We start from the raw sequence: 226655 nt of genomic DNA, 5'->3' as shown, positions 1-226655 counted from the left end.
TTTAATTTCAAATTGGTGTTGCAGAATGGTAAATGCATGAAGCCAATCACAAAGGATGGAGGGAGCATATCCCCATGAAAACCAGGTTAAATTTACAGGCCGGTAATAATGATGTTGTTTTCAGTAGGTTAATGTAAATCAAAGAATACAACGCAGATCACATTTTTACGCCATAATATCCTGGAATAGAATTTATATTTCATTACTGTGATCAGGGTAAAACGAGGATGGCGGCCTTCTGGCAACGGTCTGGAGGGGAAGAAAGCCCGTGGGGGAGGTTATAGGATGAATGTGTGGCCGGCGGGAACGCTGGGTAAAAATGCAGAGAAGGGGGATCCTCTGCATTTTACCCATCACGAAAAAGATCAGTGCAGTGCGGGCCAGTAGCCTTCGTTGGCGACGATCAGTTCATCGAGGATGGCTTTCGCCACCGCGGCGCTGGGCACCGTTTTCGATAGCGTAATGGCCTGCCACAGTTTCTGGTAACTACCCTCAACCCAGGCGTCAACCACCAGCTTTTCGACCGCCACCTGCTGCTCCATCAACCCTTTCTGGAACGACGGGATTTTCCCCATCGCCAGCGGCTCCGGGCCATTGACGCCCACCAGGCAGGGGACTTCCACCATCGCCGTCTCATCAAAGTTGGCGATCGCCCCGTTGTTCTCAATGATCAACAGCATCCGCTCCTGGGTGTTAAAAGCGATGGCGCAGGCGAGGTCGACGATAAAGGTGGCATGTGCCCCGGCATGAAAATGCGCGCCTTCCGCCGTGCCCCGACGGGTAATCTCCCGGGCCATATCGAAGACCTCTTTTTCACGTCCGGCCATCACCTCGTTCGCCCGCGTAAAGTCTGGATCGGCGTGCGCCACCTCATAGTCAGGATAGAGGTAGTATTTCAGATAGGTGTTAGGCAGTGTCGACGGATCGAGGGCAAACACATCCTTCACCTTTTTAAAGGTTTCGATCCAGCTTGGCGCTTTATGCTGAAAATCTTCTTTTGGACTGCTGTATCCCTGTTCCGCCACATGACGCTTCAGCGCCGGCATCAGATCGTTACCGGCTTTATCGGTGATACGGGTCCACCAGCCGAAATGGTTCAGGCCATAGTAGCGGACGTTCAGCGCCTTGCGCGACGGCAGGCCGAGGATGTCGGCAAATAGCCCCTCGATAGCCACCGGCATATCGCAGATGTTGATGATGCGCGCGTCGGGTCGCAGGCGACGGGTGGCTTCCGCGACGATGGCCGCCGGATTGGAATAGTTGAGCATCCAGGCGTTCGGAGCGTATTGCTGCATATAATCGACCAGCTCCAGCACCCCGGCAATGGAGCGCATGCCGTAGGCAATCCCACCCGGACCGCAGGTCTCCTGTCCCGGCACGCCATATTTTAACGGGATCTTTTCATCCTTTTCCCGCATTTCATACAGACCGACGCGAATATGCGCCATCACAAAATCGACGTCAGTGAAGGCCGCCTGCGGATCGGTGGTATAGCTGAACTTCACCTGCGGGAAGCGTTCTGCCACCAGAATAGCGCAGGCGTCGCCGATCGTTTTCTGACGCTGGTGATGGTTGTCGTACAGACGGATCTCCCGCAGGGGAAAGCGCGACATATTTTCCAGCAACATCATCACAATCCCAGGGGTATAAGTACTGCCGCCGCCGGCAATCGTGACCACAAAATTATCTTTCATTTACCACCTCGTTATTCAGTAACACCCAGACTGGCGTTGACCGCCGTTCGAATTTTGTTAACCCCCAGGCCATAGATCACCTGGACATGGTTGCCTTTAATCAGCACGCTGCTCCCGCCGCTCTCTTTCAACAGCGACTGCTGGATGAGGGCGGGGTCGCGCACATCGACCCGCAGACGGGTAAAACAGTTTTCCACTACGCAGACATTCTCTTTTCCGCCCAGTCCCGCAATCACCAGCGTACCTTTATCGGCAATCTCGCTTGCCTGGCCCGTCTGCTCGGAAAGCTCCGCATCGGCAGCCGCTTCACGGCCCGGGGTGAGCATCCGCAGACGGGTAATACAGAAGGTGCCGACCAGGTACATGGTGGCGGTCTCCAGCAGGCCGAGGGCGACAAATACCGGCCAGCGCGTCACGCTGGCGCCGGCAGGGAGGTTATAGACGACAAAATCGATAAGACCGTTGGTGGCGCAGACCCGCACGTGAAGCAGCCAGGCCAGCATCTGGAAAAAACCGTCCAGCAGGGAGTAGATAAGCCACAGCAGCGGGGCGGTGAAGATAAAGAGAAACTCAAAAGGTTCGGTGATCCCCACCAGAACGGAGGTCACAATTAAGGGGATCAGCGTGACTTTAAGCCGCTGCTTATTCTCCGGTTTCGCCGTACGGTAGAAGGCGAGCGCCATGCCGGCGGTGCCGAAGATCTTCACCATCCCGTAGGTTAAAAACCGGGCGGAATCACTCAGCGCCCCGATGGGATGACGGGCGATTTCGGCAAGGAAAATAGGCTTGGCGCCAATAACCGTTTGACCATCAATCAGCAGCTGTCCGCCGATGGAGGTAAAGACAAACGGCGACCAGATCAGATGATGCAACCCGGTCGGGATCAGGAACCGGTTGAGAAAACCGTACAGGAATACCCCGATGGCGCCAAAGGATTTCATAAAGCCGGTCAGCGCCGAAATGCCCAGCTCAACCACCGGCCAGAGATAGACGGTGGCGATAGCAAACAGGCCAACCAGCGGTAGCATCACGATCAGCACCAGCTTACTGTTGCCGTAGATCGACAGCGCGCCGCGAAACTCAATGCCGACCACGCGGTTGTGGACAAAGGCGACGGCGCAGCCAAGGATAATCCCAAGGAACACGCCCATATCAATGACCTGAAAGCCAAAGATAAAGGTTTGTCCACTGCCGTACAGTTGCGCGTTGGTGGCACCGGACGCCAGGCGATGGGTCAGGGTCAGCCAGCTATTGTTCGCCGCCAGATACACCAGCCAGGTCATCGCCGCCACGAAGGCCGCTTCGGCTTTGCGGGTTTTCGCCAGGCCGCTGGCCAGCCCAAGGCAGAACAGAAACCCGAGATGGTTCATCAGCGCCCAGAGCATGCTGGAGACGAATTTCCCCAACAGGTAGAGCGCGCTGCTTTCATCCACCCACAGCCGGTTGGTGGTCATGCTGAACAGGGCGATCAACAGGCCGATAGCCGGCAGATATAGCACCGGCCCGATCATTGCTTTGGAAAAGTCCTGAAGCTTTTTCACGCCAATCATGGTTGTCCTCTCGTCTTCGCAGACCTGATGAATAGGCTTATCAGACTAGGAGCAGACCACCGGGATCCCGAGCAGGAAAAGGGCCATCTGTGATGAAAGTCATACATATTGTTGCTGGACAGATATATAAATATGGCGAGATTTATAGATGAGTTAGTGTTGAAGTTTTCGCTGCAATGTAAAAATAATCTTTTATTTACATTAAGTTATCCGCCTATCTGTTTGACGAGCGCCACCTTAGCGAGACATCTAAAAGTGATTTATAAAAAGATTGCCACTGAACTGAAGACCCGCATCAACAGCGACGACTATGCCGTGGGCGATATGCTGCCCAGCGAAAAAGCGCTCGCTGCGGAGCTGCAGGTCTCGGTGATGACGCTGCGCAAAGCGCTGGCGCTACTGGAGGAGGAAAAGCTGATCGCGCGGCGGCACGGCAGCGGAACCTGCATTGTGCGTAAAAGTAACTATCACGGCGGAGAACTGGAGGGCTTTAACTACCAGATGCAGGTGGTAGGCGTCACCAACTACCGTAACAAAGTCATTGAATTCACGCTGCTTGATGCTCCTCCGGCCATCGCCCAGCAGTTAAAGATCCAGCCGGGGGAAAAAGTTTACTACGTCAGGCGGCTGCGGCTAATTGATGAGGTCCCGATCCTCGTGGAAAACAGCTATATTCCATTCGCCACCTTTCCCTGGCTCAGCGTGGGTAACCTCGAGCAGTCTAAATTCAACTATTTCAAAAAAGAGTGTCATATCACCATCATCGAGAGCCACCGCAGCTATACGCCGGTGCTGGCGACCCGCGAGCAGGCCGAGCTGCTGCAGGTAGCGCCAAACAGCCTCCTGCTGCGGGTGCAATCGGTGAGTTATGCGCAAAACCGGGCGATCGTCGATTTCTCAGAGATCTACCAGAACACCAGTAAGTACAACGTGAAGCACATTACTCGCCGCTAGCGGATTCAGGTCAGCCATCCCCTGGCGATCAGCTCCATTCCCAGCGCCAGCAGGAACAGCAGAAAGCCCTGACGAAAGCGTCGCGGGCTGAGACGCGAGCGGATCCACTGTCCCAGCCACATGCCGAGTATCGCGGGCAACAGCGCCAGCCCCGACAGCAGCAGCGAATCAGCATGCCAGCCATCGTGCAGGGAGAGGCCGGCCGCCATCGCCAGGGTGGAGAGGGTGAACGACAACCCCAGAGCCTGCACCAGTTCGTCTCGACGAAAGCCCAGCGTCTGCAGCCAGGGAACGGCCGGAATAACAAATACCCCGGTCGCCCCGGTGATAACGCCGGTCAGACCGCCCATGAGCGGCGACAGCCACTTCTCCACGCGGGCGGAAACCTGCAACGCCGGGCCACAGAGCGCATACCCGGCATAGGCTATCAACACGGTGCCAAGCGCCAGCGCTGAGCACCGAGGATTGAGGCTGATCAGCAGTGACGACCCCGCCAGCGTTCCCATAATAATCCCGGTCATCATAAGCCAGAGGCGGCGCACAATCTGCGCCAGCGCGGGGCCAGCCAGCAACTGCCAGAGATTGGTTAACAGCGAGGGAAGTACCAGCAGCGCCGCTGCGGCCTGCGGCGGCATCAGCAGACCAAGCAGGCCCATCGCCACGGTGGGTAATCCCATGCCGGTCACCCCTTTGACCAGTCCGGCGGCGATAAAGATCAGCAGTAAATAAAAGATGTGGAGATCGAACATCACGGCTCACTTTTCAGGATAGAAAGGGACATTGAAACCACTGGTCGCTAAAGCCACAATGCGGTATGTTGCCCTAAGACTACGGGAAAACCGAAGGGTGGGGAGGGTGTGATGCGGATGGATCTGGCCGATCTGCGACTGTTTATCGCCATCGTGGATAGCGGCAGTATTACCGGTGGGGCCGCCATGGCCCATCTCGCCCTGGCCTCCGCCAGCGAAAGAGTGCGCAAGCTGGAGGCAGAGGTCGGTGTTCCCCTGTTGCAGCGTCATGCTCGCGGCGTGACGCTGACTGAGGCCGGGGAGGTACTGGCGCGCCATGCACGCCCGCTTCTTGCGCAGCAGCAGCGTCTGCGCCAGGCGATGAGCGCCTTCGCCCGCGGTCAGCAGGGGACGCTGCGGCTGTTCGCCAACACCTCGGCGATGTCGGCTTTTCTGCCGGGCAAGCTCGCCGCCTGGATGGCAGCGCATCCGGCGGTGCAGATCGACACCGAAGAGCGCACCAGCGCGGATATCGTCAGCAGCATTCTGGCGGGTGTGGCGCAGGCTGGAGCGGTGTCCGATGCGGTCGACCCCGGGCCGCTGCATCTGGATCCTGTCGCCGATGATCCCCTGGTGCTGATTGTGCCGCCGACTCACCCTCTGGCCGGCGCGAATGAAGTGGCGTTTGCGGCGGTCATCAACGAGCCGCTGGTCGCCCTCTACCAGACCAGCGCACTGCAGCAGCATATTGAACAACATGCCGCCGGGCTCGGCCAGGGGCTAAACGTCCGGGTCCGGATGAGCCATTTTGAAGGGCTTTGCGAGATGGTGGCTCACGGCGCCGGCGGGGCGATCCTGCCCCGCGTCATTGCCGAACGCTACCAGCAGCGCTACCGGTTTGCCGTCATCGCGCTGCAGGATCGCTGGGCACAGCGCCGCCTGTGTCTGTGTTATCAGGATGATGCCCGGCTGACGCCAGCGATGCGCCGTTTGCTGGCGTGGCTCCGACAGCCGTGAGACCATGAGTGACGGTGTCACTTTTTATGGCGGTTATTGCTACTGACATCCGTGTCAGAGATGCGATAGTAGACGTCCGACATTTATTAACACGCGAATCAGGACAGACAAGATGAGTACATTACCAAAGGTCGCGGTGCTGGGACTCGGCGCCATGGGACATGCTTTTGCCAGCAATCTGCTGAAGAAAGGCTTTACCGTCGCAGGCTGGAACCGTTCGCCAGCACGCGGCGAAGATTTACAGGCGCAGGGATTATCCCTGCATACCACGCCGCAGCAGGCGGTCGCTGATGCCGAGGTGATCATCAGTATGCTCGCCGACGGTCAGGCTACCCTCGAGGTACTGGCGCAAATAGCGCCTGCCTGTCAGCCGCAGGCGATCTATTGTCAGATGGGCACCATTGGCCTGCCGGAGACGCAGGAGGCTATCGCCTTGCTGCGGGCGCTTCAGCCGGCGATGACCTTCGTCGATGCCCCGGTTTCAGGGACCAAAGCCCCGGCGGAGAAGGCGCAGATCCTGGTGCTCGCCAGCGGAGATCGTGAAAAGTGTGCCGCTGCCGAACAGGTGTTTGCGGCTATCTCCCGCGGGACGCAGTGGTTTGGCGAGGCCGGCAACAGCCAGAAAATGAAGCTGGTCCTCAATGCCTGGCTGATTTCGATGATGCAGGGCATCGCGGAAAGCGCCCAGCTGGCGAAGACGCTGGGCTTTACCCCCGACCAGCTCTGGAGCGCTCTGGAAGGCGGCCCGCTGGCCGCACCGTATGTCAAAGTGAAACTGGATGCCATCGCCAGCGAGCAATTCGCGCCGCAGATGCAACTGGCGCATGCGCTGAAAGATGCCCGGCTGGCGCTATCCCTGGCCGAGCCGCACACCATGCCGGGGCTGGATAACATTGCCGAACTGTGGCAGCAGGCGGCGGACGCGGGATATGCCGGCCAGGATTTGTCAGCGGTATATCAGTGGCTGTCGACGTCGGCGAAAGCGTAGTACCGCATCCTCAGGAAAAAGTGGCCGTGGTGGCCACTTATCCAGAGAAGAGTTATTTCCCGGAGAGAGCCGGGCGAGTGTCGATCCCTTCGTCAATGCGCTTGATCATATAGGGAAAGAACGGATTGGATGACTGACGCATCAGCGAGTCCAGACCCACAACCAGCACCGAACGCTCGCCGCGAGCAGCAAACGTGCCGAGGCTGATCCCATATTGATTCAGCGGATGGGGATAGCGCCCGTACAGCGAATCGCTTAACGGGAAGGGGAGCGCGACATGAGAAAGGGAGTATACGTCCGGCAGATAGCGCATTCCCTGCAGCTTTTCCACTGTGGTGTCTGTTTTCCCGGCAGGTGTTGTGCGGATTTCCATATCGGTACTGGCTGAATTCGCGTTAGTGATGATCGTGGTCTGATAAGCGCGTGGCGGCGCGGGCAGCAACCGTGCCAGCGCGGTGTAAGACGTCCGGCGTAATAATGAATTAAACCTGACGGCATGATTCAAATCGAAGAGGACAATTTCACTGCCATTTTCCGGCAAACGGTTATACAGCGCCGTCACGATCGCCCGCGTACTGACCGTTGAATCCACAACGGACTGAAAGGTCAATACCGGCGGTAAGCTGTTAAGTCTGTGATTTCTCGAGTCAGTCACTATCTGCTTTTGCAGCGCTTTGGTCAGCAGGAAGGACTGCCGGGCAGCGTTCGTCGGGAAGGAGTTATATTTGAACGGATTAAACTCGGGCATGATGTTTAACCATGCGGCTTTCGAGAAGGCGGGAAGAAACGCGGGCCAGCCAGCGAGGCCGGAAAAACGCGCGAAGCTGGTAATACCGATCATCGGAGAAATCAGGATCACCCGCTGGGGTTTTGCCAGTTCGGCATTATCCAGCGCGTCCAGCGAATATTTCATTGCCAGCGCGCCGCCGTTGGAAAATCCGACGATATGCAGGGGCACATCATTACCCGTCAGTCGTTTCGCTTCTCTCACCGCAAGGCGCGTGGCGGCAAGCCAGTCCTGCCAGTCCACATCGGTCAGCCCGGCGGGAACCGTCCCATGGCCCGGTAATCTGATACCGATGGCGACATACCCCTGTTGCCGGTAATTTTCAGCGATATGCCGCAGGCTGTAGGGGGTATCTGTCAGACCATGCAGCAACACCACGGCGCCTTTCGGTTTGCCATCCGGCATCATGATATATGACCGATTCCAGTTGGTTGGAAACGAGTCCGGATAGATGGGGCTGTGACTATAGTAACGATTCAGTTCGGTTTGCTGCTCAGCGTCCAGCTTATCGGTAACCTGGCGTTTTACCTCACTGAAGAGCGCATTCTCTTTGTTGATGTAATCGTTCCAGTCAGCATTGTCGATTTCATCCGCGTCCATCTCATGCGGAACCCAGGTATGCCAGAGCTGCAGCTCGGGTCCGCGCTGAATGTCATAAAGGCGTAGTCCCAGAGCGCCAACGATCAACAGCAGCAGGGACAACACGATACGTTTTAACCAGGTTACCCATTTCAACGCGTAGCTTCCTTTCTTAATGACATGTTTTCTGAGTATAAATAAACATGGTCAGGGAGATTTACTTTTTTACGCAGGACGGGGCGTGAAGCGCGCTGAGCGGTTCTATGGCATTGGGTTTAGCGATGCAAGACCAGTGGACGGATCCATCAATGGCCAAGCGCTTACTGGCTGACGGCTTCAGCGGGACAGCGTCGAACATTCGCCCTTTATGTCATCTCTTAATAAACAAAAATTCCAGCGCCGTCCGTCACTGCGCAACTCGGTGATGCTGAGCGGGTGGACGTCGATACGTGCAAATGAGTGAAGTGGGGCGCCGAGAACGTTGAGGATCATGGCACGGATAGTGGAGGCCGACGCAATTACACCGTGTCGGCCTGGAATATCGACGTGTTTTGCCAGCCAACGGCCGCAGCGCGCCAGCAACTGAGCACGTGACTCTCCGCCCGGCGGCGGATCGCCCTCCAGCCAGGCCAGGAAAGCGTCGGCGTCTTGCGTCATCACCTCACGTACTGGCCGACCGGCCCAGATGCCGTAGTCGGGTTCCGCCAGCTCCATCACCGGGGTACCCTGTAAAGAGAGCGCTGCGGCAGTTTGTCGGGCGGCGGTCTCCGGGGAGATCCAGACGCGGTGACAACGGGCGACACGGCTTTGTAACTGACGCGCCCGCTGCCATTCCCGCGCCTCCAGAGGGTCATCACAGGGGAAATGTGAACCTCGGGACGCTGCCGTTTCTCCCTGACAAATCAACGTTAGCGACGCTCTCATGATGTGTTAACCGCGGCGGAAGGCTGGGCGCTGCACACCTGTCGCCGGCGTGCGTTCGGCTAAGGCACCGAACGCCACACCGATGACGCTCCAGAGCACCAGGTGCGTGCCGAAGGAGCTGATACGGAAACGCCATAGCAGGTCCGCCGGGAAGTGTTCGGGCACTTCGTTCACTGTCGGCATCAGGGCACAAACCACGAGCATCAGCGCCACCGCGAACAGCGTTGCCCACATCATCGCATTCCCTCTACCGAGGCGCGGTATTAGCTGATGTGATAACCACGCGGCCGCGATGACGATGCCGATGGAAAGCAACATCATGACGAAGTACAGTTCGGTACGATAGCCGATGGTCTCCGGGTTACCGACCGCGGGCGGATTAGGTGGGTATTTCAGACCAGGCATCAGGCTCATGACCAGAAAGCCGACCAGCGCCAGGCCTAACGCTAACAGACGCGGGTTCGATGGTCCGAAGCGCTGATAGCTAAAGGCCCAACTCAGCGCCAGACCGCCGCCCAGCGCTGCGCCGAACAGCACCATGCCGGCCATTAGCCCGATCCCGGACTGGGTTTGACGGCTAAACACCTCTTCTTCACCGCCGTCAGCCGACGCGCTGTGTTGGTGTGAATGAGCGGCCAGACTTTCTTCAATCCCGATAGCGCGATCGACCTGCGGCTCGCCGAAATGGTGTGCAAAGGCAAATGCCACCAGTCCAGCCAGAATGCCCGCTATCATCCCTTTGAATAATAGTTTCCCAATCATGTCCGCCTCCTCAGTGGCAGGGAAAACCCAGCAGATGGCGTGCGTCGTGGAAGAATTCATGCACCTGGGTGCCGGAAAACATCGACGTCGCACCTTGTTCCGCACCGACGAAATAGATCGCTAACAGTGCCAGCAGGGTGGTAAACAGTGCCCAGGGCAACAGCGCCGCGACCGGTATCGGAGTGGCCGGGGTGTTGGTGGTAAGGGTAATATCGCTCATGATGTGACTCCGTTGTTAATTTGGCTGATGGAAGATTGTGCCGGGCTCACCGTGACCGGAACGCCGAGTGGAAGCGAGTGGTGGTTATGCGCCGGCGGACAGCTGGCATTGGCCAGGACGATCGGCTGACCATGCGGCGTGTTGATATACGCCAGTCGCCATTCCTGGGTCCGTCGGCCAATGTCATCCGGTGCGGTCAGGTGGAGGGCGGTGATCATGTTCTCCATTGCTGTCGCCCACTGGCGATAGTAGGCATCGTTCACACTTTCGCCGGGTTGCGCCGGAGCCGCCTTGATCGCTTCGCTGAACGTCCGTACCCATTCTGCCCACGGGAACAGCCCCGCCCGGTGCAGATGGACGATCAGGGAGAATGCTTTCGCCTGCCAGGGCTTATCAAAAACCGGCCCCTCCTCGTCGCGGGGTAACCCGACGGCGGCGTAATCATGCTGTGTCGCAATGCTCATGCTTCCTCCAGATAGTCGTCCCACAGATCGATGTACACGTTGTCCGGGCGCGGCGTGCCCCACAGTTCCAGCGCGGTGAAGCTGACGCTGTAGACGTGCTGAGGATGTTCGCCCAGACCGTGCGCCGCGGTGTCCGGCGTGATGAACACGCCATGATCGGTCTCAATACGGCCGATTTTCCCGCGCACGTAACGCGGCAGGCGGGTGTGGGTGGTTGGGTTGATGTTTTTTGCCCGAACCCGGTCTCCGGCCTTAAAGCGGGGAGCAATATCGTGACTGACGCGCGCGGAGGCGCCGGTACTGACAACCATCGCCACGATGTCCTGCGTCAGCACCGGCGTGCCCGGAGCGCAGGGGGCAGGGGTCGAGCCACCCCAGAGTTCATCGGCGGTGATCACCCCTTTTTCCAGCAGCAGCGTTTCAAATGCGTGCAACCAGTGCTCGTAGTAGCTCGCCTCCAGGTAGTGGGCTGGATCCATGCGTTCAATGGCGTGGCGGAATTCATCCACATTGAAATGTCCGCCGACGAACAGCGAGGCGAACAGCGGAAATACCCGGCGCTCCCATTCATGATGGAAATACGGCTCATTTTCCTCGTTGAGGATCGGCCCGAGGCCGTGCATACCGCCCAGATCATGTATCCCGTTCATGGTTTTCTCCTCTTATTATGGCGCGGCGACCAGGCCGGTGCCGATCATGGAATCGCGGGTGACCAGTTCGATCAGCTGCGCTTCGCTCCAGCCGTCGGTACCCGCCGGACGTTCTGGCAGGACCAGATAGCGCAGTTCCGCGCTGCTGTCCCAGACGCGCACCTCTTTACTTTCTGGAATGTTTACCCCGAATTCGGCCAGAACGCCGCGCGGGTCGATAACGATACGCGAACGATAGGGGGCCGATTTGTACCACACCGGTGGCAGACCCAGCACCGGCCAGGGGTAGCAGGAACATAATGTACAGACGGTCACGTTGTGCACGTCCGGCGTGTTCTCCACTACCTGCATGTCTTCACCCTGCACGCCGGAGAAACCCAACTCGGCGATGGCGGCTGTGGCGTCCGCCAGCAGCCGACGTTTATACTCCGGATCACTCCACGCTTTAGCGACCACCTGCGCGCCGTTACGGGGGCCGACCTTGTGCTCATAAGTGTCAATCAGTTCATCCAGTGCCGCCGGGTCAATCAGTCCTTTCTCCTGTAGCAGGGATTCCAGCGCCCGGACGCGTAGCTCGATGTCCGCCGGCGGTTCAGTATGGTCGTGGTCGTGTTGATGGCTCATTTTATGGTTCCCGATGGTTAAGGGTTAAAACATCCGCCAGTCGCCGGAAGCTTCAAATGCGGCGGCGGCCTGATAAAGGGTGCTTTCGGCGAAGTGGCGTCCTACCAACATCATTCCTACCGGTAAGCCGTCGACCAGCCCACAAGGGAGAGTCATTGCCGGATGGCCGGTAATATCCTGCGGCGCGGTATTGCCGATCATTTCAAATGCGCGGGAGATGTATTCGGTAATGGAGCAGTCAGGTTCCGGTAATGGCTGAGCGACAAGCGGTACAGTGGGCATCACCAGCAGGTCGAAGTCCGCCAGCGCCCGGTCATAGCCCGCACGCGCGCGACGCGCGATATTCTGCGCCTTGGCATAGTAGCGGCCATGGTAGCGTTCCAGCCCGTACTGGCCGACGAACATGCATATCTTCAGCGATGGGGAAAGCGCATCGGCGTTGTCACGCCACTGGGCGTGCTTGTCCAGCAGCGCTACGTCATATTGTCCTTTCCAGTTAAAGCCCATGCCGTTGCCATGCATCATCTGCGCGGTCAGCCCCTCGCAGCCGATAGGGGACCAGAGCGCCCCCGCCAGGCTATGCTCCGGTACCGAAATCTCGCCGACCGTCGCGCCCAATTCCTGCAGACGGGCGACGGCAGCGCGAACTTTCTCCGCGACTCGCGCATCCAGGTTCGGCAACTGAAAACCTTCGGCCATAATGCCGATCTTTAAGCCACGGACTCCCTTACCGAGCGCCTCGGTATAGGCTTCCACTTTGGGAGCATACTGACGTGGGTCCAATCCGTCCGCGCCGGCAATGACCTCAAGGACTAAGGCATTGTCTTTTACGCTGCGGGTCATCGGCCCGGTATGGTCGAAAGTGGCTTCGATCGGCATGATGCCGGTATAAGGCACCAGACCGTGGGTCGGTTTCAGGCCATAGAGGCCACACCATGCGGCGGGAATACGCGCCGAGCCCCCTTGATCACCCCCCATGGCCAAATCGACTTCCCCGGAAGCGACCAAAGCGGCGCTGCCAGAAGATGAGCCACCGGCCGAGTAGCCGCGGCGCAACGGGTTATGTACGGGCGCCGGATCGGAGGTATGGCTGCCTCCCGACAAGCAGAAGTGCTCGCAGGTGGCTTTGCCGAGAATAGTCGCGCCGGCATCCAGCAGTCGGGTGGCAACGGTGGCGTCGTAGAGGGGGACGAAGCCTTCCAGCGTCGAGGCGCCGTTCATCATTGGTACGCCAGCCAGCGCGATGTTGTCCTTGAGCACCACGGTGCGGCCGGCCAGTTTACCGGTTGCTGCACCTGTCACCTCGGTCTTGTAATACCAGGCATTAAGCGGATTTTCGTCGCCTTCAGGACGATAGCCGGCGGCGCGTGGGTAGTGCACCGCGGGGATCTCGTCGGGCAGGGCGTCGATGAGATCATAGGCGTCGAAATTGGCCTGCATCAGCGCCAGATATTCTTCGGCTTGTGCAGGCGTCAATCGTATGTTTAGCCGACTGGCGAGCGCTTGCAGCTGTTCAATGGTAGGACGTTCAATAGCCATGGAGTTCCCTTTATATGGTGTTTGCCAATGCAACCTGCCTTCAACATAAGCCCGAAATGTCATCACTACATGGTTGTGCAGGTCAGTCATTTGGCTGAGACGGACACCCGCCTGTTGCGCGGATGTCCTTCCTCGGTTAAGACGGTTTATCTGTTTTCGGCCAGTGAATGCCGACGCTTTTCATCCCTTTGGTGACGTCCATGTCAGGGTGCGCGAGTACCACATCCCGGTATGAAGGGCTGCCGATGACGGCGGGTTTGAACTGGGTCAGGAATGCGGTAACCTCTTCACGGATATCCTGCGGAACGTTGAAGTTCTCGTAGCATTCATCAATAGCCTCGAATACGGCTTTCCAGTGCACTTCGGTCAGCCCCATTCCGCGGTGCGCGGTCACCATATCTCGTCCCCGGTAGACCGTGTTGCCGCCCCAGTGCTTGCACAGAAAATCGACAAAGTTGATATGCTCTTTCTGGAACGACGATTCGGATACGTGCGCCCAGATATGGCCGATATCGGGATGTTTCATACAGGTCTTCAACACTTCTCCTGCGAAAGCGTAAACGGCGTCATAACCACCGAGACGTTCATAAAGTGTGGGTTTTTGCTGCTGATCGGTCATGATGGATTTCTCCGTTGCGGGTGAGTAGTGAGTCTGGGGATGTCTCTGTGCCGATTCGCATCAGAACAGTTTCATCACGCGCAGGGTGGTATGTAGATCTTCCTTAAAACCGCCATCGACGTTGAGGTCGCGCTGGAGCAGACCCTGTACCTGCACCGTGGGGGTGACGAATTTCGATAATTCCAGCCTGACCTGATCGACGCGCGTCGCCTGTCCGTTCTCGATACCGTCAAGCTGCTGTTTGCCGCCCCAGTATTGGGAATAACCGGCGGCCAGGGTCCAGCTCTTATCGGCGGGCGGCGTCCAGGTCACCCAGCCCTGAAACTGATAGGTGTTGTCCTGCTTGAGTCGACCGGTGCCGATGCCCGAGGCGTCGTCGTTGACGCCATACCACATCACGTCCGTGGAAAGTTGGGTGGCGAAACCGTTACCCAGCTGCTGCACGCCGCCGAGCTGAAGGTCGAACTTCCAGCGATTTTCACCGACGTTTAGCGTGCGTCCGGCGTCGTAGGAGCCCGCGGGGAGGTACAGGTAAGGCACAATGGCAAAGGTTGTGCTGGGGTTGTTGACCAGCCAGACCGGCGCGGCAAGGATGGGATCGCCCAGGCCGCTGGCTGAATCAAGTCGAACGCCGTTTAGTGAGCCATTGTAAAGGCGTCCGTAAGGCAGCAGCACTTGCGGCGCAACCGTAAAGCCACCGACGTCCATGTAGTGAACGTAACGAAAGATGCTGACGAAGGAGTCGAGCCCGGTCTCTTGCTTAAGTTCACCGCCCCCGGTGGAGGTGAAGCTATCTCTCGTCGCGTAGGTGAAATATCCCAGAACGGCATCGGTGCCGGCGGGGGCGGGAATGAGGTCCTGCGAATTGAGATCGACCGCATGGGCCGGGCCGGTTGCCAGCCACAGTGTGCAGGCGGCCAGGCTGGTGCGAAACGTAGCGTTACTGAAAGTCATGACGTTCCCCCTCTTGTCTGATGTCGTGTTATGTCCGGAGCACGGTGTGGCCGGAAGACCTTACGCTTACTGATACTAGGGAGAAATTTGCGGCGTACTTGCTTCAGCAGGACAGTCGTTTGGCTGGAAGGGACATTCGGTTGCGGGCCTGCCCCTCGTCGTGTGATGGTCCGCCATAGTGCAGACGCCGCACGTTTAGGGTGCGGTTCCACGTTTTGTCGTTCCGCTATTCGACGCCCTATATGCCAGCAGAAAAGGGGGGGCGCGGATTTTCAGTGATAGTTCCCGGTAACTTAGCGCCGATCGGCGTAACTGAAAGAGGGTGTATTAGCTCGTTGGCATGATAGTTGCTGTCTGCGGAAACGTTTCTGTCGTTTTGGCGGAATACCCGGCGCGAGGTGAATGATGATGAATAGCATGCAGTCTGCGGGCAGTCTCCACTATTCAACCGTTGGCGTTACCGAGTCGCGCCGCTTCGAGTACTGGAACGACGTAGTGTTACGCCACTGTATTCCAGCCGCCAGCGCCCCTCTGGCTGGGGTCGACTTTGATGCGCGGCTGACGGTACGTGGAGTGGGTCTGGTGGATATGTGTTCACTGTCCGCGCCGCTACACCGCTGGGATCGCACGGCACGTTATTTGCGCCAGGGCCCCGACGACGATCTGTGGTTGGGGTATATGCAGGATGGATACGGTCAGCTTGAACAGGGGGGACGCAAGGCGACGCTGGCAGCGGACAGTCTGGTGCTCTACGATGCCGCCCAGACATTCCGCTTCAGTCTTGGCGGGCGCGATAATCATCTGGTGCGGATCCCCCGCCATTTGCTGAGCTGTCATTTACCTGGGGTCGAACACCTCACCGCGATGGTGCTCGACGACCGCCGCCCGGGCGTGATCCCATTGCGCGAAATGCTGCGTCAGGCGGCAGCGATGCCCGCCTGTCTGGACACAGCGGATATCTCCGGCCGCTTCTCCCAGACGTTGCTGGATCTACTGGTACTGAGCCTGGAGTTACAGGACCTGAACAACGTTGGTGTTGAGCGCGATCTGTATTCCCGGATGATGAACTACATCCGGCGGCAACTTGTCGATCCCGATTTGAACATCGAAAGCCTGGCACGGGCGCACCACGTATCCGTTCGCACCGTCACGCGTGCTTTCGCCCGCCATAAAAAAACGCCGATGGCAGTGATTTGGCAGGAGAGGCTGCAGGCGAGCCGAGAGGCTATCGAACGCGGACGAGTCAGTAGCGTGTCCCAGGCGGCGCTGGATTTCGGCTTCTCTGATTTCTCTCATTTCAGCCATGCCTTCCGCAAAGCCTTCGGCATTTCTCCTCGCTCTCTGCTGCCGAAGAAGCAGTAAACTCGCCTGAGGACGTCATTCTCAGGTGTAACAACAGGCTAAACGATGCCGGTAAAACGGTCAGTGTAACCAGCGTGGCAACCAGTAGTCCCCCGATAATCGCATAGGCCATCGGTCCCCAGAATACCTGATGAGAGATGGGGATCATTCCCAGAATGGCGGCACAGGCAGTCAGGCAGATGGGGCGCGCACGATGCTCTGCGGCCGCAATAATAGCGGCATCGCTTGCCATTCCCTGAGCAAGATTGCTGTCAACCTCGCTAATCAGTATGACGGCGTTACGAATGATCATGCCAGCGAGCGCAATCACGCCAAGAAGAGCGACAAATCCCATTGGTGTTCCGCCAGGCAACATAGCCAGCACGATACCCGGTAAACCAAACGGGGCCATCAGTATAGCCAACGCCATACGGGAATAGTTGCGCAACTGGAGCATCAACAGCAAGAGCATGATGACCAGTGTCACCGGCAGAATCGCATAGACCGAACTATTACCTTTTTCAGACTCAGCAACCGCGCCCCCTTCTTCAATGCTGTAGCCTTCAGGCAGTTCCGCGCGCAACCTGTCTACCGCAGGTCGCAACGCTGCGGATACTGCTTCGGCGCGAAGTCCCGGGGCGAGGTCAGTTTGCACGGTGATGAAAGGCAAACGCTGTCGACGCCAGATAACCGGATCATCCACGCCCCAGACTGGCGTGGCAAAGGCGCTGAGGGGGATTTGTTTACCGTCATTCCCCTGAATAGTCAGCGAAGAGAAGGTGGCAAGGTTAAGACGCTCATTGTCCCTGGCCCGGAGCACCACATCGACAAGGCGGTCATTATCGCGAACCGACGTGACTATACTGCCGGACCAGACGGTATTGAGCATCCGGGCCAGACTTTCTGACGACACGCCCGCAGCCCGGGCTGCGGTCTGATTGACCTTGAGGGTAATGACTCTCTCCGGTTCGCCTGCCGTCTGATTAACCTCGCGAGAGGAGGGGGACCGGCCAATGACATCGCTCAGGCGGTTCGCGATCGACCTGACCTTCAGATAATCTGGCCCACTCACCCGGTATTTGACTGGCCAGCCGACGGGAGGCCCAAGTTCCAGGGGCGATACGCGCGTGATGATGTCGCTAAAGCGCGTAGCCAGTATCCTGTTTAACTGCCGATGAAGACGATCCCGCGCTTTAAGATCTTTAGCCACCACCACTATCTGGGCGATATTTTCATTTGCCAGAAGCACATCCATAGGCAGGTAAAAACGGATCGCTCCCGACCCAACGTATGTCGAAAAGCGCTCAACGTTGCGGTTGCTTGCCAGGGCCTTCTCCAGCTTTTCAGCCGTATTTTGCGTTTCCGACTGCGAGGCATTTGCCGGTAGCGTCAGGCTTACCAGCAATTCTGGCCTGTCGGAGGCGGGGAAAAACTCCCCCTGCATAAAGGTTGTTCCGTAAACGGACAGACCAAGCGCAATGAGAGCAAGACACACGGTGGCGAAGCGGTGACGCAACGCCTTTCGCAGTAGCCACTGGTATCCGCGGGCCATCCGTCCAGGACCTTTCGCCTTCTGTCTGATGTTGTCAGATAACAGCCACGTCCCGGTTAACGGTGAAAACAGGATCGCGACAACCCATGAGCACAGCAGGGCGATGAGCACCACGGCAAACAGGGAAAAGCAATATTCACCGGCGCTGGACGCAGCAAATCCCACGGGAATAAACCCGGCAATCATCACAAGGGTGCCCGTCAGCATCGGAAATGCGGTCGTTTTAAAAGCCCGGGTCGCCGCCTGCCGGCGGGAATCCCCGGCTTCCAGACCAGAGACCATGGTTTCCACGGTGATCATGGCGTCATCGACCAGCAGACCCAGCGCGATAATCAATGCGCCGAGAGAAATACGCTGCAGACCTATTCCTGCCAGCATCATTCCCGTAAAGGTCATGGCCAGAACCAGTGGGATGGCCGCAGCCACTACCAGTCCGGCTCGTAAACCCAGAGAGACAAACGAAACGGCCAGGACGATCGCCACGGCTTCGATAAGCACCCGGATAAACCCGCTTACGGCGTCGCTGACCACCGCTGATTGATCGGCAACCTTGACCATCTCAATACCGTGCGGCAGCGTGACGCTGATGGCCTGCATTTTTGCATTCAGCGCGGCGCCGAAACGCAGCATATTACCGGTCGGCGCCATCGAGATAGCCAGCCCGATGGCGGGTTTGCCGTTGACCCGGTAAACCGGCTGGGGAGGCTCGGCGTTTTCCCGACTAACGGTGGCAATATCCGTCAGAGGAAGGTAACGATCGTTAATATGCAGCGTGACGGCACGTAAGCTCGCTTCAGAAGTCAGTTCCCCGCTGACCTTTATCGCCATATTTTCCTGTCCGGTGCGGATCATACCTGCCGGGACAACCGCATTTTGTGCTCTGAGGGCATCCGCTACCTGCTGGATGTTCAACCCCATACCTGCCAGACGCGCTGGAGAAAAAGAGAGAACTATCTGTTCCTGCTGCTCACCCAGCAGGCTGGTTTTTCCGATATCCGGTAACGACATGAGTTCCCGGCGGATTGTCTCAACACGGTCCCGGACCTCCCGCAGGGTATAGCCCTCAGGTATAAAGCCATAGATCGTACCGTACGTGTCATCAAACTCGTCGTCGACGGCGGGGCCCTGAACGCCTTCTGGCAAAGAGGGGGCAATATCCTGCATTTTCTTACGTACCTGATACCAGATATCCGGCACCTTTTGCGGCGGGGTATCGTCACGAAGATTGACATGAATAACGGAGCTCCCGGCGCGGGTCTCACTTTCGAGATAATCAAGCCAGGGGGTTTCCTGCAGCTTTTTTTCCAGCGTATCGGTCAGCAGTCGGGTGGTATCCGTTACGGATGCCCCGGGCCATTGCGCAGAAACAACGGCCGTTTTAATCGTAAACGCCGGATCTTCGTTACGTGGCAGGTTCTCATAACAGAACGCGCCCATAGCAATGATCAGCAGCATGAAGAAACTGACCATCTGCTGATGATTTAGCGCCCAGGAGGACAGGTTAAATTTCTCATTCAATACGGGTTTCATGATTCGCACTCCCCGGCAATCACCGGCTCGCCGGAGCGTAATTTACTCACGCCGGCGGTAATCACCCGGTCGCCTGGTTCAAGGCCGCCGGAGATAATGACCGAGGTGGCGGTATAGTATGCTGGTACCACCACGCGAAGCTGCGCCTGCGACTGTGGGTTAATCACATAAACCGCCGGTTTGTCGTCGACGCGGCTCAGCGCTGAAGCGGGAAGGGCGTATCCATGCGGACCCGTTGCGGGTAACGTGACGGTGACGCTGGCGCCCAGCGCCATTGCCAGCGCTGGGTTTTGCAGGGTCGCCCTGACGCGCCATGTGCGGGTCTGAGGATCGGCCTGCGGGCTAATATCTCTTACCGCGGCGGACGCTTGCACCGACGGGTCGCTGAGGAGGGAAACTCGCAAGCCAGCCTGTTCCTGTGGCGGGATCGCCTCGGGTTTAGCGATATCAAACACCACATCGCGGGCTTCACCGGTCGCCAGCGTCAATACCGACTGACCACCATTGACCACCTGACCCGCAGAGGCGCTTACTTCGGTGATCACGCCGCTTTGCGGCGCAATCAGACGCGTCCAGCCAAGGCTTTCCCGGGCATTACGCAACGCGGACTCGCTGTTTTTTAAACGCGCGCGGGCGACAAGCCAGTCTGCGCGGGCGGTATCGAGCTGCGTGCGGGCAATCGCGCCTGTTGGCATAAGCTTTTGCATTCGGTTGACGTTAAGTGCAGCAACCTGAGCAGAGGCTTTGGCTCCTTCATAATCAGCCTGTGCGCCATCGAGCTGATTCTGACTGGTTGTATTTTCAAGCGTGGCCAGCAGTTGCCCTGCATTGACCCGATCGCCAATATCGACGCTACGCTTCACTATCCGGCCGCCGGTACGAAAGCTCAGAATCGTTTCATCGTGCGCATGGATCTCTCCGGTTCTTTCCAGCGCGGGAAGGGTTTGCGCTGAGCCAACAACAACGTAGCGCACCGTTCGCACAGGATCAGTCGTATTACCCTGGTTGTCCCCGCATCCGGGCAGCAGAAAGATCATTACCGAAAGAATGGTCAGGGGGAGAAAGTGCAGCCAGGAAAGGGTGCGCGCCACGTCGTACAAATGGTGCAGACTGTGGCGGAGGGAGAGTAAAAATTCATCTGACATAACGCCGCTCCATAAAGGTGATGGCGTTATTAAATGCGCGCTTAGTCGAGAAAGATTCGACGTTTCGTCAAGGTATTATCAAGAGCGGCTATTTTCCATCTCAGACGACGTCCAGGGTAACAAAAGGGTGACTGCGAGTCCGCCGGTTTCAGGTAACGACGCGCTGATACTGCCACCATGGGCCTGACAAATCGCGCGAGCAATCGACAAACCGAGACCGCTGCCGCCGGAGTGGCGGGCACGCGACTGCTCCTCCCGGCTAAAACGGTTGAACATTTCCGGCAGGAACTGGGAGGATACCCCCGGGCCGTCATCGCGAAATTCGAGGCAATATTGCCCGCTGGCGTAGTGCAGCGTGACATCAAGATAGCCGCCATCACGCCCGTAACGGAGGGCATTTTCCATAAGAATGGTGAAAACCTGGCCCATACGGAACGTATCGCCTTTGAAGGGACACGCCTGAGAATGATGAAGACTGATTGTAAAACGATGTGCATCAGCCTGGGGCATGATCCATGTCGCCCGTTCTTTAAGCAGCTCATCCAGACGAAAGGGTTCGTTTTCCAGCACCAAATTCCCGGCATCAGACAGCGAGAGCAGATGAAGTTCATCGGTCAGGCGATTCAGGTGCTGAAGCTGTTTCATTACCATGGCCAGTTGTTCCGGGCTGGCATCAAACACGCCATCCAGCATGCCTTGCAAACGTCCGATAGCGGCAGTCAGGGGGGAGCGAAGTTCATGCGCCATGGCCACATGAGAGGTACGTAACTCTTTTTCATAGCGGGCCAGTTTTCCCGTCATGGTGTTAAAGTCACTGGCAAAGCTGACCATTTCAGCCGGCGCATTCCTGATGAGCTCAGCCTGGCGGCCAAATTGCCCTTCGGCGACGTCCTTTGCCGCATCACGCAGTCGGCTGAATTGCAGCGCCAGTGGCCTGGCATATCGCAATCCCATCACCACAATAAAAGGGATCATGACCAGGACCAGTAACGCCACGGTGACCCAGTCCGCCGAGGCGATGGATGGGGTTGAATAACTCAACCCCCACCAGGTATCGACGATTTGATGGAAGCGCGCCGGGTTCGCCTGCGGGTTCTGGCTGAGCGCGAGAAACTCTTGTCGGACCGATGCCGGCATTCTGCCTATGTTCCAGTAATTCTGCACCGCATAACGTAGCCACATACAGGTCGCAATGACAATTACGCTTCCGATGGCCAGCGCTAATATACGTGCGCAAATCCAGCGCCACAGGGAGGAGTAGCGGGTTTTTGTCATGGTTGTCTGAACCTGTAGCCTACGCCGCGAACGTTAACCAGCACGCCGGAAATACCCGCCGCCTCGAGTTTTTTACGCAGGTTATAAATATGGGTATCCACCACGCGCTCCAGGGCTTCACTTTCCGGCAAACAGTGCTCAAGTAAATGCTGGCGGGAAAAAGGACGTGAAGGAGAGCGCATAAGCGTGGTCAGTAGTGAAAATTCGGTTGGGGTCAGATCCAACGTACGCGGTGTGGTGTCCCCGTCGACAATGCTCGCCACGATGGCCGTAACATTCACTTCAAGCGATTGCCAGCGAAGGATCTCTTCCTTTGTTTCTGTTTGATTGCTGCGGCGCAGTACCGCCTGCACCCGAGCCACAACTTCTCCCGGATGGTAAGGCTTAACAACATAATCATCAGCGCCATAGCGCAAGGCGCCAATACGATCGGGAGTATCTCCCATGGCGGTCACCATGATCACCGGAACATCATTTTTACGGCGCAGGCCAGCCAGGACTTCGGTGCCGTTAAGCCCCGGAAGCATCACATCCAGCAGGATCAGATCGGGTTTCCACCGGTGCGCCATATCCAGCCCGGAAAGACCGTCTCCGGTAATGACGACAACGTAATTTTCACGGCGTAAATAGGCTTCGAGCACGCCAGCCGCATCGGCGTCATCTTCAATAATCAGCACTCTTCTGGACAACATCCATTCACCTTGACCGTTTCTTAACACTATCCCGACGATTCATTGATTTTGCCAAATCATACTGCGCCAACATTTTGTGGCGGCTCCTGCCTCAGGAGAAGCCGGCGTCTGTGAGGAGAACAGTATGATAGCGATAAAAAAAGCCCTGTATATGACCGTACCGCTTTTGACGGCCATGACATCCTGCGTACAAGCAAATGATGACACTTCCTCCGGCACCTTCACCATTGGGCTGGGAGGCCACTACACTCCGCGATATTCAGGTTCAGACAAGCAGGTATGGCAGGTGGTTCCTGTACTTCAGGGGCGTAACGGCGCATTTTTTATTGATACGCAGAAAGGGGTGGGATATGACCTGCAGAACGCCAGCGGCTGGTACTTCGAACATACGCTGGGATACGATCTGGGAAGGGCGGATAAAAACGCCAGCTGGCGGGCAGGGGCAAATAATCTGAAAGGGATGGGAGACATTGACGCCTCCCTGAACACGGCCCTTGCCGTCGGCTGGCAGGCGCTTTCGTGGCTCAGTGTTGAAGGTAAAGCGACGCTGCCTTTAACGGACAGCCAGGGGGTAAGCTACCAGGCATCCTTGACGTTGCTCCCTGTACAAACTGACCATGACACGGTCGCCTTTCAGACGGCGGCCCTGTTTGGCGACAACCGTTACCTGAATACCTGGTATGGGGTGGATCCGCAGCAGAGCCAGCGCTCAGGTTATAGCCGCTATTCAGCACCGGGGGGATTTTATGGCATAGACAACAGTCTGACCTGGAGTCACCAGTTTGATGCCCACTGGGGTACGCTCCTGAGCGCTGACTATACCTGGCTTGGGGAGCATGCAAATGAGAGCCCGATCGTGTTACGACGTAACGAGGCGGCACTGACAGCAGCTGTCATCTGGACATTTTAGGGCGGAGAAAGCGCGGCGTGCGGTTTGCCGGGTTAGCATTGAGTGAGTCGGCATTGTTTGGCAGATACGGAACCAGAAACGAGACATGATGTTAACGGCGCCGGAAGACCTGGTGCGGTCCTCGTGTCACCGGCGTGCGTTCGGCTAAAGAACCCAACGACGGTCGAGAGCGCCACATGCGTGCTGGAGGAGTTTATGCCAAAACGCCATAGCTGGTCCGCCGGGAGGTTTTCGTATACGTCGTTCACGGTCGGCATCAGAGTCCCCTGAGTGAGAGCGGCACGTGATGGAAGGGGCCATATCCAAACGTGTCAGCAGCCGCTGAATGACAAGATGGTGTTTATGGATTTCATGGGGAAGAGTTGGCGCTATGGGGGGATTACGCGCCCTGATATCATATTTAACATAATATACATTATGCGCACTCATATTATGGTGGCTAAGTTGTAAGGTCTGCTCCTGGATAAGTTACTCGTAGATTCAGCATCGATAGATTCTGATGACGGCTCATGCGGCGGAGTTTTTTGCTTTGGATAAAGTTAACCGACTCAAAGTTATTAGGACGTTATCGTTCGGCGTCTGACTACACTTGATGGCCACACAGCGCCTGAGCATATCTGACAGCCTGTGCCGATGCCTTCTGTCGCGTTACCGTGAATCTGGCCCGCTGGGTATGGCTAGCCGTCGTCGTTGAAAACCCAGCAATAACCAACGACCTGATGGTCTTGCCCGGTACGTACTCAATATTATCCGCTTGAGATATCTGACAGACACTGCCGACGGTTGTTGGAGCGCTATCGTGAACATGGGCCGCTTTCACTTGTTAACCGTCGTCGTGGCCAGCCTGGCAACCGGCAACTCATGCCGGGCCTCGCTGAACGAGCACTGCGTACTATCCGCGAACATTACGCTGATTTTGGTCCGACAGTACGCCAGCTGATGACACCGACTGGTTTAGGGAACCCTGGCAAATTACGGCCGCGCGTACATCAATCTCGCCTGCGTCGGGCCTGTACCACAGAGCGCATCCAAATTGATGTCTGCGGGCATCACGGGTTCGAGTGATCGTAATACGCTTATCGCCCTCCTCCATTTGTCAATATGTGTGCTTTCTGTTGACCTAATTTGACAATTGGTGACCAGGCAGTAATTATCATGTTAATTACTGACCAGGCAGCTATCATGAATACCCCAATCGACTCTTCCCATAAAAACCTGCATCTGGGTTTGCTGTTCCATCTGGCAAACCAGTTTAAGGACCTGCTTATCGGCCATTACTTTGCCGACAGCGGCATTACCGCACCGCAATTTAAGGTATTGATTAATATATTTAAAGGTAACACCAGCCCGGCAGAAATCTGCAAGAGCCTGCAGATGGATACCGGGGCAATGAGCCGTATGGTTGCACGTATGGTGAAGAACGACCTGGTCGAGCGCCGCCCGAATCCGCACGACAAGCGCCAGGTGATCCTGGCCCTGACGGCAAAAGGTCAGACGCTGTGCAATACGTTTCAGAATGAAGCACTGAATACCATCCTCGCGGACTTAACGGCGCGTCTGACGCCCGAAGAATCCCGGCAGCTCGCAGATATTCTTATCAAAATGCTGCCCGATGAATTCACGGCCCCCCATCGCTAATTAAGGTCACCGGTTATGTCTATGGAAAATAACGCGCCTCCCTCTGACAAGCGCCCAGGCAAGCGTACAAGAAACTTCGCCATTTTATTACTGATCCTGATCCTCGCGGCAGGAGGCTGTCTGGCCTGGTATCTGCTTTACGCCCGCTATTACGAGAGCACCGACGATGCTTACGTCAACGGAAATCAGGTCACCCTGACACCGCAAATCACCGGTACCGTGACTCAGGTGACCGTGGATGAAGGCGATTATGTCGAAAAAGGCCAGCCCCTGGTTCTGCTGGACCCAAGCGATACCGCCATCGCCCTGCAGCAGGCTGAAGCCAATCTCGCCAGCACAGTGCGTCAGGTGCGTGGTCTCTATAGCACTGCCGACAACTACCGTGCACAAGTTGCTGCCAAAAAAGTAGCCCTGCAAACAGCGAAAAGTGACTACTTGCGCCGGGAAAAAATTGTCAGTTCCGGCGCCATTGCGGTGGAAGATCTGGCGCACTACCGTGATGCCGTGACCAGCGCGCAAAGCGATTTACTGGCTGCAGAGCAAGCGCTCAAAACCAATCAGGCGATGGTTGATGACACCGTGGTGGATAACCATCCTGAAGTCAAAACCGCCGTTGCGACGCTGCGCCAACGCTATCTCGATAACTCCCGCAGCACCATTGTTGCGCCCGTCAGTGGTTACGTCGCTAAACGTGCTGTGCAGCTCGGGATGCGTGTCACCTCCGGCACCACGCTGCTTGCCATCGTGCCGCTGAATGAAGTGTGGGTGGATGCCAACTTTAAAGAGAGCCAAATGCAGGACATGCGCATTGGGCAAAAAGTAGAGCTGAATGCGGATCTCTATGGCGATAACGTGAAATATCACGGCACCATCGAAAGTCTCGGCATTGGTACCGGTAGCGCATTCTCACTGTTGCCAGCCCAGAACGCCAGCGGCAACTGGATCAAAATCGTCCAACGCCTGCCGGTACGCATCACGCTTGATCCACATGACATGCAGAAGCATCCGCTGCGTGTGGGTCTGTCGATGAACGCTGAGGTGGATATCCGCAATCAGGGTGGTCACCTTCTGCCACAAAAAACCGTCGAACAGCCGCGATTCCGTACCGATGTGTATGAAACGCCAATGGAAGCAGCCGATAAACTGGTGGCGAAAATCCTTCATGACAACACCAGCGCTGTAGCCCAGCGCTAAGAGAGAAGCTATGTCAGAGCCGAAGGCAGCCTTTACGCCCCCCAGCCTGTTTCTGGCGACGCTTGCCCTGTCGCTGGCGACCTTTATGCAGGTGCTGGACTCCACCATCGCCAACGTGGCGCTGCCGACTATCTCCGGCAACCTGGGCGTTAGCGCCGATCAGGGGACATGGGTTATCACCTCTTTTGCGGTGTGTAACGCTATTGCTCTACCGTTGACAGGCTGGTTTACCCGCCGATTCGGGCAGTTGCGGTTGTTTATCGCCTCGGTGATGTTCTTTACCCTGACGTCATTTCTGTGCGGCTTCGCCCACAGCATGACGGAGCTCATCATCTTCCGTGCGCTGCAGGGCTTTTTCGCCGGGCCGATGTTCCCGATGTGTCAGACGCTGTTGCTGGTTATCTTCCCGCCGATGAAACGCAGCATGGCGCTGGCGCTGCTGTCGATGGTGACCGTGGTGGCGCCTATCGTGGGGCCTATCACCGGCGGCTGGCTTACCGATAACTACTCCTGGCCGTGGATCTTCTACATCAACGTGCCGATTGGGATTTTCGCCTCCATCGTGGTCTGGTCGCAGCTGCGCATGCGTGAAGAAACAACGCAGTCATCGCCTGTCGACTATATTGGCATCGCGCTGTTGGTGCTTGGCGTGGGCCTGCTGCAGGTGGTGCTGGATAAGGGCAACGACGAAGACTGGTTCTCTTCTACGCCCATTATCGTGATGTCTATTGTCTCGGCGATCAGCCTGATTTGCTTTGTGATATGGGAGCTGGACGAACGTCACCCGATTGTGAACCTGCGGCTGTTCAAAGACCGCAACTTCGCCATCGGCACGTTGGCGCTGATGCTGGGCTATGCCGCGTTCTTTGCCATCAACATTATTCTGCCGCAGTGGTTGCAGACCCAGATGGGCTACACGGCTATCTGGGCCGGTCTCGCCGCTGCGCCGATGGGCTTCTTACCACTGGTGCTGACGCCAGTCATCGGACGTTACGCCACCAAAGTGGATTTACGAATTTTATGCTCAGTGTCATTCCTGACAATGGGGGCATCCTGTCTGATGCGCGCGCAGTTCAATACTGACGTGGATTTCCGCACCATCGCCAGCGTGCAGATGTTTATGGGGATTGGCGTGGCCTTCTTCTTCATGCCGCTGACCACCATTGTGCTGTCGAATCTGCACGGTAACGAAGTGGCGGAAGGCTCAGGACTGGCCACGTTCTTTCGCGTACTCGGCGGCTCCTTTGCCTCATCGTTAACCACATGGATCTGGCAGCGACGTGAAGTTTTCCACCACGCGAATCTGACCGAGAGCGTGACACAGTACAACCCAGCGGCTATGGATTACGTAAATAAGATGGGTGGCCCGACGCAGCAGCATCTTGCGATGATTGACCAGGTGGTTACCCAGCAGGCCTACATGATGTCGACAATCGACTATTTCTGGGTGCTCGGCTGGGGTTTTATGGCGCTGATTATCATCATCTGGTTCACCCGCCCGCCGTTCGTGAAATCGGGTATGCCAGGCGCCCACGCAGCAGGTCACTAAACTGAAATTCACATAGGCAAACTTAGCTGAACGAGCACTGCGTACGGATGGCACTATCGAGCGCCGGGCCAGTGCCTCTTCCCTGCCCTCTATCACGTAAGACCGCCTGGAACGGGCTCTGGAGATGATAAGAGTGTTGAATAACATGACCCCATTTCTGATAACGGTGTTTGACGTTTACTGCTCAGTTATATCGCAACGGCGTCTGCCCAACAGCTGATAACAATTGTCGAGTCCACGGGTGGCGTGGCGCCCGAAAAATTTGATCCACACTGCCGCTTTCGACTACCTCGCCGTCTTTCATCACCGCAATACGATGACTCATATGCTGCACCACGCCCAGATCATGAGAGATAAACAGCATTGACAGATGCAAACGGCGTTGCAGCGCTACCAGCAAATCCAACACTTGCGCCTGGGTGGTGACATCCAGCGCCGACACCGGCTCGTCGCAAATCAGAATATCCGGCTCGCAGGCCAGGGCCTGGGCGATGGCGATACGTTGCCGCTGCCCACCGGAAAGCGTGGCCGGACGTCGCGTCAGCAGATCAGGACTTAAACCAACCAGCGCCAGCAACGCCTGCGCACGTGACAACCGGTCCGCGGCTGTGAGCGTCGTATGCAGGCGCAGAGGCTGTTGCAGCAATTGCGCCACGTTATATTGCGGATTAAATGAACCCAGCGGATCCTGCACAATCGTCTGGATACGCGACCGCAACGGCTGCCGCTGACGTTCTGTCAGCCTGCTCCATGGTTGCCCAGCGAGAAGGATCTCGCCCTGTTGCGGTGCCTGCAGCGCCAGCGCCAGTTTGCCTAGCGTGGTCTTCCCGCTACCGGATTCGCCCACAATGCCCAGCGTTTCGCCCTGCGCGACCTCTAACGTCACCTGATTGACGGCCTGCAAGCGACGACCATCCGGCAGAACATACGCCAGTGATACGTTATCGGCAGCCAGCACGGGTGTGGTGCTGTCAGTACTGATGTTCTCCCGCACTACCGTTTGACCCAGCGGATCGTTTCCTGTTAACCACTTCCCACGCGTACCGGCAGAGGGAATGGCCGCCAGCAGACGGCGGGTATAAGGGTGTTGCGGCGCATGCAGCACCTGTCGCACCTTGCCGCTCTCCACTGCTTTGCCCTGCCGCATCACCACCACACGGTCGGCAATATCCGCCACCACCGATAAATCATGGGTGATCAGCAGCACGCCATGCCCGGCATCCGCCAGGGCCCTGAATACATTCAAAACTTGTTTTTGTACGGTGGCGTCCAGCGCGGTAGTAGGTTCATCGGCAATGAGTAATCGCGGCCCCGCCGCCAGCGCCGATGCGATGAGCGCTCGTTGGCGCAAGCCACCGGAGAGTTCATGTGCATACTGCGCCATCCGGTTATGCGGATCGGGGATGCCGGTTTGCGTTAACAGCTCCGCCACGCGTTCGCGAACTGCCGTCCCCCGTTCCAGGCGGTGCGTCAACAACGGCTCCGCGACTTCCTGACCAATCCGGCGCAGCGGGTCAAGCGAGGTCAGTGCATCCTGCAAAACAAAACCAATTTCGCGCCCGCGTAGTTGCTGCCAACGGCGGGCATCGCACGCCAGTAAATTCTGCGACAGGCCATCGTGCCCCTGCAATATCAGGGACTCGGCGCGAACAGCCGCTCCGGCCCCCGCCAGCCCGACTAATGTCCGGGCCGTGACGGATTTACCCGAACCGGACTCGCCCACCAAAGCCAGGACTTCACCGGCATGCACGTCAAACGATAAGGCGTTAACCGCCTCAATCAGCCCCTGCGGCGAGGGGAAGCTGACGCTCAGTTGCGCCACCTGTAACAGCGGTTGCTGGAAGGTCTCTGAAGTCATGCGATCCCGCCTTTGGCAATAAGGGTTTGAACACGTCGGCCCAGCAGCGTAATGGCAATCACCGACAGCGCGACAACGCTGGCGGGCAGCAGGCTGACCCATGGGGCGCTATCGAGAAAATTACGTCCCTCAGAGAGCAATGCGCCCCACTCCGCCGTCGGCGGAGTCACCCCAAGTCCAAGGAAACTGAGGGCCGAGGCGGATAATATGGAATACCCTATCCCCACCGTTGCCAGTACCAGCAGCGGGCGCAGCGTATTGGGCACAATATGGCGCAAAATAATCAACATTGGCGGCTCTCCCAACGCCACCGCATGCTGCACATACCCCGATAACCTGACCTGCAACACTTGCGCGCGCACCAGCCTGGCATAGCCAGCAATGCCGGCCAGTCCGACCGCCAGCAGGGTATTCTCTGGCCCACGCCCCAACACCGTGATAGCCAGCAGCGCCAACAGCAAATCGGGGAACGCCAGCATAATGTCCAGTAGCCGTACGAGTAACTGCCGTACCGCCCTGGGCGCAAGACCTGCCAGTGTCCCCAGCACAATACCGCCCGCGCTGGCAATCAGGGTCGCGCCGACCCCAATGCTCAGCGACAGCGAGGTGCCATACACCACGCGGGTAAACACATCACGCCCCAACTGGTCAGTACCGAACCAGTGTCTGAGGTCCGGCGGCTGCAAAATCGCGCTGAAATCCATCTGTTCGGGGGTGTACGGCGTGAATAGCGATGGAAAAAACACCGCCACCACGAGCAGTAGCACCAGTAACAACGGAATGCTGGTACCCGGCGCCAGCCACGGGTTACGATAGCGCCCCCCGTCGCGGCGGGCCACCCGCAGTAAAAGATCACTCATCAGCATGCCCTCGCAGACGTAGACGGGGATCGATCAGTAAATAAAGGGTATCAATCAGCAGGTTAATCACCACAAACAACAGCGCGGAGAACATCACCACCCCCAGCACCAGGGGCATGTCTCGGTTCTCAATCGCACCGAGAGTGATTTGCCCCAGCCCCGCCCGACCAAATACTGTTTCGGTCAGAATTGAGCCGCCTAATACGCTGGCCAGCAGCGTCCCCGTCAGCGTCGACACCGCCAGCGAGGCATGGCGCAACGCATGCCGTAAGCGCAGCGCAGTTTCACTCACCCCTCGCGTACGCACGGTCATGGCGAACGGCTGCGAAAGCGCCTCCTCCAGCCCATCACGCAGCACCTGGCTGAGTGTCGCAGCCAGCGGCAGGCTGAGCGTCACCACCGGCAGCACAAGGGCGATCCAGCCATCGTTACCGGTCACCGGAAACCATTGCAGTTTGAAACTGAAGAGGCTCAACAACACGATACCGATCCAGTACACCGGTGTGCTAAGCAGCATCAGCTCCAACCCGGCAAGCAGAGACCGCAGACGCGGATGACGTCCGGCTGTCAGTAATGCGTTAAATACCGCCAGTACCAGTGCCAGCGCCAGGGCGCTGACGGCCAGCGGCACCGTCTCTTTCAACGCTGCGCTAATCACCTGCACAACAGGCTGGCGATACTGATAACTCACGCCAAGGTTGCCCGTCAGCGCCTCGCCACAGTAGCGCAAATATTGCCACCACAGTGGCTTATCCAGGCCGAACTGGCGGGTCAGTGTCTCGCGAAAACTATCATCCACAACGCTGTTGGCGCTGCCTATCAGAATTGCCACAGGATCGCCGGGGATCAGTTTTACCGCAACAAAGGTCAGCGTTGCCGCACCCCACAGCACGGCGAAAATGGTCAGCAGGCGCTTGCCTGCTGCCAGCAGCTTAGCGTTGGATCCAGACATCATAGAAATTCGGCTTCGCGTTCGTGGCCCAGCTAATGCCCTGCACCTGTTTGGCTTTCCCTAACTGATATGCCGGGATGTAAATTGGCACCGCCCAGGCCTGATCGATAATCTGGTGCTGGATGGCATAGTAGATGCGTTTACGCTCGGCTTCGCTGGCACCGACAGCGGTTTCCAGTTGGCTATCCAGCGCTTTAACGCGGCTGAAGTTGTTCCCCTTCGGCGGAATATAATTGGAATGGAAAACGGTACGCAGGATGTCCGGCTCCGGGCGAACAAAATAGTTCGAGATAATGTCGTACTGGTTAGCCGCCGTGCGGCTGCTGAGAATGCCTGAATCCACCGGATCGAGTTTCAGTTCAAAACCGGCTTGTTTTACCTGGTATTGAATTGCCTGGAACAGCGTCACGTCAGCGGCTTCGACATCGTTTGAAGAGTAGGTAAATTGCACAGTAAGGCGTTTACCCTCCTTGACCCGGTAGCCTTCGCTATCGGTTTGCTGCCAGCCGGCTTCATCCAGAAGACGGCGGGCTTTTTGCAGATCAAACCCCCACTGGCTGGCAATGGCCGGATCGTAATCCAGCGTAGCGGGTCCAAGAATATTGTCGGCAGGTTTCAGGATGCCAAAGAACGCGGCTTTAACGGCAGTAGTGCGATCGATGGCGCTCTGGAAGGCCTGCCGCACTTTCAGGTCGCTGAAGATCCCTGTGTCGCTATTCAAATAAAGGACGCGCGGAACGCCGGGGTTTTCCCTGGTGATCACATCCAGCTTCGGGTTATTTTTTACCTGCGCATAATTCACCGGCGGAATGGCATCGATCACCTGTACCTGCCCGCTATTCAGCGCGCCAAGACGTACCGCTGACTCCGGCAGGTACTTAAATTCGATCTTATCCAGCCATGCCGGGCCTTTATGGGTGGCATAGCCCGGGCCCCAGTTGTAATCGGCGCGCTTGCTGAGTTTACTCCCGCTGCCTTTGACAAACGATTCGAGGATAAAGGGACCGGAACCGACCACGGTATTGCTGGTATTCGCCGTTTTCTGCAGATAAGCCGGTGACTGAATACCGAGATACGGCAAGCTCAGCCCCTGCAGCAGCGGTGCGAAAGGCGTTTTATAGCGGATCACCACGGTGTACTCATCTGGCGTAGTGATCGCGTCAATCGGCCCCAACAACGATTTGGAGTAACTGGAGGTGGTTTTCGGATCGAGTATGCGTTCAAAGTTATATTTTACCGCCGCAGCATCCAGTTTCGTGCCATCACTAAAAGTCACATCCTTGCGAAGATGGAAGGTGTATTCGCGGTTATTGTTTTTAATTTCCCAGCGTTCCGCCAGCCATGGTGTAAAGCTGTTATCTTCCGCCTGGCCGACCAAAGAATCCACCACGTTACGCGTAACCAGAGCGGTGACGGAATAAGCGGTAATAGAGGGGTCAATAATCGGGGTATCGCTGCCCAGAGCGACCGTCAGCACACCCCCCGCGACAGGTTTATCCTGTGCGTGAGTGGTGAAGCTGGCAGTAAGCGTTAGCGCGGAAAGCAGACTGATGCGCAATAAACTGTTCTGTGAATAAATGCTTCGTTTCATCCCTTTTCCTTGGCCTGGTTTTTGTTAAATATCTGGCAATTAAAGTCCATTGTAGGGGGAGAGCCGCCGTCGAGTAACGATGGATAATTTATATCTATTTCTGAAAATAGCTTTTACTTCAGGGGGAAGAAAAGAAAAAAGAGAACCCCGAGCTACAGGCTCCAAATAAAATAATATAAACTCTCTACCGCCATTATTTCTCTCAAAAGAGTCAGAAGGCAGCCAAATTACCCCTCCGACTTTATTAAGATAAAAATGTGAAATAAGAATCGGCATTAACGGTAATGGTAAGTTTCGCCAACAAGACGCAGAACGTCGAGATATAACCCGTATTCAGGAGACGCCGCGTCCGGCGCCCCCTGTGATCCACCTCGCGGCTACTCCTCGTACGCCGCGTGATGGAAATCAATTTCCCACTGCAGCACCTCGCCGTAAAGCGCCGATAACGCCTGCTTTTCGTCTTCACTCAGCGCCATGGCGCAGCGGTCGAGTTCGTTTTTTAGCCAGAGAGCCTGCTGATAAAATTCGTCCTCCGCGTGCATTTCCACCCAGCGTCGTAAATCAGCATCGCTCTGATAATGTTCGCTCGCCCGTCGGCACCAGAAATAGTACATCCATTCCGCACCGAACATCAGGGTCACAATCTGCTCATAGCTGCCCTCGTGGGCGGTCCGCAGCATACCGTCGCGAAAGCGCCGTACCCCGGGCAAATCATCCGGGTACTCAGCGGGATCGATCTGCCGCGCTGACAACACCTGTTCAAACCACGCGATCTGTATATCAACCAGGGCATTCAGCACGCCAATCAGCCAGCGCTGTTGTTGAATACCCGGCGCTTTGCTGACCCCGAGGGCAACAATCGCGATTGCCGTCGCGACAAAGTTGCCCTCAAACACCAGATAGCGGTTGAAGACGACTGTCGGCAGACGATCCTGTTCGATATCAGTCACAAACGGGTGCTGCTGCATCGCCTGCCACGCCGGTTGATGTTCGCGCAGCAGGCGTTCGCTAAACGCTTCCATTAAGCTTCCTCCAGCGCGGCCTGCGCGACCGACATAAAATGCTTCACCCGGGCCAGCTCAACATCGTTCCACCAGACGCCATCGACCTTCATTGTACTGGCCACAATGACCCCCTGAGTCCGCCCGAGGATCTGCTTCACGTTAGCCGGTGTCACCCCGGAGCCCACCAGGAGCGGTAGTTCCGTCGCCGCGCGGATCTCGTCAATTTCCGCCATCGTGGCGCTATCGCCCGTACGCTGGCCGGTGGCGATCACCGCGTCAGCCTCGAAGAAATCGACATCGCGCGTCAGTTCCTGAATCGAACGATCGGCGACAATGGCATGGCTACCGTGCTTAACGTGGCTATCGGCAAAAACGCGAATATGTTCAGCGCGCAGCATACTGCGGTAGCGCAGCGCCTTAGCGGCCGCCCCTTCTATAAATCCTTCGTTGGCGATATAGGCGTTGGCCCACTGGTTGACGCGGACGAAATCGGCGCCTCCCGCCAGGGCGATCGCCATTGCCGGGATCGCCGCGTTAGCCAGAACGTTAATGCCCAGCGGCACAGCAAAACGTTCACGAACTTTCTCGGTAATGACCGCCATCAGCGCTGAGGTTTCATGGCCGATATCCTCAGGTTTAGAGAAAGGAATATCGCCATGGTTTTCAATAATCAGACCATGAACACCGCCTGAAATATAATTTTCAGCATCACGAAGCGCACGTTCAACAATATCCGAGACTGATTTTCCTCGATATTTTGGCGAGCCAGGAAATGGGTCGCAATGAATAACACCAATAACAGCCTTGCTTCGTAAAAAAATAGCTTGTATTGCATTCGTTTTTTCTGCTGAGATAGCAATCATCTTATCCATCCTGTTAAGGGAACACTATGCGTGTTTACGTTACTGGTAATATTACCGTAGATGAAACCTGGTCCATTCCGGATATACCGAAAAAAGGGGCTTCCATTCACGGCGTTAAAGTGTCGCAGGATATCGGCGGTAAAGGCGCGAACCAGGCGATTATATTATCCCGCTGCGGAATAGAAACGCGTTTAATTGCCGCCACGGGAAACGACAGCAACGGCGCGTGGATCCGCCAACAGATAAAAAATGAACCACTGACGCTACTACCCGACGGCCATTTCAATCAACATAGCGATACCTCGATTATTTTAAATAGCGCTGATGGCGACAACGCCATCATTACCACTACGGCGGCGGCCGATACATTCAGCCTGGATGAAATGATTCCGCATATGGCGGATGCCGTCGCTGGCGATATTCTGCTACAGCAGGGCAATTTCTCCCTCGATAAAACGCGGGCGCTGTTCCAGTACGCCAGAAGCCGCGGCATGACGACGGTATTCAACCCCTCACCTGTCAATCCTGACTTTTGCCATCTCTGGCCGCTCATCGACATCGCGGTGGTCAATGAATCCGAGGCCGAGCTGCTCCAGCCATACGGGGTGAAAACCTTAGTGATTACCCAGGGCGCCGCAGGCGCCTGGCTGGTCCAGGAGGGCCAGCGTCAGTTTTGTCCCGCCGTGCCCGCCGAGGCGCTTGATACTACCGGCGCGGGCGACACGTTCCTCGCCGTCATGTTGGCCTCCGCCCTGCTGCGCGGCGTCGCGCCGGATGCGCTGGCGCTGGCGCACGCCAGTCGCGCTGCCGCCATTACCGTTAGCCGCCGGGGGACGCTCAGCGCGTTTCCCGGCAGCCGTGAGCTCGCCGCCCTGTTAACCACGGACGGCGCGCGCTGACCTACTTAAACAGCGGACGGTATGAATCGACGTTCGCTTTGGTCACCACCGTCGCCGGAACCAGAATGGTTTTCGGCACGGTTTTACCCGACGTGATGCTGTTCAGCGCATTCAGGGCTTCGGCGCCCATCTTTTCCGGGTCCTGCTGCAGTACGGCGGTGACGTAGCCGCCGTCCATACCGGAAATCGCCTTCGCCGTCAGATCCCAGCCAAAGACTTTAATATCTTTCTGCCGCCCCTGGTTTTCTACGGCGGCGATAGCGCCGAGCAGCGCGGGTTCGCCGGTGGCATAAATCGCTGTCAGATCCGGGTTACCGGTGATCAGGTTTTCCGCCGCGGTCATCGCTTTATCCTGCACGTTCTGCCCGTCGACCACGTTAGCGATAGTAATCTTCGGATTGCTTTTCAGCGTCTCTTCGAACCCTTTCTGCCGCTGGTTCTGAATGGCCGAATTCAGCGCACCGACAATACCCAGTCGCGCCTGGCCGCCCATCTCTTTCTGCACGTAGTCCACGAAGTATTGACCGATAATTCTGCCGCCTTCAATATTATCAACGCCGACCTGAGCTGCCTGTGGCCCGGCCGGTAATACGGCATCAATCGCAATCACCGGAATGTTTGCGGCGGCGGCTTCTTTAACCGCTGGCATGATCCCGTTAACGTCGATAGCAGCAACCAGAATGCCTTTAACGCCTTGCTGAATATAGTTTTCTATCGCGTCGTTTTGCGCCACGGGATTATCGTTAGAGTTAAAAATAACTAAATCCTTGCCACTGGCTTTGGCCGCATCCTGTGCGCCTTTATTCATCAGATTAAAGAACAGCGCCTGTTGGTTGATTTGTACCAGCGCATAAGTCGGACCGGCAGCGCTGGCGGCAGAAATAAAACTCATTGATGCCAGCATGGTCGTGGCGACAGCAAGTAAACGCAGTTTTCCGGTGTGAAATAACATCATCAGTATCCTCGTCGGGAATAGTTGATAGCCAGCAGAGTTCCGCGCCGCATGCGAACGCAGAAGGATTATTTTTTTGGCGGGCAAATATCGTCTATATCGCCAGAACAATCATTGAACGTTCGGCGGATACCTGCTTAATGTCATCCCGGCAACCGGTCCGTGTCGGTGCGCGACTGGAATAACTTAAACGGGGTTGGGAATGACTTCCCGGATGATGCGGTAAACTGCCTATACAATTCTCTGCTGATTAAAATTTGTCAAGCATTTATTTTTGGTGATTGTTCGCAGAGAAATTGCTGTATCCACCGCGCTTAACTATGTTACAGATAGCCGATTCTGGCAGAAATGGCGCAGGAAATGAGTATAAAACGCGTATTGTTATCCGATGTGGCAAAGCTGGCGGGGCTGTCGAAGGCGACCCTGTCGCGCTATATGAACAACAGTATTGTGCTGCCGCAGGACACCATCGACCGCATCGAAACCGCCATTCGCGAACTGGACTATCGCGGCAATAGCCTGGCACGTCGTCTTAGCAAAGGCGGCAGCGAAACGCTTGGCCTGGTGCTTCCCGATATTACCAACCCCTTCTTTGCCGAACTTGCCGACGCTGCCGAAGAGGCTGCTTCTGCCAGCGGCTACAGCCTGGTGCTGTGTATCACCCGCAACAACCCGGAAAAAGAGTGCCAGTTCATTCGCTGGCTGGATACCTGCCAGGTCGACGGTCTGCTGTTCACCACTAACCGCCCCGATAATGGCCTGCTGCGCAAGGAAGTCCAGCGTCACGAACGCATTGTCCTGCTGGATGAAGATATTCCCGGCAGTAAGGTACCGAAAGTGTTTGCCGATAACGTCCAGGGCGGGCGGATCGCCACCGAAAAACTGATCGCCGCCGGGCATCGCCATATCGCTTTCGTCGGTGGCCCGGACAAGCTGATGAGCGTCCGTGAGCGCTATCAGGGCTTTTGCACCGCGATGGAGCAAGCGGGCCTGAGCTGGCCGCCCGAATGGGTGATGTATGGCGACTACCAGCGCGAGTTTGGCCAGCAGGCGCTGCGGTACCTGTTCAGCCAACCGGTTCGCCCCACCGCCGTCTTCGCGGCCAGCGACTATCTGGTGCTCGGCCTGCTCGATGGCTTGCGCGCCAGCGGGCTCCAGGCGCCGGAGGCGCTTTCGTTAGTCGGCTTCGATGACGCCAACTACGCCGATTTTACCCAGCCGCGGATCTCCACTATCCGTCAGCCTGCCCGCGAACTGGGCCGCACCGCGGTGAACATCATGATGCGCCTGTTAAACGACGATCAGGATATCCCTGCGGAAACCCGCCTGCCGGTTGAATGGATTGGCCGCGACTCGATCAAGATCTGTTAAGCCCGTCCCAAAATGGCGCAAAAGCGCCCGCTTTTGGCGCAAAAAACGATCAATTAACAATTTATTCACTATAATCAGTAAACCGGTTTACCGGATTGTATTCAATTAAGTGTATTGAATACATAAGGTTAAGTTACAGGGCTGCTGTGTGGTTCCTGCCCTGGCACGGATGCTGCAATGTTCTTACTGGCGAACAAATATCTTACATAGCGTTTGTCCTGACTGCCCTGGCGAGTGCTCTATTCCGCAGGTAAACCGGTTTACTAGATTGTAAACCGTGTCGGATAGAGTCCCTCCCGCAGGATGGCGAACATTTTCCCGGCCACAGCGATGGGAGTTATCAGATGCAGCAGCCACAAACTACCCCGCCAAGGGTAGAGATGATCAATATCACCAAGACCTACGGGTCGATACGCTCATTGCGCGGAGTCAACCTTGAGCTGGCCCCGGGCGAAGTGCTGGGCTTAGTGGGCGATAACGGTGCGGGGAAATCCACCCTGACCAAAGTGCTCTCTGGCGCGGTGATCCCCTCCAGCGGCACGATTCGTATCGACGGTGAACAGCAGCAGTTTACGAATCCGGCCGATTCACGCCGTTGCCATATCGAGATGGTCTACCAGGATCTGTCGCTCTGTGACACGGTCGATGTCGCGGGCAATCTGTTTATGGGCCGTGAGCCGATGAAATCGGTCCTCGGCATCCCCTTTCTCGACGAGGCCAAAATGCATGCCGATGCCAGAGAGATGCTTAAAGGGCTCGGGATCTCCATTCCGGATACTCGCCTGCTGGTGCGAAATCTCTCCGGCGGCCAGCGCCAGGCTATAGCCATCGCCCGCGCCGCGGCCTTTGACCCGAAAGTGCTGATTATGGATGAACCCACCGCCGCGCTGGCCGTCGCGGAAGTTGAAGCGGTTCTGGAGCTCATTCGCCGCGTTTCCGCTCGCGGGGTGAGCGTGATTCTGATTACCCACCGCCTGCAGGACCTGTTCCTGGTCTGCGACCGGATCATGGTGATGTATGAGGGTACGAACGTCGCCGACAGACGGGTGTCCGACACCAGCCTGAGCGATATCGTTAACCTGATTGTGGGCGAAAAATTCACCGCCCGCTCTGCGGCAGCACATTGAGGTAACAGGATGAGTATCATGAACTTAAGCAGCTCACGCATGATCCAGCATTCGCTGCCGCGCCGCCTGCTGCATAACCACTCAGGCGTGGTCAGCATCGCGCTCTTTTTCGTCTTCTGCTGCGTGGTGTTTTCGCTGATCACCAGCAACTTTCTCACCGGCACCAACTGGCTCAACATTATCCGTCAGAGCGCCCCGCTGCTGATCGTCGCGACGGCAATGACTCTGGTCATTACCACCGGCGGTATCGATCTGTCGGTAGGCTCCACCCTGGCGCTGGTCGGCGCACTCTCCGCTATCGCCCTGAATAGCTGGGGTCTGCCGTGGCCGGTGGTACTCCTCGGCGGCCTGCTGCTCGGCGGATTCGTTGGCGCCATCAACGGCTTCTTTATTGCCTATGAAGGCATTCCGGCGTTCATCGTCACGCTCGCCACCCTGGCCGTAGTTCGCGGTATCGCGCTGCTGGTCACCCAGGGCTACTCGATTCCGGTGCCGGCTGACAGCCTGTTTACCTTTATCGGACGCGCGTGGGTAGTTGGTATCCCCATGCCCGCGCTGATCGGCATGATGATACTGGTGATCGGGCATATCGTTCTCAACCATATGCGCTTTGGCCGCTACGTGACCGCTATCGGCGCCAACGCCGAAGGCGCGCGGCGCAGCGGCATTAACACCAAAGCGGTCACCATGAAGGTCTATATCATCAGCGGAATGGCCGCCGCGCTGGCGGGGATGATCATTACCGCACGCCTCGGCAGCGGCTCTTCCAACCAGGGCGAAGGCTTTGAACTGCAGGTCATTGCTGCCGTTGTGCTAGGCAGCACCAGTCTGTTTGGCGGCTTCGGGACTATTATTGGCACGCTGCTGGGCGCGCTGTCGATTGCGGTCATTCAGAACGGGCTGATCCTGTCGAATATTTCGCCGTTTTACACCCAGATAGCCACCGGCACCATTATCCTGCTGGCTATCTGGCTGAACACCCGCATTCTCAACCCGACGCGCTCCGCGGCAAAAGGATAGCTGATGAAAGGATCAATTTTTCGCCATCCCTCCCCGCTGCCGGTTGGCGTCAGCAGCGGTTACGTAATGACTGTGCTTGGCCCACTACCGATTAACGAAATGGGCGTTACTCTGATGCATGAGCATATTCTGCTGGATGCCTCCGGCAAATGGGTACCGCCCTGCTGCTGCAGCGATCGCCATCTTGCCGAAATGCCGGTGAAAATGGAAAACCTCGGCGAACTGTCGCTCAACCCGCTGATGAGCCGCGATAACTGTCAGCTGTTTGATGTCGACGTTGCGATCGACGAGCTGACTAAATATCGCGCCCTTGGCGGAGAAACGGTGGTCGACCCGACCAATATCGGCATTGGCCGCGATCCGAAAGCGCTGGCGCGCATTGCGCGTCTGACCGGTCTGAACATCATTATGGGGACCGGGCTCTATCTGGAGCCTTCGCACCCCGAGTGGGTAAAAATCAGCAGCGTCGAACAACTGACCGAACGGCTGATTTACGATCTTGGCGGCGCGGAGGAGAAACCGGAGGTGCTCGCCGGACTTATCGGCGAAATCGGTATCTCCAGCCGCTTTACGCCGGATGAGGAGAAATCCCTGCGCGCTGCGGGTCGGGCCAGCGCCGCGACCGGCGTGCCGATCGAGGTCCATCTGCCTGGCTGGGAGCGGCTGGGCCATCGGGTGCTGGATATTCTCGAGCAGGAAGGCGCCGATTTACGCCATACCGTGCTGTGCCATATGAATCCCAGCTTTGCCGATAAGCGCTACCAGCGCGAACTGGCGCAGCGCGGGGCGTTTCTCGAATACGACATGATTGGCATGAGCTATTACTACGCCGACGAGTCGGCGCAGTCGCCCTCCGACGAGGAGAACGCCCGCGCGATCCGCGAGCTGATTGACGACGGCTACATCCAGCAAATTCTGCTGTCGCAGGACGTCTTCCTGAAAACCATGCTCACCCGCTACGGCGGCCACGGTTATGGCTACATACTCAAGCATTTTGTTCCCCGTCTGCGGCGCCACGGCGTCAGCGGCGAACAACTTGAAACCTTAATGATTGGAAACCCCCAGCGGGTCTTTGGCGGATAAAAGGAAACGTCATCATGCAGAAAAAAATCTTACTGGTCGGTGAGTCCTGGACCAGCACGTCAACGCACGTTAAAGGCTTCGACCAGTTTGCCACCGCCACCTGGCACACCGGCGCAACGGACTTTCTGGCCGCGCTCACCGACAGTCCCTATGCCATTACCTATATGCCCGCCCACGCGGCGGCGACCGACTTTCCGCTGACGCTGGAAGCGCTGCAGGAGTGGGATGCGATTATTCTCTCGGACATTGGCGCCAATACGCTGCTGCTGCATCCGGACACCTGGCTGAAGAGCCGCCGAACCGCCAACCGTTTAACGCTCCTGCATGATTACGTGGCCGGCGGGGGGGCGCTGATGATGATCGGCGGCTATTACAGCTTCCAGGGAATCAACGGCGGCGCGCGCTACCGCCATACCGCGGTGGAGAAAGTGCTGCCGGTACGCTGCCTGGCCTGGGACGATCGCATTGAAACCCCGGAAGGCTGCTATGCCGAAGTGACGGAATCTCACCCCCTGTTTAACGATATTCCGGGCGAATGGCCGTGGCTGCTGGGCTATAACGAAGTTGAAATGCACCCGGAAGGCAAACTGCTGGCGAGCGTGGCCGGTACCGGTCATCCGCTGTTGGCTGTTCGCGAATATCAGCAGGGTCGTTCGCTGGTGTGGACCAGCGACATGTCGGCGCACTGGCTGCCGGAAGAGTTTGCCAAATGGCCCGGCTATCGCCAGCTATGGATTAACTGCCTCGACTGGCTGACGGAACGCCGCTGATGACCACGACCCTTGAGCTCGCCCGGCAGCTGCTGGGCTTTAACACCATTAACCCGCCGGGCAGCGAAGCTGACTGCATGCGGTTCTTCGCCGACTGGCTTGACGATAGCGGTTTTGAGGTTTCGCTGTCGTCGTTCGGCGAGGGACGCTGCAATCTTATCGCCAGCCTTCCCGGGGCGAAGAGCGATAAACCGCTGGCCTTTACCGGACATCTGGATACCGTCCCGCTGGGAAATGCCCGCTGGCAGTACGATCCTTTTGGCTCGCAGATGGAAGACGGGCGTCTTTATGGCCGCGGATCCAGCGATATGAAAGCGGCGATAGCGGCGTTTGCCGTCGCCTGCGTTCATCAGCGGGAAGCGATCCTCGCCGGACGCGGCGCGGTATTGCTGATAACCGGCGGAGAAGAGACCGGCTGCGACGGCGCGCGGGCGCTGATCGCCTCCGCAACGTTGCCGGAGGTGGGCGCGCTGATCGTCGGTGAACCCACCGCCAACTATCCGGTTATCGGCCATAAAGGCGCGCTCTGGCTGCGCTGCGAAACGCGGGGGAAAACCGCCCACGGCGCGATGCCGGAGCTGGGGATCAATGCTATCTATCTTGCGGCGGATGCGTTGGGTAAGATTCAGCATTTTTCGCCAGGCGCGCCGCATCCGCTAATGAAGCAACCCACCCTCAACGTCGGACGCATAGAAGGCGGACTCAATATTAATTCCGTACCGGACCGCACGCGTTTTGATGTCGATATCCGCAGCGCGCCCAATTTACAGCACGCCACTATCCGGGAGCGCTTGACGACGCTGCTTGGCGAAAGCGTCACCGTCTCCACGCTGGTCGACCTGCCCGCCGTCCTCAGCCGGGAGGATCACGCGTGGATTAAGCAGGTTTACCAACGCTGTCAGCCGCTGCACGCTGAGCCGATTGCGCCGCGCGTGGTGCCCTACTTTACCGACGCCTCGCTGCTGCTGCCTGCATTGGGCGATCCGCCCTGTATTATTCTCGGCCCCGGCGAGCCGTCGATGGCGCATCAAACCGACGAGTACTGCCTGCTCAGCCGACTGGCGGAGGCAGAACAGCTATACGGTGACATTATTCGCGACTGGATGGCATCACCGCCCGCGACGAAAGTAAAAAATGAGTGACACTGTCACTGAAAGCGCGTGCCATGCATTCAGCGTTTGAATAATTTCGCGGAATAACAGAGGATAACCGCCTCGTACACGACGGTATCCCCACCAGCAAGGAGGCTTAGCATGTCCGTGAAAACCAACGCTGTGCTCGTTTGCACCCTCTCTTTACTTCTTTCCGCCTGCTCGGGTGGTGCTTCTGCGCCGGACAGCGCCGAAGACGCTAAAATATCGGCTGAAGTGGATAAGATACTTCGCGATTATCAAACGGGTTCCGATACTTCACCCCAGGCCAATGCCTCACGCTATCTGGCGCGGATCCAGGCGGCTATCTTCGCTAACATAGACCAGCCGGCCTCCTGGCAAGGGCAAAAATGCTCGGTGCGCTTTACGCTACAGCGTGACGGGACAGTGCAGGATCCGACGGTCGAGAGCGGCGATCGGCCATTCTGCGCGCAGGTGATGTCCGCGCTGAAAAAAGCCAACATTCCGCCCGCGCCAGACGAAAAAACCTATCAAACATTCAGTCATGTCGTGCTGGACGTGAAGCCCTGAGCTTGCCCGCAGAAATGGCCCCGGCCATCACCAGGGCCATTTCGAACAAGATAAGCTGACAGCCCTGCTTAACAGACGCTTTTTGGCGATCAGCGAGGAATGATTCAATAGTAACAGGCTGGCGCAAGCCTGTTTTTTTTCCATTCTTCAGGATCGTGGCCGGGTATGAATACCGCATGATATCGCTCGGTAAGCTGACGCAGCTTTCGCACTGACTGAGCGACATCAGTAGCAGACGTCATTAGCCCCGGGAGCGCCTTCTCATGGTAATGATCTAAGGTATAAGCCGCATCAATCGCTAGCGTAAAATTTGTACCACCGGGTAAGCGGATAAGAAAAGATTGATGGCCTGGTGAATGCCCTGGGGTGAAAATACACTGCAGCGTGCCATCACCGTAAAGGTCATAGTGATCATCGGACAACCCGTTCAGAAATAGCCAGTTAAGTTGGGGACGATCGAAATCGCGTCGGCAATAGGCTCCCGAAGTAAACCAGTCAGGGGCAAAGGCATATTCATACTCTTGCCTCTGGACAACATGCGTAGCATGGGGGAAGCGACCAATTGCTCCCGTATGATCAGAGTGCAAATGGGACAGGACCACATAGCGGATATCCTCAGGAGCAATGCCAATCCTCTTAAGTTGTTCCACGCAACCCTGTTCTTCTGACATCACCGGTTTAAACTGCTCTACAGTACTTCCCCAATAACCGCTGGGATCTTTCAATCCTTCGACAGCCAGACCGCCGTCAATCAGCGTAAACCCATCCGGATGGGTCAGCAGAAACCAGGGAACAGGGATCTCATAATGCTCTCCCACGCCCTGATTCATCCGGATATGCTGATATCGACAATGCTGTGTTCCTGACTGGAACATGAAAAGCTTTATCTCTGGCATCATTATTTTCCACTAATAAATCAATTAAATAGATTGAAATTTAGCCTGACTCAGGCCTTGAGTCTGGATTTTTCATCATTTCGCAGGAAAGCAGTAGATGCCTGTCCCCACTTACATTTATCGGTAAAGCCAATATAATTGGTGAATGGATCTCTTCTCAGCAATGCGCATATTTATCAGGGTGGTTGAACGGGGCAGCATGTCGGCTGCAGCCCGCGATCTCGGCATTGGCCAGCCCGCCGTGAGTGAAAGAATAGAAAAACTGGAAGCACATCTTGGGACACGTTTGCTTAGGCGCAACACGCGTAACATGTCTCTAACGCACAGCGGTAACGTGTTTTATGAGCGAAGCAAAACGGCCGTTCAGGCGGCAGAGCATGCTCTTTCTGTGAATGAGGAAAATCAGGGGCTGCAAGGCAAAATCCGTATTGCCGCGCCCTATTCCGCCGGAGAAAGCCTGCTGATGCCTGCATTGTTGCAGCTTCAGAACGAGCATCCGGAGCTGCAGGTCGATGTCATTTTTAACGACCGCGTCATCGATCCCGTCACCGAGGGGGTCGATTTATCACTGAGGTTAGGTGATGTCTCCGAAGGCTTTTTTGTCGCACGTCCGCTTGGCGCCGTGCGCAGAGTGCTAGTGGCCTCTCCGGCTCTGCTGGCGAAAATGGGTCATCCTGACACGCCGGAAGCGCTGACAGATTATCCATTTGCTGCTGTTTCCGGTGTATTCGCCAGTAATCGCATTCAATTGATCGCTTCCGAAGATCAACTCATTAATGTTCCCGTCAATATTCAATTTCAGTCCACGCACTGGCGGAGTGTCCTCTCCTGGTTATTAGCGGGACATGCCATTGGTGTTTTGCAAAGTCCGGTTTGCAGAAAAGAAATGGAACACGGCGCGCTCATCCCCCTCTTAAGCCACTATCCGATCCCGCCATTTAGTGCCTGGTTGCTCCATCCACCGGCTGGGATGATGTCGTATGAAACGCGAATTTGTGCCTCCCTGCTGGAGGGCTATCTCAGAGATTTGTTGCTTGAGCCGGCCGGCTGAATAAAACAGCGCCGCTCTGGCGCGCTGAAGATGGCCTCTTGTTAATGACTCAATCTCTGATGCATGAAATCAATAAGCGCTCTTGTTTTTGCCGGCAAGTAACGCCGATCTGAATACAGAGCGAACAATTGCAAGGGGGCTGCCGATTGTTCAAATTCAATCTCGATTAACCGCCCATCATCAATATAGGGTTGGCAGGCTTGTTTCGACAGGATGGCAAAACCGACACCTGAGATGGCCGCTCGCCCTGCCATCTCTCCGCTGTTGACCCGATAACGACCGTTAACCTTAATCGTCTCGAATCCGCCCTTTTTATTCACAAACTGCCAGGGAGCGCCTTTAAGCGCATTCACCGTTGTAATACAGGGTAACTCTTCAAATTGCTGTATTCGAGAAGGCGTGCCATAACGCTGGATGACGGAGGGGGCCGCAACGATGGTGCAAGGGATCGTCACCAGATGACGGGCGATGTAGTCACTGTCATCCATCTGACCACGGCTAACAATGACAGCTAAATCCAGATCATCTCGCAGGGATTCATAACCCGACAAATTTGTGACGCAACTTATCTCCAGATCCGGATGCTGACAGGCGAAATCAGCAACAACAGAGCCCAGCAATACAGGACCGATTTCATTGGGAATACAGATACGTAATGGCCCCTTGAATTGCATTTGTCGCAACGTTAATTCGGTTTCAGTTTGCTCAAGTGCTTCCAGTAATGGCTTCGCCCGGGTATAGAGTAGATGCCCCGCCTGTGTGAGTTTCATATGTCGGGTACTGCGCTCAATGAGCTGAAGGTTCAGTTTGTCTTCTAACTGAGAAATGCAACGGCTCACATTTGATGTCGGCATTTCCAGGGCTTTCGATGCCCCGACAAAACTGTCTCGTTCCACCACAGCAATGAAGATTTTCAGCGCATTAAAGTCAAGAACTGGCCGCATCAACTATCCCACATATGATAATAATGAGTGCCATTTTTACCACCTAATCGACAAGTTTGATAGCAGTTAAGCTAGGATATCTTTCATCCACAGGTCGCTTGCTATGCCACTGGTCACCACAACATTTAATCAAAAGACGCTCATTCGGATTGCTTTGGTAATCGCTTTTGTCCAGTTTACTAATGCGCTGGAATATATGATGTTCAGTCCTGTTTTTACATTTATGGCTGCAGATTTCGCTGTTCCCGTCACCTTCTCAGGCTATGTATCCGGTATGTACACATCTGGAGCCGTCCTGTCGGGAATTATCGCCTTTTACTGGGTTGACCGTTGCAATAAGAAACGTTTTTTAATTGCCAATATGGTACTGCTAGCCATGGCGACACTGTTGACGACATTGACCACCAGTTTTCCTCTTCTTCTTACATTGCGCTTTTTCGCAGGACTGGTTGGCGGTACGACAATGGGTGTGGGGATCACTATTTTGATAAACCACACGCCGGCTGATTTGCGCGGAAAAATGTTGGCGACGGTGATTGCGTCATTTTCGATGGTCAGCATCGTGGGGATGCCCGCTGTACTATTTTTGTGTACTCATTACGGTTGGCATGTCGCGTTGTGGTTAATCTGTACACTGTGTTGGTTGGCATTGCCGCTGATCGTCTTCATCATACCTCAGGATCCCGTCACTTTCGACACGTCCCACGCGCTGCCCCTCGATGTAGATACTTTACTGTTTGCTTCCGGTAATGCGCTGGTACAGTTTAGTCCAATGCTGATCATTCCTGTCCTGGCGCCATTAATGACGCAGCTGTTGGGGGCTTCCCAAGGTCTGCTGCCCTGGTTGTTCTTCGGCGGGGGCCTGGCGGGGTATCTGTCTACCAGAATGACAGGCGCATTAGCCTCTCGTGTTTCTGCTTTGAGTTTGGCGACCGGGTCGACCCTCGTTTTTATCCTGAGCTTACTGATACCCCTGATGGGCTATCCGCATCCAGCGCTATTTATTACGTTATTTCTCGGCGCAGCTTACAGTCGTCTGGTGTCATCGTCGGCGGTGACGATTCAGTTTCCTGATAACAAGCAACGAGCGGGATTCTCTTCATTACAGACATCCATGATGTATCTGATGACAACTGCCGCATTTTTCCTGTCTGCTTTTTTGTTACCCGACCATCGCATGGCGCTACAAAATATGGACATGCTGTTGGCGGTATGTGCAATTACCGCATCAGGAACCCCAATTATTGTCATCGTTTTGCAAAAGAAACTGGCTAAACGTACGTTCGAGCCCGATCGTTACAGCACTGAGTAGTACTCCACGGGTTGCTCATTTTTTAAGACAAAAACAGGGGCATACGCCCCTGCGTGACTACCGCCGACTCATGGCCAGCTTCGCGGCAAACAACAGAAACAGGCAGCCGGTTGTCCGATCCATCCATTTCACCACGGCTGGTTTTTTCAGGATGCCGGCGGCATAGCGAGTGGCGGTAATCAGCGTTAACGACCACAGCGTCCCTATCAATACATGGATGGTGACCAGGAGAAAGGTCCAGTTGATCGGTGAATGCCCGGCAGGGATAAACTGGGGCAAAAACGAAACGTAGAAGACGCCCATTTTGGGGTTAAGCACATTCCCCAACATCCCACGCAGAAACCAGTTACTCGTGGAATCTGATTCGGCCGGGTGGGTGTTAAATTGCTGGCGTGGTCGCAGGAGCAACTGGATGCCCAGCCAGCAAAGGTATCCTGCTCCGCACCATTTCAATAAGGTATAAGCCAACTCAGAAACCGCCAGTAGCGCACCTAAACCAAAGGCCACCAGCGCGCCCCAGATAAAGCACCCGAGATCGATGCCTAACGCGGCATGCAAGGCTTTGCGTCCCCCTTCAGCAGTCGCCGTGCGGAGAATAAGAGCGGTATCAAGACCTGGCGTCAGGGTAAGCAGTGTAGCAGCGAGGGTGTAAGCAAGAAGTGAATCAGTGACGAGCATTTCCTGTCTCCGAAAGAGACAAGGCTACTGAAGCATTCACATTTTTGCAACAACAATGTTCACCCTGCTCCACTTTTACCCAGCCGTCTACCTGACGCAACTCAGCCCATAACTAAGGGCCCCTCGGTTATGGGCTGAGTTGCAGGACTAGCTCAACGCCATTGATAAAATAATACAGGGGTAAGTTAGCTCACTTTAATATCATTAAGGTCGATATCCTCTTCTTCGTGATCATGAGTAACCAGCACATCACGCGGAATATCTTTTTTGATGACAGCATAAACCGTGGCGGTAACAACAATATTCACCAGCAGGGCCATAATGCCAGCCATCGGGTGTGACATGGTGGGGATCATCAGTACCCCACCAAAAGGCACCGTGGCATCCGCACCATACACCATGGAGACTGCGCCACCGCACGCGCCACCGATGGCCGCGGCGGCGATACCGCGGACGATATCGTTCATGACGATCGGGATAGAGCCTTCAACGATATTAACAATCCCCATTGGAACCGCCGATTTTAAGGTTTCCACTTCTTCACTGTTATAGATGTTCTTACGCAGAAGCTTAGCAATGAAGAAAGCCAGGCCGAAACCAATAGGCGTTGCGGTGTTAACTAACTGAAGCGCGGTAATCGGCTCATTTATTCCCTGCGCCTGCAGCGTGAGAACGAAGGCAAAGCATGTCTTATTAAGCGGGCCGCCAAAGTCAACAATACACAGAGCGCCTATCACTGCGCCCAACACAAGATTCGATGACGTGCCCATACTTCTCAGGAAAGATGTCAGCGCTTCCGTAAAGATACCGATAGGCGTACCAATGATATAGACCATAATCAGGCAGCTGATAATGGAGGCAAAAAAGGGCACGATCAACGTTGGCATCAAACCGCGAGCCCAGTCAGGCACCTTGACGTTTTTAATGATCGCCAGCGCGATATAGCCGGCAATGTAGCCACCGATCATCCCGCCGATAAAGCCTGCGCTGATGGTGTTCGCCGCCAGCCCGACGACAAATCCTGGTGCGATGCCCGGCTTGCCAGCAATCGAGCCGGAAATCCCCACCGCAATGACCACCGGCAACAGCCCAAGCGCCTTAGCGCCCAGAGTGGCCATCGCCTGCCATAAATCAAATTGCCCCGGCGTTAACGTGTCCTGCACCGTTCCACCAAGCCCCATGCCGATGGCAATAATAAACCCAGCACCACAGACAATGGGGATCAGAAATGAGATAGCGGTCAGCAGATGCCCTTTAGGATTTGCTGCTTGCCATATTTGTTTTAGAGACATAAATTACGCCCTTAAGTATAGAGTCAGCAGGCCGAAATAAAATTATGAATTGACTATTTCACTGAGTTTTTCAATCAGTTTATTGGGGGATTTCACTGCCGTTTCCGTGGCGACTTTGACCACTTTCTTACCCGCAAACCGTTCTTCTCCCGTCACTTTAACATCCGCGGCAAGCAGAACAATATCTGCCATGGCAATCTCATCAGCGGTTAACTGATTCTCAATGCCGATGGTCCCTTGGGTCTCGATTTTAACGTTATGACCGGCTTTTTTGGCGGCTGTTTCAATTTTCTTTTGAGCAATATAGGTGTGTGCAATCCCCACCGTACAGGCGGTAACTCCGACAATATTCATCACGATTCTCCGTTAATTCATTTAATAATGATATAAAAGAATGTTAACAACTACATATTACGCTTCGGTGCTTTCAGTTTCTGAATTGAAAAGCGCAATGATTTTATATGGATCAGATTCAACCAGTAATTTAGCGATAATGTCTTCGTCGGCCAGTGACCCGGACACTTGCGCTAACAGGCGAATATGAGTGGCATTTTGATCCACCAGGCAAACCGCAAATAAAATAATACAGCGAACATCGCTGCCATCCATGGTCTCCCAGGGAATGGTATGTTGCGTGCGTCCGATGGCTAATGCGGTACGGGAAACACCGGAAGATTTGCCATGCGGGATCGCAATATGATTTTCAAAACCGGTAGAGCCTTGCTCCTCACGTAACCAGACATCACGAATAAAGTCCTCCTTATTAGTCACCGCACCATCCTGTACTAGTAAATCGGTGAGTTCTTCTATCACCTCTTCTTTCGTTCTGGCGGTCATATTTAACTTGATGTTTTTAACATTAAGCACTGTCGAAATATCCATAATTCACCCGCATTCATATAGAGTGGTCGTTGAATAACAGAGCAGGCATCGCTGGCGTGATGCAGGTCTTTTAATTTTTTATAAATATATGCTGTGGTTCGTAAAAAAAATTAATTAGGCAGCGACGGTTTCACGCTGGAAAATCTCGATCATTCTGTCCCATGCCTGGCTGACATCCTCATGTAGAGAAAACAGACCCGATGTCCCTACGATAAAGACATCCACACCGGATTCGGCAATCTGGCCAAACGTTTTTGCATTGCAGGAGCCATCAATTTCTGTCAGATAGTGATAGCCATTATTTTTGCGCATACTGATGAGCTTTCTTATCTTGTTCAGCGATTCAGGAATAAACTTTTGTCCGGCATAGCCCGGATCAACTGACATGACCGTCACTTTATCCAACAGGTGCGCATATTCAGCAATACTTTCAGCCGGTGTCGCCGGGTTCAACACCACCCCGCATTGCTTGCCTGCATCCTTGATCTGATTCAGCAGGCGGAAAATTTTGTTATTCGCCGTCTCGGGATGAAAGCTAATGATATCGGCGCCGGCCTCGAGACACATGGGAATAATATCTTCCGGATGGTTCACCATCAGATGGACATCGATGGGAACGGTAGTGATTTTTTTCAGGTTCTCAATAAAAAAGGGAGACAGTGTGATATTGCGGACGTAATTACCATCCATTATATCAACGTGATAAAAATCCGCTTTTTTATTCATTGCCGTGATCTGTTCTTTGAACTGCGTTAAATCCATGCACATCAGTGAGGGTGAAAATTTCGCGCTCATAAACCATCTCCGATAATAAATAGTTAGTTAAACATTGCGATAATATGCCCCAGAACGATGCCGACAACGCCAAAGTCTGCATCGCCAAAGGTTGTAGAACCCAGGCCCATATCTCCCATCATTGGCAAAAGGATGGCCGGCAGGAACGAAATGAGCAGGCCGTGGGCAAATGCCCCCACCACTGCCCCGCGACGTCCGCCAGTGATATTGCCGTAAACGCCAGCCGTTGCCCCGCAGAAGAAATGAGGAACCAGCCCTGGAACGATGACGCTCAAACCGAACAGCGGGCAGAGAAACATGCTGACCAGGCCTGCAACAAAGCTTGCGAGAAACCCGACGATGACGGCATTTGGAGCAAAGGGAAACACCGTCGGGCAGTCGAGCGCCGGCTTCGCATCTTTCACTAATTTGTCTGCAATACCTTTAAACGCTGGCACAATTTCGGCAATCACCATCCGCACACCGGCGAGGATGATATAAACCCCCGCAGCAAAAGTGAGGGACTGAATAATGGCGAAGATAATAAAATTCTGACCGGCACTCAGTGTCTCCTCGACAAAGGTTTTGCCCGCGACGACCACCAGCACCAGGAACAGAATCATCATGGTGAGAGAGATGGCCACCGACGAGTCGCGAAGAAAATTGAGTGACTTAGGCACTTTAATTTCTTCAATCGAGGGGCTACCTTTCCCGACGACTTTGCCCACCAGCGCGGAAAGCAGATAACCAATAGAGCCAAAATGGCCGAGAGCCAGATCGTCGGTATTGGTAATTTTACGGGTAAACGGCTGCAAGATCGCCGGAGAGATCACCATCATCGCGCCGAGAATCACCGCCCCGATGGCCACCACCCACCCCCCCGACAATCCCCCGACTGACAAGATCACCGCCAGCATAGCTGCCATATAGAGCGTATGGTGGCCTGTTAAAAAGATGTACTTTAATGGCGTCAGACGCGCTAGGGCGATATTGATCAACATGCCCAACACCATGATTGTGGCGGTTTCCGTGCCATAATTCTTCTGCGCCAGCGCGGCCATCGCGTCGGTGTTAGGGACCACCCCCTGAATATGAAATGAATGTTCAAACAGCTGGCTAAAAATGGTTAATGTATAGGCAATGATACCGGCGCCTGCCGTTAAAATAACAAAGCCCATGATGGTTTTCAGTGTTCCTGAAATAACATCTGAAATTCCTTTTTTTTGCAACAGCAGACCGATCAGAGAAAACAATCCAACCAGAATTGCCGGTGTCCCTAACACATCATAAATAAGGAAATGAAGCATATTAAACTCCACGATTCAGAAAGCCGTTGCTTAAATGTGTTCTGCTAAAATCTCTTTGATTTTATTGTTGTCGAGTAAATTACTTAATCCAACAACCTTTGCGGAATGACCAACTAAATGTTCGGCAATATCGTTGGCGCTCAGAATAAGGTCCGCCGTTTCGCTTTTCGCTGACGTCAGGTCGGTATGCGCGACTTCAGCCTCTTTATTCATTTCGGCAAGAATTTTTTTGACATTCATTTCAACGATAAAGCTGCTGCCTAAACCATTGCCGCAGACGATGAGTACTTTTTTCATTCTCTTTTCCTTCAGTCAATAACAGCCTGAATTGCCTTAATATCATCGGCTTTTAACAATCGTTCTAGCTTTTGCTGATCGCTAAAGAGTTCTGCCAGTTCACCGATCATCGTGATATGTTCATTCCCGGAACGAGCGCATAGCATAATAACCACGTATACCGGGTCGTTCTCCGTTGAGCCAAATGATATGCCCTCTTTAATATGAAGGAGCGATAATCCATTCCTCAATGCACCTTGTTCAGGGCGGGCATGGGGCATTGCTAATCCCGGGGCTAATAGATAATAAGGCCCAAGTTCTTCATGGCTTTTCAAAATCGCCTCAATATAGTGCTCTGCCATATACCCCTGCGCCAGCAAAGGTTCTGCTGAGAGTCGAACGGCATTTTTCCAGTTATCTATTGAGTTAATGACATTAATTTTATCCGGGGTTAACCAGTCTCTAATCATATGCACTCCCGAGGGGTCCCATGTGCTGAACTATAAACAGCTAAATAAAATGCAACTGTGATACACCTCCCAAAGTTAGCGCTAACAAGTAAAAATGTTAAAAAATGAGTTACCGCTAACACTGGTTATAATGTGCTTTCCCCCTCGCTGTGGTAAGTTATAATGTGTATCAACGATTTACTTTTGTTACTTTTTATTTTTCAAACGGTTGGTGATCCTGGTGAAGAGTCTAGACGCAGACAATAGCCCGAAAGAAAAACGTCGTAAGGGAACTGGGAAGATAACCCTGACCGAAGTGGCTGAGTTTGTCGGCGTGAGCGCCATGACCGTCTCGCGTGCGCTGAGAATGCCTGAAAAAGTCAACCCTGACCTTCGCGACCGTATTGATGCGGCAGTAAGCCAACTCGGCTATGTCCCCAATCTCCAGGCGCGTAATCTGGCGTCGGTCCATTCCGATCTCATTCTGGCCGTCGTCCCCACCTTCTCTTCGCCAGGTTTTTTGCCGGTGTCGGAGGCGTTACAAAAGATCCTGACTGAACGCGGCTATACCATGATGTTTATGGAATCCGGTCATGACGGCCAAAGCGAACAAAAAACGTTTGAAAAAATGCTCGCCTATAACCCGGCAGCGATTATTCAGTTTAATATCGACACCATTGAGAGCTGTGCCCAGCTGCTGGCCAACGTAGATGTGCCTATCCTGGAAATTGGCGCGTTAAATACGCAGTCTGTTGGCATGTGCATCGGTGTGGATTACGGTAAGGCTGTGAAACAGATCGTGACCCACCTGGCGGACGCCTCATTAAAAAATATCGCGTTACTGTGTACCCCGGCCAACAATACAATGTTTCGCCAGCTCCTGAGCGGCTGGAATACGGCGATGCTGGCCCTTAACCGTTCTCCGCATCGGGTAGTGACCACTCATTTGCCTTCCACCATTGCCACAGGGGTGAATATTTTCAAGGATATGATGATCACCTGGGGCGATCTGGATGCGCTAATTTGCACATCGGATGAAATGGCGTGTGGATGCATGATGGCCTGCCACAGCGCCGGGATCAAAGTGCCCAATACCGTAGCCATTGCGAGTTTAGGCGGCGGGGTATTATCGACAGTCTGTTCCCCTGCCCTGACAACCGTTGAATTTCACTGGCATGACATTGGGGTGAAGGCCGGGAAAGCGCTTCTCGACCTGCTCAACGATAAACCTTGTGAAAAGTTTATTGAAATTCCGTCAGTACTCAAAGTCCGGGCCAGTACCGCGGTATAACCGCCATCCGTGGCTTGCTCTATCGGCACCCCCCGTTTATCGCTTCAACTCGTCCTGCCACAGCGGGGATGACGCCAGCTGCTGGCATACCGCGTCGATAAATACCCGGGTCTTGGCGGGAACCAGCGTGCCGGGCGGCATCAGGGCATAAACGCTAACCCGCGCCGCGCTGCGCCAGTCGGGCAGCACGCGGACCAGTTCCCCGCACTGCACCGCCTGATTAACCATCCATCCCGGCAGCAGTGCGATCCCGGTTGCGCGAATGACCGCCGTCAGCAGCGCTTCACTGATATTGGTGGTGAGGGGGCCAGATGGCGTCACCTGGATATGCTCCCGACCATTCTCGAGGATCCAGTAGGGCCAGTCCGGATGGTGGGTAAAGCCGAGACACCGATGGGCAGCCAGTTGCTCAGGATGAGTCGGTTCACCGTAGCGTTGCAGATAGGCCGGCGAAGCAATCAGCTGGCTGCGAAACGCCCCCAGCTCGCGCCCGGTTAAGGTACTGTCCCGCACGTTTCCCAGGCGGATCACCGCATCAAACCCCTCCGCGACAATATCGACTCGTCGATCGAGAAAATGGGCATCAAGGCGAATATCCGGATACGCCTGCAGGAAATCAGGAAACATCGGGGCAATCAGCTCCCGGCCAAAGGTCACCGGCAGTGAGACCCGCAACGTTCCCTGCGGGGTGGCAGCAAAGTCTCCTACTTCCCGGCTGGCGGCGCTGAGCTCATCCAGCGCCGTGCGGGCGCGCTGCAAAAACCAGGTCCCGGCTTCAGTCAGCGTTATGCTACGGGTGGTACGCACCAGCAACCGGACACCCAGTTTTTTTTCAAGGTGGCTGACCCGGCGGGAAATCACCGATGCATCCCGCTCCAGCCTGAGGCTGGCCCCGATAAAACTCCCTGCCTCAGCCACACAGACAAACGCCATCAGCTCATCAAAATCATCGAACATGATTCCTGCACCCTGCACATTAATTATTTGCAAATAAGGCTAATTATCAGCGATCTGTTGGGCTATTAACATAGCGGCTCTTCAACCTACAGTGAGAGCAGACTATGAAAACGTTTTTGAGTATTGGGTCCGGTCCTGGGATGGGAATGGCGACGGCCTCACGATTTGCCGATGAGGGATTCCGGGTAATACTGTCCTCTCGCAATAAAAGCAATGTGGCGGCGCAGGCCGACCAGTTGAGAGCGGCTGGATTTGCCGCGGAAGGCCGCGTGGCGGACGCCAGCGATATCACCAGTATCGTGGAACTCATTCGTGAGGTAGAGGTGGAAACCGGCGGCGTGGATGTGCTGCATTTCAACGCCGCAGCCATGCATGACGGTAACCTGGAGACCCAGTCGGTGGCAGGCTTCATCGAGGATCTCACCACTAATATTGGCGCGGTATATGCCGCCATCAAAGCGGTCACTCCGCGGATGGCCGCGCGTGGAGAAGGCGCGATCCTGCTGACTGGCGGAATGTTTGCCACTCAGCCCCACCCGGAGTATCTGACGCTGAGCGTCGGCAAAGCCGGGCTGCTTAACCTGACGCATGGCCTTTTCCCGGTATTGTAAGCGCAAAATATTCATCTTTCCATCGTGACGGTGGGGGCCTACGTCACGCCGGGCTCCGCCGAAGCCCGGGAGATTGCCGATCTGTTCTGGCAGCAATACCGCCAGCCATCCGCGCAATGGACAGCGGAAGCGTTTTATCCCGCCCCACACCATCAGTAACCCTCCCCGGCCGTCGCCTGGCGTCCGGGAGCCATCGCCCGGACGTGCGGAAGAAACGTCATCCATCGCTTGCTTTCCCTGTCACCTCGGATCAGGATACGACGAAATTCATGGAGGCTATGTGATGAAATATTTTATCGGTATGGCGGTGACGTTATTGTTAAGCACGCCGGTGCTGGCGGCGGGCGAGCTTGAGATTAACCAGTCTCCCCTGACGCTGGTGTTGAGCGATCAGAATCAGGCACGGGTCTCTTCCTGTGCCGATTTCATTGCGCTGCGCAAAGCGGGAGAGACCGTCGATGCGCTGCCCGGACTTTCCGACCCGGATGGCCGTGCGGCGGAAGCGGCGTTATTCTCCTGCTGGCTACAGGCCTACACCATCGATCATACGTTATTCCCCTCTGCCGCGCCGAAACCAACCCTGGCTGAGGTGGTTCAGCACTTTCCTGCCAGCGCGGCGTTTATCGTCAGCGATGACGAAAAGCAGGACGTCGCCAAAAACTATGTGGGGAAAACCATCGCCGACTATACCCCGGACCTGAAAGCCAGGGACGATCGTCTGGAATCAGCGGCCAGCGCCAGCGGTTATGTGCTGGATGAGTATTATGCGTTTACCGATAAGCAAGGGCATCAGCTCAACATCGTCGCTCTGGTGGGCTACGCCATCGGCGGTACGGCGAGCGTGAAAAGCTACTATCGCATCGATGACACGCACGCCCGCGTCTGGAGCATCACCCTGCTCGATGAGAACAGCCCGTTATAAGCGAGGGTTCCCTCTGCGGCGCTACCGCAGAGGATGTTCCGTTTACCTGGCCAGCCACTGACGCCAGCCGCCCCAGGCGGTGATCTCCGTGGCATCCCCCAGCCCGGCGGCTTCGCAAATAAAGCCCGTCACCCATCGGCCGTTGGCCAGCTCAACCTGTCCCAGCCCCAGCGGCGCGGGAATAGCGGCCAGCAGCGACCCCACCTCGGCGCTGGGTATCTCCCAGACTTCCACCGCTATCGCCGCGCCGTCGCGCTCGTCACGCACCATCGCCGGGCGCTTGCCATCGGCGAGAGCGTACAAACGATAGCGTGGCGCGCTGTGGGTCGCCTGCAGCAACCGACCGCCCCGCGCCAGCAATTGACCGTTTAAGGGCAGACCGGCCAGATGCGCACCGCATACCGCCAGTGCCATCCGGTCATGGCCTGCGGAATGCGCAGGCGGCGGGCTCTCCAGCCGCGCGCCGCCTGCCAGCGGCAGCCGCTCCGCGCGCTGGAAGGCGTCGGCCAGGCTCAGCAAATACTGATCGGTAAACGCCCGACCAAACAGCGTGACGCCGGAGGGCAATCCGTCAGGCATAAACCCGCACGGCACACTCACCGCCGCATAGTCCAGCAGGTTCATAAAGTTGGTGTAGTAGCCCAGATCGGCGTTGCGGGCGATCGGCTCCGCCGCCAGCTCGTCGAGCGTTACCGGGCGCGGAAAGGTTGGCGTCAGCACGCAGTCCAGCGTATCAAGGATGGCATCGCACTGCGCTTTATACCCCTGCAACTGATACATCGCCTTAAAGGTCGCCGTCGCGTCGATATCAGGCGCTTTCGCCAGCACGTCGCGAATCACCGACAGCACGGCATCCGGCTGCTGCTCAATCAGCGGTCCGGCCACCGCATAGCGTTCAGCAACCCACGGTCCGTCATACAGCAGGCGGGCGGCGGCCAGAAATGGCGCGAAATCGATCGCTACCGGCACGCCGCCGAGCGCCGTCAGCCGCTGCACGGCCTGGGCGAACAGCGCTTCGCTGGCGCGGCAACCGAGGAAGTTCAGCGTCTGCGGAACGCCAAAGCGAAACCCGGCGGACGGCCTGCCAAAGGCCTGCCGGCTGTTCCACTGGGGATTGCGGCGGCTGTAGCTATCCTGCGGATCGGTCCGGGCAACCAGCGCCAGCAGTTGGCTGGCCTCGTCGGCGGTAGCGCTGAAAAAGGTCACACAGTCCAGCGTGCGACAGGCAGGGACGACCCCGGCGGTGGAGATCACCCCTTTCGTCGCTTTCAGCCCCACCAGGTTATTCAGCCCAGCCGGAACGCGACCGCTGCCGGCGGTGTCGGTCCCCAGCGCGAAGCTGGCGACACCCAGGGCTACCGCCAGCGCGGAGCCGGCGCTGGAGCCACCGGAGGGGTAAGCCGGGTGGTACGCGTTGCGGCAACGTCCGTACGGCGAACGGGTTCCGTTCAGGCCGGTGGCAAACTGGTCGAGATTGGTTTTGCCCACCGGCACGGCTCCCAGCGCAATCAGCTGCGCGACAATGGTCGCGCTTTGCGTCGGCCGGTATGCAAACGCCGGGCAGGCAGCGGTCGTGACGATCTCCGCAAGGTCAATATTGTCTTTGATCGCGAACGGCACGCCGTACAGCGGAAGCGTCTCTGGCGAATGGCCTTCCAGCGCCGCGAGAAACGGCGCCTGCTCCGCTTCGCTCAGGAGATGGATAAACAGATTAAATTCGGGATTCAGCGTTTCCGCCCGCTGGCGGATCGCCGCCAACAGCGCCCGCGGCGTGGTGTTTCCGTTACGATAGTTCGCCGCCAGGGTCGCCAGGCGTAAATCAAACGTCTGCTGCATCATGCCTTCTCCTCAATAATCACTGCCACCCGTTGCCCGGCACGCACCGCGCTGCCTGGCTGCACATTGACCTGCTGAACCCTGCCATCGCACGGCGCCAGCAGCGGGATCTCCATTTTCATCGACTCAAGCACCACCAGCACATCACCGGCGCGCACCAGACGACCGGCCTCGGTCTGTACCTGCCACAAATTACCGGATACCGGGCTTTCCACCCCCTGCTCGCCCGGTTGCAGCGGCGCATCGCCCGCTTCTTCTGCGGCGCTCTCCTGACTGTCGAAATGGGCCTGGCCGCTGGCGATCCAGCGATCGCGTTCGGCGTTAAACGCCCGCTGCTGATGGGCGCGAAACGCGTCAATGCTCTGCGCCTCGCGAGCGAGAAATTGCTGGTATTCCGCCAGCCGCAGCGTGCTGTGTTCGATGCGCAGCGGATAGCGACCGAGCGGGAAATCGCGGCGAATCTCCAGCAGTTCATCGGCCGAAACCGGATAGAAACGCAGCTGATCGAAAAAGCGCAGCAGCCACGGCTTGCCGGCAAAATCGGCCACCTCGTGATAGCGATTCCACATCTGCAGAGTGCGGCCGACAAACTGATAGCCGCCCGGGCCTTCCATGCCGTAGACGCACAGATACGCCCCGCCGATGCCCACCGAGTTTTCCGCCGTCCAGGTTCGCGCCGGGTTGTACTTGGTGGTGACCAGCCGATGGCGCGGATCAAGGGGCGTGGCCACCGGCGCGCCGAGATAGACATCGCCGAGGCCCATCACCAGATAGCTGGCGTCAAACACCGTGTTCCATACGGCCTGCTCATCCGGCAGATCGTTTATCCGGCGAATAAACTCGAGGTTGCTTGGGCACCACGGGGCGTCCGGGCGGACGGTGGTCATATATTTGTCGATCGCCTTGCGGCAGGCCGGATCGTCCCAGGAGAGCGGGAGATGCACGACCCGCGTTGGAACCTGCAGATCATCGCTCATGCAGACCGTGGCCCACTCCCCGCTGACCCACGCCAGCAGGGTCTCCAGCGCCAGCGTTTCCGGCTGGAAATGCAGCTGCAGCGAGCGGATCCCCGGCGTGATATCGATGATCCCTTCCCGGGCTTGCCCTTCAAGGGCCTGCATCAGGGCATGGATGCGAAAGCGCAGCACCAGATCCAGCTCCGCCTCACCGGCCTCCAGCAGCAGATGGGTATCACCGGAGAGGCGCGCCACCAGGCGTTTGTCGGCGTCACCGCAGGTCATCACCACCGGCGAGGTGAGCGGCACAGGCTGCCAGGCAACGTCCTGCGCCTGCAGGGTCGCCAGCTCCGCGCGACGACCTGCCGCCAGCCGCCGGGCGGTGGGGACGTCCACCGCCACAAAGCGCACTTTATCCCCCGCCTTAAGCTGGCCCAGTTGCCAGAGATCGGCTTCGATAACCGTGACCGGGCAGACGAAGCCTCCGAGGCTTGGGCCGTCCGGCCCGAGGATCACCGGCATATCGCCGGTAAAATCCACGGCCCCCACGGCATAGGGGTTGTCATGAATATTCGACGGATGCAGCCCGGCTTCGCCGCCGCTGTCACGGGTCCAGACCGGCTTAGGCCCGATCAGGCGCACGCCGGTGCGGCTGGAGTTAAAATGCACTTCCCAGTCGGTGGCAAAAAAGGTCGCCATATACGCCGGGGCAAAGAACTCCGGCGCGCCGTGGGGACCATAAATCACCCGCAGCGTACGGACGTCCGTCAGCGCGGTGCGCAGCCCTGCGGGAAGCGCCGCGCCTTCCCCTGTCTCAACCAAAGGCGCAAGATGCAGCACGTCGCCAGCGCGTAGAGCCCGTCCGCCGTGGCCGCCAAACTGGCCGAGGGTAAAGGTGCTTTTACTGCCCAAATAATCCGGTACCTGAATACCGCCGCGCAGGCAGAGATAGCTTCTGACGCCTGGTCCGTTTATTGCCCCCAGCCTGAGGGTCGCCCCCGCCGGAATAGTGAATACGCAGTTCATGTCCTGCCCGGCGCCATCGAGCGTGACGGTGAGCGGCGCGCCGCAGATCACCGCCTGTACGGCGGTATTAAATTTCAGGGTGGGTCCGCTAAGGGTGATCTCCAGCGCGGCGTCGCCCTCGGCATTGCCCAGCAGACGGTTGCCCAGGCGCAGCGCCCGGTCATCCATCGGGCCCGAAGGCGGGACGCCCACCGCCCAGTACCCCAGACGTCCCGGATAGTCCTGGACGCTGGTCTGGGTGCCAGCGCTCAGAACCTCCACGGTATCGGCCCGGTAGCGCAACTGCTCCAGGCAGCGGGTCCAGGGTTCTCCGGCGGTAAACGGTGCAAAGCCGAGGATCTGCTGCAGGTATAAGCAGTTGGTTTCGACGCCATACAGGCGGGTCTCCGCCAGGGCCTGCGCCAGGCCGGCGATTGCCTCATCGCGGCTGGGGCGCCAGACGATAGCTTTCGCCAGCAAGGGGTCGAAAAACGGCGGCACTTCACATCCGGCTTCCACCCAGCGGTCGATGCGCAGCGTGGCGCCGTCCGCCGGCGGAAACCAGACGTCGGTTAACAGTCCAGGCGAAGGCTGAAACTGGCGGCCAGGATCTTCGGCGTAAATTCGCGCCTGAATGGCATGGCCCCGGGGCTGTAGCCCGGCGGCCAGCTCGCTCAGCGGCGGTAAATCCCCTGCGGCCAGGGCGATCATCCAGCGTACCAGATCCACGCCCCACACCTGCTCCGTCACGCCGTGCTCCACCTGCAGGCGGGTATTGACCTCAAGGAAATAGAAGCGCTGCGCCGCGCTGTCGTAGACAAACTCCACCGTCCCGGCGCTTCGGTAGTTCACCGCTTTCCCGAGAGCAATGGCCGCGCTACACAGCGCCTGCGCCATCCCTTCCGGCAGATTCGGCGCCGGGGTCTCTTCAATCACTTTCTGGTTACGCCGCTGCAGCGAGCAGTCGCGCACGCCGAGGGCGATAACCTCCCCCTCACCGTCGCCGAAGATCTGCACCTCCAGGTGACGGGCGCGTTCGATATATTTTTCGAGAAACACCCCGGCGTCGCTGAAGTTGTTTTGCCCCAGCCGCTGCACCGTGGCAAAGGCCTCGCTCAGTTCGCGGGCGTCGCGGCAGACGCGCATGCCAATCCCCCCGCCGCCCGCCGTGCTCTTGAGCATCACCGGGTAGCCCACCGCCTCAGCCGCCTGGCAGGCTTCCTCGCTGTCGGCCAGCAGTTCACTGCCCTCCAGCAGCGGCACGCCCTCCGCCTTCGCCAGCGCGCGAGCGGTATGTTTCAGGCCGAAGGTACGCAGCTGTTGCGGGGTCGGGCCAACAAACGCCAGTCCCGCCGCCTCACAGGCTTCGGCGAAGGCGGCGTTTTCCGACAGAAAGCCGTAGCCGGGATGGATGGCGCGGGCGCCGCTCTGCAGCGCGGCGGCAATGATCTTCTCTACCACCAGATAAGTTTGCGCTGCCGGGCCCTCGCCAAGGCTGAGCGCTTCATCCGCTTCGCGGACGTGCAGACTGCTCAGGTCGGCTTCGGCGTAAACGGCAACCCCCTTCACCTGCATGGCGCGCAGGGTACGTAAAATGCGGCAGGCTATCGCCCCGCGGTTGGCAATCAGTAAGGTATCAAACATAAGCGGAACTCACAGCGTAGCGGGTCGTCCCGCAACAATTCGTCTTTCCCTGAGGTCGTCCCCGGGGGAACCGGCGCTTAAACGTGGCGCGTCGGCGTGTGATTCAGGCGGTCGGCGCGAACGGCGAACAGCCGAAAGGCCAGCAAACGCCAGCGCTGCCAGCGGGTCAGTTCCATACCAGCACCTCGGCGGGGGTCGGGTTCCAGCCATTGCAGGGATTGTTGAGCTGCGGACAGTTGGAGATCAGCACCATGGCGTTACACTCCGCGCGCAGTTCAACGTATTTTCCTGCCGCCGAGATGCCGTCCGCAAAGGTCAGACCGCCCTCCGGCGTCACCGGCACGTTCATAAAGAAGTTAATGTTGGCGCCGATATCGCGCTTATGCAGGCGGCCATCGTGCAGACAGGCGCAGAGAAAATTGTCCCGGCAGCTGTGCATATAGCGCTTGTCGAGAGCGTAGCGCACGGTGTTGCTCTCCTGGGCGCAAGCGCCGCCGAGGGTATCGTGCCGTCCGCAGGTATCAGCCACGATGGTCATCAGCGGATGGCCGAGGTTGGAATAGAGCACGCTGCCGGCGGTCAGGTAGGCGTTCCCCTGGCGACGCAGCGTGCGCTGCGCATCGTAGCGCTCGCGCGGGTTGTCGGCGTTGTAAAACAGGGTATCAATCGCCTGATTGCCTTCGAGATCAAGCAGGCGCAGGGTTTGCCCTTTTTTAACCTCAAACAGCCAGGGTTCCCCGGCCGGGATCACATGGCGATAGACGGCCTCTTCCGGGCGTCGGTTACTGGTGATAACGGTCATGAACGCCTCCTTACAGGGCAAAAAGTTGGGTATTACGGAACGCGCGCTGATTCTCATCGCGGGTCAGGAGCGCCTGGATGGCCGCGTCCTCATCGTCGGCCTGATACCAGCTCAGCTGCACCGGACGGGGGGCATATTCTGTGGCCGGATCCTGGGGATGCGGCAGCGCGGTGAGCACCAGCAGGACGTCCATCGGGGCAAACAGCTCAACGTAATCCCCGGCGCGACTGTTGCCGGCAACAAACTGGAAACGGCCCTCGTCATCGACGGTGACTTTGCTGAAGAAGTTGACCACCATCAGCAGATCTTCCAGGCCGAGATCCCATTTACCCATCTCCACCAGCAGGTTATCGACGCCGTTGCGGTAGAAGCCATTACGTAATTCCTGGTAGCGTCCGGCGCCATATTTGTCGTGTGTCTCTTCGGCGTTAAGGACCCCGCCGAACGGATCGTGCCAGCCGCAGCTGTCGGCGACGATCCCGGCCAGCACCCGGCCCATATCGGAGTAGAAACAGTGTCCGGCGGTCAGGCGCGCGGTATGCTGGCCCTTGAGGGTATCCGGCAGGTTCAGGCGCTCACTTTTCTCATGGGGGTTGAGCATCATCATGCTGACGTTCGCCCCGCCGTCGATATCAGTCAGGCGCAGGATCTGCCCTTTGCGCAAAATCAGCGAGGTATGCGCCCCGCCGGGAAGCCGCTCTTCGCGCAGGCTGGGAGTGGCGTGAAAAAGTACGGTCATCAATTTATCTCCTTAATGCGTAAACGTTGGTGTCGCTACCGGTGGCCAGCTGCGCCATCCGCGCCTCATTGAGCGGGATATCGTAGGTAATGCGCGCTCCCCAGGCGTTAGGCGCCTGCGGATCGATGCGCACTTTGTCGAACACCAGCAGCCGGGTGCCCAGGTTGAAGCCTTCGGCCAGATCGTGGGTGACCATAAACACCGTCATGCGCGTTTCGCTCCACAGCTGGAGCAGCAGCGCATGCATATCTTTGCGAATGCCGGGATCCAGCGCGCCGAAGGGCTCATCGAGCAGCAGCACCCGCGGCTGCATCACGAACGCCTGGGCGATGGCCAGCCGCTGTTGCATCCCCCCGGACAACTGCGCCGGATATTTATCCAGAGCGTGCCCCAGCCCCACTTTCTCCAGCATGTGCTGGGCCTGTTGCCGGGCCTCGCGTTTTCTGCCGCCAAACAGGCGCCCCAGCAACGGGGACGCCGGCAGCTCCAGGCCGATGGCGACGTTATCCAGCACGTTGAGATGCGGAAACACCGAATAGCGCTGGAAGACCACGCCGCGGCTGCGATCCGGCTCCGCCGCCAGCGGCTGGCCATCAAGCAGGATCTCGCCACGGGTCGGTTTTTCCTGACCGAGCAGCAGGCGTAAAAAGGTCGATTTACCACAACCGGACGCGCCCACCATCGAGCAAAACTCGCCCTCTTTCACCTGCAGATTGATGCGCTCCAGCACCACATGGTCGCCGTACTCCTGCCAGATGTTTTTGATGTCGATAAAACTCATCCCCGGCCTCCTTCCGCCCATGGGAAACAGGCTTTGTGCAGCTGACGCAGCGCCAGATCCATCAGCCATGCCAGCAAGGTGATCCAGATGACATAGGGAATAATCACGTCCATCGCCATATAGCGCCGCACCAGGAAAATGCGGTACCCCAGCCCGGCGGTAGCGGAGATGGCCTCGGCGGAGATCAAGAACAGCCATGCCGAGCCCAGCAGCAGGCGCAGAGAGGTGATCAGCCGCGACAGCAGCTGGGGAAGTACCACCCGCAGCACCAGGGTCCAGCTATTGGCGCCGAGGGTCTGCGCCTTAATAAACAGCTCCGCCGGGATCTCCTTCGCCCGCTGCTCCAGGTCGCGCGCCAGCATTGGCGTAATGCCGATGACGATCAGCATCACTTTCGACAGCTCATCGAGGCCGAAGACGATAAACAGCACCGGCAGGATCGCCAGCGGCGGGATCATTGACACCACCGTCATCAGCGGCGACAGCGCCGCGCGGTACATCGGGAAGACGCCGGCGGCGATGCCGATACCGAGGCCGATCAGCGACGAGACGGCCAGGCCCGTCAACAGACGGCTCAGGCTGATCAGCGTATCGGCCCACAGCAGATACTCACCGCTGCGTTTGTCCGGGGTGAACGCCATCCGGTCAATGGCTGCCACCATCTGCGACAGGCCTGGCAGCAACTTGTCCTGCGGATTGGCTTCCAGCCGCACCGCCGATCCAATAAACCAGGCGGCGATCAGCACGACAAAAGGCAGCAGCATCAGCGTCAGGCGCATCCCCTTTTGGGGATAACGGTTAATGTGGCGCATGGCGTGGTCTCCCGGCGATAATCATTACAGCTGGCCCGCGGCGGCCAGCTTCAGGTAGCTGTCGTCAAAGCGCAGTTTGCGGTTGGCGGCATCGCCGAGGGTGACATTTCCCGGGAAGGTCATACCGATAAAGTCCGCGCTCTGCGCCCCTTCACCCAGCAGGCCTTTATCGAACGAGAACTGCGCCACTCGCTGCATCGTTTTCGCCAGATCCGGCGAGGAGATAAACGCCAGGGTGTCGCCAGGTGTCCAGAACAGATGGGTTGTTTTCAGCTGTGCCTGGTAGCCGGCAAGATCGGTACCGGAGTCGGCGGCCATGGCGCTCAACGCCTGGCTATCCCCGGCCTGCATTTTGGCCATCATTTCAAACCAGGCGCCGGTCAGGGCTTTGCCCAGCGCGGGGTTATCTTTCAGGGTCTGGGTATTCACCACCATCATGTCGATAAGCTCGCCCGGCACCTGTGAGGAGCTAAACACTTCGCTGGTTTGTGGGGTCTTTTTGATAACCGACAGCTGTGGATTCCAGGCCACCGCCGCCCGCACGCCGCTGGTGCCGAAGGCCGAGACGATATCGGCATCGGAGGTATTCACCACCTTGACGTCTTTTTCCTGCAGCCCGGCTTTTTCCAGGCCGCGCACCAGCAGATAGTGGGATACCGACAGCTCCGGGAGATACACCGACATCCCTTTCAGGTCGCTGAGCTTTTTATCCGCCCCTTTCAGGACCACCCCGTCGTTACCGTCGGAGTAGCTGCCGGTGATCAGCGCTGTGCTGTCGACACCGCCCGCCGCCGGGATCGTCAACGCGTCCATGTTGGTCATCGTGCAGCCGTCAAACTGCCCGGCGGTGTACTGGTTGATGGATTCGATGTAATCGTTGAGCTGGACGATATTGATCTTGATGCCGTATTTGCTGGCCCATTTATCAATGATCTTTTCGTTACTGATGGTTCCCCAGGGCATCCAGCCGGCGTAGATGGTCCAGCAGACGTTGAACTCTTTTTTGACGGCGGCAAACGACGGGACGCTGGTCAGCAGCGTCAGCGACAGGACAAGTGAGCGGAGGAGCGGCGATGTTTTCATGGTGGACCTCTGGTTAGCACGAGAAACGGAGCAGCGCGACACCCAACGGTGCTGCTGTCTCCCGGGCTTTTATCCCGCCGTGTAACCTCGCCGAGGTCGCCAGCTCTCGGACCAGACGTTCACCGCGGTGAACCGGAACCCTAGCCAGCTATTGTGTGATCTGAATTGTCTGTTGCGCTGCTTTCTGCCAATGTTCTTGCAAGCACCATGCCAGGAGCCAGAGGCCGCTCACCGCCGCGTTTCGCCGCCAGCGGACGCATCGATTCCCAAAAATGGGGAGTGATGTTGGGGCATTGCATGGCTTTGGTGCAGGAAAACGCAGAGCGCATGCGCCGACATTCTGTGAATTTGCCACGAACATTTCCCACGCACCGCGATGACCCATTTGCACCGCCTCAGTGCCGCCCATTCACCATGTCGCATCCCGTCAGTTACCACCTCATTACATTAACCTGCTGAATATAAATGATTATTTTATATGGCACGTTTAATGCTGTGCGCTTGTATACCGCGATGTGGACAAGATCGTATGCCGTATGGCCACAACACGTCGTCACTCTGCGGTCGCCACCTTCCCCTTTCCGTGAGGCATCCAGGGTGGATGCGTTTCACGGAAGCCTGCTTACTGAAAACGGAGAACAACATGACGACACTCAGTGAACCGTTGGTTACCCCGAAATATGGCAAATGGCGCCAGCTGGTGCTGGGTTTGATCTGTATGGCCGCCATTTCCAGTCCGCAATATGTCTGGACGCTGCTGACAAAACCCCTGGCTGCCAAACTGGGCGTGGGTTTGCCAGAATTGCAGGTCACCTTCTCGCTGCTGATCATCCTGCAGACCTTCTTTTCCCCTTTTCAGGGGCGATTAGTGGAAAAATTTGGCCCACGGCGGCTGATCGCTATTGGCACGGTGATGGCGGGAATGAGCTGGGTGCTTTCCGCGCAGGTGAATGGCCTGGCAACGCTCTGGCTGGTTTATGGCTGCATGGGCGGCCTCGGGACCGGGATCGTCTACATCGGCGTTGTCGGCCTGATGGTCAAATGGTTCCCACAGCAGCGGGGATTTGCCGCCGGCTCGGTGGCGGCGGGCTACGGGATGGGGGCCATCATAACCACCTTCCCCATCTCCCTGTCGCTGACCACTAACGGCCTTGAACACACGATGACGACTTTCGGGATCCTTTTCGCCCTCGTCGGCTTCCTCGCCAGTCAGGGGCTGAAGCTGCCGCCGCCCGCTGTCTCCCAGCCCGTCAGTCAGACGGTGGCGCAGAGCAGCAGATCGTTTACTTCCCGGGAAATGCTGCGCCAGCCGCTGTTCTGGCTGATGTTCGCCATGATGGCGATGATGTCGACTTCCGGGCTGATGGTCACGTCGCAGATGGCGGTGTTCGCCGAGGATTTCGGCATTAGCCAGGCGGTGGTGTTTGGCATGGCGGCGCTGCCGCTGGCGTTAACGATAGACCGCTTCACCAACGGCTTAACCCGGCCGCTGTTTGGCTTTATTTCCGACCGCTTCGGCCGCGAGCAAACCATGTTTATCGCCTTTGCGCTGGAAGGCGTGGCGATGATGCTCTGGCTGGCGTGCCGGGAAGATCCGCTGCTGTTTGTCCTGCTCTCCGGGGTGGTGTTCTTTGGCTGGGGGGAGATCTTCTCTCTCTTCCCGTCGACACTCACCGATACGTTCGGCAGCGAGCATGCCGCCACCAACTATGGCTGGCTGTATATTTCTCAGGGCATCGGGTCAATCTTCGGCGGCCCGCTGGCGGCACTGCTCTATCAGTACACCCACGGCTGGCATGTAGTCTTCAGCTGCGCGATTGGCCTTGATTTTGTCACCGCCGCCCTCGCGCTGTGGGTGCTAAAACCGTGGCGCGCGCGCTTTATCCGCCAGCACAGCTAACTGCAGCGCTGACAGAAGTGACGGCTCGCCCGTCACTTCACGGATATTCGCTGCGCAGCAGCGCGTACAGGTACTCATCGCCCCACTCGCCTTTAAAAAAGATATTCTGCCGGTAATGCGCCTCGCGACGAAAGCCCAGCCCTTCAAGGAGTTTGATCGCGCCGGAATTGCGGGTATCAACCACCGCCATCAGCCGATGATGGGCTAACTGTTCAAAGAGTAAGGCCATCACCGCCCGCATGGCTTCCCGGGCATACCCCTGATGCTGATACACCGGGGAAAAGGTCATCCCCAGCTCGGCCTGTCTGCCCTGATCGAAAAAGTGGATCCCCACATCCCCCGCCAGCGCACCGTTGGCCTGGATCTCTACGGCAAGCTGGAACCAGCTCTCATCCTCAGCAAAGGCCAGCGAACGCTGTTGTTCATAGAAGGCTCTCGCCTCTGTCATACCATATTGGGTCCAGCTCTGAAAACGGGCCACCTCCGGCAGGTTGCGATAATGGCTGAAAGACGGCAGATCTTCCGTTCTGAACCGGCGCAGCAGCAGCCGGGGCGTGGTCAGGGGTAACATCATCTCTTCTCTTCTTCTTAATGAGACAGGCAATCGCGGGGCCATCTTAACCTGCTAGCCTCAACCCAGCCATCGCACTTCCTTGTCAATTTAATATAAAGTTAAATTTCGATATTAAAATTTCACAAACCGATAAAACATTACAATAACAAATACGAAAAACAGGGGAACAAGCCAGAGAGGCGTCTTTGGAAAAAAGAGCCCTTGCGCCACGGCGAAGAGGATGGTCAATACAGCTGGGCCATAATATGAAATTAACGACCTGAATATTCTTCGCAGCAATCTTTTAATAAAATTCATCATAGTTATCGGATCATCCTGGTAATGATGTCTGTAATACCCTCATTCGATGCCTGTCCTGCTGTAACCGTCTCAGACTTCAGAAATAATGGCTATCAGAAAGTACATCATTCACAGCTTATGTGTATAAAGGTCCGAATAATACGCCGGTTCGGAAACATTAGGACATGACTTGTGCATGTCTACGCAATCTTGTTTTATTGAGGGAACCGACGCCGCATAAACCGCGGCTGATTTACTTTTTGCCCGTCTGGCGGCAAGATCCGGCATAATGCACCGCTGTCGCAGGACGGCCGTGTCACCGGCAGTCGTGACAGCGAACCATTCGACAGGAAAACGCATGAAGCCAAAACAAGCGGACATTCTCCGCCACGCCAGCGCGCTGTTTAATCGCGAAGGATATCAGTCGCCCAGCATCGAGCGGATTGCTGAACATGCCGGCATCTCCAAAATGACCTTCTACCGCTATTACGCCGATAAAGAGGCGCTCATTCTGGCTATCCTCAAGCAGAAAGAGAGCGAATTTATGCAGGATTTGGCGCAGATCACGGCGGATAAAGCCAGCGCGCGGGAGAAGCTGTTTGCCGTGTTCGACTACTACCATCGCTGGTTTACCTGCGACACGTTCCACGGCTGCATGTTTACCCGCGCGCTGTTTGAATATGGCGCGTCATCGCCGGCGATCCGGGAGCAGTGCTCCCGATTCAAGTCGCTCCTCTGGCAGTTCTTCCGCGATATCCTCCTGCAGGTGTTAAAACCGGAACCTGCCGAGCGGGTCGCCATGATGATGGTGATGCTCATCGATGGCGCTATCGCCGCTCAGCAGGCCGAGTCCGTCGAATGCCGGGAGATCCCACCGGGGATCACCGCCTGGAGCGCAGCCAAAGCGCTTATTTACTCAGAAGGCGGAACGCTGTGAGATAATGCGCTGCCGTCCAGCGACTGCAGGGCCGCCAGCAGGCAATCATAGTAATCGTTGCAGGTTTGCAGGCGCAGCGCGGCGCCAAAGTAGACCTCCTCCATCGCCGCCGGATGTTTTTTGCCAATCGGCACAATTACATTGTTCAGCCAGCCATCCGCATGACCGATATCGACGGTGATATGTTCGGCATAGTAATGCACGTCGCGATCGGAAAGCCCAATCCGCCGACAGCCCGCCACCAGTTTTTCATACTGCGGTGGGTCGAGCAGCTCGGTCATCGCCATGACCCCCAGCGATTTGTAATAATGCTGACGGTTTACGCCGCCCAGCATAAAGGCGTTATACCCGGCCAGCCCCTGCCAGTCGTACAGGTGGGCAAAATGATTGTCCGGCAACGCGATATTCCGCCGCTTCAGTAAATCCTTATACAGATTGACGTGGGTGATCTCAGTGCTGCCCTGACCTATCTCATCCCACAGATTTTGCGCAATCTCAGCGCGGGTTTCCGGCAGCGAACCGACCAGCCCCATCGCCACAAGATCGAAGAACAGCAGATTCAGCGCGCTGTCGCTTTTGAAGAAATAGTCGATCTGCGCCGCGGAGGCCTCGCAGGCAAGGAAATCGAACAGCGGATGATGAGACGCCGGGTGCTGCTGGCATAAGGCGCGCAGTTCGTCGACGATATTGCCGGCGTTAAGCACCGGTCTCTGGCGGTGGAAACGTTTGCTTTCCGCCCGCAGCCACTCAGACTCAATGTAGTTTCTGATCCCGGAGAGCAGCGGATGAAACTGATTAGCTGCCGCTGGCGAGAGCGGGTCGGCAAGCCAGGACTGATAGAGGATGAACAACGCATGGTGAGCGCGCTTTTTGGCCTGTGGATCGTCAGCGGAGAAGGCGCGGATGCAGGTATTCTCAGTCAGATGCCAGGCTCTGTCGGCCACCAGCGGGTTGGCCGTCAGCTTCAGCGACAGCGCGTTGCTGTGCAGAAGCTGGTCAATTAACTCATCCAGTGCCAGCCTGGCCATCACCGCGGTCTGGTCACTACCAATGACCCCATTTTCTGTGTTACGCATGGATTTGTCCCTGTTAAATGCATGGCAAATATACGGTATAGTACCGTTCGCAACGCGGCAACGAAAATTTAGGAATAACAAATATCATATTGTAAAATAACTACTTTTAATAAATAAAACAAAAGACCACTATAAAAATATTGATATTATAAAATTATTAAAGTTACCATCTAGTACAGTGATAAGCGACGCAAGGAATCAGCATGCCCTATCTGTTACTGACGCTGGCCGCCCTGTTCTGGGGGGGAAATTACGTGGTCGGTCACGTGCTGGTTCAGGGCGTGGATCCGATCCTGATGACCGAAGCGCGATGGGCGTTGACGGCGCTGCTGCTGGGCCTGCTCTACCGCCGGCAGATCGCCGCCAGCCGCCACCTGCTGCGGGAAAACGCGCCGGCGGTGCTGGTGCTAACGCTCTGTGGCCAGGTCAGCTTCCCGCTCACGCTCTATATTGGCCTGCAAACCACCTCCGCCCTCAACGCCGCCATCTATATGTCCGCCACGCCAAGCATGGTGCTGCTGATTAACCGGCTGATTTTTCGTGACCCGGTATCGGCCCGCAACTGGCTGGGGGTCATCTTCAGCACCCTTGGCGTGATGATCCTGTTATTCCAGGGGAACCCACTGCATGCCACCTCGCTGCATACCTTTTCCGTCGGCGATCTGTGGGCCATGGGGTCGGCGCTGAGCTGGGCGCTCTACTGCTCGCTATTACGTCTGAAGGACCGCCGGATCCCGGCGAATGGCTTTGTTGCCGTCAGCTCGCTGCTCGGCGCCCTGATCCTGCTGCCCATCGTCATCTTCTGGCTGATGCGCCACCCGGCGCAGGACTGGGCCGCCTGGCGCGAGCCGTTTTTCCTCAGCGGCCTGGCGTATCTGGTGATTTTCCCGTCGTGGCTGGCCTATCTGTTCTGGAACAAAGGTATCGCCGCGATTGGCGCCACCCGGGGAGAAATTTACACCCATATCATCCCGCTCTCCGGCGGGGTGTTGAGCATCCTCTTCCTGCATACCCAGCCGCATGCCTGGCATCTGTTCAGCGCCCTGTTTATCATGGTGGGGATTGGGATCTGCTCGCTGGAGAAACGCCAGGCGGCAATTCGTCTGCGCGGCTAACGTACGCTGCCGGGCGCCTGACGACGCCCGGCAGCAGAAGTTAACGGCTGGTGGAGAGCGGCTGGCGATGTCCCGCTCCTGCGGGCTGGATCACCCGTCCCTCGCGACCAAAGAAGGTCAGGACGGTAATGACAATCGCCACCGTACCGGCCACCAGGGCCATCGCCAGACCGTAGTTATGCCCATGATGCTGGGCGATTGACGCCTGGAGAGTGGCATTCACCGAAGCCAGCAGATTACCCAGCTGATAGACGAAGCCAGGCAGCACCGCCCGGGTGTTGGCCGGGACCAGTTCATTGAGCCAGGTGGGGATCACTCCCCAGGCCCCCTGCACCATAAACTGCATCAGAAACGCCCCCGCCCCCAGCGCCAGCGAGCCGCTGGCGAAAGCCCACAGTGGAATGACCGGCAGCGCCAGCAGGGCGGCGATCATAATCGCTTTGCGTCGGCCAATCTTCTCCGACAGCGAACCGAAGAACACTCCACCAATAATCGAGGCGATGTTGTAGCAGACCGCGATGATGCTGACCGTTTTAGGCTCGAAGCCGTGCTGGACTTTCAAAAAGACCGGGTAGAGATCCTGCGTCCCGTGGGAGAAAAAGTTGAAGGCCGCCATCAGCACCACCAGGTACAGGCACAGCTTCCAGTGACTACGCAGTACCGGCAGCAGCGCCGTGCTCGCTTTACTTTGCCGGGCCGCCAGCCAAACCGGGGACTCCTCGACGCAGAAATAGATAAACGGCAGCAGCAGCACCGGCGCGGCGCCAATCACAAACATCCCGCGCCAGCCGAGTTGTTCAAACAGCAGGCCGTAGGCGACGGCCGCCAGCAAATAGCCGAAGGGATATCCCGCCTGGAACAGACCGGACATCAGACCGCGCGAGCGGTCGGGGATCGTCTCCATCGCCAGCGACGAGGCCACGCCCCAGATCCCGCCCATCGCCACGCCATACAGCACCCGCAGCAGAAAAAACAGCAGCAACGACGGCGCGGCGGCGGAGAGCAGCTCAAAGGCGGAGAAGAAGACGATATTCAGCATCAGAATGGGTTTGCGACCATACTTTTCCGCTGCCCTGCCGAAAATCAGCGCGCCTATCGGCCGCACGGCCAGGGTAAGCAGAATCGCCAGGGTGACCTCTTCAAGGTCGACGTGAAACGAGTGGGCGATATCGCTCAGTAAAAAGACCAACAGAAAGAAATCGAAAGCATCGAGCGTCCAGCTTAAAAAACTGGCAATCGCCGCGTTTCGCTGTCGTGAAGTCCAGCCATGCATCTTGTCATCCCTATCCCGACGGGGTTGCCGGGAGCTTGCGCGGCGTCCGGCAGAGCAAGCTGGTGTCACCGCTTATGTAAATTGTTTGTATAGAAAGTTGCTCTTTTGTTAATTACACCCTTTTTCCGGCCGTCGGCAAGTTTATTAGCCTGCTAATTTGTTTCAAATTGCGTGTAACGGCCCACCGGATCGGCAATTTTCGACCAGAATTAAGGACAGGCTGGCGACAGTGAACCGCTGTCCATGCCGCATCCGCCCACAGGAAGGGAGAGAATCATGAAGAGAGTTGCCATCGTCGGCGTGGGGCCGACGGGGATTTACACGTTCTATGAACTGGTGAAGCGTGGCGAGCCGCTGGCGATCACCCTGTTTGAAAAAGAGGCGCAGGCCGGGGTGGGTATGCCCTACAGTGACGATAATACGGCGGCGCAAATGCTGGCCAACATCGCCAGCATTGAGATCCCCCCTATCGACCTGACCTATCTGCAATGGCTGCAGCAGCACAGCGACGCCTGGCTGGCGGCGCGCGGCCTCGAGCGGCACACGCTGCATGAGCGCCAGTTCCTGCCGCGAGTGATCCTCGGCGAGTACTATCGCGACCGTTTTCTGTATCTCACAGAGCGGGCCCGGGACGCCGGCTTCATCGTTAGCGTTTGTGAATCCTGTGAAGTGACGGATATTGCCGTCCAGCCCGCCGGGATCGCTATCCACACTGATAGCGCGGCAGCGCCGGTTATCGTCGACCTGGTGGCGATTGCCACCGGCCATCTGTGGCCTGAGGAAGAGCGCGCCAGTCGACAGTATTTCCCCAGTCCGTGGACCGGACTGATGGACGCCCGGATCGCGCCCTGTCGGGTCGGGATCCTCGGGACCTCTTTAAGCGCCATTGATGCCGCCATCGCCGTGGTGGCCCAGCATGGTGTTTTCCATACTGAGAACGACAAAACGACCCATTTTACCCTCCATCCTGGCAGCGAGGCGCTGGAGATCACCCTGCTGTCGCGCAATGGGGTGCTCCCGGAAGCCGATTTTTACTGTCCGATCCCATGGGAGCCGCTGGAGATCGCCACCCCTGCCGCCCTTGAGGCTGCCGTCGCGCAGGGCAGTGACGGGCTACTGGATCGGGTATTCGAGCTGGTTGTGCAGGAGCTGGAATATGCCGCCCCAGCCTGGTGCGAGGCGACGGGGCTGCGCCAGCTAACGCCTGACAGCATCGCCGAGGCCTGGTTTGCCGACCGTCTCACCCATGACCCGTTCCAGTGGGCGCAACGCAATCTGCAGGAGGTGGAGCGCAATAAGCGCGAACACCACACGGTGCCCTGGCGCTATGCCATTCTCCGCCTGCACGAGGCGATTGAAAGCGTGGTGCCGGAACTCAACGACGAGGACAGCCGCCGCTTCCGGCGCGGGCTCGCCCGGGTGTTTATCGATAACTATGCCGCCATCCCGCCGGAATCCATTCGCCGGCTGCTGGCCCTGCACCAGGCCGGTATTCTGCGTATTGTGGCGCTCGGCGAGGATTATGACCTGCAGCGCGAGTCTCACCGAACGCTGATTGTCCATCATCAGCAGCGCTGTGAATTCGATGTGTTTATCGATGCCCGCGGGCAACAAGCATTGAAAACCCGGGACCTGCCCTTCCCATCGCTGCGCCAGCAGCTGCTGGCCTGCGGCGACGACATTCCGGACGTCGGCGATGACTACACGCTGCAGGCGCCCGAGACGCTGCGCGGCCGGGTCGCTTTCGGCGCCCTTCCCTGGCTGATGCACGATCGTCCCTTTGTGCAGGGGCTGACGGCCAGCGCCGAAATTGGCAGCGCGATGGCCCGTGCCGTGTCGCAGCAGGCAACGGGCCGCCGGCGCCGCCTGTGGTTTATCGAATAGCGGGCTGCTTAAACGCAATATCCGAATAAAGAAGGGCAAACAGGCGTGCTATAAACAGTGACTGTTCGCCCCCATGCAAGACCCTGTCTAACTTTTACGAGGTACTCATGAGCCATCTTTTTAGCGCGACGCGTATTGGTCAGCTGGCGCTGGATAACCGCATCGTTATTGCCCCCATGTGTCAGTACTCCGCCGACGAGGGTAAAGCCACCTCCTGGCACCGGATCCATCTTGGTCAGCTGGCTTTCTCCGGCGCTGGCCTGTTAATTCTGGAAGCCACGGCGGTAGAACCAGCGGGACGTATCTCGCCGGGGGATCTGGGTTTGTGGGATGATGAAACCGAAAACGCGCTGCGCGCGGTGGTAGAGGATATTCGGGCCTGGTCGCCGATCCGCCTGGGGATCCAGCTGGGGCACGCCGGACGCAAAGCCTCCTGCGCGGCCCCGTGGCAGGGTGGTCATCAGCTGGCCCTTAATGAGGGTGGCTGGCAAACCGTTGCCCCCTCCGCCGTGGCGTTTCACGATGGCGACCGCGCCCCCGCTGAGCTGAGCCATGCCGATATGGCGCGCATCAAAGCGGCGTTTGTCGCCAGCGCGTTGCGCGCCCAGCGTCTGGGCTTTGAGCTGATTGAACTGCACGCCGCCCACGGCTATCTGCTGCACCAGTTTCTCTCGCCGCTCAGCAATCAGCGCCGTGATGAGTACGGCGGTTCTCTGGAAAACCGTCTGCGCTATCCGCTGGAAGTGTTTAACGCGATCCGCGAGGCGGTGGGCAACACCATGGCGGTGGGCGTCAGGCTGTCGGCTACCGACTGGGTCGAAGGCGGCTGGGACTGCGAGCAGTCCATTCAGTTTAGCCAGCAACTGGAAGCGCTGGGCAGCGACTATATTCACGTCTCCAGCGGCGGATTGTCGCCGCAGCAGTCGATCACCGTCGGACCGGGTTATCAGTTGCCATTCGCCCACGACATTCGCCAGCAGGTTGCCATCCCGGTGATTGGCGTGGGGCTGATCACCGATCCGCAGCAGGCGGAAGCGGCGCTGGAGGATGGCGATGCCGACCTGATCGCCCTCGCCCGCGCGGTACTCTACGATCCGCACTGGCCGTGGCACGCTGCGGCCAGCCTCGGCGCCCAGGTTCGCGTCCCTTCGCAGTACCTGCGCTCCGAGCCACACGGCCTGAAAGGCACCCTGCTGCCAAACCGTTGAACCCGCAGCGCGCATAAAAAAGGGGGTATCGTAAGATACCCCTGAGCAGGATGTTATTGCTGTCCACGTGCCGGGCGGCGGCGGCGCCTTGCCCGGCCTACAAAAGGATGATACCCGGTCATTGCGCAGCCAACCCGCTCCCTGCGTAGGCCCGCGCAAGCGCAGCGCCGCCGGGCAATCTATCAGGCTCCGCTCCCTATATTTCCTGGCGCGGGTCAGGCAAACAGCGCAGGTTACTGCTGGGCGGGCGGTGGCGTGGTGTTCTGTTTGTCCGCCGCGATACTGTCCTGGATGGCCTTGGTTTTGCTCGCCGCCTCCGCCGAGAGCTGATTGGCGTCGCCGATGGCATTGTCTTTGATTTGACCCGCCTCTTTGACTATGCGGTCACTTTCCTGCTTTGCGTTCTGCTTCACGGCATCGGCCTGGGCTTTCGCCTGCTGGGCGATGGCATCCGCTTGCTTGTCCGCCTCCGCCTTGATGGCGCTGGCCTGATCCTTCAGGCGGTCGGCCTCGGCGTCAGCCTGGCTTTTCAGCGTATCGATTTGCTTATCCGCATCCTGTTTAATCGCCTGCGCTTTGTCCGCCGCGGCATCCTTCATCTGCTCCGCATTATCTTTGGCCTTATCCAGTTTGTTATCCACTTTCGACGCATCGTCGCAGCCAAACAGGGTCAGACACAGAGCGGAAGCAAGTAGTGTTTTATTCCAGAGTTTCATCAGCATTCCCTTACAGGTTAAGTCGTTATCCAGCTTTGTGATTCATTGCTTAATAGCATTCACATTTTATATATAATCGCTCAGTCGGCAGAGTCAAGCCGACACCGATCGATCCAGGGTCGCTACCAGCCCCTGCAGCCAGTCGGCAAAGACCCGCACCTTATGCGACAGATGCCGGTGCGGATAGAGTAGCGACAACGGTCGACGCGGCGCCGGAAAGTCCGGCAAAATTTCCACCAGTTGCCCGCTGTCGATATAAGGTTGCAAAAAGAAACGCATCCCCTGCAGCATCCCCAGCCCCGCCAGCCCGGCGGCAGTAAAGACTTCAGAGTTGTCCAGCACCAGTTTACCGGGAATGGCGATCTGCCTGATGCCCTCCGGGGTCTGGAATCGCCAGGGCATAATCTGCCGGCTGCTGCTGTTCACCCAGTTCACCGCCAGATGCGACTGCAGGTCCTCCAGCGTCGCGGGCGCCCCATAGCGCGCCAGATAGCCCGGACTGGCGCAGGTGGTTAACGCCACCTCCCCCAGCGAACGCGCCACATAGTCGCCATCCTCAAGATCCCCCACCCGCAGCAGGCAATCCAGACCATCGCGCAGCATATCCCGGCGTACGTCGGAGCTGCTGAGGACAATCTCCACCTCCGGATGAGCCTGATAAAAATCCGGCAGATGCGGGATCACCAGCAGCCGGGCAAAGGCGATCGGCATATCAACGCGCAGCTGACCGCGGATCGGTCGGTCCGGCGCGAACGACTCCAGCAGATCGTCGGCCTGGGAGAGCAACGGTTTGCTGCGGCGATAAAACTCTTCCCCCTCCGGCGTAAGATACAGACGCCGGGTGGTGCGCTGCAGCAGCCGGACCCCGCTCTCCTGCTCCAGCTGCTGCAGCGCTTTGGTCACCGCCGGTCGGTGGATCTGCAAATTTTCAGCCGCCTGGGCAAAGCTGCCGGCATCGACGATTTCAATAAAAATTTTAATATTTTCAAACAGATTCATTTGCATGATGGCCCGCCTCCCACCTCTTCATCAGTTCACATTATTACTAATTTAATAATAGTGATGAAAGTTTTTGCTCATTTTTTAAAACAATAAAGACGCCTACACTGCCCTCATTGCCGCATCGCTGGGGCGAAGAAATTTATAACTTATTAACATAAAAGGAAAAATATCATGCAACCTAACCGCGTCGCCCGTATTCTGGGTATTGAAAAACCGGTGGTCCAGGGGCCGCTCTCCTGGCTAACCGATGCTCGTCTGGTGGCGGCCGTCGGCAACGCCGGTGGGCTTGGCGTGCTGGGCCCGAACGCCGGACTGACGGCGGCAACCGCCGTCTCCACCCCGGAGGCCACCGCCGAGAAAATGCGCGAAGAGATCCGCAAAACCAAACAGCTGACGGAGAAACCCTTTGGCGTCAACCTGATCCCGACGGCGGAAAATGACATCTGGACGCCGGCGATCCTGCCGGTGATCAAAGAGGAAGGGGTTAAGGTGGTGGTCTACACCGGCTACGGCGATGGTTCGTTAAAACCGGCGCTGTTCGACGAACTGAAAGCCGCCGGGATCACCATTATCTATCGTGACATCAACCCGACGCCGGAGAACAGCCGCCGCGCGGAGCAGGCCGGAGCGGATATTATTGTCGCCACCGGCTTTGACGAAGGCGGCACGCTGCCGGGTACCGCCCTCGGGACCTTCACCATCGTCCCGCTGATCGTTGACGCGGTACAGCGGGTTCCGGTGATGGCCGCCGGAGGGATCACCGACGCCCGGGGCGCGCGCGCCGTCCACGCCCTCGGTGCGGAAGGGGTTTTCGCCGGCTCGGTATTTATCAGCACCATCGAAAGCCGGGTTCCCGACTCGGTGAAAGCGAAAATTGTGGCCGCCAACGGTCTGGATCTGCGCCTGTTCCGTACCCTGCCGGACTACTACCGCGCGCTGCCCGGCAAACTGAGCGACACACTGGTGGCCATGGATCGTGCCGGCGCCTCAAAAGCCGAGCTGGCCCAGGCGATGGGCGGTCTGCGCGGGATGCGGCTGGGCATGCTGGAGGGGAATACTGATGAGGGGTATATCTCGGTGGGCGCGGGGATCGGCAACATCCATGCCATCACCTCTGTCGCCGAGGTGGTCAACCAGCTGGCGGTGTGAAGCCGCCAGCCGGGGCTCGGCAACCGGCGCGATCAGGCGTCGGCCACCTTCTCTACCGCCCGGGAGAAAGCGTCGATAGCCAGTCCGACGTCGGCGGCGGTGACCGACTCCGCCGGGTGATGGCTGACGCCCCCCAGGCAACGCACAAACAGCATGGCCGATGGCCAGCGCTCGGCGATGGCGATGGCGTCATGCCCTGCGCCGCTCGGCAGCGTCAGCGAACGCCCCTGCACCGCCGCTACCGCCTCGCCCAGCACCGCCTGCAGGTGACTGTCGCAGGCGGTGGCGGCGATGCGATAATACTCCTCGGCGGCGAAACGCAGCTGGCGACGCCCGGCAATGGCCTGCGCCTCGCCCAGCAGCTCATCCAGCAGCGCCGTCAGCGGCGCATCCTGCGGGCCGCGAATATCCAGCGTCAACTGCACCTCGCCCGGTATCACGTTCACCGCGCCCGGCGCACAGCGCAGGGTGCCGACCGTCGCCACCAGGTTACCGCCGCGCTGCCGGGTCAGGTTTTCCACCTGCACCATCCATTCCGCCGCCGCGGCGAGGGCGTCCTTGCGGTGGAGCATCGGCACCGTGCCGGCATGGCCAGCTTCGCCGGTAAAGCGGCAGTTCAGCCGTCGGGCGCCGTTAATCGCCTCCACCACGCCGAGCGCCAGCCCCGCCTCCTCCAGGCACGGCCCCTGCTCGATATGCAGCTCCAGATAGGCGGCGATATCCCGCGGGAGACGGGCCGCATCGCCGATCCGCGCCGGATCGAGTCCGGCATTCACCAGCGCCTGGGCGACGCTCACGCCGTCGGTATCGCACTGTGACAGCCAGCTTTCAGGCCAGGTGCCGGTGACGCCGCGGCTGCCGAGCAGGGTGATGCCAAAGCGGGTGCCCTCTTCATCGCCAAAGCCGACGATCTCGATTGCCTTTGCCAGCCGTCGCCCCTGCTGGTGCAGACGCTGGACCACCTCAATCGCCGCCAGCACGCCGAGCATGCCGTCGTAGCGTCCGGCGTTGCGCACGGTGTCAAGATGAGAACCCAGCAGCACCGCCGGCGCCCCCTCCTGTTGTCCTTCATAGCGTCCGCAGATGTTGCCGACGCTGTCCTGCCACACCATCATGCCGGCAGCCTGCATCCACTGGCCCACCAACTGGTTGGCCTGCAGATGCTCGGGCGACAGATAGACCCGGGTCAGGGCATCGGCGGTTTCGCTGAGGGTGGCCAGCCGATCGGCACGCGCCATCACCCGGCTGGCAGCCGCTTCTCTCTCCGCCTGCTGGCGGGCGGTATCACTCATAGGGTGGCCTCGGTGCGGTAGTGATCCCAGGCCGCCTGCATCGCCGCGCCCTGAGTGGTGGTGAACTTGAGGTAGTTCAGGACCGCTTCCAGCGCGCTGAGCGTCTGCATCACGCAGTCTTTACGCGCGTTATAGCCCATGGTGCCAATGCGCCAGACTTTACCGTGCAGCGGACCAAACGAGGTGCCAATTTCAATGCCGAAATCTTCCAGCATCAGTTTGCGTACCTGATCGCCGTTGACCCCGTTGGGGATCACCACCCCCAGCACGTTATTCATTTTGTGCCGCAGGTCGCCAAAGGTCTCGAGCCCCATCGCCTGGATGCCCTTCAGCAGCGCATCGCCGTGCAGTTTGTGGCGGGCGATGCCGTTGTCGAGTCCCTCCTGGAGGATCAGGCGCGCGCACTCCCGGGCGGCAAACAGCGCCGAGGTCGCTTCGGTATGGTGGTTAAGGCGCTCCGGCCCCCAGTAATCCATCACCATGCCGAGATCGAAATAGTTGGAATAGATCATCTCGTCGACGCCGTCGTGATGCGCATCGGTGCGGATCCCCTGCTCAATGCAGCGGCGGCGGCGGATGACCTCTTCCATCCGCGGGCTGAGGGTGATGGGCGACGTGCCGGAAGGACCGCCCAGGCACTTCTGCATCCCGGCGGACACGGCGTCCAGCTGCCAGGCGTCGGTTTCCAGCGGGTTACCGCCGAGCGACGCGGTGGCGTCGGTATAGAACAGCACTTCGTGACGACGGCAAATCTCCCCCAGCTCCGCCAGCGGCTGCAGCATGGTGGTGGATGTATCGCCCTGCACGGTGAGCAGCAGGCGCGGGCGCACGCGCTTGATCGCGTCCTCAACCTGATCCGGCGTAAAGACCTCGCCCCACGGCACCTCGATGGTGTGCACCTCTGCCCGGCAACGACGCGCGATCTCGCACAGCAGATGTCCAAACCGGCCGAACACCGGCACCAACACTTTGTCACCCGGACGGATCGCCGACACCAGAATCGCTTCGATCCCGGCGCGCGAGGTGCCGTCGACCAGCATCGTCCAGCGATTTTCGGTGCGAAACACACCGCGGTAGAGCGCCATGACTTCATTCATGTAGTGGGTCATCGCCGGATCGTACTGGCCAAGCAGCTGGCTCGACATGGCGCGCAGCACGCGCGGGTCGGCATTGATCGGCCCCGGCCCCATCAGCAGGCGCTGCGGCGGGTTAATTTGCGAAAACTGAGTGATATCCATCTGCCATTCCTTACGTTAGTTAAGACCGCGCACCGAGGAGATAAACTGTTTCAGTTCGCTGGTCTGCGGGCTGGCGAACAGCGTTTTGCTGTCGCCCTGCTCCCAGACGCGTCCCTGATGCATAAACACCACGCGGTCGCCCACTTCGCGGGCAAAGTTCATTTCATGGGTGACGAGGATCAGCGTCATACCTTCCGCCGCCAGTTGCTCCAGCACCTTCAGCACTTCACCCACCAGTTCCGGGTCGAGTGCCGAGGTGATTTCGTCACAGAGTAAAACTTTCGGCGACATGGCCAGCGCCCGGGCAATGGCCACGCGCTGCTGTTGGCCGCCGGAGAGATTGGCCGGATAGTAATCCAGACGGTCGCCAAGACCGACCTTCTCCAGCATCCGCTGCGCCAGCTCCCGGCATTCGGCCTGGGACTTCTTCAGCACCCGCCGCGGGGCCAGCATGACGTTCTCCAGCGCCGTCATGTGCGGGAACAGGTTAAAATTCTGGAACACCATGCCGATAGAGCGGCTGATCTCCCGGGCCTGTGAATCGCGGTCGGTGATGGTCATGCCCCCGAGCTTGATACTGCCCTCCTGGTAGCCCTCCAGACCATTGATACAGCGCAGCAGGGTGCTTTTACCCGAGCCACTGCGGCCGATGATCGAGATCACTTCCCCCATGTCGATATCCAGATCGACGCCCTTCAACACATGGTTGTCGCCGTAGTACTTCTGCATCTGATTAATGGTGATGAGAGGCATTGAATTTGTTCTCCAGATAGCGGCTGTAGCGGGACAGCGGATAGCACAGAATGAAATAGCCCAGCGCCACCAGGGCAAACACTTTAAACGGCTGATAAGTGACGTTGGTCAGCATCGTCCCGGCCTTGGTCAGCTCCACAAAGCCGATAATCGATGCCAGCGCCGTGCCTTTGATCACCTGTACGGCAAAGCCCACCGTCGGCGCGATGGCAATGCGCAGCGCCTGCGGCGCCACCACGCGGTACAAGGTCTGGCCGAAGCTCAGCCCGAGACACCGCGAGGCCTCCCACTGGCCTTTGGGCAGCGCGCGAATGCTGCCGAACCAGATATCCAGCAAAAAGGCGCTGGTGTAGAGCGTCAGAGCGACCGAGGCGGCGGTCCACGCCGAGACGTCGATGCCGAACAGCGCCACGCCAAAGAATGCCAGAAACAGCTGCATCAGCAGCGGCGTGCCCTGAAACAGCTCGATGTAGCCGCGGATCAACCGTTTCACCTGGCGTCCGCCGGTGAGGCGCAGCAGCAGTAACGGTAAGGTCACCAGCGCCCCGCCGGTGAACGCGACCAGCGACAGCAGCACCGTCCAGCGGCCGGCCAGCAGCAGGTTGCGGATAATGTCCCAGTCAGTAAAAGTGGTCATCAGGCCTGTACCCCCAGCCATTTACGCCCCGCCGCCATCAGCAGCTGGCGCATCGCTATCGATAACGCTAAGTAGATCCCGGTGGTCACCAGATAGACCTCAAAGCTCAAAAATGTCCGCGACTGGATCAGGTTGGCGGCGAAGGTCAGCTCCTCATAGGAGACCTGCGACACCACTGACGAGCCGAGCATCACGATGATGCACTGGCTGACCAGCGCCGGGTAAATCCGCTGCAGCGCCGGGGGCAATACGACGCGAACGAAGGTTTGCGTCCGGCTAAGCCCGAGCACGCGACCGGCTTCCCACTGGCCCTTCGGCGTCACCTGAATACCGGCGCGGACGATCTCGGTGCTATAGGCGCCGAGGTTAACCACCATCGCCAGCAGCGCCGCTTCACCGGCGGTCATCTTCAGTCCAAGGTTCGGTAAACCAAAGACGATAAAAAAGAGCTGCACCACAAACGGCGTGTTGCGGATGATTTCCACATATCCGCCCCATACCCGGCTGAGCATTCCCGGGCGCCCGCTGCGGATCGCCGCCCCGAGGATGCCGATCGCCAGTCCGCCGATCGTCGCCAGCACCGTCAACTGCACCGTCACCCACAGGCCGGCCAGCAGCTCCGGCCAGTGCGGCCAGAGCTCAGAGAAATGAAGTTGCTCCGTCATCCCCAGACCTTACGCGCCGAGGCTGGCAGGCAGTGGCGCTTTCAGCCACTTCTCAGACAGACCGTTGAGGGTGCCGTCCTTAATGCCCTGCTCGATGAGGGTATCCACTTTCGCCTTCAGCGCCGGTTCGTTCTTTTTCAGACCGATAAAGCACGGCGAGTCCTTCAGCATAAAGCTCGGCACCGGCGCTTTGTCGGCGTTCTGCCGGGAGATGGCCGCCACCACCAGATTGCCGGTCGCGACATACTGCACCTGACCGGACAGGTAAGCCGACAGCGTAGTGTTATTATCCTCGTAGCGCTTAATCTGCGCTGCCTGCGGCGCCACGCTGGTCAGTACCATATCTTCCACTGCCCCACGGGTCACACCGATGCTTTTGCCGCTCAGCGCGGCCGCGTCCTTCAGTTCCGCCCCTTTCGGGCCAAACACGCCGAGGAAGAACGGCGCGTAGGCGCGGCTGAAGTCGATCACCTTCTCGCGCTCGGCGTTCTTGCCGAGGCTGGAGATCACCAGGTCCACCTTATCGGTCTGCAGATACGGCACGCGGTTGGCGCTGGTCACCGGGACCAGCTGCAGCTTGAGCTTCATCGATTTCGCCAGATAGCGCGCCATATCGATGTCATACCCCTGCGGCTGCAGGTCGGTGCCCACCGAGCCGAACGGCGGAAAATCCTGAGGCACGGCAATACGAATGACGCCGCGTTTTTCAATATCCTGGAGCTGGTCAGCCTGCGCGGCAGAAACAGACGAAAGGAGACAAGCGGCCCCGGCCAGTGCGATCAACAGTTTCTTCATGATGTTTACCCGTTACGTTAGCATGAAACAAAAGATTCTTTGAATCTGTTTTTGCAACTAATGTGCCAGATACAGACGAGGCGAGAGTTGGCGAGGAATTAAAACAAAAAGTGAGAAAGGACAAGCGTTAACGGGAAAGTGTTCAGCGAGCGGCGGCGCCATCACGTGGTTTTTCTTGCACCATAATAATGCAAAGCACCACGCTGGCGCCCCATTAGCGTTGTTCCAGCTCGTCCAGTTGCTGATAAAGCGTGGCGATATCGTGGATGCGCGGACGACCGCTGTCGAGCGTTTCATGGAGAAAGGCATTGGCCAGCAGATTAATCAGGCTGTTGACCGAGGCATAGCTGTCGTAGGCGGAGACGCTGTCCAGCGGCGCGCAGAGCTGCCAGCGGGAGAGCGGAAACAGGCTGTGGGCCTGCGGCTCGCACATTAACAGGACCGGCACCCCGTCGCGCTGCAGCTGCTGCAGCAGCGGGCGTACTATTCGCGGCCGGCGGCGAAACGCCATCATTACCACCAGATCATCGGCGGTCAGATCGACCAGCTCTTCGCTGAGACTCTGACCCGGCTGGGGCAGCACCAGCACCTGGCCGCGGGCCTGCAGCAGCTGCTGGCGCAAGTGCAGCGCCGCCGGATAGGCGTTACGCATCCCCACCACCACAATGCGGCGCGCGGCCACCATCGCCGTCAGCGCCTCGGCGAACTGGCGGGCGTCGAGGGCGTTGACCCACTGGGTGAGATTCGCCATCTCCTGCTTATAATGGCGCGCCAGCAGCGTGTTACCCTGCACCGCGTCGCGCTGGTCGGTGAGCGGCATCCCGCTCTGGCGCAGGGTGCGCAGTTCATCGCGCATATCCTTATATTTGTCGTAACCGAGGCGCTTGAACAGCCGGCTGACGGTGGCTTTCGACACGCCGCTCAGCTGCGCCAGCTCGGCGCTGTTGTAGCTTATCAGGTCATCAAAGTGGTCAAAGATGAAATCCGCCACCCGCTGCTCCTGCGGCGACAGCGAGGCGTATTGCCCTTTCAGTCGTTCATCGAGTTGTTGCATAGCGCCCCTGTAACTTTCGTTTCATCATCCATCCCTCATCATACTGTATCTGCTATGCCTTACACATAGCGTGCCAGTGGGAAAATTCTGGTCATTGTTTTTATCAATGAAACGAAACGTTCAGAGATGGAACAGCTTTTGCAGTGTTCTGCGGGTGATTCGTTCAGAAAGGGTAATTTATGCACAGTAGCAACGTTTCGACCCACGGCATGGCGGTGGCCCCCCATCACCTCGCCAGTCAGAGCGCGCTGGCGATCCTGCGCGAGGGCGGCAGCGCCATTGAAGCGATGGTGGCTGCCGCGGCGGCCATCGCCGTCGTCTATCCCCATATGAATGGCCTCGGCGGCGATGGCTTCTGGCTGATCGTACCGCCTGAGGGAGACCCCATCGCCATTGACGCCAGCGGGGCGGCCGGATCGCTGGCGACCCTCGAGGCCTACGCCGGACAGCAGCATATTCCCCACCGGGGACCGCAGGCCGCGCTGACCGTCGCCGGCACCGTCAGCGGCTGGGACGAGGCGCTGCGTATTTCACGGGACTTAACCGGCCGCGCGCTGCCGGTGGCCCGCCTGCTGGCCGATGCGATCGGCTATGCCGAAGACGGTATTCCGGTCACCGCCTCGCAAGCCCACGCCACCGCCAGCAAACTGGAAGAGTTGCGCCATCAGCCGGGCTTCAGCGAAACCTGGCTGGTATCGGGCGAGGCCCCGCGGCCCGGCAGCCGCTTTCGCCAGCCCGCCCTCGCCGGTACCCTGCGCATGCTGGCCAGCGACGGTCTCGACAGTTTCTATCGCGGGCCGCTGGCCGAGCGTCTCGCGCAGGGTATGGCCGCGCTGGGGATGCCGATCACCCTCGGCGACCTGCAGGCCCACCGCGCCCGGCGTCCGGCGCCGCTGACGCTCCAGCACCAGCAGGGCACGCTGTGGAATCTTGCGCCGCCGACGCAGGGACTGGTGTCGCTGGCGATCCTTGGCATCACCGACCGCCTGAACATGGCCGATGCCGACGACGCGCAAACGGTGCACCGTATTGTCGAAGCCACCAAGCGGGCATTTGCCCTGCGCGATGCGCATATCACCGATCCACGCCATCTGGATGTGGATGTACAGCAGTTGCTCACCCCGGAAGCCCTGCAGCCGCTGGCCGACAGCATCGACGACGCCAGCGCTTCCCCCTGGGGCCGCGGCAAAGGCCCGGGCGATACCGTCTGGATGGGCGTCGTGGATAACAGCGGACTGGCAGTGTCATTTATTCAGAGTATCTATCACGAGTTCGGCAGCGGCGTGGTGCTCCCGGACACCGGGATCGTCTGGCAAAACCGCGGGGCGGCCTTCAGCCTCGATCCGCAGCATCTCCTGGCGCTGGCCCCTGGCAAACAGCCATTCCATACCCTCAACCCTGCCGCCGCCCGCCTGAACGATGGTCGGGTAATGGTCTATGGCTCGATGGGCGGCGACGGTCAGCCGCAAACTCAGGCGGCGCTGTTTACTCGCTATATCCTGCAGGGGGTGCCGTTGCAGGAGAGCATCTCCCGTCCGCGCTGGCTGCTGGGCCGCACCTGGGGCCAGTCCTCCGATTCACTGAAGCTGGAGGGACGCTTTGCCCCCGCCTGTATCGCGCGACTGCGCGAGCTGGGGCACGAAGTGGAAGTGCTGGCTGATTTCAGCGAAGCGATGGGCCACGCCGGCGCCATTGTCCGCCATCCCAACGGCCTGCTTGAAGGGGCGACCGATCCACGCAGCAACGGCGCCGCCGCCGGATACTAAGGAGCAGACCATGACCACACAGCCAGACTGGAGCGAGTATCTGACGCAGATGACTCACCTGTTGCACCTGGAGCTGGATGCACCCCGTCGTGAAGAGCTGGAGCGCCAGTTTGCCCGCATCGCCGCCATGGCGCAGCCGCTGATGGACTATCCCCTCGGGCCGCGCGAGGAGATTGCGGGGGTGTATAAAGCATGACTCTTCATCACTTCACCATCGCCGAGATCCAGCGTGCGCTGCACGAGGGCGAACTCAGCGCCCGGGAGATCGCCCGCCAGACGCTGGACGATATCGCCCGCGTGAATCCGCAGATCAACGCCTGGACCGAGGTCACCGCCCAGCGCATGCTGGCGGAGGCCGACAGCATTGACGCCCTGCGCCGGGAAAAGCGCCCCCTGCCGCCGCTGGCAGGGATTCCTTACGCAGTGAAAAATCTGTTTGATGTCGCCGGGCATACCACCCTCGCCGGGGCGGAACTGCTGAGCGACCGGCCGCCGGCGACCAGCGACAGCTGGGCGGTGCGCCAGCTGCACAGCGCCGGCGCCCTGCTCAGCGGGATGCTCAATATGGACGCCTACGCCTACGGCTTTACCACTGAAAACAGCCACTATGGCGCGACGCGCAATCCGCACGATCTGTCGCGGATCGCCGGCGGATCGTCCGGCGGTTCGGCCGCGGCGGTGGCGGCCGGGCTGGTCCATTTCAGCCTCGGCAGCGACACCAACGGCTCGATCCGCGTCCCCGCGTCGCTGTGCGGGATCTTTGGCCTGAAACCCACTTTCGGTCGCCTTTCGCGCTCTGGCAGCCATCCGTTTGTCGCCAGTCTGGATCATATTGGTCCTTTTGCCCGCCGGGTGGCCGACCTCGCCGCGGTGTATGACGCCCTGCAGGGGCGCGACCCGGCCGATGACTTTCAGGCTGATAAAGCCAGCGAGCGCACCGGTAATCTGCTGGAGCGCGGACTGGAGGGGCTGCGCTGCGCGCGGCTGGGCGGCTATTTCACCACCTGGTGCGATGACGACGCCCAGGCGGCCGTGGATCGGGTCGCCCACGCGCTGGGCGCCGACAGCGAGCTGCAGTTCGCGGATGCCGCGCTGGCCCGCTCGGCGGCCTTTATCATCAGCGCCAGCGAAGGCGGCAATCAGTACCTGACGGATCTTCGCCACTCGCCAGAGCGTTTTGAACCTCACTCCCGCGAGCGGCTGCTTGCCGGAGCGATGATCCCCTCCGCATGGTATCTGCAGGCTCAGCGTTTTCGCCGTCATGCTCGCCAGGCAATGAAATCCCTGTTCAGCCAGGCCGACGTGCTGATCGCCCCCGCCACCCCATGCAGCGCCACGCCGATAGGCGCGGAGGAGATGGTAATTAACGGCCAGCCGCTGCCGGTGCGCGCCAGCATGGGAATGCTAACGCAGCCGATCTCCTTCCTCGGTCTGCCGGTGGTGACCGTGCCCCTGCGTACCGCCAGCGGTAAGCCGATTGGCCTGCAGCTGATTGCCGCGCCGTTTAACGAACAAGCCTGTCTTCGCGCCGCGCGGGCGCTGGAAGCGATGGGCATTACCGATGCCCGAGTGGCGGAGAGTGCAGCATGATCAATCTGGATAATGTAGACCGCCCGGCGATCCTCGCCGAGGTGACGGCGGCGTTTTATCAGTATGAAGAGGCGCTGGTCAGCAATAACATCGAGGCGCTGGATGCGCTGTTCTGGCACGACCCGCGCACCGTACGGCTGGGAGCCGGCGAAAATCTGTATGGCATCGAGGCGATCCGCGCCTTTCGCGCCGCCCGCCCCGCCGCCGGTCTGGCCCGCGATCTGCGCCATACCACCATTACCACCTTTGGCGCGGATATGGCGGTGTGCAGCACCGAGTTCACCCGCGAAGGCAGCGCCCGCCTGGGCCGCCAGCAGCAGACCTGGGTACGCTTCCCCTACGGCTGGCGCATTGTCGCCGCCCAGGTCAGTCTGATGGACTGAGTGGCGTATACGGGAGCGGACCGGAGAATAAGGTATCCACCGGCCCGCTTCCGGTCCGGTAACACGCTATTTGGAGTCGAAGACCATGGTGTTCATCAGAGCGGCTGAATCAAAAGATATCCCCTCGCTGAAAACGCTATTTCTGCAGCTGGGCTATCAGACGGAGACGGCGATCTTAGAACAACGCATCACTGCCCCGCAGAGTATGATGAGTGCGCTGGTGGCGGAAACAGAAAACGCCGTGTGTGGCGTAATCGTTATCAATTTTATTTTACCGATACATGAGAACCGTTTATGGGCATTAATTTCCGCGCTGGTCATCGAGGAATCATCACGTGGATCAGGGATAGGCCAGCAACTTCTCCATGCCGCAGAGCGCCTCGCCCGCGATAAACAATGCGCTCAGATCGAACTTTCAAGCAGTGAAAAAAGAATCAGAGCGCATCAATTTTATGAAAATAACGGCTACAAGGAGGTCCGCAAACGCTTCGTTAAACATTTGTCTTAACCGCCTGCGCGCGAGGGCTTTCCCCGGATGACCGTAACTATATTTTGCCCAGCAGGATATTTAACATGCGGCGCAGGGGTTCCGCAGCGCCCCACAATAGCTGATCGCCAACCGTTAACACCGAGTAGACGGGTTCATTATTTAACGACATTTTCTTGTAGCGGCCAATTCCTACCTGCAGCGAACCACTAATAGCAGCCGGGGTCAATTGACTGACACTCTCTTGCTTATTATTGCGGACATAGTTTACCCATGGATGGGAATGGGTGACTAACTCAGCGAATTCCGCTTCGCTGACCTCACGTTTAAGTTTAAGGGTAATGGCAGCGCTGTGGCAGCGGATCACGCCGACCCGAATGCATAAGCCATTGACCGGAATGGTGCCGGGCGCAAGGCCAAGAATTTTATTGGTTTCCGCCTCGCCCTTCCATTCTTCGCGGCTGTTTCCATCGCCTAAATCGCTGTCGATCCAGGGAATGATGCTGCCCATCAACGGGACGCCAAAATTCTCCACCGGCATACCCGCGCTGTTAATCAGCTCACTCACTTTATTTACCAATGGCAGTACTGAACCTGATGCCGTCAGTTCATCCGCAGATAAATGCTGACTGATATAAGCGCTTTGCGCGATTAATTCCCGCACCTGTTTGGCGCCCGCTCCGGAGGCAGACTGATAGGTCATCACGCTCATCCATTCGATCAGGTCAGCCTTGATCAGCCCGGCCAGCCCCATCAGGCTCAGCGTAATGGAGCAGTTGCCGCCAACAAACAGTTTCACTCCCGCTTTCACTGCGCGATCGATATTATCGCGGTTGACCGGGTCGAGAATAATGCAGGCTTTTTCATCCATCCGCAGCGCCGAAGCGGCGTCAATCCAGTAACCTTGCCAGCCATGGTTAATTAACGCTGGATAGATGGCTTTGGTATAATCCCCGCCCTGACAGGTGATGATGATATCCATTTCGGCGAGGGCGCTAAGGGAATTCGCATCTTTAAGGATGTCGCTTTTACCATTAATAACCGGGCCCACACCGCCCGCACTGGAGGTACTAAAAAAATGCGCTGAAATATCTTCGAAATCATTTTCTTCGATCATTCTTTGCAGTAATACAGAGCCTACCATTCCCCGCCAGCCAACAATACCCACCTGCTTCATTTATTTAACCTTTATAAGTTATGAGAATGTTAATTTGCATTTCGCCATACTTTATATCGCATCCCCCCATAAAGGTCATTACCCACCACATCGATTTCTATCATTATTAAAATGTTTCATCCGCCATCAGTGATATTTATCTCTTATTACGATAAAGCAGGAATAAAGCGGCGGCGGCGACTGTCCAGTTTTCGGCATTCAGAGGAAGAAACGGCGTAGTGAAACGGGAGCGGCTTCCTCTCTGGGTACCATGAAGAGTAACTTGCATTTTGATAGTTACTATGTCAATTTGCTGGCAAAAGCCACCTGGTTACTGGACAGCCCATGAAAAATGAACCGCTTTGCCACGCTCCCTGTCCCATCGCCCGCAGCCTTGGCCGCATCGGTGACAGCTGGAGCATCATGATCCTGCGCGATGCCTTCGCGGGCTTTACCCGCTTTGACGAGTTCCAGAGAAGCAGCAACGTCGCGCCCAATATTCTGTCGCGCCGCCTGAAGGCGCTGGTCGACGACGGGCTGCTGGAGAAGGTGTGCTACAGCAGCACCCCGCCGCGCTACGAATACCACCTTACGCAACGCGGCCGCGATTTTCGCATGGTGCTGTTGGCGCTGGCGGAATGGGGTAACCGCCACTTCGCCCCCGAAGGCCGTCAGATGCAGCTGGTGGAAACCGCCACCCAGCGACGGGTGGAGCCAGTCATGGTGGATAAAGCGACCGGGGAAGAGATTATTCCGGGTAAGTACGCCATGGTGCCGGGCCCCGCCGCCTCGCCGCTGATGAAATATCGTCATGAATATCTGCTGCGCAAACGCGAAGGCGATAGCGGGCAAAAATTCCAGCCTGAACCTTACAGAGATGCCAGCAATGAATCCGACCAGTAAGAAAAATATTCTTGTCCTGGCGGCCCTCGGCGCTGCCGCCCTGGCGGCAGCGAGCTACGGCGCTTACTGGTGGCATACCGGCCGCTTTATGCAGACCACCGATGACGCCTATGTCGGCGGCGACATTAGCGCCATTTCCAGCAAAGTCTCCGGCTATATCCAGCAGCTGGCGGTGCAGGACAACATGGCGGTGAAAAAAGGCGACCTGTTGATCCGCATTGACGACCGCGATTATCGCGCCGCCCTCGCGAAAGCCGCCGGAGAAGTGGCGGCGCAGCAGGCCGCGCTGGCCGATATCCAGGCTACCCGCCAGCTTCAGCAGGCGACCATTGCCGGCTCTGCGGCCTCGTTACTGGCCGCCACGGCGGCAACCGAAAAACTGGCTAACGACAACCGACGCTATAACGCCCTGGCCGCGTCGAGCGCGATTTCCGCACAGATCCGCGATAACGCCTCCGCCGATTATCGCCGGGCGCACGCCGAGCAGGAGAAGGCCAAAGCGGATAAAACCGTGGCCGAACGTCAGCTGGCGGTGCTGGATGCTCGCCAGCAGCAAACCCTGGCTGCCCTGGCGCAGGCCCAGGCTAACCTCGAGATGGCCAGGCTGAACCTCAGCTATACCGACATTCGCGCGCCGTTCGATGGGGTGATTGGCAACCGCCGCGCGTGGTCCGGCTCGTTCGTCAGCAGCGGCACGCAACTGCTCTCCCTGGTGCCCGCGCACGGCCTGTGGATTGACGCCAACTTCAAGGAAAACCAGCTGGCGCATATGCGTGCCGGCCAGCCGGTGACCATCGTCGCCGATGTGCTGCCGAACCATACCTTTAAGGGCCATGTCGCCAGCCTGGCGCCGGCGACCGGCTCACGCTTCAGCATTCTGCCGGCGGAGAACGCGACCGGGAATTTCACTAAAATCGTGCAGCGGGTGCCGGTCCGCATTGCGCTGGAAGGTGACGGGGCAAAGCTTGACGTCCTGCGCCCGGGACTGTCGGTGATCGTCACCGTGAACGAAAAGAGCCCTCGATGAGCACCGTTCAGGCGCTGTCCGCCCCGCAGGGTCTGTCGATGCCGACGGCGAAGAAGATCTTCGCCTTCGCCAGCATGTGCGTGGGGATGTTTATTGCCCTTATCGACATCCAGATCGTCTCCGCCTCGCTGCGGGATATTGGCGGCGGCCTGTCGGCGGGCGACGATGAAACCGTCTGGGTACAAACCAGCTACCTGATCGCCGAGATCATTATTATCCCGCTTTCCGGCTGGCTGGCCCGGGTCATGTCGACCCGCTGGCTGTTTGCCGCTTCCGCGGCGGGCTTCACGCTGATGAGCCTACTGTGCGGCTGGGCGTGGAACATCCAGAGTATGATCGCCTTCCGCGCCCTGCAGGGACTGGCGGGCGGGTCGATGATCCCCCTGGTGTTCACCACCGCTTTCGCCTTTTTCCAGGGCAAACAGCGGGTTATTGCCGCGGCGACGATCGGCGGCCTGGCCTCCCTCGCCCCTACGCTGGGTCCAACGGTGGGCGGCTGGATCACCGAAAACTACAACTGGCACTGGCTGTTCTTTATCAACGTGGTTCCGGGGATTTACATCGCGGTGGCAGTGCCGCTGCTGGTGAAAGTAGACAGCGCCGACCCCTCGCTGCTGCGCGGCGCCGACTATCTCAGTATTCTGCTGCTGGCCTTGTCCCTCGGCTGCCTGGAATATACCCTCGAAGAAGGTCCGCGCTGGGGCTGGTTTGATGACGCGACCCTGACGACCACCGCCTGGGTCGCCCTGCTCTGCGGCGTGGCCTTTGTTATCCGCACCCTGCGCCATCCGCAGCCGGTGATGGATCTCCGCGCCCTGCAGGATCGAACCTTCAGCCTCGGCTGCTATTTCTCGTTTATGGCCGGCGTCGGCATCTTCGCCACCATCTATTTAACCCCGCTGTATCTGGGGAGCGTGCGCGGTTTCAGTGCGCTGGAGATCGGCCTGGCGGTATTTTCCACCGGTCTGTTCCAGGTCATGTCTATTCCGTTTTATTCGTGGCTCGCCAACCGCGTCGACCTGCGCTGGCTGCTGATGGCCGGGCTGATCGGCTTTGCGGTGTCGATGTACAGCTTTGTTCCGATCACCCACGACTGGGGGGCGGATCAACTGCTGCTCCCGCAGGCCTTTCGCGGACTGGCGCAGCAGTTTGCCGTCGCGCCAACGGTGACCCTGACGCTGGGCAGCCTGCCGCCCGCGCGCCTCAAGCTGGCCTCCGGGCTGTTTAATCTGATGCGCAACCTCGGGGGCGCCATCGGCATCGCCCTGTGCGGCACGGTGCTTAACGACAGAACCAATTTGCACTACAGCCGCCTGGCGGACCATCTGAATAACGCCAACCTGGCGATGAGCGATTTTGTTCAGCGCAGCGCGGCAAACTTCACCGTCCAGGGGATCTCGCCGGATGCCGCGCAGACGGCGGCGCTGAAAAATCTTTCCGCGCTGGCGCTGCGGGAGGCGCGAACCCAGGCATTTTCCGATGCTTTCTACCTCATCATGATGGGTTTTTTGCTTGCCGCGCTGCTGGTTCCCTTGATGAAAAAGCCGCCGGCACACTAATACTACAGGAGAGTTAACTATGGGCGTTTCCGTTAAACGCATTGTCGTCACCGGGATGGGGATTGTCAGCCCGCTGGGTTGCGGCGTACAGCACGTCTGGCAGTCGCTGCTGGCAGGAAAGTCAGGGATCACCCGGCTCAGCGAGCAGCTGGTCGCGGATATTCCCTGCAAAGTGGCCGGCCAGGTGCCGTCCATTGACAGCGATCCGCTGCACGGCTTCGACCCGCTGGCGACCATCCCGGCGAAAGAGCGCAAAAAGATGGATCGCTTTATTGAGTTTGCGCTGGTCGCCGCCCGCGAAGCGCTGGCCCAGGCCGGTTGGTCGCCAGCATCCGAGGCCGAACAGGAACGCACCGCCACGGTGATCGCCACCGGGATCGGCGGGTTCAGCGAGATCGCCAATGCGGTACATACCACCGATGAACGCGGGCCGCGTCGCCTCTCGCCGTTCACCATCCCCTCTTTTCTGGCCAACCTGGCCGCCGGGCATGTGTCTATCGCCCACGGTTTCCGGGGGCCCATCGGCGCGCCGGTCACCGCCTGTGCGGCTGGCGCCCAGGCCATTGGCGATGCGGCGCGGATGATCCGCAGCGGCGAGGCGGATATCGCCCTCTGCGGCGGCGCGGAAGCGGCGATTCATCGCGTTAGCCTTGCCGGGTTTGCCGCAGCAAGGGCGCTGTCCAGCGCCTCCAGCGACCAGCCGGAAGCCGCTTCCCGCCCCTTTGACCGTGACCGCGATGGTTTTGTGATGGGAGAAGGCGCGGGGCTTATCGTGATCGAATCTCTGGAGCACGCGCTGGCGCGCGGCGCCACGCCGCTGGCCGAGCTGGTGGGCTACGGCACCAGCGCAGATGCTTATCACCTGACCGCTGGCCCGGAAGACGGGAACGGCGCACGTCGGGCCATGGAGACCGCTATTCGCCAGGCCGGGGTGACCGTCGACGAGATTGACCATATCAACGCCCACGCCACCTCAACGCAGGTAGGTGATAAAGGTGAGCTGGCGGCGATTAAAACGCTGTTTGGCGCCCATCCGGTCGCCATTACCTCGACGAAATCCGCCACCGGCCATCTGTTAGGCGCGGCCGGCGGGATCGAGGCCATCTTCACCATTCAGGCCCTGCGCGATCAGGTGGTGCCGCCGACGCTGAACCTGCATCACCCCGATGAAGAGGCGGCAGGTCTCAATCTGGTGGCGCTGCAGGCCCGCCCGCAGAAAATGCGTTATGCGCTGTCGAACGGTTTTGGCTTTGGCGGCGTTAACGCCAGCCTGCTGCTGAAACGCTGGGAATAATCGTCAACTCCCCCGCCAGCACTGACCGGCGGGGTTAATCAGAACACGGACGCGCCACATGGATTAAATAAATTTAGCCTTATCTGCCCATGCAACAGGCACGCCCTGAGCGCATAACAGGGGTTCAAAACTGAGCAGCACCGCCTCAGCAATGTTGTGCTCGATAAAAGGATCTTCCTGCAGAAAAGCGTGAATCAAGGGCTTATCGTTTCCGCGCATAAGAATGAACCCACCGGCATGATTATCAACAGGGCCGGCAAACAGAATTTTTCCTTCTTTGATTCCGCGCATAAGCCATTGCTTGTGTGCCTCAAGATGGGCTGAGATTTCCTCTTCCGAACGCAGGTATGTCAATGTTATCGCGTGCATCATGGCCTACACCTCATTAGCAAATCGTCGTTGATGTTCTGAGAAACTGATCTCAATGTCTGACTTATTTCTTTTAACTGCACCTGTCTGAATAACGGGTTTCATAACTCCAGCAAACGCTGAATTTATTCTATGCTGAGCGCCGCCTGATTAATCAGTTCAGCGACCTGAGCGGGATGGGAAATCATGGACAGGTGATCGGAATGAATCCGCGAAATGTGGGCGCCTATCTCGTGGGCAAAACGCGCCTGGACCGACGTATTCAGCGCATGGTCATTTTCGGTGATCAGGTACCATGATGGCCTGCTATGCCAGGCGGCGGTCTCTATCTTTTCGCTGAAGGCGCCCGCGGCGATGGGCTGCTGCTGCGCCGCCAGAAGGCGTGCCTGTGATGCAGAAAGGTCATTCGCCATGATCTGATGAAAAGCATTCGCATCATCCAGCCAGATCAAGCCGTTTTTATCCGCCTCCATCCCCTCCATCGGCGCATTAAGCCGTGTCAGAGCCTCGGCGACAGATTCTCCTGAGTCCGGCGCCAGGGCAGAAAGGTAGACCAGTCCTTTCACGTTTGGTGCATTACCTGCCTGGGTAATAACCGCGCCAGCCCATGAATGCCCCACCAGAAGAACGCCGCCCTTCTGACGCTCGAGGACGCGTTCCGTCGCCGTCACGTCATCCTGCAATGAGGTCAAGGGATTCTGCACGGCGGTGACGTGATAACCGTCAGCCTGAAGCAACGGGATAACGGCAGACCAGCTGGAGCCATCCGCAAACGCCCCGTGGACCAGAACAATGTTTTTAATATCCGTCGCCTCTGCCCGGAGAGGCGATGCGAATGAAATCATCAAAGACATAACGAATGCTCCCAGGCGAATGTTTTTCTTAAGAAAAGGGTTCATCGACTCTCACTCTACCGTTGACGTTAAAAGAACGTCGCTCACTTTAACGCGGCAGGATGAAACCCATAAAGTGTCTTAAATGACAGTTATGATGCTAAATCAGACATAATTTTTACCAGGACTCACCATGCGAATTGCGTTACTGGCTATACCGGGCAGCATGAGATCGGCACTTGCCGGCATAGCCGACATGTTCTGGCTCGCCAATCAGATCATCGTCCAAAATCCGCAAGTCAACGCGGATATTGCACGGACGTCACCGTTTTTTGAGGTCATGGTGGTCACCTCCGATGGTCTGCCAGTCATGGACGTTCAGGGGAGAAAAATCGTTAGCGATGGTTCGTTCAATGATGCCCAACCTGTTGATCTGGTTATTGCCAGCGGTATGCAGCTTGACGAGCAGAAGCTTCCCCTCGCGCAAGAGGCCGTTACCGCTGCCGCAGAATGGGTGAAAGAAAAATATCTTCAGGGCAGTTGCATTGCAGGGGCCTGCGCCGGCGGATTTATCCTGGGTGAAGCCGGGTTACTCAACGGACGCGCCTGTTCCACGACCTGGTGGCTGTATCATACCTTGCGATCGCGATACCCACTGGCGAAGCCCGTCTGGGGGAAAGTCATGGCTGAACAGGACAACATCATTACCACAGGAGGCCCGTTTTCGTGGATTGACCTGGTTATCTATATTGTTCGCAAATATGCGGGCAATGAGATTGCCAAACTGACGGCTGATATGGCCGTTGCGGATAGCCAGCCATTATCACAGCAGCTTTATGCGCCTGCGGGATTTCTCAATTCAAGGCATCCTCTTCTGATGAAGGCTGAACAGCTGGTGCGTTATCAAAACCCGGGCATAACGGTGGATCAGCTGGCTGAGGCCTTGAACCTGACACCCCGCACCCTCAATCGTAAAATGACCGCGCTGATCCAGCAGAGTCCGAAAAACTTTATCACGCGGGTTCGTATTGAAACGGCGGCGCTTATGCTGGAAATCCCTGGCAAAACGATTTCTCAGGTCGCCAACGCCTGCGGATATAGTGATGAGACCGCATTCAGGCGGGCTTTCAGTCGTATCATGGGCATGTCCCCAGGGAATTACAAAGAGCGGATCAAAAATCAGGCCCCATAGTCTTTCACATGCCTGGAAAGCATCATCATGATGAATTCTTCACGCAATTATGAGGTGGCGCTCATTTTATACGCATGGCGAGTCATATCCTGAAATTCATCCTCAGGAGGTAAAACCATGAAAAAGCTTCTGATATGTTGTTTGTTTGGCAACACCGCCAATTCTCTCGCCAAAAAGATACAGTTACTGGCGGAAAAAAAGGGCCATCCTCTCATTGTCAGCGCAGTGGGCCTGGAAAATTTTGCCAGCGTGGCGCCCGCTTTCGACGGATTTCTCATTGCGCCGCATATTCAGTATAAGGTCGCGGAGATAAGAGGGATTGTTGGCGACGCTCGTTCTATTGCGGTGATTGAAAGTCTGCCCTATGCCTCACTCGACGCGGAAAAAGTTTTCGCGTTTGTGATGGCGCAGATGCCTGAACTGGCAATCTGACGCCAAAGGCCGCCTCTCTTGTGCGGCCTTCTCTACTCATGTCGCCTTCTACCTGCCCTGTTGAGACGCTTCAGCCCGTAATGCCGCCTGTACAGCAGGACGGGCATTTATTATTTCCATATACGACGATAGCGCTGGCCAGCGATCCAGTGGGATCGCGAAGAATTTGCACCATCCCAGCACCGTGAAGAGGTAGGCATCCGCCACGCTAAAGGACGGGCCAGTCAGATAGGTTTTTTCGCTGAGCGTCGTCTGCAGAAAATCGAAGCGTCGGAATAGCTTGTCTCGAAAAATCGTTTTGACATCTTCCGCCAGCGCGGAGTTAAACAGCGGCGCCGAACCCGCGTGTATTTCACTGGTGATAAAGTTAAGCCATTCCTGCAGGCGCACCCTTTCCCAACTGCCCGCGCGTGGCGCCAGGCCGTATTCAGGTTTACGATCGGCGAGGTACTGCACCATCGCCGGCCCTTCGGTGAGGATCTGCCCATCATCCAGCTCAAGCGCAGCAACATATCCTTTCGGGTTAATGGTGAGGAAGTCGCGACCATCAGCGGTGATCTTGCTTCTGTTGTTGACTCTCACCAGTTCAAATTCAAGGTTCAGCTCGCGCAGCACGATGTGCGGTGATAATGAACAGGTATCTGGCGCGTAATAAAGTTTCATCTCGTCTCCGTTAATGTGTAAAGCCGTCGGACAACGTCCTGCACGATCCTCAGCACACTGTATTTAACGCCGATCGCACTGTAAAATTAATGATATAGAAAAGAACTATTAGCTGAGCTACTGATAATCATGATGAATCTTTTACACTGGCGCCTGCTGGTAGCCGTGGCGGATGCCGGCAATATCTCACGTGCTGCCGAGGAGATAGGCATGACCCAGTCCGGCGCCAGCCAGGCCATTGCCCAGCTGGAGGCTTCTCTGGGCTTTCCGGTATTTACCCGTGAGCGACGATACATCGGGATTACCGCCCTGGGTGAGCAGGTGGTGGAACATGCCAGAAACATGCTTTCGCAGCTGAACGCCATCCGTGAACTGGCTGATCGGGGCCGGAACGTCACCCGCGGGCGCATTCGGCTGGCCAGTTTTCCCTCCGTGACGTCTACCTTGTTGCCCGGCCTGCTGCGCGACGTTAAGCGCCTGCATCCGGGTATTGACGTTGTTGTGCTGGAAGGCTCTGACGAAGAAGTCGAAGCGTGGCTTGCCGCAGACACCGTTGAACTTGGGGTGGTCATGAATCCCGTTCCCGGACGTGCAGAGGTGGTACTAGGACAGGATGCATGGGTCGCGGTCCTGCCCGCCAGCCATCGGTTGGCACAGCATGCGAAAGCTGATGGCATAACGCTAAAGGCGCTGGCGGACCAGCCCTTTGTTCTGGCGACGGGCGGCTGTGTCGTGAATGGCAAAAGCCTGATGGAAAAGGCCGGGTTGCAACTCTCTGATATCCGCGTGACGGTTCGCGACTGGATAAGCGCCTGTAAACTGGTCGGTGAAGAGATGGGCGTCGCGCTGGTACCGGAATCCGCCCTGCCGGAGACCTTGCGCAACCTGTGCGTGGTGCCAGTGACGCCGGCTATTCATCGTGAATTTGGGCTGGTTTGTTCGCCATCCGGAACGTCTTCTGATGCCACACAGGCGCTGCTTAATGCGCTACGTAAACGAAGATGAGCGCTAGAGTGAATCATCTTATCGCCATGGCATCAATCTCTGACCTATCTCCTGTTCCCAAACTAAAATTTCACTTTGAATATTTACTGAGTTTACTGATATGTATACCTAACCAGGTAAGTTCATCATTAGGAATAGCAATGGCGTAATTGCTTTTTATAAAGTCACGAATCACCTCAGCAACCACCATCGCTTTTGGATGGAAACGAATTAACTCATTATAGAAGTCGTCAGTTTCTTCTGTTGCAAGGCTATTATTTAATACCCTTTCAGCGAAATATCTTAAATGCGTAATAAATCTGGCATAGTGAATTGAATTCACATCAATATTTTGATTGAGTTTATAACGAACAATTTCAGCAATTCTGTTAACTAACTCTACTTGCTTATGTGCGTTAGTCTCATCAAATTGAAAAGTTGCATTGATAATATGAAAAGCAATGTGTACAGCCTCGTCATCAGGAAGACTCACCGCAAACTTAGCTGATACCAAATCTCTTGCCAGCTCGCCAATGCTATACTCTTTCTGATAGTAACGCTTTATTTCCCAGGTCAGTTTATTCGCAATGTTCGTATTTGTCTTACAGCGTTCAACAGCAAAATGCAAGTGTTCCGCGAGGGTGAATAGTAAAACTGAATTAAGCTTTTCGCTGTAATGAGCTTGAGCCATCTTAACAATTTCATGAGTGATCTCAAAGAAATCCGCGGGAATTGTGTCCGTTAGTGACAGATAATGTCGCGACTTGAGGGTATCCAAAGGCATAAAGACCTGTTCGACACTTTGCAAGTCGATAATTGTCCCTGGCTTGGTGTTAAAACCGATACCTTTGCCAAAGAGTATCATCTCTTTTCCGTCATTCTCAGCAAGCAGCATGCTGTTATTTAAGGACTTTTTAACTTTCATCTCAGTTCCCGCGGTAGCAATGATTAACTTAAATCAGTCCCGTTCGTCGCTATAACCTTGCGATACCAATAGAAGGAGTCTTTGCGTAACCGATTCAAAGAACCGTTCCCCTCGTCATCTTGATCTACATAAATAAAACCATAGCGTTTGGTCATTTGCGACGTGCCAGCACTAATAATATCAATTGTTCCCCAACTCGTATACCCTATTAAATCGACACCTTCTTTGACAGCTTCAATCATCTGCTCAAAATGCGCACGGAAATAATTAATACGGTAATCGTCATGAATCTTCCCATCAACCACTGTATCTTTTGCCCCAAACCCGTTTTCAACAATAAATAAAGGGATTTGATATCGATCGTAAAGCTCCAGTAGCGAAATTTTAAGCCCTACAGGATCTATTTGCCATCCCCATTCAGAAGCCGGTAGATGAGGGTTTTTTACACCCATGATAGTATTTCCTGCCGTGCGCTCTGCATCGGACTGAACAGATTCCGTGATGGACATATAATAGCTGAATGAAAGGAAATCTACAGTATAGCGACGTAACGTTTCCAAATCATCCGGCTGCATTTTTATCTTGATATTCCGCAGCTCCAGGTCCCGCTTAATTAATGGTGGATATTCGCCTTTAATCTGAACATCTGAATAAAAATAGTTTTCGAGATTTTTTTTCAGAGTGGCTTCCACGTCAGCAGGATGACAGGTCAGTGGGTACGTTGTTAACTTAGTAAGCATGCATCCGACCTGGCTGCCAGGAATCTTTTCATGGCAGTCTCTTGTCGCTAACGCCGAAGCAACAAACTGATGATGCAACGCCTGATAAATATCCTGCGTGCTTTCTCCTGGTAGACTTTTCTCTTCGCGGACACCGGCAGTCGTAAAAGGATGCCGATGAATGCTATCAATTTCGTTGAATGTTAACCAGTAACGTACCAAATTCTTGTAACGGTCAAAGCACACATTTGAATAGCGTACAAACGCATCAACAACATTTCGGTGGACCCAGCCATTATATTTCTCACTCAATGCTAATGGCATTTCATAATGTGAGAGCGTAACCAATGGCTCAATGCCAAGTCTGCGCATTTCAGTGAACATATTTTCATAGAACTGTAATCCCTTTTCATTCGGTTGCTCATCTTCACCTGTTGGGAAGATTCGTGACCACGCAATTGATACGCGCAGGACTTTTATACCCATTTCGGCAAAAAGCGCTAAGTCTTCTTTGTAACGATGATAAAAATCGATGCCTCTGCGTTTAGGGTAATTTTGATCATTCTTCCCCTCAAGCGCATCACTCACGTTTTGATCAGATACGGCCATATGGCCGGCATAATCGCTCGTGCTCAGATGCGCCTTATAGGCAACTGCATCTGCAACGGAAGGCCCTTTGCCGTCAACGTTCCATGCACCCTCTGCCTGATTGGCTGCAATGGCTGCACCCCATAAAAAATTCTTGGGAAGAATAGATTTCGACATAATATTAAGCCTCTTTTAATGAAAAAATATTAAACTGCTGGAGTGTATTGGTATGATCGTTCGACGGCTTCATCATAAAACGATCGCTATTGGTAATAACCATTATTACAACTGGGTCATAACCCGCTTTAGTTATTTCATCAATATCAAATTCGATTAATAGTTCACCCGCTTTAACGTGTTGGCCATCTGTAATTTTCGGGTGAAAGCCTTGACCGTTCATTTGTATCGTATCAATTCCTATATGAAAGATAACCTCTACTCCATGGGTAGTCATCATGCTGGCTGCATGGCCACTTTCGAACACATGCTCAATAACGCCATCGGCAGGTGCATAGAGTGCTCCCACCGTTGGAACGATAGCGATACCATCCCCCATGATTTTTGAAGAAAATACATCGTCGTTGACCTCTGTCAGGGGGATGACTTTCCCTTCAACCGGACTGGTAAAGGTAAAGTCATTCATTAAGACTGGATTAGCAGTGACTTCAGTCTTCTCAAATTTGGGCATCTCCTCCTCTGGATGGGGCGTTGTCGTTTTTTCTTTCCAGAAGAATAATGTTGATAAAAATGCCAGGCAGAATGAAACAAGTGCACCGATGATTGCATATATCAAACTGGTTGGATTATCCGGTGACGCAAAAATTGAGATACTGGCAAGGCTCGGCGCTACAATTGCATAAGCTGAGACCATCATAAATCCCATGAAGGAGCCACCGACCATTGCACCCAACATCACAGAGATCAGTACTGGCCTATGCAGTAAAGTAATCCCGTAAAGTGCAGGTTCAGTAATGCCAAACAGCGCTGATATTCCAGAGGAAAGAGCAGTCCCTTTAAACATTTTATCTTTACTTTTTAGCGAAACGGCAAGGCAAGCTCCTGCTTCAGCGATATTGTGAGCTAAGGAAGCTGGGTTATACAAAGATTCTTTACCTGTTTGCCCCATTGACATTATGGCATAAGGGAGGAAAGGTTTATGCATACCGGCCGCTACAATAAATGGCAGTCCGCCAGCAAGTAAGCCTGTTGCGATGAATCCAAATTTGCCATGCATCCAAAGGATCAGATGCGTTAACAGAGACCCCATTTCAAAACCTAATGGTCCAAGGATAAGCAATGTGACGGGGACCGTCGTAACCAGCGATAACATGGGCGATAAGAAACCACGTAACGCATTAGGCGTATAACGATTAAAAAGAGATTCCGTTTGTGCATAAAAAATAACACAGAGAATTGCGGGAAACACCTGCGCTGCATAGGAGACGTTCGTAATATCGAAAGTCATTAACGTTGCACCTTGTTTTGCCAGGGTAGTAAATGTGGGCAACAACAAGACTGAGACAGCAGTCAATGCAACTAATGGATTAACTTTAAGCTTATTCGCAGTAGTGATGGCGATAAGTAAGGGTAAAAAATAAATAGGCGCGGTTCCGATGCAGTCCAAAATTTGATATGTCGAACTGTCTTTAGTCAGCCATCCAGCCATATTCAAAATAATTAAAATGGATTTCAGCACGCCGCCACCTGCAATTGCAGGTATGAGTGGTTGAAAGATACTGATAACAAAATCAATCAACCATGCATTCCATTTTTTCTTGGTTACTGGTTTCTGTTTCGCGTCAGCATCATTAGCCATTAACGATCTAATCGCATCAAACACTTTAACAACGTCTTTGCCAATGACTATCTGACACTGCACATTTGTCACGACACCCATTACATCAGGTAATTTTTTGAGGTCAGACACTTCAACTTTAGCATTGTCATACAAGCTTAAGCGTAATCTGGTTGAGCAATGTTCAATGTGTTCGATGTTGCCTGCTCCGCCGACTAATTTGAGAATTGTACGCCCAGTATTTAGATGATCCATAAGTTGCCTCATGAGCAAAAAAAAAGACCTGAAATTCTCACCCCAAATCAGGGGGAGAATTTCAGGTCTTGCCTGCATTACCAGTTACACGCCTGTACTACATATTTGCCAACAATATACTATATACATAGTTACAGGCAATAAAATTAACCCATCTTTTGTCAAAACGTGATAGTTATCACATAATAATCCTCGTGAATGACTACGATATAAAACCCTCCCAGGAGTATTTTCTTCCTGTATTATATTTCCTTTATATTAACCGATAGTTACCACCACACCTCAGCCTGAGCGCCAATAGACAATTGATCTTTTTTATTATCGTTGAATGTATAATTCGATATCTCGTTTTGGTTTGCCCGGATATACGTTGTATAGAACCGAATTTCTGGCCTTGAGGTTAGGATTGATGTATTAACTTTGAGCGCATGATACAATGTTGTTTTGTAACCGGATTCACTATATGTCTGCTCTTGAGTTTTGTTATCCTGTCTAAACCATCCGAGTTCTACCCCGGTCTGGTTGAATTTATCCCAGATATAAGCGGGACGGATGACACTTCGATAACTTTCAAAATCTGTATGAGCACCAGTATCATAGCTAAATATATCATTACCATTTGAATATACTAGTGCGTGTGCAGCAATAGTGTTTTCCGTGGGGTAAAATTCCCCTTGAGAAATTATTCTGAATGCCTTGCCATTTGTGTGATTTCCATAATAATTATCACCACTCCCAAATGTTGGGTTTGCTCCAGAAATTTTTGCAAAAGAACTGGCAATAGAATTATTGGCAGCTTGCAGGGTTAATTCGTCATAACCCCCTGCGTCAAACTTCTGCCTTAAAATCGCACCTACCAGCCAGGCATCTTTTACATGATAATACTGACCATCAGCCTCCCCTGACTTCACGACGTCTGATTTGTTTGCCATGTTATAGCGCCCATCTAGTTCTAATGTTGCCTTGTCCCATAAGGGAATTTCACGATAACGTATATCAAGCGCATTCGTATTGATCTGTAATGAATTTCCTGATGTATCATAATCAAGAGCACGCGCGTTCAGGTCCTGACGCACTACAGCAACGTTAAATTTGCCTGGACCCATTTTCCAGTTTTCTATACCGAGCCCTGCTCCGCTTTCTGTTCTGACGCTTTTCCAGTCAAGCATCTGTATCTCATACTTAGGCAGATAGTGCTTACCTACCCAAAAATCAGCTTCAGGGGCAAAATTAAGAAATCCCTTCGTCGTGAGATAGATATCAGAAAATTGTAAGTTACTCTCTGTATCTTTATCAAAGACTGCATTGTTGTATTGCTCACCCACATTGCCATCCAGCATAACGACAGCATGTGCAGTTTTACCATCCTGGTCGTACACTTTCTGCTTGAGTTGAAGATCGAACCATGAGGTATATTCATTGCCGAAACGGCCAAGAGATCCAATAGCATACTCTTTTGGCGATCCATGATTAGCCGTTCCCCAACCAGAACGGAAATAGCCATTGTACGAAAACCCAATATCGTTTTTAACAAAGTCACTAATTTCTTTCAACGTAAGAACATTATTAACTTTAGTTGTGGCACTATTGCCTGTTGTGTTGCTATTACTCGATGTTGCTGCAATAGTTGAAGTGGCAGAATTTGTTGTTGGTTGAATTTTTTCATCTGCTGAGCTGACCGGGTTTCTGTTTGCTTTATCAGCTTGCTTATACCTGGTTAATTCTGCTTTTGTGCTTTTTAATTCTGCAGTGTTTTCCTGGAGTTGTTTTTCAAGCAAAGCCAGTCTCTCTTCCACTGTTAAACTCTGTCCATAAGCATTGCTGAACATGGCAGAGATAAGGCAAAATAGAATAGTCTTGTTCATATTTTAAATATTCTCATGTAGATTACAGGGGTAAAGCGTATATTAAAATAAAATCATACTTCACCTTCCCAGGGTAGAAATATATATAGTAAGCAAGCCTATTTAGCCTGATCATTTCATAGCTATTTGACTCCAGCGAAATGGATCGATGCTTAACATTAATATTGAATTCTGAAATGAAAAATTGTTTTCATAAAAATTATTTGCTTGTTGTCACTCCTTTAACTGTGCCGATTCGCAACGTGAACGGAGACTTCTCTTGTCTTATCTCGTCACAACAGTTCTGTTTTTACAAATGAACCCAAATGACCGCCCTGCCCGATAAAAGTAAGCTTGACGCTATTTGGATTATCAGGAGCAGCATTTTTCTTCATTTAAGCTAAGCTGTCGTCGGGTAGAACCATGTTCAATATGTTCAAAATTGCTTGCCCCGCTGTTCAATTTACGTATTTTCTGCGCTGTTTTTTTGGAATCCATTTGCCACCCCAGAAGCAAAAAAAAGACCTGAGATGAGCAATGAATAGGTCTAAATTCATCGCTCATCTCAGGTCTTGCCTGTTTTACCAGTTACACGCCTGTCGTTCTGCCCGTGTATTTAAATATTTTGTAGGAGGGTTTTACAATAGCTTACTTTGAATTTTTTTTAAAATGTGACATGTCTTACAAATTTCAACCGTTGCCGGATGCGAATTAAACGACGTTTCTCAACAGCAAAAGCGGGATAAACCCTACCCGCACCGGGTTTCTGTCCCTGTAATATGCCCATGGCATCGCTGTGTAACACCTGAAGAGTGTCAGGATATTTCTGGCACTCTTCAGAGAGAACACCTGAACTGGCCGGGCTTATGTGTTAGCGTTTTCCTGCTGCCGGGGAGTTTTCGCCATTGCGGCTTTTGACTTACTGCTGGAGTAAATGAAGAACAGCGCGATACCCAGGCAGATAATGGCGCCGATTCGGCTCATCGAGAATGGAATCGACGCATTGCCCAGCCAGCCGAAGTTATCGATCAGCATGCTCATGGTTAACTGGCCAAAAATGACAGCGACCGTAGCCACTGCCGCGCCAATACGCTGGACGGCCAGTACCATAATGACGATATACGGTACGCCAAACATTGCGCCCAGCAGCTGCCATTTAGGCACGTCCATCAACGTCAGGGAGTGTTTGGGTTCGAAGAAGAAGATCAGCAGCCCCGTCACCAGGGCGCCGACAGAAAATGTCAGGAACGCGCTTTTAAATACGCCGACCTTGCTGCCCAGCTGGCCATTGATAGCCGCCTGGATACTCAGCATGGCGCCACCGGCAACGGCGAGCAGAATCATGATAATAGTCATAATGTTACTTTACCCCTGTGCAACCATAACCAGCGCTGCAATGATGAAAATCAGCGCAATGATACGCTTACTGTCAATTTTCCGGCGCGACGTACCGAGCAGACCGAAGTGATCAATAATCAGGCTCTTGAACACCTGGCCTGCCAGGATGCCAATCATAGTCATGGCGATGCCGATTGCCGGCGTTACCACGGTCAGGATGATGACGTAAATCGGCCCAAGCACGCCACCAAGCAGCTGCCACGCTGGTTGCGCAAAGAATGACGGGCTGTTACGCGGGCTGAAAAAAAGCATCAGCAGGAAGGTCAGCGCCGCGCCCACGCCAAATATGCTGAAGGTAGCCCAGAGGTCACCGACCTCCCCACCCAGTGGCCCGAGCAATCCTGCCTCTATGGACAGTCCCATGCCTCCGGCAATGACGATAAAAATCAATATTAGTTGCATAGCAATCAGTCTCCCAAAGTCCAGGCGGAGAAGATTACGACTTAACATGGATGAGAAAAATGCCATAATGAGATAAACACCTGTGCAGGATATGCATTAATGAATGGCCTTGGGAACATCAGTATTCGCGCCCTGCTGATTTTTATAGACGTTTATGAAACGCAGAATTTCTCTGTGGTGGCCCGGCGGGAAGGGATATCGGCCTCTCAGGTATCACGCGTCATCCATCAGATGGAGGATGTGCTCGGGCAGCAGCTTTTTTACCGCAATACCCGGGCTATAATCCCGACGGAAAGCGGCCATCTTTTTATCCGCTATGCGCGAGCGATGACTGGCAGCATGGAAGAGGCGCGGCGGGAACTCAATGAGAGAACGCTTGAACCTTCCGGAATGGTCCGCATAAACGCACCGGTGTTCTTTGGACAGCGCCATGTCGCACCCGCGTTACCCGGCCTGACGGAGCGATATCCGAAGCTTAGTATTGAGCTTACGCTGACGGATGATTACATCGATCCGCACCGGGAGCCGGCTGACGTGATTTTCCGGATTGGCGTGCTGACGGATTCCGCCTTTCATGCGCGCGTGTTTGGCCAGCAGTTCTATCATCTTGCCGCGTCACCGGATTACATCCGCCGGCACGGCATGCTGGGATCACCCGAAGAGCTCTCGCGGCATCAATGCCTGGTCTATCGCGGTTCATCAGGACCAAACCAATGGCTGCTGCGCAGGCGCGGAGAGGAATGGGTGCACTATCCCGTCTCGCCCCTGATGTCATCGAATAATGCGGAAACCCTGCTGATTGCCGCACTCGGGGGGATGGGGATTGTGCTGTTTCCTGACTGGCTGATTGGAGACCGGCTGAAGAGCGGAGAGCTGGTCGGACTGCTGCCGGAACTGGATACATCCATAAAAACGGAGCCACAGCACATCGCGGCAATCTATCCGAATGCCCGCCACCCTCCACTGAACGTGCGGGCGATTATCGATTACTACCTGGACGCGTTCGGTTCACCGCTTTACTGGCAGTCTGAATAAGACAGGCGACTTTATGGCTCGTCTTGAAGTTAACTTACGTTTCTGGCACAGAGCAAACGCGTTAAATGCCCTTAAGGTCTGTTTTGAGCGAAGAACGGACCACACTATCTAAAGAAAGATATCGCTGATAATGTTGGGACCGCTCTTGTTAAAAAAGGTATGCCATTTCTTTTCATTGACGATAACGAAGGGATTTTCATGGTTGAGGTTGAGGAAATAAAAAAGAAGTATCCCGGCGCAGACGCCTGGCAAATGGGTGACAGTCCGGAGCTGGCTAACGAGCTTGCGGAACTGATCAAAAAAGGGATCAAAACGGCCTCTTGCGGATCTTTTGCCTCTTACCAGCAGGAAGAATCTGCTCCGAGGATAGGGAGTTATCACATTATTCTTGATGGCCAGAATGTTCCAGTTTGCGTGATCAGACTGATTTCGATGCAGCTGGTTCGTTTTTGTGATGTGACTGAAGCGTTCGCCCGCAAAGAAGGTGAAGGCGATTTAAGCCTTGAATACTGGAAGAAAGAGCATCAGAGATTTTTCAGCTCTGAAGGTCATTTTTCTGAGGATATGGAGTTGATCGCAGAAGAATTTGAAGTGGTTGAGGTGCTGTAAGGCAAGGGCAACGGGTTGACGTTTTATCACTGGCCACTGATAACACTGTTCGCTTCTGGCGCGGAGCGGACAAGCTGTCGAGCTAAAGGTCCGCATTGAGCAAGGAGCGGACGTGCCAGCTATAATTGGTAATAAAATGAGAGTAGAACTATTCTGATTTGTTTAAAAAAACATTTTTATATCCAAGGGCAAAATATTTTTATGCTATCTTACATGCTATCTCAATATGCCAGGCTACCTGTGCCTGAAGTTACTCTACGTTCATGGTTAAAACAATGGTTGTCAGAGCAGGAATCGAGGTGTACGGACAGAAGTTTCTCGGCGCGATTTCCCTGGAGAGAAACTGGATTATGTCAGGAATATTTTTTACAACGAAAACTCAAAATTGATGGAAAGCAATTTCTTACTGGCCCCCGTTATCAGGGCGGAAATATTAACAAACCTTTTATTGATATTGTAGGTATGGATTCTGACCTAAATCATACTGCATTAGAACTCATTAGTAAGGAATGGTCACAACTCAGAGCTCAGTATGTCCGCATTCTTGTGCCAGGCCAGTCCTTCCCGCAGGGTATTCCCGACCAGTATATATATGCCACGTCTTTTTCTGAACCCCCTGAATTCAATGATAAATCTCTTACTTTGCAAGTGGCGACATACGAAGATTTTGACTGGTGTTGTCAGGCTCTGGGCGATGCCTATAAGCATACATGGCAGACAGTTCGTGAACTGTCTGCAAGTAATTTGGTAGCAGTTGATGACGAAGAGTTGTGTGACCATATTTCTGAGAGAGAAGTATATATTATCTATGAAAACGATGTTCGCGCCGGGTTGCTAATATGCCAGAAAGGAAACCTCGCTTTTCTGAGAGGATATCGTATTACTGACAAAGTAATACTTCCTGCTTTTCGTGGTCGATCATTGTCGGCCCGAGCGCAACGCCTGCTGTACCGATTATTAACTCATTCCGATTCGGAACTATCTTTGTATATGGGCACAATTATTCCGGAGAATATACCCTCGATGAAAACTGCAGAAAGAGCGGGACGAACTTGCATCCTAAGTTATCAATTTCTACCCATCTGCAGCACCCACGACTAACAGCAATGCTAATTTATCTTCAGCCTACTTCCGCTTTTGGCACACAGGGGACGTCCAGGGCCCGGGAGTACTCCCCTGGACGCATTAATGGACGGTATGTGATTGTTGTGCAGGCTATCATATGGCTTGAGGTACAGCAGAATCAGGCTTCGTAGCAATGAGTCGGCTCACAGCGTCCGGAATCCACCCGGTGCCGTAAATCACCGCAAGGTCTGTCATAAGGTAATTTCATCACGCATCGCGACACCTTTTTTCTTTACGCAGGCCTTCTCTTTCACGGTTTGTCAGAACTGTGGACCGCAGTAATCTCCACTCCGTGCTTTAATCAATGAGAGTGTGTCGGGTGCAAATTAAACTACCTTTCTCAACAGCAAAGGCGGGATACCCCTACCCTCGCAGGGTTTCTGCGTCTGGTAATATGCCCATGACAGTCTCAAAGACCGCTTTGAGGGTTTCCCGGTTTAAGGCACAAAATCGCGTGGCGTTGACCCCAGAATGCAGCGAAAAGCAGCGGTAAATGCCGCCGGGCATGAGAAACCAAGCTGGTAAGCGACCTGTTTGATTGGAACGTCGTTCGCGAGAAGATCCAACGAAGCGCAAATTCTGGCTCTCTGCTTCCATGTTCTAAAACTAAAGCCTGTATCCTTCATAAACAAGCGGGAAAAGGTCCGTTCCGACATGGCCGACATAAAAGCCAGCTCGCTCAGCGATGCCTCCCAGCGCTGATTGACCAGTAGCGATCTGGCCGCGCTAAATAATCGCTCATCATTCGGCATGGGAAGCGCCATCGTTAAAGGTGGAGCCTCGCTGAGAATTTCCAGAAGCAACAAAGCTATCTTCCGTTGACTCGGTCTGGCGTAGTCCTCACTGAACAGCCCAGCGATAAGCTCTTTGACTAACGGCGTAGCCGTGATCACATGTACCTGCTGACTCTTCGTAAAGCTCGTACATTCTGCGATAAGGCTACTGCTGAAATAGATCGCCCTGAGATCAGTTTGTGAAAGCAGATGATAACTATGGATATGCAAAGGCGGTAGCCATAATGCCCGCTGAGGAGGGATCACCCAACGGTCGCTCTCTGTTTGCACCAACATAACCCCTCTGGTGGCGAAGAGTAGCTGCCCCTCAACATGATGATGGGGAGGATCTGCCTCGCCGCGTTGATAGCTTATCGCAGTACTGGACCAGCCTGTGGCCTCATCATGTCTTGGCGCTTTATCTATACTACCTGGCATTTCAGATTTAGCCCCTGCCATTATCATATCGGAACTGGAACCACCCGGAGTAGAGCCTTAGGCAATGGGTGCGTGACTTATCATTCTGATCATCAAAGATATTACAGGAGCTTATCCTCATGCGCGTACACTTTATCGTACATGAAAGTTTTGAAGCCCCGGGCGCATATGAAACCTGGGCAATAAACCAGGGTCATGATGTAACTTACTCACGCGTCTATGCGGGCGATCGGCTACCTGATGACGCCGTAGGCATCGATTTTCTTATCGTTATGGGCGGTCCGCAAGATCCGGACACAACGCTCGAAGCGTGCCCGCACTTTAATGCTAAAGCGGAACAGGCGCTGATTGCTTCCGCGGTTAAAACCGGTAAGGCGGTGATCGGTATCTGCCTGGGTTCACAGCTAATCGGTGAAGCGCTGGGCGCGCCGTTCTCTCATAGCCCGGAAAAAGAGATTGGTAAATTCCCGATCACATTGACCGAAGACGGCGGGAAGGATGAGATGTTCTCTCACTTTGGGGAAACACTGGCAGTGGGTCACTGGCATAACGACATGCCAGGTTTGACGCCAGAGGCCAAAATTATTGCTTACAGCGAAGGCTGTCCGCGGCAGATCGTTGCCTATTCAGACCGCGTCTTTGGTTTCCAGTGCCACATGGAGCTCACATTGGACGTTGTAGAACGGTTGATCGCTCATTCTGAGAAAGACCTGAGCCGTGCAGCAGAATATCGTTTCGTTGACACGCCTGAAGCGCTCCGGGCGCACGATTACAGTGAAATGAATCAAGTACTTTTTGGTTTTTTGGATAAGCTGGAAGCACGTTACAAAGCAGCGCAAGCATAATGTCATGCTCGGTAAGCTTGCCATCAGTTTTGATTTTAATGTCCGCTCCTGGCACAGAGCGGACAAACTAACTGATTTGAAGGTCCGCTATGAGCGAAAAGCGGACGTTGGCTACACTGTTAAACGTCGCAGACTCAGCTTCTGACTGCCAGTTTTTCGCGAGTTGGGCCTTCAAAGTAGATGCTCCTGATATGGCAATTACGGGGTTGAGTCAGCACAAAGCGAATTGTTTCCCAGACTGAACGCCCATTCATCAGACGTTCCCCCATTTTGGGCTGGCTATCGACAAACGCCTCTAACCCTGTCAGCTCGAAATCCGGGGGATACAACCCAGTCACACGTATATTTTCTTTAGACAACTGGTACGAAAGTTTAGTTGTAAACCCGCTAAGCCCGTGTTTACTGGCAAAGAAAGCGGGGTGCGCGATTGAATCTGTAAAATTAGGAATCCCACATGAAGATATAATTGAAACGATATCTGCGCTTTCTGAACGTCTTAAACCAGGTAGTAACGCCTGAGTCAGTAGAATAGAACCTGTCAGTCCTGAACTGATGGTATTGATAATTTCTGTGGCTGGTTGGTCGTCTAACGTTCCTGAAAGCCACTGAGCAGCATTGAGGATTAAAATGTCTATGGGTTTGTCTGAAGTTAACAACTGTGAAGAAAACTGAGAAAGGGATTCAGGCTGGGTTAAATCACAGAGATACCCTTTCGCCATTCCACCTTCAGCCGTGATGACACTGCAAGTTTTTTGAATATCATCAGCGCACCTCGCGCAAAAATCCCTTCGACGCCTTCTCGCGCCAGCCACACGCTCAGCGCCTGACCAAATCCGCCGCCGCCACCGGTAATTACAGCTCTTTTACCTCTCAGCATCTTCATCCATCCTTTATTAATAACTATAGGTTGATGGAGATATACATGAAGAAGCAGATTGGCATCTTTCAGTTAGTGCCATTTTTTAACGATTGGGATAAGTTGCACTGCAATGTTTCCATAGTGTTATTGTGGATATGCAGCGTCCGCTTCCGGCACGCAGGTGTTGCTTAATGCATTAAGTAAACGATCGGCATGTTGAATGGCTATTTCTGACAAAGCGCGGCCCCTCTGAAGCGCCGTGAGGTCCGCTCTGAACGAAGAGCGGACGTTCGCTAAATCTTGAAATCATCAGGAATGGGCGTAGGCACATAGTTCTCCATGCTCGCTTCCAAAGTAGCGTAATCTACTCTCTAAAGAGAATATGCGGATTTGAGGGGTATTTACAGGTATTGCGATATAGTAATCAACGGGGAGCAGGTTAGTTTAATGGGATAACAAAAAGGGCAGGAAATTCTGCCCTAAGCTAATATCCTTGAATTACTCGACTAGAAATCTTGTGCTGAATTTCTAATTTCAAACATTCGCGACAAACATTAGACCGAGCCTGGAACAGTAATTAAAAAATGGGGTTGATACGTGCTGATACCCCAGCATGCTCTTTTAAGAGGTAGAGAAGCCCGCCTCCATCTATGAGTTCGATTGGTTTGTCTTCGCAGAAACGATATGCATCTTTACCGTATTGACTTGTACACACCAGAATACCTTTGTTAGCACCTTCATTCATCATTGTTCCATAAAGATCTCTAACAGAATTGACACCGACAGTGTCTTTATATCTTTTAGCCTGAATCACCACTTTGCCACCGAGTATCGGACGTGTGTCGAATGCCACCGCATCAACGCCACCGTCTTTTGTACCTCTGGTGAGTTTGGTATCCAGTCCCATTTGGCTGAAAAGATTTGATACTAACACCTCAAATTCTGAAGGTGAAAGTTCCATAAGGTTTGGTCGTGTTTCAAGGGCAGATAAAGCATCACCTTGTTCAATAAAGCGTTTATCAACCATGTTGAATTCGATAATAGGCTTTACTGCCTGGAGTTCATCTGGCCGCCCTGAAACTTGTGCACCTAAACTTCTAAGGCATGCACTCTTTTCGACCCTTTCGAGTTTTATTTGCATAAAATCGTCCTTGTAAGCACGGGCAGATACTAATGTGACTTTAGTGTCATGCCCGCTTGTAGGATCGATAGTTTCGATTACACCGTTAAACAGAACTGATGTTAAAGCAGATGCCTTGTCAGCTTCGAAAAGTTCATGCATTGTGCGGAGTGTGATCGCGGCGATTATGTTTTGATAGAGTTCTTTGATCTCGCCAATCTTTCGCGCCTTGGCATCAATGGCATCTCTCGTTTTGACATATCTATATTCCAACTCGCGCGGTACTACTGCAATTTCAGGTAAGTTGTATTCAACCACCAACTCCTTACTGTCAGGTAAATAGGCCAACCTAAAGGCTTGTGGGAAGCCGTTCTCAGGATATTCAGACCGTGTCAGCACCATTTCGCAATATGCCAATACGCTGTCAGGATCGCAGTTGAGGTAGTCTTGCTCAAACTGGTCAACTTCGTCGTGCTGACTTTTTATTTCTTCGAGGTAAGCAGTTCTTCGGGCCTGATAATCAGCAACTAAAGCATCAAGCTCAACTTTCTGGCTTAAAAGTTTAATTGAATGATCTTCCTTACTTTTATTGAAAGATTCTTCTGCCTGCTGCAATTCTCGATAATATCTGTTCTTTACCCATGGGAAAATAGTCTTCCATGCAGCTGGAGCATGCACAACTTTTATCTCTGGCTCCGGGTCTGGTAAGAGATGCTTAGGTGTTTTGAATTCTTCGAATTTTGGGTGTTTTTTCAGCGCCGAAAAATCAATCGAATCATCAAATTCGAGTGTATGTTCCAGAAGTGTTGAAAGCGCGGAGATAGTCTCGTTCAGCTCAGCGTTAAGATCGGAAACTTCATCTTGACGTTCTTCCAAATACATGGCTTTTGCTAACTTATCAGCCTCCTTTTGCTCGCGAAGTCTCTGAGCATTATCACGTTTTATTTCGCGCTCTATTCGGCGAGCCTCGGCAAACTGATGGCGCTCTGCTCTCTTACGCTCACGCTCTGCTGCTGCTACGGCTCTGCCTGTAGCACGTATAAAACCTTCAAATCCTGATCTCCGTCCCATCCCAATCCCCAACAGAAAGTTCAATTTGCAACAAGGGAAGTTGCCTCAAGCAACCGTCCATCTAATTAACCTGCAATTAATTTACTTTATTAGCACCAACTCAATCTATCTCATTTTAAAAAAGCAATTTGCCATATCTCAAAATATGCAGATTTGTTTTCTCTTCTCCAATCAACGGAGTGCGGGTCATGATCACTAACTGATTGAGTGCTGTTTTATCAACGTCCGCTCCTGGCACAGAGCGGACATTCCCCTTTGCCGACGTGAAAACCGCTATTGTCTGACCTCATTCTGGTTAGCCAGATGTTCTGTCCCGTCGCCCTGCCGGCGGCCTCTATCTCAGTAAAACCTGAATCAGCTGCACGACGATATACACTCCCGCTACCACCTGTATGATCCGAAACCCCCATCTCAGATAGCGCCATTGATAACGTTCGCTGGCATCAGCGGCTTCAATGGCGGGATCATAACGTTTTCTTTTCCTGGTTCTGAATGTATCGAATCCCCACAGGATGAGAAGAAAGATGATGATGATTTTTTCAACGATAAGATGGTTCACAAAGAGAGACTCCGGTCTTCTCACGGTTACAGGCAGAATAGATAAACCGCCTGGATGTAGCCACCACTAAATGTAGGGGTACCTGAAGACGCAAGCCAGGCATTCCCGGATTGTCTGTCTTATGACTACGTTAGCGCATAGCAACGCCATAAAAGCGACATTCATTTCCGACACATGCTGCCGGAGTCCCCTTCCCCGACGCATCAGGCTGGGTGATAAAACGATGGCGGCTGCCCGGTCACGCGGCGGAACATGGTGGCGAAAGAGGAGGCATTGTCGTATCCAAGGGATAATGCCACTTCGTTCACCGGTTTCCCTGCTATCAACCATGCCAGGGCGCTCACCACGCAGGCTCGCTGACGCCAGGCGGAAAATGACAGGCCCAACTGCTTCAGGAAATGGCGGCGAAAGGTACTAGGACTCATAAACAGCGCCCTGGCCCAGCGCGCCGCAGGATCATGGACAGAGGGGTTAAGCAAAAAAGCCTGACAAAGCGCCAGCAGCGCCGGATGCTGCGGCAACGGAATGTCAAATTCGCGGACCGGCATGGCGGCCAGTTCCAGCAACATCAACTGTATCAGCGTGCGATCGCGTGGGCTGTCGTACAACGGTGGTAAATCCACAGCCTCAAGCAGTAGCTGGCGCAACAGCGGCGAGACGCTGATCACTTCGCAACGACGGTGTTTAATGAAAGCGGCCACATAATCTGGCTCAATATATAAGCTACGCGTGGTCACCCCCACAAATCTGACGGCGTGCACGGTTTCAGGAGGGATCCAGACAGCATGTTGCGGAGGAACCACCCATTCTCCGTCCTGAGTGGTGACATACATCAGTCCGGTCGCGCCATACAGCAGCTGTGCGCGACGATGCTGGTGCGGTGGCAGTATATACCCTTGCGCATAGTCATTGCCTAACGCCACCACTTCGCGATCGAGCCGATCGACCTCGTCAATTTTTACGTTGCGCACACCTGCCCCCCTCTGACCGATTTACAAAGGTAATTGAGCGCTACGCAAATGGGAAGCCGTACGCGACCGGTATAAGCTGCTCGCTCATTTTCAGGGCGGGGATATTCTCTTGAATGATATCGTTATTATTGCGCTGGCAGGCTTTACGACCGGCATTACCACCGTGCTGTTCGGCTTCGGAGGGGGCTTTGTGGTGGTGCCCTTTGTCTATCAACTGATGCTTCGGCAGCCGGAACTCGCGGGAAACGCCATGCATGTCGCGGTGGCTACCTCAACGGCGGTGATGATATTTAACGCCGGCTGGGTCAGCTATCGAAACTGGCGGGCGGGTAAGCTTGCCGCGCAGACGCTGTTTCCGTTGTTATGGTTTATTGCCATTGGGGCGGTGGTCGGCTCCTGTCTGGCGGGGATATTGAGCGAGAAGATCGTTCGCGCGCTGTTTATTCTCTATATGCTGGCAACCATCAGCGATTGTTTGTTGCGCAAAGGTTTTTTCAGGGGCAGCGCTCGGCGTCGGCTGTCCCTGCCAGTAGTCACTGGCGGCGGTATGGTTATCGGTATGATTGCCGCATTGCTGGGCGTGGGTGGCAGCGTCATGACGGTGCCCCTGCTACGGCGACACGGGTATGAGATGCAGGAGTGCGTTAGCGCATCCAACCCGCTTTCTTTGCCCGTGGCGCTATGCGGGGCTGTGACCTATGCCGTCATTGGCTGGCACAGCATTCCGCTGAGCGGATTTCTGGGGTTTATCAGCCTGAAAATTTTAGGCCTGCTCGTCCTGACCGGCTGGGCCGGGATAGTGTTTAGCCGCCGGGCAATCCCTGCGGTACCTGATGTATGGTATGCACGCATCTATGTGCTGCTGCTGTGCCTGGTACTCCTCGCCATGCTCATTCAATAATCAAAATACATCCTGGTGAACCGGTTCAACAGACGCGACCGGGCGGTACCCTCTCCCTGTGGAGAGGGCCAGATGAGTGGCAGCAAGCTACCCGCGATACGGATGGGTTTCGCGCCAGTGGTCGGCGATCTGCTGCCGGGTGCAGACCCACACCTTGTCGTGCTGCTGGATATAGTCAAGGAAACGCTGTAACGCGCGGAAACGGCCCGGACGCCCAAGCAGTCGGCAGTGCATCCCCACGGACATCATCTTCGGCGCGGTTTCACCCTCGGCGTACAGCACGTCAAAGCTGTCTTTCAGGTAGGTATAAAACTGCTCCGCGGTATTGAACCCCTGGGCGGTGGCAAAGCGCATGTCGTTGGCGTCGAGGGTATAAGGCACGATCAGGTGCGGCCGCTGGCTGCCGTCGCTGCAGGCCACTTCGCTCCAGAAAGGTAAATCATCGCCGTAATAATCGCTGTCGTAGTCAAAGCCGCCGTGCTCCACCACCAGCTGGCGGGTGTTAGGGCTGTCGCGGCCGGTATACCAGCCGGTGGGCGGTTTGCCGAACAGGTCGGTCAACACCTGCACCGCTTTTTGCAGATGCGCGCGCTCCTCGGCAATATCCATGTGCTGATAGTGGATCCAGCGCCAGCCGTGGCTGACCACATCGTAATCCGCGGCCTTGATCGCCGCCACAATCTCCGGGTGCCGCGCCAGCGCCATCGCCACGCCGAAGACCGTCAGCGGCAGCCCGCGCTGGCTGAACTCACGATGGATGCGCCAGAACCCGGCCCGGCTGCCGTACTCATAGAGTGAATCCATCGACATATGGCGTGCCGGGTAGCTGGCGGCGCCAATAATATCGGACAGGAACTGTTCCGACCCCGCATCGCCATGCAGGACGTGATTCTCAGCGCCTTCCTCGTAGTTGAGGACGAACTGCACCGCGATCCGCGCCCCGCCCGGCCAGCGCGCGTGCGGCGGCTGCCCTGCATAGCCTCGCAGATCGCGAGGATAGTGCTCCTGGTTCTCTCCCATCTCCTGCCCCTTTTAAAATGGATTTAACGACTGAAACTGTCCGCTTAACGCTTTTTTCTCCGGGAACGCTAAGTCCCCGTGCTTGCTGGTCGCCAGGCCCAGCGCGACCAGTGACTCCACCATCTTCACCGCCGCGCTGACGCCATCGATCACCGGCACCCGCAGCTCGTGGGTCAGCTCCTGCGCCAGGGTCGCCATCCCGCCGCAGCCAAGGACAATCGCCCCGCTACCATCCTCTTTCAGCGCGCGAATGCAGCGCTCACGCACTTTCTCCTGCGCCAGGCCGCTGCCGTCTTCCAGCGCCAGCACCGGCAAATCAATGGCGTGCAGCGCCGCGCAATGTTGATGAAATCCGTACTGGTGCAGCAAATGACGGGCGATGATCAGCGTGCGCGGCAGCGTGGTCACAATGGAGAAACGAGTGGCGACCATCGTCGCCATATGCATCGCGGCTTCCGCAATGCCGATCACCGGCCCCTGGGCCAGCTCCCGCGCCGCCAGCAGCCCCGGGTCGCCGAAGCAGGCGATCACATGCCCATCCACCCCCTGCTCGCGTCCGGCCTTGATCTGCTCCAGCACGCCGACCGCGGCGATAGCTTCGTCAAAGTGGCCCTCAATTGACGGCACCCCGGCGCGGGGACAGACCGCAAGGATCTCGGTACCCGGCGCAGCGACCGCACGCGCGGCGGCGCCTATCGTTTCAGTCATCGCCAGGCTGGTATTAGGGTTGATCACTTGTATACATATGGCAGACATCACGGCTCCTTGTGGCCGGCGAACAGCCGGGAAAAATCGGGCAGGCTGACGCCATCGCGCTCGAAGCACAGACTGGCGACAATATGATCAAAATGGTGCATCAGCGCCTCGCTGAGCGGCTGCAGGGCTTTATCCCGTAGCAAACCCACCAGCTGCTGGTGATCGTCGCAACGGCAGCCCTGTCGCCAGGGAGCGCCCCAGGCGGCAATCACTAAAGAGGAGCGCTGGCTGAGGCGGGTCACCATCTCGGTGAGCACCGGGTTGCCGGAGATAGCCTGCAGCTGAATATGAAAGTCAGCGGAGTGGCGGATCGCCGCCGGGCCGTCGTGCGCCTCATGGGCCTGCTGTTCACGCTGAATAATGTTCTCCAGCGCCGCCAGATGCGGCGGCTGGCAGCGCGCGATCACATCCGGCAGATTAGCGACCTCAAGCAGCGCCCGGGTACGAAAGATCGCCTGGGACTCTTCCACGCTCGGGCTGGTGACGTGTGCACCACGTTTGGGCGTTAACGTGACCAGTTGCACAGCGGCGAGTCGTTGCAGCACCTTTCTGATGCCGGTGCGACTCACGGCGAACACCTCCGCCAGCGCCTCTTCCGGTAGTTTGCTGCCCGGCGGCAACTGATGTTCGACGATGGCCGTCATCAGCGCCTGGTAAATGCTTTCGTCCTTATCCTGCAGCGCTGGCGCGGCCTGGAGACGATGTTCATTATTCATTAACCCACTCCGGTTTCACTTATCGATAGCAGATCGTATACATAAAATTTATTTTTTGTATACAAGATTCATCATTCTGGCCTGGATCCTGCAATAGCCTCAGCAATCCATTTCACAGGGTTTTCATTCAGAGGAGCAGGTTTCATGCCACATTCATCCCACACGCAGCAGAAGAAGACTCTCGAGGCGGCCGCCAGCTACAGTCCGCGGCTATGTAATGAGGATCTGGCGCCCACCCGCGACCAGAACTGGAGCTGGTACAATATTTTTTCATTCTGGATGTCGGACGTGCACAGCATGGGCGGCTACGTCGTAGCGGCGAGCTTCTTTACGCTTGGACTGGCCAGCTGGCAGGTTCTGCTCTGCCTGCTGGTCGGCATCTGTATTGTGCAGCTGTGCGCTAACCTGGTGGCGAAGCCGAGCCAGATGGCCGGGGTGCCATACGCCGTTATCTGCCGTCAGGCGTTTGGCGTCTTCGGCGCCAATATCCCGGCGGTGATCCGCGGGCTGATCGCGTTCGCCTGGTACGGTATTCAGACCTATCTGGCGGCGAATGCCCTGATGCTGGTTCTGCTCAAGTTCTGGCCCTCCCTTGCCTCGCTGACCAGCAGCAGCTTTCTCGGGCTGTCAACGCTCGGCTGGCTGTGCTTCGCCACCATGTGGCTGCTGCAGGCGATGGTGTTCTGGCATGGCATGAACGCCATCAAACGCTTTATCGATATCGCCGGTCCGGCAGTTTATGTGGTGATGCTGGCGCTGGCCGGCTGGATTGTATACAAGACCGGTCTGGATGGGATCTCCTTTACCCTCGCCAGCAAATCCCTGAGCGCCGGCGAGCAGACCTGGCAGATGATCACCGCCACGGCGCTGGTGGTCTCCTACTTCTCCGGGCCGCTGCTTAACTTCGGTGACTTTTCCCGCTACGGCAAAAGCATGGGCGAGATCCGCCGCGGTAACCGCTGGGGTCTGCCGTTTAACTTCCTGCTGTTCTCGGTGGTCACCGTGGTGATTGTCTCCGGCACCCAGTCGCTGTTCGGCAAAATGATCACTGACCCGATCGAAACCGTCAGCCGCGTGGGTAACGATCTGGCGGTGGCCATTGGCCTGCTGACCATGATTACCGCCACCATCGGCATTAATATCGTGGCTAACTTCGTCTCTCCGGCCTTCGATTTTTCCAACTGCGCGCCACAGAAAATCAGCTTCCGTACCGGCGGGATGATTGCCGCGGTGGGATCGATACTTCTGACGCCGTGGAATCTGTTTAACTCTCCGGAGCTGATCCACTATACCCTCGACGTACTGGGCGCCTTTATTGGCCCGCTGTTTGGCATCCTGATCGCCGACTTCTACCTGATCAAACGCGGCCGGGTGTCGGTGGACGATCTGTTTGACGATACGCCGAAGGGCAAATACTGGTACCGCAACGGCTTTAACCCGAAAGCGATTGCCGCCCTGCTACCTTCGGTAGGCCTGGGGCTGATCATCAGCTTTATTCCGGCCCTGCATGAAGTGGCGAACTTTAGCTGGTTTATCGGGGTCTTCCTCGGCGCCACCCTCTACCGCTGGCTGGCCCGCGACGAGCGTGAAGTACAGGCGACCGCAGCCTTTCATTCCGGCGCGGTAGCGCAAAAAGAGTAACCCTCCCCACCTGCCGCGGCGTCTGGCCGCGGCAGGCTGCAAACTGGCACCAATCTTGCTGTTTATCACTATTCCCAGGCGTTAAGAGAAGGCAGGTTCGATGATGGATTACCAGACCGCGGTACGCGGTGCATTTTTTGATATCGCCGGCGTGGCAGAGACCCCGGATGAGGTGGCTGCTCAGGCCCGTTATCTCGATGATGGCCTGTTGTTCTTGCGGGACGGGAAAATTATCGCGCTGCTGCCATGGCTGGAGGGCGAAGCCTTTCTGCATCCACTGAAGGGTTATGTCGATCAGCGAGGCAAGCTGCTGCTGCCCGGGTTTGTCGATACCCACATTCACTATCCGCAGACGGAGATGATCGGCGCCTTTGGTGAACAGCTGCTGGAGTGGCTCACCACCTACACCTTCCCGGTGGAGAGTCAGTTTGCCGATGCGGATTACGCGCAGGAGATTGCGCAGTTTTTTGTTAACCAGTTGATTAGCCACGGCACCACCACCGCGCTGGTTTTTTGTACCCTGCACCCGGCCTCAGCCGAGGCGCTGTTCAGCGAGGCGCTGCGTCTGAATATGCGGCTGATCGCCGGAAAAGTGATGATGGATCGCCATGTGCCGGATTATCTGTGCGAAACCGCCGGGGAGAGCTACGAGCAGACCCGGGAGTTAATCCTCCGCTGGCATCAGCGCGGGAGGCTGGGCTATGCCATCACCCCGCGCTTTGCCCCTACCTCGACACCGGCGTTGCTGGAGGCCGTGCAGCGCCTGCGGACTGAGTTTCCCGACACCTGGCTGCAGACACATCTCAGTGAAAACCGCGAGGAGATCGCCTGGGTTAAACAGCTGTGGCCTGAGCATGCGCGCTATCTGGATGTCTATCATCACTATCAGCTCACCGGCGAACGCAGCGTGTTTGCTCACGGGATCCATCTCGATGATGCCGAGTGGCAGTGCCTGCATGACACCGGGTCCGCCGTTGCCTTCTGTCCGACCTCGAATCTGTTTCTCGGCAGCGGACTGTTCCGCCTGCCCGCCTGCTGGCAGCACCAGGTGCGGATGGGCATCGGCAGCGACGTCGGGGCTGGCACCACCTTCAGCATGCTGCGGACGCTGGGCGAGGCCTATAAGGTAGGACAACTGCAGAGCTATCGCCTGCGCGCCAGCGAGGCCTTCTATCACGCCACCCTCGGCGGGGCGCGCGCCCTGCGGCTGGAGGATAAAATTGGCAATTTTCAGCCGGGCAAAGAGGCAGATTTTGTGGTGATTGACCCGGCGGTCACCCCGCTGCAGCGTCTGCGCATAGGCCGCTGCCATGACATTTATGAGCAGCTGTTCGTGCTGATGACCCTGGGAGATGAACGCAATATCAGCGAGACGTGGGTGAATGGCGAGCGGGTGTGGTGTCAGGATTGACCCTCACCCTGGCCCTCTCCCAAAGGGAGAGGGAATCGTCCGATAATCGTTGCGACTCAGGCCCTCTCCCTGAGAGCCAGGGAACTGTCCGGCACCAGATTTGAGGTCATCAAAAACTCATTGCCAGGCCTACGCCATAGCCCGTGGTGTTATTGCCGAACATATAGCGCGCCACCAGTCGGGTGCGGGTGATAAAGACCGGGTATTTACTGCTGTCCAGCTCGAGGCCAACCCCCAGGGAGGTCAAACCGGTAAAGCCCAGCGCCCCTCGCTGCTCGCCGAGAAATTCAGTATGCGCCCCCTCCAGCACATAACGCAGCGGGTTGCCCAGCAGCGTCCAGTCGGCTATCGGCGCGCGGCGGCGCAGATACAGGCCGAGATTCTCCGCGCTGGCCTCGCCCTGCACCACCTCGGCGCTACTGCCGAAACTTTGCAGATGCATATAGGAGTAACGCAGTTCGGCATCAATATCCTGGGTGGCAGAGAAGCGTTCGTAATCCAGCATCAGTGCCCCGCCCAGCCCCCAGGCGTTGAACCGACCGCCGTCGAGAAATTGCAGATCGGCGTTGGTTTTTCGCTCAATTGCCCAGCTACCAATACGCGCATCGCTGGCCAGGGTACCGAGCATCACATTGACGATCGGCCGCAGTACCAGGTTGCCTCCGAGGCTGTCCCGGTGCAGCGAAAAATCCCAACCGACGCCGCCGGTGGTGGTCAGACTGTTCCATTTGGTCGGCACATTCCGCGTCTGTTCGCCATTGCTGACCACAAAGCGCGGGTCGTAACGGCTGTAACCCATCGTACCTTCAAGGTACAGAGGAAACGACTCGCTGAGGGTTGCCCCGCCGCCAAACTGGGTGATGGCCAGATTATGTTTGTCGTTGCTGCCGGAACCAATGTTGAGATCGCTGGCGGTCACGTCAGGGACGACGGTATAGCTCATCAGAGTCAATACGGCATCGGCACGCTGTTTGATGGCGTGGCCGTTCGCCGCCAGCGTCGCTGGCGCGGAAAGCGAAAGTACCGACAGGAGAACGAAAAGACGCACCATATGTCGTTTGCCACCTCAGCGACAGGCTAACAATATTGCCACCTAAATCAGCAGGCTGGCGTTCACTCAGTATAGTCGGTGAGTCAGCCTGCGCGTCCGGCGGGGAGAAAAAGCATCGGGCTGGTCAGGCCGCGCCTCCGCGGCTATGCAGCAGTTCCACATTTTCAAACGGCAGGCGCGAGACCCGGTTGCGCCCACCATTTTTGGCCACATACAGCGCTTTATCGACGCGGGAAAAAAGCTGATCAATCGCTTCCCCGTCATGGTGTTCGGCCACTCCGATGCTCACCGTCACCGACAGCGTCTGATACTCGCTGACCGCCTGGCGGATCCCTTCCGCCAGTATCAGGGCGCGCGCTATCGGCGAATGAGGTAAAAAGAGCAGAAACTCTTCTCCCCCCCAGCGATAAATTTTATCTTCGCGATCCACCGACGTTTCCAGAATGCGGGAGATCACCAGCAGGACTTCATCCCCTTTTTGATGACCGTGAATATCATTAATGCTCTTGAAATGATCGATATCGATTAACAGCAGACAAAAGCCTTGCGCGATAAATGACGGCGCCTCGACGAGGCGATAAAATTCACGGCGATTAAGCAATCCGGTGAGCGGATCGTGGGCGGCAGAGAATTCCAGCTCTTTTTTCAGATGCACTTCCTCGGTGATATCGTGAATAATGCACAACATCAGTCGAATATTATAAAGCACTACGGGCCCGGCGTAGGTTTGGACATGGCGCAGCGTACCGTCGGCTAAAATATGCGTAAAATTAAGCGGTTTATGCCCGCCTGGCATATTGGCAATATTATTCATGATGGGGATCACGTCCCGACCAAGGGTATTAATTTGCCAGGTATGTTTATTGCGCATTTCCTCATCGGAATAATGATAAAAACGCAGCGCCGCAATATTGGCATCGACAATTCGACCATCCTTACTGGGATCGATCAATAGCATCGGCGCGGTATTGGTCATAAAAAAGCGGGCAAAAAAACCATTGTTGCGTCGCTGGTAGCGGCGGGAGCCGGTGTGAATGGATTGATTTTGCGCCAGCAGCTTCACGGCTTCAAACAGCAATAAGGTACCGCTGTCGTCGGTGTCGACCAGGGTGGTTTTACAATATACCGACTGCAGGCCCTTGCCCGTCTGTAACGTCCAGACTTCAAATATCTCGGTCATCGTATCGAGATAGCGAAGATAATGTTGTAACTGCGTTTCAGGACAGGTCGAATAGATACCGTTACGCATCTCCTTCAGCGACATATCGCCGCTCAATGTCCGGGAAGCCGGATTGGCATAGACCACACTTTCAGTAAAAGGATGGACTACCCATATCGGGGTACTTAATACATCAAAAACAGCCAGTTCTTTTAATAACATACAGGCCCCAAACCGACCAATTCCCGGCGCAGAAGCGACACATAACGATATGCGTCCCTGACGCTGGTATAAAGTGATAACAAAACAACCGAATAGCCTTAATGACGCGCGTGCGCGGCAAGTATAGTCGGTTCTGCACGCAGCGACGCCCACCCGAGGCGACTTTGCGCGTGGTTTAACCGTCTGGATGCGATAATGTCTTTTTTATTAATTCTATTTCAACAGCATAGCAGCAATACCAGAACTGGTAGTCGCTTTTGATCACAGAGTGTGTCTATCGGTCTTCTCGCCCGTTGGCTGCGTATTGGCTTTGTCCAGGATGCCCGCATTACGGCTTTTATGCCCAGACTAATCGTGATAGTTTCTATCATAACTCTCATCACAAACGGCCATCACAGTGAAAAGATCCGCTACTAAAATCACGCTTGCCGATATCGCACGTGAAGCCAACGTCGGTATTGCCACCGTCGACCGGGTGCTCAACAAGCGTGCGGCGGTGAAGGAGTCCACGGCATTGAGCGTACTGGAGGCGGCACGACGACTGGGGTTTACCCTCGAGCAACCCCACTATCGTCTGGCGGCGGGTAAAGCGCCGGTCACGGTCAGAATGGGGTTTATTCTGCTGCAGGAGACCCACTCCTTCTACCTGCCGCTGGCCCAGGCGCTGACGCGAGAGGCAGCCCCATGGCTACCGGCGGGCCAGGTGCCGGTGATACTGCATTTTGCCATCGATGCGGTGGAAGCGATGGCTCAGGCCATTCACCGGCTAAGTGATGAGGTGGACGTGTTAGGCCTGGTGGCGCTGGACCACCCGCTGATTCGCCACGCGGTGGCCCGGGCTGCCGCCCGTGGCGTTCGCGTGTTCACCCTGCTTTCGGATCTGTCGGTCCCTCAGCGCAGCGGATATATCGGCCTCGATAATCAAAAAGCCGGGCGCACCGCCGCCTGGTTTATTGAGCGCTTATGTCGGGGTAATGGCGAAATTGGCATTATCATTGGCGACAATCGTTTTACCTGTCAGGAAAGCTGTGAGATCAGCTTCCGCTCCTGCCTGCGTGAACAAGGCATGGGGCAGCAGATCCTGGAGCCGGTTCGCAGCCATGAACGGGCGGATATCGCCAGGAGCGTGACGGAGCAGATGCTGAGTCAGTACCCGGCCCTGCAGGCGATCTATGCCCCCTGCGGCGGCGTCGAAGGCATTGTCGAGGCGCTGCGCGACAGCGGCCGTCAGCAGGCGATCACTCTGGTCTGCCACGGTCCGCTAAACGACAGTGAACTGGCGCTGATCGATGGCACCATCGACATCATGCTTAACCACCGGCTGGAGGCGTTTGCCGCTGCCACGCTACGCACCATAACGGACGCGGTTTCTCGCTCGCACAGCGAGGTGATTTCTCTCCCTCAGCCTTTCGATATCATCACCAAAGAAAATATGTAAACTCCCGGCCCCGCCGCCGCCGGGGCCAGTTAACGGGCAGACCGCGCCCGCCCTCAATTTGATAAAAAACTATCAAAGACTCCATCAATACAAAGCATGATGGCCATCAAAAAATCATCATTCCATCATTGTTGAGAATGAAATATTTATTCAATACTCAGCGGCATCCCCTGTGTAAAAAGGAAGCCAACATGACACTCTCAATCGCCAATGCCCCCTGCAGCTGGGGCGTGGATGACCCGAAAAACCCTGACCTTCCCGCCTGGGCTACCGTGCTGAAGGAGGCAGCGCAGGCCGGCTATCGCAGCATTGAGCTGGGGCCCTGGGGCTACCTGCCCACCGACCCGGCCAGCCTGCGCGCGGCGCTGGAGCAGCATCAGTTGTCGCTGGTGGCCGGTACGATCTTTGACGATCTGGTCAGCGAGGCCCATTTCCCCACCCTGGTGGCGCTGACCCATCAGATCTGCCGCAATCTGTCGCAGGTTCCGGCCGCCGAACCCACGCCAGGGCATCCTGTTCAGCCGCCTTACCTGGTAATTATTGATTTCGGCAACCCTGAACGGGCGCGCTTTGCCGGGCGCGGCGCGCTCGCTCCACGTCTTGATGACAAAGACTGGCAGCGCATGATGGCGCACATTACCGCCCTCAGCACCCTCGCCTGGCAGGAGTACGGTGTGCGGGCGGTTATCCATCCCCACGCCGGGGGCTGCATCGAATTTGCGGATGAAATCGAGCGGCTGGCGAACGATATTCCACACGACGTCGCGGGATTGTGTCTGGATACCGGGCATCTCTACTACGCCGGTATGGATCCGCTCGACTGGCTGGATCGCTATTACGCACGACTCGACTACCTGCACTTCAAGGATGTGGATCCGCAGGTTTACCAGCGCGCCATCGCCGAGGGCATCGACTTTTTCACCGCCTGCGCCGAAGGGGTAATGTGCCCGCTCGGCAGCGGCGCCATTGACTATCCGGCCATCAAAGACTTTCTTGCCCGTCGGGGGTATCAGGGCTGGATAACCATTGAACAAGAGCGTGATCCGCGCCATGCCGCAGGCAGCCTGCAGGCGGTCACGGAAAGTCTGCGCTATCTGCGCGACGTGGGATTCTGACAGGAGACGCAACATGATTAACGGTTTAAAACCTCTCGACCGCACCCTGCGCTGGGGCATGGTCGGCGGCGGCGGCAGCAGCCAGATCGGCTATATTCACCGCTCAGCGGCGCTGCGTGATAATACCTTTACGCTGCTGGCCGGCGCCTTTGATATTGATGCCGAGCGCGGACGCCAGTTCGGCCAACAGCTGGGGGTGGATCCCGAGCGCTGTTACGCCGACTACCAGAGCCTGTTCCGCGGCGAGGCGGAGCGTCCGGACGGCATTCAGGCGGTGTCGATTGCCACGCCAAATAACACCCATTATGCCATCTGCCGGGCAGCGCTGGAGGCTGGGCTGCACGTGGTGTGCGAAAAGCCGCTGTGCTTCAGCAGCGAGGAAGCAGACGAACTGGTGGCGCTCAGCCAGCGGCAGCACAAGATCATCGGGGTGACCTACGGCTATGCCGGCCACCAGCTGATCCTGCAGGCCCGACAGATGATCGCCGACGGGCTGCTGGGCGACATCCGTATCGTCAATATGCAGTTTGCCCACGGTTTTCACGCCCAGCCCGTGGAGCTGGAAAACGCCAGTACCCGCTGGCGGGTCGATCCTCGCTTTGTCGGCCCCAGCTATGTTCTGGGCGACCTGGCCACTCATCCACTGTTTCTGGTTGAAACCATGGCCCCACAGCTGAACATCACCCGGCTGATGTGCGCCAGACAAAGCTTCGTCAAAAGCCGCGCGCCGCTGGAAGATAACGCCCATGTGCTGATGGAGTATGACAACGGCGCCGTCGGCTCGCTGTGGAGCTCCGCCGTTAACTGCGGCTCCATGCACGGGCAAAAGGTGCGTATCGTCGGTGAAAAAGCCAGCCTTGAATGGTGGGATGAACAGCCCAATCAGCTGCGCTATGAAATCCAGGGCGAGCCGGTGCGCATCCTCGAGCGCGGCATGGACTACCTCGATCCGCTGGCGCGTCAGGATGACCGCATCGGCGGCGGCCATCCGGAGGGGCTGTTTGAGGCATGGTCGAATCTCTATCGCCGTTTCGCCATCGCCATGGATGCCGCCGACCGTCGCGACGAAGCGCTGCTGGCCGACTTCTGGTATCCGGACGCTCGCGCCGGCGCGTTCGGCGTGCGCTGGGTGGAAAACTGCGTACGGTCTGCCGACAACGGCGCCTGCTGGGTCGACTTCCGCTAACTCACTGGCTCAGGGCGCTCGCCCTGAGCCTTTATGGCTATTTTTCAATTCGTGCCAGCTGGGTCTTATCCGCCTCACGTGCGCTATCCGCCAGCGCCTGGAACGCGCCGGCGCCATAGTAATGCGCGGGAACCGGCAGCGCCTGCATATCATGCCCTGGGTAGATCTGCAGTTCGCCGAGGTCGCGTAAGCGGACCCCCCCAACCTGCTCCGGCATAGTCAGGCGATACGGCGGCAGGGTTTCGAAAGGGACCGGCGTCGGCAGCCGATTCTCCTGCAGATCATAGTTACGCTTCAGCACCAGAAACTTATCCGGCACCCGCCGGTGACTGTTCCACCAGTCGCCGTCGATCCGCTGAAACATCGCTTCCGTCTCCCCTCTCGTCGCCACCATCAGTCGGGTCAGCACCTGTTTCAGCGCCGTATCCATGGCCTGGTTATAGTCTTCCAGCGAACCACCGTGGCCGCTGAGGATCACGTTAATCGCCAGCCTGGCGCCGAGTAAATTGGAGTAGAGATCCTCCGGCGAAAAAGCGGAGATCTCCTCAGAAAACCCGGGGACCGACTGGAAGCCATACCACTGGGCAATCTCATGCCATTGGGCAATTTCGAAGGCCAGATGACCCGCCAGCCAGGCGGCCAGCTGATAGCGCTGCCTGACGCCCGCCGGCGGCGTAAAGGCATTCAGCTGAACGCGGCGTACGCCCAGCTCTTCACTGTAGAAGATCCGCCCCGCCTGGCCCAGCGTCGGCGCAATACGATTGAACAGATAGAAGGTGTAGTCCGCCGTATCGCGCACATGGGCGATATCAATAAACCCGCCGCGACGGGTATAGATGAGCCCGTTCTGCTCCTCGCTGAGCCCCAGCAGGTTTTTCACCGCCCCGAACGCGCTATCGTTGTAATGGTGCTTGCCCAGCGTATCCAGGGTCAGCACATTGCCAATCTGGTATACCGGGATCGGGATGCCCACCGCGCGCACGTGCAGGTCGTAACCAAAAGCGCAGCACGGTCGCAGCGACTCCGGCGGCGGCAGCTCACCCAGGGTGGGCACCGGATGGATCGCCGTCACAGCGGGCAGCACCGGATCCTGCGCCAGCGCCGGCAGCGACAGTGCAAACAGCAGCCATAAGGCTTTACGCATCAACAGCCTCTCCACAACAACAAAAGAGCGCGCATCTTACCGGCAGATGACGCCAGCAGTTTTAGTTAAAAACGGTATTCACCGGAGACAAAGAAGCTATTGCGCTCGTTAAAACCAAATTCAGTCAGCACGTTAAAGTTTTTGGTGACTTCATACTGGGCGCCAATCAGCATATTCCAGGGTGAGGTTAGCTTCTGCTTGACGTCGAATTTCCCCTCGCCGTCTTTATTGACTGCGGCAATCAGGGGCTGAAGCTCTGGCGGCATATGCAGGTCGGCCAGATCGCCTTTAAACTCCTGCTGCACGTCCTGATACATGCTCCCGACCCACAGGCTGAGGTGGGACGGCCCGTCGATCCCCTGAAAACTGAAGCGGTAGCCGACGCGCGGCGAGACGGTGACCGCCGAGATGCTGCCGTCGAGAATATCGAAATCGGTACGGGTGTAGTTAGTGTCTACTAACCCGAACCAGTTGCCGTATCCCCCGGCGAGCGTAAAGCCGGTTCCCCAGGTGGTTCCTTTGAAATCAAGCGTAAAATCAATATTCTGCAGTTTTCCGCTCTGATAAAGCTGGTGAACCGCGCCGGCGATCACCCGATCCAGACCGCGAAACTGCGAAGGATCCGAATCCACGGAGACCTGGGAGACAGACGACCCGCGGGTATGCCCCACCAGCCCGTAAACGTTGAGAAACGGAAAGACCCACATATCGAGGCGCAGGTTTTCGGTTTTGCTCTTCTCGCGGGTGTGCCCGGCATCGATGGCGAACATATCGCTGGGAATGGGATGGTTGCCCAGCTTAAGCCCGGAAAAGGTAATACTGTCGACCATGATATCCTGACGGATATTCATATAGCTCAGGTTGACGCCGTAGGGTAACGGGATCGAATACCCCCGGGCGCGCGCCTCATCGCCCCATATCGGAAAATAGCTGTCGCTCTCGCTCTGCTCCGCGGCCGACGCGCCACAGGCCGCCAACAGCAGCGTTAACACCGTTCCGGATGCTCTCATTGTTATTCTCATGTGTAGTTATAAACCCGAACCGACATTGCAATAGACCGCCTGCTCATGCTCACTGAACGCCACGTCAATCCCGGTACGCAAACCGTACTGCCGTGCAATCAGGTAACGAAAACCGGCCCCCCATGCCACCTCTGACTGTTCCCCTAACGTGCCCGCCGTGTCAGCGGCGCTCCCCGCGCCAACGAATCCCTGCAGGATCCAGCGCGGGGTGAAGGCCCAGGCCAGCTGGGTTTGCGCCGTGACCACGTAGTCACCCTGATAGCGGTAGCGCGAAATGCCGCGCAGCTCGATATAGGGACGTGCCATCGGCATCAGAGGGTTATCATGGTGGGTTAATGACTGATAATTGCCCGCGACCGCCAGCGTCAGCGTGTGGCTGAGCGGAATAAAAACCTTCCCGTCCAGCGAGAAAGTGTTGTAGTGATAATCGCCCCCAAGCAGCGAACGGAAAAAACGATATTCACCCTTCAGCGCTAGCCCACTCTGAGGATAGAAAATATTATCGGTGGTGTCATATTCCGCCACCACCCCCAGCGCCGAAGAGGTGCTGTTTTGCCCGAGCACCTGCTGCCAGACCCGATTGACCACCGGGTTGTCGCTAGAGACATCCGCTCGGGCATATACCTGCGAAGCTCCGAGGAATACCGGCGTGTCGCCCACGCGAAACAGCAGTTTTTGCAGCGCAGCGATGCCTTTGGTCTCCGTCTGCACCGATTTACCGTGACTGAAGCCGCCCGTATCGCCGGAATAGATATCCAGATTAACGTTAGCGTAACCCGCCCCCACCAGGTAACGAATGTGGTCATGTTGCCAGGTGTGGCGATGACCGCCGCCAATAAACCAGGTCCCGTTCTGCGTGGCGGCCCCGCCAAAGGCGGTAAGCGGCGGAGGAATAAACTGCCCACTTTCCCGGCTGCCTTTACCGTGTAAAAACAGGCCAAACAGCCCTCCGCCATAGCCGATCGCCGGCTCGGTGATCGCCAGCGGCACCGGCAGAAAACCATAACGGTTTTCCGCGAGATACTGACTCATATCGAGCATGCCATCTTCCGCATCGAACAGATCGGCGGCATCACCAGGCGGGCACAACAGGAACAGAAGCGCCAGCGTGGACAGCGGAAATTTCATGCTCACTCCGGGGCTTTGGGGCGCGCACAACACGCGTGGCGAACAGGATTATCACAACGGGGTAATGAAAATATAACGTATGAGAATAATGCTCACCAACGCGCAGTCGCCTGTTTTTCGGGTATTTTTAAACGAAAAAGTGCTGGCTATCACAGAAAAATGCCATCGCGATACAGGGCAGCGCGGTGATTGTATTCAAAAGGTGAATATCGTATAACATAGCGCTACCGAGGGGTGTCCCGTGAGGGCTGAGATGGCGCAAGCCGAACCCTTTGAACCTGATCTGGGTCATGCCAGCGAAGGGACGGGTCGGCAATTTTGCCTGCATTACCGCCATTGCCTGTTCACACCCCTGCACGCCCGGATCTCCCCTGAATATCTGGAGGTCCTGTGATAATTCCCGCGTTTAGCCATGGTCTTTATGGCCGTTTACGCCAGCTGGCCGCCGCTGACTGGCAGCACTATGTGGCGCATCCTTTCGTCCAGCAGCTTGCCGAGGGCACCCTGGCGGAAAGCGCATTTCGTCGCTACCTGACCCAGGATTATCTGTTTCTGATCCACTTTGCCCGCAGCTATGCGCTGCTGGTGAGTAAACTGCGCACGCTGCCGGAGATGCGGGCCGCGGCCGCCTCAATGAACGCCATCCTCAACGAACTGCCGCTGCACGTCGGTTACTGCGCTCAGTGGGGCATTAGCGAGCAGGAGATGGCTACCCAGCCTGAAGCGCCGGAAACCATTAACTATACCCGCTACGTGCTGGATATTGGCCACTCGGGTGACGCGCTGGATCTGCTGGTCGCGCTGATGCCCTGCGTGGCCGGTTATGCGGAAATCGGTCTCGGCCTGCTGCAGCATCCCGCCACCCGACTGGACGATAACCACTACGCCTCGTGGATCCGCAACTATGGCGATGAAGGCTATCTGCACGGCGTCAACGCCGCGCTGGCGCTGCTGGAAACGGTGTGGCAGCAGCGCGGGAGCGAGGCCCGGATCACTGAGCTGAGCGAGATTTTAACCACTGCCACCCGCCTTGAGGCGCAGTTCTGGCAGATGGGCCTCAACGCGACGGCGGAGACCCGGGCGTGACGGCGCCGGGTATTGAGGTCCGTGGCCTGAGCCTGCATTTCGGCGACCGTCGGTTGTTCGACAACCTGTCGTTTACGGTCCCCGGCGGGCAGTGGGTGTCGCTCCTCGGCGCCAGCGGCGCCGGCAAAACCAGCCTGCTGCGGGTGATGGCCGGTCTGGCGCCCGCCACCCGGGGAGAAGTGGTCGCCAGCGATGGGCAACCGATTCAGGGCCGTCTGGCGTGGATGGGGCAGAAAGATCTGCTCTACCCCTGGCTGAGCGTCCGGGACAACGTCGCCCTCGGCGCGCGGCTGCGCGGTGAAAAAGTCGATCGTGCCCGGGTCGCCGCCCTGCTTGAGCAGGTGGAGCTCTCGTCCTGGGCCGACGCCCGGCCGGCAACCCTCTCCGGCGGCATGCGTCAGCGCGCCGCGCTGGCCCGCACCCTGTATGAGGACCGCCCCATCGTGCTGATGGATGAGCCTTTCTCGGCGCTGGATACCCTCACCCGCACGCGCATTCAAACTCTGGCCGCCACCCTGCTGGCTGGTCGCACGGTGGTGCTGATCACCCACGATCCGCAGGAGGCCTGCCGGCTGAGCCACCGCCTGCTGGTCCTCTCGGCGGCAGACGGCGACATCGATGACAGCCATCACCTTGCCGGCACACCTCCGCGCGCGCCGGACGCGCCCGATCTCTTGATTAGCCAGGCCGCCCTGCTGCAGCAACTGATGAGGGCCCATCCATGACCGGACGTCTCTGGCGGGGAGGTATGGTGTTCTGCGGCCTAATGATCCTCTGGGGTCTGGCCAGCCGCAGCGGCATTCCTCACTTTCTTTTACCCTCCCCGATGGCGGTCGCCGAGGCGCTGTGGGTTAATCGCGCCTATCTCGGCTGGAACACGCTTATCACGCTCAGTGAGATCCTGAGCGGCCTGGCGCTGGGCGTGACGCTCGGTGTCACCCTGGCGCTGGGTATGATCCTCTCTCCGCGTCTGCAGCGCTGGCTGATGCCGCTGGTCCTCACCAGTCAGGCGATCCCGGTCTTTGCCCTCGCCCCGCTGCTGGTGCTGTGGCTGGGCTTTGGCATGAGCGCCAAAGTGGCGATGGCCGTGCTGGTGATTTTCTTTCCAGTGACTTCCGCCTTCTTTGATGGCTTGCGACGGGTCAACCAGGAGTATCTCGATCTGGCGCGCAGCATGAACGCCTCCTTCGGCGCTCAGCTGCGGCATGTCCGCCTGATGGCTGCCCTGCCTGCGCTGGGCTCGGGCCTGCGGATGGCGGCGGCGGTGGCGCCCATCGGCGCGATTATCGGCGAATGGGTCGGCTCCGCTGAGGGGCTGGGCTACGTCATGCTCAATGCCAATGCGCGGCTGCAAACCGATATCTGCTTCGCCGCGCTGTTTATTTTAGTGCTACTGACCCTCCTGCTGTGGCTGGCGGTAGATACCCTGCTACACCGGCTGATCGACTGGTCACCGGAATAAAGATGAAGTAATAAAGGAAAACAGATGAAAAAGTCGCTTTTCGCCGGGGCAACCCTGACGGCACTGGTCAGCGGCCACGCGCTGGCCAATGAACCGCTGACGCTGGTGCTGGACTGGTACATTAACCCCGACCATGCGCCGATTATGGTGGCCGAGCAGATCGGCGCCTTTAAGGCTCAGGGGCTGGACGTCAAGATTGTCCCTCCCTCCGATCCCGCGCTGCCTCCCCGCATGGTGGCCGCCCGTCAGGCGGATCTGGCCATCACCTACCAGCCGCAGGTGCACTTCTTCGCTGACGAAGGGTTACCGCTGGTGCGCGTCGGGACCCTGATTAACTCGCCGCTGAACACGGTGATCGCTCTCAATAAGCAGATCAAAACTCCGGCAGATCTGCAAGGTAAGAAGGTGGGCTATTCGGTCAGCGGCATTGAGCAGGCCACCCTGTCGACCATGGCGCAACACGCGGGTATCGATCCGGCCAGTATCAAACTGGTTAACGTCAATTTCCAACTGACCAGCGCCCTGCTGGCGGGCCAGGTGGACGCGGTCATCGGCGGCTACCGTAATATAGAAGCACAGGAGCTGAAGCTGCAGGGCAAAACGCCGGTAGTGATGAACGTCGAAGATTACGGCGTGCCGGCCTATGACGAGCTGGTGATTGTCGCCCATCGCGACGCGATTCATGAGGCCAAGATCCGTAAATTCCTCACCGCCCTGCAGGCCGGAGTGAGCTATCTGCGCGCCCATCCGCAGGAGAGCTGGGAGGCGTTTGCCGCCGCCCACCCGGAGCTGAAAACCGAACTCAACCACCAGGCGTGGCTGCAAACCGTGCCGCTGTTCGCCACCGATCCGGCGGCGCTGGATAAACCGCGCTACGAAGCTTATGAACAGTTTTTATATAACAATAAGTTGGTGAAAAAAGTCACACCTTTAACAAATTATGCGGTGGAACTGCATTGAGACTTGCTATCGCTGACGGAAGGCATTCCGTCAGCGTTTTAACGCAGCGGCAATAAAAATATAGAGACTTTCTCACTAATAATTACACTTTAAAGGGTTATCGTGACACGCAGTTGTTCTATTATAATTCAGCAGGTTACGTTAATTATTGCCCCGGTAAGAATAACGTCAAAATAACGCAATCAATAAAACGTTGAATGCGGATTTAAAAAGCCATATATTGTGCGCGCTTTATGAATGCCAATTCAATTCCTTAGACCAATTATTCAACCAGCGTTCAACCGCAATGCTGGTTGTGGGAGTGATATGATGACGGATAAAGTCCGTATTGATACTTTACGTGCCGATTTATTAGACGCAAACAACGAAACCTTTTTGGCCCGTCAGGCCGAATTCGAATCGAATGTCAGGAGTTACCCGCGTAAGTTACCGCTGGCTATCACTAAAGCTGAAGGCGTGTGGCTGACGGATGCGGATAACAAACAGTACCTGGACTGCCTCGCGGGCGCCGGTACTCTCGCTCTGGGCCACAACCACCCTGATGTATTGCAGAGCATCCAAAGTGTCATTACCAGCGGCTTGCCGTTACATACCCTCGATCTGACTACCCCGTTAAAAGATCGTTTCTCCGAATACCTGCTCTCTTGCCTGCCGGGCGAAGGGAAAGAGTATTGCCTGCAGTTCACCGGTCCTTCCGGCGCTGACGCCGTGGAAGCCGCGCTGAAACTGGCGAAAAAATACACTGGCCGTACGGCGGTGATCAGCTTCTCCGGCGGCTATCACGGGATGACCCATGGCGCGCTGTCCGTCACTGGCAACCTGTCGCCGAAAGCGGCGGTTAACGGCATGATGCCGGAAGTCCAGTTCATGCCTTACCCGCACCTGTATCGTTGCCCGCTGGGCATCGGCGGCGAAGCCGGCGTGAAAGCCCTGACCTACTACTTCGAAAACCTGATCAACGACGTGGAGAGCGGCGTCCGTAAACCGGCGGCGGTGATCCTCGAAGCCGTGCAGGGTGAAGGCGGCGTGAACCCGGCGCCGGTTGAGTGGCTGCAGCGCATCCGCAAAGTGACCGAAGAGCATGGCATTCTGCTGATCGTCGATGAAGTGCAGGCTGGCTTTGCCCGTACCGGTAAATTCTTCGCCTTCGAGCACGCCGGTATCCAGCCGGACATCATCGTGATGTCGAAAGCGGTCGGTGGCGGTCTGCCGCTGGCGGTGCTGGGCATTAAAAAACAGTTCGACGCCTGGGAACCGGGTCACCACACCGGCACCTTCCGCGGCAACCAGCTGGCGATGGCTACCGGTCTGACCACCCTGCGTCACCTGCGCGACAACAAGATTGCCGACAAAGTCGCTGCCCAGGGCGAGTGGCTGAAAGGCAAACTGGCCGAGCTGCAGAAGCGCTACCCGGTCATTGGCCACGTACGCGGTCTTGGTCTGATGATCGGTATCGAAATCGTCAAGCCGAACGAAGCGCAGGATCACATGGGCTGCTACCCGGCTGACGGCGAACTCTCTGCCCTGCTGCAGAAGAAATGCTTCGAAGCGGGCCTGATTCTGGAGCGCGGTGGTCGTCACGGCTGCGTGCTGCGTCTGCTGCCGTCCCTGCTGATCAGCAACGCGGAACTGGATGTGTTCCTCGACAAATTCGAACAGGCCCTGCTGGCCGCCGGCGTAAAGCCGGTCTGAGTGGAGTCAGTGACCACCATGTCCACATTGAATCCGATTCTTGCTGGTTCAGCGCAGAGCGTTGAAGCCTATCAGCAGGTTATCGAGCAGACCAGCCAGGCCGTTGTGCAGTGGCTGAAGCAACCTGAGATGTATCAGGGGAAAAGCGTTGACGAGCTGCGTGAGCGTATCTCCCTTGAATTTAACGAACAGGGTTTGGGTAACCAGGCGGCGATTGATCGTGCGATCGAGTACTTCCTGAAAGACAGCCTGTCGGTGCATCACCCGCAGTGCGTGGCGCACCTGCACTGCCCGAGCCTGGTAATTAGCCAGGCGGCGGAAGTGTTGATCAACGCCACCAACCAGAGCATGGACTCCTGGGACCAGAGCCCGTCGGCAACCATCATTGAGATGAAGCTGATTGAATGGCTGCGCGCCCGGGTCGGTTATCCGGCTGGCGACGCCGGCGTCTTCACCAGCGGCGGCACCCAGAGCAACCTGATGGGCCTGATGCTGGCGCGCGACGCCTTCTTCGCCCGTCAGGGGCACTCCATCCAGCAGGATGGGCTGCCGGGGGATATCCGCAAGTACAAAGTATTGTGCTCGGAAAACGCCCACTTCTCGGTGCAGAAGAACATGGCGCTGATGGGCCTCGGCTACCGCTCGGTCACGCTGGTGAAAACCGACGAATTCGCGCGGATGGACGTGTCCGATCTGAAAGCGAAGATTGCGCAAGCGCAGGCTAACGGCGAGCAGATCATGGCGATCGTCGCCACCGCCGGCACCACCGACGCGGGGGCTATCGACCCGCTGCGCGACATCGCCGGTATCGCCGCGGAACATCAGATCTGGCTGCACGTTGACGCAGCCTGGGGCGGCGCGCTGCTGCTGTCTGAGCAGTATCGTGACTACCTTGACGGTCTGGAGCTGGTGGATTCCGTTACCCTGGACTTCCACAAGCAGTTCTTCCAGACCATCAGCTGCGGCGCCTTCCTGCTGAAGGACGCGCGCCATTACGAGCTGATGCGTTATCAGGCGGCCTATCTGAACTCCGAGTTCGATGAAGAACACGGCGTACCGAACCTGGTGTCTAAGTCGCTGCAGACCACCCGTCGCTTCGATGCGCTGAAGCTGTGGATGGGTCTGGAAGCGCTGGGCCAGAAACAGTATGCGGCGATCATCGATCACGGCGTCACGATGGCGAAAAACGTGGCGGAGTACGTGAAGTCGCAGCCGACGCTGGAGCTGGTGATGCAGCCGCAGCTGGCGAGCGTGCTGTTCCGTTCCCGTCCGGCGCAGATGGCGCAGAGCGACGCGGCGGCTATCGCGCTGCTCAACCAGCGCGTCGGCGATGCCCTGCTGGCTTCCGGCCGCGCTAACGTTGGCGTGACCGAGCATAACGGTGTCACCTGCCTGAAGCTGACCCTGCTGAACCCGGTGGTGACGCTGGATGACGTGAAGGTTCTGCTTAACCTGGTGGAACGCACCGCTCAGGAGCTGCTGGCGCAATAACCAGCCCTAGCGGGCGGCGCCTGCCGCCCCGCTGTCAGCCTTACCTGCAATAAGCCGATAATCTCCTTATCGGCTTTTTTATTTCTTTCCGCGCCACTGACGTTCTCTGCTCCCTGGCTGGTCGCTGGGCCCGTTGACGCCTGCCTTTCGCGATGCCACAGTACTATCCCGAGAATAACAACGTTCAGGATGAACATCCTGAAAATGAGGATGATGATGGAGAAACGCTTACCGGGGCTGGATCTCGACGCCCTGCGCAGCTTTGTGACCGGCATGGAGTGCGGCAGCTTCGCCCAGGCAGCGCTGCGCCTGTCGCGTTCCACTTCCGCCGTCAGCGCCCAGCTTAAAAAGCTGGAGAGCCAGTGCGGTGCGGCGCTGGTGGCCAAACAGGGGCGGCATCTGGTGCTCACCGCGGAAGGCGAAAAGCTGATGAGCTACGCCAGACGACTGCTGGCGCTCAATGATGAAACCCTGCGCGCGCTGCAGGGCGAGCGGCTCACCGGCGAGATCCACCTTGGTATGCAGGAAGATTTTGGCGAATCGCTGATGCCGGGGATCCTGGGGCAATTTAAACGGCATCATCCGCAGGTGCGGATAGTCGCCAGGGTGGATCGCAATGGTCCGCTGCGCCAGGCGCTGGCGGAAGAGGTGCTGGATCTGGCGCTGCTGTGGCAAACCGAAGATCAGGGTCCCGGGATGGGCCGCTGCCCGCTGGCGTGGATTGCGCATCCTGACCTGGATATTGGTGCACTGCTGGCCTCCGGCGAGCCGCTGCCGCTGGTGATGTTCGATAGCCCGTGCCTGATGCGCTCCCGCGCTATCGCCTGTCTCGATGCCGCGGGGATCCCCTGGCAGGTGGTATTCGTCAGCCACAGCCTGAACGGCATCTGGGCGGCGGTACAGGCTGGCCTGGGGCTGACGATACGCACCCGCATCGGCATGCCCGGCAACCTGCGCACCGTCGCCGGGCTGCTGCCATCGCCAGGTAGCCTGGCCGTTAACCTGCAACAAACCCCGCGCGAGGGACAGCATTCCGCCGCCGTGGCGCTGCTAGGAGACCTGATGACCGAGGCCCTGCAGGGGTGGGTCGAGATGTGACGTTGTCACGCTACTTCCATTCACCCTCACCCTCTCCCTGAAGGGAGAGGGAACCGTTCGGCAGTCACCGACAATGGGCATCCAGCGCCTCTCCCGCTTCGATGCCCGGTGGCGGCTGCGCCTTACCGGGCCTACATCTCCCTGCGCGCTCCTGTAGGCCGGGCAAGCGCAGCGCCGCCCGGCATCAGGTATAAGGGCTGGAGGGAACCGTCCGCCAGACGCCTACGCCGCGGGTCAGGCTTTGTTCTCCTGCAGTAGCTGCTGGATCACCTGCTCCTGGCGGGCATAATCCCCTTCGCCGAAGGCGGTATAACGCAACTGTCCGCGAGCGTCGAAAATGTAATGCGCCGGCCAGTACTGATTGCCGAAGGCATTCCAGATGGCGTACTCATTATCCGCCACCACCGGGTAGGTTATCCGCCCGTCCTTCACCGCCTGGCGCAGCAGCGGCAGCGAACGCTCCCAGGGATATTCCGGGGTATGGACGCCAATCACCACCAGCCCGGCCGCACGGTATTTGTTCGCCCAGTCGCGTACGTAAGGCAGGGTATGCTGACAGTTGATGCACTCCCGGGTCCAGAAATCCACCAGCACCACTTTGCCCTTCAGACGCTCCGGAGTTAACGCCGGGCTGTTGAGCCACGCGCTGCCTCCCGCCAGGGAGGGCATCGCGCTGCTGGGCTGCGGCGCGGCGATCGGCTGGAGGATGGTCTTTTGCTCCGGCTGCGGCAGACGGGCGGCCAGCCGCTGCTCCAGCGCCTGACTCCAGCCTCCCGCACTTTGCAGATAGCGATCGCCGCCGCTGGCGATCAGTGCCACCGAGGCCAGCATCGCCACCCCCGCCAGCCGGCGCAGCCGTTCGCCGAACGCCAGCCCACGACGCAGACGGGCGATCAATGCTGCACCACACCCCCCCAGCAGGAATAACATCAGCGCCCCGCCGCTGCCGTAGGCCAGCAGCAACCCGCCAGTGGTCACCTGGCCCGGATGCACAAAGCCCAGGCTGAGTATCGCCCCCAATACCGGCCCGGCGCACGGGGCCCACAGCAGGCCCACCGCCAGCCCGGCCAGCAGCGAACCGATCCAGCCGCGCTGGCGTGAGCTGGCGTTGTTAAGCTGATTTCCCAGCGCCACCAGGGGTGAGGTCAGCCGCTGCGCGACGCGCTGCGAAAGCAGGCTCAGCCCGACCAGGGCGAAGAACGCCAGCGCCAGGCCGCGGCCTGCGAGGGTCAGATTCACCACCCAGCCGCTGGCGACCGTCACCAGCCACGAAACCGCGCCGAACATCAGCGCCATTCCAGCCAGCATAATTGCCAGCTGCCCCCGGCGGCCCCGGACGCTGGCGAACAGCAGCGGGATCACCGGCAGCGTACAGGGGCTCAGCAGGGTTAACATTCCGCCCAAAAATGCAATGAATATCGACATCGCCTTCTCCTCATTATGTCGTCGCTGCCGGGAGTGGCAGCCACGACATTACCGCAAGGCCATGTAAGGCGAATGTGTCGGGAAAGGGGGAGAATTGTCGGCTTAGTTATCCGTCTGCGCCGGAGATACAGCAGGATACAATCCCGCCGCGGCAAGGCAAACGCTGGCGTCCAGGCCGCCCTGCGGGCGGTTGGCCAGGCGCAGTGCGCCGTTCATCTGGCTGACCAGCTGCGCAGCGATCGCCAGCCCCAGACCGGTGCCGCCGGTATCGCGATTGCGCGAGTCCTCCAGACGATAAAAAGGCTGCAGCACCGCCTGTAGCGCGGCCTCCGGGATCCCCGGTCCCTCATCCAGTACATGGAGGGTGACATCCCCGGCGGCGTCGCGGGTCAGGGTTACCGTGACCGTGGTGCCGAATTTCAGCCCGTTATCGATAAGGTTGGTCATCACCCGGCGCAGGGCCTGCGGTGGGATCGACACCACCCCGGCGGTCTCCTCCGGGCAAAAACGCACCGGCCGGCCGACATCGGCATAATCGCAGACGATGGTGTCGAGAAAGGCGTCAAGGTTCAGCCGCTGGCGCGCCTCCGCCAGCGGCTGCGAGGTGCGGGCGAAGGCGATGCCCTCCCGCACCAGGCGGGTCATATTGTCGAGATCCTGCAGCAGCTTATCGCGCAGTTCCGGCTGGTCGGCCATCTCCACCCGCAGCTTCATTCGGGTGATCGGGGTTTGCAGATCGTGGGAGATAGCGGCGAGGATCCGCGCCCGCTCCTGCAGATGGTCGTGGATGCGCGCCTGCATCGCGTTAAACGCGCGAGCGGCACGGCGGACCTCTTCCGGCCCCTGCTCGGCCATGGTTCCCGCCGTGTCGCTGGCCGGTTCAAGGGCGTCCACTGCGCGGGTAAAACGGGTGATGGGCAGCAACACCTGGCGAACGGCATACCAGGCGCAGGCCAGCAGGAGAACAAACTGAGCGATCAGCACCACCGGCAGCCAGCGGGCGATGGCCGGTAGCTTCGGCCACAGATCGAGAGTCAACGGGGCGCCGTCGTGGAGGGTAATATGGGCCTGAATATGCTGCCGCGGGCCGGGGATCGTCACAATACTTACCGGGTACTGCGCGCTCAGCGCCTCCTGCAGGGAGCGGGCTGCGTCCCGGGCGCGCCAGCTGTCCGGGTAGTCGCCGCGCTCGCCGGAGCCCAGCAGATAGCGATAATTGCCGCGCGCCAGCTTCGGCAGCCACTGTGGGCGCTCAGCGGCCGGCAGGCGGTCAAGGATAGCCACGCTGGTGGCGACATCGGAAGCCAGATTGCCCAGCATCACGCTGCGAGCGCTGCTCATGCGCTCATAAAACAGCAGCGACAGGGTTAAAGTATTCGCCAGCAGCAGCGCCAGAAACAGCAGCGCCATCAGCCTCGACTGCAGCGAGGCGGGCCAAAACCTCATTCATGCCTCTCGCGGATGGAGACCGGCACCGACAGCACATAGCCTTCGCTGCGCACCGTTTTAATGTAGGCCGGCTCGCGGGCATCCTCCCGTAGCCGCTGGCGCAGTCGGCTCACCAGCAGGTCAATTGACCGCTCAAACAGTTCCGCGTCGCGTCCCTGGGTCAGATTCAGCAGCTGATCGCGGTTCAGCACCCGCTGGGGGTGGTCGAGAAACACCCGCAGCAGCCGATACTCCGCCCCGCTGAGGGCGACGATGGCGCCGCTTTCATCCAGCAGGTGGCGGGCGGCAGTGTCGAGCAGCCAGTCGCCAAAGGCGATCAGCCTGCCCGCCTCGGTGATCTGCAGATTGGGCGGCAGCGCCCGGGTGCGGCGTAAAATGGCTTTGATGCGCGCCAGCAGTTCGCGGGCCACAAAGGGTTTAATCAGATAATCATCAGCCCCCATTTCCAGGCCGAGGATCCGGTCGCTGTCGTCGGTGCGGGCGGTGAGCATCAGCACCGGAATATCCTGCTGCGGGTTGGCGCGCAGCTGGCGGCAGAGCGTTAAGCCGTCCTCGCCCGGCATCATGATATCCAGCACAATCAGGTCAATTTGATGATTTTTGAGCACCGACCACATGGCTTTGCCGTTCGCCGCGCCGCTGGCGCGATATCCCGATTTTTCCAGATAGTCGACAATCAGTTCCCGAATATCGCGGTCGTCATCGACGACCAGGATGTGGTCAATACGCTCCAAAGGGTGCTCCTGCGGCAAAATAAACTCTTCACAAGCATAAGCCGTGTTGCCGGAAGCGCAACGTCGCGCCGCCGGCAAGGTGCGGGTTACAAACGATCGGCGTCCACCACCGCCTGGACAAAGTCTGCCGGGTCCTCCTGCGGCGGATTATGGCCCACCGCCCCCTGCAGATCCCGGTGTTCATATTTCCCGGTAAATTTAGCCCGGTAGCTGGCGGGAGCCGGATGCGGCGCGCCGTTATTCGCCCCTTCAAGGGTGATGGTGGGCACGGTTATCGGCGGTAGCGCCGCCAGCCGTTGTTCATAGCCGGCATACTTCGCTTCCCCCTTCTCCAGCCCCAGGCGCCAGCGGTAGTTGCTGATGGTGATCGCCACGTGGTCCGGGTTATCAAGCGCCCGGGCGGTTCTGGCAAAAGTCGCGTCGCTGAATTGCCACTGCGGCGACGCCTGATGCCAGATAAATTTCGCAAAGTCGTGGGTGTTCTGCCGGTAACCGGCTTCGCCGCGCGGGGTGGCAAAATAGAACTGATACCACCACGACAGCTCCGCCTGCGGCGGCAGCGGTTTTTCGCCAATCTGCTGACTGCTGATCAGATACCCGCTCACCGAGACCAGGGATTTCACCCGCTGCGGCCACAGCGCGGCGACGATATCCGCCGTGCGCGCGCCCCAGTCAAAGCCGGCCAGATCCGCCTGCCTGATGTTCAGGGCGTCCATCAGATGGACAATATCGGCCGCCATCGCCGACGGCTGACCGTTACGCGGCGTGCTGGCGGAGAGGAAACGGGTCGTGCCGTAGCCGCGCAGATACGGCACAATGACCCGGTAACCCTTCTGCGCTAAAACCGGCGCCACCTGAGCATAGCTCTGAATATCGTAGGGCCAGCCGTGCAGCAGGATCACCGGCTGGCCGTCGCGCGGGCCGATATCCACGTAGCCTATATTCAGGTCGCCGGCGCGGATCTGGTGGATCTTGTCGAACGCCCCCGCGTCTTCCGCGGCGCAAACGGTAGCGGACCACAGGGTGGATAACCCCAGCGCCGCGGCGCTGGTATAGCGGATCAGGGATAATCTGTTCATCACTTTCTCACCTTTTATCATCATCAAGAGAGTACGTGACCAGTAAAGCGGAAATTTGTATCTGCCATGTGCCCGACCGGGGCCATTTTTATCTCTTAATGTCAGCGCTGCGCCGCGAGATACAGTGTGATACAGAGTTGAGGTTGGCAATTGTTGCGGGCATGTGAATTTATGCTTGCCCCAGGAGATAAATCCGTTACCGTGGCAGGCATTTTTCACCACTTAAGAACGCAGGAACCCGCTATGGCGATTTTTGATGGTCACAATGACCTGCTGCTGAATCTCTGGCTTCACCATCGTGAGGATCCGGTAAGCGCCTTCTTTGCCGGGATAGAAAACGGCCATCTCGACTATCCGCGTATCCGCCAGGGCGGGCTGGCCGGCGGCCTGTTCGCCCTCTTTGTGCCGCCGCAGGAGTATATCGCCCGCGTGGCGCCGCAGTACGCCAGCGAGGCGTGGGATCCGCGGGCGATCCTCTGGCAGCAGTTGGCTATCCTCAAGGCGATTTGCGCCCATGACGCCAGTCGCGCGCGGCTGTGCCTGAGCGCGGCGGATATCGAACGCTGTCGCCAGGATAACGCGCTGGCGATGGTGGCGCACATCGAAGGTGCTGGCGGGTTCGACGCGCAAGGCGAAGATCTGCAGGCCTTTTATCGCGCCGGGGTGCGCAGCATTGGTCCGTTCTGGAACATCGCCAATCGCTTCGGCTGCGGGGTCACCGGCGCCTTTCCCGGCAGCCCGGACAGCGGGCCGGGTCTCACTCGCGAGGGCATTGCGCTCATCGCTCAGGCCAACGCCCTGAAGATGCAGATCGATGTTTCGCACATGAATGAACAGGCCTTTTGGGATACCGCCCACCACTCCACCGCCCCACTGGTGGCCACCCACTCTAATGCCCACGCCCTGTGCCCACAGCCGCGCAATCTGACCGACCGGCAACTGCGGGCGATCCGCGACAGCGGAGGCGTAGTGGGCGTCAATTTCGGCAATGCTTTCCTGCGCGCCGACGGACGGCGCGACAGCGACACGCCCATAACCACCATTGTCCGGCATATCGACTATCTTATTAACATAATGGGTGAGGATCATGTGGCTCTCGGCTCGGATTTTGACGGCATCACCCTGCCCGACGAGCTGGGGGATGTGGCCGGCTTACCGCGGCTTATCAATGCCTTGCGGGACAATGGCTATGATCAATTGGTGCTGGATAAGCTGCTGTGGAACAACTGGCTGCGGGTATTAAAAAAGGTTTGGCAACAATAGGTTATATTGTAAACATAAAGTTAATTCCTTACAGATTCCGGGTTGATCTCTCTCCCGGTGAAGCGCAATATGCGGCGGCCGTCACAGATCCAGCATTATCCGTGAGGCCTGTCGTCATTTTTAAGAGGAACACAACATGTGGAAGAAACCTGCTTTTATCGATTTACGTCTCGGTCTGGAAGTGACGCTGTACATTTCTAACCGTTAATCGCCCCGCCCGCCGTTCGCGCGGGCACCTTCATTCATTACCCGGTCCGTCTTCATGTTCATTAAAGTCCTCGGCTCCGCCGCCGGCGGCGGTTTCCCGCAATGGAACTGCAACTGCGCCAACTGTCAGGGTCTGCGCAACGGCACCATTCAGGCCAGCGCCCGCACCCAGTCGTCGATCATCTTCAGCGATAACGGCCAAGAGTGGGTGCTGTGCAATGCCTCGCCGGATATCAGCCAGCAGATTGCCCATACCCCCGAGTTAAATAAACCCGGCGTACTGCGCGGGACGTCTATCGGCGGCATTATTCTCACCGACAGCCAGATAGACCACACCACCGGGTTGCTGAGCCTGCGCGAAGGCTGCCCGCACCAGGTGTGGTGCACGCCGGAGGTTCATGAGGATCTCTCCACCGGCTTCCCGGTGTTTACCATGCTGCGACACTGGAACGGCGGCCTGGTGCATCATCCCATCGCGCCGCAGCAGCCTTTTACCGTTGACGCCTGCCCTGATTTGCAGTTTACCGCCGTGCCTATCGCCAGCAACGCGCCGCCCTATTCGCCGTATCGCGACCGGCCGCTGCCGGGCCATAACGTGGCGCTGTTTATCGAAAACCGCCGCAACGGGCAGACGCTGTTCTATGCCCCGGGGCTGGGTGAGCCGGATGAAGCCCTTCTGCCGTGGCTGCAAAAAGCGGACTGTCTGCTGATCGATGGCACCGTCTGGCAGGATGACGAGCTGCAGGCCGCCGGCGTCGGGCGCAATACCGGTCGCGATATGGGACACCTGGCGCTCAGCGATGAGCACGGGATGATGGCCTTGCTGGCCTCCCTGCCGGCAAAACGCAAAATTCTCATTCATATTAATAACACCAACCCGATCCTTAACGAACAGTCTCCCCAGCGCCAGGCGCTAACGCAACAGGGGATTGAAGTGAGCTGGGACGGGATGGCAATCACCCTTCAGGATACCGCATGCTGATCACCGACACGCTGTCGCCGCAGGCCTTTGAAGAGGCTCTGCGGGCTAAAGGCGCCTTCTACCATATTCACCACCCTTACCACATCGCCATGCATAACGGCGAAGCGACCCGCGAGCAAATTCAGGGTTGGGTGGCGAACCGGTTTTATTACCAGACCACCATTCCGCTGAAAGACGCGGCGATTATGGCCAACTGCCCGGATGCGCAGACCCGGCGCAAATGGGTGCAGCGGATCCTCGACCACGACGGTAGCCACGGCGAAGATGGCGGGATTGAAGCCTGGCTGCGGCTGGGGGAAGCGGTCGGTTTGAGCCGCGACGACCTGCTCAGCGAGCGTCACGTGCTGCCCGGCGTGCGCTTCGCGGTGGATGCCTATCTTAATTTCGCTCGTCGCGCCTGCTGGCAGGAGGCGGCCTGCAGCTCCCTGACCGAGCTGTTCGCCCCACAGATCCATCAGTCGCGCCTCGACAGCTGGCCGCAGCACTATCCGTGGATCAAAGAGGAAGGCTATTTTTACTTCCGCAGTCGTCTGAGCCAGGCTAACCGCGACGTTGAGCATGGTCTGGCGCTGGCGAAGACCTACTGTGACAGCGCTGAAAAACAGAACCGGATGCTGGAGATCCTGCAGTTTAAGCTCGACATCCTGTGGTCGATGCTCGATGCCATGACCATGGCCTACGCTCTGCAGCGCCCGCCCTATCACACGGTCACCGACAAGGCGGCCTGGCACACGACCCGACTGGTGTAATCATGCAAAAAACGTCCATCGTTGCCTTTCGTCGCGGCTACCGACTGCAGTGGGAAGCCGCCCAGGAGAGCCATGTGATCCTCTATCCGGAGGGAATGGCTAAACTCAATGAGACCGCCGCGGCGATCCTCGAGCTGGTCGATGGCCGGCGCGACGTTGCGGCGATTATCGCCATGCTTAACGAACGTTTCCCGGAAGCCGGCGGCGTCGATGACGACGTCGTCGAGTTCCTGCAGATCGCCTGTCAACAGAAGTGGATCACCTGCCGTGAGCCAGAATAAACCCGCCGTCAATCCGCCGCTGTGGCTGCTGGCGGAGCTGACCTACCGCTGCCCGCTGCAGTGTCCCTACTGTTCCAATCCGCTGGACTTCGCCCGGCAGGAAAAGGAGCTGACCACCGAACAATGGATCGAGGTCTTTCGCCAGGCGCGAGCGATGGGCAGCGTACAGCTGGGCTTTTCCGGCGGCGAGCCGCTGACCCGTAAAGATCTGCCGGAGCTGATCCGCGCCGCGCGCGACCTCGGGTTCTATACCAACCTGATCACCTCGGGAATTGGGCTAACCGAGAGCAAACTCGACGCCTTCAGCGAGGCCGGACTGGACCATATCCAGATTAGCTTCCAGGCCAGCGATGAGGTGCTCAACGCCGCTCTCGCCGGCAATAAAAAAGCCTTCCAGCAGAAGCTGGCGATGGCCAGAGCGGTAAAAGCGCGCGACTACCCGATGGTGCTGAACTTCGTCCTCCACCGGCACAACATCGACCAGCTCGATAAAATTATCGAGCTGTGCATTGAGCTGGAGGCCGATGACGTCGAGCTCGCCACCTGCCAGTTTTACGGCTGGGCGTTTCTTAATCGCGAGGGGTTACTGCCGACCCGGGAACAGATCGCCCGCGCCGAGCAGGTGGTCGCCGATTACCGGCAGAAAATGGCCGCCAGCGGAAACCTCACCAACCTGCTGTTCGTCACCCCGGACTATTACGAGGAACGCCCGAAAGGCTGTATGGGCGGCTGGGGATCGATTTTCCTCAGCGTCACTCCGGAAGGCACTGCGTTGCCGTGCCACAGCGCGCGCCAGCTGCCGGTGGCGTTCCCGTCGGTGCTGGAGCAGAGTCTGGAATCGATCTGGTATGACTCGTTCGGCTTCAACCGTTATCGCGGGTATGACTGGATGCCGGAGCCGTGCCGCTCCTGTGATGAAAAAGAGAAAGACTTCGGCGGCTGCCGCTGTCAGGCCTTTATGCTGACCGGCAGCGCCGATAACGCCGACCCGGTGTGCAGCAAATCCCCACATCATCACAAAATCCTTGAGGCCCGGCGCGAAGCGGCCTGCAGCGACATCAAAGTCAACCAGCTGCAGTTCCGCAACCGTACCCGCTCGCAGCTGATCTACAAAACCCGGGAACTGTAATGACGCTGGCGACCCGCACTGTCACTCTGCCGGGCGGCCTGCAGGCTACCCTGGTTCATCAGCCGCAGGCCGATCGCGCGGCGGCCCTGGTGCGGGTTGCCGCCGGCAGCCACCATGAACCGTCGTGCTTCCCCGGTCTGGCGCACCTGCTGGAACACCTGCTGTTTTACGGCGGTGAGCGCTACCGCAATGATGAACGGCTGATGAGCTGGGTGCAGCGCCAGGCAGGGAATGTGAATGCCACCACCCTGTCCCGCCACAGCGCTTTCTTTTTCGAGGTCGCCGCCGAGGATCTGGCTGACGGCGTCGCGCGCCTGCAGGAGATGCTGCAGGCGCCGCTGCTGCTCAGGGACGATATTCAACGCGAAGTCGCGGTTATCGACGCCGAAAACCGCCTGATCCAACAGCATGAGTTGTCGCGACGGGAAGCCGCCGTGCGTCACGCCGCCATCGCGCCCGCGGCGTTTCGCCGCTTTCAGGTCGGCGACGCCGGGTCGCTGGGGGAGGATTTCCTCGCGCTACAGGCGGCCTTACGTGACTTTCACCGCAGCCACTACGTCGCCCGCCGGATGCAACTCTGGCTGCAGGGGCCGCAGTCGCTGGAGGTGCTCGGCGAACTGGCGACCCGTTTCGCCACCGGGCTTGCCCCGGGCGAGGCACCGCCGCCAGCGCCGCCGCTCACTCTGGGCGAGCCCCCTCAACTGCAGCTGGCCGTCTCCAGCCAGCCCGCGCTGTGGCGCTGCCCGCTGATCGCCTTAAGTGACAATGTCACGTTACTGCGCGAGTTTTTGCTGGATGAAGCCCCCGGTAGCCTGATGGCCGGCCTGCGCCAGCGCGGGATGGCCGAGGACGTGGCGCTGAACTGGCTGTATCAGGATCAGCACTTCGGCTGGCTGGCGCTGATTTTCGCCAGCGACCGGCCGGAACAGGTCGACCGGCAGATAACCCACTGGTTGCAGGCGCTACAGCAGACGACGCCTGAGCAGCAGCAACACTACTATCAGCTGTCCCGGCGCCGTTTTCAGGCGCTGTCGCCCCTCGATCAGCTGCGCCAGCGGGCATTCGGCTTTGCCCCCGGGGCGCCGCCCACCGGGTTCGCCGATTTTTGCGCCGCCCTGCTGGCCGCCCCCACGGTCAGCCTGGCCTGCCAGACGCAGCCCCCCGGAGCAACGGTAGCCACCCAGGGCTTTAGCCTGCCGCTCAGCCGCTGGTCGCCACGTCCGGTCTCTGACCCGGCGCTGGCATTCGCTTTTTATCCGCAGGCCGCTGGCGAGCTCGTGGCCGAAAGCCCGGCGGAAGCCGCGCCACTGCGTCACCTCCCGTCACCGGGAGAGCCGCCGACGCTCCTGCTGCGACCGCCCTTCTACTGCTCGCCCACGCCGGCCGAAGGGCTGGCGCGCGGGGAACAGCTGCGTCCATTTCTTGCCGCCCTGCGCCATGCCGGGGGACACGGCGAGTGGCATCTGTTCGACGGCAGCTGGCAGCTGATCCTGCAGTTGCCTGCGTCCGGCCAACGGCCGGAGGCGATTCTGCAGGCCATCGTGCGGCAGCTCGCGCTCCTGGTCGCCCCGCTGCCCCCACCGCCGGAGAGTATTGCGATCCGTCATCTCATGGCCCAGCTCCCCGAACGGCTGGGTACGTCAGCGCACCAGGAAGGTTGGCTGGCGGCCCTGATTGGCGGCAGCGCGGAAGATGCGCAGTGGGTAGCGCGTCAGCTGAGCCGGCTTACCGTCCCGGTTAATCCGCCGATGCCCGCTCCGGCCCCCTGCCGCGGCGGCGTCGAGCGGCTGGCTTATCCCCGGGGCGACACGGCGCTACTGGTCTTTCTTCCGCTGCCGGAAGGCGCTTCGCTGGCGGCCCTGCGGGTGCTGGCGCAGTTCTGCGAGCCGCCGTTTTTCCAGCGCCTGCGGGTGGAGCAGCAGATAGGCTATGTGGTGAGCTGCCGCTATCAGCGCGTTGCCGATCGCGATGGGCTGCTGATGGCGCTCCAGTCCCCGGAACGCCGTCCCGGAGAACTCCTCCGCTGCTGTAAAACCTTTCTGCGCCAGCTGGACCCCATGGATGAGGCGACCTTCAGGTTGTTACAGCAGCGGCTGGCCGCTCAGGCCCGCTCCCGGGTACCGCCGAAGGTGCGCGCCCTGGACGCGCTGCGCCAGGAGTATAACTTGCCGGGGGTGACGCCGCAGGCGGCTGACGCGCTGCGCGTTGAAGAGGTGGTCGCCCTGTGGCGTGAGATGACCCGCCGGCGTCGTCGCTGGCGAGTGCTGTTCACGACAGGGAGTTAATGGCCGGGGGCATCCGGGGTCAGAAAGTCGCTGACGAAGCGGGTGAGGATCGCCGCGGCCTGCGGGCTCTCCTGGACCTCGTCGTGTAACTGTTGTGGGTCGATGCCTTCCGCCTGCAGCACCGCCTCCCGGTAGCGGATCAGCGAGCGGGCAATCGGCGCGGTGAATTCCGGGTGAAATTGCGTGGAGACCGCCTGCGGCCCGTAGCGCACAATCTGGTGGGGATCGTGGGAGGATGCGGCCAGCACGGTAGCCCCCTCCGGCAAACGGGTCACGGTTTGCAAATGGCTCAAATGCGCGGGGAATGTCGCTGGCAGGCCGCTCAGCAGCGGGTCATCGACACCCCACGGCGAAAGCGCAATCGTTTTGCTGCCGCTTTCCCGCCCGGCAGGATGGTAAGCCACCTCACCGCCCAGCGCATGGGCCATCAGTTGATGACCATAGCAGACGCCGAACAGCGGCATGCCGATAGCCACCGCCTGACGGATCCAGTCGGCGGTCCGTTCGCTCCATGCCAGGCGATCGGACACCATTGCCCACGAACCGGTGAGAACCGCCACGGTCTGGCGATCCGGCGCCGGCAGCGGTTCATCTTCAAACACCCGCACCGCGGTCAGCTGCGCCTGCCACGGCGCCAGCAGCGTACGGAACCAGTGCGGCAGATCGCCATGCTCCTCGCGGATGGCTGCCGGCGGCGTGCCGGTCTGAACCAGCAATAATCGGTTACGTGTCACCCTTCCTCCTCGCTCCGGGTCATGTTCCTGCCATCACTATGCCGCCCGGAAAGCCGCGGGACAAATAACCAATATCTATGAACGATGCGCGTCCGGAATAAGTCCAGCCGCTTACTGGGCATCGGCGCTGTCACGCTGCGGCACGTCAGCCGCCGCGGATGACGCCTGCTGCGGAACAAAGATGTGGTCCAGAATGGCGCGCGCCGTCGGTCCGGCCACCACCCCATCCCCGCCGCCGTTCTCCAGGATCAGCGCCATCGCCACCTTCGGATGCTGATAAGGGGCAAACAGGGTATAGAAGATATGGTCGCGCAGACGCACCGGGATCATTTTGGCGTTATAGGTCTGGTTTTGCTTCAGGCTGAACACCTGCGAGGTGCCGGACTTCGCCGCGATCTGGTACGGCGCGGTATGGAACAGCTTGTAGCCGGTGCCGTTGGGCAGATTCGCCATCCCATACATGCCGTTGCGCACAATGCCCCAGTACGGCGATTTCGGATCGCCCACCTGCGGCAGGTTCGCCGGCTGCTGATAACGTTCCACATGGTTGCCCTGCTTCATCGAATAGAGCAGATGCGGATCCTGCACCTTGCCATTGTTCAGCAGGGTGGTGAGCGCCTTCACCATCTGAATTGGCGTGGCGATCCAGTACCCCTGGCCGATGCCGACCGAGATGGTGTCCCCCTGATACCAGGGCTTTTTATGCACCCGCTGTTTCCACTCCCGGCTGGGCAGTACGCCGGCATACTCCTCATTAAGGTCGATGCCGGTGGACTGGCCGTAACCAAACTTGCTCAGCCACTCATGGATCCGGTCAATGCCCATCTCGAAAGCGACCTGATAGAAAAAGGTGTCAGCCGACTCTTCGATGGCTTTGGTCACGTTGAGCATCCCGTGGCCGGTCTTCAGCCAGTCGCGGTAGCGGCGTTGCGTGCCCGGCAGCGTCCACGTCGGCGCGCCGAAGAAGGTGGTGTTCGGGGTGATGACCCCTGCGGAGAGCGCCGACAGCGCCATATAGGGCTTCACCGTCGAGGCCGGGGGATACAGCCCCTGGGTGACGCGGTTGATCAGCGGCCGGTCCGGATTATCGAGCAGCGATTTATAGGCCTGATAGCCGATGCCTTTGACGAACGGATTAGGATCGTAGCTGGGGCTGGAGACCATCGCCAGCACGCCGCCATCCCGGGGATCGACCACCACCACCGCCGCGCGCTGCCCCTTCAGCACCGACTCAATATACTGCTGCAGGTGCAGGTCGAGGGTCAGATAGAGGTTTTTCCCGGCCACCGGCGGTACCTCTTTCAGCAGACGCACCACCCGGCCGTGGTTATCCACCTCCACTTCCTGATAGCCAGTGGTGCCGTGGAGCGCTTTTTCGTAATAGCCCTCGATCCCCTGCTTGCCGATATTGTGGTCGGCAGCATAGTTCTCCTCTTCGCCGTCTTTCGCCAGCCGCTGCAGGTCGTTGTCGTTAATTTTCGACACATAGCCCACCACGTGCGCCAGCTCGGCGCCGTACGGGTATTCGCGCTGCTGATAGCTCTCCACCGTCACGCCGGGGAAACGGAATTCGTTAACCGCGAAGCGCGCCACCTCCACGTCGCTGAGGTCGGACTTCAGCGTCACCGCTTTATAGCGGCTGTTGTGGTGCATATCGTCGCGGAAGCTGGCGATGTCATCCGGCGTCAGGTCGACGATCGGCGTCAGGCTTTGCAGCAGCGCGGCCATATCGGGAATTTTGCTCGGGATCACCTGCAGGCGATACAGGGTAATGTTCTGCACCAGCGGAATGCCATTGCGATCGAATATCAGCCCGCGGCTGGGGGCGATGGGCAGCATCTTAATGTCGTTCTGGTTCGATCGGGTCTGGTAGAAATCATGCTGCTCCACCTGCAGATGGTAGAGGTTGGCGATCAGCACGCCAAAGCAGACCACCACCAGCAGAAAAGCAATTGCGGCCCGGCGGATAAACAGCATCTCTTCCGCGGAGTGGTCGCGAATTTCATCTCTCAAAAGGGGCATTAGCGGTACATCACCTGAATCACAAGAAAAGCCAACAGCGTAACGGCCGGGAAGCATAGCCTTATCGCGGCGCCAGCCCTACTGAAAGGTTGCTAATGATCTGGCAGAAATGTTTCAGCATGTTAGAGCGTGGGAAGCCTTTCTGTGCAGGAGAAAGGCATCAGAGTGCGAGGTTAGCCAGCAACGGGGACGGCTGGCATCTGTTTACACGATCAACCCGCTTATTTTCTGGCCTCAAAAGCGATCTTAACCGCCATTCCCGCCAGTACCGTCGCCATCAGCCAGCGTTGAAATTGTTGCCAGCCCGGCCGCCGACTAAGAAATAACGCCACCTGCCCGGCCAGCAAGATAATCATGCCGTTCACCGCCACGCTGATGATCACCTGGGTACAGCCTAATATTAACGACTGACTGAGCACGCTGCCGAGTCCGGGGGTGATAAACTGCGGCAGCAGGGACAGATACAGGATGGCAACTTTGGGGTTCGCCAGGCTGGTGAGGAATCCCATCAGAAACAGCTTACGCCCACTGTCCGCGGGTAAGTCGCGCACCGCAAATATCGGCCGCCCTCCCGGTTTGATCGCCTGCCACGCCAGATAGAGCAAATAAGCGACCCCGCATAAACGCAAGGCATCGTAGGCGTATGGAACCGCGAAAACCAACGCGGTGATGCCGAAAGCGGCACACAACATATAGAAGAAAAATCCCACGGCCACGCCGGCAAGGGAGATAAAGCCAGCGCGTTTTCCCTGGCAAATCGAACGCGAAGTGAGATACATCATGTTGGGGCCTGGGGTTAACACCAACCCCAGCGCCACCGCGGCAAAGGCCATTAATGAAGCGAATTCAGGCATAACTTATCTCCAGCTATCGGTAATGCCCAGGCGCGCGGCGACGTCGACCATGCTCCCCGACAGTATTCTGTCTTCAGCGCCAGTCACATGGTGCCTAAGTATTAGCTTATTCTGTGTCCGCCAACAACCCCCGTACCGGACATTCGTTACGCTCGCGCAACGGACAGCCCTCATCCTTTTCTCGCAGGAAAATTGTCATATCTCAAACAATTAGCATTCCGGCTCCCTGATTGACGCAGATCGTTTCCTTTGCCGTCTCGTTACGTCTATGGTTAATGGTGAGGTTTATACTAACCGCCAGGTCTGCCTGGTCATATAAGGGGATGTTTACCCTTCGTTGAACGGAATTAGCTATTAAATCTGTAGACTCATTCAAATATCGCTTATTGGTAGCAGTGTATATCGTAATGGCATTCACAAAAGCAAACGGAGCCTGATATGAGCACGTCTAACGACCCATCCAACAACGCATCCGCCGGAAAGTGCCCTTTCCACGCCGAGACGCCAAAACAGAGCGCCGGCAGCGGCACCGGCAACCGCGACTGGTGGCCTAACCAGCTGCGTGTCGATCTGCTGAACCAGCACTCCAGTCGTTCCAACCCGTTGGGTGAGGATTTTAACTACAGGGAAGAGTTTAAAAAGCTCGACTACTCCGCACTGAAAGCTGACCTCAGAGCGTTGCTGACCGACTCGCAAGAGTGGTGGCCGGCAGACTGGGGTAGCTATATTGGCTTGTTTATTCGCATGGCCTGGCACGGCGCCGGCACCTACCGCACCGTTGACGGTCGCGGCGGCGCAGGCCGTGGGCAGCAGCGCTTTGCGCCGCTGAACTCCTGGCCAGACAACGTCAGTCTCGATAAAGCCCGTCGCCTGCTGTGGCCGGTAAAACAGAAATATGGCCAGAAAATCTCCTGGGCCGACCTTTACATGCTGGCGGGTAACGTCGCTCTGGAAAACGCCGGCTTCCGCACCTTTGGCTTTGGCGCCGGTCGTGAAGATGTCTGGGAACCGGATCTGGACGTCGACTGGGGCGATGAGAAAGAGTGGCTGGCCCACCGTCACCCGGAAAGCCTGGCCAAACAGGCCATCGGCGCCACCGAAATGGGGCTGATCTACGTTAACCCGGAGGGACCGAACGCCAGCGGCGAGCCGTTGTCCGCCGCAGCGGCCATTCGCGCCACCTTCGGCAATATGGCGATGGACGATGAAGAGATTGTCGCCCTGATCGCCGGCGGCCATACGCTGGGCAAAACCCACGGCGCCGCCGAAACCAGCCACGTCGGCGCCGAGCCGGAAGCCGCCCCACTGGAAGCGCAGGGTCTGGGCTGGCACTCCAGCTACGGCAGCGGCGCAGGTGCGGATGCCATCACCTCCGGTCTGGAAGTGGTCTGGACGCAGACGCCCACCCAGTGGAGCAACTACTTCTTCGAGAACCTGTTTAAATATGAATGGGTGCAGACCCGCAGCCCGGCTGGCGCTATCCAGTTCGAAGCCAAAGATGCGCCGGAAATTATCCCGGATCCGTTTAATCCGGGGAAAAAGCGCAAACCGACCATGCTGGTCACCGACCTGACCCTGCGCTTCGACCCGGAGTTTGAAAAGATCTCCCGCCGCTTCCTCAACGATCCGCAGGCCTTTAACGAGGCGTTTGCCCGGGCGTGGTTCAAGCTGACCCACCGTGATATGGGGCCAAAATCCCGTTACCTCGGTCCGGAAGTGCCGAAAGAAGATCTGATTTGGCAGGATCCGCTGCCGGCAGCGACTCACCAGCCGAGCGCTGAGGATATCGCCAGTCTGAAAACCGCCATCGCCGGCGCCGGCCTGTCGGTCAGTGAGCTGGTTTCGGTCGCCTGGGCTTCCGCCTCCACCTTCCGCGGCGGCGATAAGCGCGGCGGCGCTAACGGCGCACGCCTGGCCCTCGCTCCGCAGAAAGACTGGCCGGTCAATGCTATCGCCAGCCGGGTGCTGCCGACTCTGCAGGCGATCCAGCGTGCCTCCGGCAAAGCGTCGTTAGCCGATATCATCGTGCTGGCTGGCGTGGTCGGCGTTGAGCAGGCGGCCGCTGCCGCCGGCGTCAGCGTTAACGTGCCGTTTACCCCAGGCCGCGTCGACGCCCTGCCTGAGCAGACCGACGTCGAGTCGTTTGACCTGCTGCAGCCGCTGGCGGATGGCTTCCGCAACTATCGCCGTATCGAAGGCGGTGTATCGACGGAAACGCTGCTGATCGATAAAGCCCAGCAGCTCACGCTAACCGCCCCGGAAATGACCGTGCTGGTCGGTGGCTTGCGCGTACTGGGCGCGAACTACGACGGCAGCAAACACGGAGTGTTCACCGACCGCGTCGGCGTGCTCAGCAATGACTTCTTCGTCAACCTGCTGGATATGGCCACCGTCTGGAAAGCGGCCGATGACCACGCGGAGCTGTTTACCGGCAGCGACCGTAAAACCGGCGAGGCGAAGTACAGCGCCACCCGCGTGGATCTGGTGTTTGGTTCCAACTCTGTACTGCGCGCGCTGGCGGAAGTATACGCCTGCGCCGACGGGCAGCAGAAGCTGGTGCATGACTTCGTCGCCGCCTGGACCAAGGTGATGAATCTCGACCGCTTCGACCTGTAATCTCCCCGCCCCGGCACCCGCCGGGGCGTTTTGCTTATACCGCCCGCGGCAACTGTTGCAGGCGACTCCGCGTACGCTGAATATCCTCCAGTTCCACCCCGGCCACCAGCGTCTCCAGATCGCAGCAGGTTACCAGCAGCAGGCGGATCTGCTTTTCATACAGCACATCGATCACGTTGATAAAGCGCTGCTGGGCCGCCGGCCCCACCGTAGCCAGCGGCGGCACTTCATCCAGTAACCAAACCGTATAGCTTTCGCTGAGCGTCAGATAGTCCATCACCGCCGTGGCGGCCTGACAGAGCTGGGCAAAGGTGAAGTGGAGCAGAGTGGGTGATGCCGCGGCCGCCAGCAGGGTGCGATAACCTACCGTCAGCGAAACCGGTTCGGCAGACAGCGACGGCAGGTCATACAGCTGACGCTGTTGTGCATTCGGATTAACCCACATCCGCCCGCTGCAGAAGGCATTATCGACGCTCAGATGACGCTGGCGATAATCCTCCTCACCGTTCAGCGCGACGACCGCCAGGTGGGCGCGGATCAGCGCGATCGACGGTAAAAAACGATCGTGATACAGCGGATTGGGCAGCAGCATCTCCGGCGGATAGTTTGACGTCGCCAACAGCACAATGCCGCGCTGAAAGAGATGCTCCAGTAAGACCTTGATCAGCATCGCGTCGCCAGGGTCGTGAAGATGAAATTCGTCGAAGCACAGCAGGCGACAGCCGGAAGTCATCTGCCTCATCACCGCCTGCAGGTCGGGCGCGCCGGGGGCATTCAGCCGCTGATGTAGCTCGCGGAAGAAGTGATGAAAATGGACCCGCCGCCGGGCGGCGAGCGGCAGGCTGGCAAAAAAGTGGTCGAGGATAAAACTTTTCCCCCGCCCGGTCCGCCCCCAGACGTACAACCCCTGCGGCGTACCCGCCGCGGACAACAGCTGCTGGCCCAAAGCATCCAGGCGAGCGATCAGCGACAACTGATCGTCATCGAGCGTCAGACGCGCCCGCGCCGCCTGCTCGGCCATCACACGGGTAAAGCGAAACTCAGTCGCCATCTCTGGCTGATCTGAATACGACGCCATAAATCCCTCTTTTAACATTCTTATAACCTCCTGCGAGGAGGCCATTCTAGCCGCTTTCCTGCGGGTTGGCGAATCGCACAACGGGAAATACCGTCCGCGGTGATTTACTTCAATTCTTCGCCTGGCATGCGGCGAAAACTAGCATGAATCTCATTTTTCATGGTGTACCGCGATATCTTGCGCTAAAGATTGCAGCTAACGCGTAGGATTAAAAATATAAAACTATTAACAATCAATTAACATTAGCAGGCAAACCATTCATCCTGAGGAATACAACACCATGTCTACCACCCAGGTTCTCGGCGGCGCGCCTTATGCCTCGCCAGGACAACCGCACGCCAGCTTAACCGGACGCATTGATGCGCTGCCCGCCTCCTTCGGTTTATGGTCGTTTATCACCCTGCTCTCCCTCGGTGGCTTCTTCGAGCTCTACGACCTGTTCCAGACCGGGTATATCAGCGCAGGGCTGCTGGCCGACGGGATTTTCCACACCGGGCAGGCGGGGATATTCGGGATTGCCGATCAGGCGGCTTTTGCCTCCGCCACCTTTATGGGGCTGTTTATTGGCGCCAGTCTGTTGGCGCCGCTGGCGGACAGGCTGGGGCGACGTCTGACGTTTATGGTGGCGCTCGCCTGGTACGGCCTCTTTTCGCTGCTGATGGCGACGCAGAGCAGCGCGGAAGGGGTGATCTTTTTCCGCTTTCTGGTGGGGATCGGCCTCGGTATTGAGCTGGTGACCATTGACACCTATCTCAGCGAATGGATGCCAACCCATCTGCGCAATAAAGCGTTTGCTTTCGCTTTCTTCATCCAGTTCCTGTCGGTTCCGGCGGTGGCGCTGATGTCCTGGATGCTGGTGCCAACCACCCTCTTCGGCCTCAGCGGCTGGCGCTGGGTGATCATCTTTGGCGCGCTGTTCTCGCTGGCGATCTGGTTTATCCGCAAAAAGCTGCCGGAGTCAGCGCGCTGGCTGGAAAGCAAAGGGCGGCATGATGACGCGCATGCGGTGATGAGTGAGATGGAAGCCCGCTGTGGCCTGACGCCGTCGCCGAAGCATGCGCATGCGGCACAGAGCGTCGTCAAACGCGGCACCTTCCGCGAAATCTGGGCGCCGCAGTATCGGCAGCGCACCCTGATGCTGATGGTGATGAACTTCTTCCAGGCGATCGGCTTCTTCGGCTTTGGCAACTGGCTGCCGGCGCTGCTCTCCGGTCAGGGGGCCAGCATCACTCACAGTCTGCTGTACGCCTTCTTTATCACCCTCGCCTATCCGCTGGGCTGCCTGTTCTGCACCCGCTTCGTGCATCGCTTTGAGAACAAGTGGCAAATTGTCCTCTCCGCGCTGATGACTGTCATCTTCGGGACCCTGTTCGCCCTGCAAAACAGCCCGATTCTGCTGGTGATCTGCGGGTTTATGATCACCTGGTCCAACGCCTGGCTGACCATCAGCTACCACGCCTACCAGGCCGAGGTCTTCCCGACCCATATTCGCGCCCGCGCCGTCGGCTTCTGCTACTCGTTCAGCCGGCTCTCCACCGCGGTGACCAGCATCCTGATCGGCATTATTCTGCAATACGCCGGCACGCCGGGGGTGATTAGCTTTATCGTCGTCAGTATGCTGATGGTGATGCTGTCGGTAGGGATCTTCGGCCCCAGAACGCGGGGCATTCGACTGGAGAATATTTGATGGCGGTCGCCGCCGGAGCTGCAGGCGGCGACATATTTTATCAGTTGCGATGTTGCAGCTGGCGCTGAACCTCAATAAGCTCCGCGATCAACTCCCGCGCGAGCATAGAAGTCATTATATGATCCTGGGCATGTACCAGAATAAGATTAACCGGTACTTTGCCACAGCCCTCATCCATACCGATAAGCATGGTTTGTACATCATGCGCGCGTTTTGCGGCATCTGCGGCGTCCTGCATCAGCCTATCAACGTCCTGCCACACTCCTTTTCTGGCGGCTTGCAGCGCCTGCATCGCCAGACTGCGGGACTCACCGGCGTTAATGATGAGTTCCATGACGGTTGCTTCCATATCCATACGGTTTCCCTACTTGTTGAGTGAACGTTCATCCAGCAGCGCCAGCGCCGCAGCAAGAATTTTATCGCCACGCATCATACCGTAATCCATGCTATCGATAACGGCGACTCTCTTACCCACCGCAGCGGCCTTTTTGTTAAATTCTTCGAATTTATATTTAATCTGCGGTCCTAAAAGACAACAATCGTAATTTGGTAACGTGCGGTCAAAATCATCCATTGAAACAGCAATAATATCGACAGCAATGTCTTTCGCTGCGGCCGCTTGCTTCATTTTATTCATCACCATGCTCGTTGACATGCCGGCAGCGCAGCACAAAAATATTTTTTTCATCTTATTTACCTTTTTCTGTAACGTATTATTGATGCTTATCTTTGAGATTTTGGTCTAAAAAATTAATAATAATTTTTGATACTTCAGGCTGATACCACATCAAACCTGCGTGATCCGCCCCTTTCACCACGTAATGGGTGGACGGTATTTTTTTCGCTACCAGTGCCTCGTGTAAAAGCGTTGACTGGCTGGGTGAAACCACATTGTCGGCATCGCCGTTCATTAGCAGAAAAGGCGGCGTTTTATTCGAAATCCAGGTGATGGGATTAGCTCGTTTCGCCTTTTCGGGATAGGCGGAGATCGCGCCACCGCCTTGCCAGGGAATACCATTAACCAGCATCGCCTCTGGTATGGCCGGTGACTGATGCGCTTTTTGAATGTCCGAAGAAAAGTCAGCGCCGACTTTCGTCAGATCGGACAGGCCATAGAGATCAACCACCGCCTGCACATCGCTGCTTTGACTTGAATACTCTCCCTGGTCGAATTCCTTATGGCCGCTGGTGGTACCCACCATGGCGGCTAAATACCCACCCGCCGACTCGCCCATCACAGCGATATGGTTGGGATCGATGCCTAATTTTTCAGCATTGGCGCGTAAAAATCTGACCGCCGTTTTCGCATCTTCAACCATGCCCGGGAAAGTCACATTTGGTACGACCCGATAGGTAATGCTGGCGACGACATAACCAGCCCGGGCAATATCGACCCGCTGACCGATAAATTTTGATTTGGGCGCATCGAGAAAGCCGCCGCCGGTAATAAATACTACTGCGGGTAACGGTTTATCAGCATAAGGCTTGAGCAAATCCATCGTTAACTGGAGCGGTCGTCCCATGATATTTTGCGTAAATGAATAGGCAATATCAGGCACCATCTCGACGGCCAGAGCGCTGGGTTTAATAACGATAGTTTTGCTGTCTGTTAAAGGTGTTTGCGCAAAAGCAGACGGAATAATAAGCATCGTCAGCATAGCAGCGACGTGTTTGTTCATAGGGTAATATCCTGTAGTGATGTAGTAATGATTCAGAACCAGACTTCCATTCGATACCCGACTCGCCACTCCGAGTCTTCCGGCAATAACGTGACCTCTTTGTCCCCGCCTGCATAGGTAACCGTCAAACTGAGAATCGGCGCGACATACGGTAAAACATCCAGCTGCAGGGCCGGGCCGGCGGCAATTTTGTAGCCGACGCCGCTGGCACCTTCGACGCCATTTTTATTGATAGTGTTATTCACCATGACTTCATACAACATGGAGAGATTTTGGTGATGAATATTTTGTTTAACGTTTACGCCGGTAAAGATCCCGGTTTCATTTGCGGAACCATAGGTCATGTCCCCCCCTGAATAACCTGTATCAGGTATAAAGGTGGTTCGGTCAGCAGTTTTTTCACGCTTGGTATATTCATAGATGAAAGCCGGCGAGACGGCAAAATCATCAAACAACGTCAAATTTCCATCGGTGGAAAAACGCATTGAAGAATCGCCCTCTTCGCTAAGGACGGTAATACGACTGGTGTTCAGATAAGGAGCAATAACCCCTTTACCATACTGTAATTTGACTGTCGATTGTCCCTTTGCCACTCCCCAAAAAGACGGCATGCTGTATTTCGCGGAAAAACTAATTGCTTTCTGCTTGCCAGTGCCCAATGGGTCATCAATTTCTTTAACATAGGTCATACCCAGTTCTGTCTGATCGATACGATAAGCCATATCAACGATGCGCCGCGAGCCTTCTATCGCCTGCGGCGCGGTATCGCTGGACCAGTCGATCTGGTCGGTACCAACGTTCAAATCAAAATTCTTACTGTTATAACCGAGGCCGGAATCAATATGCACTTCTTTGGTATTGTAAGCGAAGATATTAATACGTTGATCGAGGTAACGACGCCCAGCCCAAATGTTTGCGCCCTCGGGAAGAAAAGAGAGTCCACCAAAGCGCCCATAATTCTGTGCCGTTTCTACCGTTTTATCGCCGTAACCCACCATTTCATAGGTGTAATCAGCCCATTGCTCAGGAGAAGCCAGACCCTGCCATTTTTTAGTGATAGCCAGCGATGTCCAGTAATCGTGCCAGAAACTGTTTCCTAAATCGCCCATTTTGCCACGAGGATCCTGATTAGGTCCGGTGGGGTCGGTATGCAATGACATGTTTTTGGGACGGTTTAGTTCGCTCTGAAAATCTCCAGCCACCATGCCATATCCATTTAACTGGAAGCTGCCGTCGTCGCTTAGATTGGCCGCATGGCATAAGGTCGCAGGCAGAAAACATGAGATAACACCTGGAATAATAATTCTGGGGTTCATTCTTCAGACTCCATCGGGTAAGAGATATAAAATAAATAAAATTATTATTTTTATTGCTTATCTGATTTTATTTAAAGAATGCCACTCGTGTTATAACCCAGTTTGCCTTTTTATATATCGGCTGTTGCCGATTTTACTTATTACAAAAACATGCAATAGCATGAACGCTGTGAGCCAATTTACTATTCAGGAGTTCAGATCACGATACTCCTTAATACTCATATTATATTTCTCTTTAAATACTTTATAACAATGCGAGGCGTTTTCATAACCCGTCATATTAATAACGTCAATAATAGAGTGATTAGTATGTTTAAGGAGATGGATCAACACATCCAGGCGTTTTTCAACCAACAAATCGCTAAAGTTCTTACCGGTGAAGTCTTTTATCAGTTTACTCACCTTATAATTAGGCTGATTTAAACGACAGGAGATCTCTTTCAGGCTGGCAGTTTTATAATCTGTATCAATATATCTCAACACCGCCATGGCAAGTGATTCATTGTAACTGCCGTTGATATGGTAATCGCTGGCTTGCACATTCGAGAGCAGTTCGGTCATCAACAGGCCCACCAGGAAATTGACGCGTATCTCTTTTAAGTGATTATTACTGTAGATCTCGCTGATGATGACATGCATAATGTTTTGAATTGCGTCGATTTCCCCCACCTTAAAGTGAATATGCTCTCCATGTTTTTTTCTGCCATTAATTGCTGAAAGGATAAAACGGGAAATGATGTTATTTTCGTCAAAAAGGGACATAAGTCGACCGAAAAATTCGGTCTTAATAATAAAATTGATGATAATATCATTCTGCCCTGCGGCTTCAATTTCGTGTCTGGCAAACTGGTTGATAAGCAGGATCTCACCCTTACCCAAAGTGAGACTTTCTTCATTAATCTTCTGATGCATTTTACCCTGATATATATAAATAAGCTCGATAAAGCCATGAGAATGCAACGGAATTTTAGTAAATCGGGTCTGCTTTTCAATATGAATGTAGTTGTCTTTGAAAAACCTTCGCTCCATATGGCTTTTGAATTTATGACACAGTTGATAGTTAGCGCGAAGCAGTTCGAGTTCTCTATCGGTATAAGCCAGTAGCTTTTCATGAATATCATGGTGTAACATAAAAGTACCTAACTGGAGCGAACGTTTGGGTATGCACTATCATTACAATAGTACTTTTATCTCACCTGCATCGGTAATGTCATAAAACTGATGATAGGTATCACAGTCTATCGGCGCAGGTAATTGTTTATTAAGTTGATACACTTTTGGTAATTTAAGGGTGCATTTTTTGAGGTTAAATGGCACTTTGATGACTAATTCAATGCCTTTTTTATAGCGCCGCCAGCGACACTCAATACGCCCTCTGATGGTTTGATGCCAGCAATCCACAAAGTTAATCGTGTCAGTAAAGGATGGACTGATTAAAATAACATCAGCACCAACCGCCTCCTCAGCGACGGTAATGCCGCCCAAAGCCTGAAACAGCCAGCTGGTATAAGAACTGAACATCGCGTGATTATTTGAACCATTCAGGTTATCACCGAAAAATTCCTTCAATGTGCTGGCATCATTTTTAAGCATTTTCTTGAATCCGGCTTCGACTCTTAACCATTCAAGGATTAATTCATTATGACCATAGCGATGAAATATTTCATAGGCAAAACTTTGGCCAAAAATCCCACAGGTGATAACATTTTGCTCTTTTTTGATGAGATCGATCAATGCGTTCAATGAACTCTCGATATCATCACACAAATCGAAGTACATTGCAAAAACAAAGCTGGTCTGACTGCGATCGGCGAAGCTGCCATCCGTATTCTTATAGAGTGATAAAATTTTCTCTCTAATTTTATTGGCCTTGCTAATATATTTTAGCCATTTTTCTTTTAAGTCAAGATCATCACATATTTTTGCGATAATTAACAAATAGTAATAATAGAAACAAGCACTGGTGAAATGGAGAGCTGGCGAGCCATTTTTGTAATTACGCATATCATGATCGCGGCTTCCCCAGTCACCCAGGCAGCAGGTTACCAGGTCATCAAAGTCGCGCATTTCCAGGGAGAGGATTTGCTTCTCAAGAAATGGCAAGCTTTCGGCCAGCAAATTGATATTGCCATAATGTCGATAGTGAATGGCTATCAAATAAGGTAATACCAGTTGCCAGCCCAGCGGTCCCGTTTCCCCGCCGACGCCATTAGTTTTAATTCCCATAAATGGCGCAGTTTCCGTCACACCACCGCAGGGACGAATATCATTGATAAAATCAAAGATAGTTTTCTTATAAATAGCGGCAGAGTCAAACTGATACACTTGCGACCGGGCCAACGCGACAATGTCTCCGCCATAGGCGAAACGTTCGCGGGCACAATCCCCGAAGACCGAATGAATGTTATTCAGTTTGGTTCTTTTAGCAACCTCAAAGAGCTTATTTATGTAAGGATCTGAGCAGTAAAAGCCCCCGTTTTCCCTTAGTACAGTATGTACTGAAAGCGCCTGAACGTTGTTTAATTGTTCAATATTAATACCGCTTAACTGCACATAGCGAAACGAATGACAGGTAAAGGCATTGATAAAATGATTCTTCCCACTGCGGCATTCAAAGGCATCCTTCTGCTCCGCCCTCGCCGGTGCTCCAATTCCGCCGTCAATAATCACACCTTCAGTAACCTGTTTGCCGACAAATCCCGCAAGGGTGGAGTCAGTGTTTAGTTCGTAGTTTTCATCAACGTCTTCGCTATAGAGCAGTTCCACACGTTGATTCTCAGACGCGGTAATGGATAAATCGATAAATCCGGTGACGATGGCACCGAAATCAATAATGAATGTCTCTTCGTCTACGACGTGGATATGCTCTGCCCCGAGGGACAACGTATGGTTAATTTTCGGAATAAAACTCGAGACCAGACGGCCTTCAGGCCCGTTACTCAGCACCACATTTTTCCAGGCAGGCATCAGCAAATCGGTGGTGTTGTCTCCGCGAAATAGTTTCATATCCAGGCGCTCACCCAAATAGATATTATTGAAGGTATAAGCACCTTCGCAATATTGCCAGTCGGCATCACTACCGATGATCATTTCGCGATCTGCAAACTTCATATAAATGTCAGCGATGACCTGTGGTTCACCGATGGTTAAGGTCTCTCTCAGGTTATATTTACCAAATAATTTAAGCGGCGCTGGATTAAACCAGCCATCGGCTAGCTCAACAATGACTTCATTTTTCGGCTGATTAATAAACGGCTTTATACTGTAAGTATCATAATAAATAATTTTAGCATAATTTGTCCAGTCAGTATTGAGCTCACCGCGTGTGACCTCTTTACCGTTGATATACAATTTATAAAACCCAAGACCAACAATGCTGATATAGGCATCAAGGAGGTCTTCGTCGAGATAAATTGTTTTTCTCATCACCACATTACGTTTACCGCGATAGTAATGAATATCATTAGTGAAGTGATGCCCACCGCTCACCCAGTGGCCAGAAAAATGGCCAAGATTACTGGTTGTAAAACTGTTTCTAAAAACGTTATTCTCACCATTGTCACCGTGGGTAAGGACTTCTATGGTATAAGAAGTAAAGCTTTGTAACGATATTCCATCGAGAGTGATAATTGTATTATTACCCTCTCTTGTGATAAGAGATACCAATTCGGCATCTTTATAAACTTTTATCGAAAATGATTTTTGAGGATAATTGGTAGACCAGCACACCATAATTGGCAGATGATCGACAATAATGTTTTCCGTTTGGTAATTGATACTTAACATCTTTCCCACCATGGCTAAATTGGCGTTGCTGGCATATTTTTATGGAGCATTCAAATGGTATCCGTCTGATTTTCTTCCCGGCAAGCGACAAGATCGGCAGTCTTGAAGAAGAAATACCATCCTGCAAATCGCGCAAAAAGTCCTATCAATTGGAAAGCGGCAATTTTCCAGCTCCCCTGCATAAAACCAGAAACAATGATCGGCATGCCGGCCGGGGTACTCACCCCAGCGACGCGAGGCAATACGCCAATGACCGTTAGATACCATGCAATGCCGAGCATGATGCCATTGATAAAAATATAAGGAATCGCCAGAGTAAAATTCATTACCAGCGGCACGCCATAAGCCATCGGTTCGCCAATGGTGAAGATAGCTGGCGGCAAGGCGATCTTACCGAGCGTTTTATAGCGTGCGCTCTTCGCGAAAAAAGCGAGCATTATAGCCAGCGGCAATAAATCTCCAGCAGCGCCATAAGTCATAAAGAACGCAAAGCCTGTGATGTTGGGTAAGTCGACGCCTGCAGCATATGCAGCAAGCTGCTGGGCATCCATGGCAAACCAGATCGGCGCTACGATACCGAGGGTGATAGCGTGGCCATGCAGCCCAAAAAACCATAGCAATTGCGCAACAACAGCAACAAAGATGAGTGACCAGATTCCGGATCCAAGTGATGTTAGCGGAACCTGGATTAATTTATAAATAATTTCGTGAATGCTACCATAACCGACACTGGTAATGACTGCGGAGATAATTGTAAACAGCGTCAGGATGGCGATTCCTGGAATCAATGAAGAGAACGATTTGGAGATAAATTCCGGAACGTTTTCTGGCATTTTGATAATCAACCCCTTACGGGTTATCGCCACGAATATTCGTGTTGAAATTATCGCCACCAGAATGGCGGTAAATAGCCCCATGGGCCCCAGCCATTGGCCAGGAATTGAAAATGACTGCCCTAACGGCCCTATCTCAACGAGATCATACGGCGTTAAAATAAAAAAAGAGATCATTGAAATCAGGCCTGACATGAAGCCATCAACATCGAAATTTTTCGCTAGCGTATAGGCAACGGAGAAAGCGACAATCACGGCTAAAAAATTATTCGTGAAGGTAATCGGGATATCAAAGAAGCGAGTTAAGTTGTGTCGTAACAAAAAATCCTGGTATGGCGCGAATGGAAACACTTTAACCAAAGTTGCCAAAGAACTCATAATTGTTACTGGCAATATGAGCATCATACCGCTCATAATTGACTTAAGATAGGTATTTTGACCAATGCTTTGCATCAGTTGCAAAGCCTTTTCTTGTACAATGTTGGTATGAGATGACATGTAAACAGTCCGTGATGTTATTAGTTTTCAGACATATTCATTTAACAATTCATATGCCGGCATGACATTAATGCATCATAATCTAACCAGGAAGTCAGCCTAATATATCATTATGGAGTAATACATATCGGTTGTTGTTAACTTACATGACGGCTGTTGCCGTAGTTAATATTTGTGATGTGTACTGCAGGAGGGATAAAAAATTGTCATTAAAGCTTGTATCTTCTGGACAGCATTAAGCGGCACCGCAATACCACTTTTACCAACGGTCCTGCACCACCGGGGCTATATTGGCACTCTCCCATCAGAGGGTCGTTTAGGCATTTTAGTGACAAGCCGCCAGGTCGGCGGCCCGGCCTCAGCCAAAAATCCCCTGCGCCTCGGCGAAGCATTTTTCCGCCAGGGTTGATACCGGCTCCTGCTGGCGCATAATGAGCGCCAGCTGTGAATCGACCTGGGTTTCGGCGATCGGCAGAATTTCAAGATTATCGCTCAGCGCTTCGAGGCCGTTGTTGAGCGGCATAATCGCGCAGCAGATCCCCGCCTGCACCGCCTGGATAATCTGAAACGTCGAATCGCTTTCAAAAACATACTTCGGCGTTAGCCCTTTAGCCTTAAAGCTGATTTCAATGGATTCCCGGTAGTACATTCCCTTGGTCAGAAAACCGAGGGGCAACGTCGCCAGCGCCTCCCACCCCGGCGTCGCACCGCTGAAGTCGAAATGGCGTTTATCATGCAGGAGCCCCATCCGGGTTTGCGGCAACCGGGCGACCTTAAACAGGCGCTGGTCCAGATGCTGCAGATAGCAAATGCCCAGATCCAACTGGTTACGGCTGACACCATCGATAATCTGCTCCGAGGTCATCGACAGCAGGCTGAACTGCAGCGCCGGGTATTTCTCCGCCAGCGGTTTAATCAACTGCATCGGGTTGAGGCTCGCCAGCGGCACCATGCCGACCCGCAGCTGACCGACCATCTGCCCGCGGCAGATCGCCGCCTCTGCCGCCAGACCATCATGGGCGGCCAGCACCGCCCGCGCCCAGGCCAGGATCCGCTCACCTTCCGGGGTAAAACCCTCAAAGCGCTGGCCGCGCTGAATAAGCGTCAGGTTCAGCTCCTCTTCCAGGTTACGAATGCGCATGGAGAGGGTCGGCTGAGTAATATGGCAGGCCGCCGCCGCCTGGCCAAAATGGCGCGTCTGATCGAGCGCGATCAAATACTTGAGTTGCTTAATATCCATTCTCTTTCCCGTTTGAACCCCGCCGTTCACCCCCGGGGCCGCGCACAGGTTACCAGAATGTTAGTTTCACTAGCGATAAATTCAAGCGAGGACATCACGAGGGGCTGCGGGGCGCAGGACGGCGCGATGCCGCCCTGCGCCCTGCTTTTTTAGCGTACGCCAGCCAGCGGACGGATCTCTTTCGAGCGCAGCGTCAGACGAACGGGAACCGACTTATATGAAGGGGTGCCGCTCTCTTCATCCAGATAGTTCAGAGGCACCAGCACGTTGGCTTCCGGATAATAGGCCCCGACGGTACCGGGCGCGATGCCGTAGGCTACCACCGTGATATCTTCCAGCGTCAGCTCGCTGTCTGGCAGCGCGGTATGAATATCTACCCGATCGCCATGTTCCAGCCCCTGGGCAGCCATGTCCTGTTCATTCATAAACAGCACGTCGCGGCGGCCAAAAACACCGCGGTAGCGGTCATCCATCGCGTAGATGGTGGTGTTGTACTGATCATGACTGCGCAGCGTCACCAGGCGCATCACGTCCTCGCCCTCCACCACCACGTTCTCATGCACCCCTTTGAAGACCGAGAACATCGCTTTACCGGTGGCCGTTGGCCAGATGCGCTCGGTCGGCGGTAGCGGCATGCGGAAGCCCCCGGGATGACGAATACGCTGGTTATACTCCTCGAACCCCGGAATGGTCTGTTCGATCAGATCGCGAATGCGGTCGTAATCTTCCACCAGATACAGCCAGTCCACTTTGCTGGCCGGCAGAGTGGCCTTCGCCAGACCGGCGACAATCGCCGGCTCCGAGCGCAGCGTCGGCGAGGCGGGCTTAAGCTTGCCTGACGACGCATGCACCATCGACATCGAATCCTCGACAGTGATCGACTGCCGGCCGCTGGCCTGCAGGTCAAGCTCGGTGCGGCCCAGACACGGCAGAATAAAGGTCTCTTTCGCCGTCAGCAGGTGCGAGCGATTGAGCTTGGTGCCGACGTGAACGCTAAGCTCAAGGCCGCGCATCGCCGGGAAGGCGCGTTCGTGATCCGGCATCGCCACAGCGAAGTTGCCCCCGAGGCAAATCAGGGCTTTGGCGTCGCCGGCGATCATGGCCTCCAGGGCCTTCACCGCATCGTGACCATGATGCCGCGGCGGCGTAATCCCCATCACCCGCTGCAGGCTGTCGAGGAAGGCCGCAGAGGGTTTTTCACTGATCCCGACGGTGCGGTTTCCCTGCACGTTTGAGTGGCCGCGCAGCGGACAGATGCCAGCGCCCGGCTTGCCGATGTTGCCGCGCATCAGCAGCAGGTCGGCAATCAGACGGACGTTGGAAGTGCCTTTATTATGCTGGGTAATACCCATGCCGTAGGTGACGATGGTGGCCCTGGATTTGGCGTAAGCCACGGCGACCTGGGTCAGGGATTCGCGCGTCAGGCCGGACTCCTGTTCGATATCCTGCCAGCGGGTGGCATGCAGATCCTCGGCGAAGGCAGAGAATCCCTGGGTATGCTGGGTAATAAACGCGTGGTCGAGCACATTGCCCTGCTCCTCCTCCAGCTGCAGCAGCGCTTTGGCGATCCCTTTCAGCGCCGCCGCGTCACCGCCGGCCCGCACCTGGTAGTAGGTCGAAGCGATCGGCGTCGAGCGCCGGGTCGCCATCTCCATCACGTTCTGCGGGTCGGCAAAACGCTCCAGCGCCCGCTCACGCAGCGGATTGAAAACGATAATCGGCACGCCGCGGCGGGAAAGCTCATGCAGGGTGCCCATCATCCGTGGGTGGTTGGTGCCCGGATTATGGCCGATGGAGATCACCAGCTCGGTCTGGTCAAAATCGTCGAGGGAGACGGTGCCTTTGCCAATCCCGATCGACTGCGGCAGGCCCACGCTGGTGGATTCGTGGCACATGTTGGAGCAGTCGGGGAAGTTGTTGGTGCCATACTCGCGGGCGTACAGCTGGAACAGCCACGCTGCCTCATTGGACGCCCGGCCAGAGGTATAGAACTCGACCTCATCAGGCTGCAGGCCGCGAAGGATCTCGCCGATGCGGGAGAAGGCCTGCTCCCACGCCACCGGACGCAGAGTATCGCTGGCGCGGTCGTAGACTAAAGGATGCGTTAAGCGGCCATAGCCCTCCAGTTCGAAATCGCTCTTCGCCAGCAGGGAGGTCACGGTGTTGGCCGCGAGGAACGCGGGCGTCACCCGTTTGGTGGTCGCTTCCCAGGTCACGGCTTTGGCGCCATTTTCGCAAAACTGAAAAGTGGATTTATGCTCTTTATCCGGCCAGGCGCAGCCCGGGCAGTCAAACCCATCCGGCTGGTTAGTGCGCAGCAGCGTGGCGGGCGCTTCGAAAGCATCCATCTGGGTACGCACAGCGATGGCCGTGGCCTTCAGGGCGCCCCACCCGCCTGCCGGGCCATCATAGGGGTGAACACCGGGCACCGCGCGTCTTTTATTGGTCATCTCTTTACTCCTGCTGCTCTGTTCTGGCTGTCTCTAGCCGAAAAAGGCGTACGACAACCCCGGCGACGAAGCGTGAATCGCATGGCGTCACCTGAAAAGAATGCTGTTTCTCAAGGATAGTACGATGGGAAAGCGTAGGTACTGCGTTTGTTAACTGAATAATAACATACACCACAATTCTGTATAATTGATGTTATCTATCAGGTGTTAAATTTAACTTATTTGCAAATTTTCGCGGTTATCGTCGCTGTGCGCTGACGGATAAAAGACCCACGGGAAAGCGATGACCGGGCAGCGGAAACCGCCCGGTGGGTCTGATTCAGGTCAGATTGAAGTAACGGTCCGGACGCAGCGTCTCCGGCAGCGGATGCTGACCGGTCATGTCGAGCAGATTGCGCTCAATGGTATTGCACATGGCGTTCAGCGGCAGATCATTGGCGGCGGTACCGAAAGGATCTTCCAGCTCTTCCGCCAGCGAATCCCACGACAAAAAGGTGTAGGAGATAAACACCGAGACAAACGGCGTCATGTAGTGCAGATCGCCGACCAGCGCGAACGGCAGCAGCGTGCAGAACAGGTACACGGTGCGCTGCAGGATCAGGGTATAGGCGAATGGCACCGGAGTGGTCGCCAGCCTTTCACAACCGCCCAGCACGTGCGCCAGCTCATCGAGTTTGTTGTCCATCAGCCCGTAGGTGATGTCGCTGAGCTTGCCCGCCTCCCGCAGCTGGCCAATTTCGTTGCCGACCAGCAGCAGGATCCGGTTGGTGGGCATTGAGCTGGCGAGGATCTCCGCCACCTTGTCATCCGGCAGCAGCCGCCGCAGGTCAGCCGTCGGATCGGTTTTGCGCAGCTGGTGCTTCAGGCTCCAGCTAAAGGCCACCAGATAGCTGACGATGCGGCAATGGACATCGTGTTCGGCCGGCAGGATATTGCGCAACTGGCGTACCAGCGTACGTTCGGCGATAAGCACCGTCCCCCACAGATTGCGCGCTTCGACGAACCGGCTGTAGCTGGCGCTGTTGCGAAAGCCGAGAAAAATCGCAATCGCAATCCCCAGCAGGCTGAACGGCGCCACCGTTAAGTGGATCCCCAGCTGCTCGTACCATTGATAGCTGATAATGGCGATGATGGACATCAGCACATTAAGCAGCAGACGAAAGATGATTTTCGACAGCACGGAGCCGTGCCAGTCAAATAAGCGAAGAAACCAGTGTTGTTCTGGCCGAATGATCATTGTCTGACTTCCTGAATTACCGCTCTGGTCATTATCTCTGAATAAAGAATAGAGATTATCTATGAACCGATTGGTTTATTTTATCGTTAACTGCGATGGGCAGATCTTCGCCATTATTTAGCGATGGTAATGGCGTTTTTAGTATGTGCTTTTTTTATATTTCAGGCAATCGATGCGCCAGCAATTAAGGCTCAGGGAAAAAATAGCCGCTGAGCCAATAAAATTGCCGGTTCAGGACACCGGGTGCGCCAGGCCGCTTTTGTCAGCCCCGCATAGCGCGCTGGCCGCGTCGCTGGGATCAAGATGCACCATTACGTTAAGCACCGGATGCTGCGCCAGGACCCGCTCCCGCGCCTGACGGGCAATCTGATGTCCCTCGGCTACCGACATCTCTCCCGCCACCTCGAGATGGACATCCACCAGCACCAGATCCCCCGCCTTACGGGTTTTCAAATCGTGCAGACCCGCCACGCCCGGCGTGGCCTGCAGCGTGCCGGCGATCGCCCGCTGCGTCTCTTCATCGACGGCGCGGTCCATTAAATCGTGCAGCGCCGTGGCGGCGAAACGATAGCCCATGCGAGTGATTAGCAGTCCCACCGCCAGCGCGGCAAGCGGATCGAACCAGGCGAACCCGGCCAGGTTACCGATAATTCCCAGCGCCACCACCAGAGATGACGCGGCATCGGAGCGGGCATGCCAGGCGTTGGCGATGAGCAGCGATGAATTCAGCCGCGTGGCGACCGCCAGCATATAGCGAAACAGCCCCTCCTTAACGGCCAGCGCCACCAGCGCCATCCACAGCGCCACGCTGTGCACCGCCGGAATCGTCTGCGGCTGCGCCAGGTGACCTGCCGCGGACCACAGCATGCCGACCCCGACCAGCACCAGGATCGCGCCGAGGATCAGCGAGGCGCCATTCTCGTAGCGCCAGTGTCCATAGTGGTGATCGTGGTCTGAGGGTCGACGGCTCTTTTTATTCGCCACCAGCACCACCCCATCGGCGACCAGATCGGAAAAAGAGTGCATCCCATCAGCAATCAACCCCTGGGAGCCAGAGAATATTCCCACCACAACCTGAAACACGGAAAGGAAAATATTGACCACCACACTAATAAGGGTACTCTTTCGCGCCTGCATCGAACGCTCATGATATTTATTATCATTTTCAAAATTATATTGTGTCATTATTTCTCTCCCTTTGTGAGCGGGAAGAATAAACTGACAAGCTGAGTTTATGCTTAACAATATAAAAGCCATTGCCTTTCCGTTTAACGATATCGGCGCTGTCGATTATTAATATATTCTGAAAGGGTGGCAGGACAGGTACAACCGCGCGCGGATGGGCTATCTTATGACTGGCCCGGCAGGTCGGGCCACTTTCTCTTCACCACCACAGGAGTCAGCGATGTCAGAGAACACCTCATCCCGGCTGCGTTTTGCCATTAACCTGGGCAACGCGGTCCTGGCCCATCTCGGGGAGACGGGGGAGCCCGCAGGTCTCACCGTCGAGCTTAGCCATCGGCTGGCGACGCGCTGGGGCGTCACCGCCGAGTTCGTCCCCTATCCTGCCGCCGGAAAAGTGGTGGCTGACGCCGGCGGTGATCACTGGGACATTGCGTTTCTGGCCATCGACCCGGCCCGGGAAGCGACCCTGCGTTTTACGCCTCCCTACATCACCATCCAGGGGACCGCGCTGGTGAGAGCCGGTTCGCCCTGCCAGAGCGTGGCCGACATGGATCGCCCGGCAACCACTATTAACGTCGGGCAAAACGCCGCTTACGATCTGTGGTTAACCCGTCATCTGCAGCACGCCAGCCTGAATCGCCTTCCCTCCTCGCAGGAGGCCATCGACGCCTTCCTCGCCGGTGAAGGAGATATGGTCGCCGGTATCCGACAGCCGCTGGAGGCGACAGCCCGTCAGCACGCTGGGGTGCGGGTACTGGCGGATAATTTTACTGAGATCCAGCAGGCCATCTGCGTCGCCCGGGCGGATGTCGCTGGCTTCAACGCGGTGAATGACGCGCTCAGCGAGTGGCGGGCGGATGGCAGCCTGGAGGCACTGATTGCCCGACAGCTGGGCAAGGCGAAGTGACCTTCACTCCACTTGCATCCGGCGCATGGCGCAATGCCAGGCGCCGTTGCGTACCGAAGCACGGAGCACGCGGGCCACGCCATGCACCAGCAGGCGCGTCGTGCGCCGCTGCAGCGGCGTGAGCGACAGCCCCAGCATCTCCTGCGCCCATTCCGGCAGCAGATCGATCCCGGCGCGCATCATGACCTGACCCACCGGCTGGCTCAGCCTACCCGGCAGACGAGTAGAGAGCAGCACCTCGGCTACCTCCCGGGTACGTTCGTCACAGCGCAACTGCGGGCGCATCGCCTCGAGATAGTCCGCCACTTCCTGCGGCGTCTGAGGGATGTCCTGGGCCCCCAGCCGACGGGCGATTTCCGCCGACTCGCGGAAATAGTCCTCCTGGCGCTCGGCGCTGACCACCGTCCGCTTGTAGCGCAGGTGGGAGGCCATAAAGCGGCTGCACTCGGCGACGTGCACCCAGGTCAACAGCGCCGGATCGCTGGCCTGATAAGGAGTGCCGTCCTTATCCACCCCGCCGATCCGCTGATGGATCCCCTGCACTTTGGCGATGAGCCGCTCGGCGTCGGGGGTAGTGGCAAAGGTGGTGGCGGAAATAAACTGGCTGGTGCGGCGCAGGCGGCCAAAGATGTCCTCACGGAAACGGGAGTGATCCCAGACGCCGGCCAGCGCCAGGGGATGCAGCATCTGCAGCAGCAGCGCGCTGATGCCGCCGCAGAGCATCGAGGTAAAATCGCCGTGTACCTGCCAGATGGCCGACTGCGGACCAAACAGCCCCGGCTCCCCTTTAGGCTGTTCAAAATCGATCTCTTTTAGCGCCATGCCGGTCAGGCCGAGCACCTGCGCCTCGATCATCCCGCGAATGCCGATCATGATGATGTCCCTTACGTGCAATTAAAGGACAAAAGATACCACTATTGGGCAGCGCAGGGAGAGATATTGGGAAAGGGTGCCCGCTGCGCGCGGGCACGACAGCTTACGGATTCAGCTGGTAGTCGAGAGTGATATTGGCTTTCAGCACCTGCGATACCGGGCAACCGGCCTTCGCTTTCTGAATGATCTCATCGAACGCCGCCGGCGCAACGTCCGGCAGAACAATCTGACTTTGCAGCGCGATGTCGGTTATCGCAAAGCCGCCGTCGGTTTTATTGAGGGTGACCACCGCCGTCGTGTCGATAGACGTTGCGGTATAGCCCTCTTCGCTGAGCATCAGCGACAGGGCCATTGAGAAACAGGCGGCATGCGCGGCGCCAATCAGCTCCTCAGGGTTAGTGCCTTTCACCCCTTCAAAACGGGTGTTAAAGCCGTAGGGCTGCTGGCTCAGCGCCCCGCTCTCTGTCGACACGGTGCCTTTGCCATGTTTCAGATCGCCTTCCCAGTGCGCCAGCCCTTTCTTATGAATCGCCATGTGACTCCTCCTGTGATGATGTCGAACAAAAAGTATAGTGCGTGATGCCGAACCTGCGCCTTTTCTGCGGCCTGGGCATCACTGTGCCCTTAAGGATCTCGTGGTCAGCCTCGCTAACGACCATCGTGTGGCTGATAAGGATCGGTTTTGTCGTCCTTGCTGTCGTCCCGTTTACGCGGCACTTCGCCATGCTCGGCAGGCGCCTCGCGCGCAGGATGTTTTCCGCCCTGCTCACCTTGCGGCTGAGATGTGTTACTCATATCGGCGTTCTCCGATTACTTAGGCGACTGCTTGAGCAGACGATCGACACGCACCACCGGCGGCGTCATTTTGCGATCGAGGCTACCGTTGATGCTGACCAGATCGTCAGGCTCTACGTGCTGTTCGTTAAACGCGGCGGCCGGAATGATGGCGGTGATGGTGCCGCTTTTATCGCGAAACTGATAACGGTCATTGTCCTGGCGGGTGAGCACATTACCGCGCAGTGAAATAGTCGCGCCATCGTGCATGGTTTTCGCCTGCTCAACGGTCATGATCCGGCCATCCTCGACGCCGCGATAGCCGTCATCGAGTTTGTGCGGCGGCGGCGGTGCGGCATCCTGACTAAAACCGCCCTTATCGTCCGCCTGTGCAATACCCACGGCGAGTACACAGGCCATAGCGAGCGCTAATTTTTTCATCATCCCTCCGTCATTTTATAAGTGATTAGAATAAAGCCTGGCTGAGGCTATCCACTTTTACAAAGTCAATTGTTCTGATATCGACTAATATAAGAATGTCCTTATCGTTACGCTGTTGCCGAAACGAAACGCGGGGAAAATAATAATGATTAAGAATCAACAGGATTGTCCCATCGTTGACGAGAATGAACGAGCACTACGCTTCGAATATCGATTCCGGCGCTATGGGATAATTGTTCTGAGTCTCATCATTCTTACCGCACTAAGCGGTCTGTGGTCCTCCGGTTATTTCAGTGAAGCACACCGGGAAAGTGCCGCAGGTGAATTAAGCGTCGATTATCAGCGGTATGCCAGACTGATGAGTGAAACCGAAGTGAATATTCAGATTAAACCCGATGGAGGTAGTGAAAAAATTATCAGCTTCACCGCCCCGTTTTTATCGCGCTACCAGGTCGGTGATATCCGCCCGCAGCCAGATAAAATGTACAGTGCCGAGGGGAAATTATACCTCGTGTATCAGCAAGCGGCCAACCGCTCGCCGATGTCCGTGTGGTTATCCATTACCCCAAAAACAGCCGGCAATATTTCCCTGCAGGCGGCAGTGAACGATCGCGCGCCTGTCACCTGGAACCAGTTTGTCTATCCCTAGGAGTGGCTATGGAAATGGTCCTCAGAGCCGCAGCAATCTATTTTATCCTGTTGATTATTTTTAAGATTGCTGGCAGAAGAACGCTGATGCAGTTAACCAACTTTGATCTAATATTGCTCCTGATAATTAGCGAAGCCACCCAACAGGCGATGCTCAGCACAGACTATTCCGTCACCGGTTCGATGCTCACCATCGTCACTCTGGTGGGTGTTGATATTTTATTCGGCTATATTAAGAAACGCTTCTCGCAGGCGGAAAATTTCATTGATGGCAGCCCGGTTATTGTGGTGGAAAATGGTGCTGTCATCGACGAAAAGATAAAGCTCGTCAATATCTCTGTCGATGATATCCTGCTGGCAGCCAGGCAGCACCATGGGATCTATGAGCTCAAAGCGATCAAATTCGCTATCCTCGAGCGTAACGGCCAGATATCCATTATTCCTGAAAAGGAATAGTCTCAATTTTATTTATCGCGCTCCGGTTGTTTATCACCTGATTCGGGGGCGCGGGTGGCGTCATCCTCTTCTTTTTCAACGCTAAGCATGTTTAATGTCACCATTTTTCCTCCTCGCGGGTTGACAGGGTTCTAACAGATTATAGAACGTCCTCGCCGATGCAGGCACGATCCAGCCAGCATCATCCGGATATGTCGTCTGATTCACACTGCGTATATTCCAGGATATTTCCCACCTCGTCATTGTCATTTGTGAGGAATAATTAACCGATCTGTGCAGTTAATATTGCGCTAGCCAAAAAAATGAGGTCTCTATGTCTGTGATGGTAATTACCGGGGGAACCGCGGGGGCGGGCAAAGCCACCGCGCTGCGTTTCGCTCGCGCAGGATACCACGTGGCGCTGATTGCCCGAGATGAGACGGGTCTGCAGGAAGCCCAGCAGGCCTGCGAACGGTTTGGCATTAAAACGCTGGCCATTAGCGCCGACGTCGCCGATGCCGGGGCGCTGCAGCGCGCCGCCGCCGAGGTGGAAGCCACACTTGGCGCGATAGACGTTTGGATCAACAACGCCATGACCACCGTGCTGGCCCCCTTTCGTCAGATGAGCGAGGAGGAATTTCGCCGGGTGACGGAGGTGACCTATCTCGGCTATGTCAATGGCACCCGCGCGGCGCTGGAGGTGATGGCGCCCCGGGATCGGGGAGTGATTATTCAGGCCGGCTCGGCGCTGGCCTGGCGGTCGATTCCCCTGCAATCGGCCTACTGTGGAGCCAAGGCGGCGATCCGCGGCTTTACCGATGCCGTGCGTACCGAACTGATGCACGAGAAAAGACACATCCAGTTGACCATGGTCCAGCTGCCGGGGATGAACACCGCCCAGTTTGGCTGGGCGCGGAATAAAATGGATCAGGCCATGCAGCCGGTGCCGCCGGTCTATCAGCCGGAAGTGGCCGCCGAAGCTATCTACAGCGTCATCCAGCGTCCGGTCAACGAGCTGTGGGTCGGGAAAAGCACCATCCAGTCGATCCTCGGTCAGGTCTTCTTTCCTCGCCTGCTCGATCGGCTGATGGTGAAAAAGGCGTGGGAGGGACAGTTTACCGGCCAGCCGAAGCCGGCAGAGCATCAGGACGACCTGTTCACGCCGGTACGCGGCAATCACCCCGGACACGGCCCCTTTAACGATGGCGCACGGCGTAAAGCGGTGACCATTAGCGCCGATCTCCCGGGAAAAGTGGCTGCCGGCGTCGGGGTAGCGGTGGCGACGATGGCTCTGCGGGCGTTGTTCCGTCGTTCCGGGAAACGGCGTTAATCCAGGCTCCGGCTGAACCAGCGGTACCCATACCCGGAAAGCGCCAGCCGCGCATCTTTCCCGCCGTGTAGCCCATCCTGATAGAGCTTATCTTCCAGAATTGGGCTCCAGTAGCCCTCGGCCAGCGGCGGGAGCAGGACCTCTACCGCCTGCTGGCTGCAGTTCGCCAGCATCAGCACTTCCCGCGATTCGCTGCGATAGCACAGGCCCAGTACCGCAGCAGGCTTCACCGCGAGGATGGCGAAAGGAATGGAGCCCGGCTCGGTATATTCCGCCCGCGCCAGCACCATATTGCGCACCCGGTTCAGCAGCGATCGGGGGTGGCGCAGCGCTGCTTCGACATTGATCCGCTGGTAACGCCACCGCCCGCTGGCTATCGGTTTTACCGGCAGATCGTCCCGCGCCGCCCGGGAAAAGCCGCCGTTGGGCGCCGCCGACCACTGCATCGGCGTTCTGACCGCGTAGCGCTCCGGTAAGCTCAGATCGTCTCCCATGCCAATCTCGTCGCCATAGCGCATCACCGGCACGCCGGGCAGCGCCAGCAGGATCGCATGGGCCAGCGCCATGCGCCGGGTATCGCCATCCAGCATCGGCGCCAGTCGCCGGCGTACGCCACGCTGGTAAACGGACATGGATTTATCAGGGGCAAAGGTGCGGATAACCTGGCGTTTATTGCGTTCGCCGATCCCCTCGAGATCCAGTTCATCATGGTTACGCAGCCAGTTGACGAAGCAGCACCCGTCCGGCGGGGTCACCATCGCCTGCAGGGCTTTTACCACCGGGGCGGCGCGCTGCTGCGCCAGACTGAGGTAGAGATATTTGTTAAGCCAGAAATTGAGCACCATCTGCAGCCGATCGCTGTGACCGAAGTAATGGCGGTAATCTTCTACCGCAACGTCCACTTCACCCAGCAGTATCGCCTCGGGATTGAGGCGCTGAACGACCTGCCGGAGATGGTTCAGCAGCGGGTAGCCGCGCGCCTCGTCGCCCTTCCCGGCCTGTTTCACCAGATGTGACGCGGCATCGAGGCGAAAACCTGACACGCCCGCCTGCAGCCAGAAGGTGATGATGTTTTCGATTTCAGCGATCACCGGCGGATGAGCAAGATTCAGATCCGGCTCATGACGATAAAACATGTGGCGATAGTATTGCCCGGCCTGTTCGTCCCAGCGCCAGACGCTCTCCTCGACGCCGGGAAACATGGGGGGATCGTCCTTCTCCGGCGGCCTGTCGGCCCAAAGATAGTATGGCCGCCACGGCGATCGGGGATCGCGTCGCGCCGCCTGAAACCACGGGTGCTGGGCGGAAGTGTGCTGGATCACCAGCTCAACAATCACCCGCAGCCCCAGCTCCCGGGCGCGGGCAATCAGCTCAATCACGTCGGCGATGGTGCCAAAGCGCGGATCGGGCTGCAGATGGTCGCTGATATCATAGCCATCATCCTGCAGAGGGGTGAGATAGAAAGGCGTCAGCCAGAGCACCGTCGCCGCGAGGCTGCGAATGTAATGTAGCTTTTGGCGAATACCGGCGAGATCGCCGTAGCCGTCACCGTTAGCGTCATAAAACAGTGAACTATCAACCTGATAAATGACCGCTCTGTGAAACCACTGTTCCCGTTGCATCACTATCACCTTGCTTATTCACCCTGACGGGTGGCCCGTCACTCGCCAGCAGATTCAGCGCGGTTTACGTCCGCCCCTCGCCGTCGGCCGGGGTTTAGCGACAGGCGATACGGTAGCGTGTTCCGCTGAAGGCGCCCGATTCGCCACCGCGTCCACCAGAGCCTGCTGTCTGGCGGTTAATTTCAGAGGAACCTGTTCCTCGACAGCATGGAGCGCGATCGTGTGGCGTTTAACCATAGTTTTTCTCCGGCGGCTTATTTTCCGGCCTCAACGCCAGGCAGATCGGCACGATGCAGAAATTGCCCGACGATCGTCGGCTGATGATGAAGCAGCCAGTCAGCCATGCCTCGCTCCTCCGCCAGCATCGCCTCCAGGGCGTGGATGGCATGGTGGTCGCCCACCCGTTTCGCCGCCGTCAATAAGGCGGTATAGCAGGCGACCTCGAATTGCGCAAAAACATAGGCCGTGATAATGACTTTAATGACCTCATCGCCGGGCAGCATCATCCCAATGGACTGGCCCAATGCGGCGACCCGGCTCATCGCATCCTGCAGCGCGGAGCGGGAAATATGATTACGGGCAATGATATCCTGCAGAGACGATAATTGCCGGCGGGTTTCATAGAGATGTTGTTCAAGACGCGTGCGCAGTGGCGGATAGTTCTCACTCCTTCTGATTGCGGCGATTAATATCACTTCGGCCTGTTTTTCCATCGCATGTGCATCGCGCAGCCAGTTATGGTAATTTTCAATATCCGTCATAAATACCTCTGATAACCAATCCTTTATTTGGATGTGGGATCTTCATTCTCTTCCGCCGCCTGATCCGCTCGCGCTGCGCTATATCCGGATAAATGCCCAACGATATTCGCATAGATGCTAATGAGAATGACCCACAGGACGCTGTTTTTCCACCAGATTAACGAGGGTATTGCCAGAATGACCCACATCACGGCGGCCACAAGATGGCAACGTTTAATCAATGCCGGTGTCAGTTTCATTTTTATTACCTGCTATGTTATAAATACTTAACCGTTAACCAGCATGTTGCCGATTCATTTACTCTTCGCGTATTGCCGATAAATAAATATGAGTAACCGACCAGATTTATTATTACCAGCCCATATAAACAGAAACCTGCGGACCGGCAGGCCCACAGGTTTTTGTTCCGGCGCCCTTTTTAAAGCGCCTCAGGCTTCAGTCATTAACTGTCACCGGCTTTACGACCACCGCCATGACTGTTCTTACCACCCTTTTTACCGGCTTCGGATGCACGTTCAGGATCATTTTTAAAGTTCCCGCCGCTGTGCTGTCCGCCTTTACGCCCGGCTTCGGATGCTTTTTCACGATCTTCTGCAAAGTTACCTGAACCGCCTCTATGCTCTGCCATAATTTCACCTTTTAGGTTTACTCGATCTCGGTTGGTAAATGGAAAATGACCCTGTTACAAATCATCGCCCTCGATATCTAACACTAGAGGAATGCTCGCAGGAGTCAAATTAACGCCAGGTGTTTATCCATATCAAATAGAAAATAAAAAGAAAATAACGAAGCGGTAATAATAATAAATACTGCGTAACTCACTTATTCGCCTTAGGTTATCACCATTTTCTATCGTGAAACTTTTCCCCTCGACGCTTTTGTAAAAAAATGAAAATGATAGATGTTATTTATTTTTTTCTTCAGCCAGACATCACCGTCATAAAAATACTCACAATGAAGTAGTTCATCAACCATCCATAGGTGCAAAAAACTATTTTTTTCACAATGCACCCCCCTTCGCCTTTAAAAAAGCATACCGTCATTCAGCCCGCCCGGTAAAATAGCCCCGCACCGCAAATTAAGGATGGAATAATCCTAATTTAACACCACCAATAATAACGCAGCGACATACAACGAAATTCGCCAAGGATCAGCCGGTTAAAGTCAAATAAAGCCCCTATTTTGCCTGTTAAACAAGGGAGATGATCCTCTCGCGCTGCCTGGCCTGGGGTGAAGCTGACCTATCCTTAGGTCTGGCCCGTTCTGTCTGAAGGAGATGACTATGCAAGATGAAAAACCGCCAATGAAAAAATTACCCACCTCCATGTTGCCAGAAGAGACGGCTCCCCGTCCGGAGTTCCCGGAGCAAGAACAAACCCCGCCGGGTCTGGATGCGGAGATGGAGCCGTCACCGGACCACGGAGAAACCAGCTACACCGGCACCGGGCGGCTGGCGGGTAAGAAAGCGTTAATTACCGGCGGCGACTCCGGCATTGGCCGCGCGGTGGCGATCGCCTTTGCCCGCGAAGGGGCTGATGTCGCCATAAGCTATCTGCCGGAGGAGCAAGAGGATGCCGATGAAGTCATCGCGCTGATCAAAGCCGAAGGTCGCACGGCAGTGGCCCTGCCGGGGGATATTCGCTCCGAGTCCTTCTGTCAGTCGCTGGTGGCCGACGCGGTGGAACAACTGGGAGGCCTGAGCATCCTGGTCAATAACGCCGGACGTCAGCAATACTGCGAGACGCTCGAGGAGCTCACCACCGAAGACTTTGACGCCACCTTTAAAACCAATGTCTACGCGCCGTTCTGGATCACTCGCGCGGCGCTGCCCCATCTCCAGGCCGGGAGCGCAATCATCAATACCACCTCGGTGCAGGCCTATAAACCCAGCCCAATCCTGCTCGATTATGCCCAGACCAAAGCCTGTCTGGCGATCTTTACCAAATCGCTGGCCAAGCAGGTGGCGAAACGAGGCATTCGCGTCAACGCCGTGGCACCAGGCCCATACTGGACGGTGCTGCAATCCAGCGGCGGCCAGCCGGACGAGAAAGTGAAACAGTTCGGGAAAGACACACCGATGGGCCGCCCGGGGCAGCCGGTCGAGATCGCCCCGCTGTACGTCACCCTGGCATCAGACGCCTGCTCCTATACCTCCGGTCAGGTGTGGTGTTCTGACGGCGGGGACGGCGTGGTCTAAATCCGTAGCCTCCGGACCGATACACGGGCCGGCGTTATGCCGGTCCCTCCCCAACACGATCGCCGCGCAGCCCCTGTGTGGCGATTTTTCCTCTCCCGCAGCGTGTTTAGCCGGCTGCATGCTATGATATCCGCCCGCCGCTGTGCGCTGACCCTGAGGACAACTGATGAGTAATGAGATCCCCCTGAAATTTTATGACATCGTGGACGAGTACGAGACCGAAGCGGCCTCCCCGGTTAAAGAGACGGAACGCGATGCGCTGGCGCGCTATTTTCAACTGCTGATTGAGCGGCTGATGAATAACGAAGAGATCGATGAAGAGGCGCAGCAGGAGATGGCCCGCGAAGCGGCCATTGATGAACGCCGAATTGACGATATCGCCAACTTCCTTAATCAATGGGGCAACGAGTAAGTCTCATCGTCAGCTCACCGGCAGGGCCACCGCCCGCCGGTGTTGCCGCTGAACGCAACGCCATGTTCATGCCCCGGCGGCAATCTCCCCCAGACGTCGCTGCAGCGCATCCAGAAACAGCGGTAGCCCATCGGGCTGATAGTCGCGGGAAAGATAGATGCCATAGACGCTCAGCGCCTTCGGCGTCCAGTCAGGGAGCACCACCTCCAGCGCCCCGCTGGCCAACGCGCTCCGCGCCTCCAGTTCGGGGAGCATCGCAATGCCGCACCCGGCGACCGCCGCCTCCAGCAGCAGAGAAGAGATCCCCGCGCTCAGATTGCCGCTCACCGCCACCGACGCCTCCTGCCCCTGCGCATCGCTGAACTGCCAGCGCTGGCCGGCAAAGTGGCTGTATAACAGACAGTTATGCTGTTGCAGATCGTCAAGCGTCGCCAGCGGGCCATGCTGCTGGAGCCAGCGCGGTGCGGCACAGAGGAGCGAACGACACAGCCCGAGGCGGCGAGCGATCGCCCCGGGCTCGGGGTTGTCGGTAATGCGAATGGCCACGTCGATGCGCTCGCCGATCAGGCTGACCGGATGGTTATTGATATCCAGCTCCAGGCGCAACTGCGGATAGCGAGCGAGGAAGTCCGGCAGCAGCGGAGAGATCAGCTGCATTGCCGTGAAGTGCGCGCAGGCGACGCGCAGCGTGCCGCTGGGGTCGGCCCGCTGGCGCTCGCCGGCGATTTCATCGGCGATCCGCGTCAACCCGCGGGTCTTAAGCAACACTTTTTCCCCCGCCGGCGTCAGGGTCAGCCGGCGGGTGGAACGATGGATCAGCCGGGCGCCAGCCCAGTTCTCCATCTGCTCCAGATAGCGACTGACCATCGGACGCGACATCCCCAGCGCCCGCGCCGCGGCGCTGAGACTTCCCAGCTCGCAGATGCGCAGGTATACCTGAGCAGCAATCACCCTGTCCATCATGCCCCCTTCATCTGCACGATTTATGAAACTCAGCATCTCTTATTTCAGGAATTCTATCAAATAGCGAAATCCGTACAATGGAACGCATTCACCTGTTACTGAGAACACATCATGAAATTATCTGCTCTTGCTGTTGCCACCGCCCTGTTCAGCGGTTCGATCTTCGCGGCGCCTCTGACGCTGCAAACCTACAATCCGCAGGAAAAGGGCATCTTTGCCGTTAACTCCACTCTTGTTTCCGGCCCGCACGAAGCAGTGCTGTTTGACGCGCAGTTCAGCGTCAAAGACGGCGAAAAGCTGGTAGACATGATCAAGAAAAACGGCAAGCCGCTCACGCGGATTGTGATCACCTCTGGCGATCCGGATTTCTATTTTGGTCTTGAACCGCTGATGAAAGCCTTCCCGCAGGCGGAAGTGGTCGCCACGCCGGAGGTCGTCAAACATATTGAAGCCACCAAAGCGGCCAAACTGGCGTACTGGGGCCCGCAAATGAAAGATGGCGCGCCGACACAGGTGTACGTTCCGCAGGCGCTGAAGGCCAACAGCTTTACCATCGACGGTGAGAAAGTAACGATCATGCAGCCGCATGACTACGCGGCGTTCGTCTGGATCCGGGCGAACAAAACGATCCTCGGCGGCACAGGCGTGGCGTGGGGCATGCATCTCTGGACCGCCGACACCCAGACATCGGCCAGTCGCCAGCAATGGCGCCACACGCTGGACCAGATGATCGCCCTGCACCCGCAGCGGGTGATCCCTGGTCATTACCTCGGCACCCCGCCGGAGGGAGACAGCGCGGTGCGCTTCACAAAAACGTATCTCCAGCAGTTTGAGCAGGCGCTGAAGACGCATCAGGATTCGGCCGGGGTGATCAAGGCCATGGAGACGCAGTGGCCGGGCCTGGCGGAGACCAGCTCGCTGGAGTTAAGCGCCAAAGTTAATACCGGCGAGATGAAGTGGTGATCCCGGCTGTGCGTGAGGGAGACTGTTCTTAATCTGGCGCGCGAAGGTTGCTATTGCCCTGAAAATGGACCACCCTAGCTGAGGTCGCACAAAAAACGTGCGGCCGACTTTGGGTTACATTTCATCCGGTCACCACCGGGTTTGCCCTTGAAACCAGAACAGGATAAAGGAGTCAGAATGAAATCGAACCATCAGGCACGTCATCTTCTCGGTCTGAACTATAAGCTTTCCCAGCAGAAAAAAGTGGTGCTGGAAGGCGATGAAGAAACCACCCTCAACCACATCCATGCTACCGGCCGCAAACGCCGCGGTGGTTAATTTTCAGTCTGAGTGATGATAAACAACACCGTCCTGTTGCCAGGATGGTGTTTTTTTATGGCAATTGATTGCTTGTTTACCCGCTTGACGACCATCTGCTCTATACTCTGCCCGCTGCTTTCCACCCGCCCTCGCTTATCGCCGCGCCGGGACTGTGGTCATGATCAAGGAGTTAGTGCGATGCAATTTACTCATAAGAAAAACCGTTCCCTGTACATCCCTTACGCGGGTCCCGTTCTGCTTGAATTCCCCCTCCTCAACAAGGGCAGCGCCTTCAGTCTGGAAGAGCGCAGCAATTTCAACCTTCTTGGCCTGCTGCCGGAAGTGGTTGAAACCATCGAAGAGCAAGCGGAACGCGCCTGGATCCAGTATCAGGGATTCAAAACTGAAATCGACAAACACATCTACCTGCGTAACATCCAGGACACCAACGAAACCCTGTTTTATCGCCTGATCGGCAACCATCTCGAAGAGATGATGCCGGTTATCTATACCCCGACGGTGGGCGCCGCCTGCGAACGTTTCTCCGAGATTTACCGTCGCGCCCGCGGCGTCTTCATCTCTTACCAGAATCGCCATAACCTTGACGACATCCTGCAGAACGTCCCGAACCATAACGTGAAAGTGATTGTGGTCACCGATGGCGAGCGTATTCTCGGCCTCGGCGACCAGGGGATCGGCGGGATGGGGATCCCGATCGGCAAGCTGTCGCTGTACACCACCTGCGGCGGCATCAGCCCGGCTTATACCCTGCCCATCGTGCTGGACGTCGGAACAAACAACCAGCAGCTGCTGGACGATCCGCTGTATATGGGCTGGCGCCATCCGCGCATTACCGACGACGAGTATTATCAGTTCGTTGACGACGTGATCCAGGCGATTAAGGCCCGCTGGCCGGACGTCCTGCTGCAGTTTGAAGACTTTGCGCAGAAGAACGCCATGCCGCTGCTCAACCGCTATCGCAATGAAATCTGTTCATTTAATGACGATATTCAGGGCACCGCGGCGGTCACCGTCGGGACGCTGATCGCCGCCAGCCGCGGCGCCGGTAGCCAGCTCAGCGAGCAGAAAATCGTCTTCCTCGGCGCGGGTTCCGCCGGCTGCGGCATCGCCGAGCAGATTATCGCCCAGATCGTCCGCGAAGGCGTTAGCGAAGAAGAGGCCCGCCAGCGCGTGTTCATGGTTGACCGCTTCGGCCTGTTAACCGACGGCATGCCTAATCTGCTGCCGTTCCAGAACAAGCTGGTGCAGAAGCGTGAGCATCTGCAGGGCTGGGATACCACTAACGATGTGCTGTCCCTGCTGGACGTAGTGCGTAACGTGAAGCCGAACATTCTGATTGGCGTCTCGGGTCAGCCGGGGCTGTTCACGGAAGAGATTATCCGCGAGATGCACAAGCACTGCCCGCGGCCAATCGTGATGCCGCTCTCTAACCCGACCTCACGGGTGGAAGCGACGCCGCAGAATATCCTGAGCTGGACCGACGGCGAGGCGCTGGTCGCTACCGGCAGCCCGTTTGCCCCGGTCACCCTGAAAGGCAAGCAGTACGCTATCGCGCAATGCAATAACTCCTATATCTTCCCGGGGATTGGTCTGGGGGTGATTGCTTCCGGCGCGTCGCGGGTCACCGACGAGATGCTGATGGCCGCCAGTGAAACCCTGGCGAAACACTCGCCGCTGGTGAACAACGGCGAAGGTCCGGTGCTGCCGGAGCTGAAGGATATCCAGACCGTCTCACGGGCAATTGCCTTCGCGGTCGGCAAGGTGGCGCAGGAGCAAGGCGTGGCGGTGAAAACCTCCGCTGAAGCGCTGCTGCAGGCCATTAGCGATAATTTCTGGCTGCCGGAATATCGCAATTATCGCCGCACCTCGATTTAATCACGCTCACCGGGCCGATATATCGGCCCGGTTTTTAATAACGCCAGAATAATATCTCCCACCACAGAAACGCCTTTTTCGCCCATATTCATTCATCGTAAAAATATAAAACGGATAGCATTTGCCGTATGTCCTCTACTGTGCAAAATAGTCTCCTCTCAACTCTTCACAACGGAATGTGAAATGCAAAAATTAACCCCTGGCGCTAATAAAGCGAATGCGATTCTGATCCGTATTGTCTTGTTTCTTATCGGCGGTATCGCCATCATCACCGGAATGTGCCTCTTCAGCGGTGATATGTGGATGCTCACCCCGCGGGCTGAACAGTATCAGCCCGCCACCGGCGATCTGGTGGATGTCGTCATCTATGAACCGAGTAAATTTTTCTTCGCCCTGCTCTACGTGTTTATTATTACCCTGGTCTGGCTGCTGGCGGTACGTAAAATCCCCTGGCGGCCGATACAGCATCCTATATTACCGCTGATGGTACTGATTGCCGCCGGGATATTTATTTTCCTCCATCCGGAGGTTACCCCCGGACGAGATGCCAGTATTCAGTACGGTAAACACAATACCTATTATGCGTCCATATTCTGGATGAAAACCCGGTCAGGTAGTCATTCCGCTAAGCAATCAAAATATGAAACCTTTGTTGAAGCAAAAGATCCCCGCTGGCTTATCGACAGAAACAATCTTGGCCGAGCCTGGCGCTGTGAAGTGGAGCGGCATAGCCAGTTTTACACCCTGTCATTCAATGAAGGCTGGTTTCCGAACATCAATCCGCAGGTCCTTGCCAACCAGTGTAGCCAGATTGCCGATCTGGATACGGTCTCTGAAGACGAGCTGCTGGTCACTAAAACCATCAGGAGCCGAAAATGAGCCAGCAAAAAATGGTTCTGCAACCGATATTACGCCTCTGGCTGGGGCTGTTTAGCGGACTGTTGTTGGTGAGCGCCATCAGCGCCTTTCACGGTGAGTACTGGTATTTCGGCGATAAGCAGGCGTTTTACGCGGCGAAAGCCGGCGAGGTTTCGGTGCATGAACTCTATACGCCGGCAAAAATCCTCTTTGCTTTTATCGTCAGCACGATCCCGCCGCTGCTGTGGCTGCTGCTGGTTAACCGTCGGGCGCCGCGGCTGCTGACCCACATTCTCCCACCGGTGTTACTCCTGCTGGCAGGACTGGTGTTTTTCTTCCTGAGACCCGACGTGATTCCCGGCGGGGAGACCCCTGTCTATCGCTACGGCGAGCGGGAGCGCTACTACCAGACGGTACGCTGGCAGAAACCGGAGCCGGGCGCGTGGCGGGGTACCCGCTCTGAGTACAAAGTGTATATCGAATATCGCGATCCCAAGGGACATCGCGAAGCCGACAATATTAAAAACGCCTATACCTGTGAAACCCACCGTGAGTCTCGCTTTTTTACCTTAACAACCGAAGAGGATTGGTATCCGGATGCGTATCCGAATATTCTTGAGGCTCCCTGCCAGGCGATAAAGGATCCCCAGGCGATGACGGAATATACCCGCGACCACGCCCGCTGGTTTCCCATCATGTTCTAGCAAACACATAAGCCCTCTGCGCCAACCCGGCATCGTAGACAAAGACGGCGCAGGTGAAAGCTGGCGGGGCCCCCTGCCAGTTTTGTCACTGGCGTCGCTAGCCTTTCCCCACTACACTGCCAGCACCCACCCACTGACTGAATAAAAAAGGAGGCCCCCCATGCTGTATTGTGAAATGTTTATTGTTTCACATGCATTAGGCAATTGCGCCAGCTCAAGCGTTATCGGTATCGTGCTGCGATAACTATGGCTTGAGCGAAGACACTTCACGCAATCCCTTCTCTCCGGCTTACCGGGTTATCGTCAGCGAGTTTTGACGAGGCATTTGTATGCCTGTAACTCTCGAGTAAGTTGACTATGAGTACATTACTAACTGCCCATGCGCTCCACGTGGAGACTGCCTTTGGGCCGCTGTTTAACACCCTCTCCTTCACCCTGAAGAAAGGCGACCGTATCGGTCTCATCGGCCATAACGGTTGCGGCAAAAGCACCCTGTTGCAGGTGCTGGACGGCACCCTCGCGCCCACCTCGGGCAGCGTCTCACTCGCCGGTCAGTGTCTGATGGCCCGCGTTGAACAGCATCTGCCGGAGGCGCTGCGTTCGCAGTCGCTGTTGCAGGCAGTACTGGCCCCGTTACCCGCTGATGTACGGGAAGCGCAGCGCTGGCTGGCCGAACGTCTGCTGGCGCAGATGGGCTTTACCCCGGCGGTGATGGAGCAGCAAACCACTACCCTGAGCGGCGGCCAGCACACGCGCCTGCTGCTGGCCCGGGCGCTGATCCGCCAGCCTGACCTGCTGCTGTTGGATGAGCCTGGCAACCACCTCGATCTGCCGACCCTGCTGTGGCTGGAAAGCTTCCTGCAAACCTGGCAGGGGAGCTTCGTACTGGTGTCACACGACAACACCTTACTGGATGCTGTAACTAATGCGAGTTGGATCCTCCGCGACCAGACGCTGCACAGCTTCGCCTTGCCCTGCAGCGCTGCCCGTCAGGCACTGCAGGAGCAGGATGAAAGCGCCGCGCTGCGCCATAAGGCCGAGCAAAAGGAGATCGACCGGGTCAGCGCCAGCGCCCGGCGGTTGGCCACCTGGGGTCGCGTCTATGACAACGAAGACCTCGCCCGCAAAGCCAAACAGATGGAGAAGCAGGTCGCCCGCCTGAAAGACGAGCAAACCGAGCTCAGCGTCGGCCCGCCGTGGCGTCTGTCATTGCAGGGGGACGCCCTGCCGGCCGACCGCCTGCTGGAGATGGACACCCTGCCCGTCGCGCCCGCTTCGGGCCTGCCATCCCTCTTCACCACCGGCGTGGCGCGCCTGCGCAGTGGCGATCGCGTGGCCATCATGGGGCGCAACGGCGGCGGTAAATCGTCCCTGCTGCGCCTGCTGTGGCAGCAGATGAACGACGCATCGCCACTCCCGGGGCTGCGCCTGCATCCCCGGCTGCACTCCGGCTACTATGACCAGACGCTGGAGCAGTTACCGGACGATGCCAGCCTGCTCGACGCGCTGACGCCGTTCGCCCCGTCGGCCGACACACGTAAACGGGCGCTGATCGCCGCCGGGTTTGGCTGGACGAGACATAGCCAGAAGGTCAGCACCCTCAGCGGCGGCGAGCGGTCGCGGCTACTGTTCGTTGGCCTCTCGCTGGCGCGCTACAGTCTGCTGCTGCTGGATGAACCCACCAACCATCTTGATATGGAGGGTAAAGCGGCGCTGGCGCAGACGCTGCGCGATTACCCCGGCGGCGTGCTGCTGGTCAGTCATGACCGCCAGCTGATTAGCGAAAGCTGTAACCGCTTCTGGCTGATCGACAACGCCGGGTTAACGGAATGGCACAGCCTGGAGGAGGTCTATGCCCGTCTGCAGGCCGTGGCGCCCGCCCCGGACAGTCGACTCGCTTTGCAAAGTACGCCCGCCGGGGCTGACGATGATGAGGAGGCGCTGCTGGCGCGGCTGATTGACCTGGAGCAATGGCTGGCTGACGATATGGCCCGCAAGCCAAAACATCAAAAGCCGTCACTTCAGGCGCAGTGGCGAGAGGAGATTAACCGCCTGCTTAACCAGCTGGCGTAATCTCCATGTCCCCCCACCGGCTAAGGCGCAACACCCTTAGCCGGTGTTTCCGGACCGGGTAAATTGCTGCTCGGTCATTACCTTTCCCCACTGTTCCCCCTGCCATTCGCGGGTTAACGTGAAGCCAAAGGATTCATACAGTTTGCGGGCCGCGTCCAGCCCTTTAAAGGTCCACAGCTGCACCGCGCTAAACTGGCGACTATCGCAGAAAGTCATCGCCTCGCTGAGCAGCCGCCTGCCGATGCCGCTTCCCCGGCAGCTGTCGTCGAGAATAAACCAGCGCAAATGCGCCTCCTGCTGGCCGAGGTCCTCGCCATCGATAGCCAGCGAACCGACGATTTTCCCTTCGCGGATCGCCAGCCAGATCTGGTTGGCCGGGGAGGAAAGCCGGGTGGCAAATTCCGCTACGCCGCTGGCGACCTTGCCTTCAAAAAAAGCGCCAAAGTCATGATGACGGGCGTAATACTCCCCGTGCATCTGGGCAATCCGGCCGATCATCCCCGGCTGATAGCCGGTCATCAGCGAAATTTGCGGAGCCGTATCCGCGAGCGCGCTATCCCGACACTGCGCCAGCGCCCGGGCATAGGCCGCCAGTCCAGTGGCGACAGTGTGCTGCTGCGTCTCATCCAGATGGTCTAACGCCTCCACCACCTGGCGGGTACCCCAGGCGTTAATTTTCGCCACCGTATCGTGCCCCTTTGCCGTCAGGGCGAGTGATTTCGCGCGCGCATCCTCCGCGCAAGGACGCTCCTCCAGCTCACCGGCCGCCAGCAGACGAGAGACCATCCGGCTGACGCTTGATTTTTCCAGTCCCAGCAACGTGACCAGCTGCGCGGCCGTCATCTCCCCCCTCATCGATACCTCAAGCAGGGTGTGCACCGCCGAAGGTGAATAATGGGTGGCGGCCAGCGTGGTGCTCATAAAGCCCAGCTCGCGTACCATTAACCGCGAGGCGGTACGAATCTGTTGGATTAAGGGGGTGTCAGGCATGGCAGCGGGTCCGAAACATGAAATGGTTGTACAATACAACCATCATCTTCATCCTGCGTCAAGATGCAATATGGTGAGATAAGCGTTGCCGTGTGACCTGTGATTTCGCCGCCACAGGGGGCGTGAGAGCGAATACCGCGGGCGCCGGACAGCGCCCGCGATGAATATTATTGCGGGTTCTGCGCTTTCCAGGCCTCCCAGGCCGATTTGATCTCCTGCTTCGCAGCGGCGGCATCGTTAAAACCGGCCAGCTCAACCTTTTTACGCCCCTCCGGCAGTTCTTTATAGACCCGGAAGAAGGCCTCCAGCCGCTGCTGCTCGATTTTCGGCAGATCGGTGATGGTCTTGATGTCGTCATAGGTTGGGTCAATTTTACTGGCCGGCACGGCGATGATTTTGTCGTCTTTCTCACCGCCGTCTATCATCTTAAGGACACCGATCGGCCGCAGCTTAATCAGTGTACCCGGCGTCATCGGCGCGCGAGTGTAAAACACCACGTCCAGCGGGTCCCCATCTCCGGCCAGCGACTGGGTCAGCGAGCCGTAGTTCGCCGGGTAAGCCACCGGCATCGACTGAAAGCGGTCGGCGATGATAAACCCCGTTTTGGCGTCGGTTTCATACTTAATGATGCCCCCTGCCGGGATCTCGGTGACGGCGTAAAATTCTTCCGGGTTGTTTTCCGGCTGGGGGAATTCCAGTACGTTCTGCGCCTGCGCGGCGGCGGACAGAAACAGACCGGCAGTGAGGATGGTTTTTACCAGATGCATTGTTGTATCACTCTGTTGTTATAAGAAATTGATGCGCAAAACGATAGAGTTGGGTGATGAAGAAAACATGACCATTCAGTGATGCTATTATTACCTACCAAAATTAGAGGTATTGCCTGAATTTTGTGCTACCGCTGTAGCAAAAAACCACATCCTGTACTAAAGCGCCTTGTATTTTTCTCCATCGCGTCTAATCCTTATTGGGTACTATTGCATTAATAAAATTAAACAATCCCCTCACAAGGAGACAGGCATGAAGGCTGCTGTTGTTACCCACGACCATCAGGTTAACGTCACGGAAAAAACGCTGCGCCCGCTGGAATACGGTGAAGCGTTGTTGAAAATGGAATGCTGCGGCGTGTGTCATACGGACCTGCACGTGAAAAACGGCGATTTTGGCGATAAAACCGGCGTCATTCTCGGCCATGAAGGGATCGGGGTGGTGCAAAAAGTCGGACCGGGCGTCACCTCCCTGAAGCCAGGCGATCGCGCCAGCGTAGCGTGGTTCTTCGAAGGCTGCGGCCACTGCGATTACTGTAACAGCGGCAATGAGACGCTGTGCCGCTCGGTGAAAAACGCCGGCTATACCGTCGACGGCGGCATGGCGGAAGAGTGCATCGTCACCGCCAACTACGCGGTAAAAGTCCCGGACGGCCTCGACTCCGCCGCCGCCAGCAGTATCACCTGCGCGGGCGTCACTACCTACAAAGCGGTCAAGGTCTCTCACATCAAACCGGGTCAGTGGATCGCTATCTACGGTCTCGGCGGGCTGGGCAACCTGGCGCTGCAGTATGCGAAAAATGTCTTTAACGCCAAAGTGATCGCTATCGACGTCAACGACGGGCAGCTGGAGCTGGCGGCCTCGATGGGCGCCGATCTGACCATCAACTCCCGTAATGAAGATGCGGCGAAAGTGATTCAGGAAAAAACCGGCGGCGCGCATGCTGCCGTGGTGACCGCGGTAGCTAAAGCGGCCTTTAACTCGGCGGTGGATGCCGTTCGTGCCGGTGGCCGCGTGGTCGCGGTGGGCCTGCCGCCGGAGGCGATGAGCCTCGATATTCCACGTCTGGTGCTCGACGGCATCGAGGTGGTCGGTTCGCTGGTCGGTACTCGTCAGGATCTGGTGGAAGCCTTCCAGTTTGCCGCCGAAGGCAAAGTGGTGCCAAAAGTCACCCTGCGCCCGCTGGAAGATATCAACGCCATCTTTAAAGAGATGGAGCAGGGTCAGATCCGCGGCCGTATGGTTATCGATCTGCGCAGCTAATCACCAACGCCTCTCCCGCCCGGGAGAGGCGCTTGCCCCACGCTTCCCACTCGCGAAGTAAATCCAATTTCCGCAAATGCTTAGCGCAATTCCTTGGTTCCTTTGTTTTTAGCCGCGCCCGATGATGGCAACACAATAGATAACAAAGGAATTCACCATGCATCGTCATTTTCGCCTGCCCGCGCTGGCCGCCCTGTTTCTCTCCGGCGCCTTTTCCGTCTGGGCCGCCGACACGCCGGTTAAAGGCGGCACCTTAATTTATCTGGAGCAGCAACCGCACACCAATCTCTATCCGCCCGCCGGCGGCTTTTATCCGAATGGCGGTATTCTCAATCAGATAACCGACAAGCTCACCTGGCAGAACCCGAAAACGCTGGAGATTGAGCCGTGGATTGCCGAGAGCTGGACCAGCAATGCCGATAAAACCGAGTACACTTTCCACCTGCGCAAAGGGGTCACCTTCTCGGACGGCACGCCGCTTGACGCCGCCGCCGTGGCTAAAAACTTCGACACCTATGGTCTGGGAGATAAAGCCCATCGCCTGCCCGTCTCAGAGGTCATCAATAACTACCAGCGCAGCGAAGTGATCGACCCGCTGACGGTGAAATTTTACTTTAGCAAACCGTCGCCGGGCTTCCTGCAGGGAACCGCCACCATCGGCTCCGGTCTGGTATCACTCAGCACCCTGCAGCGCAATTTTGAAGAGCTGGGCGATGCCCGGCATATTATCGGCTCCGGGCCCTTTGTGGTGCAGGATGAAAAGCCAGGCCGCGAGCTGACGCTGGTGGCGCGCAAGGATTATCAGTGGGGGCCGAAAAACAGTGCCCAGCAGGGGCCCGCTAACCTCGATGGCATCACCTATATTGTGACCCCGGAAGACAGTGTGCGCATCGGCGCGCTGCTGGCGGGTCAGGCGGGCTTTATTCGCCAGGTGCAGGCCTACGATGAAAAGCAGGCGACCGATCAGGGATTTAAGGTCTACGCCGCCCCTACCCGCGGGGTCAACGACAGCCTGAGCTTCCGCCCGGATAACCCACTGGTCGCCGACCTGCGGGTGCGCCAGGCCCTGCTCCATGCCACCAACGCCAAACAGGTGGTGGAGACGCTATTCTCCGCTAACTACCCGCAAGCGACCTCCGTACTGGCCAGCTCCGCCGCCGGCTATGTCAATCTGAGCGATAAACTGACTTTCGACCAGGCCAAAGCCCGACAGTTGCTGGACGACGCCGGCTGGAAGCCCGACGCCGACGGTATTCGCAGTAAAGACGGCCAGCGGCTGGCGCTGGCGGTCTATGAGTCGCTCCCGCAGCCGCAGAATAAGGAAGTGCTGCAGCTGATCGCCCAGCAGTGGCGCCAGGTAGGTGTGGCGTTGACCGTCAAAGCCGGGGATGCCGGTAGCCGTACGCTGGACAATCTTGACCCGCAGAAAACCCCGCTCACCATCTCAGAAGTGGGCCGCGCCGACCCGGATGTGGTGAAAAGTATGTTCTTCCCCAACAACCGCGATGCGCTGCTGCAGAAAGGCGGCTCCAGCGATAAAGTGCAGCATTTCCGCGATGATAAGCTGAATGACCTGCTGACCGGCATCTCCGCGGCGGTAGAGCCGCAGCAGCGCTTGCAGTTAACCGGTGACGCCCAGCGCTATCTGATCGATAACGCCTATGTGATCCCCATTTTCGAAGAGCCGCAGGTGTTCGCCGGCGCGCCGTGGGTCAAAGGCGTCAGCTTCGAGGCCGTCGGTCGTCCGTCGTTCTACGGCGCGTGGCTGGACAAGCACTAAGAGGCCGGATATGAGCGCTTATCTTCTGCGACGGTTCGGCCAGGGACTGCTGGTCCTGTGGGCGGCATTTACCCTCACCTTTTTCCTGCTGCAGGTGCTGCCGGGAGATGCAGTGCTGATCAAGTTTCAGAACCCGGACCTCGGCCTGAGCCCGGCGCAAATCGCTGACATGCGGCTGGCCTACGGCGCCGATAGCCCGCTGTGGCGCCAGTACCTGCACACACTGCTGGCGATGCTGCACGGCGACTTCGGCTATTCTCTGCAGGCGGGGCTAGCGGTCAGTAGTCTGATTGCCAGCAACCTGCCGGATACCTTAAGCCTCGCGCTGCCGGCCTTTCTGCTGGCCGTGGCGCTGGCGTTCGCCCTCGCCTTCGCCTCGCGTCTGCCGGGGCTGCGCTGGCTGAGTAACCTCCTGCAGTCGCTGCCGGTGCTGTTTATCTCTCTGCCGACTTTTTGGCTGGGTATCGCCCTGATCCAGCTCTTCTCGTTTCAGTTGCGCTGGATCCCGGTGATCAACCCCGGCCCACTGGAAGGGCTGATTTTACCGGTTATCGCCGTCGCGCTGCCCATTTCAGCCCCGCTGGCGCAGATCCTGATGCGCAGCATGGATCAGGTGGCGGTTCAGCCCTTCGTCGCGGTCGCCCGCGCCAAGGGAATGAGCGAAACGGGCGTCCTCTGGCACCATGTGATGGGCAACGCTCTGCTGCCGGCGCTGAATATTGCCGGGCTGCTGCTGGGCGAGCTGATTGCCGGGGCGCTGATCACTGAGACCGTCTTCGGCCGCAGCGGCCTCGGCCAGCTGACCCAGCAGGCGGTCAATAACCAGGATATCGCCGTGCTGCAGGCAGTGGTGATGATCTCCGCCCTCGGTTTCGTCCTGATAAACCTGCTTGTCGACCTGGTCATGCCGCGACTGGATCCCCGACTCCATTTACAGACCGGAGGTGCGAAATGAGCCTGGTCGACTATGCCATCGCGGTTCGCCGCCGCCCGGAATGGCGCAGGGTGCGTCTGCAGCCTGGCCTGTGGCTGGCGTGGGCGGTGATGATCACCGCGCTGTTAATGGCCCTCGCCCCGCAGTGGTTTACCGCCGCTAACCCGCTGGAGGGGATCCCCGGCGCTCAGCGCCTGGCGCCGCAGGCGCACTACTGGCTGGGTACCGACCAGCTGGGGCGCGACCTGTGGACGCGGGTGGTTTACGGCGCGGTACATTCCCTTTCGGCGGCGCTGATCGCCGTCACCATCGGCCTGGTGGTGGGTACCGCCCTTGGTACACTTGCCGGGGCGCTGACCGGACGCGTTGAATCCACGATCATGCGCCTGGTCGATGTCCTGCTGGCCATCCCCTCCCTGTTGCTGCAGCTCACGGTAATTATTCTGCTCGGTTTCGGCACGGTGAATGCGGCGGTGGCGGTCGGCGTGGCGGCTATCGCTAGCTTCGCACGCCTGGCGCGGGCGGAGGTCGTGCGCGTGCGCCACAGCGATTACGTCGAAGCGGCCCGGGGCAGCGGCGGCACCTTTTTCGCCGTCTTCTGGCGCCATATTCTGCCCAACTCGCTCACTGCGGTGCTTGCTTTCGCGACGCTGCAGTTCGGACAGGCGATGTTGGCCCTGGCCACCCTCAGCTTCCTCGGCTACGGCACCCCGCCGCCGGTCCCGGAGTGGGGATTATTGATCGCCGAAGGTCGCAACTACCTGTCGACCGCCTGGTGGCTGACCACCTTCCCCGGCCTCGCCGTGGTCGCCGTGGTCCTTGCCGCCAATCGTCTTAGCCGCCAGTGGAGTGGAGTACGCCCATGAACGTTCTGTCCGTTGAAGATCTGCGCATCAGCTACCGCTCGCGGGGCGAATGGCGCGAAGTGGTGCACAACGTGAGTTTTTCCATCCAGCGTGGCGAAATGCTGGCCTTCGTCGGAGAATCCGGCTCGGGGAAAACCACCACCGCGCAGGCCATAATCGGCCTGCTGGCTGATAATGCCCGCCGGGATGCCGGGCGGATTGTCCTCAATGGCGAAGTGATTAGCGACTGGTCGGCAAAACGCCTTAACCGCCTGCGCGGAGTGAGCATCAGCCTGGTCCCGCAGGATCCCGGTAATTCGCTCAATCCGGTAAAAACCATTGGCCAGCAGGTGGAAGAGATCCTGCGCCTGCATCAGTCCCTCTCCGCCGCTGAGCGCCGACAGCAGGTCCTTAACCTGCTCACTAAAGTCGGTCTCAGCCACCCGGAACAGCGTTTTGACCAGTATCCGCATCAGCTGTCTGGCGGGATGAAACAGCGGGTGCTGATCGCCATCGCCATTGCCCTGCAGCCGGATCTGATTATTGCCGACGAGCCCACCAGCGCTCTCGACGTCACGGTGCAGAAGCGCATTCTCGACCTGCTCGATATCCTGCGCCGCGAGTCGGGTACCGCCGTGCTGTTTGTCACCCACGATCTGGCGCTGGCCGCAGAACGCGCCGACCGGATTATGGTGTTTCGTCAGGGAGAGATTCAGGAACAGGGCGCCACCGAGACGATTGTCCAGCGTCCGCAACACCCTTACACCCGCCAGCTGCTCCACGACCTGCAGGATGCGCCGTTGGGGCTGACGGCGGCTCGTCACCGACCGCTGGCCACGCCGGCCATTCGCGTGGAGGGGATCAGCAAACGTTTCTCGCTGGGCAAACAGGCGCTGCAGGCGCTCGACAGCGTCAGTTTTGAGGTCAGACGCGGCACCACCCATGCGCTGGTGGGCGAATCCGGCTCCGGGAAAACTACCCTGGCGCGGATCCTGCTGGGCTTTGAGCGCGCCGATGCCGGACAGGTGACCATCGACGGTATCGACGCCGGGCATCTCAGCCGCGAGGCGCAGCGTCAGCTGCGGCGGAAAATCCAGTTTGTCTACCAGAACCCCTTCGCCTCGCTCGACCCGCGCCAGACGCTGTTTGCGATTATCGAAGAGCCATTAAAGAACTTTGAGCGCCTCAGCGCGTCGGCGCGTCGCCTGCGCGTGGAGACCGTCGCCGCGCGGGTGGCGCTGGCCCCGGAGCTACTGTCGCGTACGCCGCGGGAGCTCTCCGGCGGTCAACGGCAGCGGGTGGCGATTGCCCGGGCGCTGATCCTCGAGCCGGCGATACTGGTCCTTGACGAAGCGACCTCGGCGCTCGACGTCACCGTTCAGGCGCAGATCCTCGCCCTGCTGCAGCAGTTACAGCAGCAGCTGGGTCTGAGCTACCTGTTCATTACCCACGATCTGGCGACGGTCAGGCGGATTGCCGACAGCGTCACGGTACTGCGCGCCGGCCAGGTGGTGGAGCATGGCGACGTTGACCGCCTGTTCGCCACTCCGCAGCAGGCCTACACTCGCGAACTGATCGCCGCCATTCCCCAGGTTTCACCCCGCTTAGCACAGGCTCACACGGAGAACGCATAATGCCTAAACGCCTCGGCTTTTTTACCCGTCTGCTCGATCAGGGCTCCGCGCAAACGCGCTACCGGCTGGCGGCCGAACAGATCCGCCACGCGGAGCGTTTGGGCTTCGACAGCGCATGGATTGCCCAGCACCATTTTCATGAACAGGAAGGCGGCCTGCCATCGCCGCTGGTGTTTCTCGCCCACGTGGCGGCACAGACCGACCGGATCCGCCTCGGCACGGCGATTATCACTCTGCCGATGGAAAATCCGCTGCGCGTCGCCGAAGACGCGGCGGTACTGGATTTACTCACCGACGGGCGTCTGGAGGTGGGATTTGGTTCCGGCGGCACGCCAACGTCGTTTCTGCCCTTCGGCCTGACCAGCGAGCAGCGCGGGGGGGTGTTTGCCGACCATCTGCACCTGATCCATAGCGCCTGGCGCGACGACACGCTGAGCCACCCGGACAACCGTCTCTATCCGCCCGCGCCGCAGCTGGCGGAGCGTATCTGGATCGCCACCTTCTCGGCGGAGGGCGCCATCCGCGCCGGTCAGGCGGGACACGGGCTGATGCTGTCGCGCACTCAGCCACGGCCACCCGGCGAGCCACGTCTGCCGCTGGACGCCATTCAGAACCCGATCATCGACGCCTACCTGGCGGCGCTGCCGGACGGCGTTGCACCGCGGATCCTCGCCTCGCGCACCGCCTTCGTCGCCGACAGTCACGCCCACGCCCTGCAGGTCGCCGAGCCCGGTCTGCGCAAGCAGGCGACACAGCACCGGGCGGCGGGTCATACGATAGAAGGTGACAGTGTCACCGACTATCTACAACAGCTGGATGCCCACGTTGGCGATCCTGAGCATGTTATTGCCTCCCTGGCGCAGGACAGCGTGCTGGCCCGCGCCACCGATATTTCGTTTCAGGTGCACTCGGTGGAGCCTTCGCACCGGGATACGCTGCGTTCCATTGAGCTGATCGCTCAGCATATTGCCCCCCACATCAGATAAGGAGTCACCATGACGCTGAGTCAGGATATTCTGGCCGAACTGGCGGAGATTGCCGCCGGTTCCCCGCTCGACCAGGCGCGCGCCGTACGCGATGCCGCCACCCGTCACGCCCAGGGAAGTTATGAAGTGCTGTTCAGCCAGCAGGACGCTGACTTTCCTCTTGATGAACGCTTCGCGGTGGCCGCGAAGGTGGCGAAACTGCACCAGGCGGACGCGCTGGCGGCGCACTATGCCGGTTTCGGGCTCGCCGATCCAACCACCGATCGTCTGGTCCCGGCGCTGGCCTTTGCCCGCCTGCTCACCTTCACCCCCGTCGAAGCCACCCCCGGCGCGCTGCACACCTTAACCGGCGCGGGCTGGAGCCTGCGGGGCATCGTCACTCTGGCGCAACTGGTGGCCTTTGTCAGCTTCCAGAGCCGACTGCTGCTGGGCCTGCGGGCGCTGAACCATAAGCCCATTGTCAGCGCCGATACGCCGCTGGTCGCCGGATACTGGCATACCACACCGCACACCCAGAGCGGCAAAGCGGCCCCGGTTCGCTTCACCCGCGACGAGCTGCACTGGGAACCCTGGCTGGCCGATAAACCGCTGGCGGAATTCAGCGCTGAAGAACAGGCGATTCTGGCCAAATATGGCCATAGCGACTCCCCCTACTTTCGCCTGCTGGCGCGCAACCAGCCGGTGCTGGAGCAGCGGACGCTGACCGATAAAGGCATTTTCTATACCCCCGGAGGATTGCCGCGCGCAGAACGCGAACTGGCGGCCACGGTGACCAGCAAAATCAACGGCTGTATCTACTGCGCCTCGGTGCATGCCCGCAAAGCGGCGCAGCTGGCGAAGGACGAGACCGCTGTCGACACGCTGCTGGCGGTGACGCCGGGGGAAAATTTGAGTGACGGCCAGTCGCCGCGCTGGCAGGCGGAAATCGACGCCGCCGCTGCGCTGTCGGTGACGCCGCCCGGGCTGAATGCCCGCCATCTGGCGGCGCTTGATGAGCAGGGTTTAGATACCCTGGCCCAGCTGGATCTGCTGCAGTCGGCGGCCTTTTTCGCCTGGGCCAACCGGCTGATGCTGACCCTTGGCGAACCCTGGCGTGAGTAAGCGTCGTTAGCAAGCTTGTCGGCGCTGATGGCAGCCATAGATGAGCAAGGCGCTCATCGCCAGAAACGACAGCGTGGCGGCAGGAAGCGCCACGCTGTTCCAGCCAAAGCCCTGGGCAATCATCATCCCGCCGCAGAAGGCGCCGATGGCGCTGCCGAGGTTGAAGGCAATCTGCCCTCCTGCCGCCCCCAGCATCTCGCCGCCTTTGGCGTTCTGCAGCAGCAGGATCTGCAGCGGCGCCGACAGGGCGAATAGTCCCGCGCAGCAGATAAACGCCAGGGTCAGCGAAGCGACTTTATGCTCACCGAAGGCAAAGATCAGCAGCAGCGTCACGGCAATGACCCCGTCGGTTATGGCCGCAATGCGCAGCGGGCTAAAGCGCCCGGAAATTTTGCCGCTGAACAGATTGCCGACCACCATTCCCAGCCCCGCCAGCATCATAATCAGCATCATCCTGCCTTCGGCAAAGCCGGAGACGTTGATCATAAAGGGCTTAATATAGCTGAACCAGGCAAACACACCCGCATTGCCAAACATGGTGGCGGCAAAAATCAGCCACGGCGCCGGGGAGGCCAGAAAACGGAACTGCTCGCGCAGCCGGGTGCTGGTGCGATCATAGAGGGTGGGCACCCAGCAGAAAATAGTCATCAACACGGCGACGTTAAACACCGCAATAAGGGCAAAGGTATAGCGCCAGCTGAAGTGATGCCCAAGCCAGGTGCCGCCGGGGACCCCCACCAGGTTAGCCACCGTCATCCCGCCGATCATCCCCGCCACCGCGGCGGTCACCTTCCCCGGCGGCGCGATTTTCGACAGGATAATCGCGCCGACGCCAAAGAACGCCCCGTGAGGAAAACCGGAAACCAGGCGGCCAAGCGCCAGCATGGCGTAGCTACTGGAGAGGGTAAACAGGGTATTGCCGAGAATACACAGGGCAGCGAGAAACAGCATCACCGATTTCAACGAAAAGCGGCTGGAGAGCAGCGCCATGATCGGCGCGCCGATCACCACGCCGAAGGCATACCAGGCAATCATATTGCCGGCGGCGGGGATCGAAATCCCGACATCGTGCGCCATATCCGGCAGCACGCCCATAATACCAAATTCCGCCATGCCGAGTCCGAAGGTGCCCAGCGCCAGTGAAAAAATCGTTTTTTTCATACATCTTATAGGGGTATTGAGAGACGGCCGGCATTATTGACTATCCCGCCCCGACACACCAGCTAAAAACACCCGACGGCAGCTTCCTCCATACAACGGCCTGATTCGTACATGCTCGCCGCCGCGCGGCCGGCCGTCATCGAGCCGGCGACGGCGTGGCTTAGCAATGACCCTCCCCTATTAAAATCAGTGGGCTCAAAGCGATAAACGCCCAATTGATCTCAACTTAACTTGAGGTTGTAAAGTCTTCCCATCATTCACCTCTGGAGAATCATCGATGCACACTGTTGATGTCGGTTTTACCCATGTCGCCTTTACCGTCCGCTGTCTGGCCAGCAGCATTGATTTTTATACCCGCTATACCGCGATGACCGTCATTCACCAGCGCGAGCCCGGCTTGCCCTCAGCGCGTAAGGTGGCGTGGCTCAGCGATCGCACCCGGCCCTTCGCTCTGGTGCTGGTGCAGAGTGACGATCCGGCCGACACACCGCTGGGCCCGTTCGGCCATCTCGGCGTCGCCTGCGCCACCCAGGCGGAGATCGATGAGAAGGTCGCTCAGGCGCGGCGGGAAGGCGTTTTGCGGCGGGAACCGGAACAGCTGGGCGATCCGGTGGGATACTTCGCCTTCTTTGCCGACCCGGACGGTAACACCCTGGAGCTGTCATGGGGGCAGCGGGTGGGGCTGGAAGTCATTGCGGCGGGGAACGCCAGCTAGCCCGTCCCCTGCGCGAATATTTTCCAGCGCCTCGCCGGCGAAGGATTACACTTCAAAGGGATACCTCGGCAACACGGAGCATGGCGATGGGTAATAAGAAAAACGGTAATCCGGTCGACGCGGCGGTGAAGACCGCCCCGCTCGACAATAAAGCATATGAGAAGGCGTTGCGCAAACTCCATGTTGAGCTGGTGAAACTGCAGCGCTGGGTGGTGCATAAAGGGCTGAAGGTGTGCATCGTCTTTGAAGGCCGGGACGGCGCCGGCAAAGGCGGCACCATTAAGGCGATCACCGAGCGCGTCAGCCCGCGTATCTTCCGGGTCGTCGCCTTGCCCTCACCCACCGAGCGTGAGAAAAGCCAGCTCTATTTTCAGCGCTATATCAAGCACCTTCCGGCGGCTGGCGAGATTGTGATTTTCGATCGCAGCTGGTACAACCGCGCCGGCGTCGAACGGGTGATGGGCTTTTGCACCCCGGAGGAGGTGCAGAAGTTTCTCGACGGTGCGCCGATGGTGGAGCGCGGCATGGTCGAATCGGGCATAATTCTGCTCAAGTACTGGCTGGAGGTCTCACCGCAGGAGCAGGAGCGCCGCCTGCGGGATCGCATCGACGATGGTCGTAAAATCTGGAAGCTCTCGCCGATGGACATTAAGTCTTTCAACCGCTGGGATGAATATACCGCCGCCCGCGACGCCATGTTCGCCGCCACCGATACCGCCTGGGCGCCGTGGTTCGTCGCCCGCTCGGAGGATAAAAAGCGCGTACGCCTGAATATCATCACCCATCTGCTGTCGCAGATCCCCTATGAAGCTTTACCGGTGGAGCATGTGACGCTGCCGAAGCGCAAAATTGGCAAAATGAAACAAACCAATTTCCCCTTCCGCTTTATTCCCGAGAAGTTCTGATTATTCCCCGCCGCGCTGGTTAATACCAGCGCCGGGTTTATTACCACAACCATGAATATTTCAGGCTATTACTTTCCTCTGGAAGCGGCCTCGCAAAATAAATATTAAAGTTGCTGCTGGGATTTATTTTTTAGTGAGTAAAGTGAATAATAACAGAACCAACCGCAAGGAGCCTATGATGAAAAGTAATACGCTACGTAAAAGACCCACTGACGTACCCGTCCAGAAGGCGTCAGCACAGCCAGGTAAGGATTTACGAGAAGCAGATAAACAGCGACAGCACAAGGAATTCATTGCCGCAATGAATGAATTTATTGCAAAAGGAGGCACTCTTACTGATGATGAATTTTTCAGGGTACTATGATGCTTGAACAATTCAATTTTTATCGAAATTGTTCTGCTCAGACAAATAAAACCCTGCCGTATTATATGATCGTGCAGAATGATTATTATGCAGACCTGGCCACGAGAGTCATTATTCCTTTAATGCGAACACAACAGTTACCACGCTGGCATCAGCATGTCGTACCAAGGATAAATATAGAATTTGACAGCTTTTTACTTTGTACGCCAATGATCAGTAACTTAAATAATAAACGGATCCAGCCACAGGATTTCGTCTGCAATCTGAGTCATGCGCGCCAGGGCGTTATCGATTCAATCGATACACTTATCACGAACTGCTGACTGCCGGGAACCCGCTCCGACATCTCCGGAGCGGGTTTTGCGCCGTGAAGGCTTACTTCATCCCTTCGCGACTCTCTTTGATCGCCTCCAGGCGTTCGACATCGCGATACCAGCGCGGGTGATGTTTCTTCGCCCAGCGGCGACTGACCTTACCCTCAATCATCCCATTAATCGACCCTTTGACCCAAAATGCCATATACATATGGATGAGGATCGCGTGGATCAGGATAATTGCCGAAGTGGCGTGTATCAGCAGGCTATAGCGAATCACCTGAATCGGGAAATATTCTGCAAAGTACGGGCGCCAGATAATCACCCCGGTCACCAGCAGCACAAAAATCATGCTCATAATGGTCCAGAACATCATCTTCTGCCCGGCGTTATATTTCCCGACGCGCGCGACCTTATGTTCGTTGCCTTTCAGCACCTCCACGATGCCTTTCAGCCAGGGGATATCCTGTTTATCTGGAATATTGTGGTGGACAAAACGCACAAACATAAACATCAGCGCGACAAAAATCAGCACCCCAAAGAACGGGTGCAGGATACGCCCCATCTGCGGCGTGCCGAAGGTTTCCGTTAGCCACTGCAGCGTCGGGAAGAAAAACGATATTCCCGACAGTGCCACGAGGAAGAAACAGATAACCACCGTCCAGTGACAGGCGCGATCGATAAACGTCGTGCGCACAATCATCTTCGATTTACTCATCATGCTCCTCCTCGTCGTCATCAACTTCCTTGTTCGGCCCGATACCGATGTAGTGGTAGATAAGCCCGGCGAAGGTGGCGATAAAGCCCGCCGCCGCCAGCGGTTTCAGCGCCCCCTTCCACAGACTGATACTGGTATCGATCTGCGGTTCCTTCGGCAGCTTGTGATACAGCTCCGGCTGGTCGGCATGATGCAGGACGTACATCACGTGGGTGCCGCCGACGCCCTGCGGGTTGTAGATCCCGGCGTTGGCATAACCGCGTTTTTTAAGCTTATCCACCCGCTCCTCGGCCACTTCCAGCATCTCTTTCTTCGTACCGAAGTGGATCGCGCCGGTAGGACAGGTTTTCACGCAGGCCGGTTCCTGACCGACGCTGACCCTATCCACACACAGCGTGCATTTATAAACCCGGTTATCCTCTTTATTGAGGCGCGGAATATTAAACGGACACCCGGCAATGCAGTAGCCGCAACCAATGCAGTTTTCCTGCTGGAAATCGACGATGCCGTTGGCGTACTGAATAATCGCCCCGGCGGAGGGGCAGGCTTTCAGGCAGCCCGGCTCCTCGCAGTGCATACAGCCATCCTTGCGGATAAGCCATTCCAGCTTGCCGTTCTGTTCGGTCTCGCTAAAGCGCATTACCGTCCAGGATTTAGCGCTAAGATCCGCCGGATTGTCGTACACGCCGACGCAGTGCCCCACTGCATCGCGAATGTCATTCCACTCGGAACAGGCCACCTGGCAGGCTTTACAGCCTACGCAGGAGGAGACATCGATAAGCTTGGCGACTTCGGCCTTATAGTCCCGCGCGCGTGGCGCGGGAGTTATCGGGTTGGTCGCGGAGCGTTTAATAATGTCTTGTGTTTCCATCGCCATTGAATCGCTCCTTACGCTTTCTCGATGTTGACCAGAAACGCCTTATACTCCGGCGTTTGCGAGTTGGAATCGCCGACGTTAGGCGTCAGGGTGTTGGCGATATAGCCTTTACGGGCCACGCCTTCAAAGCCCCAGTGCAGCGGGATCCCGACGGTTTCGACCTGCTGGCCGTTGACGTTCAACGTGCGCAGTCGGCGGGTCACCACGGCAACCGCGCGAATAAAGCCGCGTTTGCTGCTGACTTTCACCCAGTCGCCGTTGGCGATACCTTTGCTTTTCGCCAGCCCTTCGCTGATTTCGACAAACTGTTCCGGCTGCGCGATGGAATTGAGCAGCGCATGCTTGGTCCAGGTGTGGAAATGCTCGGTCAGACGATAGGTGGTGCCGACATACGGGAACTTATCCTTCTTACCCAGGCGGATGGCGTCCTCTTCATACAGACGCACCACCGGGCTGGAGACCACCTTCGGGTGCAGCGGGTTGGTGCCAAGCGGGGTTTCCATCGGCTCGTAGTGCTCCGGGAACGGCCCTTCCGCCAGTTTATCGAGCGCAAACAGGCGGCCAAGTCCCTCCTGCTGCATGATAAACGGCCCGGTGTTGCTCCCCGGCGGCGCAGTATTGAAGTCCGGAATATCATTTCCGACCCACTTGCTGCCGTTCCACTGGATCAGCATCCGCTTCGCATCCCACGGCTTGCCGTTAATATCAGCCGAAGCGCGGTTATACAGCACCCGACGATTGAGCGGCCACGCCCAGGCCCATCCCAGCGTATTGCCCAGGCCCGAAGGATCGGCGTTATCACGATTCGCCATCTGGTTACCCTGCTCGGTCCAGCTGCCGGTATAGATCCAGCACGACGACGCGGTGCTGCCGTCATCGCGCAGCAGCGCGAAGCTATTGAGCAGTTGGCCTTTTTTCGCCAGCAGAGCGCCATTTTGATCGTAGAGATCCGCCAGCGCGTAGCCGTTGTTCTCTTTTGCCACTTCTGCCGATTCCGGATGGTCCGGCTGCTTGTAGCGCCAGCTCATCTTCAGCAGGGGTTCCGCGCCCTTCCCGCCTTCGGTGCGGTACAGTTCGCGCAGGCGATGGTAAATCCCGGCAAGGATTTCGCCATCGTTGCGCGCTTCCCCCGGTGCGTCCTGGCCTTTCCAGTGCCATTGCAGCCAGCGACCGGAGTTGGCGATCGAGCCATCTTCTTCGGCAAAGCAGGTCGACGGCAGGCGGAAGACTTCGGTCTGAATCGCGGCCGGATCGACATCATTAGACTCGCCGTGGTTCTGCCAGAAGGTCGAGGTCTCGGTCACCAGCGGATCGATAACCACCATATATTTCAGCTTACTGAGACTGCGGACCACTTTGTTTTTGTCCGGGAAGGACGCAACCGGGTTGAAGCCCTGGCAGATATAGCCGGTGACGTTGCCGTTATCCATCATATTGAAATACTTGATAACGTCGTAGGCCTGATCCCATTTCGGCAACCAGTTGAAGCCCCAGTCATTCTCTTTCTGCGCCGCATCGCCGTAGAACGATTTCATCAGGCTGACGAAGAATTTCGGGTAGTTGCTCCAGTAGTTCACCTGGTCGGGCAACGTCGCTTTCGGCGTGTTGGCGCTAAGATAACTTTGCAGATCGCTCTGTTTATCGGACGGCAGCGTCAAATAACCCGGCAGACTGGTCGACAACAGGCCCAAATCGGTCAGCCCCTGAATATTGGAGTGGCCGCGCAGCGCGTTGACGCCGCCGCCGGCCATGCCCATATTGCCGAGCAGCAACTGGATCATCGCCATGGTGCGGATGTTCTGCGCGCCGACGGTGTGCTGCGTCCAGCCCAGGGCATACAGGAAGGTGGTGGTGCGGTCCGCGGCGCTGGTTGACGCCAGCACGTCACACACTTTAAGGAAGTCCGCTTTCGGCGTACCGCAGATATTCTCCACCACTTCCGGCGTGTAGCGGGAAACGTGCTGCCTGAGCAGATTCCACACGCAGCGCGGATGGCTGAGCGTTTCATCGCGTTTGGCGTAGCCGTTTTCATCGAACTGGTAGTTCCAGGACGATTTATCGTACTGACGTTTTTCGGCATCGTAGCCGCTGAACAGGCCCTCTTCGAAGGCAAAATCATCCCGTACCAGCAGGCTGGCATTGGTGTAATGCTTCACGTACTCGGCATTGATCTTATTATTTTCGATCAGGTACAGCAGCACGCCCGACAGGAAGGTAATGTCGGTACCGGAACGAATCGGCGCATAGATATCGGCCACCGACGCGGTACGCGTAAAGCGCGGGTCGACGACGATAAGCGTGGCATCGTTATTGTTTTTCGCTTCCATCGCCCAGCGGAATCCCACCGGATGCGCTTCGGCGGCGTTGCCGCCCATCACCACCACGACGTTAGCGTTTTTGATATCAACCCAGTGGTTGGTCATCGCACCGCGACCAAATGTTGGAGCAAGACTTGCTACCGTTGGTCCGTGTCAGACGCGTGCCTGGTTGTCTACCGCCAGCATGCCGAGCGAACGCACAAATTTTTGCGTCAGCATGCCAGTCTCATTGCTTGCCGCCGAGGCGCACAGCATGCCGGTGGAAAGCCAGCGGTTAACCGTCACGCCCTGCTCGTTCTTTTCAATAAAGTTGGCGTCGCGGTCGGCCTTCATCAGTCTGGCGATGCGGTTAAAAGCTTCATCCCAGGAGATGCGCTGCCATTTATCCGAGCCCGGGGCGCGGTATTGCGGATAACGCAGGCGGTTTTCACTGTGGACATAGTCCAGCAGGCCTGCGCCTTTCGGGCACAGCGCGCCGCGGCTCACCGGATGGTCCGGGTCCCCTTCAATATGGTAAATCGCTTCTTTGGCGTTTTTCGCGCCGTCGCCGAGGCTATACATTAATAGCCCACAGCCCACGGAGCAGTAAGTGCAGGTGTTGCGGATCTCTTTCGCACGCAGCAATTTGAAATTGCGTGCCTGAGCCAGCGCCATTTTAGGGGCAAAGCCCAGGGCGGCGGCTGTGGTTCCGGCCATACCGCCTGCGCAGATCTTAAAGAACTTTCTGCGGCTGACGTCCATTGCATTCCTCCATGCAGGATGTTGATTCATCGCGCGGAGGAAACTAACAGCAATACCTTTGTTTTATTTGCGTCAAATCAAGGTCGAAAACGCTCGCCCCCTTAATAGTCAGCGGCGACGAGTTTGACTAATACCAAAGAGTTAACGCCGGCGGGAAATATCGACCATCGACCGGCAAAAGATGTTATAAATTCCGGCTGCGTTTGCGTCACTATCAGGTTAAATATGCAAAAAAAGAGAGCGACATCAATCGGCTTCGCCGCCATTATCTTATGGAGCACGATGGTCGGATTGATTCGCGGCGTCAGCGAAGGATTAGGCCCGGTTGGCGGCGCGGCGATGATTTATAGCCTCAGCGGCCTGCTGCTCATTTTTACCGTTGGCTTTCCCAACCTGCGCCAGATCCCGCGCCGCTATCTGCTGGCTGGCAGCGTGCTGTTTGTCAGCTATGAAATCTGCCTCGCCCTGTCGCTGGGGTTCGCCGCCACTCGCCAGCAGGCCATTGAAGTGGGGATGGTCAATTACCTGTGGCCCAGCCTGACGATTTTGTTCGCCATTCTCTTTAATGGCCAGAAAAGCAGCTGGCTGGTGATCCCCGGCTTATTGCTGGCGCTGTTCGGCGTGAGCTGGGTACTTGGCGGCGAGCACGGGCTCAACCCCGAGGAAATCATCAATAACGTGGTGTCCAGCCCGCTGAGCTACATTCTGGCATTTGTCGGGGCGTTTATCTGGGCGGCGTACTGCACGGTGACCGCGAAGTACGCCAAAGGTAAAAATGGCATTACCCTCTTTGTCCTGTTAACCGCCCTGACGCTATGGCTGAAATTTTTGGCCAGCACTCAGCCGCCGATGCTGTTTAGCTGGCCGGTAGTCATTAAGCTGATAACGGTCTCCGTGGCGCTGGGGCTGGCCTATGCGGCGTGGAACGTCGGCATCCTGCACGGCAACGTCAGCCTGCTGGCGGCGGCCTCGTACTTCACGCCGGTACTCTCTTCCGCGCTGGCGGCAGTATTGCTCAGCGCCGCGCTGTCGTGGTCTTTCTGGCAGGGCGCCGGGATGGTGTGTCTCGGCTCCCTGCTCTGCTGGTATGCCACCCGCCGCTAGCCGAGATCGCCCCCCGCCACCGGTAGCGTCACGCCGGTGATATAGCTGGCCTCATCGCTGGCGAGAAACAGGATCGCGTTCGCCTGTTCCGCCAGCGTGCCGTACCGGCGCATCAGGCTGCTCGCCACCGTCTGATCGACGACCTGCTGATACCACGCCTTTTCCTGCTCGCTCGGCTGCTCATCGTTGCGCGGCGTCAGGCGCGGCGGCGCCTCCGTCCCGCCAGGCGCGACGGCGTTAATCCGAATACCGCTGCCGCTGTACTCCATGGCAATCGACCGGGTCAGCGCATTCACGCCGCCTTTCGCCGCCGAGTAAGGCACCCGGTTCACCCCCGCCGTCGCCACCGACGAGATATTGACGATGCTGCCTTTCCCCTGCTTCAGCATCCAGGGGAGCGCCGCGCGGCAGCCCCACAGGGTAGGAAACAGCGAGCGGCGGATCTCTTTCTCAATTTGTTCTGGCTGATACTCGGCGAAAGGTCGCGCCCAGATAGTTCCCCCGACGTTATTGATTAACACATCGAGGCGGCCAAAATGCGCTACCCCGGCGGCAAACGCCTGTTCAGTACTCTGCCACTGCTCAAGGTCAGCCTCCAGCGCCAGTACCTGACTTCCGGCCTGGGCTAAAACGGCAGCCAGTTCGTGCACGTAAGGCGAGCGGTCAATCAGCAACAGGGCGGCGCCTTCAGTTGCCGCCTGCTCCGCGGTCTGGCGACCAATGCCCTGCGCCGCGCCGGTAATAGCGACGACTTTATCGGTAAAACGCATCATGCCTCCTTATGCCGCCGCGCTCTGGCTGGCGATAAATTTCTCATACCAGAACCCTGCCGGGGAAATTCCTCTGTCGCGCAGCGCCGTGGCGACCGCGTTCACCATCGGCGGCGGCCCACAAAGATAGATATCGACGTCGCCGTTATTCAGCATGGCGTCATCCAGATGGTCGGTCACAAAGCCGCGCTGCGGGCAGGTACTGTTTTCATCCGCCACCACCGGCAGCCAGCGATATCCCGTCAGTTGTTGGTTAAACGCATCCAGCGCGTCGGTTTTCACCAGATCGCAATCGCGGGTCACGCCGTACAGTAGCGTTACCGGGCGCTGACTGCCCTGTGTTTGCAGGGTATGTAACATGGAGAGCAGCGGCGCCAGCCCGGTGCCGCCCGCCAGCATGAGCAGCGGGCGTTCGCCGCTGCGCAAATAGAAGCTGCCCATGGGTCCGCTGAGGGTCAAGCGATCGCCGGGTCGCGCCTGCTGGGTTAACCACTGGCTCATCATGCCGCCAGGCACGTTACGGATCAGAAAGCGCCCTTCGAGAGAACCCGGCAGCGAGCTGAATGAGTAGGCGCGGACATGAGGCGTGCCCGGTATCTGAATGTTGATATATTGCCCCGGCAGAAAAGCCAGCGGCTCATCCAGGGCGACCACCAGTTCGATGGCGGTATCGGACAGACAATTCACCTGCCGCACCTCCGCCCCGGTGTTGGTCAGCGCGGTTTTGCACTGGGCGGCGGCCACCGGCACATCGATCACACAGTCGCTGGTCGGGACCATCTGGCAGGTCAGCACCTGGCGGGCCTGCGCTTCGTCGTCGCTTAACGCCTCGTCGAGATAATCCTCCCCCAGATCGTATTCACCGCTGGCGCAGTGGCATTTGCAGGTGCCGCAAACGCCGTCCGAGCAGTCCATCGGCAGATTCACCTTCTGGCGATAGGCGGCATCCAGCACCTTCTCCCCGGCATGGCATTGAATAAAGCGGGTAATGCCGTCCTCAAAATTAAGAGCAATATTGAAGGTCATAAGCGCCTCTTAAATGTGGTAAACGTCAATCACCTGACGGATATAATCGTTATTCAGGCGCACGGTTTTGCGCACGATCTGCGGTCTGCCGTCCTGCTCAATTAGCGTGCAGCAGGTAGAGCCGAAATAGGCATCCGTGTGTTGATAGCGATGGCTCCAGGTAACCCAGTTGTAGCGCACCTCCAGCCCCTCGTCGCTGTCGCCCATCAGCTCAACATTGCTGATGATGTGGGTGGTGCGCGGCTCCGGCGTACTGGCGCCGGAACGTTCGGTTTTAATGCGATAGACGCGATCTTCCAGGCCTTCACGGTTGGGATAATAGATAAGGGAAATCTCTTTTTGCGGGTCGCGCGTCAGCTGGTCATCGTCGCCCCACGCCGGCATCCAGTAGACCACCTGCGGGCTGTAACAGCTCAGCCATTCGTCCCACTGACGATCATCCAACAGGCGGGCTTCGTAATAGAGAAACTGGCGAACGTGTTCGAGATTCAACATCAGGCCACCTCCACGCGCTGGGTAATCGACTGGTCGTAACGCTGCTGTTCCTGTTCCAGCGCCGCCAGCATGACCGTTTGCCAGTGATGGTGATGGGCGATGTACAGCGCTTCATCTTCCGATTTCACCCCGCTGAGTCGTGGCGTGAAACCGGCATGTTTGGCGTGCTCATCCGGGCCGTCGACCCAGCGCAGCGCACCGCGGCTCAGATCGCTCCATGGCAGATTTTCGCCGAGATAGCCGCGCTGACAGGCGCTGAACTCTTCCAGATCGTCCGGCGTCCCCATCCCGCTAACGTTAAAGAAATCTTCATACTGGCGGATGCGTAGCGCCCGCGCCTGGTCTGATTCACCTTTTGGCGCAAAGCACCAAATGGTGACTTCGGTTTTATCGACCGCAATCGGGCGGATCACGCGGATCTGGGTAGAAAACTGATCCATCAGGTAGACGTTGGGGTACAGGCACAGGTTGCGGGTTTCGTTGACCATCTGGTCGGCGCGTCGTTCGCCAAATTCCGCCTGCAGACGCTCGCGGTGGGCATACACCGGGCGCACTTCCGGGTTCAGCGCCCGGGTCCACAGCAGCATGTGACCATTGTCAAAACCGTAGCCGCCGCCGACGCTCTTTGACCAGCCGTTGGCGTCAACCGCATGCGTCCCTTCCGCTTCATAGTTGCGGCGCGACATGGTTGAGGCGTAGTTCCAGTGCACCACGCTGACGTGATAGCCATCGGCGCCGTTCTCCGCGCCCAGCTTCCAGTTGCCTTCGTATACATAGCTCGACGAGCCCTTCAGCACTTCCAGCCCGTCCGGCGCCTGATCGACGATCAGATCGATGATTTTGCAGGTTTCGCCGAGATAGGCCTCCAGCGGCTGCACGTCGCCATTGAGGCTACCGAATAAGAAACCGCGGTAAGACTGAAAACGCGGCAGTTTTTGCAGATCGTGAGACCCTTCATGTTTGAAGGTGTCAGGATAGGCGCCGGTGCTCTCATCTTTGGCTTTTAATAATTTGCCGTTATTGCTGAAGGTCCAGCCATGGAACGGACAGGTAAATGAGTTTTTATTTCCGGTTTTGCGTCGGCATAACATAGCCCCGCGGTGGGCACAGCTATTAATTAATGCATGCAATTCATTCTTTTTATCACGAGTGATAATAACCGGCTGCCGTCCCAGCGTCAGAGTATAATAATCTCCCGGCTCGGCAATCTGGCTTTCATGGGCGAGAAAAACCCAATTACCTTCGAAGATATGTTTCATTTCAAAATCAAATAACTGCTGGTCGGTAAATATAGAGCGGTGGCAACGGTAAATATGATTTTCACGGTCGACAATTAACGCGTTGTTAATTTTGTCTTTGAGCGCTGAGAGCGTTTTTTGCATGAGTTAACTCCTCCTGCAGGATTCAGGATGAAAGAAACAGGGTGAATTTGTCGTTTTCGGGTGCAATGTCTGGCCCGGGCAGCGGCGTGCCCGGGGCCGATAATACCGGTTACTCTTTGGCGCGCAGGCGGGTGCCGCGGTGCTCTTCGTCGGCGTTCAGGGCTTTACACAGGGTGAAATCAAAACAGACCTCGGTGTGCTCTCCCTCAAGATCGCGCTGCGCGATGGTCTCGCGGTCGGTCACTTTTACCGGGTCGGCAATCAGACCGTCGCGGGTAGCAAAGGCAAAATCATCCCACAGATATTTATCGCCGCTGAGGTTAATCTGGCTGGTCAGATGCTTATGGCCCGGGGCGGAGACGAAGAAGTGAATGTGCGCCGGACGGTTGCCGTGGCGGCCTAACTGATCCAGCAACTTCTGCGTCGGACCATCCGGCGGGCAGCCGTAGCCGGACGGCATGATGCTGCGCACGCTGTAGCGGCCATCGGCGCCAGTACGGATCCGGCGACGGAGGTTGTAGTCGCTCTGACTTTGATCGAAAAACGAGTAATTACCGAGGGTATTGGCGTGCCAGATATCAACAATGGCGTTAGCGATCGGCTGGCCCTGATTATCTTTAACCTGACCATGCAGCCACATCACTTCCCCGGCATCTGCGCCATCATCCATCCGGGCGTGGCTGTCGGCCAGCGGCGCATTGGCCACATACAGCGGCCCTTCGATGGTGCGCGGGGTGCCGGTTTCCCGGCGCGCCGCCGCATCAATGGCGTCCTGACGCAGGTCGAGGAAGTGCTCAAGACCCAGCCCGGCCGCCAGCAGCGCCGCTTCCTGACGCCCACCCAGCTCGTGCAGATAGTTCACCGCGTGCCAGAACTCTTCTTCTGTGACGTTATAGTCATCGATCAGCGTGCAGATATTCTCCAGCAAACGGTGGACGATGGCTTTAAAACGTTCATTACCGCCAGGGACATTTAACCCCGCGCCTTCACGTAATAATTTCTGCACGGCTTCTTGTTGTACGAAAGCATTACTCATAATTATTCTCTCTTATCGTTGTAGGATATTTGCCGGGTATTCCCGGCATGAGGTCAGATGTTATTATTATTAGCTATCGTCTTCACGAACAGACGAGGGATGACGGCACAGCGCCTCGACGCGAATATCCATAAAGGGATACAGCGGCAATCCCATTAAAATTTGATGTAACTCTTCGGCATCTCGAACATCGAAAATGCTGACATTGGCGTAAAGACCGGCGACGCGCCAGATATGTCGCCATTTGCCTTCACGCTGTAATTGTTGCGAATAGGTTTTTTCGCGTTGTTTAATTTCATCCGCTTCGGCGGCAGGAAACCCGATCGGAATATTAACTGTCATCTCCACTTTAAATAGCATGATTTTCTCCTGTTATGCTTTACGGGAATAGAAGCGCAGCTTGTCTTCATCCAGCTCCACGCCGAGCCCTGGCGTCTGCGGGAGCGCTACCTGACCATCGGCAAAGGTGAGTGGCACGCTGACAATATCGTCTTTGAGGAGCAGCGGGCCGAACATCTCAGTGCCCCACTGCAGCGGCAGCGTCGACCAGGCGTGCAGCGACGCGACGGTACCGACGGTCCCTTCCAGCATGGTGCCGCCATACAGGCCAACCCCCGCCGCCTGGGCGACGCGGGCCAGCGCCAGCACGCTGTTCGGTCCCCCGGCTTTGGCGATTTTCAGGGCATAAGCGCCGGTAAATCCCTGTTGCGCCAGTTGGTAACCCTCGTAGGCGGTCGCGACCGCTTCATCCGCGAGGATCGCGGTTTCAATATGCTGGCTCAGGCGCACCAGTGCAGCATTGTCGTGGGCGCTGACCGGCTGTTCGATAAGATCGACGCCCATCGCCGCCAGTTCGCGGCAGCCTTTCGCGCCGGTGGCGGCGTCCCAGGCCTGGTTAACGTCAACGCGGATGCTGGCGCGATCGCCTAATGCTTCCACAATGGCCCGGGTATGACGCAGGTCGGTGGCTAATTCCCGCGCGCCAATTTTCAGCTTGAACGCCTGATGGCGGCGCCCGGCTAACAGTGTTTCCCCTTCGGCGATATCTTTCGCGGTATCGCCGCTGGCTAAGGTCCACAGCACCGGCAACGCCGTTTGCAGCGCCCCGCCGAGCAGCGCCGACACCGGCAGCCCTAAGGCTTTGCCCTGGGCATCCAGCAGCGCGGTTTCAATGGCGGACTTTGCAAAGGTGTTGCCTTTAATGGCGCTGTTCATACGCGCCGTCAGCGCATTCAGGTTATCGGCCGGCAGCCCTTTCAACAGCGGCGTCAGATAATGGGTTATCGCCGACGAGATGGCCTCCGGGCTCTCGACGCCATAGCTCAAACCACCGATGGTGGTGGCTTCGCCGATGCCGCAGATGCCGTCGGAGCGGGTAAGCCGCACGATCACCAGCGTCTGGCAGCCCATGGTGGTCATCGATAACTTGTGTGGCCGGATGGTCGGGACATCCACTATCCAGCTCTCAATACGTTCTACGGTGGCGGTCATTTTCGGTTCCTGATGAGATGTATAACTTTTTGTACCCACATCCATAACGGGGAGGTGTGTGCCATTGACAATAGGGTTCAGCCTGGCGGCTGGTCAACGGCGATAATCGAAATGTTGTGCGATTATCGGCACGTTTGTTAAAAGGCAGTTAATAATGTGATCGCGGTGGTAAAACCGGCACAATTCAGGACGGTGCAGTTTGCGCACGGTATAGTGATGCCCCGTGAGCTTTGCATTGCAACGGAGAGGGAATCAATGCGTGACCATACCCCCACCACCTTGAGCGCCAGGCAGGCCGAGCACGACCCCAATTTTATGCTGTCTCTGGCCCGCGGGCTGGAGGTGCTCAATGCTTTTACTCCCCAGCGCCAGCGGCTGACCATTTCTCAGTTGAGCCAGAAAACCCAAATCTCCCGCGCGGCGGTACGCCGTTGCCTGTATACCCTCGCCGCGCTGGGCATGGTGCACAGTCCGGATGGCCGCAGCTATGAACTGCTGCCCCGGGTGCTGGCCGTCGGCCACGCCTATCTGGCCGGCACGCCGCTGGCGAAAGTCGCGCAGACGGCGCTGGATAGCCTTGGCAAAGCGCTCGGCGAATCCTGCTCAGCGGCGACGCTGGACGGCGACAACGTGCTCTATATCGCCCGCGCGGCGGTCAATAATTTACTGAGCATCGACCTGGGGCGCGGCAGTCGCCTGCCAGCATGGGCGACCTCTATGGGACGGGTGTTGTTGAGCGCGCTGCCGGAGGAACAGCTTGAGGTGACACTGTCACGAGCAGCGTTAATCCGCTACACCCCGCACACTCTGTGCGATATGGCCGGGCTACGCGCGGAGATTGCCCGGGTGCGCATGCAGGGCTATGCCCTCGCCGACCGGCAGATTGAGGTGGGGGTGTGTTCGCTGGCGGTGCCCGTGCTGTCACGCCATGGCCAGGTGGTGGCAGCCCTGAATGTCGGGGTCCCCGCCGCGACGATCAGCGCCGCGGCGTTAAAAGAGAAAGCCCTCGCCCCGCTACGACGCGCGGCGATGGACCTGTCGCTACAGCTATAGCGCTGACTGCGGTTTCGCCACGCTCGCCAGGCTGCGCCAGATGCCGGCCGCCAGCAGCAGAAGCAGTACGCCCGCCGTCGCCAGCACCAGGCTGTGAGCCTGGGTAAAGGCCGCCTTCGCCGCCGCCATCAGCGCCTCAGCCATCCCGACGGGCAGCGCCTGCGTCAGGCTGACCGCCTCGCCGATTGACGACGACGCCTGCTGCGCCATGGACTCACTCAGCCCGGACGGTAGCACAATGGTGGCGCTGTAGCTGCGGGTCAGGATCAGCCCGAACAGCGCAATACCGAGACCGGCGCCAAGTTCATAGGCCATGGTTTCGATGGCCCCGGCTGCTGCCGCTTTCTCCTTCGGCGCCGCCGCCATAATCGCGGAGCTGGAGGCCAGCAGCGCGCTGGCGACGCTGAAGCCCAGCAGCGTCATCAGCCCCCACGCCTGCCACGGCTGACTGCTGAAATCGGTCAGCGCGAGGCCCAAAAAGCTGAAGGCGCTGAGCAACATCCCGCCGGTCGCCACCTCGCGCAGCCCAAGCCGCGACACCAGCAGGCCGGCAATCGGGCCGCTGAAGCCGCTGGCGACCATCACCGGCAGCATAAACATCCCCGCCTCGAACGGCGTTTTCTGATGCACAAACTGCAGCTCCTGAGCCATCAGCAGCTCAAAACCGACCAGGGTAATCAGGGCCGTCATCGCCATCATCACCCCGCTTAAAATAATACGATGGGTGAACAGCCGCATATCCACCATCGGGCGGGTCGCCGACAGCTGCTTGCGGATAAACCAGGTGAGCATCGCCGCCCCGCCGATCGCCACCAGTGCGGTGAGCCACAGCGCCAGCTGGCCCTTCAGCGCCGATTTCGCGCTAAACACCAGCATCAGGATCGACGCAATCAAAATAAGCGCCTGCAGCAGATTGAGCGGTTGTTCGCGGCGCGCAGGCTGGCGCGGCACCACCTTCGCATTAATGGCGATAACCACCAGCACGATCGGTACGTTGATCAGAAATACCGACCCCCAGTAGAAATGCTCCAGCAGCATGCCGCCCACCAGCGGGCCAAAAGCCGCGCCGCCGGAGCCCACCGCCGCCCACAGACCCAGCGCCATATTGCGCTGGCTGGCCTCGGCAAAGGTGCTGCGGATCCCGGCCAGCGTCGCCGGGACGATCATCGCCGCCCCCACCGCCAGCAAAGCGCGTGAGGCAATCAGCGTCAGGGCCGTCGGCGACAGCGCGGCGCACAGCGAGGCGACGCCAAAAATGGCGCTGCCGAGCAGCAGCAGGCGCTTGAAGCCGATTTTATCGCCGAGGGCGCCCATCGGCAGCACCATACCGGCCATGACTAAGGAGTAGATATCAATAATCCACAGCAGCTCATTGCCGCTGCTACCCAGCGCGACGCTGAGCGTCGGCGCGGCCACATGCAATACCGTGGCGTCAATCGCCACCGGAATATAAACCAGCAAAATCGCCATCAGCGTCATCCATTGCCGTGACATAGCTTGTACCTCAATGTTGGAAATTGGACACACGTCCAGGATGGCGATCCTGCCGGATTGTTGAACGCATGTCCAACTTTTTGTTACACTCGGCCAAAGCCAGATGACAGCGGGGTTCTATGCACTATTTACAGCGGGATGCACGACGGGAAGGGATTATGCAGGCCGCCATGCGGCTGGCGCTGCGCGGCGGCTTTGCCGCCATGACCGTGCGGCAGATCGCCCGCGAAGCCGAGGTGGCCGCCGGGCAGTTGCACCACCACTTCTCCTCCATCGGCGAGCTGAAATCACAGGTTTTCATCCGTCTGATCCGCGAGATGCTCGATATGCCGCTGGTGGCCGAAGACGCCAGCTGGCGCGAGCGGTTATTCTCGATGATCGGCAGCGAAGATGGCCGGCTGGAGCCCTATATCCGCCTGTGGCGCGAAGGCCAGGTGCTGGCCGACAGCGACCCGGACATCAAAGCGGCCTACCTGCTGACCATGAACATGTGGCATGAAGAGACCGTCGCCATCATCGAGCAGGGCCTCGCCTGCGGCGAATTTCGATCGGCTGAGCCTGCGGCGGATATCGCCTGGCGTTTTATCGCCCTGGTGTGCGGCCTCGACGGGATTTATGCCCTTGGTACCCAGGCCCTGGATGAGGCGGCGTTTAGCCGTTATTTGAATAAGATGATTACTCTGGAGTTATTTTAGCTATCTTTACATTTAGTAACAATTAATTCCGCTACGCTTACCACGTGCTCTCTGTCAGCACGTTTTTTTTATCTACGCTTCATAGATAACGCAGATTAAGCGTTATTCACCATCCCCTTGTATTCAGCAGTTGACCTTATTTATTTACTCCTTTCCGGGCAAGTAGAGGGCAATATGTCGGTACAGAATGAGAAAGATAATCATTACCTTTTGAAGAATTGGCGGCCTGAAAACAAGGCATTCTGGGAAAATAAAGGCCAAGCCATCGCGAGAAGAAATCTATGGATATCAGTAGCCTGCTTACTGCTTGCTTTCTGCGTATGGATGTTATTCAGCGCCGTGGCGGTCAATCTCAATAAGGTCGGTTTTCATTTCACTACCGACCAGCTTTTTTTATTAACCGCCCTCCCTTCACTTTCCGGCGCGATATTACGGGTGCCCTACTCCTTTATGGTACCCCTTTTGGGAGGGCGCTACTGGACCGTATTAAGTACCGTGATCCTGATTGTGCCTTGTATTTGGTTAGGGGTGGCGATCCAGAATATTACTACTCCGTTCTGGGTATTTATTGTTATTGCGCTGCTATGCGGTTTTGCCGGCGCGAATTTTGCTTCCAGCATGGGAAATATCAGTTTCTTTTTTCCCAAAGCCAAACAGGGCAGCGCGCTGGGGGTCAATGGCGGCCTTGGCAATCTCGGCGTCAGTGTGATGCAGATGGTCGCCCCGGCGGTGATCTTCCTGCCGCTCTTCACCTTCCTCGGCGTCCATGGCGTTACCCAGCCAGATGGTTCGACAATCACCCTGAGTAATGCGGCGCTCGTCTGGGTACCGCTGTTGCTGCTCGCCACCGTCGCCGCCTGGTTCGGCATGAACGATATCGCCGGTTCAAAGGCCTCGATTCGCGATCAGCTTCCCGTACTCAAGCGACCGCATATGTGGCTGTTAAGCCTGCTCTATCTGGCGACGTTTGGCTCGTTTATCGGCTTTTCCGCCGGCTTTGCCATGCTGGCGAAAACCCAGTTTCCCGCAGTCGATATCCTCAAACTCGCCTTCTTTGGGCCGTTCATCGGCGCGCTGGCGCGCTCGTTCGGCGGGATCATCTCCGACCGTCTGGGCGGCGTGCGGGTGACGCTGGTCAACTTCGTCCTGATGGCGCTGTTTACCGGCCTGCTGTTTCTGACCCTGCCAGGCAGCGGCTCCGGCAGCTTTCTCGCTTTCTACGTGGTGTTTATGGGGCTCTTTTTAACCGCCGGTCTGGGAAGCGGCTCCACCTTCCAGATGATCGCCGTCATCTTCCGCCAGCTCACCATCGACAGCGTAAAGCAGCGCGGCGGCAGCGATGAAGAAGCGCAGCACGAGGCGGTGACCGATACCGCTGCCGCGCTGGGCTTTATCTCGGCGATCGGCGCCATCGGTGGCTTCTTTATTCCAAAAGCCTTCGGCACCTCGCTGGCGATGACCGGCTCGCCGGTCGGGGCCATGAAGGTCTTCTTTGTCTTCTATGTGGTTTGCGTGCTGGTGACCTGGCTGGTCTACGGCCGCCGTAAACCCGCTTAACCATAACGATTTATCTGCCGGATGGCGGCTTACGCCTTATCCGGCCTACGAGTTCGTTCGCTCATCCGGCCGGGTGGCACGATGCCGGACATCATCGGAGCAGGAGAAATGTCATGAGTAAATTACTGGATCGCTTTCGCTACTTTAAGCAGAAAGGCGAGCCCTTTGCCAACGGCCACGGCCAGGTCTACAACAACAACCGTGACTGGGAAGATAGTTACCGTCAACGCTGGCAGTTCGACAAAATTGTCCGCTCCACGCACGGTGTGAACTGCACCGGCTCCTGCAGCTGGAAAATTTACGTCAAAAACGGCCTGGTGACCTGGGAAACCCAGCAGACCGATTATCCGCGCACCCGGCCAGATCTGCCAAACCACGAACCGCGCGGCTGCCCGCGTGGCGCCAGCTACTCCTGGTATCTCTACAGCGCCAACCGGCTGAAGTACCCGCTGGCGCGTAAACGGCTGATTGAGCTGTGGCGCGAAGCCCTGGCGCAGCATCCCGACCCGGTACAGGCCTGGGATAGCATCATGCAGGATCCGCTAAAAACCCGCAGCTACAAACAAGTCCGCGGTAAAGGCGGCTTTGTTCGCTCCAGCTGGAAAGAGTTAAATCAACTGATCGCCGCCGCCAACGTCTGGACCATCAAACACTACGGCCCGGACCGCGTCGCGGGCTTTTCGCCGATCCCGGCGATGTCGATGGTCTCCTACGCCGCGGGCACCCGTTATCTGTCGCTGATCGGCGGCACCTGCCT

215 protein-coding genes, 4 pseudogenes and 3 riboswitches are annotated in these 226655 nt (G+C 57.1%); of the genes and pseudogenes, 95 read left to right on the top strand and 124 right to left on the bottom strand.

What is annotated here, in order from left to right; translation table 11 throughout:
* Positions 1 to 365 precede the first annotated feature (365 nt).
* The gene (locus HMPREF3142_RS03850) at positions 366 to 1694 is read right to left on the bottom strand and encodes a 6-phospho-alpha-glucosidase (protein WP_070611636.1); all 1329 of its coding nucleotides are present in this window, start codon (positions 1692 to 1694) and stop codon (positions 366 to 368) included.
* 11 nt (positions 1695 to 1705) lie between these two features.
* On the bottom strand, positions 1706 to 3244 hold the full coding sequence (locus HMPREF3142_RS03845) for a PTS transporter subunit EIIC (protein WP_070611634.1): 1539 nt from the start codon (positions 3242 to 3244) through the stop codon (positions 1706 to 1708).
* Positions 3245 to 3499: 255 nt separating this feature from the next.
* Between HMPREF3142_RS03845 and HMPREF3142_RS03840 the strand changes: the two genes are divergently transcribed.
* On the top strand, positions 3500 to 4198 hold the full coding sequence (locus tag HMPREF3142_RS03840; protein WP_046620324.1) for a GntR family transcriptional regulator: 699 nt from the start codon (positions 3500 to 3502) through the stop codon (positions 4196 to 4198).
* Between the two features lie 5 nt (positions 4199 to 4203).
* On the opposite strand, the gene HMPREF3142_RS03835 is transcribed toward HMPREF3142_RS03840, so the two are convergent.
* Positions 4204 to 4947 (bottom strand): sulfite exporter TauE/SafE family protein, encoded by a 744-nt coding sequence (locus HMPREF3142_RS03835; RefSeq protein ID WP_070611632.1) that lies wholly within the window; start codon positions 4945 to 4947, stop codon positions 4204 to 4206.
* Positions 4948 to 5058: 111 nt separating this feature from the next.
* Here HMPREF3142_RS03835 and HMPREF3142_RS03830 point away from each other — a divergent pair, with 111 nt between their 5' ends.
* Both HMPREF3142_RS03830 and HMPREF3142_RS03825 read left to right on the top strand, forming a co-directional pair.
* Positions 5059 to 5943 (top strand): LysR family transcriptional regulator, encoded by an 885-nt coding sequence (locus HMPREF3142_RS03830; RefSeq protein ID WP_070611630.1) that lies wholly within the window; start codon positions 5059 to 5061, stop codon positions 5941 to 5943.
* Positions 5944 to 6055: 112 nt separating this feature from the next.
* Positions 6056 to 6931 carry an NAD(P)-dependent oxidoreductase gene (locus tag HMPREF3142_RS03825; protein WP_008804897.1) on the top strand — a complete coding sequence of 292 codons (876 nt, stop codon included), beginning with the start codon at positions 6056 to 6058 and terminating at the stop codon, positions 6929 to 6931.
* A 52-nt stretch (positions 6932 to 6983) separates the two neighbouring features.
* On the opposite strand, the gene HMPREF3142_RS03820 is transcribed toward HMPREF3142_RS03825, so the two are convergent.
* The 10 genes from HMPREF3142_RS03820 to HMPREF3142_RS03775 all read right to left on the bottom strand — a co-directional run bounded on the left by HMPREF3142_RS03820 (position 6984) and on the right by HMPREF3142_RS03775 (position 15053).
* The gene (locus tag HMPREF3142_RS03820; RefSeq protein WP_012968232.1) at positions 6984 to 8453 is read right to left on the bottom strand and encodes an alpha/beta hydrolase; all 1470 of its coding nucleotides are present in this window, start codon (positions 8451 to 8453) and stop codon (positions 6984 to 6986) included.
* Between the two features lie 180 nt (positions 8454 to 8633).
* Positions 8634 to 9221 (bottom strand): histidine phosphatase family protein, encoded by a 588-nt coding sequence (locus HMPREF3142_RS03815; protein ID WP_023340136.1) that lies wholly within the window; start codon positions 9219 to 9221, stop codon positions 8634 to 8636.
* A 6-nt stretch (positions 9222 to 9227) separates the two neighbouring features.
* On the bottom strand, positions 9228 to 9983 hold the full coding sequence (locus HMPREF3142_RS03810) for a CbtA family protein (RefSeq protein WP_016161021.1): 756 nt from the start codon (positions 9981 to 9983) through the stop codon (positions 9228 to 9230).
* A gap of 10 nt (positions 9984 to 9993) precedes the next feature.
* Positions 9994 to 10203 carry a CbtB domain-containing protein gene (locus HMPREF3142_RS03805; RefSeq protein ID WP_008804893.1) on the bottom strand — a complete coding sequence of 70 codons (210 nt, stop codon included), beginning with the start codon at positions 10201 to 10203 and terminating at the stop codon, positions 9994 to 9996.
* Positions 10200 to 10667, bottom strand: a complete 468-nt coding sequence (locus HMPREF3142_RS03800; RefSeq protein ID WP_023322614.1) for a nitrile hydratase accessory protein — start codon at positions 10665 to 10667, stop codon at positions 10200 to 10202. Before HMPREF3142_RS03800 ends, HMPREF3142_RS03805 begins: the two co-directional genes overlap by 4 nt.
* Positions 10664 to 11317, bottom strand: coding sequence for a nitrile hydratase subunit beta (gene nthB / locus HMPREF3142_RS03795; protein ID WP_012541728.1), 654 nt, complete (start codon positions 11315 to 11317; stop codon positions 10664 to 10666). The genes HMPREF3142_RS03800 and nthB overlap by 4 nt, the downstream gene beginning before the upstream one ends.
* A 15-nt stretch (positions 11318 to 11332) precedes the next feature.
* Positions 11333 to 11941: a nitrile hydratase subunit alpha gene (nthA, locus tag HMPREF3142_RS03790; RefSeq protein WP_008804890.1), complete on the bottom strand. Its 609-nt coding sequence runs from the start codon at positions 11939 to 11941 to the stop codon at positions 11333 to 11335.
* A gap of 24 nt (positions 11942 to 11965) precedes the next feature.
* Positions 11966 to 13480, bottom strand: coding sequence for an amidase (locus HMPREF3142_RS03785; RefSeq protein WP_012541727.1), 1515 nt, complete (start codon positions 13478 to 13480; stop codon positions 11966 to 11968).
* A gap of 136 nt (positions 13481 to 13616) precedes the next feature.
* Complete coding sequence (locus HMPREF3142_RS03780; protein ID WP_008804888.1) at positions 13617 to 14099, bottom strand: group I truncated hemoglobin; 483 nt, start codon at positions 14097 to 14099, stop codon at positions 13617 to 13619.
* A gap of 60 nt (positions 14100 to 14159) precedes the next feature.
* Positions 14160 to 15053 (bottom strand): transporter, encoded by an 894-nt coding sequence (locus tag HMPREF3142_RS03775; protein ID WP_070611628.1) that lies wholly within the window; start codon positions 15051 to 15053, stop codon positions 14160 to 14162.
* 408 nt (positions 15054 to 15461) lie between these two features.
* On the opposite strand from HMPREF3142_RS03775, the gene HMPREF3142_RS03770 reads away from it, so the two are divergent.
* Positions 15462 to 16415: an AraC family transcriptional regulator gene (locus HMPREF3142_RS03770; protein WP_044643250.1), complete on the top strand. Its 954-nt coding sequence runs from the start codon at positions 15462 to 15464 to the stop codon at positions 16413 to 16415.
* Here HMPREF3142_RS03770 and HMPREF3142_RS03765 read toward each other — a convergent pair.
* From HMPREF3142_RS03765 to HMPREF3142_RS03750, 4 genes are all read right to left on the bottom strand, one after another.
* A complete protein-coding gene (locus HMPREF3142_RS03765; protein ID WP_070611626.1) occupies positions 16351 to 19476 on the bottom strand; it encodes an efflux RND transporter permease subunit in 3126 nt (1041 codons plus the stop codon). The two genes, HMPREF3142_RS03770 and HMPREF3142_RS03765, sit on opposite strands and share 65 nt — an antisense overlap.
* The gene (locus tag HMPREF3142_RS03760; protein WP_070611624.1) at positions 19473 to 20621 is read right to left on the bottom strand and encodes an efflux RND transporter periplasmic adaptor subunit; all 1149 of its coding nucleotides are present in this window, start codon (positions 20619 to 20621) and stop codon (positions 19473 to 19475) included. Before HMPREF3142_RS03760 ends, HMPREF3142_RS03765 begins: the two co-directional genes overlap by 4 nt.
* A gap of 78 nt (positions 20622 to 20699) precedes the next feature.
* Positions 20700 to 21896, bottom strand: coding sequence for a sensor histidine kinase (locus HMPREF3142_RS03755; protein ID WP_070611622.1), 1197 nt, complete (start codon positions 21894 to 21896; stop codon positions 20700 to 20702).
* A complete protein-coding gene (locus tag HMPREF3142_RS03750) occupies positions 21893 to 22588 on the bottom strand; it encodes a response regulator (protein WP_070611620.1) in 696 nt (231 codons plus the stop codon). Before HMPREF3142_RS03750 ends, HMPREF3142_RS03755 begins: the two co-directional genes overlap by 4 nt.
* 124 nt (positions 22589 to 22712) lie before the next feature.
* On the opposite strand from HMPREF3142_RS03750, the gene HMPREF3142_RS03745 reads away from it, so the two are divergent.
* From HMPREF3142_RS03745 to HMPREF3142_RS03730, 5 genes and pseudogenes are all read left to right on the top strand, one after another.
* Entirely contained in the window at positions 22713 to 23498 is a 786-nt protein-coding gene (locus HMPREF3142_RS03745; RefSeq protein ID WP_012968225.1) for a MipA/OmpV family protein, read from the top strand.
* Positions 23499 to 24251: 753 nt separating this feature from the next.
* Positions 24252 to 24560 (top strand): annotated as a pseudogene (locus HMPREF3142_RS29745) (ISNCY family transposase); the annotation flags it as partial.
* 120 nt (positions 24561 to 24680) lie between these two features.
* Positions 24681 to 25136, top strand: a complete 456-nt coding sequence (locus HMPREF3142_RS03740) for a MarR family winged helix-turn-helix transcriptional regulator (protein ID WP_008804876.1) — start codon at positions 24681 to 24683, stop codon at positions 25134 to 25136.
* Positions 25137 to 25151: 15 nt separating this feature from the next.
* Positions 25152 to 26330: an efflux RND transporter periplasmic adaptor subunit gene (locus HMPREF3142_RS03735; protein WP_008804875.1), complete on the top strand. Its 1179-nt coding sequence runs from the start codon at positions 25152 to 25154 to the stop codon at positions 26328 to 26330.
* A gap of 10 nt (positions 26331 to 26340) precedes the next feature.
* Positions 26341 to 27879: a DHA2 family efflux MFS transporter permease subunit gene (locus HMPREF3142_RS03730; protein WP_070611618.1), complete on the top strand. Its 1539-nt coding sequence runs from the start codon at positions 26341 to 26343 to the stop codon at positions 27877 to 27879.
* Between the two features lie 184 nt (positions 27880 to 28063).
* Here HMPREF3142_RS03730 and HMPREF3142_RS03725 read toward each other — a convergent pair whose 3' ends face one another.
* The 6 genes from HMPREF3142_RS03725 to HMPREF3142_RS03700 form a co-directional block, all read right to left on the bottom strand.
* The gene (locus HMPREF3142_RS03725) at positions 28064 to 29737 is read right to left on the bottom strand and encodes a dipeptide ABC transporter ATP-binding protein (protein WP_070611616.1); all 1674 of its coding nucleotides are present in this window, start codon (positions 29735 to 29737) and stop codon (positions 28064 to 28066) included.
* Positions 29734 to 30597 (bottom strand): ABC transporter permease, encoded by an 864-nt coding sequence (locus tag HMPREF3142_RS03720; RefSeq protein WP_077263529.1) that lies wholly within the window; start codon positions 30595 to 30597, stop codon positions 29734 to 29736. Before HMPREF3142_RS03720 ends, HMPREF3142_RS03725 begins: the two co-directional genes overlap by 4 nt.
* Positions 30590 to 31552 carry an ABC transporter permease gene (locus HMPREF3142_RS03715; protein WP_023340146.1) on the bottom strand — a complete coding sequence of 321 codons (963 nt, stop codon included), beginning with the start codon at positions 31550 to 31552 and terminating at the stop codon, positions 30590 to 30592. The genes HMPREF3142_RS03720 and HMPREF3142_RS03715 overlap by 8 nt, the downstream gene beginning before the upstream one ends.
* Complete coding sequence (locus tag HMPREF3142_RS03710) at positions 31530 to 33140, bottom strand: ABC transporter substrate-binding protein (RefSeq protein ID WP_008804870.1); 1611 nt, start codon at positions 33138 to 33140, stop codon at positions 31530 to 31532. The genes HMPREF3142_RS03715 and HMPREF3142_RS03710 overlap by 23 nt, the downstream gene beginning before the upstream one ends.
* A 377-nt stretch (positions 33141 to 33517) precedes the next feature.
* A complete protein-coding gene (locus tag HMPREF3142_RS03705) occupies positions 33518 to 34162 on the bottom strand; it encodes a TenA family protein (RefSeq protein WP_070611611.1) in 645 nt (214 codons plus the stop codon).
* Positions 34162 to 35007 (bottom strand): BtpA/SgcQ family protein, encoded by an 846-nt coding sequence (locus HMPREF3142_RS03700; RefSeq protein WP_070611609.1) that lies wholly within the window; start codon positions 35005 to 35007, stop codon positions 34162 to 34164. The genes HMPREF3142_RS03705 and HMPREF3142_RS03700 overlap by 1 nt, the downstream gene beginning before the upstream one ends.
* Before the next feature lie 26 nt (positions 35008 to 35033).
* Here HMPREF3142_RS03700 and HMPREF3142_RS03695 point away from each other — a divergent pair, with 26 nt between their 5' ends.
* Positions 35034 to 35906: a PfkB family carbohydrate kinase gene (locus HMPREF3142_RS03695; protein WP_004213032.1), complete on the top strand. Its 873-nt coding sequence runs from the start codon at positions 35034 to 35036 to the stop codon at positions 35904 to 35906.
* Position 35907: 1 nt separating this feature from the next.
* Here HMPREF3142_RS03695 and HMPREF3142_RS03690 read toward each other — a convergent pair whose 3' ends face one another.
* Positions 35908 to 36861, bottom strand: a complete 954-nt coding sequence (locus HMPREF3142_RS03690) for an ABC transporter substrate-binding protein (RefSeq protein ID WP_012541714.1) — start codon at positions 36859 to 36861, stop codon at positions 35908 to 35910.
* A 345-nt stretch (positions 36862 to 37206) separates the two neighbouring features.
* On the opposite strand from HMPREF3142_RS03690, the gene HMPREF3142_RS03685 reads away from it, so the two are divergent.
* The 7 genes from HMPREF3142_RS03685 (at position 37207) to tolA (ending at position 43911) form a co-directional block, all read left to right on the top strand.
* A complete protein-coding gene (locus HMPREF3142_RS03685; protein ID WP_023340150.1) occupies positions 37207 to 38229 on the top strand; it encodes a LacI family DNA-binding transcriptional regulator in 1023 nt (340 codons plus the stop codon).
* A gap of 380 nt (positions 38230 to 38609) precedes the next feature.
* Complete coding sequence (locus HMPREF3142_RS03680; RefSeq protein ID WP_004198552.1) at positions 38610 to 39356, top strand: ATP-binding cassette domain-containing protein; 747 nt, start codon at positions 38610 to 38612, stop codon at positions 39354 to 39356.
* 18 nt (positions 39357 to 39374) lie between these two features.
* Positions 39375 to 40376, top strand: coding sequence for an ABC transporter permease (locus tag HMPREF3142_RS03675; protein ID WP_176747603.1), 1002 nt, complete (start codon positions 39375 to 39377; stop codon positions 40374 to 40376).
* Positions 40377 to 40379: 3 nt separating this feature from the next.
* Positions 40380 to 41459, top strand: coding sequence for a phosphotriesterase family protein (locus HMPREF3142_RS03670; RefSeq protein WP_004176149.1), 1080 nt, complete (start codon positions 40380 to 40382; stop codon positions 41457 to 41459).
* 14 nt (positions 41460 to 41473) lie between these two features.
* Positions 41474 to 42229, top strand: a complete 756-nt coding sequence (locus HMPREF3142_RS03665; RefSeq protein WP_070611605.1) for a glutamine amidotransferase — start codon at positions 41474 to 41476, stop codon at positions 42227 to 42229.
* Positions 42229 to 43371 (top strand): M20 family metallopeptidase, encoded by a 1143-nt coding sequence (locus HMPREF3142_RS03660; RefSeq protein ID WP_050887153.1) that lies wholly within the window; start codon positions 42229 to 42231, stop codon positions 43369 to 43371. The genes HMPREF3142_RS03665 and HMPREF3142_RS03660 overlap by 1 nt, the downstream gene beginning before the upstream one ends.
* 111 nt (positions 43372 to 43482) lie before the next feature.
* A complete protein-coding gene (gene tolA, locus HMPREF3142_RS03655; RefSeq protein WP_008804864.1) occupies positions 43483 to 43911 on the top strand; it encodes a cell envelope integrity protein TolA in 429 nt (142 codons plus the stop codon).
* 104 nt (positions 43912 to 44015) lie between these two features.
* On the opposite strand, the gene ahlK is transcribed toward tolA, so the two are convergent.
* On the bottom strand, positions 44016 to 44810 hold the full coding sequence (ahlK, locus tag HMPREF3142_RS03650) for an N-acyl homoserine lactonase AhlK (RefSeq protein ID WP_004224867.1): 795 nt from the start codon (positions 44808 to 44810) through the stop codon (positions 44016 to 44018).
* 160 nt (positions 44811 to 44970) lie between these two features.
* Here ahlK and HMPREF3142_RS03645 point away from each other — a divergent pair, with 160 nt between their 5' ends.
* The gene (locus HMPREF3142_RS03645; RefSeq protein WP_038422555.1) at positions 44971 to 45858 is read left to right on the top strand and encodes a LysR family transcriptional regulator; all 888 of its coding nucleotides are present in this window, start codon (positions 44971 to 44973) and stop codon (positions 45856 to 45858) included.
* A gap of 41 nt (positions 45859 to 45899) precedes the next feature.
* Here HMPREF3142_RS03645 and HMPREF3142_RS03640 read toward each other — a convergent pair whose 3' ends face one another.
* Positions 45900 to 46802, bottom strand: a complete 903-nt coding sequence (locus HMPREF3142_RS03640) for a LysR family transcriptional regulator (RefSeq protein WP_004190055.1) — start codon at positions 46800 to 46802, stop codon at positions 45900 to 45902.
* A 103-nt stretch (positions 46803 to 46905) separates the two neighbouring features.
* Between HMPREF3142_RS03640 and HMPREF3142_RS03635 the strand changes: the two genes are divergently transcribed.
* Entirely contained in the window at positions 46906 to 48114 is a 1209-nt protein-coding gene (locus HMPREF3142_RS03635) for an MFS transporter (RefSeq protein ID WP_070611603.1), read from the top strand.
* A gap of 57 nt (positions 48115 to 48171) precedes the next feature.
* Here the strand turns inward: HMPREF3142_RS03635 and HMPREF3142_RS03630 are convergent, their stop codons facing one another.
* The 8 genes from HMPREF3142_RS03630 to HMPREF3142_RS03595 all read right to left on the bottom strand — a co-directional run bounded on the left by HMPREF3142_RS03630 (position 48172) and on the right by HMPREF3142_RS03595 (position 53793).
* On the bottom strand, positions 48172 to 48792 hold the full coding sequence (locus HMPREF3142_RS03630; protein WP_004891889.1) for a LysE family translocator: 621 nt from the start codon (positions 48790 to 48792) through the stop codon (positions 48172 to 48174).
* 185 nt (positions 48793 to 48977) lie between these two features.
* Positions 48978 to 50084: a PTS fructose transporter subunit IIC gene (locus tag HMPREF3142_RS03625; protein ID WP_070611601.1), complete on the bottom strand. Its 1107-nt coding sequence runs from the start codon at positions 50082 to 50084 to the stop codon at positions 48978 to 48980.
* Between the two features lie 42 nt (positions 50085 to 50126).
* Positions 50127 to 50438, bottom strand: coding sequence for a PTS fructose transporter subunit IIB (locus HMPREF3142_RS03620; RefSeq protein WP_004179922.1), 312 nt, complete (start codon positions 50436 to 50438; stop codon positions 50127 to 50129).
* A 57-nt stretch (positions 50439 to 50495) separates the two neighbouring features.
* Entirely contained in the window at positions 50496 to 50966 is a 471-nt protein-coding gene (locus HMPREF3142_RS03615) for a PTS sugar transporter subunit IIA (protein ID WP_012968206.1), read from the bottom strand.
* A 114-nt stretch (positions 50967 to 51080) separates the two neighbouring features.
* Entirely contained in the window at positions 51081 to 51761 is a 681-nt protein-coding gene (gene alsE, locus HMPREF3142_RS03610) for a D-allulose 6-phosphate 3-epimerase (RefSeq protein ID WP_012968205.1), read from the bottom strand.
* Between the two features lie 23 nt (positions 51762 to 51784).
* Positions 51785 to 53047: a PTS ascorbate transporter subunit IIC gene (locus HMPREF3142_RS03605; RefSeq protein WP_012968204.1), complete on the bottom strand. Its 1263-nt coding sequence runs from the start codon at positions 53045 to 53047 to the stop codon at positions 51785 to 51787.
* 30 nt (positions 53048 to 53077) lie between these two features.
* Positions 53078 to 53344, bottom strand: coding sequence for a PTS sugar transporter subunit IIB (locus HMPREF3142_RS03600; protein ID WP_012968203.1), 267 nt, complete (start codon positions 53342 to 53344; stop codon positions 53078 to 53080).
* An 11-nt stretch (positions 53345 to 53355) separates the two neighbouring features.
* A complete protein-coding gene (locus HMPREF3142_RS03595) occupies positions 53356 to 53793 on the bottom strand; it encodes a PTS sugar transporter subunit IIA (protein ID WP_032733050.1) in 438 nt (145 codons plus the stop codon).
* Between the two features lie 217 nt (positions 53794 to 54010).
* Here HMPREF3142_RS03595 and HMPREF3142_RS03590 point away from each other — a divergent pair, with 217 nt between their 5' ends.
* Positions 54011 to 55063 carry a LacI family DNA-binding transcriptional regulator gene (locus tag HMPREF3142_RS03590; RefSeq protein WP_070611692.1) on the top strand — a complete coding sequence of 351 codons (1053 nt, stop codon included), beginning with the start codon at positions 54011 to 54013 and terminating at the stop codon, positions 55061 to 55063.
* A 36-nt stretch (positions 55064 to 55099) separates the two neighbouring features.
* Here HMPREF3142_RS03590 and HMPREF3142_RS03585 read toward each other — a convergent pair whose 3' ends face one another.
* Entirely contained in the window at positions 55100 to 56020 is a 921-nt protein-coding gene (locus HMPREF3142_RS03585; RefSeq protein WP_032740625.1) for a LysR family transcriptional regulator, read from the bottom strand.
* Positions 56021 to 56124: 104 nt separating this feature from the next.
* On the opposite strand from HMPREF3142_RS03585, the gene HMPREF3142_RS03580 reads away from it, so the two are divergent.
* Entirely contained in the window at positions 56125 to 56631 is a 507-nt protein-coding gene (locus HMPREF3142_RS03580) for an SDR family NAD(P)-dependent oxidoreductase (protein WP_228706462.1), read from the top strand.
* A gap of 283 nt (positions 56632 to 56914) precedes the next feature.
* Positions 56915 to 57553, top strand: a complete 639-nt coding sequence (locus HMPREF3142_RS03575) for a hypothetical protein (protein ID WP_032740621.1) — start codon at positions 56915 to 56917, stop codon at positions 57551 to 57553.
* Between the two features lie 42 nt (positions 57554 to 57595).
* On the opposite strand, the gene atzF is transcribed toward HMPREF3142_RS03575, so the two are convergent.
* From atzF to HMPREF3142_RS03540, 7 genes are all read right to left on the bottom strand, one after another.
* Positions 57596 to 59392, bottom strand: coding sequence for an allophanate hydrolase (gene atzF / locus HMPREF3142_RS03570; protein WP_023340160.1), 1797 nt, complete (start codon positions 59390 to 59392; stop codon positions 57596 to 57598).
* Positions 59389 to 62994: an urea carboxylase gene (gene uca / locus HMPREF3142_RS03565; RefSeq protein ID WP_070611599.1), complete on the bottom strand. Its 3606-nt coding sequence runs from the start codon at positions 62992 to 62994 to the stop codon at positions 59389 to 59391. The genes atzF and uca overlap by 4 nt, the downstream gene beginning before the upstream one ends.
* A 166-nt stretch (positions 62995 to 63160) precedes the next feature.
* A complete protein-coding gene (locus tag HMPREF3142_RS03560; RefSeq protein ID WP_008804848.1) occupies positions 63161 to 63796 on the bottom strand; it encodes an urea amidolyase associated protein UAAP2 in 636 nt (211 codons plus the stop codon).
* A gap of 10 nt (positions 63797 to 63806) precedes the next feature.
* Positions 63807 to 64535 carry an urea amidolyase associated protein UAAP1 gene (locus HMPREF3142_RS03555; RefSeq protein ID WP_008804847.1) on the bottom strand — a complete coding sequence of 243 codons (729 nt, stop codon included), beginning with the start codon at positions 64533 to 64535 and terminating at the stop codon, positions 63807 to 63809.
* Positions 64536 to 64539: 4 nt separating this feature from the next.
* Positions 64540 to 65316 (bottom strand): ABC transporter ATP-binding protein, encoded by a 777-nt coding sequence (locus tag HMPREF3142_RS03550; protein WP_049165167.1) that lies wholly within the window; start codon positions 65314 to 65316, stop codon positions 64540 to 64542.
* Positions 65313 to 66128: an ABC transporter permease gene (locus tag HMPREF3142_RS03545; protein WP_008804845.1), complete on the bottom strand. Its 816-nt coding sequence runs from the start codon at positions 66126 to 66128 to the stop codon at positions 65313 to 65315. The genes HMPREF3142_RS03550 and HMPREF3142_RS03545 overlap by 4 nt, the downstream gene beginning before the upstream one ends.
* 24 nt (positions 66129 to 66152) lie before the next feature.
* Positions 66153 to 67211, bottom strand: a complete 1059-nt coding sequence (locus tag HMPREF3142_RS03540; RefSeq protein WP_070611597.1) for a putative urea ABC transporter substrate-binding protein — start codon at positions 67209 to 67211, stop codon at positions 66153 to 66155.
* Between the two features lie 56 nt (positions 67212 to 67267).
* A riboswitch (guanidine-I (ykkC/yxkD leader) is annotated at positions 67268 to 67366 on the bottom strand.
* 446 nt (positions 67367 to 67812) lie between these two features.
* On the opposite strand from HMPREF3142_RS03540, the gene oxlT reads away from it, so the two are divergent.
* Positions 67813 to 69111: an oxalate/formate MFS antiporter gene (gene oxlT, locus HMPREF3142_RS03535; RefSeq protein WP_023297642.1), complete on the top strand. Its 1299-nt coding sequence runs from the start codon at positions 67813 to 67815 to the stop codon at positions 69109 to 69111.
* Positions 69112 to 69148: 37 nt separating this feature from the next.
* On the opposite strand, the gene HMPREF3142_RS03530 is transcribed toward oxlT, so the two are convergent.
* Together HMPREF3142_RS03530 and HMPREF3142_RS03525 are read right to left on the bottom strand one after the other, a co-directional pair.
* The gene (locus tag HMPREF3142_RS03530) at positions 69149 to 69727 is read right to left on the bottom strand and encodes a GNAT family N-acetyltransferase (protein ID WP_163590761.1); all 579 of its coding nucleotides are present in this window, start codon (positions 69725 to 69727) and stop codon (positions 69149 to 69151) included.
* Positions 69728 to 69796: 69 nt separating this feature from the next.
* The gene (locus tag HMPREF3142_RS03525; protein ID WP_004891873.1) at positions 69797 to 69985 is read right to left on the bottom strand and encodes a hypothetical protein; all 189 of its coding nucleotides are present in this window, start codon (positions 69983 to 69985) and stop codon (positions 69797 to 69799) included.
* Between the two features lie 337 nt (positions 69986 to 70322).
* Here HMPREF3142_RS03525 and HMPREF3142_RS03520 point away from each other — a divergent pair, with 337 nt between their 5' ends.
* On the top strand, positions 70323 to 70901 hold the full coding sequence (locus tag HMPREF3142_RS03520) for a TetR/AcrR family transcriptional regulator (RefSeq protein ID WP_012541693.1): 579 nt from the start codon (positions 70323 to 70325) through the stop codon (positions 70899 to 70901).
* On the opposite strand, the gene HMPREF3142_RS03515 is transcribed toward HMPREF3142_RS03520, so the two are convergent.
* The gene (locus HMPREF3142_RS03515; RefSeq protein ID WP_070611593.1) at positions 70877 to 71977 is read right to left on the bottom strand and encodes an iron-containing redox enzyme family protein; all 1101 of its coding nucleotides are present in this window, start codon (positions 71975 to 71977) and stop codon (positions 70877 to 70879) included. The genes HMPREF3142_RS03520 and HMPREF3142_RS03515 overlap by 25 nt on opposite strands.
* Before the next feature lie 203 nt (positions 71978 to 72180).
* Here HMPREF3142_RS03515 and HMPREF3142_RS03510 point away from each other — a divergent pair, with 203 nt between their 5' ends.
* Entirely contained in the window at positions 72181 to 73092 is a 912-nt protein-coding gene (locus HMPREF3142_RS03510) for a DMT family transporter (protein ID WP_023322641.1), read from the top strand.
* Between the two features lie 40 nt (positions 73093 to 73132).
* Here the strand turns inward: HMPREF3142_RS03510 and HMPREF3142_RS03505 are convergent, their stop codons facing one another.
* Positions 73133 to 74365, bottom strand: coding sequence for an MFS transporter (locus tag HMPREF3142_RS03505; protein ID WP_016161065.1), 1233 nt, complete (start codon positions 74363 to 74365; stop codon positions 73133 to 73135).
* Positions 74366 to 74641: 276 nt separating this feature from the next.
* Between HMPREF3142_RS03505 and HMPREF3142_RS03500 the strand changes: the two genes are divergently transcribed.
* Complete coding sequence (locus tag HMPREF3142_RS03500) at positions 74642 to 76249, top strand: FAD-NAD(P)-binding protein (RefSeq protein WP_039103533.1); 1608 nt, start codon at positions 74642 to 74644, stop codon at positions 76247 to 76249.
* 107 nt (positions 76250 to 76356) lie between these two features.
* Entirely contained in the window at positions 76357 to 77457 is a 1101-nt protein-coding gene (locus tag HMPREF3142_RS03495) for an NADH:flavin oxidoreductase/NADH oxidase (RefSeq protein ID WP_044613767.1), read from the top strand.
* Positions 77458 to 77690: 233 nt separating this feature from the next.
* Here HMPREF3142_RS03495 and HMPREF3142_RS03490 read toward each other — a convergent pair whose 3' ends face one another.
* On the bottom strand, positions 77691 to 78179 hold the full coding sequence (locus tag HMPREF3142_RS03490; protein WP_077270016.1) for an E3 ubiquitin--protein ligase: 489 nt from the start codon (positions 78177 to 78179) through the stop codon (positions 77691 to 77693).
* A gap of 87 nt (positions 78180 to 78266) precedes the next feature.
* Positions 78267 to 79172: a LysR family transcriptional regulator gene (locus HMPREF3142_RS03485; RefSeq protein ID WP_162493318.1), complete on the bottom strand. Its 906-nt coding sequence runs from the start codon at positions 79170 to 79172 to the stop codon at positions 78267 to 78269.
* A gap of 174 nt (positions 79173 to 79346) precedes the next feature.
* On the opposite strand from HMPREF3142_RS03485, the gene HMPREF3142_RS03480 reads away from it, so the two are divergent.
* A complete protein-coding gene (locus HMPREF3142_RS03480; RefSeq protein ID WP_002905232.1) occupies positions 79347 to 80324 on the top strand; it encodes an NAD(P)H-dependent flavin oxidoreductase in 978 nt (325 codons plus the stop codon).
* A gap of 32 nt (positions 80325 to 80356) precedes the next feature.
* On the opposite strand, the gene hpxK is transcribed toward HMPREF3142_RS03480, so the two are convergent.
* The 7 genes from hpxK to hpxU all read right to left on the bottom strand — a co-directional run bounded on the left by hpxK (position 80357) and on the right by hpxU (position 86758).
* Positions 80357 to 81616, bottom strand: a complete 1260-nt coding sequence (hpxK, locus tag HMPREF3142_RS03475) for an allantoate amidohydrolase (RefSeq protein WP_070611590.1) — start codon at positions 81614 to 81616, stop codon at positions 80357 to 80359.
* Positions 81613 to 82854 carry a pyridoxal-phosphate-dependent aminotransferase family protein gene (locus HMPREF3142_RS03470; protein WP_070611588.1) on the bottom strand — a complete coding sequence of 414 codons (1242 nt, stop codon included), beginning with the start codon at positions 82852 to 82854 and terminating at the stop codon, positions 81613 to 81615. The genes hpxK and HMPREF3142_RS03470 overlap by 4 nt, the downstream gene beginning before the upstream one ends.
* Positions 82855 to 82869: 15 nt before the next feature.
* The gene (locus tag HMPREF3142_RS03465) at positions 82870 to 83607 is read right to left on the bottom strand and encodes an amino acid ABC transporter ATP-binding protein (RefSeq protein WP_004179947.1); all 738 of its coding nucleotides are present in this window, start codon (positions 83605 to 83607) and stop codon (positions 82870 to 82872) included.
* Complete coding sequence (locus tag HMPREF3142_RS03460; RefSeq protein WP_004179948.1) at positions 83588 to 84244, bottom strand: amino acid ABC transporter permease; 657 nt, start codon at positions 84242 to 84244, stop codon at positions 83588 to 83590. The genes HMPREF3142_RS03465 and HMPREF3142_RS03460 overlap by 20 nt, the downstream gene beginning before the upstream one ends.
* The gene (locus HMPREF3142_RS03455) at positions 84244 to 84909 is read right to left on the bottom strand and encodes an amino acid ABC transporter permease (RefSeq protein WP_004176117.1); all 666 of its coding nucleotides are present in this window, start codon (positions 84907 to 84909) and stop codon (positions 84244 to 84246) included. Before HMPREF3142_RS03455 ends, HMPREF3142_RS03460 begins: the two co-directional genes overlap by 1 nt.
* A 9-nt stretch (positions 84910 to 84918) precedes the next feature.
* Positions 84919 to 85704, bottom strand: coding sequence for a transporter substrate-binding domain-containing protein (locus tag HMPREF3142_RS03450; RefSeq protein ID WP_004143665.1), 786 nt, complete (start codon positions 85702 to 85704; stop codon positions 84919 to 84921).
* Positions 85705 to 85918: 214 nt separating this feature from the next.
* Complete coding sequence (hpxU, locus tag HMPREF3142_RS03445; protein ID WP_008804829.1) at positions 85919 to 86758, bottom strand: MurR/RpiR family transcriptional regulator HpxU; 840 nt, start codon at positions 86756 to 86758, stop codon at positions 85919 to 85921.
* 179 nt (positions 86759 to 86937) lie between these two features.
* Here hpxU and hpxW point away from each other — a divergent pair, with 179 nt between their 5' ends.
* From hpxW to HMPREF3142_RS03420, 5 genes are all read left to right on the top strand, one after another.
* A complete protein-coding gene (gene hpxW, locus HMPREF3142_RS03440; RefSeq protein ID WP_012541682.1) occupies positions 86938 to 88524 on the top strand; it encodes an oxamate amidohydrolase in 1587 nt (528 codons plus the stop codon).
* Positions 88525 to 88534: 10 nt separating this feature from the next.
* Entirely contained in the window at positions 88535 to 88720 is a 186-nt protein-coding gene (hpxX, locus tag HMPREF3142_RS03435) for an oxalurate catabolism protein HpxX (protein ID WP_012541681.1), read from the top strand.
* Positions 88717 to 90114: an AtzE family amidohydrolase gene (locus tag HMPREF3142_RS03430; protein ID WP_070611586.1), complete on the top strand. Its 1398-nt coding sequence runs from the start codon at positions 88717 to 88719 to the stop codon at positions 90112 to 90114. Before hpxX ends, HMPREF3142_RS03430 begins: the two co-directional genes overlap by 4 nt.
* Entirely contained in the window at positions 90111 to 90497 is a 387-nt protein-coding gene (gene hpxZ, locus HMPREF3142_RS03425; RefSeq protein ID WP_002905421.1) for an oxalurate catabolism protein HpxZ, read from the top strand. Before HMPREF3142_RS03430 ends, hpxZ begins: the two co-directional genes overlap by 4 nt.
* 85 nt (positions 90498 to 90582) lie before the next feature.
* Positions 90583 to 91005: a GNAT family N-acetyltransferase gene (locus HMPREF3142_RS03420; protein WP_070611584.1), complete on the top strand. Its 423-nt coding sequence runs from the start codon at positions 90583 to 90585 to the stop codon at positions 91003 to 91005.
* 37 nt (positions 91006 to 91042) lie between these two features.
* Here the strand turns inward: HMPREF3142_RS03420 and asd are convergent, their stop codons facing one another.
* On the bottom strand, positions 91043 to 92161 hold the full coding sequence (gene asd / locus HMPREF3142_RS03415; protein ID WP_070611582.1) for an aspartate-semialdehyde dehydrogenase: 1119 nt from the start codon (positions 92159 to 92161) through the stop codon (positions 91043 to 91045).
* Positions 92162 to 92357: 196 nt separating this feature from the next.
* On the opposite strand from asd, the gene HMPREF3142_RS29245 reads away from it, so the two are divergent.
* Genes HMPREF3142_RS29245 through fabF form a run of 5 tightly spaced genes read left to right on the top strand, consistent with a single transcriptional unit; the run spans position 92358 to position 96923 of the window.
* Positions 92358 to 92489, top strand: coding sequence for a hypothetical protein (locus HMPREF3142_RS29245; RefSeq protein WP_162494481.1), 132 nt, complete (start codon positions 92358 to 92360; stop codon positions 92487 to 92489).
* Entirely contained in the window at positions 92486 to 93043 is a 558-nt protein-coding gene (locus HMPREF3142_RS03410; protein WP_070611580.1) for a winged helix-turn-helix transcriptional regulator, read from the top strand. The genes HMPREF3142_RS29245 and HMPREF3142_RS03410 overlap by 4 nt, the downstream gene beginning before the upstream one ends.
* On the top strand, positions 93027 to 94070 hold the full coding sequence (locus HMPREF3142_RS03405; RefSeq protein WP_032733066.1) for an HlyD family secretion protein: 1044 nt from the start codon (positions 93027 to 93029) through the stop codon (positions 94068 to 94070). Before HMPREF3142_RS03410 ends, HMPREF3142_RS03405 begins: the two co-directional genes overlap by 17 nt.
* Positions 94067 to 95629, top strand: coding sequence for a DHA2 family efflux MFS transporter permease subunit (locus HMPREF3142_RS03400; RefSeq protein WP_016161075.1), 1563 nt, complete (start codon positions 94067 to 94069; stop codon positions 95627 to 95629). The genes HMPREF3142_RS03405 and HMPREF3142_RS03400 overlap by 4 nt, the downstream gene beginning before the upstream one ends.
* Positions 95630 to 95648: 19 nt before the next feature.
* The gene (gene fabF, locus HMPREF3142_RS03395) at positions 95649 to 96923 is read left to right on the top strand and encodes a beta-ketoacyl-ACP synthase II (RefSeq protein ID WP_008804821.1); all 1275 of its coding nucleotides are present in this window, start codon (positions 95649 to 95651) and stop codon (positions 96921 to 96923) included.
* Between the two features lie 63 nt (positions 96924 to 96986).
* Here the strand turns inward: fabF and HMPREF3142_RS03390 are convergent, their stop codons facing one another.
* Both HMPREF3142_RS03390 and HMPREF3142_RS03385 read right to left on the bottom strand, forming a co-directional pair.
* Positions 96987 to 97295, bottom strand: coding sequence for a YciI family protein (locus HMPREF3142_RS03390; RefSeq protein WP_016161077.1), 309 nt, complete (start codon positions 97293 to 97295; stop codon positions 96987 to 96989).
* A 122-nt stretch (positions 97296 to 97417) separates the two neighbouring features.
* Positions 97418 to 98146, bottom strand: coding sequence for an alpha/beta fold hydrolase (locus HMPREF3142_RS03385; protein WP_016161078.1), 729 nt, complete (start codon positions 98144 to 98146; stop codon positions 97418 to 97420).
* A 172-nt stretch (positions 98147 to 98318) separates the two neighbouring features.
* On the opposite strand from HMPREF3142_RS03385, the gene HMPREF3142_RS03380 reads away from it, so the two are divergent.
* Both HMPREF3142_RS03380 and HMPREF3142_RS03375 read left to right on the top strand, forming a co-directional pair.
* Positions 98319 to 99317: a GlxA family transcriptional regulator gene (locus HMPREF3142_RS03380; protein ID WP_023340177.1), complete on the top strand. Its 999-nt coding sequence runs from the start codon at positions 98319 to 98321 to the stop codon at positions 99315 to 99317.
* A 117-nt stretch (positions 99318 to 99434) separates the two neighbouring features.
* A complete protein-coding gene (locus tag HMPREF3142_RS03375) occupies positions 99435 to 99749 on the top strand; it encodes a PTS sugar transporter subunit IIB (RefSeq protein ID WP_008804820.1) in 315 nt (104 codons plus the stop codon).
* Positions 99750 to 99797: 48 nt separating this feature from the next.
* On the opposite strand, the gene gstA is transcribed toward HMPREF3142_RS03375, so the two are convergent.
* A complete protein-coding gene (gstA, locus tag HMPREF3142_RS03370; RefSeq protein ID WP_008804819.1) occupies positions 99798 to 100412 on the bottom strand; it encodes a glutathione transferase GstA in 615 nt (204 codons plus the stop codon).
* Positions 100413 to 100541: 129 nt separating this feature from the next.
* On the opposite strand from gstA, the gene HMPREF3142_RS03365 reads away from it, so the two are divergent.
* The gene (locus HMPREF3142_RS03365) at positions 100542 to 101417 is read left to right on the top strand and encodes a LysR family transcriptional regulator (protein WP_032700956.1); all 876 of its coding nucleotides are present in this window, start codon (positions 100542 to 100544) and stop codon (positions 101415 to 101417) included.
* Between the two features lie 70 nt (positions 101418 to 101487).
* On the opposite strand, the gene HMPREF3142_RS03360 is transcribed toward HMPREF3142_RS03365, so the two are convergent.
* The 6 genes from HMPREF3142_RS03360 to HMPREF3142_RS03335 all read right to left on the bottom strand — a co-directional run bounded on the left by HMPREF3142_RS03360 (position 101488) and on the right by HMPREF3142_RS03335 (position 109322).
* Positions 101488 to 102321, bottom strand: coding sequence for a PRD domain-containing protein (locus HMPREF3142_RS03360; protein ID WP_012541670.1), 834 nt, complete (start codon positions 102319 to 102321; stop codon positions 101488 to 101490).
* A 23-nt stretch (positions 102322 to 102344) separates the two neighbouring features.
* Positions 102345 to 103805: a glycoside hydrolase family 1 protein gene (locus HMPREF3142_RS03355; protein ID WP_012541669.1), complete on the bottom strand. Its 1461-nt coding sequence runs from the start codon at positions 103803 to 103805 to the stop codon at positions 102345 to 102347.
* A gap of 4 nt (positions 103806 to 103809) precedes the next feature.
* Positions 103810 to 105678, bottom strand: a complete 1869-nt coding sequence (locus HMPREF3142_RS03350) for a beta-glucoside-specific PTS transporter subunit IIABC (protein WP_070611690.1) — start codon at positions 105676 to 105678, stop codon at positions 103810 to 103812.
* A 269-nt stretch (positions 105679 to 105947) separates the two neighbouring features.
* Positions 105948 to 107543, bottom strand: a complete 1596-nt coding sequence (locus HMPREF3142_RS03345) for a carbohydrate porin (RefSeq protein WP_070611578.1) — start codon at positions 107541 to 107543, stop codon at positions 105948 to 105950.
* An 843-nt stretch (positions 107544 to 108386) separates the two neighbouring features.
* Complete coding sequence (locus tag HMPREF3142_RS03340) at positions 108387 to 108878, bottom strand: DMT family transporter (protein ID WP_064166519.1); 492 nt, start codon at positions 108876 to 108878, stop codon at positions 108387 to 108389.
* 9 nt (positions 108879 to 108887) lie between these two features.
* Complete coding sequence (locus HMPREF3142_RS03335) at positions 108888 to 109322, bottom strand: DMT family transporter (protein WP_004151877.1); 435 nt, start codon at positions 109320 to 109322, stop codon at positions 108888 to 108890.
* Between the two features lie 99 nt (positions 109323 to 109421).
* Here HMPREF3142_RS03335 and HMPREF3142_RS03330 point away from each other — a divergent pair, with 99 nt between their 5' ends.
* From HMPREF3142_RS03330 to HMPREF3142_RS27330, 3 genes are all read left to right on the top strand, one after another.
* A complete protein-coding gene (locus tag HMPREF3142_RS03330) occupies positions 109422 to 110357 on the top strand; it encodes a LysR family transcriptional regulator (RefSeq protein ID WP_070611575.1) in 936 nt (311 codons plus the stop codon).
* Between the two features lie 252 nt (positions 110358 to 110609).
* On the top strand, positions 110610 to 110966 hold the full coding sequence (locus tag HMPREF3142_RS03325; protein ID WP_176747606.1) for an ASCH domain-containing protein: 357 nt from the start codon (positions 110610 to 110612) through the stop codon (positions 110964 to 110966).
* Between the two features lie 201 nt (positions 110967 to 111167).
* Positions 111168 to 112067 (top strand): hypothetical protein, encoded by a 900-nt coding sequence (locus HMPREF3142_RS27330; protein WP_022065952.1) that lies wholly within the window; start codon positions 111168 to 111170, stop codon positions 112065 to 112067.
* A 461-nt stretch (positions 112068 to 112528) separates the two neighbouring features.
* Here the strand turns inward: HMPREF3142_RS27330 and HMPREF3142_RS03315 are convergent, their stop codons facing one another.
* Positions 112529 to 113329 (bottom strand): AraC family transcriptional regulator, encoded by an 801-nt coding sequence (locus HMPREF3142_RS03315; protein ID WP_171888092.1) that lies wholly within the window; start codon positions 113327 to 113329, stop codon positions 112529 to 112531.
* Positions 113330 to 113421: 92 nt separating this feature from the next.
* Here HMPREF3142_RS03315 and HMPREF3142_RS03310 point away from each other — a divergent pair, with 92 nt between their 5' ends.
* On the top strand, positions 113422 to 114147 hold the full coding sequence (locus tag HMPREF3142_RS03310) for a type 1 glutamine amidotransferase (RefSeq protein WP_070611572.1): 726 nt from the start codon (positions 113422 to 113424) through the stop codon (positions 114145 to 114147).
* 134 nt (positions 114148 to 114281) lie between these two features.
* On the opposite strand, the gene HMPREF3142_RS30075 is transcribed toward HMPREF3142_RS03310, so the two are convergent.
* The 6 genes and pseudogenes from HMPREF3142_RS30075 to HMPREF3142_RS03290 form a co-directional block, all read right to left on the bottom strand.
* Positions 114282 to 114485: a hypothetical protein gene (locus HMPREF3142_RS30075; protein ID WP_165453462.1), complete on the bottom strand. Its 204-nt coding sequence runs from the start codon at positions 114483 to 114485 to the stop codon at positions 114282 to 114284.
* A 6-nt stretch (positions 114486 to 114491) separates the two neighbouring features.
* A pseudogene (locus tag HMPREF3142_RS30070) lies at positions 114492 to 114866 on the bottom strand (SDR family oxidoreductase); the annotation flags it as partial.
* On the bottom strand, positions 114839 to 115024 hold the full coding sequence (locus HMPREF3142_RS29740) for a hypothetical protein (RefSeq protein ID WP_228706467.1): 186 nt from the start codon (positions 115022 to 115024) through the stop codon (positions 114839 to 114841). The pseudogene HMPREF3142_RS30070 and the gene HMPREF3142_RS29740, both read right to left, overlap by 28 nt.
* A 559-nt stretch (positions 115025 to 115583) precedes the next feature.
* Positions 115584 to 117197, bottom strand: a complete 1614-nt coding sequence (locus HMPREF3142_RS03300) for a restriction endonuclease (RefSeq protein WP_070611688.1) — start codon at positions 117195 to 117197, stop codon at positions 115584 to 115586.
* A gap of 334 nt (positions 117198 to 117531) precedes the next feature.
* A complete protein-coding gene (locus HMPREF3142_RS03295) occupies positions 117532 to 117756 on the bottom strand; it encodes a hypothetical protein (RefSeq protein ID WP_012968161.1) in 225 nt (74 codons plus the stop codon).
* Positions 117757 to 117959: 203 nt separating this feature from the next.
* On the bottom strand, positions 117960 to 118727 hold the full coding sequence (locus HMPREF3142_RS03290) for an AraC family transcriptional regulator (protein WP_012541657.1): 768 nt from the start codon (positions 118725 to 118727) through the stop codon (positions 117960 to 117962).
* A gap of 109 nt (positions 118728 to 118836) precedes the next feature.
* Between HMPREF3142_RS03290 and HMPREF3142_RS03285 the strand changes: the two genes are divergently transcribed.
* Entirely contained in the window at positions 118837 to 119628 is a 792-nt protein-coding gene (locus tag HMPREF3142_RS03285; protein WP_012541656.1) for a sulfite exporter TauE/SafE family protein, read from the top strand.
* Between the two features lie 87 nt (positions 119629 to 119715).
* On the opposite strand, the gene puuE is transcribed toward HMPREF3142_RS03285, so the two are convergent.
* From puuE to HMPREF3142_RS03270, 3 genes and pseudogenes are all read right to left on the bottom strand, one after another.
* Positions 119716 to 120648 (bottom strand): allantoinase PuuE, encoded by a 933-nt coding sequence (gene puuE / locus HMPREF3142_RS03280; RefSeq protein WP_032730424.1) that lies wholly within the window; start codon positions 120646 to 120648, stop codon positions 119716 to 119718.
* Positions 120536 to 121404: pseudogene (locus tag HMPREF3142_RS03275) on the bottom strand (aspartate/glutamate racemase family protein); the annotation flags it as partial. The pseudogene HMPREF3142_RS03275 and the gene puuE, both read right to left, overlap by 113 nt.
* Positions 121404 to 122120, bottom strand: coding sequence for a GntR family transcriptional regulator (locus HMPREF3142_RS03270; protein WP_008804802.1), 717 nt, complete (start codon positions 122118 to 122120; stop codon positions 121404 to 121406). The gene HMPREF3142_RS03270 and the pseudogene HMPREF3142_RS03275, both read right to left, overlap by 1 nt.
* 144 nt (positions 122121 to 122264) lie before the next feature.
* Between HMPREF3142_RS03270 and HMPREF3142_RS03265 the strand changes: the two genes are divergently transcribed.
* Together HMPREF3142_RS03265 and guaD are read left to right on the top strand one after the other, a co-directional pair.
* The gene (locus HMPREF3142_RS03265) at positions 122265 to 123761 is read left to right on the top strand and encodes an NCS1 family nucleobase:cation symporter-1 (protein ID WP_070611570.1); all 1497 of its coding nucleotides are present in this window, start codon (positions 122265 to 122267) and stop codon (positions 123759 to 123761) included.
* A 100-nt stretch (positions 123762 to 123861) separates the two neighbouring features.
* Entirely contained in the window at positions 123862 to 125172 is a 1311-nt protein-coding gene (gene guaD, locus HMPREF3142_RS03260; protein WP_047666596.1) for a guanine deaminase, read from the top strand.
* 109 nt (positions 125173 to 125281) lie between these two features.
* Here the strand turns inward: guaD and HMPREF3142_RS03255 are convergent, their stop codons facing one another.
* Positions 125282 to 126223 carry a hypothetical protein gene (locus tag HMPREF3142_RS03255; protein WP_004189966.1) on the bottom strand — a complete coding sequence of 314 codons (942 nt, stop codon included), beginning with the start codon at positions 126221 to 126223 and terminating at the stop codon, positions 125282 to 125284.
* A 124-nt stretch (positions 126224 to 126347) separates the two neighbouring features.
* Entirely contained in the window at positions 126348 to 127604 is a 1257-nt protein-coding gene (locus HMPREF3142_RS03250) for a sensor domain-containing diguanylate cyclase (RefSeq protein ID WP_012541652.1), read from the bottom strand.
* 397 nt (positions 127605 to 128001) lie between these two features.
* Between HMPREF3142_RS03250 and HMPREF3142_RS03245 the strand changes: the two genes are divergently transcribed.
* From HMPREF3142_RS03245 to HMPREF3142_RS03235, 3 genes are all read left to right on the top strand, one after another.
* A complete protein-coding gene (locus HMPREF3142_RS03245) occupies positions 128002 to 129042 on the top strand; it encodes a LacI family DNA-binding transcriptional regulator (protein ID WP_070611568.1) in 1041 nt (346 codons plus the stop codon).
* 191 nt (positions 129043 to 129233) lie between these two features.
* A complete protein-coding gene (locus HMPREF3142_RS03240; RefSeq protein WP_008804796.1) occupies positions 129234 to 130157 on the top strand; it encodes a TIM barrel protein in 924 nt (307 codons plus the stop codon).
* Positions 130158 to 130170: 13 nt separating this feature from the next.
* Positions 130171 to 131343, top strand: a complete 1173-nt coding sequence (locus tag HMPREF3142_RS03235) for a Gfo/Idh/MocA family protein (protein ID WP_022065966.1) — start codon at positions 130171 to 130173, stop codon at positions 131341 to 131343.
* A 37-nt stretch (positions 131344 to 131380) separates the two neighbouring features.
* Here HMPREF3142_RS03235 and HMPREF3142_RS03230 read toward each other — a convergent pair whose 3' ends face one another.
* The 3 genes from HMPREF3142_RS03230 to HMPREF3142_RS03220 all read right to left on the bottom strand — a co-directional run bounded on the left by HMPREF3142_RS03230 (position 131381) and on the right by HMPREF3142_RS03220 (position 134637).
* Complete coding sequence (locus tag HMPREF3142_RS03230; RefSeq protein ID WP_070611566.1) at positions 131381 to 132487, bottom strand: DUF4056 domain-containing protein; 1107 nt, start codon at positions 132485 to 132487, stop codon at positions 131381 to 131383.
* Positions 132488 to 132552: 65 nt separating this feature from the next.
* The gene (locus tag HMPREF3142_RS03225) at positions 132553 to 133497 is read right to left on the bottom strand and encodes a porin family protein (protein WP_012968151.1); all 945 of its coding nucleotides are present in this window, start codon (positions 133495 to 133497) and stop codon (positions 132553 to 132555) included.
* Positions 133498 to 133515: 18 nt separating this feature from the next.
* On the bottom strand, positions 133516 to 134637 hold the full coding sequence (locus HMPREF3142_RS03220; protein WP_070611564.1) for a BamA/TamA family outer membrane protein: 1122 nt from the start codon (positions 134635 to 134637) through the stop codon (positions 133516 to 133518).
* Positions 134638 to 134857: 220 nt separating this feature from the next.
* Positions 134858 to 134959, top strand: a riboswitch (TPP riboswitch).
* 68 nt (positions 134960 to 135027) lie between these two features.
* Between HMPREF3142_RS03220 and tenA the strand changes: the two genes are divergently transcribed.
* The 7 genes from tenA (at position 135028) to HMPREF3142_RS03185 (ending at position 142426) form a co-directional block, all read left to right on the top strand.
* Positions 135028 to 135723, top strand: a complete 696-nt coding sequence (tenA, locus tag HMPREF3142_RS03215) for a thiaminase II (protein WP_070611562.1) — start codon at positions 135028 to 135030, stop codon at positions 135721 to 135723.
* Positions 135720 to 136448 (top strand): ABC transporter ATP-binding protein, encoded by a 729-nt coding sequence (locus HMPREF3142_RS03210; protein WP_012968149.1) that lies wholly within the window; start codon positions 135720 to 135722, stop codon positions 136446 to 136448. The genes tenA and HMPREF3142_RS03210 overlap by 4 nt, the downstream gene beginning before the upstream one ends.
* Positions 136445 to 137185 (top strand): ABC transporter permease, encoded by a 741-nt coding sequence (locus HMPREF3142_RS03205; protein WP_016161102.1) that lies wholly within the window; start codon positions 136445 to 136447, stop codon positions 137183 to 137185. The genes HMPREF3142_RS03210 and HMPREF3142_RS03205 overlap by 4 nt, the downstream gene beginning before the upstream one ends.
* 24 nt (positions 137186 to 137209) lie before the next feature.
* Positions 137210 to 138145, top strand: a complete 936-nt coding sequence (locus HMPREF3142_RS03200) for an ABC transporter substrate-binding protein (RefSeq protein ID WP_008804789.1) — start codon at positions 137210 to 137212, stop codon at positions 138143 to 138145.
* Positions 138146 to 138451: 306 nt separating this feature from the next.
* The gene (locus HMPREF3142_RS03195) at positions 138452 to 139837 is read left to right on the top strand and encodes a diaminobutyrate--2-oxoglutarate transaminase (RefSeq protein ID WP_008804788.1); all 1386 of its coding nucleotides are present in this window, start codon (positions 138452 to 138454) and stop codon (positions 139835 to 139837) included.
* A gap of 9 nt (positions 139838 to 139846) precedes the next feature.
* Positions 139847 to 141328 (top strand): pyridoxal phosphate-dependent decarboxylase family protein, encoded by a 1482-nt coding sequence (locus HMPREF3142_RS03190; protein ID WP_162493254.1) that lies wholly within the window; start codon positions 139847 to 139849, stop codon positions 141326 to 141328.
* Positions 141329 to 141532: 204 nt separating this feature from the next.
* Positions 141533 to 142426: a LysR substrate-binding domain-containing protein gene (locus HMPREF3142_RS03185; RefSeq protein WP_032700947.1), complete on the top strand. Its 894-nt coding sequence runs from the start codon at positions 141533 to 141535 to the stop codon at positions 142424 to 142426.
* Positions 142427 to 142660: 234 nt separating this feature from the next.
* Here HMPREF3142_RS03185 and HMPREF3142_RS03180 read toward each other — a convergent pair whose 3' ends face one another.
* The 4 genes from HMPREF3142_RS03180 to HMPREF3142_RS03165 all read right to left on the bottom strand — a co-directional run bounded on the left by HMPREF3142_RS03180 (position 142661) and on the right by HMPREF3142_RS03165 (position 147113).
* Positions 142661 to 143851 (bottom strand): cytochrome c biogenesis protein/redoxin, encoded by a 1191-nt coding sequence (locus tag HMPREF3142_RS03180; RefSeq protein WP_064176109.1) that lies wholly within the window; start codon positions 143849 to 143851, stop codon positions 142661 to 142663.
* A 102-nt stretch (positions 143852 to 143953) separates the two neighbouring features.
* Entirely contained in the window at positions 143954 to 145297 is a 1344-nt protein-coding gene (locus HMPREF3142_RS03175) for a sensor histidine kinase (RefSeq protein WP_064176110.1), read from the bottom strand.
* Entirely contained in the window at positions 145294 to 146034 is a 741-nt protein-coding gene (locus HMPREF3142_RS03170) for a response regulator (protein ID WP_064176111.1), read from the bottom strand. The genes HMPREF3142_RS03175 and HMPREF3142_RS03170 overlap by 4 nt, the downstream gene beginning before the upstream one ends.
* An 86-nt stretch (positions 146035 to 146120) precedes the next feature.
* Entirely contained in the window at positions 146121 to 147113 is a 993-nt protein-coding gene (locus HMPREF3142_RS03165) for an alpha/beta fold hydrolase (RefSeq protein WP_012968142.1), read from the bottom strand.
* Positions 147114 to 147356: 243 nt separating this feature from the next.
* On the opposite strand from HMPREF3142_RS03165, the gene HMPREF3142_RS03160 reads away from it, so the two are divergent.
* The 7 genes from HMPREF3142_RS03160 to pqqF all read left to right on the top strand — a co-directional run bounded on the left by HMPREF3142_RS03160 (position 147357) and on the right by pqqF (position 154009).
* Positions 147357 to 148376, top strand: a complete 1020-nt coding sequence (locus HMPREF3142_RS03160; protein ID WP_012968141.1) for a dipeptidase — start codon at positions 147357 to 147359, stop codon at positions 148374 to 148376.
* A gap of 136 nt (positions 148377 to 148512) precedes the next feature.
* Positions 148513 to 148584, top strand: coding sequence for a pyrroloquinoline quinone precursor peptide PqqA (pqqA, locus tag HMPREF3142_RS27320; protein WP_002905689.1), 72 nt, complete (start codon positions 148513 to 148515; stop codon positions 148582 to 148584).
* 54 nt (positions 148585 to 148638) lie between these two features.
* Positions 148639 to 149565, top strand: coding sequence for a pyrroloquinoline quinone biosynthesis protein PqqB (pqqB, locus tag HMPREF3142_RS03155; RefSeq protein WP_070611561.1), 927 nt, complete (start codon positions 148639 to 148641; stop codon positions 149563 to 149565).
* Positions 149559 to 150314, top strand: a complete 756-nt coding sequence (gene pqqC / locus HMPREF3142_RS03150; protein WP_008804780.1) for a pyrroloquinoline-quinone synthase PqqC — start codon at positions 149559 to 149561, stop codon at positions 150312 to 150314. Before pqqB ends, pqqC begins: the two co-directional genes overlap by 7 nt.
* A gap of 2 nt (positions 150315 to 150316) precedes the next feature.
* A complete protein-coding gene (gene pqqD, locus HMPREF3142_RS03145; protein WP_008804779.1) occupies positions 150317 to 150595 on the top strand; it encodes a pyrroloquinoline quinone biosynthesis peptide chaperone PqqD in 279 nt (92 codons plus the stop codon).
* Positions 150582 to 151724 carry a pyrroloquinoline quinone biosynthesis protein PqqE gene (gene pqqE, locus HMPREF3142_RS03140; RefSeq protein ID WP_012968140.1) on the top strand — a complete coding sequence of 381 codons (1143 nt, stop codon included), beginning with the start codon at positions 150582 to 150584 and terminating at the stop codon, positions 151722 to 151724. Before pqqD ends, pqqE begins: the two co-directional genes overlap by 14 nt.
* Positions 151724 to 154009 (top strand): pyrroloquinoline quinone biosynthesis protein PqqF, encoded by a 2286-nt coding sequence (pqqF, locus tag HMPREF3142_RS03135; RefSeq protein ID WP_070611559.1) that lies wholly within the window; start codon positions 151724 to 151726, stop codon positions 154007 to 154009. The genes pqqE and pqqF overlap by 1 nt, the downstream gene beginning before the upstream one ends.
* Here the strand turns inward: pqqF and HMPREF3142_RS03130 are convergent.
* The 3 genes from HMPREF3142_RS03130 to HMPREF3142_RS03120 all read right to left on the bottom strand — a co-directional run bounded on the left by HMPREF3142_RS03130 (position 154006) and on the right by HMPREF3142_RS03120 (position 157619).
* Positions 154006 to 154743 (bottom strand): glutamine amidotransferase, encoded by a 738-nt coding sequence (locus HMPREF3142_RS03130; RefSeq protein ID WP_008804776.1) that lies wholly within the window; start codon positions 154741 to 154743, stop codon positions 154006 to 154008. The genes pqqF and HMPREF3142_RS03130 overlap by 4 nt on opposite strands.
* 111 nt (positions 154744 to 154854) lie before the next feature.
* Positions 154855 to 156765, bottom strand: a complete 1911-nt coding sequence (gene mrdA / locus HMPREF3142_RS03125) for a penicillin-binding protein 2 (RefSeq protein WP_016161111.1) — start codon at positions 156763 to 156765, stop codon at positions 154855 to 154857.
* Positions 156766 to 156986: 221 nt separating this feature from the next.
* On the bottom strand, positions 156987 to 157619 hold the full coding sequence (locus tag HMPREF3142_RS03120; RefSeq protein WP_023340204.1) for a LysE family translocator: 633 nt from the start codon (positions 157617 to 157619) through the stop codon (positions 156987 to 156989).
* A gap of 17 nt (positions 157620 to 157636) precedes the next feature.
* A riboswitch (ZMP/ZTP riboswitch) is annotated at positions 157637 to 157716 on the bottom strand.
* 341 nt (positions 157717 to 158057) lie between these two features.
* Here HMPREF3142_RS03120 and katG point away from each other — a divergent pair.
* On the top strand, positions 158058 to 160235 hold the full coding sequence (katG, locus tag HMPREF3142_RS03115; protein WP_012541632.1) for a catalase/peroxidase HPI: 2178 nt from the start codon (positions 158058 to 158060) through the stop codon (positions 160233 to 160235).
* A 34-nt stretch (positions 160236 to 160269) separates the two neighbouring features.
* Here katG and zapE read toward each other — a convergent pair whose 3' ends face one another.
* Positions 160270 to 161286: a cell division protein ZapE gene (zapE, locus tag HMPREF3142_RS03110; RefSeq protein WP_110184324.1), complete on the bottom strand. Its 1017-nt coding sequence runs from the start codon at positions 161284 to 161286 to the stop codon at positions 160270 to 160272.
* 307 nt (positions 161287 to 161593) lie between these two features.
* Here zapE and HMPREF3142_RS03105 point away from each other — a divergent pair, with 307 nt between their 5' ends.
* Positions 161594 to 163000, top strand: a complete 1407-nt coding sequence (locus HMPREF3142_RS03105; RefSeq protein WP_032754473.1) for an MFS transporter — start codon at positions 161594 to 161596, stop codon at positions 162998 to 163000.
* Between the two features lie 40 nt (positions 163001 to 163040).
* Here HMPREF3142_RS03105 and HMPREF3142_RS03100 read toward each other — a convergent pair whose 3' ends face one another.
* The 11 genes and pseudogenes from HMPREF3142_RS03100 to HMPREF3142_RS03050 form a co-directional block, all read right to left on the bottom strand.
* Positions 163041 to 163355 (bottom strand): PTS lactose/cellobiose transporter subunit IIA, encoded by a 315-nt coding sequence (locus HMPREF3142_RS03100; RefSeq protein WP_004180041.1) that lies wholly within the window; start codon positions 163353 to 163355, stop codon positions 163041 to 163043.
* A gap of 9 nt (positions 163356 to 163364) precedes the next feature.
* Positions 163365 to 163688 (bottom strand): PTS sugar transporter subunit IIB, encoded by a 324-nt coding sequence (locus tag HMPREF3142_RS03095; RefSeq protein WP_070611556.1) that lies wholly within the window; start codon positions 163686 to 163688, stop codon positions 163365 to 163367.
* Between the two features lie 35 nt (positions 163689 to 163723).
* A pseudogene (locus HMPREF3142_RS03090) lies at positions 163724 to 164679 on the bottom strand (alpha/beta hydrolase fold domain-containing protein).
* Between the two features lie 32 nt (positions 164680 to 164711).
* Positions 164712 to 165995: a carbohydrate porin gene (locus HMPREF3142_RS03085; RefSeq protein ID WP_070611552.1), complete on the bottom strand. Its 1284-nt coding sequence runs from the start codon at positions 165993 to 165995 to the stop codon at positions 164712 to 164714.
* A 186-nt stretch (positions 165996 to 166181) separates the two neighbouring features.
* Positions 166182 to 167126: an AraC family transcriptional regulator gene (locus HMPREF3142_RS03080; protein WP_004180047.1), complete on the bottom strand. Its 945-nt coding sequence runs from the start codon at positions 167124 to 167126 to the stop codon at positions 166182 to 166184.
* A gap of 42 nt (positions 167127 to 167168) precedes the next feature.
* Positions 167169 to 169781: a family 78 glycoside hydrolase catalytic domain gene (locus HMPREF3142_RS03075; protein WP_070611550.1), complete on the bottom strand. Its 2613-nt coding sequence runs from the start codon at positions 169779 to 169781 to the stop codon at positions 167169 to 167171.
* Between the two features lie 50 nt (positions 169782 to 169831).
* Complete coding sequence (locus HMPREF3142_RS03070; protein WP_176747605.1) at positions 169832 to 171067, bottom strand: PTS sugar transporter subunit IIC; 1236 nt, start codon at positions 171065 to 171067, stop codon at positions 169832 to 169834.
* 403 nt (positions 171068 to 171470) lie between these two features.
* On the bottom strand, positions 171471 to 172352 hold the full coding sequence (locus tag HMPREF3142_RS03065; RefSeq protein ID WP_012541629.1) for a LysR family transcriptional regulator: 882 nt from the start codon (positions 172350 to 172352) through the stop codon (positions 171471 to 171473).
* Between the two features lie 149 nt (positions 172353 to 172501).
* On the bottom strand, positions 172502 to 174802 hold the full coding sequence (locus HMPREF3142_RS03060) for an FdhF/YdeP family oxidoreductase (protein WP_038422604.1): 2301 nt from the start codon (positions 174800 to 174802) through the stop codon (positions 172502 to 172504).
* 319 nt (positions 174803 to 175121) lie between these two features.
* Positions 175122 to 176039 carry a bestrophin family protein gene (locus HMPREF3142_RS03055; protein WP_016161115.1) on the bottom strand — a complete coding sequence of 306 codons (918 nt, stop codon included), beginning with the start codon at positions 176037 to 176039 and terminating at the stop codon, positions 175122 to 175124.
* A 231-nt stretch (positions 176040 to 176270) separates the two neighbouring features.
* The gene (locus tag HMPREF3142_RS03050; protein WP_070611546.1) at positions 176271 to 177224 is read right to left on the bottom strand and encodes a cation diffusion facilitator family transporter; all 954 of its coding nucleotides are present in this window, start codon (positions 177222 to 177224) and stop codon (positions 176271 to 176273) included.
* Between the two features lie 220 nt (positions 177225 to 177444).
* Here HMPREF3142_RS03050 and HMPREF3142_RS03045 point away from each other — a divergent pair, with 220 nt between their 5' ends.
* Positions 177445 to 178131 carry an ABC transporter substrate-binding protein gene (locus tag HMPREF3142_RS03045; protein WP_070611544.1) on the top strand — a complete coding sequence of 229 codons (687 nt, stop codon included), beginning with the start codon at positions 177445 to 177447 and terminating at the stop codon, positions 178129 to 178131.
* A gap of 3 nt (positions 178132 to 178134) precedes the next feature.
* Here HMPREF3142_RS03045 and HMPREF3142_RS03040 read toward each other — a convergent pair whose 3' ends face one another.
* The 4 genes from HMPREF3142_RS03040 to HMPREF3142_RS03030 all read right to left on the bottom strand — a co-directional run bounded on the left by HMPREF3142_RS03040 (position 178135) and on the right by HMPREF3142_RS03030 (position 180219).
* A complete protein-coding gene (locus HMPREF3142_RS03040; RefSeq protein ID WP_012541625.1) occupies positions 178135 to 179004 on the bottom strand; it encodes an oxygenase MpaB family protein in 870 nt (289 codons plus the stop codon).
* A 103-nt stretch (positions 179005 to 179107) separates the two neighbouring features.
* Positions 179108 to 179539 (bottom strand): OsmC family protein, encoded by a 432-nt coding sequence (locus tag HMPREF3142_RS03035; protein ID WP_008804765.1) that lies wholly within the window; start codon positions 179537 to 179539, stop codon positions 179108 to 179110.
* A gap of 113 nt (positions 179540 to 179652) precedes the next feature.
* The gene (locus HMPREF3142_RS29240) at positions 179653 to 179799 is read right to left on the bottom strand and encodes a hypothetical protein (protein WP_012541624.1); all 147 of its coding nucleotides are present in this window, start codon (positions 179797 to 179799) and stop codon (positions 179653 to 179655) included.
* A gap of 15 nt (positions 179800 to 179814) precedes the next feature.
* The gene (locus HMPREF3142_RS03030) at positions 179815 to 180219 is read right to left on the bottom strand and encodes a YdeI family stress tolerance OB fold protein (RefSeq protein ID WP_008804764.1); all 405 of its coding nucleotides are present in this window, start codon (positions 180217 to 180219) and stop codon (positions 179815 to 179817) included.
* A 145-nt stretch (positions 180220 to 180364) separates the two neighbouring features.
* On the opposite strand from HMPREF3142_RS03030, the gene HMPREF3142_RS03025 reads away from it, so the two are divergent.
* From HMPREF3142_RS03025 to HMPREF3142_RS03015, 3 genes are all read left to right on the top strand, one after another.
* Entirely contained in the window at positions 180365 to 180868 is a 504-nt protein-coding gene (locus tag HMPREF3142_RS03025) for a hypothetical protein (RefSeq protein WP_008804763.1), read from the top strand.
* Positions 180869 to 180876: 8 nt separating this feature from the next.
* Positions 180877 to 181323, top strand: coding sequence for a DUF421 domain-containing protein (locus tag HMPREF3142_RS03020; protein ID WP_008804762.1), 447 nt, complete (start codon positions 180877 to 180879; stop codon positions 181321 to 181323).
* Positions 181324 to 181636: 313 nt separating this feature from the next.
* Complete coding sequence (locus HMPREF3142_RS03015; RefSeq protein ID WP_022066401.1) at positions 181637 to 182632, top strand: SDR family oxidoreductase; 996 nt, start codon at positions 181637 to 181639, stop codon at positions 182630 to 182632.
* Here the strand turns inward: HMPREF3142_RS03015 and HMPREF3142_RS03010 are convergent.
* The 5 genes from HMPREF3142_RS03010 to HMPREF3142_RS02995 form a co-directional block, all read right to left on the bottom strand.
* Complete coding sequence (locus HMPREF3142_RS03010) at positions 182629 to 184254, bottom strand: alpha-amylase family protein (protein WP_064170931.1); 1626 nt, start codon at positions 184252 to 184254, stop codon at positions 182629 to 182631. The genes HMPREF3142_RS03015 and HMPREF3142_RS03010 overlap by 4 nt on opposite strands.
* 54 nt (positions 184255 to 184308) lie before the next feature.
* Positions 184309 to 184491, bottom strand: coding sequence for a hypothetical protein (locus tag HMPREF3142_RS27310; RefSeq protein WP_012968126.1), 183 nt, complete (start codon positions 184489 to 184491; stop codon positions 184309 to 184311).
* A 17-nt stretch (positions 184492 to 184508) separates the two neighbouring features.
* Positions 184509 to 185015 (bottom strand): ferritin-like domain-containing protein, encoded by a 507-nt coding sequence (locus HMPREF3142_RS03005; RefSeq protein ID WP_012968125.1) that lies wholly within the window; start codon positions 185013 to 185015, stop codon positions 184509 to 184511.
* Between the two features lie 23 nt (positions 185016 to 185038).
* Positions 185039 to 185254: a hypothetical protein gene (locus HMPREF3142_RS03000; protein ID WP_008804758.1), complete on the bottom strand. Its 216-nt coding sequence runs from the start codon at positions 185252 to 185254 to the stop codon at positions 185039 to 185041.
* A gap of 203 nt (positions 185255 to 185457) precedes the next feature.
* Entirely contained in the window at positions 185458 to 185643 is a 186-nt protein-coding gene (locus tag HMPREF3142_RS02995) for a con-10 family general stress protein (protein WP_008804757.1), read from the bottom strand.
* Between the two features lie 654 nt (positions 185644 to 186297).
* Between HMPREF3142_RS02995 and HMPREF3142_RS02990 the strand changes: the two genes are divergently transcribed.
* Entirely contained in the window at positions 186298 to 187212 is a 915-nt protein-coding gene (locus HMPREF3142_RS02990) for an SDR family oxidoreductase (RefSeq protein WP_008804756.1), read from the top strand.
* Between the two features lie 166 nt (positions 187213 to 187378).
* On the top strand, positions 187379 to 187624 hold the full coding sequence (locus HMPREF3142_RS02985) for a DUF2543 family protein (RefSeq protein WP_008804755.1): 246 nt from the start codon (positions 187379 to 187381) through the stop codon (positions 187622 to 187624).
* A 66-nt stretch (positions 187625 to 187690) separates the two neighbouring features.
* Here HMPREF3142_RS02985 and HMPREF3142_RS02980 read toward each other — a convergent pair whose 3' ends face one another.
* Complete coding sequence (locus HMPREF3142_RS02980) at positions 187691 to 188584, bottom strand: LysR family transcriptional regulator (RefSeq protein ID WP_012968123.1); 894 nt, start codon at positions 188582 to 188584, stop codon at positions 187691 to 187693.
* A gap of 114 nt (positions 188585 to 188698) precedes the next feature.
* Here HMPREF3142_RS02980 and HMPREF3142_RS02975 point away from each other — a divergent pair, with 114 nt between their 5' ends.
* Positions 188699 to 189550 (top strand): Vmh family MBL fold metallo-hydrolase, encoded by an 852-nt coding sequence (locus HMPREF3142_RS02975; RefSeq protein WP_008804753.1) that lies wholly within the window; start codon positions 188699 to 188701, stop codon positions 189548 to 189550.
* A gap of 177 nt (positions 189551 to 189727) precedes the next feature.
* On the top strand, positions 189728 to 189868 hold the full coding sequence (gene sra / locus HMPREF3142_RS02970) for a stationary-phase-induced ribosome-associated protein (protein WP_012541615.1): 141 nt from the start codon (positions 189728 to 189730) through the stop codon (positions 189866 to 189868).
* Here the strand turns inward: sra and HMPREF3142_RS29235 are convergent.
* Positions 189865 to 189993, bottom strand: coding sequence for a hypothetical protein (locus tag HMPREF3142_RS29235; protein ID WP_046619973.1), 129 nt, complete (start codon positions 189991 to 189993; stop codon positions 189865 to 189867). The genes sra and HMPREF3142_RS29235 overlap by 4 nt on opposite strands.
* Before the next feature lie 55 nt (positions 189994 to 190048).
* Here HMPREF3142_RS29235 and HMPREF3142_RS02965 point away from each other — a divergent pair, with 55 nt between their 5' ends.
* The 4 genes from HMPREF3142_RS02965 to HMPREF3142_RS02950 all read left to right on the top strand — a co-directional run bounded on the left by HMPREF3142_RS02965 (position 190049) and on the right by HMPREF3142_RS02950 (position 195381).
* A complete protein-coding gene (locus HMPREF3142_RS02965) occupies positions 190049 to 191746 on the top strand; it encodes an NAD-dependent malic enzyme (protein WP_008804752.1) in 1698 nt (565 codons plus the stop codon).
* Positions 191747 to 191929: 183 nt separating this feature from the next.
* Positions 191930 to 192625, top strand: a complete 696-nt coding sequence (locus HMPREF3142_RS02960; protein WP_023301015.1) for a hypothetical protein — start codon at positions 191930 to 191932, stop codon at positions 192623 to 192625.
* Positions 192622 to 193308 (top strand): hypothetical protein, encoded by a 687-nt coding sequence (locus HMPREF3142_RS02955; RefSeq protein WP_023297683.1) that lies wholly within the window; start codon positions 192622 to 192624, stop codon positions 193306 to 193308. Before HMPREF3142_RS02960 ends, HMPREF3142_RS02955 begins: the two co-directional genes overlap by 4 nt.
* A gap of 357 nt (positions 193309 to 193665) precedes the next feature.
* Complete coding sequence (locus HMPREF3142_RS02950) at positions 193666 to 195381, top strand: ABC-F family ATP-binding cassette domain-containing protein (RefSeq protein ID WP_064170929.1); 1716 nt, start codon at positions 193666 to 193668, stop codon at positions 195379 to 195381.
* A gap of 36 nt (positions 195382 to 195417) precedes the next feature.
* Here the strand turns inward: HMPREF3142_RS02950 and HMPREF3142_RS30170 are convergent, their stop codons facing one another.
* Together HMPREF3142_RS30170 and HMPREF3142_RS02940 are read right to left on the bottom strand one after the other, a co-directional pair.
* Positions 195418 to 196371, bottom strand: coding sequence for a helix-turn-helix domain-containing GNAT family N-acetyltransferase (locus HMPREF3142_RS30170; protein ID WP_016161126.1), 954 nt, complete (start codon positions 196369 to 196371; stop codon positions 195418 to 195420).
* Between the two features lie 167 nt (positions 196372 to 196538).
* Positions 196539 to 197138: an inorganic diphosphatase gene (locus tag HMPREF3142_RS02940; protein WP_022066397.1), complete on the bottom strand. Its 600-nt coding sequence runs from the start codon at positions 197136 to 197138 to the stop codon at positions 196539 to 196541.
* Positions 197139 to 197391: 253 nt separating this feature from the next.
* On the opposite strand from HMPREF3142_RS02940, the gene adhP reads away from it, so the two are divergent.
* The 7 genes from adhP (at position 197392) to HMPREF3142_RS02905 (ending at position 205682) form a co-directional block, all read left to right on the top strand.
* The gene (adhP, locus tag HMPREF3142_RS02935) at positions 197392 to 198402 is read left to right on the top strand and encodes an alcohol dehydrogenase AdhP (RefSeq protein ID WP_002906221.1); all 1011 of its coding nucleotides are present in this window, start codon (positions 197392 to 197394) and stop codon (positions 198400 to 198402) included.
* A 157-nt stretch (positions 198403 to 198559) separates the two neighbouring features.
* Positions 198560 to 200182, top strand: a complete 1623-nt coding sequence (locus HMPREF3142_RS02930) for a TIGR04028 family ABC transporter substrate-binding protein (protein WP_070611542.1) — start codon at positions 198560 to 198562, stop codon at positions 200180 to 200182.
* Positions 200183 to 200192: 10 nt separating this feature from the next.
* Positions 200193 to 201137 (top strand): ABC transporter permease, encoded by a 945-nt coding sequence (locus HMPREF3142_RS02925; RefSeq protein ID WP_008804745.1) that lies wholly within the window; start codon positions 200193 to 200195, stop codon positions 201135 to 201137.
* Positions 201134 to 201982 (top strand): ABC transporter permease, encoded by an 849-nt coding sequence (locus tag HMPREF3142_RS02920; RefSeq protein ID WP_064170927.1) that lies wholly within the window; start codon positions 201134 to 201136, stop codon positions 201980 to 201982. The genes HMPREF3142_RS02925 and HMPREF3142_RS02920 overlap by 4 nt, the downstream gene beginning before the upstream one ends.
* The gene (locus tag HMPREF3142_RS02915) at positions 201979 to 203595 is read left to right on the top strand and encodes a dipeptide ABC transporter ATP-binding protein (RefSeq protein WP_016161129.1); all 1617 of its coding nucleotides are present in this window, start codon (positions 201979 to 201981) and stop codon (positions 203593 to 203595) included. Before HMPREF3142_RS02920 ends, HMPREF3142_RS02915 begins: the two co-directional genes overlap by 4 nt.
* On the top strand, positions 203595 to 204581 hold the full coding sequence (locus HMPREF3142_RS02910) for a putative FMN-dependent luciferase-like monooxygenase (protein WP_064170926.1): 987 nt from the start codon (positions 203595 to 203597) through the stop codon (positions 204579 to 204581). Before HMPREF3142_RS02915 ends, HMPREF3142_RS02910 begins: the two co-directional genes overlap by 1 nt.
* 9 nt (positions 204582 to 204590) lie before the next feature.
* Positions 204591 to 205682, top strand: a complete 1092-nt coding sequence (locus HMPREF3142_RS02905; RefSeq protein ID WP_032733102.1) for an alkylhydroperoxidase domain protein — start codon at positions 204591 to 204593, stop codon at positions 205680 to 205682.
* A gap of 6 nt (positions 205683 to 205688) precedes the next feature.
* Here the strand turns inward: HMPREF3142_RS02905 and araJ are convergent, their stop codons facing one another.
* Entirely contained in the window at positions 205689 to 206843 is a 1155-nt protein-coding gene (gene araJ, locus HMPREF3142_RS02900; protein WP_044650017.1) for an MFS transporter AraJ, read from the bottom strand.
* Between the two features lie 277 nt (positions 206844 to 207120).
* Here araJ and HMPREF3142_RS02895 point away from each other — a divergent pair, with 277 nt between their 5' ends.
* The 4 genes from HMPREF3142_RS02895 to HMPREF3142_RS02880 all read left to right on the top strand — a co-directional run bounded on the left by HMPREF3142_RS02895 (position 207121) and on the right by HMPREF3142_RS02880 (position 209150).
* Positions 207121 to 207558 (top strand): VOC family protein, encoded by a 438-nt coding sequence (locus HMPREF3142_RS02895; protein ID WP_008804740.1) that lies wholly within the window; start codon positions 207121 to 207123, stop codon positions 207556 to 207558.
* Between the two features lie 86 nt (positions 207559 to 207644).
* The gene (ppk2, locus tag HMPREF3142_RS02890) at positions 207645 to 208463 is read left to right on the top strand and encodes a polyphosphate kinase 2 (RefSeq protein ID WP_012541603.1); all 819 of its coding nucleotides are present in this window, start codon (positions 207645 to 207647) and stop codon (positions 208461 to 208463) included.
* 178 nt (positions 208464 to 208641) lie between these two features.
* Positions 208642 to 208827 carry a hypothetical protein gene (locus tag HMPREF3142_RS02885; protein ID WP_025711567.1) on the top strand — a complete coding sequence of 62 codons (186 nt, stop codon included), beginning with the start codon at positions 208642 to 208644 and terminating at the stop codon, positions 208825 to 208827.
* Positions 208824 to 209150, top strand: coding sequence for a CcdB family protein (locus tag HMPREF3142_RS02880; RefSeq protein ID WP_070611540.1), 327 nt, complete (start codon positions 208824 to 208826; stop codon positions 209148 to 209150). The genes HMPREF3142_RS02885 and HMPREF3142_RS02880 overlap by 4 nt, the downstream gene beginning before the upstream one ends.
* A 52-nt stretch (positions 209151 to 209202) precedes the next feature.
* Here HMPREF3142_RS02880 and fdnI read toward each other — a convergent pair whose 3' ends face one another.
* Genes fdnI through fdnG form a run of 3 tightly spaced genes read right to left on the bottom strand, consistent with a single transcriptional unit; the run spans position 209203 to position 213795 of the window.
* On the bottom strand, positions 209203 to 209859 hold the full coding sequence (gene fdnI / locus HMPREF3142_RS02875) for a formate dehydrogenase-N subunit gamma (protein WP_070611538.1): 657 nt from the start codon (positions 209857 to 209859) through the stop codon (positions 209203 to 209205).
* Positions 209852 to 210736, bottom strand: coding sequence for a formate dehydrogenase subunit beta (gene fdxH / locus HMPREF3142_RS02870; protein ID WP_022065941.1), 885 nt, complete (start codon positions 210734 to 210736; stop codon positions 209852 to 209854). The genes fdnI and fdxH overlap by 8 nt, the downstream gene beginning before the upstream one ends.
* A gap of 11 nt (positions 210737 to 210747) precedes the next feature.
* Positions 210748 to 213795, bottom strand: coding sequence for a formate dehydrogenase-N subunit alpha (gene fdnG, locus HMPREF3142_RS02865; RefSeq protein ID WP_141751813.1), 3048 nt, complete (start codon positions 213793 to 213795; stop codon positions 210748 to 210750).
* Between the two features lie 225 nt (positions 213796 to 214020).
* Between fdnG and yddG the strand changes: the two genes are divergently transcribed.
* On the top strand, positions 214021 to 214899 hold the full coding sequence (yddG, locus tag HMPREF3142_RS02855; RefSeq protein ID WP_044613062.1) for an aromatic amino acid DMT transporter YddG: 879 nt from the start codon (positions 214021 to 214023) through the stop codon (positions 214897 to 214899).
* On the opposite strand, the gene HMPREF3142_RS02850 is transcribed toward yddG, so the two are convergent.
* From HMPREF3142_RS02850 to HMPREF3142_RS02820, 7 genes are all read right to left on the bottom strand, one after another.
* Positions 214896 to 215669, bottom strand: coding sequence for a 1,6-dihydroxycyclohexa-2,4-diene-1-carboxylate dehydrogenase (locus HMPREF3142_RS02850; RefSeq protein WP_023297694.1), 774 nt, complete (start codon positions 215667 to 215669; stop codon positions 214896 to 214898). The genes yddG and HMPREF3142_RS02850 overlap by 4 nt on opposite strands.
* A 9-nt stretch (positions 215670 to 215678) precedes the next feature.
* Positions 215679 to 216695 (bottom strand): benzoate 1,2-dioxygenase electron transfer component BenC, encoded by a 1017-nt coding sequence (gene benC, locus HMPREF3142_RS02845; protein ID WP_046881389.1) that lies wholly within the window; start codon positions 216693 to 216695, stop codon positions 215679 to 215681.
* A 9-nt stretch (positions 216696 to 216704) separates the two neighbouring features.
* A complete protein-coding gene (gene benB, locus HMPREF3142_RS02840) occupies positions 216705 to 217190 on the bottom strand; it encodes a benzoate 1,2-dioxygenase small subunit (RefSeq protein ID WP_012968103.1) in 486 nt (161 codons plus the stop codon).
* A complete protein-coding gene (locus tag HMPREF3142_RS02835; RefSeq protein WP_064170922.1) occupies positions 217190 to 218572 on the bottom strand; it encodes a Rieske 2Fe-2S domain-containing protein in 1383 nt (460 codons plus the stop codon). The genes benB and HMPREF3142_RS02835 overlap by 1 nt, the downstream gene beginning before the upstream one ends.
* A 109-nt stretch (positions 218573 to 218681) precedes the next feature.
* Positions 218682 to 219608, bottom strand: a complete 927-nt coding sequence (gene catA / locus HMPREF3142_RS02830) for a catechol 1,2-dioxygenase (RefSeq protein WP_032730479.1) — start codon at positions 219606 to 219608, stop codon at positions 218682 to 218684.
* 69 nt (positions 219609 to 219677) lie between these two features.
* The gene (gene catC, locus HMPREF3142_RS02825; protein ID WP_064170921.1) at positions 219678 to 219968 is read right to left on the bottom strand and encodes a muconolactone Delta-isomerase; all 291 of its coding nucleotides are present in this window, start codon (positions 219966 to 219968) and stop codon (positions 219678 to 219680) included.
* Between the two features lie 12 nt (positions 219969 to 219980).
* Positions 219981 to 221144, bottom strand: a complete 1164-nt coding sequence (locus tag HMPREF3142_RS02820) for a muconate cycloisomerase family protein (protein ID WP_162994854.1) — start codon at positions 221142 to 221144, stop codon at positions 219981 to 219983.
* 171 nt (positions 221145 to 221315) lie between these two features.
* Between HMPREF3142_RS02820 and HMPREF3142_RS02815 the strand changes: the two genes are divergently transcribed.
* The gene (locus HMPREF3142_RS02815; protein ID WP_176747602.1) at positions 221316 to 222152 is read left to right on the top strand and encodes an IclR family transcriptional regulator domain-containing protein; all 837 of its coding nucleotides are present in this window, start codon (positions 221316 to 221318) and stop codon (positions 222150 to 222152) included.
* Here the strand turns inward: HMPREF3142_RS02815 and kmrA are convergent.
* A complete protein-coding gene (gene kmrA, locus HMPREF3142_RS02810) occupies positions 222147 to 223646 on the bottom strand; it encodes an efflux MFS transporter KmrA (RefSeq protein WP_070611534.1) in 1500 nt (499 codons plus the stop codon). The two genes, HMPREF3142_RS02815 and kmrA, sit on opposite strands and share 6 nt — an antisense overlap.
* 119 nt (positions 223647 to 223765) lie before the next feature.
* Between kmrA and HMPREF3142_RS02805 the strand changes: the two genes are divergently transcribed.
* From HMPREF3142_RS02805 to HMPREF3142_RS29720, 3 genes are all read left to right on the top strand, one after another.
* Positions 223766 to 224341, top strand: a complete 576-nt coding sequence (locus HMPREF3142_RS02805; protein WP_064170919.1) for a TetR family transcriptional regulator — start codon at positions 223766 to 223768, stop codon at positions 224339 to 224341.
* Positions 224342 to 224515: 174 nt separating this feature from the next.
* A complete protein-coding gene (locus HMPREF3142_RS02800; protein ID WP_049157841.1) occupies positions 224516 to 225898 on the top strand; it encodes a NarK family nitrate/nitrite MFS transporter in 1383 nt (460 codons plus the stop codon).
* Between the two features lie 113 nt (positions 225899 to 226011).
* On the top strand, positions 226012 to 226655 hold a 644-nt coding region (locus HMPREF3142_RS29720; RefSeq protein ID WP_228706461.1), incomplete at its 3' end, for a molybdopterin-dependent oxidoreductase.

Origin of the sequence: Klebsiella sp. HMSC16C06, from assembly GCF_001808325.1 — a bacterium.
Taxonomy (GTDB): domain Bacteria; phylum Pseudomonadota; class Gammaproteobacteria; order Enterobacterales; family Enterobacteriaceae; genus Klebsiella; species Klebsiella variicola.
This window is presented reverse-complemented; position numbering and strand designations above follow the sequence as displayed.

What these genes read in the sequence shown, in the direction of transcription:
- HMPREF3142_RS03850 (WP_070611636.1), bottom strand. Translation starts at nt 1,694, where the DNA reads ATGAAAGATAATTTTGTGGTCACGATTGCCGGCGGCGGCAGTACTTAT.
- HMPREF3142_RS03845 (WP_070611634.1), bottom strand. Translation starts at nt 3,244, where the DNA reads ATGATTGGCGTGAAAAAGCTTCAGGACTTTTCCAAAGCAATGATCGGG.
- HMPREF3142_RS03835 (WP_070611632.1), bottom strand. Translation starts at nt 4,947, where the DNA reads ATGTTCGATCTCCACATCTTTTATTTACTGCTGATCTTTATCGCCGCC.
- HMPREF3142_RS03830 (WP_070611630.1), top strand. Translation starts at nt 5,059, where the DNA reads ATGCGGATGGATCTGGCCGATCTGCGACTGTTTATCGCCATCGTGGAT.
- HMPREF3142_RS03825 (WP_008804897.1), top strand. Translation starts at nt 6,056, where the DNA reads ATGAGTACATTACCAAAGGTCGCGGTGCTGGGACTCGGCGCCATGGGA.
- HMPREF3142_RS03815 (WP_023340136.1), bottom strand. Translation starts at nt 9,221, where the DNA reads ATGAGAGCGTCGCTAACGTTGATTTGTCAGGGAGAAACGGCAGCGTCC.
- HMPREF3142_RS03810 (WP_016161021.1), bottom strand. Translation starts at nt 9,983, where the DNA reads ATGATTGGGAAACTATTATTCAAAGGGATGATAGCGGGCATTCTGGCT.
- HMPREF3142_RS03805 (WP_008804893.1), bottom strand. Translation starts at nt 10,203, where the DNA reads ATGAGCGATATTACCCTTACCACCAACACCCCGGCCACTCCGATACCG.
- HMPREF3142_RS03800 (WP_023322614.1), bottom strand. Translation starts at nt 10,667, where the DNA reads ATGAGCATTGCGACACAGCATGATTACGCCGCCGTCGGGTTACCCCGC.
- nthB (WP_012541728.1), bottom strand. Translation starts at nt 11,317, where the DNA reads ATGAACGGGATACATGATCTGGGCGGTATGCACGGCCTCGGGCCGATC.
- nthA (WP_008804890.1), bottom strand. Translation starts at nt 11,941, where the DNA reads ATGAGCCATCAACACGACCACGACCATACTGAACCGCCGGCGGACATC.
- HMPREF3142_RS03785 (WP_012541727.1), bottom strand. Translation starts at nt 13,480, where the DNA reads ATGGCTATTGAACGTCCTACCATTGAACAGCTGCAAGCGCTCGCCAGT.
- HMPREF3142_RS03780 (WP_008804888.1), bottom strand. Translation starts at nt 14,099, where the DNA reads ATGACCGATCAGCAGCAAAAACCCACACTTTATGAACGTCTCGGTGGT.
- HMPREF3142_RS03775 (WP_070611628.1), bottom strand. Translation starts at nt 15,053, where the DNA reads ATGACTTTCAGTAACGCTACGTTTCGCACCAGCCTGGCCGCCTGCACA.
- HMPREF3142_RS03770 (WP_044643250.1), top strand. Translation starts at nt 15,462, where the DNA reads ATGAATAGCATGCAGTCTGCGGGCAGTCTCCACTATTCAACCGTTGGC.
- HMPREF3142_RS03765 (WP_070611626.1), bottom strand. Translation starts at nt 19,476, where the DNA reads ATGAAACCCGTATTGAATGAGAAATTTAACCTGTCCTCCTGGGCGCTA.
- HMPREF3142_RS03760 (WP_070611624.1), bottom strand. Translation starts at nt 20,621, where the DNA reads ATGTCAGATGAATTTTTACTCTCCCTCCGCCACAGTCTGCACCATTTG.
- HMPREF3142_RS03755 (WP_070611622.1), bottom strand. Translation starts at nt 21,896, where the DNA reads ATGACAAAAACCCGCTACTCCTCCCTGTGGCGCTGGATTTGCGCACGT.
- HMPREF3142_RS03750 (WP_070611620.1), bottom strand. Translation starts at nt 22,588, where the DNA reads ATGTTGTCCAGAAGAGTGCTGATTATTGAAGATGACGCCGATGCGGCT.
- HMPREF3142_RS03745 (WP_012968225.1), top strand. Translation starts at nt 22,713, where the DNA reads ATGATAGCGATAAAAAAAGCCCTGTATATGACCGTACCGCTTTTGACG.
- HMPREF3142_RS03740 (WP_008804876.1), top strand. Translation starts at nt 24,681, where the DNA reads ATGAATACCCCAATCGACTCTTCCCATAAAAACCTGCATCTGGGTTTG.
- HMPREF3142_RS03735 (WP_008804875.1), top strand. Translation starts at nt 25,152, where the DNA reads ATGTCTATGGAAAATAACGCGCCTCCCTCTGACAAGCGCCCAGGCAAG.
- HMPREF3142_RS03730 (WP_070611618.1), top strand. Translation starts at nt 26,341, where the DNA reads ATGTCAGAGCCGAAGGCAGCCTTTACGCCCCCCAGCCTGTTTCTGGCG.
- HMPREF3142_RS03725 (WP_070611616.1), bottom strand. Translation starts at nt 29,737, where the DNA reads ATGACTTCAGAGACCTTCCAGCAACCGCTGTTACAGGTGGCGCAACTG.
- HMPREF3142_RS03720 (WP_077263529.1), bottom strand. Translation starts at nt 30,597, where the DNA reads ATGAGTGATCTTTTACTGCGGGTGGCCCGCCGCGACGGGGGGCGCTAT.
- HMPREF3142_RS03715 (WP_023340146.1), bottom strand. Translation starts at nt 31,552, where the DNA reads ATGATGTCTGGATCCAACGCTAAGCTGCTGGCAGCAGGCAAGCGCCTG.
- HMPREF3142_RS03710 (WP_008804870.1), bottom strand. Translation starts at nt 33,140, where the DNA reads ATGAAACGAAGCATTTATTCACAGAACAGTTTATTGCGCATCAGTCTG.
- HMPREF3142_RS03705 (WP_070611611.1), bottom strand. Translation starts at nt 34,162, where the DNA reads ATGGAAGCGTTTAGCGAACGCCTGCTGCGCGAACATCAACCGGCGTGG.
- HMPREF3142_RS03700 (WP_070611609.1), bottom strand. Translation starts at nt 35,007, where the DNA reads ATGATTGCTATCTCAGCAGAAAAAACGAATGCAATACAAGCTATTTTT.
- HMPREF3142_RS03695 (WP_004213032.1), top strand. Translation starts at nt 35,034, where the DNA reads ATGCGTGTTTACGTTACTGGTAATATTACCGTAGATGAAACCTGGTCC.
- HMPREF3142_RS03690 (WP_012541714.1), bottom strand. Translation starts at nt 36,861, where the DNA reads ATGATGTTATTTCACACCGGAAAACTGCGTTTACTTGCTGTCGCCACG.
- HMPREF3142_RS03685 (WP_023340150.1), top strand. Translation starts at nt 37,207, where the DNA reads ATGGCGCAGGAAATGAGTATAAAACGCGTATTGTTATCCGATGTGGCA.
- HMPREF3142_RS03680 (WP_004198552.1), top strand. Translation starts at nt 38,610, where the DNA reads ATGATCAATATCACCAAGACCTACGGGTCGATACGCTCATTGCGCGGA.
- HMPREF3142_RS03675 (WP_176747603.1), top strand. Translation starts at nt 39,375, where the DNA reads ATGAACTTAAGCAGCTCACGCATGATCCAGCATTCGCTGCCGCGCCGC.
- HMPREF3142_RS03670 (WP_004176149.1), top strand. Translation starts at nt 40,380, where the DNA reads ATGAAAGGATCAATTTTTCGCCATCCCTCCCCGCTGCCGGTTGGCGTC.
- HMPREF3142_RS03665 (WP_070611605.1), top strand. Translation starts at nt 41,474, where the DNA reads ATGCAGAAAAAAATCTTACTGGTCGGTGAGTCCTGGACCAGCACGTCA.
- HMPREF3142_RS03660 (WP_050887153.1), top strand. Translation starts at nt 42,229, where the DNA reads ATGACCACGACCCTTGAGCTCGCCCGGCAGCTGCTGGGCTTTAACACC.
- tolA (WP_008804864.1), top strand. Translation starts at nt 43,483, where the DNA reads ATGTCCGTGAAAACCAACGCTGTGCTCGTTTGCACCCTCTCTTTACTT.
- ahlK (WP_004224867.1), bottom strand. Translation starts at nt 44,810, where the DNA reads ATGATGCCAGAGATAAAGCTTTTCATGTTCCAGTCAGGAACACAGCAT.
- HMPREF3142_RS03645 (WP_038422555.1), top strand. Translation starts at nt 44,971, where the DNA reads ATGCGCATATTTATCAGGGTGGTTGAACGGGGCAGCATGTCGGCTGCA.
- HMPREF3142_RS03640 (WP_004190055.1), bottom strand. Translation starts at nt 46,802, where the DNA reads ATGCGGCCAGTTCTTGACTTTAATGCGCTGAAAATCTTCATTGCTGTG.
- HMPREF3142_RS03635 (WP_070611603.1), top strand. Translation starts at nt 46,906, where the DNA reads ATGCCACTGGTCACCACAACATTTAATCAAAAGACGCTCATTCGGATT.
- HMPREF3142_RS03630 (WP_004891889.1), bottom strand. Translation starts at nt 48,792, where the DNA reads ATGCTCGTCACTGATTCACTTCTTGCTTACACCCTCGCTGCTACACTG.
- HMPREF3142_RS03625 (WP_070611601.1), bottom strand. Translation starts at nt 50,084, where the DNA reads ATGTCTCTAAAACAAATATGGCAAGCAGCAAATCCTAAAGGGCATCTG.
- HMPREF3142_RS03620 (WP_004179922.1), bottom strand. Translation starts at nt 50,438, where the DNA reads ATGAATATTGTCGGAGTTACCGCCTGTACGGTGGGGATTGCACACACC.
- HMPREF3142_RS03615 (WP_012968206.1), bottom strand. Translation starts at nt 50,966, where the DNA reads ATGGATATTTCGACAGTGCTTAATGTTAAAAACATCAAGTTAAATATG.
- alsE (WP_012968205.1), bottom strand. Translation starts at nt 51,761, where the DNA reads ATGAGCGCGAAATTTTCACCCTCACTGATGTGCATGGATTTAACGCAG.
- HMPREF3142_RS03605 (WP_012968204.1), bottom strand. Translation starts at nt 53,047, where the DNA reads ATGCTTCATTTCCTTATTTATGATGTGTTAGGGACACCGGCAATTCTG.
- HMPREF3142_RS03600 (WP_012968203.1), bottom strand. Translation starts at nt 53,344, where the DNA reads ATGAAAAAAGTACTCATCGTCTGCGGCAATGGTTTAGGCAGCAGCTTT.
- HMPREF3142_RS03595 (WP_032733050.1), bottom strand. Translation starts at nt 53,793, where the DNA reads ATGATTAGAGACTGGTTAACCCCGGATAAAATTAATGTCATTAACTCA.
- HMPREF3142_RS03585 (WP_032740625.1), bottom strand. Translation starts at nt 56,020, where the DNA reads ATGTTCGATGATTTTGATGAGCTGATGGCGTTTGTCTGTGTGGCTGAG.
- HMPREF3142_RS03580 (WP_228706462.1), top strand. Translation starts at nt 56,125, where the DNA reads ATGAAAACGTTTTTGAGTATTGGGTCCGGTCCTGGGATGGGAATGGCG.
- HMPREF3142_RS03575 (WP_032740621.1), top strand. Translation starts at nt 56,915, where the DNA reads ATGAAATATTTTATCGGTATGGCGGTGACGTTATTGTTAAGCACGCCG.
- atzF (WP_023340160.1), bottom strand. Translation starts at nt 59,392, where the DNA reads ATGATGCAGCAGACGTTTGATTTACGCCTGGCGACCCTGGCGGCGAAC.
- uca (WP_070611599.1), bottom strand. Translation starts at nt 62,994, where the DNA reads ATGTTTGATACCTTACTGATTGCCAACCGCGGGGCGATAGCCTGCCGC.
- HMPREF3142_RS03560 (WP_008804848.1), bottom strand. Translation starts at nt 63,796, where the DNA reads ATGACCGTTATCACCAGTAACCGACGCCCGGAAGAGGCCGTCTATCGC.
- HMPREF3142_RS03555 (WP_008804847.1), bottom strand. Translation starts at nt 64,535, where the DNA reads ATGACCGTACTTTTTCACGCCACTCCCAGCCTGCGCGAAGAGCGGCTT.
- HMPREF3142_RS03550 (WP_049165167.1), bottom strand. Translation starts at nt 65,316, where the DNA reads ATGAGTTTTATCGACATCAAAAACATCTGGCAGGAGTACGGCGACCAT.
- HMPREF3142_RS03545 (WP_008804845.1), bottom strand. Translation starts at nt 66,128, where the DNA reads ATGCGCCACATTAACCGTTATCCCCAAAAGGGGATGCGCCTGACGCTG.
- HMPREF3142_RS03540 (WP_070611597.1), bottom strand. Translation starts at nt 67,211, where the DNA reads ATGAAAACATCGCCGCTCCTCCGCTCACTTGTCCTGTCGCTGACGCTG.
- oxlT (WP_023297642.1), top strand. Translation starts at nt 67,813, where the DNA reads ATGCGTTTCACGGAAGCCTGCTTACTGAAAACGGAGAACAACATGACG.
- HMPREF3142_RS03530 (WP_163590761.1), bottom strand. Translation starts at nt 69,727, where the DNA reads ATGGCCCCGCGATTGCCTGTCTCATTAAGAAGAAGAGAAGAGATGATG.
- HMPREF3142_RS03525 (WP_004891873.1), bottom strand. Translation starts at nt 69,985, where the DNA reads ATGATGAATTTTATTAAAAGATTGCTGCGAAGAATATTCAGGTCGTTA.
- HMPREF3142_RS03520 (WP_012541693.1), top strand. Translation starts at nt 70,323, where the DNA reads ATGAAGCCAAAACAAGCGGACATTCTCCGCCACGCCAGCGCGCTGTTT.
- HMPREF3142_RS03515 (WP_070611593.1), bottom strand. Translation starts at nt 71,977, where the DNA reads ATGCGTAACACAGAAAATGGGGTCATTGGTAGTGACCAGACCGCGGTG.
- HMPREF3142_RS03510 (WP_023322641.1), top strand. Translation starts at nt 72,181, where the DNA reads ATGCCCTATCTGTTACTGACGCTGGCCGCCCTGTTCTGGGGGGGAAAT.
- HMPREF3142_RS03505 (WP_016161065.1), bottom strand. Translation starts at nt 74,365, where the DNA reads ATGCATGGCTGGACTTCACGACAGCGAAACGCGGCGATTGCCAGTTTT.
- HMPREF3142_RS03500 (WP_039103533.1), top strand. Translation starts at nt 74,642, where the DNA reads ATGAAGAGAGTTGCCATCGTCGGCGTGGGGCCGACGGGGATTTACACG.
- HMPREF3142_RS03495 (WP_044613767.1), top strand. Translation starts at nt 76,357, where the DNA reads ATGAGCCATCTTTTTAGCGCGACGCGTATTGGTCAGCTGGCGCTGGAT.
- HMPREF3142_RS03490 (WP_077270016.1), bottom strand. Translation starts at nt 78,179, where the DNA reads ATGCTGATGAAACTCTGGAATAAAACACTACTTGCTTCCGCTCTGTGT.
- HMPREF3142_RS03485 (WP_162493318.1), bottom strand. Translation starts at nt 79,172, where the DNA reads ATGAATCTGTTTGAAAATATTAAAATTTTTATTGAAATCGTCGATGCC.
- HMPREF3142_RS03480 (WP_002905232.1), top strand. Translation starts at nt 79,347, where the DNA reads ATGCAACCTAACCGCGTCGCCCGTATTCTGGGTATTGAAAAACCGGTG.
- hpxK (WP_070611590.1), bottom strand. Translation starts at nt 81,616, where the DNA reads ATGAGTGATACCGCCCGCCAGCAGGCGGAGAGAGAAGCGGCTGCCAGC.
- HMPREF3142_RS03470 (WP_070611588.1), bottom strand. Translation starts at nt 82,854, where the DNA reads ATGGATATCACTCAGTTTTCGCAAATTAACCCGCCGCAGCGCCTGCTG.
- HMPREF3142_RS03465 (WP_004179947.1), bottom strand. Translation starts at nt 83,607, where the DNA reads ATGCCTCTCATCACCATTAATCAGATGCAGAAGTACTACGGCGACAAC.
- HMPREF3142_RS03460 (WP_004179948.1), bottom strand. Translation starts at nt 84,244, where the DNA reads ATGACCACTTTTACTGACTGGGACATTATCCGCAACCTGCTGCTGGCC.
- HMPREF3142_RS03455 (WP_004176117.1), bottom strand. Translation starts at nt 84,909, where the DNA reads ATGACGGAGCAACTTCATTTCTCTGAGCTCTGGCCGCACTGGCCGGAG.
- HMPREF3142_RS03450 (WP_004143665.1), bottom strand. Translation starts at nt 85,704, where the DNA reads ATGAAGAAACTGTTGATCGCACTGGCCGGGGCCGCTTGTCTCCTTTCG.
- hpxU (WP_008804829.1), bottom strand. Translation starts at nt 86,758, where the DNA reads ATGCAACAACTCGATGAACGACTGAAAGGGCAATACGCCTCGCTGTCG.
- hpxW (WP_012541682.1), top strand. Translation starts at nt 86,938, where the DNA reads ATGCACAGTAGCAACGTTTCGACCCACGGCATGGCGGTGGCCCCCCAT.
- hpxX (WP_012541681.1), top strand. Translation starts at nt 88,535, where the DNA reads ATGACCACACAGCCAGACTGGAGCGAGTATCTGACGCAGATGACTCAC.
- HMPREF3142_RS03430 (WP_070611586.1), top strand. Translation starts at nt 88,717, where the DNA reads ATGACTCTTCATCACTTCACCATCGCCGAGATCCAGCGTGCGCTGCAC.
- hpxZ (WP_002905421.1), top strand. Translation starts at nt 90,111, where the DNA reads ATGATCAATCTGGATAATGTAGACCGCCCGGCGATCCTCGCCGAGGTG.
- HMPREF3142_RS03420 (WP_070611584.1), top strand. Translation starts at nt 90,583, where the DNA reads ATGGTGTTCATCAGAGCGGCTGAATCAAAAGATATCCCCTCGCTGAAA.
- asd (WP_070611582.1), bottom strand. Translation starts at nt 92,161, where the DNA reads ATGAAGCAGGTGGGTATTGTTGGCTGGCGGGGAATGGTAGGCTCTGTA.
- HMPREF3142_RS03410 (WP_070611580.1), top strand. Translation starts at nt 92,486, where the DNA reads ATGAAAAATGAACCGCTTTGCCACGCTCCCTGTCCCATCGCCCGCAGC.
- HMPREF3142_RS03405 (WP_032733066.1), top strand. Translation starts at nt 93,027, where the DNA reads ATGAATCCGACCAGTAAGAAAAATATTCTTGTCCTGGCGGCCCTCGGC.
- HMPREF3142_RS03400 (WP_016161075.1), top strand. Translation starts at nt 94,067, where the DNA reads ATGAGCACCGTTCAGGCGCTGTCCGCCCCGCAGGGTCTGTCGATGCCG.
- fabF (WP_008804821.1), top strand. Translation starts at nt 95,649, where the DNA reads ATGGGCGTTTCCGTTAAACGCATTGTCGTCACCGGGATGGGGATTGTC.
- HMPREF3142_RS03390 (WP_016161077.1), bottom strand. Translation starts at nt 97,295, where the DNA reads ATGATGCACGCGATAACATTGACATACCTGCGTTCGGAAGAGGAAATC.
- HMPREF3142_RS03385 (WP_016161078.1), bottom strand. Translation starts at nt 98,146, where the DNA reads ATGTCTTTGATGATTTCATTCGCATCGCCTCTCCGGGCAGAGGCGACG.
- HMPREF3142_RS03380 (WP_023340177.1), top strand. Translation starts at nt 98,319, where the DNA reads ATGCGAATTGCGTTACTGGCTATACCGGGCAGCATGAGATCGGCACTT.
- HMPREF3142_RS03375 (WP_008804820.1), top strand. Translation starts at nt 99,435, where the DNA reads ATGAAAAAGCTTCTGATATGTTGTTTGTTTGGCAACACCGCCAATTCT.
- gstA (WP_008804819.1), bottom strand. Translation starts at nt 100,412, where the DNA reads ATGAAACTTTATTACGCGCCAGATACCTGTTCATTATCACCGCACATC.
- HMPREF3142_RS03365 (WP_032700956.1), top strand. Translation starts at nt 100,542, where the DNA reads ATGATGAATCTTTTACACTGGCGCCTGCTGGTAGCCGTGGCGGATGCC.
- HMPREF3142_RS03360 (WP_012541670.1), bottom strand. Translation starts at nt 102,321, where the DNA reads ATGAAAGTTAAAAAGTCCTTAAATAACAGCATGCTGCTTGCTGAGAAT.
- HMPREF3142_RS03355 (WP_012541669.1), bottom strand. Translation starts at nt 103,805, where the DNA reads ATGTCGAAATCTATTCTTCCCAAGAATTTTTTATGGGGTGCAGCCATT.
- HMPREF3142_RS03350 (WP_070611690.1), bottom strand. Translation starts at nt 105,678, where the DNA reads ATGGATCATCTAAATACTGGGCGTACAATTCTCAAATTAGTCGGCGGA.
- HMPREF3142_RS03345 (WP_070611578.1), bottom strand. Translation starts at nt 107,543, where the DNA reads ATGAACAAGACTATTCTATTTTGCCTTATCTCTGCCATGTTCAGCAAT.
- HMPREF3142_RS03340 (WP_064166519.1), bottom strand. Translation starts at nt 108,878, where the DNA reads ATGACTATTATCATGATTCTGCTCGCCGTTGCCGGTGGCGCCATGCTG.
- HMPREF3142_RS03335 (WP_004151877.1), bottom strand. Translation starts at nt 109,322, where the DNA reads ATGCAACTAATATTGATTTTTATCGTCATTGCCGGAGGCATGGGACTG.
- HMPREF3142_RS03330 (WP_070611575.1), top strand. Translation starts at nt 109,422, where the DNA reads ATGAATGGCCTTGGGAACATCAGTATTCGCGCCCTGCTGATTTTTATA.
- HMPREF3142_RS03325 (WP_176747606.1), top strand. Translation starts at nt 110,610, where the DNA reads ATGGGTGACAGTCCGGAGCTGGCTAACGAGCTTGCGGAACTGATCAAA.
- HMPREF3142_RS27330 (WP_022065952.1), top strand. Translation starts at nt 111,168, where the DNA reads ATGCTATCTTACATGCTATCTCAATATGCCAGGCTACCTGTGCCTGAA.
- HMPREF3142_RS03315 (WP_171888092.1), bottom strand. Translation starts at nt 113,329, where the DNA reads ATGATAATGGCAGGGGCTAAATCTGAAATGCCAGGTAGTATAGATAAA.
- HMPREF3142_RS03310 (WP_070611572.1), top strand. Translation starts at nt 113,422, where the DNA reads ATGCGCGTACACTTTATCGTACATGAAAGTTTTGAAGCCCCGGGCGCA.
- HMPREF3142_RS29740 (WP_228706467.1), bottom strand. Translation starts at nt 115,024, where the DNA reads ATGCTGAGAGGTAAAAGAGCTGTAATTACCGGTGGCGGCGGCGGATTT.
- HMPREF3142_RS03300 (WP_070611688.1), bottom strand. Translation starts at nt 117,197, where the DNA reads ATGGGACGGAGATCAGGATTTGAAGGTTTTATACGTGCTACAGGCAGA.
- puuE (WP_032730424.1), bottom strand. Translation starts at nt 120,648, where the DNA reads ATGGGAGAGAACCAGGAGCACTATCCTCGCGATCTGCGAGGCTATGCA.
- HMPREF3142_RS03270 (WP_008804802.1), bottom strand. Translation starts at nt 122,120, where the DNA reads ATGAATAATGAACATCGTCTCCAGGCCGCGCCAGCGCTGCAGGATAAG.
- HMPREF3142_RS03265 (WP_070611570.1), top strand. Translation starts at nt 122,265, where the DNA reads ATGCCACATTCATCCCACACGCAGCAGAAGAAGACTCTCGAGGCGGCC.
- guaD (WP_047666596.1), top strand. Translation starts at nt 123,862, where the DNA reads ATGATGGATTACCAGACCGCGGTACGCGGTGCATTTTTTGATATCGCC.
- HMPREF3142_RS03255 (WP_004189966.1), bottom strand. Translation starts at nt 126,223, where the DNA reads ATGGTGCGTCTTTTCGTTCTCCTGTCGGTACTTTCGCTTTCCGCGCCA.
- HMPREF3142_RS03250 (WP_012541652.1), bottom strand. Translation starts at nt 127,604, where the DNA reads ATGTTATTAAAAGAACTGGCTGTTTTTGATGTATTAAGTACCCCGATA.
- HMPREF3142_RS03240 (WP_008804796.1), top strand. Translation starts at nt 129,234, where the DNA reads ATGACACTCTCAATCGCCAATGCCCCCTGCAGCTGGGGCGTGGATGAC.
- HMPREF3142_RS03235 (WP_022065966.1), top strand. Translation starts at nt 130,171, where the DNA reads ATGATTAACGGTTTAAAACCTCTCGACCGCACCCTGCGCTGGGGCATG.
- HMPREF3142_RS03230 (WP_070611566.1), bottom strand. Translation starts at nt 132,487, where the DNA reads ATGCGTAAAGCCTTATGGCTGCTGTTTGCACTGTCGCTGCCGGCGCTG.
- HMPREF3142_RS03225 (WP_012968151.1), bottom strand. Translation starts at nt 133,497, where the DNA reads ATGAGAGCATCCGGAACGGTGTTAACGCTGCTGTTGGCGGCCTGTGGC.
- HMPREF3142_RS03220 (WP_070611564.1), bottom strand. Translation starts at nt 134,637, where the DNA reads ATGAAATTTCCGCTGTCCACGCTGGCGCTTCTGTTCCTGTTGTGCCCG.
- HMPREF3142_RS03205 (WP_016161102.1), top strand. Translation starts at nt 136,445, where the DNA reads ATGACCGGACGTCTCTGGCGGGGAGGTATGGTGTTCTGCGGCCTAATG.
- HMPREF3142_RS03200 (WP_008804789.1), top strand. Translation starts at nt 137,210, where the DNA reads ATGAAAAAGTCGCTTTTCGCCGGGGCAACCCTGACGGCACTGGTCAGC.
- HMPREF3142_RS03195 (WP_008804788.1), top strand. Translation starts at nt 138,452, where the DNA reads ATGATGACGGATAAAGTCCGTATTGATACTTTACGTGCCGATTTATTA.
- HMPREF3142_RS03185 (WP_032700947.1), top strand. Translation starts at nt 141,533, where the DNA reads ATGAGGATGATGATGGAGAAACGCTTACCGGGGCTGGATCTCGACGCC.
- HMPREF3142_RS03180 (WP_064176109.1), bottom strand. Translation starts at nt 143,851, where the DNA reads ATGTCGATATTCATTGCATTTTTGGGCGGAATGTTAACCCTGCTGAGC.
- HMPREF3142_RS03175 (WP_064176110.1), bottom strand. Translation starts at nt 145,297, where the DNA reads ATGAGGTTTTGGCCCGCCTCGCTGCAGTCGAGGCTGATGGCGCTGCTG.
- HMPREF3142_RS03165 (WP_012968142.1), bottom strand. Translation starts at nt 147,113, where the DNA reads ATGAACAGATTATCCCTGATCCGCTATACCAGCGCCGCGGCGCTGGGG.
- HMPREF3142_RS03160 (WP_012968141.1), top strand. Translation starts at nt 147,357, where the DNA reads ATGGCGATTTTTGATGGTCACAATGACCTGCTGCTGAATCTCTGGCTT.
- pqqB (WP_070611561.1), top strand. Translation starts at nt 148,639, where the DNA reads ATGTTCATTAAAGTCCTCGGCTCCGCCGCCGGCGGCGGTTTCCCGCAA.
- pqqC (WP_008804780.1), top strand. Translation starts at nt 149,559, where the DNA reads ATGCTGATCACCGACACGCTGTCGCCGCAGGCCTTTGAAGAGGCTCTG.
- pqqD (WP_008804779.1), top strand. Translation starts at nt 150,317, where the DNA reads ATGCAAAAAACGTCCATCGTTGCCTTTCGTCGCGGCTACCGACTGCAG.
- pqqF (WP_070611559.1), top strand. Translation starts at nt 151,724, where the DNA reads ATGACGCTGGCGACCCGCACTGTCACTCTGCCGGGCGGCCTGCAGGCT.
- mrdA (WP_016161111.1), bottom strand. Translation starts at nt 156,765, where the DNA reads ATGCCCCTTTTGAGAGATGAAATTCGCGACCACTCCGCGGAAGAGATG.
- HMPREF3142_RS03120 (WP_023340204.1), bottom strand. Translation starts at nt 157,619, where the DNA reads ATGCCTGAATTCGCTTCATTAATGGCCTTTGCCGCGGTGGCGCTGGGG.
- katG (WP_012541632.1), top strand. Translation starts at nt 158,058, where the DNA reads ATGAGCACGTCTAACGACCCATCCAACAACGCATCCGCCGGAAAGTGC.
- zapE (WP_110184324.1), bottom strand. Translation starts at nt 161,286, where the DNA reads ATGGCGACTGAGTTTCGCTTTACCCGTGTGATGGCCGAGCAGGCGGCG.
- HMPREF3142_RS03105 (WP_032754473.1), top strand. Translation starts at nt 161,594, where the DNA reads ATGTCTACCACCCAGGTTCTCGGCGGCGCGCCTTATGCCTCGCCAGGA.
- HMPREF3142_RS03100 (WP_004180041.1), bottom strand. Translation starts at nt 163,355, where the DNA reads ATGGATATGGAAGCAACCGTCATGGAACTCATCATTAACGCCGGTGAG.
- HMPREF3142_RS03095 (WP_070611556.1), bottom strand. Translation starts at nt 163,688, where the DNA reads ATGAAAAAAATATTTTTGTGCTGCGCTGCCGGCATGTCAACGAGCATG.
- HMPREF3142_RS03085 (WP_070611552.1), bottom strand. Translation starts at nt 165,995, where the DNA reads ATGAACCCCAGAATTATTATTCCAGGTGTTATCTCATGTTTTCTGCCT.
- HMPREF3142_RS03080 (WP_004180047.1), bottom strand. Translation starts at nt 167,126, where the DNA reads ATGTTACACCATGATATTCATGAAAAGCTACTGGCTTATACCGATAGA.
- HMPREF3142_RS03075 (WP_070611550.1), bottom strand. Translation starts at nt 169,781, where the DNA reads ATGTTAAGTATCAATTACCAAACGGAAAACATTATTGTCGATCATCTG.
- HMPREF3142_RS03070 (WP_176747605.1), bottom strand. Translation starts at nt 171,067, where the DNA reads ATGCAAAGCATTGGTCAAAATACCTATCTTAAGTCAATTATGAGCGGT.
- HMPREF3142_RS03065 (WP_012541629.1), bottom strand. Translation starts at nt 172,352, where the DNA reads ATGGATATTAAGCAACTCAAGTATTTGATCGCGCTCGATCAGACGCGC.
- HMPREF3142_RS03060 (WP_038422604.1), bottom strand. Translation starts at nt 174,802, where the DNA reads ATGACCAATAAAAGACGCGCGGTGCCCGGTGTTCACCCCTATGATGGC.
- HMPREF3142_RS03055 (WP_016161115.1), bottom strand. Translation starts at nt 176,039, where the DNA reads ATGATCATTCGGCCAGAACAACACTGGTTTCTTCGCTTATTTGACTGG.
- HMPREF3142_RS03050 (WP_070611546.1), bottom strand. Translation starts at nt 177,224, where the DNA reads ATGACACAATATAATTTTGAAAATGATAATAAATATCATGAGCGTTCG.
- HMPREF3142_RS03045 (WP_070611544.1), top strand. Translation starts at nt 177,445, where the DNA reads ATGTCAGAGAACACCTCATCCCGGCTGCGTTTTGCCATTAACCTGGGC.
- HMPREF3142_RS03040 (WP_012541625.1), bottom strand. Translation starts at nt 179,004, where the DNA reads ATGATCGGCATTCGCGGGATGATCGAGGCGCAGGTGCTCGGCCTGACC.
- HMPREF3142_RS03035 (WP_008804765.1), bottom strand. Translation starts at nt 179,539, where the DNA reads ATGGCGATTCATAAGAAAGGGCTGGCGCACTGGGAAGGCGATCTGAAA.
- HMPREF3142_RS29240 (WP_012541624.1), bottom strand. Translation starts at nt 179,799, where the DNA reads ATGAGTAACACATCTCAGCCGCAAGGTGAGCAGGGCGGAAAACATCCT.
- HMPREF3142_RS03030 (WP_008804764.1), bottom strand. Translation starts at nt 180,219, where the DNA reads ATGAAAAAATTAGCGCTCGCTATGGCCTGTGTACTCGCCGTGGGTATT.
- HMPREF3142_RS03025 (WP_008804763.1), top strand. Translation starts at nt 180,365, where the DNA reads ATGATTAAGAATCAACAGGATTGTCCCATCGTTGACGAGAATGAACGA.
- HMPREF3142_RS03020 (WP_008804762.1), top strand. Translation starts at nt 180,877, where the DNA reads ATGGAAATGGTCCTCAGAGCCGCAGCAATCTATTTTATCCTGTTGATT.
- HMPREF3142_RS03015 (WP_022066401.1), top strand. Translation starts at nt 181,637, where the DNA reads ATGTCTGTGATGGTAATTACCGGGGGAACCGCGGGGGCGGGCAAAGCC.
- HMPREF3142_RS03010 (WP_064170931.1), bottom strand. Translation starts at nt 184,254, where the DNA reads ATGCAACGGGAACAGTGGTTTCACAGAGCGGTCATTTATCAGGTTGAT.
- HMPREF3142_RS27310 (WP_012968126.1), bottom strand. Translation starts at nt 184,491, where the DNA reads ATGGTTAAACGCCACACGATCGCGCTCCATGCTGTCGAGGAACAGGTT.
- HMPREF3142_RS03005 (WP_012968125.1), bottom strand. Translation starts at nt 185,015, where the DNA reads ATGACGGATATTGAAAATTACCATAACTGGCTGCGCGATGCACATGCG.
- HMPREF3142_RS03000 (WP_008804758.1), bottom strand. Translation starts at nt 185,254, where the DNA reads ATGAAACTGACACCGGCATTGATTAAACGTTGCCATCTTGTGGCCGCC.
- HMPREF3142_RS02995 (WP_008804757.1), bottom strand. Translation starts at nt 185,643, where the DNA reads ATGGCAGAGCATAGAGGCGGTTCAGGTAACTTTGCAGAAGATCGTGAA.
- HMPREF3142_RS02990 (WP_008804756.1), top strand. Translation starts at nt 186,298, where the DNA reads ATGCAAGATGAAAAACCGCCAATGAAAAAATTACCCACCTCCATGTTG.
- HMPREF3142_RS02985 (WP_008804755.1), top strand. Translation starts at nt 187,379, where the DNA reads ATGAGTAATGAGATCCCCCTGAAATTTTATGACATCGTGGACGAGTAC.
- HMPREF3142_RS02980 (WP_012968123.1), bottom strand. Translation starts at nt 188,584, where the DNA reads ATGGACAGGGTGATTGCTGCTCAGGTATACCTGCGCATCTGCGAGCTG.
- HMPREF3142_RS02975 (WP_008804753.1), top strand. Translation starts at nt 188,699, where the DNA reads ATGAAATTATCTGCTCTTGCTGTTGCCACCGCCCTGTTCAGCGGTTCG.
- sra (WP_012541615.1), top strand. Translation starts at nt 189,728, where the DNA reads ATGAAATCGAACCATCAGGCACGTCATCTTCTCGGTCTGAACTATAAG.
- HMPREF3142_RS02965 (WP_008804752.1), top strand. Translation starts at nt 190,049, where the DNA reads ATGCAATTTACTCATAAGAAAAACCGTTCCCTGTACATCCCTTACGCG.
- HMPREF3142_RS02960 (WP_023301015.1), top strand. Translation starts at nt 191,930, where the DNA reads ATGCAAAAATTAACCCCTGGCGCTAATAAAGCGAATGCGATTCTGATC.
- HMPREF3142_RS02955 (WP_023297683.1), top strand. Translation starts at nt 192,622, where the DNA reads ATGAGCCAGCAAAAAATGGTTCTGCAACCGATATTACGCCTCTGGCTG.
- HMPREF3142_RS02950 (WP_064170929.1), top strand. Translation starts at nt 193,666, where the DNA reads ATGAGTACATTACTAACTGCCCATGCGCTCCACGTGGAGACTGCCTTT.
- HMPREF3142_RS30170 (WP_016161126.1), bottom strand. Translation starts at nt 196,371, where the DNA reads ATGCCTGACACCCCCTTAATCCAACAGATTCGTACCGCCTCGCGGTTA.
- HMPREF3142_RS02940 (WP_022066397.1), bottom strand. Translation starts at nt 197,138, where the DNA reads ATGCATCTGGTAAAAACCATCCTCACTGCCGGTCTGTTTCTGTCCGCC.
- adhP (WP_002906221.1), top strand. Translation starts at nt 197,392, where the DNA reads ATGAAGGCTGCTGTTGTTACCCACGACCATCAGGTTAACGTCACGGAA.
- HMPREF3142_RS02930 (WP_070611542.1), top strand. Translation starts at nt 198,560, where the DNA reads ATGCATCGTCATTTTCGCCTGCCCGCGCTGGCCGCCCTGTTTCTCTCC.
- HMPREF3142_RS02925 (WP_008804745.1), top strand. Translation starts at nt 200,193, where the DNA reads ATGAGCGCTTATCTTCTGCGACGGTTCGGCCAGGGACTGCTGGTCCTG.
- HMPREF3142_RS02920 (WP_064170927.1), top strand. Translation starts at nt 201,134, where the DNA reads ATGAGCCTGGTCGACTATGCCATCGCGGTTCGCCGCCGCCCGGAATGG.
- HMPREF3142_RS02915 (WP_016161129.1), top strand. Translation starts at nt 201,979, where the DNA reads ATGAACGTTCTGTCCGTTGAAGATCTGCGCATCAGCTACCGCTCGCGG.
- HMPREF3142_RS02910 (WP_064170926.1), top strand. Translation starts at nt 203,595, where the DNA reads ATGCCTAAACGCCTCGGCTTTTTTACCCGTCTGCTCGATCAGGGCTCC.
- HMPREF3142_RS02905 (WP_032733102.1), top strand. Translation starts at nt 204,591, where the DNA reads ATGACGCTGAGTCAGGATATTCTGGCCGAACTGGCGGAGATTGCCGCC.
- araJ (WP_044650017.1), bottom strand. Translation starts at nt 206,843, where the DNA reads ATGAAAAAAACGATTTTTTCACTGGCGCTGGGCACCTTCGGACTCGGC.
- HMPREF3142_RS02895 (WP_008804740.1), top strand. Translation starts at nt 207,121, where the DNA reads ATGCACACTGTTGATGTCGGTTTTACCCATGTCGCCTTTACCGTCCGC.
- ppk2 (WP_012541603.1), top strand. Translation starts at nt 207,645, where the DNA reads ATGGGTAATAAGAAAAACGGTAATCCGGTCGACGCGGCGGTGAAGACC.
- HMPREF3142_RS02885 (WP_025711567.1), top strand. Translation starts at nt 208,642, where the DNA reads ATGAAAAGTAATACGCTACGTAAAAGACCCACTGACGTACCCGTCCAG.
- HMPREF3142_RS02880 (WP_070611540.1), top strand. Translation starts at nt 208,824, where the DNA reads ATGATGCTTGAACAATTCAATTTTTATCGAAATTGTTCTGCTCAGACA.
- fdnI (WP_070611538.1), bottom strand. Translation starts at nt 209,859, where the DNA reads ATGAGTAAATCGAAGATGATTGTGCGCACGACGTTTATCGATCGCGCC.
- fdxH (WP_022065941.1), bottom strand. Translation starts at nt 210,736, where the DNA reads ATGGCGATGGAAACACAAGACATTATTAAACGCTCCGCGACCAACCCG.
- yddG (WP_044613062.1), top strand. Translation starts at nt 214,021, where the DNA reads ATGCAAAAAAAGAGAGCGACATCAATCGGCTTCGCCGCCATTATCTTA.
- HMPREF3142_RS02850 (WP_023297694.1), bottom strand. Translation starts at nt 215,669, where the DNA reads ATGCGTTTTACCGATAAAGTCGTCGCTATTACCGGCGCGGCGCAGGGC.
- benC (WP_046881389.1), bottom strand. Translation starts at nt 216,695, where the DNA reads ATGACCTTCAATATTGCTCTTAATTTTGAGGACGGCATTACCCGCTTT.
- benB (WP_012968103.1), bottom strand. Translation starts at nt 217,190, where the DNA reads ATGTTGAATCTCGAACACGTTCGCCAGTTTCTCTATTACGAAGCCCGC.
- HMPREF3142_RS02835 (WP_064170922.1), bottom strand. Translation starts at nt 218,572, where the DNA reads ATGCAAAAAACGCTCTCAGCGCTCAAAGACAAAATTAACAACGCGTTA.
- catA (WP_032730479.1), bottom strand. Translation starts at nt 219,608, where the DNA reads ATGAGTAATGCTTTCGTACAACAAGAAGCCGTGCAGAAATTATTACGT.
- catC (WP_064170921.1), bottom strand. Translation starts at nt 219,968, where the DNA reads ATGCTATTTAAAGTGGAGATGACAGTTAATATTCCGATCGGGTTTCCT.
- HMPREF3142_RS02820 (WP_162994854.1), bottom strand. Translation starts at nt 221,144, where the DNA reads ATGGATGTGGGTACAAAAAGTTATACATCTCATCAGGAACCGAAAATG.
- HMPREF3142_RS02815 (WP_176747602.1), top strand. Translation starts at nt 221,316, where the DNA reads ATGCCCCGTGAGCTTTGCATTGCAACGGAGAGGGAATCAATGCGTGAC.
- kmrA (WP_070611534.1), bottom strand. Translation starts at nt 223,646, where the DNA reads ATGTCACGGCAATGGATGACGCTGATGGCGATTTTGCTGGTTTATATT.
- HMPREF3142_RS02805 (WP_064170919.1), top strand. Translation starts at nt 223,766, where the DNA reads ATGCACTATTTACAGCGGGATGCACGACGGGAAGGGATTATGCAGGCC.
- HMPREF3142_RS02800 (WP_049157841.1), top strand. Translation starts at nt 224,516, where the DNA reads ATGTCGGTACAGAATGAGAAAGATAATCATTACCTTTTGAAGAATTGG.